The 229276-nt window shown below is 73.4% G+C and carries 214 protein-coding genes, 1 tRNA gene, 2 pseudogenes and 1 riboswitch (2 of these 218 running past the window's edge); of the genes and pseudogenes, 150 read left to right on the plus strand and 67 right to left on the minus strand.

Going from position 1 to position 229276, the window contains the following annotated elements; translation table 11 throughout:
* From carB to metK, 9 genes are all read left to right on the plus strand, one after another.
* Positions 1-543 carry the final stretch of a carbamoyl-phosphate synthase large subunit gene (carB, locus tag FXF65_RS28460; protein WP_246199174.1) on the plus strand. Its footprint begins 2859 nt before the window's first position, so only the last 543 of its 3402 coding nucleotides appear in the window; its start codon lies beyond the left edge, outside the window; it ends in the stop codon at positions 541-543.
* Between the two features lie 77 nt (positions 544-620).
* Positions 621-1508 (plus strand): iron-sulfur cluster-binding protein, encoded by an 888-nt coding sequence (locus FXF65_RS28465; RefSeq protein WP_148353125.1) that lies wholly within the window; start codon positions 621-623, stop codon positions 1506-1508.
* Entirely contained in the window at positions 1505-2485 is a 981-nt protein-coding gene (locus tag FXF65_RS28470; protein WP_148353126.1) for a dihydroorotate dehydrogenase, read from the plus strand. Before FXF65_RS28465 ends, FXF65_RS28470 begins: the two co-directional genes overlap by 4 nt.
* The gene (gene pyrF / locus FXF65_RS28475) at positions 2482-3171 is read left to right on the plus strand and encodes an orotidine-5'-phosphate decarboxylase (protein ID WP_148353127.1); all 690 of its coding nucleotides are present in this window, start codon (positions 2482-2484) and stop codon (positions 3169-3171) included. Before FXF65_RS28470 ends, pyrF begins: the two co-directional genes overlap by 4 nt.
* Before the next feature lie 751 nt (positions 3172-3922).
* The gene (gene mihF, locus FXF65_RS28480) at positions 3923-4249 is read left to right on the plus strand and encodes an integration host factor, actinobacterial type (RefSeq protein WP_067463056.1); all 327 of its coding nucleotides are present in this window, start codon (positions 3923-3925) and stop codon (positions 4247-4249) included.
* 94 nt (positions 4250-4343) lie between these two features.
* Positions 4344-4931: a guanylate kinase gene (gmk, locus tag FXF65_RS28490; RefSeq protein WP_148353128.1), complete on the plus strand. Its 588-nt coding sequence runs from the start codon at positions 4344-4346 to the stop codon at positions 4929-4931.
* A 38-nt stretch (positions 4932-4969) separates the two neighbouring features.
* Positions 4970-5224, plus strand: coding sequence for a DNA-directed RNA polymerase subunit omega (gene rpoZ, locus FXF65_RS28495; RefSeq protein WP_067885052.1), 255 nt, complete (start codon positions 4970-4972; stop codon positions 5222-5224).
* A 71-nt stretch (positions 5225-5295) separates the two neighbouring features.
* The gene (gene coaBC, locus FXF65_RS28500; protein WP_148353129.1) at positions 5296-6516 is read left to right on the plus strand and encodes a bifunctional phosphopantothenoylcysteine decarboxylase/phosphopantothenate--cysteine ligase CoaBC; all 1221 of its coding nucleotides are present in this window, start codon (positions 5296-5298) and stop codon (positions 6514-6516) included.
* A gap of 220 nt (positions 6517-6736) precedes the next feature.
* Positions 6737-7930: a methionine adenosyltransferase gene (gene metK, locus FXF65_RS28505; RefSeq protein WP_148353130.1), complete on the plus strand. Its 1194-nt coding sequence runs from the start codon at positions 6737-6739 to the stop codon at positions 7928-7930.
* Positions 7931-8021: 91 nt separating this feature from the next.
* Here metK and FXF65_RS28510 read toward each other — a convergent pair whose 3' ends face one another.
* Positions 8022-9710: an MFS transporter gene (locus FXF65_RS28510; protein ID WP_246199175.1), complete on the minus strand. Its 1689-nt coding sequence runs from the start codon at positions 9708-9710 to the stop codon at positions 8022-8024.
* A 134-nt stretch (positions 9711-9844) separates the two neighbouring features.
* Between FXF65_RS28510 and FXF65_RS28515 the strand changes: the two genes are divergently transcribed.
* The 14 genes from FXF65_RS28515 to FXF65_RS28580 all read left to right on the plus strand — a co-directional run bounded on the left by FXF65_RS28515 (position 9845) and on the right by FXF65_RS28580 (position 23847).
* The gene (locus FXF65_RS28515) at positions 9845-11926 is read left to right on the plus strand and encodes a primosomal protein N' (RefSeq protein WP_148353131.1); all 2082 of its coding nucleotides are present in this window, start codon (positions 9845-9847) and stop codon (positions 11924-11926) included.
* Positions 11927-11942: 16 nt separating this feature from the next.
* The gene (locus FXF65_RS28520) at positions 11943-13751 is read left to right on the plus strand and encodes a hypothetical protein (protein ID WP_148353132.1); all 1809 of its coding nucleotides are present in this window, start codon (positions 11943-11945) and stop codon (positions 13749-13751) included.
* A 138-nt stretch (positions 13752-13889) separates the two neighbouring features.
* On the plus strand, positions 13890-14435 hold the full coding sequence (def, locus tag FXF65_RS28525) for a peptide deformylase (protein WP_148353133.1): 546 nt from the start codon (positions 13890-13892) through the stop codon (positions 14433-14435).
* Positions 14436-15362: a methionyl-tRNA formyltransferase gene (fmt, locus tag FXF65_RS28530; protein ID WP_148353134.1), complete on the plus strand. Its 927-nt coding sequence runs from the start codon at positions 14436-14438 to the stop codon at positions 15360-15362.
* Complete coding sequence (locus tag FXF65_RS28535) at positions 15362-16768, plus strand: RsmB/NOP family class I SAM-dependent RNA methyltransferase (protein WP_148353135.1); 1407 nt, start codon at positions 15362-15364, stop codon at positions 16766-16768. The genes fmt and FXF65_RS28535 overlap by 1 nt, the downstream gene beginning before the upstream one ends.
* Positions 16769-16782: 14 nt before the next feature.
* On the plus strand, positions 16783-17730 hold the full coding sequence (locus tag FXF65_RS28540; RefSeq protein WP_148353136.1) for a phosphatase PAP2 family protein: 948 nt from the start codon (positions 16783-16785) through the stop codon (positions 17728-17730).
* Between the two features lie 12 nt (positions 17731-17742).
* A complete protein-coding gene (gene rpe / locus FXF65_RS28545; RefSeq protein ID WP_148353137.1) occupies positions 17743-18420 on the plus strand; it encodes a ribulose-phosphate 3-epimerase in 678 nt (225 codons plus the stop codon).
* Entirely contained in the window at positions 18417-19064 is a 648-nt protein-coding gene (locus FXF65_RS28550) for an HAD-IA family hydrolase (protein ID WP_148353138.1), read from the plus strand. The genes rpe and FXF65_RS28550 overlap by 4 nt, the downstream gene beginning before the upstream one ends.
* 79 nt (positions 19065-19143) lie before the next feature.
* Positions 19144-19274, plus strand: a riboswitch (FMN riboswitch).
* A gap of 73 nt (positions 19275-19347) precedes the next feature.
* Complete coding sequence (locus tag FXF65_RS28555) at positions 19348-19956, plus strand: riboflavin synthase (RefSeq protein WP_148353139.1); 609 nt, start codon at positions 19348-19350, stop codon at positions 19954-19956.
* The gene (pnuC, locus tag FXF65_RS28560) at positions 19953-20594 is read left to right on the plus strand and encodes a nicotinamide riboside transporter PnuC (RefSeq protein WP_148353140.1); all 642 of its coding nucleotides are present in this window, start codon (positions 19953-19955) and stop codon (positions 20592-20594) included. Before FXF65_RS28555 ends, pnuC begins: the two co-directional genes overlap by 4 nt.
* Positions 20591-21865 carry a bifunctional 3,4-dihydroxy-2-butanone-4-phosphate synthase/GTP cyclohydrolase II gene (locus FXF65_RS28565; protein ID WP_148353141.1) on the plus strand — a complete coding sequence of 425 codons (1275 nt, stop codon included), beginning with the start codon at positions 20591-20593 and terminating at the stop codon, positions 21863-21865. The genes pnuC and FXF65_RS28565 overlap by 4 nt, the downstream gene beginning before the upstream one ends.
* The gene (gene ribH, locus FXF65_RS28570; protein WP_148353142.1) at positions 21862-22368 is read left to right on the plus strand and encodes a 6,7-dimethyl-8-ribityllumazine synthase; all 507 of its coding nucleotides are present in this window, start codon (positions 21862-21864) and stop codon (positions 22366-22368) included. The genes FXF65_RS28565 and ribH overlap by 4 nt, the downstream gene beginning before the upstream one ends.
* Before the next feature lie 127 nt (positions 22369-22495).
* Entirely contained in the window at positions 22496-23371 is an 876-nt protein-coding gene (gene hisG, locus FXF65_RS28575) for an ATP phosphoribosyltransferase (protein WP_148353143.1), read from the plus strand.
* An 11-nt stretch (positions 23372-23382) separates the two neighbouring features.
* Entirely contained in the window at positions 23383-23847 is a 465-nt protein-coding gene (locus FXF65_RS28580) for a PH domain-containing protein (RefSeq protein WP_246199176.1), read from the plus strand.
* Between the two features lie 12 nt (positions 23848-23859).
* On the opposite strand, the gene FXF65_RS28585 is transcribed toward FXF65_RS28580, so the two are convergent.
* From FXF65_RS28585 to FXF65_RS28595, 3 genes are read right to left on the minus strand one after another with little or no spacing between them, the layout of a single operon-like run.
* Positions 23860-24498, minus strand: a complete 639-nt coding sequence (locus FXF65_RS28585) for a hypothetical protein (RefSeq protein WP_148353144.1) — start codon at positions 24496-24498, stop codon at positions 23860-23862.
* Positions 24495-25895: a selenium-binding family protein gene (locus tag FXF65_RS28590; RefSeq protein WP_148353145.1), complete on the minus strand. Its 1401-nt coding sequence runs from the start codon at positions 25893-25895 to the stop codon at positions 24495-24497. Before FXF65_RS28590 ends, FXF65_RS28585 begins: the two co-directional genes overlap by 4 nt.
* A 22-nt stretch (positions 25896-25917) precedes the next feature.
* Complete coding sequence (locus tag FXF65_RS28595; RefSeq protein ID WP_148353146.1) at positions 25918-27240, minus strand: sulfite oxidase; 1323 nt, start codon at positions 27238-27240, stop codon at positions 25918-25920.
* Positions 27241-27383: 143 nt separating this feature from the next.
* On the opposite strand from FXF65_RS28595, the gene FXF65_RS28600 reads away from it, so the two are divergent.
* From FXF65_RS28600 to FXF65_RS28615, 4 genes are read left to right on the plus strand one after another with little or no spacing between them, the layout of a single operon-like run.
* Positions 27384-28286, plus strand: a complete 903-nt coding sequence (locus FXF65_RS28600; protein ID WP_148353147.1) for an AAA family ATPase — start codon at positions 27384-27386, stop codon at positions 28284-28286.
* 5 nt (positions 28287-28291) lie between these two features.
* Positions 28292-29422 carry a vWA domain-containing protein gene (locus tag FXF65_RS28605; protein ID WP_148353148.1) on the plus strand — a complete coding sequence of 377 codons (1131 nt, stop codon included), beginning with the start codon at positions 28292-28294 and terminating at the stop codon, positions 29420-29422.
* The gene (locus tag FXF65_RS28610; protein WP_148353149.1) at positions 29415-30539 is read left to right on the plus strand and encodes an XdhC family protein; all 1125 of its coding nucleotides are present in this window, start codon (positions 29415-29417) and stop codon (positions 30537-30539) included. The genes FXF65_RS28605 and FXF65_RS28610 overlap by 8 nt, the downstream gene beginning before the upstream one ends.
* A gap of 19 nt (positions 30540-30558) precedes the next feature.
* Entirely contained in the window at positions 30559-31179 is a 621-nt protein-coding gene (locus tag FXF65_RS28615; protein ID WP_148353150.1) for a nucleotidyltransferase family protein, read from the plus strand.
* Here the strand turns inward: FXF65_RS28615 and FXF65_RS28620 are convergent.
* Positions 31139-31627 carry a MarR family winged helix-turn-helix transcriptional regulator gene (locus FXF65_RS28620; RefSeq protein WP_148353151.1) on the minus strand — a complete coding sequence of 163 codons (489 nt, stop codon included), beginning with the start codon at positions 31625-31627 and terminating at the stop codon, positions 31139-31141. The two genes, FXF65_RS28615 and FXF65_RS28620, sit on opposite strands and share 41 nt — an antisense overlap.
* 89 nt (positions 31628-31716) lie before the next feature.
* Here FXF65_RS28620 and FXF65_RS28625 point away from each other — a divergent pair, with 89 nt between their 5' ends.
* Positions 31717-32571 carry a nitroreductase/quinone reductase family protein gene (locus FXF65_RS28625; protein WP_148353152.1) on the plus strand — a complete coding sequence of 285 codons (855 nt, stop codon included), beginning with the start codon at positions 31717-31719 and terminating at the stop codon, positions 32569-32571.
* Here FXF65_RS28625 and FXF65_RS28630 read toward each other — a convergent pair.
* The 5 genes from FXF65_RS28630 to FXF65_RS28650 are packed head-to-tail and all read right to left on the minus strand — an operon-like array spanning position 32568 to position 38561.
* Positions 32568-33785, minus strand: a complete 1218-nt coding sequence (locus FXF65_RS28630; protein WP_148353153.1) for a DUF6986 family protein — start codon at positions 33783-33785, stop codon at positions 32568-32570. The two genes, FXF65_RS28625 and FXF65_RS28630, sit on opposite strands and share 4 nt — an antisense overlap.
* Positions 33786-33813: 28 nt before the next feature.
* Positions 33814-34752, minus strand: coding sequence for an aldose 1-epimerase family protein (locus FXF65_RS28635; RefSeq protein ID WP_148353154.1), 939 nt, complete (start codon positions 34750-34752; stop codon positions 33814-33816).
* Between the two features lie 29 nt (positions 34753-34781).
* A complete protein-coding gene (locus tag FXF65_RS28640) occupies positions 34782-36194 on the minus strand; it encodes a YlbE family protein (RefSeq protein WP_148353155.1) in 1413 nt (470 codons plus the stop codon).
* Positions 36191-37639 (minus strand): AllF/FdrA family protein, encoded by a 1449-nt coding sequence (locus FXF65_RS28645; RefSeq protein ID WP_148353156.1) that lies wholly within the window; start codon positions 37637-37639, stop codon positions 36191-36193. Before FXF65_RS28645 ends, FXF65_RS28640 begins: the two co-directional genes overlap by 4 nt.
* Positions 37640-37688: 49 nt before the next feature.
* The gene (locus FXF65_RS28650) at positions 37689-38561 is read right to left on the minus strand and encodes an oxamate carbamoyltransferase subunit AllH family protein (protein WP_246199177.1); all 873 of its coding nucleotides are present in this window, start codon (positions 38559-38561) and stop codon (positions 37689-37691) included.
* A 320-nt stretch (positions 38562-38881) separates the two neighbouring features.
* Between FXF65_RS28650 and FXF65_RS28655 the strand changes: the two genes are divergently transcribed.
* From FXF65_RS28655 to cutA, 5 genes are all read left to right on the plus strand, one after another.
* The gene (locus FXF65_RS28655) at positions 38882-40648 is read left to right on the plus strand and encodes a PucR family transcriptional regulator (protein WP_148353158.1); all 1767 of its coding nucleotides are present in this window, start codon (positions 38882-38884) and stop codon (positions 40646-40648) included.
* A gap of 214 nt (positions 40649-40862) precedes the next feature.
* Positions 40863-42320 carry a uracil-xanthine permease family protein gene (locus FXF65_RS28660; RefSeq protein WP_148353159.1) on the plus strand — a complete coding sequence of 486 codons (1458 nt, stop codon included), beginning with the start codon at positions 40863-40865 and terminating at the stop codon, positions 42318-42320.
* A 12-nt stretch (positions 42321-42332) separates the two neighbouring features.
* A complete protein-coding gene (locus tag FXF65_RS28665) occupies positions 42333-43196 on the plus strand; it encodes an FAD binding domain-containing protein (RefSeq protein ID WP_148353160.1) in 864 nt (287 codons plus the stop codon).
* A complete protein-coding gene (locus FXF65_RS28670; protein WP_148353161.1) occupies positions 43196-43693 on the plus strand; it encodes a (2Fe-2S)-binding protein in 498 nt (165 codons plus the stop codon). The genes FXF65_RS28665 and FXF65_RS28670 overlap by 1 nt, the downstream gene beginning before the upstream one ends.
* A 3-nt stretch (positions 43694-43696) precedes the next feature.
* Positions 43697-46108: an aerobic carbon-monoxide dehydrogenase large subunit gene (gene cutA, locus FXF65_RS28675; protein WP_148353162.1), complete on the plus strand. Its 2412-nt coding sequence runs from the start codon at positions 43697-43699 to the stop codon at positions 46106-46108.
* Positions 46109-46276: 168 nt separating this feature from the next.
* On the opposite strand, the gene FXF65_RS28680 is transcribed toward cutA, so the two are convergent.
* A complete protein-coding gene (locus tag FXF65_RS28680; RefSeq protein ID WP_148353163.1) occupies positions 46277-47119 on the minus strand; it encodes a polysaccharide deacetylase family protein in 843 nt (280 codons plus the stop codon).
* Between the two features lie 236 nt (positions 47120-47355).
* On the opposite strand from FXF65_RS28680, the gene FXF65_RS28685 reads away from it, so the two are divergent.
* Positions 47356-48072, plus strand: a complete 717-nt coding sequence (locus FXF65_RS28685; protein ID WP_148353164.1) for an SRPBCC family protein — start codon at positions 47356-47358, stop codon at positions 48070-48072.
* Here FXF65_RS28685 and FXF65_RS28690 read toward each other — a convergent pair.
* A complete protein-coding gene (locus FXF65_RS28690) occupies positions 48038-48412 on the minus strand; it encodes an FKBP-type peptidyl-prolyl cis-trans isomerase (protein WP_148353165.1) in 375 nt (124 codons plus the stop codon). The two genes, FXF65_RS28685 and FXF65_RS28690, sit on opposite strands and share 35 nt — an antisense overlap.
* 134 nt (positions 48413-48546) lie before the next feature.
* Between FXF65_RS28690 and FXF65_RS28695 the strand changes: the two genes are divergently transcribed.
* On the plus strand, positions 48547-50580 hold the full coding sequence (locus tag FXF65_RS28695) for a hydantoinase/oxoprolinase family protein (RefSeq protein WP_148353166.1): 2034 nt from the start codon (positions 48547-48549) through the stop codon (positions 50578-50580).
* A complete protein-coding gene (locus tag FXF65_RS28700; RefSeq protein ID WP_148353167.1) occupies positions 50577-52442 on the plus strand; it encodes a hydantoinase B/oxoprolinase family protein in 1866 nt (621 codons plus the stop codon). Before FXF65_RS28695 ends, FXF65_RS28700 begins: the two co-directional genes overlap by 4 nt.
* On the opposite strand, the gene FXF65_RS28705 is transcribed toward FXF65_RS28700, so the two are convergent.
* Genes FXF65_RS28705 through FXF65_RS28720 form a run of 4 tightly spaced genes read right to left on the minus strand, consistent with a single transcriptional unit; the run spans position 52417 to position 55353 of the window.
* Entirely contained in the window at positions 52417-52980 is a 564-nt protein-coding gene (locus FXF65_RS28705; protein WP_148353168.1) for a dihydrofolate reductase family protein, read from the minus strand. The genes FXF65_RS28700 and FXF65_RS28705 overlap by 26 nt on opposite strands.
* Position 52981: 1 nt before the next feature.
* Positions 52982-53818: an alpha/beta fold hydrolase gene (locus FXF65_RS28710; RefSeq protein ID WP_148353169.1), complete on the minus strand. Its 837-nt coding sequence runs from the start codon at positions 53816-53818 to the stop codon at positions 52982-52984.
* A gap of 58 nt (positions 53819-53876) precedes the next feature.
* A complete protein-coding gene (locus tag FXF65_RS28715) occupies positions 53877-54599 on the minus strand; it encodes a helix-turn-helix domain-containing protein (RefSeq protein WP_148353170.1) in 723 nt (240 codons plus the stop codon).
* 58 nt (positions 54600-54657) lie between these two features.
* Complete coding sequence (locus tag FXF65_RS28720; RefSeq protein WP_246199178.1) at positions 54658-55353, minus strand: uridine kinase family protein; 696 nt, start codon at positions 55351-55353, stop codon at positions 54658-54660.
* Positions 55354-55397: 44 nt separating this feature from the next.
* Between FXF65_RS28720 and FXF65_RS28725 the strand changes: the two genes are divergently transcribed.
* Together FXF65_RS28725 and FXF65_RS28730 are read left to right on the plus strand one after the other, a co-directional pair.
* A complete protein-coding gene (locus FXF65_RS28725; protein WP_148353172.1) occupies positions 55398-56615 on the plus strand; it encodes a CaiB/BaiF CoA transferase family protein in 1218 nt (405 codons plus the stop codon).
* Positions 56612-58030 carry an acyl-CoA synthetase gene (locus tag FXF65_RS28730; RefSeq protein WP_148353173.1) on the plus strand — a complete coding sequence of 473 codons (1419 nt, stop codon included), beginning with the start codon at positions 56612-56614 and terminating at the stop codon, positions 58028-58030. Before FXF65_RS28725 ends, FXF65_RS28730 begins: the two co-directional genes overlap by 4 nt.
* Here the strand turns inward: FXF65_RS28730 and FXF65_RS28735 are convergent.
* Positions 58027-58602, minus strand: a complete 576-nt coding sequence (locus tag FXF65_RS28735) for a TetR/AcrR family transcriptional regulator (RefSeq protein ID WP_148353174.1) — start codon at positions 58600-58602, stop codon at positions 58027-58029. The two genes, FXF65_RS28730 and FXF65_RS28735, sit on opposite strands and share 4 nt — an antisense overlap.
* 90 nt (positions 58603-58692) lie before the next feature.
* Here FXF65_RS28735 and FXF65_RS28740 point away from each other — a divergent pair, with 90 nt between their 5' ends.
* The 6 genes from FXF65_RS28740 to FXF65_RS28765 all read left to right on the plus strand — a co-directional run bounded on the left by FXF65_RS28740 (position 58693) and on the right by FXF65_RS28765 (position 64461).
* Positions 58693-59346, plus strand: a complete 654-nt coding sequence (locus tag FXF65_RS28740; RefSeq protein WP_148353175.1) for an NAD(P)-dependent oxidoreductase — start codon at positions 58693-58695, stop codon at positions 59344-59346.
* Between the two features lie 108 nt (positions 59347-59454).
* Entirely contained in the window at positions 59455-60756 is a 1302-nt protein-coding gene (locus FXF65_RS28745; RefSeq protein ID WP_246199179.1) for a sensor histidine kinase, read from the plus strand.
* Positions 60753-61358 carry a response regulator transcription factor gene (locus tag FXF65_RS28750; RefSeq protein ID WP_148353176.1) on the plus strand — a complete coding sequence of 202 codons (606 nt, stop codon included), beginning with the start codon at positions 60753-60755 and terminating at the stop codon, positions 61356-61358. The genes FXF65_RS28745 and FXF65_RS28750 overlap by 4 nt, the downstream gene beginning before the upstream one ends.
* A 46-nt stretch (positions 61359-61404) precedes the next feature.
* Positions 61405-62544 (plus strand): pyridoxal phosphate-dependent aminotransferase, encoded by a 1140-nt coding sequence (locus FXF65_RS28755; RefSeq protein WP_246199213.1) that lies wholly within the window; start codon positions 61405-61407, stop codon positions 62542-62544.
* A 47-nt stretch (positions 62545-62591) separates the two neighbouring features.
* Entirely contained in the window at positions 62592-63698 is a 1107-nt protein-coding gene (bar, locus tag FXF65_RS28760) for a barbiturase (protein WP_148353178.1), read from the plus strand.
* 67 nt (positions 63699-63765) lie between these two features.
* The gene (locus tag FXF65_RS28765; protein WP_148353179.1) at positions 63766-64461 is read left to right on the plus strand and encodes an SseB family protein; all 696 of its coding nucleotides are present in this window, start codon (positions 63766-63768) and stop codon (positions 64459-64461) included.
* 75 nt (positions 64462-64536) lie between these two features.
* Here the strand turns inward: FXF65_RS28765 and FXF65_RS28770 are convergent, their stop codons facing one another.
* A complete protein-coding gene (locus FXF65_RS28770; protein WP_148353180.1) occupies positions 64537-65556 on the minus strand; it encodes a DUF2332 domain-containing protein in 1020 nt (339 codons plus the stop codon).
* 78 nt (positions 65557-65634) lie between these two features.
* Between FXF65_RS28770 and aroC the strand changes: the two genes are divergently transcribed.
* The 4 genes from aroC to aroQ all read left to right on the plus strand — a co-directional run bounded on the left by aroC (position 65635) and on the right by aroQ (position 68952).
* Positions 65635-66813 (plus strand): chorismate synthase, encoded by a 1179-nt coding sequence (aroC, locus tag FXF65_RS28775; protein WP_148353181.1) that lies wholly within the window; start codon positions 65635-65637, stop codon positions 66811-66813.
* Between the two features lie 33 nt (positions 66814-66846).
* The gene (locus FXF65_RS28780) at positions 66847-67356 is read left to right on the plus strand and encodes a shikimate kinase (protein WP_148353182.1); all 510 of its coding nucleotides are present in this window, start codon (positions 66847-66849) and stop codon (positions 67354-67356) included.
* Positions 67353-68426 carry a 3-dehydroquinate synthase gene (gene aroB / locus FXF65_RS28785; RefSeq protein ID WP_148353183.1) on the plus strand — a complete coding sequence of 358 codons (1074 nt, stop codon included), beginning with the start codon at positions 67353-67355 and terminating at the stop codon, positions 68424-68426. The genes FXF65_RS28780 and aroB overlap by 4 nt, the downstream gene beginning before the upstream one ends.
* 76 nt (positions 68427-68502) lie before the next feature.
* Positions 68503-68952 (plus strand): type II 3-dehydroquinate dehydratase, encoded by a 450-nt coding sequence (gene aroQ / locus FXF65_RS28790; protein WP_148353184.1) that lies wholly within the window; start codon positions 68503-68505, stop codon positions 68950-68952.
* A gap of 13 nt (positions 68953-68965) precedes the next feature.
* On the opposite strand, the gene FXF65_RS28795 is transcribed toward aroQ, so the two are convergent.
* Positions 68966-69541: a TetR/AcrR family transcriptional regulator gene (locus tag FXF65_RS28795; RefSeq protein ID WP_148353185.1), complete on the minus strand. Its 576-nt coding sequence runs from the start codon at positions 69539-69541 to the stop codon at positions 68966-68968.
* 156 nt (positions 69542-69697) lie between these two features.
* On the opposite strand from FXF65_RS28795, the gene FXF65_RS28800 reads away from it, so the two are divergent.
* From FXF65_RS28800 to FXF65_RS28835, 8 genes are all read left to right on the plus strand, one after another.
* Positions 69698-70363 (plus strand): enoyl-CoA hydratase-related protein, encoded by a 666-nt coding sequence (locus FXF65_RS28800; RefSeq protein ID WP_148353451.1) that lies wholly within the window; start codon positions 69698-69700, stop codon positions 70361-70363.
* An 86-nt stretch (positions 70364-70449) separates the two neighbouring features.
* The gene (locus tag FXF65_RS28805) at positions 70450-71496 is read left to right on the plus strand and encodes an LLM class F420-dependent oxidoreductase (protein ID WP_148353186.1); all 1047 of its coding nucleotides are present in this window, start codon (positions 70450-70452) and stop codon (positions 71494-71496) included.
* Positions 71497-71585: 89 nt separating this feature from the next.
* The gene (locus FXF65_RS28810; RefSeq protein WP_148353187.1) at positions 71586-72662 is read left to right on the plus strand and encodes a M24 family metallopeptidase; all 1077 of its coding nucleotides are present in this window, start codon (positions 71586-71588) and stop codon (positions 72660-72662) included.
* A gap of 32 nt (positions 72663-72694) precedes the next feature.
* Positions 72695-73252 (plus strand): elongation factor P, encoded by a 558-nt coding sequence (efp, locus tag FXF65_RS28815; RefSeq protein WP_148353188.1) that lies wholly within the window; start codon positions 72695-72697, stop codon positions 73250-73252.
* Entirely contained in the window at positions 73252-73668 is a 417-nt protein-coding gene (gene nusB, locus FXF65_RS28820; protein ID WP_148353189.1) for a transcription antitermination factor NusB, read from the plus strand. The genes efp and nusB overlap by 1 nt, the downstream gene beginning before the upstream one ends.
* A gap of 104 nt (positions 73669-73772) precedes the next feature.
* Entirely contained in the window at positions 73773-74603 is an 831-nt protein-coding gene (locus FXF65_RS28825; protein ID WP_148353190.1) for a methyltransferase domain-containing protein, read from the plus strand.
* Between the two features lie 4 nt (positions 74604-74607).
* Positions 74608-75873: a DNA polymerase IV gene (locus FXF65_RS28830; protein ID WP_148353191.1), complete on the plus strand. Its 1266-nt coding sequence runs from the start codon at positions 74608-74610 to the stop codon at positions 75871-75873.
* A gap of 147 nt (positions 75874-76020) precedes the next feature.
* Entirely contained in the window at positions 76021-76431 is a 411-nt protein-coding gene (locus FXF65_RS28835; RefSeq protein WP_148353192.1) for a DUF3040 domain-containing protein, read from the plus strand.
* A gap of 132 nt (positions 76432-76563) precedes the next feature.
* On the opposite strand, the gene FXF65_RS28840 is transcribed toward FXF65_RS28835, so the two are convergent.
* The 3 genes from FXF65_RS28840 to FXF65_RS28850 are packed head-to-tail and all read right to left on the minus strand — an operon-like array spanning position 76564 to position 81347.
* A complete protein-coding gene (locus FXF65_RS28840) occupies positions 76564-79023 on the minus strand; it encodes a transglutaminase TgpA family protein (protein WP_246199180.1) in 2460 nt (819 codons plus the stop codon).
* Entirely contained in the window at positions 79020-80297 is a 1278-nt protein-coding gene (locus tag FXF65_RS28845; RefSeq protein WP_148353193.1) for a DUF58 domain-containing protein, read from the minus strand. Before FXF65_RS28845 ends, FXF65_RS28840 begins: the two co-directional genes overlap by 4 nt.
* A 3-nt stretch (positions 80298-80300) precedes the next feature.
* A complete protein-coding gene (locus tag FXF65_RS28850; RefSeq protein ID WP_246199181.1) occupies positions 80301-81347 on the minus strand; it encodes an AAA family ATPase in 1047 nt (348 codons plus the stop codon).
* A gap of 463 nt (positions 81348-81810) precedes the next feature.
* Here FXF65_RS28850 and mraZ point away from each other — a divergent pair, with 463 nt between their 5' ends.
* The 3 genes from mraZ (at position 81811) to ftsL (ending at position 84279) form a co-directional block, all read left to right on the plus strand.
* Positions 81811-82242: a division/cell wall cluster transcriptional repressor MraZ gene (gene mraZ, locus FXF65_RS28855; RefSeq protein WP_148353194.1), complete on the plus strand. Its 432-nt coding sequence runs from the start codon at positions 81811-81813 to the stop codon at positions 82240-82242.
* 254 nt (positions 82243-82496) lie between these two features.
* Positions 82497-83492 (plus strand): 16S rRNA (cytosine(1402)-N(4))-methyltransferase RsmH, encoded by a 996-nt coding sequence (rsmH, locus tag FXF65_RS28860; protein ID WP_148353195.1) that lies wholly within the window; start codon positions 82497-82499, stop codon positions 83490-83492.
* A 73-nt stretch (positions 83493-83565) separates the two neighbouring features.
* Entirely contained in the window at positions 83566-84279 is a 714-nt protein-coding gene (ftsL, locus tag FXF65_RS46410; RefSeq protein ID WP_148353196.1) for a cell division protein FtsL, read from the plus strand.
* Positions 84280-84492: 213 nt separating this feature from the next.
* Here ftsL and FXF65_RS46415 read toward each other — a convergent pair.
* A pseudogene (locus tag FXF65_RS46415) lies at positions 84493-84723 on the minus strand (pentapeptide repeat-containing protein); the annotation flags it as partial.
* On the opposite strand from FXF65_RS46415, the gene FXF65_RS28875 reads away from it, so the two are divergent.
* From FXF65_RS28875 to FXF65_RS28950, 16 genes are all read left to right on the plus strand, one after another.
* Entirely contained in the window at positions 84722-86578 is a 1857-nt protein-coding gene (locus FXF65_RS28875) for a peptidoglycan D,D-transpeptidase FtsI family protein (protein WP_148353454.1), read from the plus strand. The pseudogene FXF65_RS46415 and the gene FXF65_RS28875 overlap by 2 nt on opposite strands.
* An 84-nt stretch (positions 86579-86662) precedes the next feature.
* Entirely contained in the window at positions 86663-88210 is a 1548-nt protein-coding gene (locus tag FXF65_RS28880; protein WP_148353197.1) for a UDP-N-acetylmuramoyl-L-alanyl-D-glutamate--2,6-diaminopimelate ligase, read from the plus strand.
* Positions 88207-89589 (plus strand): UDP-N-acetylmuramoyl-tripeptide--D-alanyl-D-alanine ligase, encoded by a 1383-nt coding sequence (locus tag FXF65_RS28885; RefSeq protein WP_148353198.1) that lies wholly within the window; start codon positions 88207-88209, stop codon positions 89587-89589. The genes FXF65_RS28880 and FXF65_RS28885 overlap by 4 nt, the downstream gene beginning before the upstream one ends.
* Entirely contained in the window at positions 89586-90647 is a 1062-nt protein-coding gene (gene mraY / locus FXF65_RS28890) for a phospho-N-acetylmuramoyl-pentapeptide-transferase (protein WP_148353199.1), read from the plus strand. The genes FXF65_RS28885 and mraY overlap by 4 nt, the downstream gene beginning before the upstream one ends.
* On the plus strand, positions 90629-92134 hold the full coding sequence (gene murD, locus FXF65_RS28895; RefSeq protein WP_148353200.1) for a UDP-N-acetylmuramoyl-L-alanine--D-glutamate ligase: 1506 nt from the start codon (positions 90629-90631) through the stop codon (positions 92132-92134). Before mraY ends, murD begins: the two co-directional genes overlap by 19 nt.
* A gap of 2 nt (positions 92135-92136) precedes the next feature.
* On the plus strand, positions 92137-93390 hold the full coding sequence (gene ftsW / locus FXF65_RS28900) for a putative lipid II flippase FtsW (RefSeq protein ID WP_148353201.1): 1254 nt from the start codon (positions 92137-92139) through the stop codon (positions 93388-93390).
* A 39-nt stretch (positions 93391-93429) separates the two neighbouring features.
* On the plus strand, positions 93430-94524 hold the full coding sequence (gene murG / locus FXF65_RS28905; protein ID WP_148353202.1) for an undecaprenyldiphospho-muramoylpentapeptide beta-N-acetylglucosaminyltransferase: 1095 nt from the start codon (positions 93430-93432) through the stop codon (positions 94522-94524).
* Entirely contained in the window at positions 94521-95930 is a 1410-nt protein-coding gene (gene murC / locus FXF65_RS28910; protein ID WP_148353203.1) for a UDP-N-acetylmuramate--L-alanine ligase, read from the plus strand. Before murG ends, murC begins: the two co-directional genes overlap by 4 nt.
* 67 nt (positions 95931-95997) lie before the next feature.
* A complete protein-coding gene (locus tag FXF65_RS28915) occupies positions 95998-96735 on the plus strand; it encodes a cell division protein FtsQ/DivIB (RefSeq protein WP_148353204.1) in 738 nt (245 codons plus the stop codon).
* A 497-nt stretch (positions 96736-97232) separates the two neighbouring features.
* Positions 97233-98705, plus strand: coding sequence for a cell division protein FtsZ (ftsZ, locus tag FXF65_RS28920; protein WP_148353205.1), 1473 nt, complete (start codon positions 97233-97235; stop codon positions 98703-98705).
* Entirely contained in the window at positions 98702-99424 is a 723-nt protein-coding gene (gene pgeF / locus FXF65_RS28925) for a peptidoglycan editing factor PgeF (RefSeq protein WP_148353206.1), read from the plus strand. The genes ftsZ and pgeF overlap by 4 nt, the downstream gene beginning before the upstream one ends.
* Entirely contained in the window at positions 99421-100146 is a 726-nt protein-coding gene (locus FXF65_RS28930; protein WP_148353207.1) for a YggS family pyridoxal phosphate-dependent enzyme, read from the plus strand. The genes pgeF and FXF65_RS28930 overlap by 4 nt, the downstream gene beginning before the upstream one ends.
* Positions 100147-100250: 104 nt before the next feature.
* On the plus strand, positions 100251-100787 hold the full coding sequence (locus FXF65_RS28935; RefSeq protein WP_148353208.1) for a cell division protein SepF: 537 nt from the start codon (positions 100251-100253) through the stop codon (positions 100785-100787).
* A gap of 21 nt (positions 100788-100808) precedes the next feature.
* The gene (locus FXF65_RS28940) at positions 100809-101093 is read left to right on the plus strand and encodes a YggT family protein (RefSeq protein ID WP_148353209.1); all 285 of its coding nucleotides are present in this window, start codon (positions 100809-100811) and stop codon (positions 101091-101093) included.
* Between the two features lie 49 nt (positions 101094-101142).
* The gene (locus FXF65_RS28945; protein WP_148353210.1) at positions 101143-102069 is read left to right on the plus strand and encodes a DivIVA domain-containing protein; all 927 of its coding nucleotides are present in this window, start codon (positions 101143-101145) and stop codon (positions 102067-102069) included.
* A gap of 129 nt (positions 102070-102198) precedes the next feature.
* Positions 102199-103464: a hypothetical protein gene (locus FXF65_RS28950; RefSeq protein WP_148353211.1), complete on the plus strand. Its 1266-nt coding sequence runs from the start codon at positions 102199-102201 to the stop codon at positions 103462-103464.
* Positions 103465-103718: 254 nt separating this feature from the next.
* Here the strand turns inward: FXF65_RS28950 and FXF65_RS28955 are convergent, their stop codons facing one another.
* Positions 103719-104510, minus strand: a complete 792-nt coding sequence (locus FXF65_RS28955) for a DUF1707 SHOCT-like domain-containing protein (protein ID WP_342787593.1) — start codon at positions 104508-104510, stop codon at positions 103719-103721.
* A gap of 93 nt (positions 104511-104603) precedes the next feature.
* Positions 104604-107777, minus strand: coding sequence for an isoleucine--tRNA ligase (gene ileS / locus FXF65_RS28960; protein ID WP_148353212.1), 3174 nt, complete (start codon positions 107775-107777; stop codon positions 104604-104606).
* Between the two features lie 732 nt (positions 107778-108509).
* On the opposite strand from ileS, the gene FXF65_RS45490 reads away from it, so the two are divergent.
* The 3 genes from FXF65_RS45490 to FXF65_RS28975 all read left to right on the plus strand — a co-directional run bounded on the left by FXF65_RS45490 (position 108510) and on the right by FXF65_RS28975 (position 110529).
* Positions 108510-108929: a TraR/DksA family transcriptional regulator gene (locus FXF65_RS45490; RefSeq protein ID WP_246199214.1), complete on the plus strand. Its 420-nt coding sequence runs from the start codon at positions 108510-108512 to the stop codon at positions 108927-108929.
* Between the two features lie 68 nt (positions 108930-108997).
* Positions 108998-109597, plus strand: a complete 600-nt coding sequence (gene lspA / locus FXF65_RS28970; RefSeq protein ID WP_246199183.1) for a signal peptidase II — start codon at positions 108998-109000, stop codon at positions 109595-109597.
* Complete coding sequence (locus tag FXF65_RS28975; protein WP_148353215.1) at positions 109597-110529, plus strand: RluA family pseudouridine synthase; 933 nt, start codon at positions 109597-109599, stop codon at positions 110527-110529. Before lspA ends, FXF65_RS28975 begins: the two co-directional genes overlap by 1 nt.
* 3 nt (positions 110530-110532) lie before the next feature.
* Here the strand turns inward: FXF65_RS28975 and FXF65_RS28980 are convergent, their stop codons facing one another.
* The 3 genes from FXF65_RS28980 to FXF65_RS28990 all read right to left on the minus strand — a co-directional run bounded on the left by FXF65_RS28980 (position 110533) and on the right by FXF65_RS28990 (position 111979).
* Positions 110533-110844 carry an AzlD domain-containing protein gene (locus tag FXF65_RS28980; protein WP_148353216.1) on the minus strand — a complete coding sequence of 104 codons (312 nt, stop codon included), beginning with the start codon at positions 110842-110844 and terminating at the stop codon, positions 110533-110535.
* Positions 110844-111548 (minus strand): AzlC family ABC transporter permease, encoded by a 705-nt coding sequence (locus FXF65_RS28985; RefSeq protein ID WP_148353217.1) that lies wholly within the window; start codon positions 111546-111548, stop codon positions 110844-110846. The genes FXF65_RS28980 and FXF65_RS28985 overlap by 1 nt, the downstream gene beginning before the upstream one ends.
* 71 nt (positions 111549-111619) lie before the next feature.
* Positions 111620-111979 carry a chorismate mutase gene (locus FXF65_RS28990; RefSeq protein WP_148353218.1) on the minus strand — a complete coding sequence of 120 codons (360 nt, stop codon included), beginning with the start codon at positions 111977-111979 and terminating at the stop codon, positions 111620-111622.
* Positions 111980-112257: 278 nt separating this feature from the next.
* Here FXF65_RS28990 and FXF65_RS28995 point away from each other — a divergent pair, with 278 nt between their 5' ends.
* Both FXF65_RS28995 and dnaE read left to right on the plus strand, forming a co-directional pair.
* Complete coding sequence (locus FXF65_RS28995; protein ID WP_148353219.1) at positions 112258-113133, plus strand: AraC family transcriptional regulator; 876 nt, start codon at positions 112258-112260, stop codon at positions 113131-113133.
* Positions 113134-113258: 125 nt separating this feature from the next.
* Positions 113259-116789 carry a DNA polymerase III subunit alpha gene (gene dnaE, locus FXF65_RS29000; RefSeq protein WP_148353220.1) on the plus strand — a complete coding sequence of 1177 codons (3531 nt, stop codon included), beginning with the start codon at positions 113259-113261 and terminating at the stop codon, positions 116787-116789.
* Between the two features lie 158 nt (positions 116790-116947).
* Here dnaE and FXF65_RS29005 read toward each other — a convergent pair whose 3' ends face one another.
* Complete coding sequence (locus FXF65_RS29005; protein WP_148353221.1) at positions 116948-117661, minus strand: DUF6882 domain-containing protein; 714 nt, start codon at positions 117659-117661, stop codon at positions 116948-116950.
* A gap of 99 nt (positions 117662-117760) precedes the next feature.
* On the opposite strand from FXF65_RS29005, the gene FXF65_RS29010 reads away from it, so the two are divergent.
* The gene (locus FXF65_RS29010) at positions 117761-118378 is read left to right on the plus strand and encodes a hypothetical protein (RefSeq protein ID WP_148353222.1); all 618 of its coding nucleotides are present in this window, start codon (positions 117761-117763) and stop codon (positions 118376-118378) included.
* Here FXF65_RS29010 and ybaK read toward each other — a convergent pair.
* Both ybaK and FXF65_RS29020 read right to left on the minus strand, forming a co-directional pair.
* Positions 118262-118759: a Cys-tRNA(Pro) deacylase gene (gene ybaK / locus FXF65_RS29015; protein WP_148353223.1), complete on the minus strand. Its 498-nt coding sequence runs from the start codon at positions 118757-118759 to the stop codon at positions 118262-118264. The two genes, FXF65_RS29010 and ybaK, sit on opposite strands and share 117 nt — an antisense overlap.
* A gap of 32 nt (positions 118760-118791) precedes the next feature.
* Positions 118792-119454, minus strand: coding sequence for an LON peptidase substrate-binding domain-containing protein (locus FXF65_RS29020; RefSeq protein WP_148353224.1), 663 nt, complete (start codon positions 119452-119454; stop codon positions 118792-118794).
* A 191-nt stretch (positions 119455-119645) separates the two neighbouring features.
* Here FXF65_RS29020 and FXF65_RS29025 point away from each other — a divergent pair, with 191 nt between their 5' ends.
* The 8 genes from FXF65_RS29025 to hisF all read left to right on the plus strand — a co-directional run bounded on the left by FXF65_RS29025 (position 119646) and on the right by hisF (position 125865).
* Positions 119646-120461, plus strand: coding sequence for a PhzF family phenazine biosynthesis protein (locus tag FXF65_RS29025; protein ID WP_148353225.1), 816 nt, complete (start codon positions 119646-119648; stop codon positions 120459-120461).
* Positions 120462-120528: 67 nt separating this feature from the next.
* The gene (hisD, locus tag FXF65_RS29030; protein WP_148353226.1) at positions 120529-121836 is read left to right on the plus strand and encodes a histidinol dehydrogenase; all 1308 of its coding nucleotides are present in this window, start codon (positions 120529-120531) and stop codon (positions 121834-121836) included.
* A complete protein-coding gene (locus FXF65_RS29035) occupies positions 121833-122933 on the plus strand; it encodes a histidinol-phosphate transaminase (protein ID WP_148353227.1) in 1101 nt (366 codons plus the stop codon). Before hisD ends, FXF65_RS29035 begins: the two co-directional genes overlap by 4 nt.
* A complete protein-coding gene (gene hisB, locus FXF65_RS29040; protein ID WP_148353228.1) occupies positions 122930-123523 on the plus strand; it encodes an imidazoleglycerol-phosphate dehydratase HisB in 594 nt (197 codons plus the stop codon). The genes FXF65_RS29035 and hisB overlap by 4 nt, the downstream gene beginning before the upstream one ends.
* Positions 123524-123525: 2 nt before the next feature.
* Positions 123526-123696: a hypothetical protein gene (locus tag FXF65_RS43985; protein ID WP_187412541.1), complete on the plus strand. Its 171-nt coding sequence runs from the start codon at positions 123526-123528 to the stop codon at positions 123694-123696.
* The gene (gene hisH, locus FXF65_RS29045) at positions 123693-124328 is read left to right on the plus strand and encodes an imidazole glycerol phosphate synthase subunit HisH (RefSeq protein WP_222868785.1); all 636 of its coding nucleotides are present in this window, start codon (positions 123693-123695) and stop codon (positions 124326-124328) included. The genes FXF65_RS43985 and hisH overlap by 4 nt, the downstream gene beginning before the upstream one ends.
* Before the next feature lie 39 nt (positions 124329-124367).
* Positions 124368-125087 (plus strand): bifunctional 1-(5-phosphoribosyl)-5-((5-phosphoribosylamino)methylideneamino)imidazole-4-carboxamide isomerase/phosphoribosylanthranilate isomerase PriA, encoded by a 720-nt coding sequence (priA, locus tag FXF65_RS29050; RefSeq protein ID WP_148353230.1) that lies wholly within the window; start codon positions 124368-124370, stop codon positions 125085-125087.
* A gap of 16 nt (positions 125088-125103) precedes the next feature.
* Positions 125104-125865 carry an imidazole glycerol phosphate synthase subunit HisF gene (gene hisF / locus FXF65_RS29055; RefSeq protein ID WP_148353231.1) on the plus strand — a complete coding sequence of 254 codons (762 nt, stop codon included), beginning with the start codon at positions 125104-125106 and terminating at the stop codon, positions 125863-125865.
* Here hisF and FXF65_RS29060 read toward each other — a convergent pair.
* Entirely contained in the window at positions 125862-127547 is a 1686-nt protein-coding gene (locus FXF65_RS29060; protein ID WP_148353232.1) for a CocE/NonD family hydrolase, read from the minus strand. The two genes, hisF and FXF65_RS29060, sit on opposite strands and share 4 nt — an antisense overlap.
* A gap of 116 nt (positions 127548-127663) precedes the next feature.
* On the opposite strand from FXF65_RS29060, the gene FXF65_RS29065 reads away from it, so the two are divergent.
* The 3 genes from FXF65_RS29065 to FXF65_RS29075 all read left to right on the plus strand — a co-directional run bounded on the left by FXF65_RS29065 (position 127664) and on the right by FXF65_RS29075 (position 129793).
* Entirely contained in the window at positions 127664-128266 is a 603-nt protein-coding gene (locus tag FXF65_RS29065) for a sigma-70 family RNA polymerase sigma factor (protein WP_246199184.1), read from the plus strand.
* A 73-nt stretch (positions 128267-128339) separates the two neighbouring features.
* Positions 128340-129530 (plus strand): hypothetical protein, encoded by a 1191-nt coding sequence (locus tag FXF65_RS29070; RefSeq protein ID WP_148353233.1) that lies wholly within the window; start codon positions 128340-128342, stop codon positions 129528-129530.
* Positions 129527-129793, plus strand: a complete 267-nt coding sequence (locus FXF65_RS29075; protein WP_148353234.1) for a hypothetical protein — start codon at positions 129527-129529, stop codon at positions 129791-129793. Before FXF65_RS29070 ends, FXF65_RS29075 begins: the two co-directional genes overlap by 4 nt.
* On the opposite strand, the gene FXF65_RS29080 is transcribed toward FXF65_RS29075, so the two are convergent.
* Both FXF65_RS29080 and FXF65_RS29085 read right to left on the minus strand, forming a co-directional pair.
* Positions 129783-130958 carry a winged helix DNA-binding domain-containing protein gene (locus FXF65_RS29080; protein ID WP_148353235.1) on the minus strand — a complete coding sequence of 392 codons (1176 nt, stop codon included), beginning with the start codon at positions 130956-130958 and terminating at the stop codon, positions 129783-129785. The genes FXF65_RS29075 and FXF65_RS29080 overlap by 11 nt on opposite strands.
* A 35-nt stretch (positions 130959-130993) precedes the next feature.
* Positions 130994-131332: a hypothetical protein gene (locus FXF65_RS29085; RefSeq protein WP_148353236.1), complete on the minus strand. Its 339-nt coding sequence runs from the start codon at positions 131330-131332 to the stop codon at positions 130994-130996.
* A gap of 126 nt (positions 131333-131458) precedes the next feature.
* Here FXF65_RS29085 and FXF65_RS29090 point away from each other — a divergent pair, with 126 nt between their 5' ends.
* Positions 131459-132178, plus strand: a complete 720-nt coding sequence (locus FXF65_RS29090; protein WP_148353237.1) for a phosphorylase family protein — start codon at positions 131459-131461, stop codon at positions 132176-132178.
* 12 nt (positions 132179-132190) lie between these two features.
* Here FXF65_RS29090 and FXF65_RS29095 read toward each other — a convergent pair whose 3' ends face one another.
* Positions 132191-132763: a TetR/AcrR family transcriptional regulator gene (locus FXF65_RS29095; RefSeq protein WP_148353238.1), complete on the minus strand. Its 573-nt coding sequence runs from the start codon at positions 132761-132763 to the stop codon at positions 132191-132193.
* Between FXF65_RS29095 and FXF65_RS29100 the strand changes: the two genes are divergently transcribed.
* Complete coding sequence (locus FXF65_RS29100; protein WP_148353239.1) at positions 132762-134060, plus strand: FAD-dependent oxidoreductase; 1299 nt, start codon at positions 132762-132764, stop codon at positions 134058-134060. The two genes, FXF65_RS29095 and FXF65_RS29100, sit on opposite strands and share 2 nt — an antisense overlap.
* Positions 134061-134094: 34 nt before the next feature.
* On the opposite strand, the gene FXF65_RS29105 is transcribed toward FXF65_RS29100, so the two are convergent.
* The 4 genes from FXF65_RS29105 to FXF65_RS29120 form a co-directional block, all read right to left on the minus strand.
* Positions 134095-134523 carry a hypothetical protein gene (locus tag FXF65_RS29105; RefSeq protein WP_148353240.1) on the minus strand — a complete coding sequence of 143 codons (429 nt, stop codon included), beginning with the start codon at positions 134521-134523 and terminating at the stop codon, positions 134095-134097.
* Positions 134524-134602: 79 nt separating this feature from the next.
* Positions 134603-135859: a hypothetical protein gene (locus tag FXF65_RS29110; RefSeq protein ID WP_246199185.1), complete on the minus strand. Its 1257-nt coding sequence runs from the start codon at positions 135857-135859 to the stop codon at positions 134603-134605.
* Positions 135860-136071: 212 nt separating this feature from the next.
* Entirely contained in the window at positions 136072-137853 is a 1782-nt protein-coding gene (locus FXF65_RS29115; protein WP_378232511.1) for an ABC transporter ATP-binding protein, read from the minus strand.
* Positions 137850-139694 (minus strand): ABC transporter ATP-binding protein, encoded by a 1845-nt coding sequence (locus tag FXF65_RS29120; protein WP_148353241.1) that lies wholly within the window; start codon positions 139692-139694, stop codon positions 137850-137852. Before FXF65_RS29120 ends, FXF65_RS29115 begins: the two co-directional genes overlap by 4 nt.
* Before the next feature lie 157 nt (positions 139695-139851).
* Here FXF65_RS29120 and FXF65_RS29125 point away from each other — a divergent pair, with 157 nt between their 5' ends.
* The 19 genes from FXF65_RS29125 (at position 139852) to FXF65_RS29215 (ending at position 160105) form a co-directional block, all read left to right on the plus strand.
* A complete protein-coding gene (locus FXF65_RS29125; RefSeq protein WP_148353242.1) occupies positions 139852-140505 on the plus strand; it encodes a TIGR03085 family metal-binding protein in 654 nt (217 codons plus the stop codon).
* 248 nt (positions 140506-140753) lie between these two features.
* Positions 140754-140960, plus strand: a complete 207-nt coding sequence (locus FXF65_RS29130) for a cold-shock protein (protein WP_026405868.1) — start codon at positions 140754-140756, stop codon at positions 140958-140960.
* 225 nt (positions 140961-141185) lie between these two features.
* A complete protein-coding gene (locus tag FXF65_RS29135; RefSeq protein WP_148353243.1) occupies positions 141186-141785 on the plus strand; it encodes a Trp biosynthesis-associated membrane protein in 600 nt (199 codons plus the stop codon).
* The gene (locus FXF65_RS29140) at positions 141782-142447 is read left to right on the plus strand and encodes a response regulator transcription factor (RefSeq protein ID WP_148353244.1); all 666 of its coding nucleotides are present in this window, start codon (positions 141782-141784) and stop codon (positions 142445-142447) included. Before FXF65_RS29135 ends, FXF65_RS29140 begins: the two co-directional genes overlap by 4 nt.
* A gap of 51 nt (positions 142448-142498) precedes the next feature.
* Positions 142499-142933 (plus strand): DUF2752 domain-containing protein, encoded by a 435-nt coding sequence (locus FXF65_RS29145; RefSeq protein ID WP_246199186.1) that lies wholly within the window; start codon positions 142499-142501, stop codon positions 142931-142933.
* A 102-nt stretch (positions 142934-143035) separates the two neighbouring features.
* Positions 143036-143842, plus strand: coding sequence for an indole-3-glycerol phosphate synthase TrpC (gene trpC / locus FXF65_RS29150; RefSeq protein WP_148353246.1), 807 nt, complete (start codon positions 143036-143038; stop codon positions 143840-143842).
* Positions 143843-143944: 102 nt separating this feature from the next.
* Complete coding sequence (gene trpB / locus FXF65_RS29155; RefSeq protein ID WP_148353247.1) at positions 143945-145168, plus strand: tryptophan synthase subunit beta; 1224 nt, start codon at positions 143945-143947, stop codon at positions 145166-145168.
* Positions 145165-145977: a tryptophan synthase subunit alpha gene (gene trpA, locus FXF65_RS29160; RefSeq protein ID WP_148353248.1), complete on the plus strand. Its 813-nt coding sequence runs from the start codon at positions 145165-145167 to the stop codon at positions 145975-145977. The genes trpB and trpA overlap by 4 nt, the downstream gene beginning before the upstream one ends.
* Positions 145978-146201: 224 nt before the next feature.
* Positions 146202-146693, plus strand: coding sequence for a vitamin K epoxide reductase family protein (locus FXF65_RS29165; RefSeq protein WP_148353249.1), 492 nt, complete (start codon positions 146202-146204; stop codon positions 146691-146693).
* Positions 146694-146750: 57 nt separating this feature from the next.
* Complete coding sequence (locus tag FXF65_RS29170) at positions 146751-147527, plus strand: DsbA family protein (protein ID WP_148353250.1); 777 nt, start codon at positions 146751-146753, stop codon at positions 147525-147527.
* A gap of 161 nt (positions 147528-147688) precedes the next feature.
* Positions 147689-148507, plus strand: coding sequence for a DsbA family protein (locus tag FXF65_RS29175; RefSeq protein ID WP_148353251.1), 819 nt, complete (start codon positions 147689-147691; stop codon positions 148505-148507).
* A gap of 43 nt (positions 148508-148550) precedes the next feature.
* Positions 148551-149726 (plus strand): prolipoprotein diacylglyceryl transferase, encoded by a 1176-nt coding sequence (gene lgt, locus FXF65_RS29180; protein ID WP_148353252.1) that lies wholly within the window; start codon positions 148551-148553, stop codon positions 149724-149726.
* A 25-nt stretch (positions 149727-149751) separates the two neighbouring features.
* Complete coding sequence (locus FXF65_RS29185; protein WP_148353253.1) at positions 149752-150465, plus strand: VIT1/CCC1 transporter family protein; 714 nt, start codon at positions 149752-149754, stop codon at positions 150463-150465.
* Positions 150466-150550: 85 nt separating this feature from the next.
* Entirely contained in the window at positions 150551-151345 is a 795-nt protein-coding gene (locus FXF65_RS43990; protein ID WP_187412542.1) for a hypothetical protein, read from the plus strand.
* 97 nt (positions 151346-151442) lie between these two features.
* Positions 151443-152531, plus strand: a complete 1089-nt coding sequence (locus FXF65_RS29195; RefSeq protein WP_148353254.1) for a hypothetical protein — start codon at positions 151443-151445, stop codon at positions 152529-152531.
* A gap of 299 nt (positions 152532-152830) precedes the next feature.
* A complete protein-coding gene (gene gltB / locus FXF65_RS29200) occupies positions 152831-157411 on the plus strand; it encodes a glutamate synthase large subunit (RefSeq protein WP_148353255.1) in 4581 nt (1526 codons plus the stop codon).
* Between the two features lie 18 nt (positions 157412-157429).
* Positions 157430-158890 carry a glutamate synthase subunit beta gene (locus FXF65_RS29205; protein ID WP_148353256.1) on the plus strand — a complete coding sequence of 487 codons (1461 nt, stop codon included), beginning with the start codon at positions 157430-157432 and terminating at the stop codon, positions 158888-158890.
* A gap of 254 nt (positions 158891-159144) precedes the next feature.
* Positions 159145-159564 carry a helix-turn-helix transcriptional regulator gene (locus tag FXF65_RS29210; protein ID WP_222868772.1) on the plus strand — a complete coding sequence of 140 codons (420 nt, stop codon included), beginning with the start codon at positions 159145-159147 and terminating at the stop codon, positions 159562-159564.
* A gap of 88 nt (positions 159565-159652) precedes the next feature.
* On the plus strand, positions 159653-160105 hold the full coding sequence (locus FXF65_RS29215) for a VOC family protein (RefSeq protein ID WP_148353257.1): 453 nt from the start codon (positions 159653-159655) through the stop codon (positions 160103-160105).
* A 7-nt stretch (positions 160106-160112) separates the two neighbouring features.
* On the opposite strand, the gene FXF65_RS29220 is transcribed toward FXF65_RS29215, so the two are convergent.
* Positions 160113-161540 carry a pyridoxal phosphate-dependent decarboxylase family protein gene (locus FXF65_RS29220; protein WP_148353258.1) on the minus strand — a complete coding sequence of 476 codons (1428 nt, stop codon included), beginning with the start codon at positions 161538-161540 and terminating at the stop codon, positions 160113-160115.
* Between the two features lie 345 nt (positions 161541-161885).
* On the opposite strand from FXF65_RS29220, the gene FXF65_RS29225 reads away from it, so the two are divergent.
* Positions 161886-162764, plus strand: coding sequence for a hypothetical protein (locus FXF65_RS29225; RefSeq protein ID WP_148353259.1), 879 nt, complete (start codon positions 161886-161888; stop codon positions 162762-162764).
* 13 nt (positions 162765-162777) lie between these two features.
* Here the strand turns inward: FXF65_RS29225 and FXF65_RS29230 are convergent, their stop codons facing one another.
* Positions 162778-163467 carry a helix-turn-helix domain-containing protein gene (locus FXF65_RS29230; RefSeq protein ID WP_246199187.1) on the minus strand — a complete coding sequence of 230 codons (690 nt, stop codon included), beginning with the start codon at positions 163465-163467 and terminating at the stop codon, positions 162778-162780.
* 67 nt (positions 163468-163534) lie between these two features.
* Between FXF65_RS29230 and FXF65_RS29235 the strand changes: the two genes are divergently transcribed.
* Positions 163535-164092 carry a type 1 glutamine amidotransferase domain-containing protein gene (locus FXF65_RS29235; protein ID WP_148353261.1) on the plus strand — a complete coding sequence of 186 codons (558 nt, stop codon included), beginning with the start codon at positions 163535-163537 and terminating at the stop codon, positions 164090-164092.
* Positions 164093-164263: 171 nt separating this feature from the next.
* Positions 164264-165694 carry a pyruvate kinase gene (pyk, locus tag FXF65_RS29240; protein WP_148353262.1) on the plus strand — a complete coding sequence of 477 codons (1431 nt, stop codon included), beginning with the start codon at positions 164264-164266 and terminating at the stop codon, positions 165692-165694.
* Positions 165695-165975: 281 nt separating this feature from the next.
* On the opposite strand, the gene FXF65_RS29245 is transcribed toward pyk, so the two are convergent.
* Positions 165976-166048: transfer RNA gene (locus FXF65_RS29245), tRNA-Leu, on the minus strand.
* A gap of 95 nt (positions 166049-166143) precedes the next feature.
* Between FXF65_RS29245 and FXF65_RS29250 the strand changes: the two genes are divergently transcribed.
* From FXF65_RS29250 to FXF65_RS29275, 6 genes are all read left to right on the plus strand, one after another.
* A complete protein-coding gene (locus FXF65_RS29250; protein ID WP_148353263.1) occupies positions 166144-166764 on the plus strand; it encodes an ANTAR domain-containing response regulator in 621 nt (206 codons plus the stop codon).
* Positions 166765-167078: 314 nt separating this feature from the next.
* Complete coding sequence (locus FXF65_RS29255; protein WP_148353264.1) at positions 167079-168245, plus strand: branched-chain amino acid ABC transporter substrate-binding protein; 1167 nt, start codon at positions 167079-167081, stop codon at positions 168243-168245.
* Between the two features lie 106 nt (positions 168246-168351).
* A complete protein-coding gene (locus FXF65_RS29260) occupies positions 168352-169317 on the plus strand; it encodes a branched-chain amino acid ABC transporter permease (protein WP_148353265.1) in 966 nt (321 codons plus the stop codon).
* Positions 169314-170483 carry a branched-chain amino acid ABC transporter permease gene (locus tag FXF65_RS29265; RefSeq protein ID WP_148353266.1) on the plus strand — a complete coding sequence of 390 codons (1170 nt, stop codon included), beginning with the start codon at positions 169314-169316 and terminating at the stop codon, positions 170481-170483. The genes FXF65_RS29260 and FXF65_RS29265 overlap by 4 nt, the downstream gene beginning before the upstream one ends.
* Positions 170480-171307 (plus strand): ABC transporter ATP-binding protein, encoded by an 828-nt coding sequence (locus FXF65_RS29270; protein ID WP_281288956.1) that lies wholly within the window; start codon positions 170480-170482, stop codon positions 171305-171307. The genes FXF65_RS29265 and FXF65_RS29270 overlap by 4 nt, the downstream gene beginning before the upstream one ends.
* Positions 171297-172055 (plus strand): ABC transporter ATP-binding protein, encoded by a 759-nt coding sequence (locus FXF65_RS29275; protein ID WP_148353267.1) that lies wholly within the window; start codon positions 171297-171299, stop codon positions 172053-172055. Before FXF65_RS29270 ends, FXF65_RS29275 begins: the two co-directional genes overlap by 11 nt.
* 80 nt (positions 172056-172135) lie before the next feature.
* Here FXF65_RS29275 and FXF65_RS29280 read toward each other — a convergent pair whose 3' ends face one another.
* Both FXF65_RS29280 and FXF65_RS29285 read right to left on the minus strand, forming a co-directional pair.
* Positions 172136-172735, minus strand: a complete 600-nt coding sequence (locus FXF65_RS29280; protein ID WP_148353268.1) for a DUF4352 domain-containing protein — start codon at positions 172733-172735, stop codon at positions 172136-172138.
* Between the two features lie 299 nt (positions 172736-173034).
* Entirely contained in the window at positions 173035-173388 is a 354-nt protein-coding gene (locus FXF65_RS29285; protein ID WP_148762313.1) for a PaaI family thioesterase, read from the minus strand.
* Positions 173389-173562: 174 nt separating this feature from the next.
* On the opposite strand from FXF65_RS29285, the gene polA reads away from it, so the two are divergent.
* The 6 genes from polA (at position 173563) to coaE (ending at position 182606) form a co-directional block, all read left to right on the plus strand.
* The gene (polA, locus tag FXF65_RS29290; RefSeq protein WP_148353269.1) at positions 173563-176253 is read left to right on the plus strand and encodes a DNA polymerase I; all 2691 of its coding nucleotides are present in this window, start codon (positions 173563-173565) and stop codon (positions 176251-176253) included.
* 420 nt (positions 176254-176673) lie between these two features.
* Positions 176674-177603 carry a polysaccharide deacetylase family protein gene (locus tag FXF65_RS29295; protein WP_246199188.1) on the plus strand — a complete coding sequence of 310 codons (930 nt, stop codon included), beginning with the start codon at positions 176674-176676 and terminating at the stop codon, positions 177601-177603.
* Positions 177604-177838: 235 nt separating this feature from the next.
* Positions 177839-179323, plus strand: coding sequence for a 30S ribosomal protein S1 (rpsA, locus tag FXF65_RS29300; RefSeq protein WP_148353271.1), 1485 nt, complete (start codon positions 177839-177841; stop codon positions 179321-179323).
* A 186-nt stretch (positions 179324-179509) separates the two neighbouring features.
* A complete protein-coding gene (locus tag FXF65_RS29305) occupies positions 179510-181468 on the plus strand; it encodes an endonuclease/exonuclease/phosphatase family protein (RefSeq protein ID WP_148353272.1) in 1959 nt (652 codons plus the stop codon).
* A 36-nt stretch (positions 181469-181504) separates the two neighbouring features.
* Positions 181505-181996, plus strand: a complete 492-nt coding sequence (locus FXF65_RS29310) for a GNAT family N-acetyltransferase (protein WP_148353273.1) — start codon at positions 181505-181507, stop codon at positions 181994-181996.
* A gap of 16 nt (positions 181997-182012) precedes the next feature.
* Positions 182013-182606 carry a dephospho-CoA kinase gene (coaE, locus tag FXF65_RS29315; RefSeq protein ID WP_148353274.1) on the plus strand — a complete coding sequence of 198 codons (594 nt, stop codon included), beginning with the start codon at positions 182013-182015 and terminating at the stop codon, positions 182604-182606.
* Between the two features lie 37 nt (positions 182607-182643).
* On the opposite strand, the gene FXF65_RS29320 is transcribed toward coaE, so the two are convergent.
* Positions 182644-188505 carry a WD40 domain-containing protein gene (locus FXF65_RS29320; RefSeq protein ID WP_148353275.1) on the minus strand — a complete coding sequence of 1954 codons (5862 nt, stop codon included), beginning with the start codon at positions 188503-188505 and terminating at the stop codon, positions 182644-182646.
* A gap of 58 nt (positions 188506-188563) precedes the next feature.
* On the opposite strand from FXF65_RS29320, the gene FXF65_RS29325 reads away from it, so the two are divergent.
* Positions 188564-189796 (plus strand): ArsB/NhaD family transporter, encoded by a 1233-nt coding sequence (locus FXF65_RS29325; protein ID WP_148353276.1) that lies wholly within the window; start codon positions 188564-188566, stop codon positions 189794-189796.
* A gap of 51 nt (positions 189797-189847) precedes the next feature.
* Here the strand turns inward: FXF65_RS29325 and FXF65_RS29330 are convergent.
* From FXF65_RS29330 to FXF65_RS29340, 3 genes and pseudogenes are all read right to left on the minus strand, one after another.
* Positions 189848-190672, minus strand: a pseudogene (locus FXF65_RS29330) (inositol monophosphatase family protein); the annotation flags it as partial.
* 73 nt (positions 190673-190745) lie between these two features.
* Entirely contained in the window at positions 190746-191441 is a 696-nt protein-coding gene (locus tag FXF65_RS29335; RefSeq protein WP_187412543.1) for a hypothetical protein, read from the minus strand.
* Between the two features lie 99 nt (positions 191442-191540).
* Positions 191541-192554 (minus strand): hypothetical protein, encoded by a 1014-nt coding sequence (locus FXF65_RS29340; protein ID WP_148353277.1) that lies wholly within the window; start codon positions 192552-192554, stop codon positions 191541-191543.
* Between the two features lie 247 nt (positions 192555-192801).
* Between FXF65_RS29340 and FXF65_RS29345 the strand changes: the two genes are divergently transcribed.
* Entirely contained in the window at positions 192802-193953 is a 1152-nt protein-coding gene (locus FXF65_RS29345; RefSeq protein WP_148353278.1) for a sensor histidine kinase, read from the plus strand.
* A 104-nt stretch (positions 193954-194057) separates the two neighbouring features.
* Positions 194058-196175, plus strand: a complete 2118-nt coding sequence (uvrB, locus tag FXF65_RS29350; RefSeq protein WP_148353279.1) for an excinuclease ABC subunit UvrB — start codon at positions 194058-194060, stop codon at positions 196173-196175.
* 15 nt (positions 196176-196190) lie between these two features.
* On the opposite strand, the gene FXF65_RS45495 is transcribed toward uvrB, so the two are convergent.
* Positions 196191-197024 (minus strand): GNAT family N-acetyltransferase, encoded by an 834-nt coding sequence (locus FXF65_RS45495; protein ID WP_148353280.1) that lies wholly within the window; start codon positions 197022-197024, stop codon positions 196191-196193.
* A 125-nt stretch (positions 197025-197149) separates the two neighbouring features.
* On the opposite strand from FXF65_RS45495, the gene FXF65_RS29360 reads away from it, so the two are divergent.
* Both FXF65_RS29360 and FXF65_RS29365 read left to right on the plus strand, forming a co-directional pair.
* Entirely contained in the window at positions 197150-197653 is a 504-nt protein-coding gene (locus FXF65_RS29360) for a GNAT family N-acetyltransferase (RefSeq protein ID WP_246199190.1), read from the plus strand.
* A gap of 73 nt (positions 197654-197726) precedes the next feature.
* Positions 197727-198761 carry an SGNH/GDSL hydrolase family protein gene (locus tag FXF65_RS29365; protein ID WP_148353281.1) on the plus strand — a complete coding sequence of 345 codons (1035 nt, stop codon included), beginning with the start codon at positions 197727-197729 and terminating at the stop codon, positions 198759-198761.
* Here the strand turns inward: FXF65_RS29365 and FXF65_RS29370 are convergent.
* On the minus strand, positions 198730-199443 hold the full coding sequence (locus FXF65_RS29370; protein ID WP_148353282.1) for a TetR/AcrR family transcriptional regulator: 714 nt from the start codon (positions 199441-199443) through the stop codon (positions 198730-198732). The genes FXF65_RS29365 and FXF65_RS29370 overlap by 32 nt on opposite strands.
* 130 nt (positions 199444-199573) lie before the next feature.
* On the opposite strand from FXF65_RS29370, the gene FXF65_RS29375 reads away from it, so the two are divergent.
* Positions 199574-200041: a cupin domain-containing protein gene (locus FXF65_RS29375; RefSeq protein ID WP_148353283.1), complete on the plus strand. Its 468-nt coding sequence runs from the start codon at positions 199574-199576 to the stop codon at positions 200039-200041.
* Positions 200042-200056: 15 nt separating this feature from the next.
* On the opposite strand, the gene FXF65_RS29380 is transcribed toward FXF65_RS29375, so the two are convergent.
* Complete coding sequence (locus FXF65_RS29380) at positions 200057-200629, minus strand: TetR/AcrR family transcriptional regulator (protein WP_148353284.1); 573 nt, start codon at positions 200627-200629, stop codon at positions 200057-200059.
* Positions 200630-200702: 73 nt separating this feature from the next.
* On the opposite strand from FXF65_RS29380, the gene FXF65_RS29385 reads away from it, so the two are divergent.
* Positions 200703-201278, plus strand: coding sequence for a dihydrofolate reductase family protein (locus FXF65_RS29385; protein WP_148353285.1), 576 nt, complete (start codon positions 200703-200705; stop codon positions 201276-201278).
* Between the two features lie 35 nt (positions 201279-201313).
* The gene (locus tag FXF65_RS29390) at positions 201314-202282 is read left to right on the plus strand and encodes a CapA family protein (RefSeq protein ID WP_148353286.1); all 969 of its coding nucleotides are present in this window, start codon (positions 201314-201316) and stop codon (positions 202280-202282) included.
* 1 nt (position 202283) lies between these two features.
* On the opposite strand, the gene FXF65_RS29395 is transcribed toward FXF65_RS29390, so the two are convergent.
* The 15 genes from FXF65_RS29395 to pip form a co-directional block, all read right to left on the minus strand.
* Entirely contained in the window at positions 202284-203183 is a 900-nt protein-coding gene (locus FXF65_RS29395; RefSeq protein WP_187412544.1) for an SDR family oxidoreductase, read from the minus strand.
* A 10-nt stretch (positions 203184-203193) separates the two neighbouring features.
* Positions 203194-203772, minus strand: coding sequence for a TetR/AcrR family transcriptional regulator (locus FXF65_RS29400; RefSeq protein ID WP_148353288.1), 579 nt, complete (start codon positions 203770-203772; stop codon positions 203194-203196).
* Positions 203773-203858: 86 nt separating this feature from the next.
* Complete coding sequence (locus FXF65_RS43995) at positions 203859-204056, minus strand: hypothetical protein (RefSeq protein ID WP_187412545.1); 198 nt, start codon at positions 204054-204056, stop codon at positions 203859-203861.
* A gap of 64 nt (positions 204057-204120) precedes the next feature.
* Complete coding sequence (locus FXF65_RS29410) at positions 204121-205257, minus strand: NAD(P)H-dependent flavin oxidoreductase (RefSeq protein ID WP_148353289.1); 1137 nt, start codon at positions 205255-205257, stop codon at positions 204121-204123.
* A 43-nt stretch (positions 205258-205300) separates the two neighbouring features.
* Positions 205301-205675 (minus strand): Zn-ribbon domain-containing OB-fold protein, encoded by a 375-nt coding sequence (locus FXF65_RS29415; RefSeq protein WP_148353290.1) that lies wholly within the window; start codon positions 205673-205675, stop codon positions 205301-205303.
* A gap of 2 nt (positions 205676-205677) precedes the next feature.
* The gene (locus FXF65_RS29420) at positions 205678-206841 is read right to left on the minus strand and encodes a thiolase family protein (protein WP_148353291.1); all 1164 of its coding nucleotides are present in this window, start codon (positions 206839-206841) and stop codon (positions 205678-205680) included.
* A gap of 154 nt (positions 206842-206995) precedes the next feature.
* On the minus strand, positions 206996-207778 hold the full coding sequence (gene ehuA, locus FXF65_RS29425; RefSeq protein WP_246199215.1) for an ectoine/hydroxyectoine ABC transporter ATP-binding protein EhuA: 783 nt from the start codon (positions 207776-207778) through the stop codon (positions 206996-206998).
* A gap of 139 nt (positions 207779-207917) precedes the next feature.
* Positions 207918-208571, minus strand: coding sequence for an ectoine/hydroxyectoine ABC transporter permease subunit EhuD (ehuD, locus tag FXF65_RS29430; protein ID WP_187412546.1), 654 nt, complete (start codon positions 208569-208571; stop codon positions 207918-207920).
* Positions 208571-209287, minus strand: coding sequence for an ectoine/hydroxyectoine ABC transporter permease subunit EhuC (gene ehuC, locus FXF65_RS29435; RefSeq protein ID WP_148353294.1), 717 nt, complete (start codon positions 209285-209287; stop codon positions 208571-208573). The genes ehuD and ehuC overlap by 1 nt, the downstream gene beginning before the upstream one ends.
* Before the next feature lie 3 nt (positions 209288-209290).
* Entirely contained in the window at positions 209291-210184 is an 894-nt protein-coding gene (gene ehuB, locus FXF65_RS29440) for an ectoine/hydroxyectoine ABC transporter substrate-binding protein EhuB (RefSeq protein WP_148353295.1), read from the minus strand.
* A 104-nt stretch (positions 210185-210288) separates the two neighbouring features.
* A complete protein-coding gene (gene thpD / locus FXF65_RS29445) occupies positions 210289-211254 on the minus strand; it encodes an ectoine hydroxylase (RefSeq protein WP_148353296.1) in 966 nt (321 codons plus the stop codon).
* Positions 211251-211646: an ectoine synthase gene (locus tag FXF65_RS29450; RefSeq protein WP_148353297.1), complete on the minus strand. Its 396-nt coding sequence runs from the start codon at positions 211644-211646 to the stop codon at positions 211251-211253. Before FXF65_RS29450 ends, thpD begins: the two co-directional genes overlap by 4 nt.
* A gap of 126 nt (positions 211647-211772) precedes the next feature.
* Positions 211773-213035 carry a diaminobutyrate--2-oxoglutarate transaminase gene (ectB, locus tag FXF65_RS29455; RefSeq protein WP_148353298.1) on the minus strand — a complete coding sequence of 421 codons (1263 nt, stop codon included), beginning with the start codon at positions 213033-213035 and terminating at the stop codon, positions 211773-211775.
* A gap of 50 nt (positions 213036-213085) precedes the next feature.
* Complete coding sequence (ectA, locus tag FXF65_RS29460; protein ID WP_148353299.1) at positions 213086-213646, minus strand: diaminobutyrate acetyltransferase; 561 nt, start codon at positions 213644-213646, stop codon at positions 213086-213088.
* Between the two features lie 625 nt (positions 213647-214271).
* Entirely contained in the window at positions 214272-215240 is a 969-nt protein-coding gene (gene pip, locus FXF65_RS29465; RefSeq protein WP_148353300.1) for a prolyl aminopeptidase, read from the minus strand.
* Between the two features lie 383 nt (positions 215241-215623).
* Here pip and FXF65_RS29470 point away from each other — a divergent pair, with 383 nt between their 5' ends.
* From FXF65_RS29470 to FXF65_RS29535, 14 genes are all read left to right on the plus strand, one after another.
* A complete protein-coding gene (locus FXF65_RS29470) occupies positions 215624-217351 on the plus strand; it encodes a coiled-coil domain-containing protein (protein WP_148353301.1) in 1728 nt (575 codons plus the stop codon).
* Between the two features lie 164 nt (positions 217352-217515).
* Positions 217516-219210, plus strand: coding sequence for a CTP synthase (locus FXF65_RS29475; RefSeq protein ID WP_148353302.1), 1695 nt, complete (start codon positions 217516-217518; stop codon positions 219208-219210).
* Complete coding sequence (locus tag FXF65_RS29480; protein WP_148353303.1) at positions 219207-219836, plus strand: NUDIX domain-containing protein; 630 nt, start codon at positions 219207-219209, stop codon at positions 219834-219836. Before FXF65_RS29475 ends, FXF65_RS29480 begins: the two co-directional genes overlap by 4 nt.
* Positions 219837-220071: 235 nt before the next feature.
* Positions 220072-220986 (plus strand): site-specific tyrosine recombinase XerD, encoded by a 915-nt coding sequence (locus tag FXF65_RS29485; protein ID WP_246199191.1) that lies wholly within the window; start codon positions 220072-220074, stop codon positions 220984-220986.
* 201 nt (positions 220987-221187) lie between these two features.
* Positions 221188-222054, plus strand: a complete 867-nt coding sequence (locus tag FXF65_RS29490) for a ParA family protein (RefSeq protein WP_148353463.1) — start codon at positions 221188-221190, stop codon at positions 222052-222054.
* Between the two features lie 7 nt (positions 222055-222061).
* Positions 222062-222715 carry a hypothetical protein gene (locus FXF65_RS29495; protein ID WP_148353305.1) on the plus strand — a complete coding sequence of 218 codons (654 nt, stop codon included), beginning with the start codon at positions 222062-222064 and terminating at the stop codon, positions 222713-222715.
* Positions 222716-222827: 112 nt separating this feature from the next.
* Positions 222828-223712, plus strand: coding sequence for a segregation and condensation protein A (locus FXF65_RS29500; protein WP_246199216.1), 885 nt, complete (start codon positions 222828-222830; stop codon positions 223710-223712).
* On the plus strand, positions 223705-224352 hold the full coding sequence (gene scpB, locus FXF65_RS29505) for an SMC-Scp complex subunit ScpB (protein ID WP_148353306.1): 648 nt from the start codon (positions 223705-223707) through the stop codon (positions 224350-224352). Before FXF65_RS29500 ends, scpB begins: the two co-directional genes overlap by 8 nt.
* Positions 224349-225080: a pseudouridine synthase gene (locus tag FXF65_RS29510; protein WP_148353307.1), complete on the plus strand. Its 732-nt coding sequence runs from the start codon at positions 224349-224351 to the stop codon at positions 225078-225080. The genes scpB and FXF65_RS29510 overlap by 4 nt, the downstream gene beginning before the upstream one ends.
* A 69-nt stretch (positions 225081-225149) precedes the next feature.
* Complete coding sequence (gene aroH, locus FXF65_RS29515) at positions 225150-225512, plus strand: chorismate mutase (protein WP_148353308.1); 363 nt, start codon at positions 225150-225152, stop codon at positions 225510-225512.
* Between the two features lie 25 nt (positions 225513-225537).
* Entirely contained in the window at positions 225538-226644 is a 1107-nt protein-coding gene (locus FXF65_RS29520; protein ID WP_281288958.1) for a prephenate dehydrogenase, read from the plus strand.
* Positions 226645-226730: 86 nt separating this feature from the next.
* Entirely contained in the window at positions 226731-227393 is a 663-nt protein-coding gene (gene cmk, locus FXF65_RS29525; RefSeq protein WP_246199218.1) for a (d)CMP kinase, read from the plus strand.
* 35 nt (positions 227394-227428) lie between these two features.
* On the plus strand, positions 227429-228826 hold the full coding sequence (gene der, locus FXF65_RS29530) for a ribosome biogenesis GTPase Der (protein WP_148353309.1): 1398 nt from the start codon (positions 227429-227431) through the stop codon (positions 228824-228826).
* Positions 228827-229000: 174 nt separating this feature from the next.
* Complete coding sequence (locus FXF65_RS29535; RefSeq protein WP_148353310.1) at positions 229001-229201, plus strand: hypothetical protein; 201 nt, start codon at positions 229001-229003, stop codon at positions 229199-229201.
* 32 nt (positions 229202-229233) lie between these two features.
* On the opposite strand, the gene FXF65_RS29540 is transcribed toward FXF65_RS29535, so the two are convergent.
* Positions 229234-229276 carry the 3' portion of a hypothetical protein gene (locus FXF65_RS29540; RefSeq protein ID WP_148353311.1) on the minus strand. The gene runs 578 nt beyond the window's last position, so 43 of the gene's 621 nt are visible here — the last part of the coding sequence; its start codon lies off the right edge, out of view; it ends in the stop codon at positions 229234-229236.

Genomic DNA, 229276 nt, shown 5'->3' on the forward strand with positions numbered 1-229276 from the left:
TACGGCGGCTCCCTGCCGACCAAGGGGCGGGTGTTCGTGTCGGTCGCCAACCGCGACAAACGGCACATGATCTTCCCCGTCAAGCGGCTCGCTGACCTGGGCTTTGAGATTCTTGCCACGGAAGGGACCGCGGAGGTCCTGCGCCGCAACGGCGTGCGTGCCAAGATCGTGCGCAAGCACAGCGAAGGTCCGGGCCCGGACGGCGAGCCCACGATCGTGCGGCGCGTCCTCGACGGCGAGGTCGACCTCATCGTCAACACTCCCTTCGGCAGCCCCGGCCAGTCCGGGCCGCGGCTCGACGGCTACGAGATCCGTACCGCGGCCGTGCTGCGGGGCGTACCGTGCGTGACGACCGTGCAGGGCCTCGCGGCCGCGGTGCAGGGCATCGAGGCCGTCGCGGGCGGGCAGGTCGGCGTGCGCTCCCTCCAGGAGCACGCCGAGCGGATGAGCGGCGCGCACGGCCGGACGGGCGCGCCCGCCCCGCACGCGGGCACCGACGGAACCGCCGACGGAGCCGCGGACGGTGGCCCGGCGGAGGGGTGAGACGAGCGGGCGGGCCGGGGGACGGATGCTGCGTCCCCCGGCCCGCCCGGCGCAACGCGACGAGGAGAGGGTGACGGGTGTCCGACACGCCGGTGCAGACGTCGGCGACGGTGCTGACGGTCCGCCAGGTGCAGGACTACCACGCGATGACGCTGGTGGCCCCGGCGATCGCCGAGCGGTTCAGACCCGGCCAGTTCGTGGCGCTCGCCGTCGGCGGGGAGCACACCTCCCGGCTGGTCCGGCGGTGCTTCGGGGTGCACGAGGTCAAGTCCGACTACGGCGGCACCGTCGAGCTCGTGTTCGCCGACACCGAGCCCGGCACGGCCTGGCTCGCCGGCCGCCGCTCCCGCGACCAGATCGACCTCGTCGGCCCGCTCGGCCGCCCCTTCCGGCTGCCCCGCGACCCGGTGAGCTGCCTGCTCGTCGGCGGCGGGCCCGGCGGCGCGGCCGTGTTCGCGCTCGCCGACACGCTGCTGCGGCGCGGCTGCCAGGTGCACTTCGTGCTCGGCGGGGCGTCGGCGAAGCAGGTGTTCGGCTCGCGGATGGCGCAGCGCATCGGCGACTCCGCGACCGTCGCCACCGAGGACGGCTCGATGGGGGAGCGGGGCACGGTCCGCGACGTCCTGCCCCGCGTCATCGAGGAGACCGGCACGGACGTCGTCTACGGCTGCGGGCCCACCGGGCTGCTCAGGTCCGTCACCCAGGTCGCCTCCGACTTCGGCCTCCCGTCGCAGGTGTCCGTCGAGGAGTTCCTGCAGCGGACGGGCGCCTGCGGCATCGGCGTCTGCATGACGTGCATGCTTCCCCTCCACGGCGACGACGGCGTCACCCGCATGGTGCGGGCCTGCGCGGACGGGCCCGTCCTGCGCGGCGACCGCGTCCGCTGGGGCGACCTCGGGACCATCCCGTTCGACGCGCTCGGCGCTCCGCGGGTCCTGAACCTGTCCGAAGGGGGCGCGCAGTGAGCGACCGGGTCAGGACCACGCTCGGCGGCCTGGAGCTGTCCAACGCCGTCATGACGGCCTCCGGGTGCGGCGGGACGGGACGCGAACTCGCCCAGTTCTTCGATCTCACCCGTCTCGGGGCGTTCGTCACGACGTCCGTGATGCCCCAGGCGCGCGCGGGACGACCCACTCCGCGCGTGACCGAAACCCCCAGTGGACTTCTGACCGCAATGGGGTTGCCGGGCCCCGGTATCGAAACTTTTCTCGAACACGACCTGCCCTGGCTCATCGAGCAGGACGTCCGGACGATCGTCTCCGTCGCCGGCAACAGCGTCCAGGAGTACGGCGACCTGGCGCGCCGCCTGCGGAACGTGCCGGGGGTCGCGGCGATCGAGGTCAACATCGCCTGCCCCAACGCCGAGGACCGCGGCCGCATGTTCGCCTGGCACCCGTCCGCCGCCGCGTCGGTGGTGCGGGCCGTCCGCGACCACGCCCGGCCCGGCGTCCCGGTCTTCGCCAAGCTCGCCCCGGACGTCACCGACATCGTCACCATCGCGCTGGCCTGCGTCGACGCGGGCGCGGACGGCCTCACCCTGATCAACACCATGGAGGCCATGGCGATCGACACCGACACGCTGCGGCCGGCCCTCACCGGGGTGTCGGGCGGGCTGTCCGGGCCCGCCGTGCGGCCGCTCGCCGTCCGCTGCGTCTACCAGGTGCACGCCGCGCTGCCGAGGACGCCCATCATCGGCGTCGGCGGCATCGCCACCGGCCTGGACGCGCTGGAGTTCGTCCTCGCCGGGGCGTCCGCGGTCGCCGTCGGCACGGCCCTGTTCCACGACCCGGGGGCCGTCCCGCGGGTCCAGCGCGAGCTGGACGAGGCCCTCGCCGCCCGCCGCATCGACCGCCTCGCCGACGCCGTGGGCCTCGCGCACAAGCCCGCCGGGTACGTCCCGCCCCAGGTGCGCCCCCAGGAGCCCGAGAAGGAGAGAACGTGACCGCAGCTCCCATCGCCGTCGCGCTGGACGCCCCCGACCTGGAGACCGCCGCCCGCTGGGCCACCCTGGTCACGCCGCACGTCAGCACCGTCAAGGTCGGCCTGGAGCTGTACCTGCGGTACGGGCCGGACGTCGTCGCGAGCGTCCGGGGCGCGAGCCGCGTCCAGGTCTTCCTCGACCTGAAGCTGCACGACATCCCCGCGACCGTGCGCGGCGCGGCGCGCGCCGTCGCCCGGCTGAAGCCCGACTACCTGACCGTGCACGCCGCCGGGGGCCCCGCCATGATCCGCGAGGCGGTGGAGGCCGTCCCGGCCACCAAGATCGCCGCGGTGACCGTGCTGACCTCGCTGGGCGACGCCGACCTCGCCGCGCTCGGCCTCGCGGGGCCCGCGCCGGACGCCGTCCGGCGGCTCGCCGCCCTGGCCGTCGGGGCGGGCGCGCAGGCGCTGGTCTGCTCGCCGAAGGAGGCCGCGGCCGTCCGCGCGGAGGTCGGCCCTGACATCGCGCTCATCACCCCGGGCGTGCGCCCGGCGGGGGCCGCGACGCAGGACCAGGCCCGTGTCGCCACCCCCGAGGCCGCCCTGGCCGCGGGCGCGGACCTGCTCGTCATCGGCCGTCCGATCACCGGCGCGCCGGACCCGGGAGCGGCCGCCGCCGCCATCGCCGCCAGGCTCCGGAAGGTGTAGCCCGTCGCCGAACCCGGCGGCCCGATAAACGCAGTGGACACCCTTTTCACGGGGGCGTTCCGAGACACGTCGCAGCGCCCATTGTGGTTTTAGTCGCATGCGAATACCGAGATCGCGCGGAGATCTGACTCATCCGCATTGACTTACGCACCGAACGGTGAACTCGTTCACGCGGTGGGGCGATTCGCGCCGGGGACGCCTGCCGGCGGGACGCCGTTCGTTCCGCGTTCGTGTGATGCCCTGCGCGCGGGCGGGGGAGCTGCTGCGGCGGCGGTGGCCTCCGGGTGGGAGTCGATCTTGGCGGGTGGCGTGTTGTCGAGGATGACAGTTGAGGGTGCGTCGCGACGTGCGGAACGGCACGGCGTGACGAGCGTCACTCGGTCGGGATCATTTGTGGGAGACCTCACAGGCCCGGCCCGGGGCGGCGCCCCGGCCCGGTCCGGCGAACCGGCGGGATCGCGGCGGAACGGCCCCCGCCGGGCGCGAAGCGTAACGGGCGAAGGGTAGCTAGTGCCGCATATGGGGTTAGATAGGGGGGATTTTCACGATCATGCGAAAGTCCCAGCAAGGCGGGGGGATGGGCCGCCGCGACGGCCGAGATGTGTACACTCGGTATTGAGGACACTCCAGGGAGTGATTTTCATGAATTTGTGGCGGGCTAAACGGCACTTCACGTTGCCTTATGGGTGGTGAACTCGCTAGTTTCCCAACCCGTCCGACTCCGTCGAGTGGAAACCTGAGGTGACCCGGCGTGGCTCTTCCGCCCCTAACCCCCGAACAGCGCGCCGCAGCCTTGGAGAAGGCTGCCAAGGCTCGCAAGGAGCGGGCCGAGGTTAAGAACAAGCTCAAGCACGGGGGAACCTCGCTCGCCGAGGTTCTCAAAGAGGGACAGGCCGACGACGTCATCGGAAAGATGAAGGTGTCGGCCCTCCTTGAATCGCTGCCCGGTGTGGGCAAGGTCCGTGCGAAGCAGATCATGGAGCGTCTGGGCATCGCCGAGTCCCGCCGTGTGCGGGGCCTCGGCGCCAACCAGCGCGCATCCCTGGAGCGTGAGTTCGGCGGAAGTGCGAACCGCTGACGCGCGACTCACGGGCGGGCGCGGCGGCCAGGCCGCCGCGGCCGGCTCGGGTCGACCCGAGTCCGGCTCCATCCCGCCCGACTCCGGTGCGCCCATGGCCGCGCCGGAAGGCTCCAGCGCCCAAGGCCCGCTCGCACGACGGCTGACGGTCCTGTCCGGACCGTCGGGCGTCGGCAAGAGCACGGTCGTCGCCGAGATCCGGCGTTCACACCCCCGGGTGTGGCTGTCGGTCTCGGTGACAACCCGGGCCCCCCGCCCGGGTGAGACCGAGGGTGTGCAGTACCACTTCGTCGACGACGCCGGTTTCGACCGGCTCGTCGCCGGAGGCGAACTCCTCGAATGGGCCGAGTTCGCGGGGAACCGCTACGGGACCCCGCGTCGGCCCGTCGAGGAGCGGCTCGGCCGCGGTGAACCCGTGCTCCTGGAGATCGACCTCCAGGGCGCCCGGCAGATCCGCGGCACGATGCCCGAGGCGCGGCTCGTCTTCCTCGCCCCGCCGAGCTGGGACGAGCTCGTCCGCCGCCTCACCGGGCGCGGCACCGAGCCCCCCGACGTCATCGAGCGGCGGCTGGACGCGGCCCGCGTCGAGCTCGCCGCCGAGAAGGAGTTCGACGTCACGCTGGTCAACACGTCCGTACGGGACGTGTGCGGCGAGCTGCTAACCTTGATGGCTGTCCAATAGTCGAGATCTCTCGGCGAGACCTATCGGAAGGCCACCGAGTGGCAACCAGCAGTGAGGGCATCACCAACCCGTCGGTCGACGAGCTCCTTGAGGTCGTCGACACCAAGTACGGTCTCGTGAGCATCGCGGCCAAGCGCGCCCGGCAGATCAACGCCTACTACGCCCAGCTGGGCGAGGGCCTGCTCGAGTACGTCGGCCCGCTCGTCGAGACCCAGGTCCAGGAGAAGCCGCTGTCGATCGCGCTCCGCGAGACGCGCGAGGGCCTCCTGAACGCCGAGCCCATCGAGGGCTGAGCACGGCCTCGACGTTCCCCCCGGGCGACCCCGGCGCGTCCGCGCGCGGCGCCCGATGGAACAGTGTCGGCATGACCTCCCGTAAGCCGCGCGTCGTCCTCGGCGTGAGCGCCGGCATAGCCGCGTACAAGGTGTGCGAGCTGCTCCGGCGGCTCACCGAGTCGGGGCACGACGTCACCGTCGTCCCCACCGAGGACGCGCTCCGCTTCGTCGGCGAGCCCACCTGGGCTGCCCTGTCCGGCAACCCGGTCTCGGCGCGGGTGTGGGACGGCGTCGCCGGCGTCCCGCACGTCCGGCTGGGGCAGAGCGCCGACCTCGTGTTCGTCGCCCCGGCGACCGCCGACCTGCTCGCCCGCGCGGCGCACGGGCTGGCGGACGACCTGCTCACCAACACCCTGCTCACCGCGCGGTGCCCGGTCGTGTTCGCGCCCGCGATGCACACCGAGATGTGGGAGCACCCGGCGACCCGCGAGAACGTCGCGACGCTGCGGGCCCGCGGCGCGGTCGTGGTCGAGCCCGCGTCCGGCCGCCTCACCGGCAAGGACACCGGCCCCGGCCGGCTGCCCGACCCGGCGGAGCTGTTCGAGGTCGCCCGGCGCGTCCTCGCCCGCGGCGCCGCGCCCCGCGACCTCGCCGGACGGCACGTCGTCGTCTCGGCGGGCGGCACCCGGGAGGCGATCGACCCCGTCCGGTTCATCGGGAACCGGTCGTCCGGCCTCCAGGGGTACGCCCTGGCCCGGACAGCGGTGGCCCGCGGCGCCCGCGTCACGCTCGTCGCCGCCAACGTCGCCCTGCCGGACCCGGCCGGGGCGGACATCGCGGCCGTCACCTCGGCGGAGGAGATGCGCGCGGCGGTGCTGGAGGCCGCGGCGGGCGCCGACGCGGTCGTGATGGCGGCGGCCGTCGCCGACTTCCGTCCCGCCGGGTACCGGGGCTCGAAGATCAAGAAGACGGACGGCGCGGAGCCGGAGCCGATCCGGCTCGTCAAGAATCCCGACATCCTCGCCGAGCTGGGCCGCGAGCGGCGGCCCGGGCAGGTGGTCGTCGGGTTCGCGGCCGAGACCGACGACGTCCTCGCGAACGGCCGCGCCAAGCTCGCCCGCAAGGGCAGCGACCTGCTCGTCGTCAACCAGGTCGGCGAGGACCTGACCTTCGGGCGGCCCGACAACGCCGCGGTGATCCTCGGCGCGGACGGCTCCCGGACGGAGGTCCCGCGGGGCGCGAAGGAGGCGCTCGCCGACGCCGTCTGGGACCTCGTCGCCGAACGCCTGCCCGCCCCGCCGCGCGACTGATCGCCTGGCGGGCGGGCGCCGGGAGGGCCGCCGCGGGGTCGCCGCGGGGTCGCCGTCCGGGGGAAGAGGCCGGTCATGCCAGCGTCCGGGGATGATCCCGCTAGACTTGCGGCCCTAGCATGCGTGGGGAAGACCGGCGCGGGGGCGTCTCCGGGCCGAAACTCGAACAAGTATCCGTCCTGCGACGTCAGTCAGCAGCCGCTGCAAGGAGTGCGCGTACGTGTCACGCCGCCTGTTCACCTCCGAGTCCGTCACCGAAGGACACCCGGACAAGATCGCGGACCAGATCAGCGACGCGATCCTCGACTCGATGCTCAAGGACGACCCGAAGAGCCGGGTCGCCGTCGAGACGATGATCACGACCGGTCAGGTGCATGTGGCCGGTGAGGTCACCACCGAGACCTATGTGGACATCCCGGGCGTGATCCGGGAGAAGATCCTCGAGATCGGCTACGACTCGTCCAAGAAGGGCTTCGACGGGCACTCCTGCGGCGTGTCGGTGTCCATCGGCGCGCAGTCGCCCGACATCGCGCAGGGCGTCGACGACGCCTACGAGACCCGCGAGGGCGAGGGCGTCGACGACCTCGACCGGCAGGGCGCGGGCGACCAGGGCCTGATGTTCGGCTACGCGACCGACGAGACGCCCGAGCTGATGCCGCTGCCGATCACGCTGGCGCACCGGCTCGCCCAGCGGCTGTCCGCGGTCCGCAAGAGCGGCGACGTCCCCTACCTGCGGCCGGACGGCAAGACCCAGGTCACGATCGAGTACGACGGCGACCGCGGCGTCCGCCTCGACACCGTCGTCGTGTCCAGCCAGCACGCCCCGGACATCGACCTCCGCGAGCTGCTGACCCCGGACGTCAAGGAGCACGTCGTCGACCCGGTGCTCGCCGAGTTCGACCTCGACTCCGAGGGCTACCGGCTGCTCGTCAACCCGACCGGCCGGTTCGAGATCGGCGGGCCGATGGGCGACGCCGGGCTCACCGGACGCAAGATCATCGTCGACACCTACGGCGGGATGGCGCGGCACGGCGGCGGCGCGTTCTCCGGCAAGGACCCGTCCAAGGTCGACCGGTCCGCCGCGTACGCGATGCGGTGGGTCGCGAAGAACATCGTCGCCGCGCAGCTCGCCCGGCGCGCCGAGGTCCAGGTCGCCTACGCGATCGGCAAGGCCCACCCGGTCGGCGTGTTCGTGGAGACGTTCGGCACCGAGAACGTCGCCCCGGAGAAGATCGAGAAGGCCGTCGCGGACGTGTTCGACCTGCGTCCGGCCGCGATCGTCCGCGACCTCGACCTGCTCCGCCCGATCTACCAGCAGACCGCCGCGTACGGGCACTTCGGCCGCGCCGAGCCCGACTTCTCGTGGGAGTCGACGGACCGCGCCAAGGCCCTCGCCGCCGCCGCGGGTCTGTGACGGCCTGACCGCTCAGCCGAAGGGCCCCGGGGACCATGTCCCCGGGGCCCTTCGCGTGCGTGCGGGTCCCGGCCGTGTGCGCGGGGGGCCGTCAGGGCTCGCAGTGGTTGCCGCGGTGGAGGGCGTAGCGGGCCGCGACCGTGTAGCGGCCGGGCCGGTCGGCCTTCAGCCGGACGAAGTCGCCCGCGCGCTCCAGGCACGCCTTGCCGCCCGTGACCCTGAGCCACGGCGACCAGGAGACCCGCATGAGGACGGACCCGCTGGACGGCATGTCCACGACGAGCTTGCCCGCGTTCAGCTTGGCGACGGACGCCGGGGCGTCCACCAGCGGGGTCGCGCGCAGGACGCGGAACAGCCGCCAGTGCTCGTCCCTCCAGATCTCCGTCAGGTACGGCTGGCCCTTCTCCACGAGGGCGGCCTCGTCCCGGGCGGACCAGTCGACCTCCTGCTCGGGCAGCACGACGTACTGCACGGCCCACTTGTCCAGCCACCGGCGGTAGGACTCGGCCGTCAGCGCGCCCTCCTCGTAGAACAGCTCGTGGCGCTCCGCGTCGACCTGGCGGTTCCAGCCCCGGGCGAGGATGAAGTCGCGCCCCAGGCCGGACGCCTCCCAGTGGGAGCGCAGCGGGACGACCTCGATGCGCGAGTCGGCGGCGCCGAGCGCGACCAGCTCGGTGGACAGGCCGCTGCCGTGCCTGGCCGCGGCGGCCGCGGGCTCGGTGTGGATCAGGTCGTCGACCGGCTTCACGACCTGCCAGGACGCGGTGACGATGAACGCCAGCGACAGCACGCCGATGCGGATCAGACCCTGCGCGCGCGCGACGGCGGACAGCAGGAACATCCCGCCGAACAGCAGCGAGAGGCGTTCGACGTTGCTGCCGACCGGCGACGGGATCAGCCAGGTCAGCGCGATGCCCGCCAGGTAGATCCCGGCGCCGACGCGGACGAGCCGCCATTCCTTCGGCGCGCAGAGCAGCATGGCCACCACGCTGGCGATGCACGGCAGGACGATCGCGGTGAGCGAGATCGGCTGGACGCCGCTGAACGGGAACAGCAGGCTGGTCGTCCCCACGACGATCGGCGGCCCGGCGGCGATGCAGATCCCGGCGCGGCGGCGGCCGGTGAGGAACAGCGCGGCGGCGAGCACCATCAGGAACAGGCCCGCGACCGGGCTGGCGAGCGTGGCGAGCAGGCCGAGGCCGACCATTCCGGCCGCGCGCAGGGCGGGCGTGCCGCGCGGGGTGAACGCCATGATCGTCGCCATCAGCGCGAACGTCAGGCCGAGGCCGAACGTGACCCGTCCGGACGCGGAGTTGCAGGAGAGCGCGAACGCCGCCCACAGGGACGCGGGCAGCGCGACGGGCGCCCGGAACCGCTTGAGCAGGGCCCCGGTCAGCGCGGCGGAGAGCGTGCCGCAGACGACGGCGACCGTGCGTATCCCGAACACGGCCATGAGGTACGGCGACATCACGCTGTAGGACGCGGGGTGCATCCCCCCGTACCAGGCGAAGCTGTAGGCCGAGGTGGGGTGCTCCCAGGCGAAGTCCGTCCAGGCGGCCTGCGCGGCGAGGTCGCCGCCCTCGGTCGCGAGGTAGAGCGCCCACACCAGGTGCAGGACTCCCGCGGCCACCGTGGCCGCCACGACGGGGTGGCGCGGGTTCGCCCACTTCCGCCAGTTCTTCCAGGAGAACGGTGGGGAGGAGCGGGGCCGCCCCCGCCTGGCCTGGGCGTCCGTCCGCTCCTGAGTGCGCGCGGTGTCTGGAGTATGAGCTGTGGTCATCGCCTGCACGGGCTCGTGGGAAGGAGCGGGCGCGAAGGAGATCGGGCAATGGGCCAACGGGACGCGCGCCCTGTTGATCGGACCAACCCTAGCGCGCGCGGTCGACTGTCGGGTTGATCTGGTAGGACGGGGGCGTGACCAAGGACGGCGGCGGAACGGACCTGATCCCGGGGCTGGACGAGCTGCCGAGCGCGCCCTCCGCGAAGCCGCGCGCCGGGGGAAAGGGCAGGTCGCCGAAGAAGGGGGCGCGGCGTCCCGCCGAGGAGTCGCCGGTCGCGCGGATCGCGGTCGACATGTCCCTCCCGCACCTGGACCGTCCGTTCGACTACCTGGTGCCCGCCGAGTTGGACGCCAAGGTCGTCCCGGGGTGCCGGGTGCGGGTCCGGTTCGCGGGGCAGCTCGTGGACGGGTTCGTCCTGGAGCGGGCGGCCGAGAGCGACCACGACGGCAAGCTGCTGTTCCTGGAGCGGGTGACGTCGTCCGAGCGCGTCCTGACGCCGGAGGTGGCGGCGCTGGTCCGGGAGGTGGCCGACCGGTACGCGGGGACGTTCGCCGACGTGCTCCGGCTGGCCGTCCCGCCGAGGCACGCGCGGGTGGAGGCGGAACCCGCCGCCGAGCCCCGCGAGGAGGACGGCGAGCCCCCTGAAGACGACATCGGCGTGTGGCGCGAATATCCGGCCGGAGCGTCGTTCCTCGGCGCCCTGGGCGAGGGCAGGGCGCCGCGCGCCGTCTGGACGGCCCTGCCCGGCCCGGACTGGACGGCCGCCGTGGCGCGGGCCGTCGCGACGACCCTGCGCGGGGGGCGCGGCGCGCTGGTCGTCGTCGCGGACGGACGCGACGCGGCGCGCGTGGACGCCGCCCTGCGGGCCGAGCTGGGGGAGGGCCGCCACGTGGCGCTCACGGCCGAGCTGGGGCCCGCGGAGCGGTACCGGAGGTGGCTCGCCGTCCTGCGCGGCACGGCGCGGGCGGTGGTCGGGACGCGCGCCGCCATGTTCGCGCCCGTCGCCGACCTCGGGCTCGTCGTGCTGTGGGACGACGGCGACGACGTCCACGCCGAGCCGCACGCCCCGTATCCGCACCCGCGCGACGTCCTCGCCCTGCGTGCGCACCGGGCGGACGCGGGGGCGCTCATCGGCGGCTTCACCCGGACCACGGACGCCACCCTGCTCGTCGAGTCCGGGTGGGCGCGCGCGCTGAGCGCGGACAGGGCGCGTGTCCGCACGGCCATGCCCCGCGTCCGGTACGTGGGAGAGGACGCCCAGCTCGCCAGGGACGCCGCCGCCCGCACGGCGCGGCTGCCCAACGTCGCGTTCGAGGCGGCCAGGGGGGCGCTGGAGCAGGGGCCCGTCCTCGTCCAGGTGCCCAGGCGCGGGTACGTCCCGGGCGTCGCGTGCGGACGCTGCCGTACGCACGCGCAGTGCGTGGCATGCCAGGGGCCGCTGGCGTTGACGTCGGCCCACGCGGCCCCGCACTGCCGCTGGTGCGGGCGGATCGCGGGCGACTGGCACTGCGCCGAGTGCGGGTTCTTCCAGTTGCGGGCCGTGGTGGTCGGCGCCAAGCGGACGGCCGAGGAACTGGGCAGGGCGTTCCCCGGCGTGCCGGTGCGGACGTCCGGGCGGGAGTCGATCCTTGAGCGGGTGGGTCCGGAACGGGCTCTCGTGGTGTCGACGCCGGGCGCGGAGCCGCCCGCCGAGGGCGGGTACAGCGCGGCGCTGCTCCTCGACGGGTGGGTCCTGCTCGGGCGTCCGGATCTGCGCGCGGGGGAGGAGACGCTGCGGCGGTGGATGAACGCGGCGTCGCTCGTCCGTCCGCAGGGGCCGGTCGTCGTGGCGGCCGAGGGGTCGCTGCCCACCGTGCAGGCCCTCGTCCGGTGGGATCCGGTGACCTACGCGGAGCGGGAGTTGGACGAGCGCAGGCAGGTGGGCTTCCCGCCCGCCGCGCGGATGGCGTCATTGACCGCGACGCCCGCCGCCATTCGCGAGCTCTTGGCCGTCGCGAGGCTGCCCGACGGCGCGGAGGTGCTGGGGCCGGTGCCCGTTCCGCCAGCGCCGCAAGCCGGAGCCGACGCGCCTGAGAAGGAGCGCGCGTTGATCCGCGTTCCGCGCGCGACGGGGCCCGTTCTCGCGCGCGCTCTGAAGGAAGCGCAGGGCGTTCGCAGCGCGCGGAAGGCGGCGGAGACGGTACGGGTCCAGATCGACCCCCTGGAGTTGATCTGACCAATAGGGTTCTCGCGTGGCCGACAACTGGGTGGAGACCATCGCGGGCGACCTGCGGCGATGGGCGGACGAGCGCGACGAGGCGCTGGACGAGCAGGGGACCCGCATCCTGCTGGAACTCGTGCGGGACGAGATGGGCCTGCCGGGCCCGGAGGCGCTGACCCCGGAGCAGCTGCGCGAGCTCCTGCTCGGCGTGTTCCCCGAGTCGGTGGTGGCCGGCCGCGAGGACGTCCCCACGGTCCTGGAGGCGCTCCGCCGGATCGTCGCCTACCTCGACGACACCGGGGCCGTCACCGCGGAGGACGCCGCCGCTCTGAAGGCGGAGCTCGACCGTACCGCCCCCGAGTTCGCCGACCTCGTCGCGGAGGTCGACTCAGAGGAGCGCCAGGCGGCCGCGGAGGTCATCGGCGGGCTGATGCAGGCGGACGGCGTCTCCCTGGACGACCAGGACGCGGTCGACGCATGGGTTCGCGAGTTCGAGGCCCTGCCGGAGGAGGAGCGCTACGCCCGCACGGAGGGGTACCTCCGGCAGGCGGAGGAACTGGTCGTCCCGCCCGTCCGTCTCGCGCCCGTGGCGGACCTGGCCGACGCCGTGCGCCACTCGCGGCTGACCGAGAACATCCTCGCCCTGGCCGAATGGACGGGCGAGCGCGCCCTCACCGAGCACGACACGCTCACGGAGGCCGACGCCGAGGCCGCCGCCGTCGCCGTGGGGCTGCGGACCCCGCGCCGCCACGGCGGCCTGGAGGACGCGGGCGAGCTGGAAAGGCTCTGGTGGGCCGCCGTCGAGGCGAAGGTCGTCGCCGCGGAGCAGGGCAGGGCCGCCCCCGGGCCGTCCTTGGACGGTCTCCGCTCCGGTGACGACTCGACCCTCCTCGCCGCCTGGCTGCCCCTGTTCGAGGCACTGGTCGTCCCAGGGCACGACTACGCGGACGGCCTTGATGCGGTGGAACTCGTCCAGAACGAGATGACCGGCGTGCTCATCCATCTGTACGAGCAGGAGGAGCCGACCGAGCCCGAAACGCTCGTGGACGCTCTGCTCGAACACGTCGACGAGGCGTACGACCTGGGCGACTCGGAGGCCATGACCGCCCTGGTGACGGACGCCTTCCACCTCGAACTGGCCACGCTCGGGGAGTGGGGCGTGGTCGAGGAGGCCGGAGAGGGACGGGCCCTGACGCCGCTCGGCGTCTGGGCGGTGCGCGAACTCCTGCTGGCGGACGGGTTCAACGCCCCCGTCATCGGCGAGCTGGCCAAGGCCCGCGCGTCCGACCTCATCGCCGGGCTCACCTGGTACCGCCCCGACGCCGCCGACGAGGAGATCGACGGCTGGCTGGCGCGCCACGACCCGAAGGACGCCGCCGCCGACCTCCTGGACGTCATGCGGACCGGCGGCCCGGGCGCGCGCAACCTCGCCGCCGCCGTCCTGCACCGCATCGGCCCGGAGGCGGCCCCGGTCGTCCGGGCCGCGCGGGAGCATCCGCTCGTCTCGCCCTATGCCGCGCTCTGGCTGAACGCCACCGGCGACCCGTCCGGACGGGAGCTCGCCCGCGAGGAGTACCTCTGGGTGTTCGTGGACACCGTCGCCGGGATGCTGGAGACCGCCGAACCGGACGAGGCGGTGGAGGCGGCCCTGGCCGACGCGCCGCCCGGGGCGGAGATGGAGGAGATGGTCGACGAGCTGTGGCGCACCGACCATCCCGGCGTGCCCGATGTGCTTGAGGCTCTAGGGGCGCACCATCCGGACAAGGCGACCGCCAAGGCCGCGCGCACCGCCGCCTACAAGGCGCGGTCCGCGCATCAGGCGGCGCGCCGCGGAGTGTGATGCATCCCGGTTCGCGGAGTGTCAAGCTTTCTCGGACGTCTCCGTAAACTGGAGGGATCGTCCCGTCCCCTGGAGACCGTCCGGGAACCCCTCAGGCAACGAATCCCTCAGGAAACCTCGTACGAAACGGAGTCCCCGTTGGCCGTCAAGCCCATCCGCCTCTTCGGCGACCCCGTGCTGCGCACGCCCGCGGAGCCGGTGAAGGACTTCGACAAGGAGCTGCGCCAGCTCGTCAAGGACCTCACCGACACGATGATCGACGCTCCCGGGGTCGGCCTCGCCGCACCGCAGCTCGGCGTGGGCCTGCGGGTGTTCACCTACTACGTCGACGACCGGCTCGGGCACGTGGTCAACCCCACCCTGGACCTGTCGGACGAGCAGGAGACCGACGACGAGGGCTGCCTGTCCCTGCCGGGCCTGGCGTTCCCCACCGCGCGGGCGGTCCGCGCCGTGGCGAAGGGCTTCAACATGCACGGGGAGCCGATCACGCTGGAGGGCACGCACCTGCTGGCCCGCTGCGTCCAGCACGAGACCGACCACCTCGACGGCGTCATCTTCATCGACCGGATGGACCCGGAGCAGCGCAAGGCCGCCATGAAGGCGATCAGGCAGTCCGAGTGGTTCGGCGACACGACGCCGGTCGTCAAGGAGTCGCCGCACCGCACCTTCGGGAAGGCGATCTAGATGCGCCTGGTCTTCGCGGGCACGCCCGAGACCGCCCTCCCGGCCCTCAGAGCGCTTCTGGAGTCCTCGCACGAGGTGGCGGCGGTGGTGACCCGCCCGGACGGGCGCGCGGGCCGTGGGCGCCATCTCAGCGCCAGCCCGGTCGCGTCCCTGGCCGCCGAGGCGGGCGTCGAGGCGCTCAAGCCCGCCAAGGCGCGCGACCCGGAGTTCCTCGACCGGCTCCGCGAGATCGCGCCCGACTGCTGCCCGGTCGTCGCCTACGGGGCGCTGCTGCCCCGCGAGGCGCTCGGCATCCCCCGGCACGGCTGGGTGAACCTCCACTTCTCGCTGCTGCCCGCCTGGCGCGGCGCCGCCCCCGTGCAGCGCGCGATCCTGCACGGCGACGACGTCACCGGCGCGGCCACCTTCCAGATCGAGGAGGGGCTCGACACGGGCCCGGTCTACGGCGTCCTCACCGAGCCGATCAAACCGACCGACACCACGGGCGACCTGCTGGGCCGCCTGGCCGAGGCCGGGGCGAGCCTGCTGCTCGACACGATGAACGGGATCGAGGCGGGCGTCCTGGAACCGCGTCCCCAGCCGACGGAGGGCGTGTCCCACGCGGCGAAGCTGGCTCCGGAGGACGGGCACGTCGACTGGCGCAGCCCCGCCCTGCACATCGACCGCCTCGTCCGGGCCTGCACGCCCGCGCCGGGCGCGTGGACCAACTTCCGCGAGACCCGCGTCAAGCTCGGACCGGTCCGCCCGGTGCCGGACGCCGAGACCCTGTCGCCGGGGGCACTGCTCCCGGGCAAGAACGAGGTGCTGGTAGGGACGGCCACGCACCCCGTCGCGCTCGGCGAGGTCCAGCCGCAGGGCAAGCGGAGCATGGCCGCCGCCGACTGGATCCGCGGCGTCAACCTCATCGGCAAGGACGCGCTGCACTGATGCCGCCCAGCCGGAACCGCCGACAGACCCAGAACCGCAGGCCGGGCGGCCCCCGCAGGACGGGACGCCCGCAGGACCTCGTCCGCCGCACCGCGTTCGACGTGATCCGCGCCGTCGAGACCCGCGACGCCTACGCCAACCTCCTGCTGCCCGCGCGGCTGCGCGACCGGAACCTGACCGGACGCGACGCCGCCCTCGCCACCGAGCTCACCTACGGCACGCTGCGCGGCCGCGGCACCTACGACGCGGTGCTCGCCCTGTGCAGCGACCGTGAGCTGCGCCGCATCGACGCCCCGCTCCTGGACGTCCTCCGCCTCGGCGCGCACCAGCTGCTCGGCACCCGCATCCCGCCGCACGCGGCGGTGGGGACGGCGGTCGAGCTGGCCCGCTCCGTCTCCGGCCCGGGCCAGGCCAAGTTCGCCAACGCGGTGCTCCGCAAGGTCGCCACCCGCGACATGGACTCCTGGCTGGAGATCGTCGCGCCCGCGGACGCCGACCCGACGTCCCGCCTCTCCATCCGGCACAGCCACCCGAAGTGGATCGTCTCCGCCCTGCGGGACGCGGTCGGCGAAGGCGAGATCGACGAGCTGCTGGCCGCCGACAACGCCCGCCCGCGCGTCACCCTGGTCGCGCGTCCCGGGCGGGCCACCGTCGAAGAGCTGCGCGACGCGGGCGCGGAGCCCGCCCAGTACTCGCCCTACGCCGCCCTCCTGCGCGAGGGCGACCCGGCCGGGATCGCCGCCGTCCGCGATGGACGCGCCGCCGTCCAGGACGAGGCCAGCCAGATGGTCGCCCTGGCCCTCGCCGAGGCGCCCGTGGACGGGACCGACGCCCGCTGGGCCGACCTCTGCGCCGGACCGGGCGGAAAGGCCGGGCTGCTCTCGGCCCTCGCCACGCAACGCGGCGCGCGGCTGCTGGCGGCCGACGTCCAGCCGCACCGCGCGGGGCTCGTCCGGCGCGCCGTCGACGACCGCGCCGGAGTGGTCGCGGCCGACGGGACCGCGCCCGCCTGGCGGCCCGCGTCGTTCGACCGGGTCATGATCGACGCGCCCTGCACCGGGCTCGGCGCGCTCCGCCGCCGCCCGGAGGCGCGCTGGCGGCGCGGCCCGGAGGCGATCGCCGAACTGGGCGCCCTGCAGCGCGGGCTGCTCGCCGCCGCCCTGAAGGCCGTGCGTCCCGGCGGCGTCGTCGCCTACGTCACCTGCTCGCCCCACCTGGCCGAGACCCGCGTCGTGGTGGACGACGTCCTACGCGACCGCGACGACGTCGAACGGCTGGACGCACCGGCCGTGCTGACGTCCATCGCCCCGGACCTCACCGGCCTGGGCGACGGCCCGTACGCGCAGTTCTGGCCGCACCGCCACGGCACTGACGCGATGTTCCTGGCGCTGCTACGTCGAGCCTGACTCCCGGGGGATCCGTGCTGACCGACTTCATGCATGTCATGTCGTTCCTGGGCAGCGCGGCGTTCTACCTCCCGGTGCTGGTGGTCCTCTTCTGGTGCGTGGCCCCGCGTCTCGCGGCGCGGGTCACGGTCATCCTGCTGTTCGGCGCGTTCCTCAACGGGCTGCTCAAGCTCGTCTTCCACGACCCACGCCCCTACTGGACGGACCCCTCGGTCAAGGGCAGGGAGTCCCTGTCGTCGTTCGGGATGCCGTCCGGCCACTCCCAGAACGCACCCGTGTTCTGGGGTTTCTTCGCCGTCCAGACTCGGCGCTGGTACGTCTGGACGGGTGCGGCGGCTCTCGTGGTCCTGATCGGGATGTCGCGGGTCTACCTCGGGGTCCACTCGGTCGGTCAGGTCCTTGGCGGATGGGCAATCGGTCTCGCCATCCTGGTGGCCGCCTTGGGGTTGGAGCCGATCGTCGTCCCCTGGTGGACGCGGCGTCATCTCGCCGTGCAGATCGTGCTCGCCCTGGCGATCTCGCTGGTGCTGCTGGCAGCGGCCTGGGGCGCGCTGCGGCCGCTCCAAGGCTGGCACTGGCCGGACGCCTGGGTCCATGCCATCCGGGCGGCGGGAGGCCACATCGAACCCCTCGACCTGGTCGGATCGGCCAAGGCCACGGGCGGCCTCTTCGGCGTCCTGGCGGGACTGTCCCTGCTCTCCGCCCGAGGATGGTTCGACCCGGGCGGAGTCCTTTGGCGACGGTTTGCGCGCGTCCCAGTGGGCATCGCCGGGGCCGCCATCGTGAGCCTGTTCGGCGGAACCCACCTCGTCCAGGCGTTCGTCGTCCAGGCGGTGCTCGGGCTCTGGGTCACTGCGGGGGCGCCGGAGGCGTTCGTCCGGCTGGGACTGGCCTCCAGGCCCGCCCCCGCGCTCACACGGCCGGGCGACGGGCGGGAGGAACGCGCCGATAGGCCCCAATAGACTCGGGGCATCATGGCACCTCAGATCGCACCCAGCATCCTGTCCGCCGACTTCGCCCACCTGGCCGAGGACGTCGAGCGCATCGCCGACTCCGCCGACTGGGTCCACGTCGACGTCATGGACAACCACTTCGTCCCGAACCTCACCCTGGGGCTGCCCGTCGTCCAGGCGCTGCTGAAGCACAGCCCGCTGCCGCTCGACTGCCATCTGATGATCGAGGACCCGGACCGCTGGGCCCCCGAGTACGCCGAGGCCGGGGCGAAGAGCGTCACCATCCACGCCGAGGCGGCGAAGGCCCCGATCCGCACCCTGCGCGCCATCCGCGCCGCGGGCGCGCGCGCCGGCCTCGGCGTCAACCCGGCCACCCCCGTGGACGGCTTCGCCGACCTCCTCGGCGAGATCGACATGCTGCTCCTCATGACCGTCGAGCCTGGGTTCGGCGGGCAGAAGTTCTTGGACGTCGTCCTCCCGAAGGTCCGCCGCGCCCGCGAGCTGATCAAGGGCCGCGACCTCCCCGTCTGGCTGCAGGTGGACGGCGGCGTCAGCGCCGAGACGATCGAGCGGTGCGCCGAGGCGGGCGCGGACGTGTTCGTCGCGGGCAGCGCCGTCTACGGCGCGGACGACCCGGCCGAGGCCGTCCGCCGCCTGCGCGGCCAGGCCGAGGACGCGACCGCGAAGGCGGGCTGGTGATCCTCTCCTGCGCCGCCGTCCTGTTCGACGTGGACGGCACCCTCGTCGACTCCACGCCCCTCATCGAACGCGCGGCCCGGGAATGGGGCGCCGAGTACGGCATCGACCCGGACGAGTTCCTCTCCGACGCCCACGGACGCCGCACCGGCGACCGCGTGGCCGACTTCCTCCCGGCGGACCAGGTCGCCGACGCCACCGCCCGCCTGGAGGAACTGGAGGCGAAGGGCAGCGAAGGCATCACCGCCCTGCCCGGAGCCGTCGACCTCCTGGCGAACATGAACGGGTTGCCGCACGCGTTCGTCACGTCCATGGACAGGGCCCAACTGAAAGTGCGTGCGGGTGTGGCCGGGGTGCCCCTGCCGCAGGTGGTGGTGACCGCCGAGGACGTCCCGGCCGGGAAGCCGGACCCGTCCGGATACCTCCAGGCCGCACGACACCTGGGCGTCGACCCGTCCTCTTGCCTTGTCATCGAGGACGCCCCGGCGGGCATAGCCGCGGGCCGCGCCGCCGGGGCCACGGTCGTCGCGGTCCTCACCAGCCACCCCCGCGAGGTCCTGACCGCGGCCCACCACATGGTGGACGACCTGACCCGCGTGACCGCCACCCCGTCCGGCCTGCGCGTCGTCCCGGCGGAACCGGCATAGCGGACGCCCGGCCACGATTGGTGGCGATGGTCACACCGGGCGGGAATGCATCGCATGGCACACTGGTTGGCAAGCATGAAAGCGTGCTCCGGGGTCGGTGAAATTCCGAACCGGCGGTGACAGTCCGCGACCCGGCCGATTCCATCGGCCGGTTGACCCGGTGGAATTCCGGGACCGACGGTGAAAGTCCGGATGGGAGGCAGCGCGCGGCACGTCCCTTGCCAGGGGCGTGGTGTCGGTGCATTTGTGCGTTCCCCGGAGCCTTGGATAGGAGGCCCGGGAGATGTTCACCGGCATCGTCGAGGAACTCGGCGAGATCGTGGCGATCGAGACCGCCGGCGACTCGGTCAGGCTCGCGGTCCGCGGCCCGCTCGTCGTCCAGGACGCCGTGCACGGCGCGTCGATCGCCGTCAACGGCGTCTGTCTCACCGTCGTCGAAGTCAAGGGCGAGATCTTCGCCGCCGACGTCATCAAGGAGACCCTCGACAAGTCGAGCCTCGGCGCGCTGGAACCCGGGGCGAAGGTCAACCTGGAACGTCCCGTGCGGCTCTCCGACCGGCTCGGCGGGCACCTCGTCCAGGGCCATGTCGACGGCGTCGGCCGGATCGTGTCCCGGGAGCCGGGGGAGCGGTGGGACGTCGTCACCGTGTCGATGCCCCCGGAGCTGAGCCGCTACCTGGTCGACAAGGGCTCGATCACCGTGGACGGCATCAGCCTCACCGTGGTGGAGGCCGGGGCGGACCGGTTCAGCGTCGCGCTCATTCCGACGACGCTCGCGCTCACCACGCTCGGCATCAAGCAGCCGGGCGACCCCGTGAACCTCGAAGTGGACGTCGTCGCCAAGTACGTCGAACGCATGCTGGGCGATCGAACGCCTGGTGATCGGTCGTGAACTGGCTCGGCGCCGGGTTCGAGGTCTTCGGCGAGCACGTCCTCTGGACGGACCTCGTCGGGAACATCCTCTCGCTCGCCGTCGTCTGGCTCGCGATGCGCAAGACGCTGTGGACGTGGCCCGTCCAGTTCGCGGGCGCCCTCCTCCTGCTCGCCGCGTCGCTGCACGCGCACGTCCCGGGGAACGCTCTCAAACAAGTGCTGTTCTGCGGCCTCGCCGTCTACGGGTGGGCCATGTGGGCTCGCGGACGGCGGCAGGCCCAGGGGCTCGTCGTCCGGCAGGCGACGCCCAAGGAACGCGCCGTCCTCGTCGCCGCGCTGGCGGTGGGCACTGCCGTGGTCGCCGAGCTGTTCGTCCACCAGGAATGGCTCAAGGTCGCGTGGTCGCCGTGGGCGAACGCCTACATCTTCGTCGGCAGCGCGGTCGCGACGTTCGCGCAGAGTCGCGCGCTGGTCGACTTCTGGGTGGTCTGGGTCCTCGTCGACCTGGTCGGGGTGCCGCTGGCGCTCAAGTCCGGGCTGTACGTCTCCGGCGCGGTCTACGGGATCTTCTTCGTGATGGTGATGGTCGGGTTCAGGAACTGGCTCCGGGAGTCCCGGGGCTCGCACGGCCCAAGGCAGAAGGCGGTGACCGCATGAACGGCGGCGACGACACGGCGATCCTCGACACGGGGGTCCTCGACACGGGGGTCCTCGACACGGGGATCTTCGACTCCATCGAGTCGGCGGTCGCCGACATCGCGGCGGGCAGGCCCGTCGTGGTCGTGGACGACGAGGACCGCGAGAACGAGGGCGACATCATCTTCGCCGCCGCGAAGGCGACCCCCGAACTGCTGACGTTCACGATCCGCTACACGAGCGGCGTCATCTGCGTCCCGATGGAGGGCGCCGACCTCGACCGGCTGCAGATCCCGCTGATGACGGCGCAGAACGGCGAGCGCATGCGCACCGCGTACACGGTCAGCGTGGACGCCCGGCTCGACGTCACCACCGGAATCTCCGCCGCCGACCGGGCCCGCACGATCCGCACCCTGTGCGACTCCGCGTCCGAGCCGCGCGACCTCGTCCGGCCGGGGCACATCTTCCCGCTGCGCTACCGCGAGGGCGGCGTCCTGCGCCGCAGGGGCCACACCGAGGCGGCCGTCGACCTCGCCAGGCTGGCGGGGCTCGCCCCGGCGGGCGTCCTCGCCGAGGTGGTCAACGAGGACGGCACCATGGCGCGCCTCCCCGAACTCCAGGTCTTCGCCAAGGAGCACCGGCTCAAGCTCATCTCCATCGAGCAGCTCGCCGAGTACCGCAGGCGCCATGAGCCGATGGTCACCCGCGTCGTCGAGACGCGCCTGCCCAACCGGTACGGGATGTGGCGCGCGGTCGGCTTCTCCAGCGCGGTCGACGGCGGCGAGCACGTCGCGCTCGTCCTCGGGGACGTCGGCGACGGCGAGGACGTCCTGGTCCGCGCCCATTCGGAGTGCCTCACCGGGGACGTGCTCCACTCCGAGCGCTGCGACTGCGGCACCCAGCTCGACGCCGCCATGGAACGCATCGCCGAAGAGGGACGCGGGGTCGTCCTGTACCTGCGCGGGCACGAGGGGCGCGGCATCGGCCTGCTCGCCAAGCTCCAGGCGTACGCCCTCCAGGACAACGGGTCCGACACCGTCGACGCCAACCTGGAGCTGGGGCTCCCCGCCGACGCGCGCGAGTACTCCAACGCCGCGCATATGCTGCGTGAGCTCGGCGTACGCTCCATCCGGGTGCTCACCAACAACCCCGAGAAGCTCCGGGGCCTGGACGGGTTCGGCCTGGAGGTCCGCGGACGCGAGGCCATGCCCGTCGTCGTCACCGAGCACAACCGGCGCTACCTGACGGTCAAGCGCGACCGTCTCGGACACCAGATCGAAGGACTCTCATGAGCGGCGCGGGACGCCCCGAGGACATCACCGTCGACGCTTCCGGCGTCACGCTCGGGATCGTCTGCACCCGCTGGCACGGGAAGATCACCGACCAGCTGCTGGAGCGGTCCCTGGCGGCGGCGAAGGCGTGCGGCGTCGACCAGCCGGTCGTCGCCCGCGTCGCGGGCGCCCTGGAGTTGCCCGTGGTGGCGCAGCAGCTCGCCCGCGATCTCGACGCGGTGGTCTGCCTCGGCGCCGTGATCCGGGGGGCGACCGCGCACTTCGACTACGTCTGCGACTCCGTGACCGCGGGCGTGACGCGCATCGCGCTGGACGAGTCGACTCCGGTGGGCAACGGGGTCCTCACGTGTGACACCATTGAGCAGGCGATCGAACGCAGCGGGCTGCCGGGCAGCTCCGAGGACAAGGGATGGGAGGCGACTGTGGCCGCACTCGACACGGCACTGACCCTGCGAGGTCTGCGGCATCACGGTCACGCCGGACACGGCTTGGAGCATATGTAGGGGTCCAGGGGCTCCGCCCCTGAATGACTCGCGCATATGTAGGGGTCCAGGGGCTCTGCTCCTGACTGACTCTCGCTCCGGTTCTCCGGATGGAATCCCGTACCAATCCTCATCGAAAGGCGTTTCCGTGCTGTCACTCGTCCTGCCCAAGGGGTCGCTGGAGAAGGCGACCATGCAGTTGTTCGACGCGGCCGATCTCACCGTCCAGCGGGCGTCGGACCGCGACTACCGCGCGTCCATCGACGACCCGCGGATCGACCGCGTCCGGGTGCTGCGCCCGCAGGAGATCCCGACCTACCTCGAACAGGGCCTGTTCGACCTCGGCATCACCGGCCGCGACTGGATCACCGAGACCGACTCGGACGTGGTGAGCCTCGGCGAGCTCAAGTACTCCAAGGCGACGTCCAACCCGGTCCGCGTGATCATGGCGGTGCCGGACGGCGCGCCCTGGCAGCGGGTGTCCGACCTGCCGGAGGGCGTGCGGATCTCCACCGAGTTCCCGGCGATGACGAAGCGGTTCCTCGACAAGCACGGCGTGAAGGCGAAGGTCGTCCCGTCCTACGGCGCGACCGAGGCGAAGGTGCCCGACATCGTGGACGTGATCGTCGACCTCACCGAGACGGGCTCCTCGCTGCGCAAGAACGGCCTGCGCATCCTCGACACGCTCCTGACGAGCTACACCGAGCTGGTCGCCAACCGCGAGGCGTACGAGGACACCGAGAAGCGCGCCGCGATGGAGGACATCGCCCTCCTGCTGCAGGGCGTCATCCGCGCGCGGGGCAACGTCCTGCTGAAGCTGAACGTCGCGCAGGCCGACCTGAAGAACGTGCTGGACATCATGCCGTCGATGTCGTCGCCGACGGTGACGTCACTGGCGGGCGGGGAGTCGAACGCGGTGGAGTCGGTGGTCGCCAAGCGCGGCGTCAACACGCTGATCCCGGCGCTGAAGGCGGCGGGCGCGCACGACATCCTCGAAATCCCCATCGCCAAGATCGTCGACTGAGCCGGGGCGCGTTGACCGAACAGAGATCGTCGAGCGAGCCGCCGGCGCTGCCGACCGTCTGGCGGCCCCGCACCACGCGGCTCGTCGCCTACCTCACGGCGGGCGTGATCATGCTGGGCCTGATCGCGCTCGCCGTGCTGGTGGCGCCGCAGTTCAAGCTGTTCGACCGCGTCCTGATCGTCGGGTTCGGGGTGTTCATCGGGTGGGTGCTGCACATGCTCGCCCGGTGCCGCGTGACGGCCGACGAGTCGGGCCTGACGGTGGTGAACGCGTTCCGCACCCGCCGCCTCGAATGGCCCGAGGTGCTCGGCGTCTCCATGACCGTCGGCGACCCGTGGCCGACGCTCGACCTGGCGGACGGCACGTCCCTCGGCGCGATGGGCATCAACGGCGCCGAGAAGACGCTGGCCGCCCGCCAGCTCACCGAGCTGCGCGCTCTGCTGCACGCCCGCGGCGAGGCGCCCGACCCGGCCTGACCGGTCGGATGCTCAAAGGGCGGTCAGCAGCGTGACGGTCCCGGCGGTGATCAGGGCGGCGGCCCACAGCCGGTCGAGGTTGAACCAGGCCCGGCGCAGGATCGCCAGCCCGACGACCTCGTAGACGACGACGGCGATGACGCCCGCGACGGTGAACATCGCCAGCGTGTGCACGGCGGTCACGAACACTCCGGTGGACAGCGCGCTGCCGGACGACGCCGCCAGCCCGTGGTCGTGGCCCGCCGGGGCCGTCCCCGTCGAGGTGAGCACGGGAAGCAGCATCAGCCCGGCGCCGTGCACCGACGACATCAGGAACGACCATCCGGCGAGCTGCCACAGCGAGATCCGCATGCCGACCCAGCGGAAGTGGCGCTTGGACAGCAACTGCCACAGGCCGAACGCGACGAGCACCGCGCCGCCGCCGATCGCGACGCCCTGCGTCGCGACGACCGAGCTGGTCAGCGTGATGAGGACGGCGACGGCGCCGACGGACGCGGCGTGGCCCGCGGCGATCGCGGGAAGCGACTGCAGGACGAGCGAGCGGCTCCGCTCCTGGAAGCCGCGGGCCACCGCGAACAGCCAGCCCATGGCGGGGTTCAGCCCGTGGAACGCGCCGAGCGCCACGAGGGCGGCGAGCGAGCCGTCGGTCACGGGTAGCAGTACGAGTCCGAGGACGCGTCCCCGCCCTGCAACCGCGTCTGGTGCGGGCGCAGGCCCCGGAAGTCGTCCCCGTGGGGGAAGAACCGCTCGTCGAACGCGAACCCGTCCGCCGTGGAGTCGAGCTTCGCCATCCACGCGCCGACGCCGTCCGGGTAGAACTGGTCGTCCCAGGCGCCGTACAGCGAGTTGGTGACGTAGACGCGCTTGCCGTCGCGGCTGACCTCGACCATCTGTGGCCCGCCGGCGAGACGCTGATCGGGTGCGGCGGGGTGCGGCGTGCGGTTCACGATGCCGCCGATCCGCACCGAACCCGCCTCCACCGGGTTGAACGGGTCGCTGACGTCGTAGCGCTTCAGCTCGCCCGTGCCCCAGCAGGAGACGTACAGCCACTGGTCGTCCACGGACAGGTCGATGTCGGTGACGAGGGGAGGCACCGCCCCGAACGGCTGGATCACCGGCGGCAGGTCGGCGGCGTCGGCGGGCTCGGCCGGGATGGTGATGACCTTCTTCGCCGCCCAGGCGTCGCCGTCGCGGTGCCACACCCACACCGAGGCCGACAGGTCCTCGACGCTGACGACCACGCCCACGAACCCGTACTGCTTGGTCGGGTCGTGCGCCGGACGGAGTTCCAGCACCATCTGGTGCTCGTCGCCGAGGTCCACGGTCTGGACGTGCTTGCGCTTGCGCAGGTCGAAGAAGTTCAGCGAGTGCCCGTACTTGCGGCCGAGCAGCAGCTCGCCGACGACGCCGTCCTCGACCATCGACGGCGTGCCCCACTCCGACGACACGAGCACGTCGTGCGCGATGTGCCACCAGGCGTCGTAGGCGTAGTACTGCGGGCCGCGGTCGACCTCCCAGCGTCCGAGCACCTCGAACGAGGAGTGGTCGAGCAGGGCGATGCCGCCCGGCCCCTCCTCGCCGTTCGCGCCGCCGAGCGCCGTCAGGTACAGGCCCTCCGGCCCGCAGTGGACGGTGTGCGGGCGCGAGTACCCGGCGCGCTTGGCCAGCTCGTCCGGCTCCAGGATCTTGACGATCTTGGGCGCGGTCGGGTCGTCCTTCGTGTCGATCACGTAGACCCTGGACGACCGCAGCCCCGGGACGATCAGGTACCGCCGCTCCACGTGCGGGTGCGGCGAGCCGGGGCACAGCGCGCTGCTGCACGCGTTCCAGCCGAAGTGGTGCAGCTCGTCACCGAGATAGGGCAGGTCGGTCCAGCCGACCACGGAGCCGTAGGAGCCGGAGCCCGGATCGACGTCCAGCACGGCGATCGCGTCCGGTTTCTCGGCCGCCCGGTCGAAGGCGGCGACGTACGCCAGCTTCTCGGCGGGGGCGGACGCGGCGTCGCGCGGCGAGGCGTAGAAGGTCGGGTCCGGCTTCCACAGTGCCATTGGGGTCCTTTCAGACGAGTTTTCAGACGAGCGTGACCGGGTGCCGTACGACGGCGCCGAACAGATAGCCGAGCGTGTTGAAGGGGACGGTCGCGGGCTGCGCCGCGCCGGTCTCGTCGGTGGCCCGCGCGAGCAGCTCGTACCGGCCGGGGCGCCGCGGATGCCACGGGAACTCCCAGCGGACCCAGCCGCGCGGGTTCGGGTGCCGGTCGAGGGCCCGCGCGGGGCGCCACGTCCGGCCGCCGTCGTCGCTGACCTCGACGCGCCGCACCCGCCCGTTGCCCGACCAGGACCGGCCGTGCAGGACGTGACGGCGCGCCGCCGGGAGCGTCCCGTCCCAGGGCAGCTCGAACGCGGACTTGACGTTCATGCGGGTCAGCGGCGCCGTCCCGCCCTCCGGGTAGGTCGGGCCGAACAGGCGGTAGTAGCGCGTGTTCCACGGCGAGTAGAGCGGTTCGTCGGACACCTGGATGTCGCCGAGCCATTTGATGGACGCGATGCCCACCCACGACGGCACCACCAGGCGGACGGGGTGGCCGTGGTCGGGCGGCAGCGGGGCGCCGTTCATCTCGTAGGCGAGCAGCACGTCCTTCATCGCCTTCGCGACGGGAAGGGGTCGCCGCACGCGGCCGAGGTTCTCGCCCTTGTCCACGTAGTCAGCGTCCAACCCGCGGGGCATGATGTCCACGGCCGCGCGGGTAATACCTGCGCGCCGCAGCACCGCCGACAGCCGGACCCCGCGCCACCGCGCGACGCCCACCGCGCCGAGTCTCCACGGCGTCCCGGAGACCTGCTGCCCCTGCTGGGACGAGTAGAAGCCGCGCCCGTTGCCCGTACATTCGATGAACGACGTGATGGTCTCGGAGCGGAAACCGAGGAGGTCGTCGTAGGACAACTCGATCGGACGGTCCTCGCCCGGCGACCCCGCGAGGCCGGTGCCCCACAGTTTCAGCCGCCACGTCCGCGCGTCGATCAGCGGCGTGGACACGTGGTTGCGGACGAAGAAGCGGTCGACGGGGGTGAGGTCGCCGATCCCGCGCATGGCCTCCCAGCGGGTCTCGGCGTTCGTCCCGTGCTCGATGAACAGCTCCGGCGGCAGCGGCTTGACGATCCCGGTCGCGGCCGCCGTCGTGAACGGGGTGGCGCGCGGAGCCGTGAACGAGGCCGCGACCGGGGCGGCCGCCGCCGGGGCGGGGCGCAGCGCGGCGGGCAGCGCCCCGCCGAGCCCCGCGGTCAACCCGGCGCCCGCCGACAGGCGCAGCAGCCCGCGCCGGGACGGGTCGCGCAACCGCTCGTAGGTCGCCTCGTCGGTCAGGTCGGGATCGTTCCCGTCACCGGTTCGCATGGCTCCAATGCTCTGCGTCGCGACCGGTAAAGTCAACTTTCCCTACTGTTTTGCCATGCTTTTGCCGGAGGGGGGAGCCGGCCGCGAAAACGCAAGGCCCGGCGGCGTTTCCGTGGCATCCCGGGCTGAGTAGCCTGAGAGCCGTGGGGGAGACGGCGCCACCGGCCGCGGACCCGGCCGGATCGCCCGCGGCGCTCGCGGGACTGCTCGACAGGCACGCCTACCTGTGCGACGACGGGCTCGCCACGGCGTGCTTCCTCGCCCTGCGCATGGGGCGTCCGCTGTTCCTGGAGGGCGAGGCCGGGGTCGGCAAGACCGAGCTGGCCAAAACGCTCGCGCGCGGGCTCGGCGCGCCGCTGATCCGGCTCCAGTGCTACGAGGGGCTCGACGCCTCCCAGGCCCTCTACGACTGGGACTTCCCCCGCCAGCTCCTGCACCTGCGCGCCGCCGAGGCCGCGGGCGTCGCCGACGTGGCGCGGCTGGAGGGCGAGCTGTACGACCGGCGGTTCCTGCTGGCCCGCCCGCTGCTCCAGGCGCTGGAGACGTCGCCGAGCGTCCTGCTCGTCGACGAGCTGGACCGTGCCGACGACGAGTTCGAGGCGTTCCTGCTCGAAGTGCTGAGCGACTTCACGATCACCGTCCCGGAGCTCGGCACGATCCGGGCGGAGCGCCCGCCGGTCGTCGTGGTCACGTCCAACCGGACCCGCGAGGTCCACGACGCGCTGAAGCGGCGCTGCCTGTACCACTGGCTGGAGCACCCGTCGTTCGACCGCGAGGTCGCGATCATCAGGCGGCGGCTGCCGGGCGCGGCGGAGCGGCTCGCCGGGCAGGTCGCCCGCGCCGCGCAGCGGATGCGCGAGGCCGACCTGCTGAAGCCGCCCGGCGTCGCCGAGACCCTCGACTGGACGGAGGCGCTCGTCGCGCTCGGCGTCCGCGAGCTCGACCCGGCGTCCGCCGCCGTGACGCTCGGCGCCGTGCTCAAGTACCGCGAGGACCAGCAGCGCGTGCTCGGCGGCGGCCTCGGCGCGCTGCTCGACGGCGGGTGAGCCCGATGCGGCGGGACGTCACCGAGACGATGGTCGGGTTCGCCCGGACGGTCCGCGCCGCGGGCGGCGCCGCCGACCCCGAGCGGGTGCAGGCGATGCTGGCCGCGCTCGACCACCTCGACGTCCTCGACCCGAACGACGTGTACTGGGCCGGGCGGCTCACGCTGTGCGCCGACCCCGCCGACCTCGCCCGCTACGACCGCTGCTTCGCCGCGTACTTCTCCGGCGCGACCGTCCGTCCGGGCCGCCGCCCGCCGCCCGTGGTCGTCCGGCGGACGGCGCTTCCCGACCCCGGCGCGGAGGACGGCGGGGACGGCGACGGCGAGGTCAAGGCGGCTACGGCCAGCACCATCGAGGTGCTCCGCGACCGCGACGTCGCGCGGCTGACGGCGGCCGAGCGCGCCGAGGTCGCGCGGCTGATCGCGGTGCTGGACGCGGGCGCCGAGCGCCGCAGGTCCCGCCGGTTCGCGCCCGCGCCCACCGGACGGCTCGACCCGGCGCGGACCGTCCGGGAGACGCTGCGGCGCGGCGGCGAGACGTCCCTGCTGCGCCGCCGCGCGCACCGCACGCGCCCGCGCCGCGTCGTGCTGATCGTCGACGTCAGCGGCTCGATGAGCCCCTACGCCGACGCGCTGCTCCGGTTCGCGCACGCCGCCGCCCGCTCCGGCGGGCGCGGCGTGGAGGTGTTCAGCGTCGGCACACGGCTGACCCGGCTGACCCGCGAGCTGCGCCACCGCGACCCGGACGCGGCGATGGCGGCGGCGTCGGCGGCCGTCCCGGACTGGAGCGGCGGCACCCGGCTCGGCGCGGAGCTGAAGGAGTTCCTCGACCGGTTCGGGCAGCGCGGCCTCGCCCGCGGCGCGGTCGTCGTGATCGCCTCGGACGGCTGGGAGCGCGGCGACGCGGCCCTGCTCGGCGAGCAGACGGCCCGGCTGCGGCGGCTCGCGCACCGGGTGGTGTGGGCGAACCCGCACAAGGCGCGGCCCGGTTACGAGCCGCTCACGGCGGGCATGGCGGCGGCGCTGCCGCACGTGGACGACTTCACGTCCGGGCACAGCCTCGCCGCGCTGGAGGAGCTGGCCCGCCTCGTCGCCGGCGGCCGCGGCGCCCGGAAGGGGAGGAGCGCACATGCGTGACGTGCTGGACGACATCGCCGCCTGGTACGCGGCGGGGGAGACGTTCGGGCTCGCGACCGTCGTGAACACCTTCCGCAGCGCGCCGCGCCCGCCGGGCGCGGCGATGGCGGTGTCGGCGGGCGGCGAGGTCGCGGGCAGCGTGTCCGGCGGCTGTGTGGAGGGCGCCGTCTACGACCTGGCGCAGGAGGTGCTGGCGAGCGGGCGGCCGGTCGTCCAGCGGTACGGGGTGAGCGACGACGACGCGTTCGCCGTCGGCCTGACCTGCGGCGGCATCCTGGACGTGCTGGTGGAGCCGGTCGGCCCCGCGACGTTCCCGGAGTTCGCCGAGGTCGCCGCCGCGATCGCGGCGCACGAGCCGGTCGCCGTCGCGACCGTCGTCGCCGGGCCGGGCACGGTCGGCGCCCGCCGGGTGGTGTGGGCCGGCCGCGCGTCCGGGTCGCTCGCGCCCGGCGAGCCGCACGCCGCCCGCCTCGACGCCGCCGTCGACGACGACGCGCGCGGCATGCTCGCCCAGGGCCTCACCGGCCAGCGGCACTACGGCCGGGAGGGGGAGCGGCGGCTGGACGAGCTGACCGTCTTCGTCCACTCGTTCGCCCCGCCGCCCCGGCTGCTCGTGTTCGGCGCGATCGACTTCGCCGCCGCCGTCGCCCGGATCGGCAAGTTCCTCGGCTACCACGTGACGGTGTGCGACGCCCGCCCGGTGTTCGCGACGCCGAAGCGGTTCCCGGACGCCGACGAGGTCGTGGTCAAGTGGCCGCACAAGTTCCTGGAGGAGACAGGCGGCGGCGTCGACGGGCGGACGGCGATCTGCGTCCTGACCCACGACCCGAAGTTCGACGTCCCGCTGCTGGAGGTGGCGCTCCGCACGGGCGCCGGGTACGTCGGCGCGATGGGGTCGCGGCGCACCCACGACGACCGGCTCGCCCGGCTCCGCGAGGCGGGGGTGTCCGAGGCGGAGCTGTCCCGGCTGCGCTCGCCGATCGGGCTGGACCTCGGCGCCCGGACGCCGGAGGAGACCGCCGTGTCGATCGCGGCGGAGCTCGTCCAGCTCCGCTGGGGCGGCTCGGGACGCCCGCTCACCGACACCAGCGGCCGCATCCACGCCGACACGCAATGAGCGGACTACCCTCGCGGGGATGACGGTGCGCGTGGATTCCCCGGCGGGCCTGCTTCTCGCGGCGGGCGAGGGCAGCCGGCTCGGACGTCCCAAGGCCACGCTCGAACTGGACGGCGAGCGGCTCGTCGACCGCGGCGTCCGGATGCTGCGGGACGCGGGCTGCTCCCCGGTCCTCGTGGTGACCGGGGCGGAGCCGATCGAGGTGATCGGCGCGGTCGTCGTCCCGAACGCGGACTGGCGGGACGGCATGGGCTCCTCGCTGCGCGCCGGGCTCGCCGCGCTGCCGCCCGGCTGCCCCGCCGTCGCGATCGCGCTGGTCGACCAGCCCCTCGTCACCGCCGAGGCGGTGCGGCTGCTGCTCGCGGCGCGCGAGGCGGGCGCGTCGATAGCGGTGGCGTCCTACGGGGGAGCGCCGCGCAACCCCGTCGTGCTGGCGGCCGAGCACTTCGGGCCGGTGGCGGAGGCGGCGGTCGGGGACGTCGGGGCGCGCGGTTTCCTGCGCGCGCACCCGGAGCTGGTCACGGCCGTCCCCTGCGACGACGTCGCCGCGCCCGACGACATCGACACGCCCGAGGACCTCGCCGCCTTCAACGCCGCCCTCAACGCCGCCCCTGACCGCCGCCCGAACGGGCGGCGGTGACGGCGCGCTCGTAGGCGAGCAGCGTGTCGACGAACATCCGCCGCTGCGCCGGGGTCAGCGGCTCCAGGGCGGTGCGCCAGGCCCCGGCGCCCTGGCCGAGCCACCCGTTGATCGCGGGCAGGTGCTCGGCGGCGACGCTGACGATCGTGCGGCGCCGGTCGGCCGGGTCCTCGCGGCGCTCCAGGATGCCCTGGCGGCTGAGGTCGCCGACCATCAGGGACACCGTCGCGGGCGCCACCTCCAGCCGTCCGGCCAGCGCGTTCACCGTCAGCGGGCCGTCGAACAGCAGGTAGGCGAGCAGCGACAGGTGGCGCGGCGCGAGGTCGAAGGACGACAGCTCCGCGGGCACCCTGATCCGCTTGGCGGCCGACACCAGCCGCGGCATCAGCAGCAGCATCGTGCGGATGCCGTCGTCGACGTCCGGTCCGGCGCTCTCCTCGGTTGACATGCGCTCCGCGTCCAAAATAGCTTTGTTTCATTAAAGGCTTTGCTCGCAAAGCAAAGTGATCCGGTCGCGTCCAGGATAGGAGACCGCGCATGACCGAGCCCGGCGAGTCGGACCTGCTCGTCCTCGTCAGCACCGGCCGCAGGAGCGGACGGCGGCACTCCACGGAGCTCGCGTACCTGGCGGACGGGGACCGCCTGCTCGTCTTCGCGTCCAACGCGGGGAGCCCGCGCGACCCCGACTGGTACCGCAACGTGCGCGCCGACCCGCGCGTGGCCGTGAAGGTGGTCGTGAAGGCGGGCGGCGAGGCGGGCGGCGAGGCGGGCGGCGAGACCTTCGACGGCGTCGCGTTCCCGGTCGAGGGGGACGAGCGGGACGAGCTGTTCGCCCGCCAGGCCGCCCGTCACCCCGCGTATGCCGAGTACCAGCGGATGACCGACCGCGTCATCCCGGTCGTGGAGATCCATCGCGGGTTCCTCGACGGGCGCGCGTGGGCGCTCGGCGACGAACTGGTGAAGATCCACGACGGCCTGCGCGCGGACCTCGCCGCGCTCCGCGCCGACGTCCGGGGCTTCCGGCGTGGCGCGGCTCCCGGCCTCGCGGACCAGTTGAGGGAGCACTGCGTCTCGGTGTGCGACGTCCTCGGGCAGCATCACGACAACGAGGAGGGACGCGCCTTCCCCCGGCTGGAGCGCGAGTTCCCCGGCCTCGCCCCGGTGCTCGGCAGGCTGCGCCGTGAGCACGTCGCCGTCACCGAGAACCGGCGCAGGCTGGAGAAACTCCTCGACGACCCGGCCTCGCGCGACCTCGGCCACGTCGGGGCGGAACTGGACCGGATGACCGCCGAGCTGGACGCGCATTTCGCGTACGAGGAGGAGCAGCTCCGCGCCCTGCTCAACGCCGTCGGCCCGCGCTGGCGGCCCGTCTCAGGGCCGGGGCGCCGCTAGGACGGGGGCAGGACGCTCTCGTCCAGCGCGCCGCAGTCGACCGCGCGGCGGAGCCGGGACGTCAGCGCCCGGATGGTGGCGGGCTCGTCCAGGACGCCGCCCGCGTTGCCCGCCGCCTGCTCGTGCCACGCCCGGACCCGTCCGATCACGTCGTCCACCCCGGACAGGTGGAACGCGTACACGGCGGCGTACCGGCTCGGCAGGTGCGCCGGATGCAGGTCCCAGCCCTGGTAGAAGCCGTGCCGCAGCGAGTGCCTGACGTGCGCGGCGTGCGTCGCCCACGTCGCGTTGACCTCGTCGGGGCCGTCGTTGCGCGGGATGACGTTGGTGGAGCCGTCCGACAGCCGGACGCCGGTGCCCGCGAACGACACCTGCATGACGTGCCGGGCGAAGTCGCAGGCCGGGTGGTCGAGCCGCTGCTCGTGCGGCGGCAGCCCGAGCGCGGCCGTGTAGTCGAACACGCCGAAGTGGGCGGCGGTCAGCCGGCCCGCCGCGGACTCGGCGATGGCGCGCAGGGCGACGCGGCCGTCCCCGTCGAACAGCGCCTCGGGCGTCTCGACCTGGATCTCGAACCGCAGGATCCCGGACGGCAGCCCGAGCGCGGTCTCCAGCCGGTCCAGGTACTCGGTGAACAGCGCGACGTGCTCGGCCGCGACCACCTTCGGGAACGTGATCGTGAACCCGCCGGGCAGCCGTCCGAGCCGGTCGCGCAGCGCGGTGAGGAAGCCGTCGAGCGTCCGCATCGCGCGGTCGTGGCCGCCGTCCGCGAACGACTTGACCCGCACGCCCCAGTAGTGGGGGAGGCCCTTCACCTGGTACGCGGCGGCGACGGCCTCGACGACCTGCGCGACGTGGCCGTCCTCCTCGGCGTCGGGGCGGACGCCGTAGCCGTCCTCGAAGTCGATCCGCACGTCCTCGACCGGCTCGGACGCGAGCTTCGCCGCGACCCGCTCGCGGACCGGCCCGGCGATCTCCGGGTCCAGCCCGAACGCCGCGCCGAACGAACCCGCGCCCGGCGTGTGCGTGTTCAGCAGCCGCAGCGCCTCCGCGCCGAAGTCGGCGGGCGTCGACCGGGAGAACCGGTCGGCCGGGACGTACACCGTGTGCACCGGCTGCCGTCCCTCGGCGCCGCCGGGGAAGCGCTCGCCGTGCTCGTCGCGGACGGCGGCGATGCGCGCTGACAGGTCGTCGAACGAGGAGACGCTGAAGTTCACCCCGATATGATCCCCCACCCCGTGCCTGCTAGGGAACCTGTTCCGTGCGCCTCGGCCCGTCCTGGGCGGCCTGGATTCCCCAGGCGCCGGTGAACTCGTCGCCCGGCCGCAGGCTCCGCACGCCCTCGCCGGTCGCGAACGCGTTCGGCGGGCACGTCATCGGCTCGACGCCGAGGCCGTGCCGCGGGTCGGGGGCGTCGTCGCCGGTGTAGACCTCGATCCAGGGATGCGCCTCGTCGGCCCAGAGCTGAGCCGTCCGCCCGCCGCCGGACAGGATCACCCACGCGCGGCCCTCGCCGTCGCGGTTCAGCTCGGCGTACGCGTTGTCGATCCGGCGGCCGTCGAGCAGGGGACCGGTGCGCAGGTCGTAGAAGGTGCCGGTGACGTCCTCGGACGGCCCGGACGGGATCTTCCGGTCGTCCACCGGGAGGTAGCGGTCGGCGCGGAGCGTCACCGCGCAGTCGTCGATCGGCTCGCCGACCGTGAGGTACGGGTGCGCGCCGTGCCCGTACGGCGCGGTCACCGGGCCGGTGTTGCGGGCGGTGACCCGGACGGTCAGGCCGTCCGCCGCGTCCAGGGCGTACTCCGCCTCCAGGTCCAGCCGGAACGGGTACCCGGCGGCCCCGAGCAGCCGATACGCGAGCCGCACCCGCCCCGGCTCGTCCTCCGCCGCCCGCCACGGCGCCCAGCGGACGAGCCCGTGCAGCGCGCAGCCCCGCTCCGGCTCGGACAGGTCGAGCTGGTGCGCCTCGCCCCCGAACTTGTACCTGCCCCGGTCCACCCGGTTCGGCCACGGGATCAGGAGCTGCCCGTACGCGGCCGGGGCGGGCTCGTCCGCGCCGTGCGGCAGGACCACCGGCCGCCCCTCGTACGTCAGCTCGCGCAGCGCCGCGCCCGCCTCGGTCACGACGGCCTGGTACGGCCCCGCGCTCAGCGCGTACTGCTCCCCGGTGATCGCTCCGCTCATGGAGAGGGCGCTACCCAGCGAAAACGCGCTTACGCGGTCTCCGCCAGCGCGTGCAGAGCGTCGGTGAAGACGTTCGCCGGAGGTTCGACCAGACCGGCGCCGACCTGGCCCGTGCCCGGCTCGCGTCCCGCGATGCCGGTGTCGATGACGGGCAGGATCCCGGTGCGGACGACGCGCGTCACGTCCACGCCCACCGGGGTGCCGCGGAACGACAGCAGCGGAATCTGCAGCACCGGGTGCTCGGCGAGGGTGATCTCGTACATCCGCTGGGTTGCGGCGAGCGCGTCCGGCACCTCCCCGCCGACGAACCGGACGATCGCGGGTGCCGCGGCCAGCGCGAACCCGCCCATCCCGGCCGTCTCGGTGATCGCCGAGTCGCCGATGTCGGGGTTCGCGTCGTCCGGGCCGTAGCCGCCGAGGTAGAGGCCGTCCGGGACGCCCGCCGGTCCGGTGAACCAGCGGTCGCCCGTCCCGGACACCTGGACGCCGAAGTCGGTCCCGTTCCGCGCCATCGCCACGACCAGGCTGGAGCCGGGCACGTTCCGGGCCGCGTCCGCGCACGCCTTCGCCGCCGCCATGCCCGCGTTCAGGAAGAAGTGGTCGTTGCCCGCCGCGAACCTCAGCGCCTCGGCCGCGCGGCCGCGCGGGACGTCCTCGGCGGCGAGCAGCGCGGGCGCCAGCTCGCGCAGCAGCAGCGACGTCGCCGCGCGGTTCCGGTTGTGCAGCTCGTCGCCCATCTGGAGGGCCTGCGCCGCGACGGACATCAGGTCGAGCGGGCCGCGCCGCCGGACCGCCGCCCGCAGCGCCGGGCCGAGCACCTCGCCCATCCAGACCAGCCGCTCGATCACCTCCGGGCCGAACGCCCCGTACCGCAGGACCTTGCCGAGCCCCTCGTTCAGCGAGCAGTACGCGGTGCCGCCGTGCTCGGCGTCCTCGACCACCAGCATCCACATGGACGGGCTGACCACCCCCGCCATCGGCCCCACCGCCGCGTGCCGGTGGCACGGCTCCAGCACGGCCGCGCCGCGCCCGAGCTCGCGCTCAGCGCCGCGCGGCGTCTCGGCGATCCCTTCGAGCAGCATCGCGCCGATCAGCGCGCCGCGCATCGGCCCGGACGCCCGCTCCCACTCCAGCGGCGGGCCCGCGTGCAGGAACGTGCCGGTGTCCAGGCCGAGGACGTCCCGCGCCGGGCGGACGTCCACGAGATGCGGGCGGGCCGTCACCATCCGCCGCACCGCGCGGGCGTTGGCGTCCGCGTGCCGGGGGTCGCCGAGCACCGCGGCGAGCGCGGCCTCCGTCCCGGCGGGCGGCGGCCGCCAGTCGACCCGCTCCACCGGGACGGCCTGGTCCGCGAGCGCGTCCGCGAGCACCTCCACCCCGGCGGTCACCACCGCCGGGTCGCGGGTGAGCAGGCCGCCCAGCCTGTGCCGCTGGTCGGTCATCCGGCCCTCCCCTCCACCGGCGCGCCGTCGAGCAGGGCGAGGGCGTGCCGGGTCGCCCGGGCGTTGGACGCGAACACGTCCGCGCCCGCCTCGCACAGCGCCGCGGCCTGCCGGTCGCGGCCCTGCGGGTCGGCGGGCGTCCCGCACAGCGACACGACGACGGCCAGGTCGCGGCGGTCCGCGACCGCCGCCGCGACCGCCGGGGCGAGCGCGGCGGCCGGGTCGGGCTCGGCGCCGTGGCCGAGCACCACGTCCAGCAGCAGGACGCCGACCTCGGCGTCGGCCGCCTCCTCCCGCACCGCCGCGAGCCGCAGCGACGGGTCGATCATCGGGTGGGCGCGGCCGCGGGTGAACGCGTCGTCGCCGAAGTCGGTGAACCGGTGGCCGCGGGACGCGAGGTCCCAGCCGAGGGCGTCCCGGGCGATCGCCTCCGCCTCGTCGCGGAGCGTCCCGCCCGCGAACAGGCCGCGCAGCGCCCGCCCTCGTACGGGCTTCGGATGCCGGGACCCGAGCCAGCTCGGCCACTCGGGGACCTTCCGGCCCAGCGCTTTCAGCACCTTCTCCGCCGTGCGGGTCAGGTCGTCCTCGCCGGGGACGGGCAGCGCGAACGACACCGGCGTGTCGAGCCGCCGCGCCGCCTCCCGGATCAGGTCCGCGACCTGCGGCGCGGGCGGCTTGGACACGAGGACGATCAGCTCGGTGCCGGGGTCGGCGTCGAGCGCCGCGAGCGCCGCGAGCGCGGACCGCCCGCTCACCTCCGGCGACAGGTCCCGGCCGCCGACGCCGAGCACGTGGCTCACGCCGACGCCGGCCGCGTCGAGCAGGCACATGAGCTGCTGCGCGCCCGTCCCGGACGCGGCGACGACCCCGACCGGGCCGGGGCGCACCGCGTTCGCGAAGCCGAGGCCCGCGCCGCCGACCACCGCCGTCCCGCAGTCGGGGCCCATCACGATCAGGCCGCGCCGCGCCGCCGCCTCCTTGAGCGCGATCTCCTGCGCGAGCGGCACGTTGTCACTGAAGATCATCACGTTGAGGCCCGCGTCGAGCGCGTCCATGGCCTCGGGGAACACGTGCGGTCCCGGCACCGACAGCAGCGCGACGGTCGCGTCCGCGCGGGCGGCGGCGGAGCCGGTCGTCCGGGGCGGGGCCGCCGCTCCCGGCGCGGCGGGGGCCGCGGACGTCGCGCGCAGCAGGCCGTCCAGCGCCTCGCGCGCCTCCGCCGCGTCGCCGTCCTTCGCGCGGACGGCCACCACCAGGTCGTCGGGGCCCGCCTCCTCCGGGACGTCGAAACCCATCCGCCCGAACATCTCCCGGTTGAGCCCGGTGCCCATCGCGACCATCGCGGCGGCCACATCCGGCCGCTCGGACAGCGCCCGGCTCACCCGCATCAGCGTCACCGAGTCGTGGTAGCTCCCTCGCCGAACCTCGACCCAGTCGTCCCTCATGCCGCCCTCCGGTGGGGGGCGACCCCCCACACCCCCCGGTCCGCTCCGCTCATGCAGTCACCCTCGGGGCATGGGGCAACACCACGAGGGCCAAAGCGGCGCGGCAGCCTGCGAGGACGCCGTGCGCCAGATCCGTGCCGGACGTGTGCCCGACCGCGAGCAGCCGCCGCACCGCCGCCCCCGGCGGCTCGTGCCCGGCGACGCAGCGCAGCACCGCCGCGACCTCCGCGCCCGCACCGCCCGCCGCCGCGCAGTGCAGCAGCGTCGCGGCGAGCGCGGTCGTGCGGGTGCCAGCGTCCGCGGTGACGGCGGCGCCCAGCCAGTCGGCCAGCCACACGCCCGTCCGGCAATGTCTGACGGCGCCGCCGACCAGGCGCAGCGACACGAGCAGGCCGCAGAGGATGTCGTCGCCGCTCGGCGTGAGGCCGGGGCCGAGGCCGACGATCCGCTCCGCCGCCTCCACCGCGCCCGCGAGGTCGCCCGCGGCGCAGCACGCGGCGAGGACGTCCGGGTCGGGATGCCCGGAGAGGCCGCCGCCGGTCATGCCCGCGGCGGCGAACGCGGCCTCCAGCGTCCGGACGCCGTGCCCGAGCGCGGCGGGCCGCATGGTCCCGAGCACCGGCGCCGGGTCCCACCAGCGGCGGACCCGGACGTGCAGCGGACCGGCCTCCACCCGCCCGTCGCCCACCCACGCGTCGGCGCCCTCCCGGACCGACCGGAACGGCTGCTCGCGGCGCGTCGCGGCGACGACCACCGAGTTCGGCAGCCGGTGCGCGTCCGACGCGACGACGGCGAGCACGCGCGGCTCGGGGCCGCCCCGCATCTCCACGTACAGCGCGGACGGGAACACGGCGATGACCCGCGCGGCGCGGCGCGGCGGGTCGAGCAGCGGGCGCAGCGCGAGGCTCGCGGCCCCCGCCACGGGCGGCCGCGCACCGCCTGACCTTGCCGGACTCTGGTGCGGGGACGTCCCCCCGCGTGCCCCGGAACGGACCGGAAGCGGGATCGGGTCGCGGACGACGGCAGTCACGGATCCTCCCGAGACCGGTGTCGGCTGCCGCCCGGCGCACGGGCGGCCCGGCCTCTGCGGAGACCGTAGAACGGGCCCCGCGACGGACGTATGGGGAAAGCTGCCAAGGATGGTTGTCATCGTTCGTCTTTGTTGTCAGTGTTGATCAGGAACCGGTAGCGATCACGCCAAAACGGGCGATGTACGCACCAAAAGGCGAGGTGACCCCTGGCATGAGTTACACAACCGCGGACCCGGGCCCACCGGCCCTCAGGCTCGCAAGCACCGGAACACTGACCTACGGCCTCTCGGTCGGGGAGGTCCTCGGCGTCAGCACCCTCAACGGCGCCCGCCTCATCGCCGGCCGGGCCGGGCTGGAGCGCGTCGTCCAGCGGCTCAACGTGATGGAGGTCCCCGACATCCTGTCGTGGGTGAAGCCGAACGAACTGCTCCTGACGACCGGCTACCCCCTCCGCAACACCCCCCAGTCGCTCGACAACCTGGTCGCGGACCTGGACGAGCGCGGGCTCGCGGCCCTCGCCATCAAGCTCGGCCGCTACCTCGACTCCCTCCCCGCCGAGATGATCGCGCAGGCCGACCGCCGCGGCTTCCCCCTGATCCTGCTCCCGAACGACGTCGGCTTCGACGACATCCTGAACCAGGTCCTGACCGACATCCTGAACCGGCAGGCGTCCGTGCTCGCCCGCACCGAGGAGGTGCACCGCGCGCTGGTGCAGATCGTCCTGTGCGGCGGCGGGCTCCAGGAGGTCGTGGACGAGGTCGCGACCCTCCTCGACGTGGCCGTCGTCGTCCTGGACGGCGAGCAGCGCGTCCTCGCGGGCGCGGGCCCGGACGAGCACGTCCAGGCGATGCGCGCGTTCGACGCCGGGCGGCACGCCGCGTGCGGCCGCGGCGGCTGCGGCATCATCGGCGCGCACGGCACCGGCGACCACCTGGTCGTGCCCGTGATGGCGGGCGGCTTCGACCACGGCCGGATCATCGCGTTCAGCCCCGGCGGCGCGCTGCGCGGCTCCGACCTCGGCATCCTGGAGCGGGCGGCGACCGTCGCGGCGCTCGTGGTGACGAAGCAGCAGGCCGTCGCCGCCGTCGAGAGCAAGTACCGCGCCGACTTCCTGCGCGACATCCTCGCCGGACGGGCGGGCGACGACGACCGGGTCGTCGCGCACTGCGACGGGTTCGGCTGGGACCTCGACCGTCCCGTCATGGTGATCGTCGCCGAGCTGGACGGCCGCCCGCGCGGCGGCGGTCCGGCCGCCGAGCCGGACGCGAAGGGCCGCGCGAAGCCGCCCGACGCCGACGCGGCGGCGCGCGGCGGGCGCGGCGCCGAGGAGCGCTCGGCGCAGGAGCGGCTCGCCGCCGCCTGGACGACCGCCGTCCGCCGGCACGACCGGGGCGCGGCCGTCGCGAGCTTCGCGCACGAGGTCGTCGCGGTGGTCGGCGCGGAGGGCGACGATCCCGCCGAGCTGACCGCCGGGCCGGTGCAGGCGATGCTGAAGGAGGCGTCGTCGATCTTCGCCGAGCACCTGCCGGTGCGGCGGACGTTCTCCACCGGCGTCAGCCGGACGGTGACGTCCCCGGCCGCGCTGCCCGAGGCGTACGAGCAGGCCGTGAAGGCCGTCCGGGTCGGCCGGCAGCTCAACGGCACGGGCGCGCGGGCGCACTTCGACCAGCTCGGCGTGTACCGGCTGCTGAGCCTCGTGTCCGACCCGGAGGAGCTGCACGCCTTCGTCCGGGAGACGCTCGGCGACCTCGCCGCCGACGACGAGCCGGAGCTGGTCGACCTGCGCCGCACCCTCCAGGTGCTGCTGGAGACCAACCTCAACGTCGCCGAGACGGCCCGCAGGCTCCACTTCCACTACAACACGCTCCGCTACCGCATCGGGAAGCTGGAACGGATGCTCGGCGCGTTCACCGAGGACGCGCATCTCCGGCTCAACCTCACCCTCGCCCTTCACGTGCTGCGCATGCGCGGTATCTGAGGGTGGTACCGAGGGTAGTGTCATCGTCGCGACGCTCCCAGGGGGCGCGCCGGTCGCGCCTCCCGCGTCTCACACGGGCCGGTCCTCCCAATCCGGGAGGCGGGCTTTGGCAACAGTCGCCGATGCCCGTCCACCTGGGTAGATCTACCTTGCCCGCAGGCCCGCGCCGGGTTGGGCGGGCCGGGTGGGCAGGGCGGCTGGGCGGGAGGGCCCGATGATGATCGGCTGGAAGCTGCACGGCGACGGGCGCACCCCGCCGCCGGGCGAGGTGGTCGGACCGGACGAGCGGCTGTCGTGGCCGCGCACCGCGGGCATCGGCGCGCAGCACGTGGTGGCGATGTTCGGCGCGACCTTCGTGTTCCCGGTGGTGATGGGCCTCGACCCGAACCTCGCGATCATGATGTCCGGGGTCGCGACGCTGCTGTTCCTGCTGATCGTCGGCGGCCGGGTGCCGAGCTACCTCGGGACGAGCGCGTCGTTCGTCGGCGCGGTCGCGGCGATCCGCGCGGCGGGCGGCGACAGCGCCACCGTGACCGGCGCGATCCTCGTCGCGGGCGTCGTGCTCGCGCTCGTCGGCGTGCTGATCCACTTCGCGGGCGGGGACGTCGTCCACCGGGTGTTCCCGCCGGTCGTGACCGGCGCGGTCGTGATGCTGATCGGCTTCAACCTGGCGCCGGTCGTCGCGAACGTGTACTGGCCGCAGGACCAGTGGGTCGCGCTCGCGACGCTCGGGTTCGCCGTGTTCTGCGCGGTGCTGCTGCGCGGCTTCTGGGCCCGGATCGCGGTGCTCCTCGCCCTCGTCTTCGGGTACTTGCTCTCGTGGCTCCTCGACAGCACCGCGGGCAAGATCACTTCCGTGCTGCCGGGGCAGAACCTGCTGGACGCGTCCGGCAAGGCATGCCCGGCCGAGGGCCCGTACTGCGTCGCGACGGCGTTCCCGCACGACCGCATCAACGTCGACGGCGTGCAGGCCGCCGACTGGTTCGGGTTCCCGAGCCTGCACGCGCCCGACTTCAAGACCTCGGCCATCCTGCTGGCGCTGCCCCCGGTGATCGCGCTGATCGCGGAGAACACCGGGCACGTGAAGGCGGTCGCCGCGATGACCGGCGCGGACCTCGACCCCGTCCTCGGCCGCGCCGTCGCCGCGGACGGCGTCGGCACCGTGCTCGCCACCGCCGTCGGCGGCTCGCCCACCACCACCTACGCCGAGAACATCGGCGTCATGGCCGCCACCCGGATCTACTCGACGGCCGCCTACCTGGTCGCCGCCGCCGTCGCGATCCTGTTCGGGCTGTGCCCGAAGTTCGGCGCGCTCGTCGCGGCGACGCCGGGCGGGGTGCTCGGCGGGATCACCGTCGTCCTGTACGGGATGATCGGGCTGCTCGGCGCGAAGATCTGGATCGAGAACCGGGTCGACTTCGCCGACCCGGTCAACCTCGTCCCGGTCGCGGCCGGGATCATCCTCGCGATCGGGGACGTCACCCTGAAGATCACCGACGACTTCCCGCTGCAGGGCATCGCGCTCGGCACCATCGCCGTCCTCCTCGGGTACCACGTGCTGAACGCGGTCCGCGGCCCGGACGGCTCGGGCGGCGGCGTCATCGCGCCCGGCGAGCGGGAGATCGGTGGACCGGTCCGCCCCCCGAGCGCGCCCGAGACCGGCGCGGGCTGACGGGAGGACGCGATGAAGCCGCCGCCGTTCGGCTACCACGCCCCGCGCACCGTGGACGAGGCGCTCGACGCGCTCGCCGCGGCGCCGTCCGGGAAGGTGCTCGCGGGCGGGCAGAGCCTCGTCCCGCTGCTGAACATGCGGCTCGCCGCGCCGTCCGACCTGGTCGACATCAACCGGATCGCCGAGCTCGACGCGCTGCGCGCCGGGGACGGCGGCGTTCGCGTCGGCGCGCTCGCCCGGCACGCGCGGGTCGAGCGGTCGGCGGAGGCGGCGGCCGTGCAGCCGCTGCTCGGGCAGGCGCTCCGGCACGTCGCGCACCCGGTGATCCGCAACCGGGGCACGGTCGTCGGGAGCCTCGCGCACGCCGACCCGGCCGCCGAGCTGCCCGCCGTGCTGGCCGTCCTCGGCGGGACGGTCGAGGCCGCGTCCAGCCGGGGGCGGCGCACGATCCCGGCGGCGGAGCTGTTCGCCGGGCCGCTGGAGTCCTCGCTCGAACCCGGCGAGCTGGCGGTCTCCGCGTTCTTCCCCGCGCTGCCGCCCCGCACCGGCACCGCGTTCACCGAGACGGCGCGGCGGCACGGCGACTACGCCCTCGCGGGCGTCGCCGCCGTCGTCACCCTCGACGAGGACCTGCGCGTCCGCGCCGCCCGCGCCGGATACCTGGGCGTGTCCGCGACGCCGCTCGTCCTCGACCTGAGCGGCGCCGCCGGGCCGCGCGGCGACTGGGCGGCCGCCGCCGCGCACGTCCGCGAGCGCGTCGACCCCGAGTCCGACATCCACGCGGGTGCCGCCTACCGGCGGCACCTGACCGGCGTGCTCACCGAGCGCGCCTGCGCGGCGGCGGCCGCCGAGGCGCTGCGGAAGGCGGGGGAGTGATGGAGGAGCGGTTCGAGGTGGAGCTGACCGTCAACGGGACGCCCCGCACGGCGAGCGTCCCGGCGCGGCGGCTCCTGTCGGACTTCCTCCGGCACGACCTCGGGCTGACCGGCACGCACGTCGGCTGCGAGCACGGCGTGTGCGGGTGCTGCACCGTCCTGCTGGACGGCGACCCGGTGCGCTCGTGCCTGATGTTCGCCGTCACCGCCGCCGGGCACGAGGTCACCACCGTCGAGGGCCTCGCCGCGCCGGACGGCACGCCGTCCCCGGTGCAGCGCGCGTTCCGCGAGTGCCACGGCCTCCAGTGCGGGTTCTGCACGCCCGGGTTCCTCTGCACGGTCACGGCGTTGCTGCGGGAGAACCCGCGGCCGTCCCGCGACCAGGTGCTCGAAGGGATCTCCGGAAACCTGTGCCGCTGCACCGGGTACCAGAACATCGTGAAATCGGTGCACCGCGCCGCCGACCTGCTCAGCGAGCCGGCCGAACCAGGGGAGTGACCGATGGGGACGCGCGTGTTCGGCGAGCCGGTCCGGCGCCGCGAGGACGGCCGGTTCCTCACCGGCCGGGGCCGCTTCCTCGACGACCTCGGGCGCGGCGCGCTCGCCGCCGCGTTCGTCCGGTCGCCGCACGCGCACGCCCGGATCACCGACATCGACGTGTCCGGCGCGCTGGACGTCGAGGGGCTCGTCGCGATCTACACGTGGGAGGACCTTCCCGGCCGGGTCGGCGACCCGCTGCCGCTGCTCATCCCGCACCCGGCGCTGACGCACGGCCGGACCGGCTACCCGCTGGCGCGGGACGTCGTCCGGCACGTCGGCGAGCCCGTCGCGATGGTCGTCGCCCATGACCGGTACCTGGCCGAGGACGCCGCCGAGCGCGTCCACGTCGAGTACGAGCCGCTGCCGCCCGTCGTCGGGATCGAGGCGGCGGCGCGGGCCGAGCACCTCGTCCACGACGACGTGCCGGGCAACGTCGGGGCGGTGCTCGTCCAGGAGACCGGGGACGCGGCCGCCGCGATCGACGCCGCGCCGCACGCGCTGGAGTTCCGGCTGTCGATCGAGCGGAGCGCGTCCACCCCGCTGGAGGGGCGCGGCGTCTACGCGCGGTGGGACGCCGACGACGGCTCGCTGCGCGTGTACTCCTCCACCCAGACGTCGACCAGCGTGCGGGCGGCGATCGCGGCGCGGCTCGGGCTGCCGAACGGCAAGGTCGAGGTGGTCGCGCCGGACGTCGGCGGCGGTTTCGGCGTGAAGATCGTCCATCCGTGGCCGGAGGAGGTGCTCGTCCCGTGGGCGGCGCGGCTGCTGGACCGCGAGCTCAAGTGGACCGAGGACCGCCGCGAGCACTTCGTGTCCGCCGCGCACGAGCGCGGGCAGGTCCAGGACGTGCGGGTCGGGTTCGACGACGCGGGCCGCGTCCTCGGCCTCGACGTGCGGATCCGGCACGACCACGGCGCCTACACCCCGTACGGGATCATCATCCCGATCGTCACGTCCACCCAGCTCCTCGGCCCGTACAAGATCGGCGCGTACCGGGCGGAGGTGACGAGCCTCTACACGAACACGCTGATCGTCACGCCGTACCGGGGCGCGGGGCGTCCCCAGGGCGTCTACTGCATGGAGCGGACGATGGACCGCATCGCCCGCCACCTCGGCCGCGACCGCGCCGACGTCCGCGCCGCGAACCTCATCCAGCCCGACGAGTTCCCCTACGACCAGGGCCTCCTCTTCCAGGACGGGCGCCCGCTGATCTACGACTCGGGCGACTACCCGGAGCTGCTCCGCAAGGCGCGCGAGCTGATCGGCTGGGACGGCTTCGCCGCCGAGCGCGCCGCCGCGTCCCGGGGGCGGCGGCTCGGCATCGGCCTCGGCCTGTACGTGGAGGGCACCGGCGTCGGCCCGTACGAGGGCGGGCACGTCGAGATCGACACGGCCGGGCGGGTGCACGTCTCGACCGGGCTGACCTCGCAGGGCCAGGGCCACGAGACGGCGTTCGCGCAGATCGCCGCCGCCGAATTGGGCGTCCCGCTGGAGGACGTCCACGTCACGACGGGCGACACGCGCCGGTTCGGGTACGCGGTCGGGACGTTCGCGTCCCGCGCCGCCGTGATGAGCGGCAACGCGATCGCGCTGGCCTGCCGGAAGGTGCGCGAGAAGGCGCTGCGGATCGCGGCGGACGCGCTGGAGGCCGACCCGCGCGACCTCGACGTCACCGACGGGGTGGTGCACGTGCGGGGCGACATGTCGGCGTCGGTCCCGCTGCGGACGGTGGCGGTGCTGTCGAACCCGCTGCGGTACGCGTTCGACGAGGAGGCCGCGGCGGCGACGCAGTTCGCGGTGGGGCGCCCGGCGACCGAGCCACCGGTCGCGTCCGGGGAGGAACCCGGCCTGGAGGGACGCGGGTACTACTCGCCCGTCCGGTCGACGTTCGCGTCCGGCGCGCACGCCGCGATCGTGGAGGTCGACCCGGACACGGCGGAGATCGCCATCCTGCGGTACGCGGTCGTCCACGACTGCGGGCGGCTCATCAACCCGATGGTCGTGGAGGGGCAGATCCACGGCGGCGTCGCGCAGGGCGTCGGCGGCGCGCTGTACGAGCGGATGGCCTACGACGAGTCCGGCCAGCTCCTGAACGCCTCGTTCATGGACTTCCTCATGCCGTACGCGACGGAGGTCCCGCGGATCGAGACGGGCCACCTGGAGACGCCGTCGCCGCTGAACCCGCTCGGGATCAAGGGGGCGGGGGAGGCGGGCGTCATCCCGGTGTCGGCGGTGATCGCGTCGGCGGTGGAGGACGCGGAGGGCGTCCGCGTGGACGCGATGCCGATCTCCCCGGACGACCTCCACACGCTGCGGCTGCGGGCGGCGGACGACCCGTCGCTCCGCGTCCGCGAGGGCGCCCGGACCGGATGACCTCACGGCCGGTAGGGGGAGAGGGCCGGGTGGGAGAGGCTGGCGGGGTCGGCTCGGGTTTGCGGGGGACCTCAACCCCGCCAGCGTGTTGACCCTAGTCAAGGCCGCGGAAGGGGTCCGCGCTAACCGGGATTCCTCCGGGAAGGTCGGTTTTCGGTCGCGCGTCCGCTAGCCGTGCGCGGGCGTCTCCGGGGCGTTGCCGCCGAGCGACTTCGGCAGGTAGTTCTGCACGGCCGCCGGGCGGAACCCGGCCTGCCTGATCCAGCCGAGGATCATCTCCAGCTCCTGCGCGAGGCCCTTGCGGTAGTGCATGAGGATGATGTCGCCGGGCTTGAACCCCTTGCCGCCGTCGCCGCGCGCGAAGCCGTTGAAACCGACGCCCGGACCGGACGTCCCGTTGTAGAACTCCGCCGACCAGATCAGGATCGACTTGATGCCGCACTCCTTGGCGACCTGCCGGGTCGTCGGGTTGAACGCGCCGAACGGCGGCCGGAACACCTCGGGACGCCGCCCGTACTGCTTCGCGATCTCGTCGGACGCGTCGCAGATCTGCTTCTTCTGCGCCTCCGGGCTGAGCGTCGGCATGTTCGGGTGGCTGACGGTGTGGTTCTCCATGGGCGACCCGGCGTTGCGCATCGCCCAGAAATACTGGCCCTGCCCCTTGATGTACGTCGAGGTCAGGAAGGTCATGATGGGGACCTTCTGCGTGCGTATCAGGTTCACGAACCGCGAGTCGTACTCGTAGCCGTCGTCGATGGTGAGGAAGACGACGCGCTCCTGCGTCTCGATGTGGTCGATGACAGGGGGCAGGCCGTCGGTGGACGGCTTCGGCATCGTCCACGTGCCGGGCTTCGGCGTGTCCCACTGCTGGTCGCCGAGGACGGACGCGAGCCGCGTCCGCGTCGACGGCCCCGAGCCGCCCGCCTGCGCGGTGACGATGGGCCAGCCGCCCGCGACCACGCCGACGAGCGCGGCGGCGACGATGGTGATCAGGGGCGCTTTCCCGGGCATCGGCCGCGTGCTCCGTTCGGTCGAGGGGTTCGATCGGGGTCGGTCGGTCGTTCAAGTCTTCAGGTGTTCCGCATCGGTTGACGCGCCGTTCGCCGGGAGGGTTCGCGGGACGGCGCGACTCGCCCGACATATCTGACCATTTCCCACGCGAAAGCGAGCGCATCCGCCCAATCCTCGGCGTGTACTCGGCAGATGTTGCCGTTCGGCCCCGCCGTGCCGTTCCCTACAGTCGGGACATGCAGCTCACCGGCAGTGCCACCGTCGCCGCGCCGCTCGCCCGCGTCTGGGACGCGCTCCAGGACCCGGCCGTCCTGGCGCGGACGATCCCCGGCTGCCGGTCCCTGGAGGAGACCAGCCCCGGCGCCTACCGCATGACCGTCTCGGCGGGCGTCGCGTCGATCCGCGGCACCTACGCGGGCCGCGTCGAACTCGCCGACCCCGACCCGCCGCGCTCGTTCGTCCTGCGTGCGCGGGGGCAGGGCGCGCCGGGCACGGTGGACGCGACGGTCCGCGTCCGGCTCTCCGGCGACGGCGACGCCGCGACCCGGATCGACTACGACGCGGACGCGGTCGTCGGCGGGATGGTCGGCGGCGTCGGCCAGCGGATGCTCGGCACCGTCGCGAAGCGGACGGCGGGCGAGTTCTTCGCCGCCGTCGAACGCGACATCGCCGCGCCGCCAGACATCGCCGCCCCGCCCGAACCCGTCCCCGCCGCTCCCGCGCAGGCGGCGCCCGGCCCGGTGTACGCAGGACGCGCCGCGGCCACGCCGGAGCGGGTCGCTCCGGCGTGGCCGATGGCGGTCGCGTTCGGGACGGGCGGCGCCGTCGCGCTCGCCGGTGTGGCGCTCGGCTACCTGCTCGGCCGCCGCGCGGTCAGTTCACCGCGAGTCAGCCCACCGCGACTCAGTTCAGCGAGACTCAGTTCACCGCGACGAGGTCCACGACGAAGATGAGCGTCTCGCCGGGCTTGATCGCCGGGCTCGGGCTGCGGTCGCCGTAGGCGAGGTGCGGCGGGATGACGAGCTTGCGCCGCCCGCCGACCTTCATGCCGACGATGCCCATGTCCCAGCCCTTGATGACGCGGCCGCCGCCGAGCGGGAAGTCGAACGTCGAGCCGCGGTTCCAGGACGCGTCGAACTCCTCGCCGGTCGACCAGGACACGCCGACGTAGTGCATCGAGACGTTCGCGCCCTTGGTCGCCTCGGGCCCGTCGCCCTGGGTGATGTCGGTGATGTCGAGGTTCGAGGGGGGCTGTCCCTCGGGGAAGTCGATCTCGGGGCGTTCCAGCGCCATTGACGGGCTCCAGCGTTCGGGTCGGATTGGGAAGTGCTCAGCCTAGCCGCAGCGGGCGCGCACGAAAGTACGCCGGGCGCGTTGGCAGGTTGCGACGGTTCCGCAGGTGGGCGGCGTCCGGTAGACCCGTGTCCATGAGGCTGCGGATCGGGATCGACACGGGCGGGACGTTCACCGACGTCGTGGCGCTGGACGCGGACGGCGCGCTCGTCACCACGAAGACCCCGTCGACGCCCGCCGACCCGGCCGCCGGGTTCGCGGCCGGTGTGACGAAGATCCTTGCCCTGCTCGGCGCCGGGCCCGACGACGTCGCGGCCCTCTGCCACGGCACGACCGTCGCCACGAACCGGCTGCTCGAGGACCGCGTCGACGACCTCGGGTTCGTCACGACGGAGGGGTTCGGGCCGATCCTGGAGATCGCGCGGCAGAGCGTCCCGGACGGGTACGGCAACAGCTACTTCTGGGTGAAGCCGCCGCGGATCGTCCCGGCGCACCGGGTGCGGACGGTCGGCGGGCGGCTCGACCACACCGGCGCGGAGCTGCGTCCGTTCGACGAGGAGTCGGCGGTCGCGGCGGCCCGCTTCTTCCGCGACGCGGGGATCCGCGCGATCGGGGTGTGCTTCCTGCACTCCTACGCCGACCCGTCGCACGAGCTGGCGATGCGGGAGGTCCTCACCCGCGAGCACCCGGACGCCGTCGTGTCGCTGTCGTGCGAGGTGCTGCGCGAGTACCGCGAGTACGAGCGGTCGGTGACGACGCTGGTGGACGCCGCCGTGAAACCCGCGATGAACGGCTACCTCGCGCGGATCGCCGAGCGCGCGGCGGCCCGGCTGCTCGTGATGAAGAGCAACGGCGGCGTGCTGTCGGCGGAGGAGGTCGCACGGCAGCCGATCACGACGGTGCTGTCCGGCCCGGCGGCGGGCGCGCTCGGCGCCGCGTTCGTGGTCTCGCACAGCGGCCGCGGTTCCGTCGTGACGCTGGACGGCGGCGGGACGTCCACCGACGTCGCGGTCGTCCTGGACGGCGAGCCGACCCTCACCACCGAGGGGTCGATCGGCCGCCATCCCGTCAAGATCCCGATGATCGACATCGTGACGGTCGGCGCGGGCGGCGGGTCGGTCGCGTGGCGGTCGCCGGACGGCGCGCTGAAGGTCGGGCCGCGCAGCGCGGGCGCCGACCCCGGCCCGCTCTGCTACGGGCGCGGCGGGACGGAGGCGACGGTGACGGACGCGCACGCCGTCCTCGGCCGCATCCCGCCGCACCTGCTCGGCGGCGAGGTCCCGCTCGACGTGGCCGCCGCCCGCGCCGGGCTCGCCGCCCTCGCCGACGACCTCGGCCTGCCCATCGAGCGCGCCGCCGCCGGGATCCTGGAGATCTCCGCGTGGAACCAGGCCAACGCGATCCGACAGATCACGGTGAAGCGGGGCCTGGACGTCCGCGACTACCCGCTCGTCGCGTTCGGCGGGTCGGGGCCGCTGCTCGCGTGCCGGCTGCTCGACGTGCTCGGGCTGCCGGTCGCGGTCGTCCCGGAGAACCCCGGGAACCTGTCGGCGTTCGGGCTGCTCACCGTGGACGTGAAGAACGACTACGTGCGGACGAGTGTCGTCCGCGACGCCGAACTCGACCCCGCCCTGCCCGCCGCGATCTACGCGGAGCTCGAAGCGGAGGCGGCCGACGCGCTCGCCCGCGAGGGCTTCCCGCCGGACCGGCGGCGCTTCGCCCGCTCCGCCGACCTGCGCTACTACGGGCAGGCGTTCGAGGTGCGGGTCGCGGCCCCGGCGGGCCCGCCGGACGGGGCGTTCCGCGCCGAGGTCGTCCGCCGGTTCCACGACGCGCACGAGGCCCTCTACGGCTACTGCCACCGCGACGATCCGCGCCATCCGGTCGAGTGGGTCAACCTGCGCGTCTCCGGGATCGGCCCGATCGACCGGCCGCGCCTCGCCGAACGTCCGCCGGGGGACGGCGACCCGTCCCGGGCGCTGACCGGAGCGCGCCGCGTCTACTTCGACGACTGGACGGACACGCCCGTCTACCGCCGCGAGAAGCTCGCCCCCGGCGACGCCGTGACCGGCCCGGCCGTCATCGAGGAGTTCGGGTCGACGCTGCCGCTCCACCCCGGCTTCACGGCGGAACTCGACGGCCACGGCAACCTGGTGGTGAAGCGATGATCGACCCGATCCTGCTGGAGATCGTCGAGGGGACGCTGGCGTCCGTGGAGCGGGAGGTCGAGACGGCCATCGCGCGGACGGCCCGGTCCCCGATGATCCGGGACGCGCACGACTTCCGCGCGGGCATCCACGACCGGCGGCTCCGCAAGCTGACCGGACGGTCCTACTCCGCGCTCGTCCAGCCGGTCGTCCGCGACTTCCCGCTGGAGGAGATGCGTCCCGGCGACGTGTTCTTCCACAACGACGTGTACCTGTCGGAGGGCGGCATCGGGCACCTGCCCGACCTGTGCGTCACCGTTCCCGTTTTCCACGGCGGGGAGGTCGTCGCGTTCGTGCAGGCGTTCGGGCATCACGACGACATCGGCGGCGCCGTCCCGGGGTCGATGCCGAGCCACGCCCGCAGCGCGTTCGAGGAGGGCCTGATGGTCCCGCCGATCAAGCTGTGGGACGAGGGCGTCCCGAACCGGGCGGCGCTGACGATCATGACGCGCAACTCGCGGATGCCCGACTCCCTCGCCGGGGACCTGGACGCCGAGTGCTCCGCCTGCCTGATGGGCGCCCGCCGCCTCGGCGACCTGTTCGCCCGCTACGGCCGCGCCGACGTCGAGGCGTGCTTCGACGCGATCATCGACCGGACCACCGCGACGTTCCGCCGCGAGCTGCTCGCCAAGATCCCGGACGGCGTGTTCGTCTGGGAGGACTACGCCGAGCACGACGGCGTCGACCCGCCCCGCCTCCACGCGCAGCGGATCACGCTGACCGTCGACAAGGCGGCCGACGTCCCGCTCGTCATCGATTTCACCGGCACGTCCCCGCAGGCCAAGGGGCCGATCAACCACGCGGGCGACTACGCGGACGGGGTGTTCCTGAAGAAGTGGCTGGCGCCCGTCCTGCGGAACCTCGCCGACACGCCGGAGCGGGCCGCCGAACTGGACGTCAACGAGGGCGTCGTGCCGCTGATCGAGATGCGGTTCCCGGAGAAGGGCACGCTGCTCACGCCGGTGTTCCCGGCGCCGACGAACGCGCGGACGTTCGTGATCCTGCGGCTGCTCGGCGTCCTCGCGGGCGTCCTCGCCAAGGCCACCGGCGGGCGGATGCCCGCCGACCAGGAGACGATCCGCTACACCGGCGTCTACGGCGACGACGACCGCGGCCCCTACCTGATGCGCGAGGTGCTCGGCGGCGGGTCGGGCGGCCGCTACTACGCGGACGGCGAGGACACGATCCACGTCGTCCCCGACTCCCGCAACATCCCCGCCGAGTTCGCCGAGGCGCGCTGGCCGTTCCTCGTGGAGCGCCTCGGCCTCGCCGTCGACTCGGGCGGGCCGGGGGAGTTCCGGGGCGGGCTCGGCTACGACAAGCACATCCGGATGCTGCGCGACGCGCACTACATGTCGATCGCGGACCGGTCGATCCTGTCGTGCTGGGGCGTCAACGGCGGCCGGGCCGGGCGCCCGTTCCGCGTCGACATCGACGGCGAGGAGATGGACGGCCTGGTCGACGACCAGCCCGTCCGCGCCGGTCAGGTGATCCGCATCCGGACGACCGGGGGAGGCGGCTGGGGCGACCCCCTGGACCGCGACCCGGCGCGGGTGGCGGACGACGTCCGCGACGGGAAGGTGTCGGCCGCGGGCGCCCGCGACGACTACGGCGCCGTCCTGTCGTCCGACGGCCGCGTGGACGGCGACGCGACGGCGGCCCTGCGCGCCCGGCTGCGCGCCGAGCGCGGCCCCGCCCCCTTCTTCGACCGGGGCCCCGGCTACCCGAGGCTGTCCGGCGGGGCCGCGTCGGCCGACGTCGACGTCACCGCGCCCGACGTGACCGCGCCCGTGGATGTCACCGCGCCCGTCGATGGACGGTGACGAGGGCGTCCTTCCCGTACCGCGTCGACTCGGTGAGCGTCCATGTGCTCTTGTCGGGCGTCTCCGTCCAGAGCTTGAGGCCGTGGCCGAGGATCACGGGGAACCACATGAGGTGGATCTCGTCGACGAGGTCGAGCGCGAGCAGCCCCTTGACGAGCCGGATGCTGCCCGCCACCGAGATCTCGCCGTCCACGTCCCGCTTGAGGCGGGCGACCTCCTCGGCCAGGCCGCCGGAGAGCACCGACGTGTTGTTCCACTCGGGGTTCTTGAGCGTGCCGGAGACGACGTACTTCGGCATCCCGTTGTACTTGTCGGCGAGCTCGCCCTCGTACTGCGGCCACGCGGCCGCGAACCCCTCGTAGGTGACGCGGCCCAGCAGCAGCGCGGCCGACCCGAGCGCCTCGTCGGTCTTGAACTGCTCGCCCTCCGGCCCCCGGTCGAAGTCGAAGCTCCAGTTCGGGTACTTGAAGTCCTCGCCGCCCGGGGACTGGACGACGCCGTCCAGGGAGATGAACTCGGTGACGACGATGCGTCCCATGTCAGGCCCCCTTCGCGAAGGCGGCCAGCACGGGCGCGAGGGCGGGCGCCGTGGTGCTGTGGTTCTCGCCCGGGATCGCCTTCAGCGTCGCGGTCGGGAGGTGGTCGGCCACCGCCTTCGCTCCGGCGGCGAGGGCGGGCCACGTGTCCTCGCCGTGGAGCACGAGGACGGGCACGCCGACCCTGTCCCACCGGTCGGCGCGCAGCGGCCTGCCGGACATGGCGTCCCCGACGTTGCGCCCGTCGTAGGCGATCGTCGGGGCGACCGCCTCCAGCGCGGGCCAGAAGTCGGAGCCGCGCATCCCCTGGACGGCCTCCTCGGGCATCATCGCGGCGGCCGTCATGAACAGCGCCACCGCGTCGCCGGGACGTCCCTCGGCCACGGCCGCGTCGAGCCGCTCGACGTAGTCGGACGGGAGCGGCGGGCGGCCGCCGTCCACGACGGCGGGCGGCTCGAACAGCGCGAGCCGCGCGACCGGGACCCCGGCCTGCGCCGCGTTGAGGGCGAGGAGCCCGCCGGACGACCAGCCGAACACCGTCGCCGGACGTCCGCCGCCCGGCCCCTCGATGATCGCGGCGAGGTCCTCGAACTCGCGCTCGACGGCGTAGGGCGCGGTGTCGCCGCTCCCGCCGCGCCCGCGCCGGTCGTAGTTGATCACACGGAAGCCGCCCGCCAGCAGCTCGGCGGTCTGCGCGTTCTCCGGGGTCGTGGCGCGGTGCGCGGTCGCGCCGTCGACGATGACGACCGGGTCGCCGTCGCCCCACGCCGTGTAGGCGATGGTCGTGCCGTCGGCGGAGGTGACGGTGCCTTCGGTTGAGGTGGCAGTGCCCTCGGACATCGGGTCGTCCCTTTCTGGTGAGGTGTCGCCGCGCGTGTTCGGCGCGGCGGGCCCCACATTAGAAACGCTCCTCGTCCTGGAGCTTGTACAGAAGCGACATCGGCTCGTCGGCGTCCGCGCCGCGCTGGAGGCAGGTCGCCGTCCGTCCGATGAAGCGCTTCAACGACCTCGCCATGTGCGGCTGGTCGTAGTAGCCGAGCCGGTGCACGACGTCCAGGGCGGGGACGCCCTCCTCCAGCAGCACGGCGGCGTGCCGCGCGCGGTCGATCTGCCGGATCGCGCCCTGGGTCAGGCCCGTCGCGGTGACGACGCGCCGCTGCACCGACCGGGACCCGACCTTGGCGATGCCACCCCACACGACCTCGTCCACGAGCGGGTCGCGGGTCAGCGCGCCCGCGCGCACGAGCCGTCCGACGAGGTCCTCCGCCGTGTCGAAGCCGGGGACCTCCCACTCCTCGCCGAGCAGGACGAAGCGGCGCGCGTCGGCGTACGGGCTCTCCGCCATGCCGTCGACCAGCCGCGCGAGGGGCAGGTGCGGCATCGACGCGCCGTGCGCGAACGTGATCCCGAGGGACTCGGACTCGCCGCCGAGCCCGGCGGTCGACGCGGTCGTCTCCGGCCCCCGGACGGCGGCGTGCGCGGCGCCGTCGACCGTCCAGAAGACGAGTTCCCAGTTCGACGTCGCGACCGACGTCAGGCTGCCCGCCCCGGTGGCGCGGCCGCGCCAGACCCGCGCGACGTACGGCGAGTCGGACGTGCGGTGTTCGCTCTCGATCGGCATGCTGCGCCTCCCTCCGGTGCCCGGCCCCTCCGATGCTAGCCAGCAGGTCGGACGCTTCTCAGCGGCCGGAGCCGGGGCCGTCCCGGACGGGCGTCGTCCGGAAACGGTCCCGGCCCAGGCGCGCGCCGTCCACGTGGAGGTCGGCGCGGGCGCGGGTGCCGTCCGCGGCGAAGAACGCGGTCTCGCGGGCGGACCAGCGGTCCCAGGCGTCCGCGTACTCCGCGCCGTCGCGGTCGGCGGCGCGGGCCCGGCGCAGGTCGAGCGGCGCGTCGATCCAGATCCGGAACGCGGCGGGCGACCCCGCCCACGCGGCGCCGACGCCCTCCACGAGCAGGACGGGCGCGGCCGGGACCTCCTCCGCCGGGCCGTAGGCGCCGCGGCGCCAGTCGTAGCGGCGCAGCGCGCCGGGCCGTCCCGCCCCCACCGGGTCCAGGACGGCACGCCGCAGCGGCTCCCACCAGGTCAGCGGATCGGCGTCCCACGGGACGCGGAAGTCGTCCGACCGCACCACCGGCGCGCCGACAGTGCCCTCCGAGGGGGGACGACCCCCCGCGCCCCCCGGAGCGCCTCCGGCGCCGACCAGGACTTCGGCGAGCCGGTCGGCGAAGGTGGACTTGCCCGCGCCGCTCGGGCCGTCCACGGCGACCAGGCGGGACGGGCCGCAGGACGGCGGCAGCGCGAGCAGCCGCGCGGCGAGCGCGGCGTAACTCGTCACGGGGCTCGTCGCGGGGCGGTTCGGCGCGTCGTCCGGCACGGACGGCATACTTCCAGGTGCCGGACCCCCGAAGGAGGACGCCCTTGCCCGGACCGCTCGACGGCGTCGTGGTCGTCGACCTCAGCCGCGTCGTCGCCGGACCGCAGGCCACCATGGCGCTCGCCGACCTCGGCGCCCGGGTGATCAAGGTCGAGCAGCCGGACGGCGGCGACGAGACGCGCGGCTGGGGCCCGCCGTTCGCGGGTGACGCGCAGGTCAGCACGTACTACCTGTCGATCAACCGGAACAAGGAGTCGATCGTCCTCGACCTGAAGTCGGACGGCGGGCGCGACGTGCTCGCCCGGCTCGTCCGGCACGCGGACGTGCTGGTGGAGAACTTCCGGCCGGGCGTCCTCGACCGGCTCGGCTTCCCGGTGGAGCGGCTGCACGGGCTGAACCCGCGGCTCGTCGTGCTGTCCATCACCGGGTTCGGGCACGACGGGCCGGACGGCGGGCGCCCCGGCTACGACGCGATCATGCAGGGCGAGGCGGGCGTCATGAGCGTGACCGGGCCGCCCGGCACGCCGAGCAAGGCCGGGCTGTCGATCGCCGACGTGCTCGCGGCGGGCAACGGCGTCGCCGGGGTCCTCGCCGCGCTCTACGAGCGGACCCGGACCGGGCGCGGCGCGGTCGTCCGCACGTCGCTGCTGGCGTCGGTCGTCGGCGCCCACATGTTCCAGGGGACGCGCTGGACGGTCGCGGGCGAGGTCCCCGAGTCGGTGGGCAACGACCACCCGTCCCTCGCCCCGTACGGGACGTTCCGCTGCGCCGACGGCCGGCTCCAGATCGGCGTCGCCAACCAGGGGCTGTGGCGCAGGTTCGCGCCGCTCGTCGGCCTCGACCCCGACGACCCGCGCTACGCGACCATTCCGGACCGGACGGCCCGGCGCGCCGAGCTGACCGCCGACATCGAGCGCGCCCTCGCGGAGGGCGCCCGCGACGCCTGGCTCGGACGGTTCGCCGAGGCGGGCGTCCCGGCCGGGGCGATCCGGACGATCGACGAGGTGTACGAGTCGCCGCAGACGCGCTCGCAGGGCCTCGTCGTCGAGGTCGACCATCCGCAGCTCGGCCGGATCGAGCTGCCGGGCCCGCCGCTGCGGTTCGACGGCGCGCCGCCGCGCGGTCACACCGCGCCGCCGCTGCTCGGCGAGCACACCGGCGCCGTCCTGGCCTGGCTGGACGAACAAGACACGCGCGAACAAGACCTGCACGAACAGGACACGTACGAACAGGACACGCACGAACGGGAGAGGGGCGAATGATGGACCTGCTCGGCACCCCGGGGGACGCGGGCGGCGGGCCGGTGCGCGTCGCCGGACGCGAGCTGCCGCGCGACGAGCTGTTCGACCGGGCGTCGGCGGTCGCCGCCGAGATCCGGGGCGCGGACGCCGTCGCCGTGCACGCCACGGCGTCACTGGAGACGGTCGTCGCGGTCGTCGGCGGGATGCTGGCGGGCGTGCCCGTCGTCCCGGTCCCGCCGGACTCCGGGCCCGCCGAGCGCGCCCACATCCTCGGCGACTCCGGCGCGAGCCTGCTCCTCGCCGCCTCCGGCGCCGAGCGGGCGGAGGGCGAACCGCCGCTGGTCCCGGTCGACGCGCTGCCGCGCGGCGGCGGCGCCCCGGCGGCCGGCGTCCCCGCCGACGCGACCGCGCTGATCCTCTACACCAGCGGGACGACCGGCGCCCCGAAGGGCGTGCTGATCTCGCGGAGCGCGATCGCCGCCGGGCTGGACGGGCTCGCCGACGCCTGGGCGTGGACGCCGGACGACGTGCTCGTCCACGGGCTGCCGCTGTTCCACGTGCACGGGCTCGTCCTCGGCGTGCTCGGGGCGCTGCGCGTCGGGTCGCGGCTCGTCCACACGGGGCGGCCGAGGCCCGAGCTGTACGCGGCGGCGGCCGAGGGCGACGGCGGCAGCCTGTTCTTCGGCGTCCCCACGGTCTGGTCGCGGACGGCGGCCGACCCGTCCGCCGCGCGGGCCCTGCGCGGCGCCCGGCTGCTCGTGTCGGGCAGCGCGCCGCTCCCGGTCCCGGTCTTCGAGCGGCTCGCGGAGCTGACCGGTCACCGCCCGGTCGAGCGCTACGGGATGACCGAGACGCTCATCACGGTCAGCGCGCGCGCCGACGGCGACCGGCGTCCCGGATACGTCGGCACGCCGCTGCCCGGCGTCCGGACGCGGCTCGCCGCCGAGGACGGCTCCCCGGCCCCGCTCGACGGCGAGACGCCCGGTGAGCTGCACGTCCGCGCTCCGCTGCTGTTCAAGGGGTACCTGAACCGTCCCGACGCGACCGCGAAGTCGTTCACCGCGGACGGCTGGTTCCGCACCGGCGACATCGCCGCCGTGGGCCCGGACGGCTGGCACCGCATCGTCGGCCGCGCGTCCACCGACCTGATCAAGAGCGGCGGCTACCGCATCGGCGCGGGCGAGATCGAGAACGCGCTGCTCGCGCATCCCGGCGTGCGGGAGGCGGCCGTCGTCGGCACCCCGCACGACGACCTCGGCGAGCAGGTCACCGCGTACGTGGTGGCGGACGGGGTCGCGGCGCGCGAGCTGACCGACTTCGTCGCCGGGCGGCTGTCGGTCCACAAGCGCCCGCGCGTGGTGCACCTGGTCGAGGCGCTGCCGCGCAACGCGATGGGCAAGGTCGTGAAGACCCGCCTCACCGAGATCACGCCCTAGGGGAGCAGCTCCGCCAGCACCGGGCGGACCAGGTCGCGGGCGTCCGACTCCGGCGGGGACGGGCCGTCCGCGCCCACGGAGTAGTAGCGCAGGAACCCCTGCTGGAAGCACGCGCCCATGAGCAGCGCCGCCACCGCCCGCGTGTCAGCGGCGGCGGCGATCCGGCCGAGGCCGCGCTCGGCGTCCAGGTACCGGGTCAGCGCGGCGACCGGCTCGTGCGGACCCGCGTCGTACTTGCGCAGCGCCTCCCTGGACGCCGCCATCAGCCGTGGCTGCGCCGCCATCGACGCCATCATCGGGAAGCTCTGCTGGTAGAAGTACACGCCGCCCAGCACCACGGCCACGAGGTTCGCCTCCACGGTGCCCTCGCCCGGCACGCCCTTGGACACGAAGGCGGGCATCCGCTCCCGCAGGACGAGCAGCATCAGCTCCTCCTTGTCGCGGAAGTGCTTGTAGAGCAGGGCCTCGGAGTAGCCCGCGGCCTTCGCGATCTCCTTCGTGGTGGCGCGGGCGACGCCGTGCCGCCGCATGATGTCGGCCGCCGCGTCCAGGATCCGCTCCCGCGCGCTCAATGAACCGCCCCCTTGACAGGTGAGTGAACGCTTACCACTCTAGGGGTTAGTAAGTATTCACTCACTCTCTTCGGGAAGGGAAGACCTCCGATGAAGCTCACGATCTTCGGCGCGAGCGGGCGGACCGGCCTGCACGCCGTCCGGCGGGCGCTGGCCGCCGGGCACGAAACGACCGCCGTCGTCCGCGACCCGGCCGCGCTGCCCGCCGACCTGCGGGACGGCGCGAGCCGCGGCCTCGCCGTCGTCCAGGCCGACGCCATGGACCCGGCCGCGATCGAGGGCGCGGTCAAGGGCCGCGACGCCGTCATCACCGCGATCGGCTCCCGCGAGGGACGCCGCCCGACCACCGTCTGCGCGGACAGCACCCGCGCCGTCCTCGCCGCCATGCGCGCCACCGGCGCGGAGCGGTTCCTGCTGACCAGCGCCGCCGGGCTGGACGCCGGGCCGGGCGACGACCCGCTGACCCGGTTCGTCGCGAAGCCGCTCGTCCTGCAGCGGATCCTGAGGCACGCGTTCGACGACATGCGCGCCGCCGAGGAGGCCGTCCGCGCCTCCGGGCTGGCCTGGACGATCGTCCGCCCGCCGAGGCTCACCGACGGGCCCGGGAAGGGCCGGTACCGCAGCGCCGTCGACCGCAACGTCTTCGGCGGCCTGTCCATCGCGCGGGCCGACCTCGCCGTCGCGCTGATCGACCTCGCCGCCGACCCGGACGCCGCCGGGCACGTCGTCAGCGTCGCGGGCTGAGCCGTCCGACCCGGGCCGCATGACACCTGTCACGCCGATCCGCTGACACCCGCCCCTACCGGACGTCCGCGCCGCTCGCGAGGATGGGGGCATGAGAGGTGCCAGGACATGACGGTCGCGACCACGGCCGACCTCGAAGAACGCGCCACCCGGCGGCTGGAGCGCTACCGGCGGGTGACGTACCGGTCGTTCCTGCTCGCCGCGCTCGGGTTCGTCGCGCCGAGCCTGGCCGGGCTGGAGTTCGCCTACAAGGACGGGAACCTCGCCGCGCCCCTCGTCCCGGTCGGGGCGGTGGGGCTCGGACTGCTCTGCTGGTGCTACGCGCGGCTCGTCCGGGCGGGCCTCGGCGGCGGCGCGACCCGGCGCGACCTCGTCCTCAGCGGCGCCGTCGCGGCCGCGATGAGCCTGCTTCTCCTCGCCCATCCGCTGTTCAGCGTCGGCCCGGTGTTCTGGCTGTCGGCGGTGGTGCTGTCCCCGATGAGCCGGCGGCGGATCGCCGTCCTGTGCGTCGCCACCGGGACGGTCTGCGGCGTGGTCGCCGCCGTCGCCTCCGGCCGCCTCTACCCGGGCGGGCACCTCCCCTGGTACGGGATCCTGCCGTTCACGACCGCGCTGTACACCGGGGTCTGCGGGCTCGTCGCGTTCGTCAACCGGTACCAGCGCCGCATGTGGGACCTGCACCAGGAGACCCACGACGCGCGGGACGCCCTCGCCCGCCTCGCCGTCACCGAGGAGCGGCTCCGGTTCTCCCGCGACCTGCACGACCTCCTCGGCCACAGCCTGTCGCTGATCGCGGTGAAGAGCGAGCTGGCGATGCGGCTCGCGGCCGCCGACCCGGAGCGGGCGGGCGCGGAGATGGCCGACGTGCGGCACGCCGCCCGGGAGGCGCTCCGCGAGGTGCGGGCCGCCGTCCACGGGTACCGCGCCGTCGAGCTGGACGTCGAGCTGGCGGGCGTCCGCGCCGTGCTGGACGCCGCCGGGATCCGCTGCACGGTCGAGGGCCTCGCCGGACGCGCCGCGTCCGACCGCGCGGACGGCCCCGCCGCCGGGCTGCCGCCCGAGGTGCGGACGGTGCTGGCCTGGGTGGTCCGGGAGGGCGCCACCAACGTGATCAAGCACAGCGAGGCGCGGCGGTGCGTCGTCACGCTCAGCTCCTGCGGCGGGTCCGTCGCGCTGGAGATGCGCAACGACGGCGTCCGCGCCGGGGACGGCCCGCCGGGCTCGGGCCTCACCGGGCTGGCGGAGCGGCTCGCCGTCCTCGACGGCGAGGTCACCGCGGGCCCGGACGGCCGCGACGGGTTCCTGCTGCGCGCCGTCGTCCCGCTCCCCGGCCCGGCCGACGACGCCCCCGGTGAAGACGACGCCCCCGGTGGACAGGCGCCCGAGGCCGCCGCCGGGAGGACCGCGTGATCCGCGTCCTGCTGGCCGACGACGAGCACCTCATCCGGGGCGCCGTCGCCGCGCTGCTCGGCCTGGAACCCGACCTGGAGGTCGTCGCCGAGGTCGGACGCGGGGACGAGGTCGCCGCCGCCGTCGCCGCGCACGACCCGGACGTCGCCGTCCTCGACATCGAGATGCCCGGCGCGGACGGGCTCGCCGTCGCCGAGGACCTCGCCGCGTCCGGCGCGCGCTGCGCGGTCTGCATCCTGACCAGCTTCGGCCGTCCCGGCTACCTGCGCCGCGCGATGGCCGCCGGGGTCCGCGGCTTCGTCGCGAAGGACGCCCCGACGCAGGAGCTGGCCGCCGCGATCCGCAAGGTCCACGGCGGCGGCCGCTACCTGGACGCCGACCTCGCCGCGGGCGCGATGGCCGCGGGCGACAACCCGCTCTCCGAACGCGAGCGCGAGGTCCTGCGGCTGACCGGCACGGGCGCCGAGACGGCCCGCATCGCCGCGCTGCTGCACCTGTCGGAGGGGACCGTCCGCAACTACCTGTCCACCGCCATGGCCAAGCTCGGCGCCCCGACCCGCGTCGCCGCCGCCCGCGCCGCCCACGACATGGGCTGGATCTGACCCCGCCGCTACTCTGGTCGGCGTGGGTGAGCCTCTCGTAGCGCGCATGCAGGGATTCGGCGAGACGATCTTCGCGGAGATGTCCGCGCTGGCGGTTTCGACGGAGTCGATCAACCTGGGCCAGGGCTTCCCGGACACCGACGGCCCGCAGGCCATGCTGGACGTGGCGGTCGAGGCGATCCGGACCGGCCTGAACCAGTACCCGCCGGGTCCCGGCCTGCCGGAGCTGAGGGAGGCGGTGGCCGCGCAGCGGCTCGACCGGTACGGGCTGTCGTACGACCCGGCCGGCGAGGTGTTCGCGACCGTCGGGGCGACCGAGGGGATCGCCTCGGCGGTGCTGGCGCTCGCCGGGCCCGGCGACGAGGTCGTCGTGTTCGAGCCCTACTACGACTCCTACGCCGCCGTGATCGCGCTCGCCGGGGCGCGGCGCCGGGCGGTCACGCTCCGCCCGGTGGACGGGCGCTTCACCTTCGACCCCGACGAGCTGCGCGCCGCCGTCGGGCCGAGCACCAGGGCGATCCTGGTGAACTCGCCGCACAACCCGTCCGGCACCGTGTTCACCCGCGCGGAGCTGGAGGTCATCGCGGACGTCTGCCGCGAGCACGACCTCGTCGCGATCACCGACGAGGTGTACGAGTACCTGACGTTCGACGACGCCGAGCACGTCCCGCTCGCGACGCTCGACGGGATGCGCGAGCGGACGGTGTCGGTGTCGTCGGCGGGCAAGACGTTCTCCGCCACCGGCTGGAAGACGGGATGGGTGACCGCGCCCGCGCCGTACGTGCGGGCCGTCCAGACGGTGAAGCAGTTCCTCACCTTCACGGCCAGCGCCCCTTACCAGCGGGCCGCCGCGTACGCGCTCGGCAACGAGACCCCGTGGGTCGAGGAGCTGCGCAAGGGGCTGCAGGGCAAGCGCGACCGGCTGATCGCCGGGCTGGAGGCGGCCGGGTTCGTCACCTATCGGCCGCAGGGGACGTACTTCGTCCAGGCCGACATCCGGCCGCTGGGCTTCACCGACGGCATGGAGCTGGCCCGCGCGCTTCCGGCGAAGGCGGGCGTCGTCGCCGTCCCCACACAGGTGTTCTACGACGACGCGGAGGCGGGGGCGCACTTCGTCCGCTTCGCGTTCTGCAAGCGGGACGAGGTGATCGACGAGGCCGTCGAGCGCCTCGCCCGGCTGCGCTGACCCGCGAGCCGGGACAGGGATGACGAACTGCGGTTGAGGAGCGTGCCGTGCCGGATCCGATCGAAGTCCGCAAGATCCCCATCGAGAGCGTGACCGACGCGTCCGGCTTGGCGCGGCTGATCGACGACGGCGTCCTGGACGCCGACCGGGTCCTCGCCGTGGTCGGCAAGACCGAGGGCAACGGCGGCGTGAACGACTACACGCGGCTGCTGGCCGACCGCGCCTTCCGCGAGGTGCTGCTCGACCGGGGCACCCGGACGCCGGACGAGGTGGCGCGCGTCCCGCTGGTGTGGTCGGGCGGCACGGACGGCGTCCTCAGCCCGCACGCCACCGTGTTCGCCACCGTCGACCCGGCGTCCGCGCCGCGCTCGGACGAGCCGCGCCTGTCGGTCGGCGTCGCGATGAGCGACGTCATCCGGCCCGAGGACATCGGACGTCCCGCGATGGTGGAGACGGTCGCGGCGGGCGTCCGGGAGGCGATGAAGGCCGCGGGCATCGACGACCCGGCGGACGTCCACTACGTGCAGACCAAGACGCCGCTGCTCACCCTCGACACCATCAACGACGCCAAGTCGCGCGGGCACGGCGTCGTCACCGAGGACACCCTCAAGTCCATGGACATCTCCAACTCCACGACCGCGCTCGGCATCGCCGTCGCGCTCGGGGAGATCGAGCCGCCGTCCGCGGAGCGGATCCACAAGGACCTGTCGCTGTACTCGTCGGTGGCGTCCTGCTCGTCCGGCGTGGAACTCGACCGGGCGCAGATCGTCGTCGTCGGGAACGTGCGCGGCGTCGGCGGCCGGTACCGCGCCGGGCACGGTGTGATGAAGGACGCGCTCGACGCCGACGGGATCTGGGACGCGGTCAGGTCGGCGGGCGTCGACCTCCCGGAGCGCCCGCACCCGTCCGACCTCGGCGACCGGCTCGTCAACGTGTTCATCAAGTGCGAGGCCGACCCGAGCGGCTCGGTCCGGGGCCGCCGCAACATCATGCTGGACGACTCCGACGTGCACTGGCACCGGCAGATCAAGGCGTGCGTCGGCGGCGTCGCGGCGTCCGTGACCGGCGATCCGGCCGTGTTCGTGTCGGTCGCGGCCGTGCACCAGGGGCCGTCCGGCGGCGGCACCGTCGCGGCGATCGCGGACCTCGGCTGATCTTCCGGCACGGACAGTATCCGAATAGTCGCCCACCGTGCTCGCCGGAGGATATAGCCTTCCTGGCGTGTCCGGACTGACGATTCCCGAACCACAGTTCCCCGGTGACGACGGAAGCGCCGACCCCCGGCTGTGCGAGGCGCTCGCCGGGTACGCCGCCGGGCGCGTCGGCGCGCACACGGTCTTGCGGCGGCTGCGGAACGCGCGGCTGCTCGTGCCCGTCGTCGCCGTCCTCACCGAGTCCGAGGAGGCGCCGGGCGGGCTGCGCCGCGAGAAGTCGAGCGACATGGCGGTGCCCACCCTGATGGGCGACGACGGCCGGCGCGGCGTCCTCGGGTTCACCTGCACCGAGACGATGCGGGCGTGGCGCGCGGACGCCAGGCCGGTCGCCGTCCGCGCCGGGGACGCCTGCCGCGCCGCCCTGGACGAGGGCGCCGACGCCCTGGTCGTGGACGTCGCGGGGCCCGTCCCGTTCGCCGTGGACGGGCTGCGGCTGCACCTGCTCGCCGAGGGCCGTCCCGTCCCGCCCCCGCACGAGGACCCGGACGTCCTCGCCGCCGTCGACGCCGCGTTCGGCTCCGACCAGGCGGTCAGCGGCGTCCGCGTCACCGAGGGCACCTCGACCGAGCTGGCCGTCCGGTTCGCGGTGGTCGAGGGGCACGACGAGCGCCGCACCGTGCAGCGGGTGTCCGACCGGCTCGCCGAGCTGCTGCGCGGCCGCATCGTCGGCGGCGTCGAACTGAGCGTCGTCCGCCGCGGCTGAAATCCGCTCGCCCCTCGGGTTCCTCGCCGCCGTGCGCGACATGGCCGCGCCGGTCCTCGACTGGCGGGAGGTCGGCTAGCGCCAGGTCGTCGGGAGGCCGTGCGAGGGGCCCTCGGCGAGGATCGCCGGTCCGCCGTCCGGCCACAGCCGCAGGGTCAGGACGTGCGCCGCGTCGAGGCGGGACGCGTCCGGCCCCTCGAACGACAGGTGCGCGAACGGGGCGTCGGCGGTCGCCGCCGCCCCGGCCTGCTCCAGGCGGGCGAGCACGCGGGCGGACTCGTCCGGCGACAGGTACGCCTGCATCGTCGAGTGCCAGACGACCGTCGCCACGCCTTCGCGGGGCGCGACGCCGTCCAGGAACTCGGCGGCGCCCGCCCGCACGACCGTCGCCGGGACCCGCTCCGCCACCGCGAACGCCGCGCGCAGCCGCGCGACCCGCGCCGCCTGGTCGGGCCAGACGTACGACAGAAGCCGCCGCCGCGCCTCCGGCGACGCCGGGTCCAGGGGGTTGAGGTCGCAGCCGCGCCGCTCCACGATCACGAGCCGAGCGTCGACCCGAGGAAGCCCCCGCCAGGCATCCTCCAGGACGACCCCCGCCTCCGGCCCGTAGGCGCCGCCCTCGTGCAAGATCCGGAAGTGGTCGGCGCGGAGGTTGAGGCCCGCGCTCGCGCCGAGTTCCAGGAGCCTGACCGGGAGGCCGGTGGCGGCGGCGACCGCGAGGAGGCCGCCGATCAGCGGGGCGGCCCGTCCGACCTCGTTGGTCTGCGGCGGGTCGGCGAGCCCGGCGCGGACCTCCGGGGCGTGCTCGACCAGCGCGTCGCGGAACGCGGGCCAGGCGGCGAGCGGGTCCTTCGCGCCGCCCGCCGTCGGGTAGTGCGCGGCCAGGCCGGGCGCCCGTCCCTCCAGGACGAGGCGGTGCACGGCCCCGAGCATCCCGAGGACGAACCCGGGGCCCGTCCGGTCGCCGAGTACGTCCGCGACCGCCGTGCCCGGGTCGTCCGCCGCCCGCGCGAGCAGCTCCGCGTACATCGGCGAACCCAGCTCCGCGCACGCCCCCGCCTGCGCGAGCAGCCCCCTTCGCAGCGCCCCCGTCATCGCGACACCCCCCGGCCAGCCTCTCAGATGGTGGACGCCCGTCACGGGCGCGCGGCGGGACTCAATAGGATCGGGGGCATGCTGCGCTGGTTGACCGCTGGTGAGTCCCACGGCCCGGCCCTCACCGCGATCGTGGAGGGGCTGCCGGCCGGCGTGCGCGTGACCTCGGCGGACATCGCCGAGGAGCTGCGCCGCCGGCGGCTCGGGCACGGGCGGGGCGCCCGGATGAAGTTCGAGCAGGACGAGGTGACGATCGTCGGCGGCGTCCGGCACGGGACGACGCTCGGCGGCCCGGTCGCGATCGAGGTCGGGAACACCGAGTGGCCGAAGTGGGAGACGGTCATGTCGGCCGACCCCGTCGACGCCGCCGTCCTGGAGGCGCAGGCGCGCAACGCGCCGCTGTCGCAGCCGCGTCCCGGCCACGCCGACCTGGTCGGCATGCAGAAGTACGGGTTCGACGACGCGCGGCCGGTGCTGGAGCGGGCGAGCGCGCGCGAGACCGCCGCGCGGGTCGCGCTCGGGACGGTCGCCAAGGCGTTCCTCAAGCAGGCGCTCGGCGTGGACGTCCTCAGCCACGTGGTCGCGCTCGGCGAGGTCGAGGCGCCCGCGGACGCCCTGCCCGAGCCCGGCGACCTCGCGCTGGTCGACGAGAGCCCGGTGCGCTGCTTCGACGCGGAGACGTCCGAGCGGATGGTCGCGCACGTCGACGAGATGAAGCGGGCTGGCGACACGCTCGGCGGCGTCGTGGAGGTGCTCGCCTACGGGCTGCCGCCCGGCCTCGGCAGCCACGTCCACTGGGACCGGCGGCTCGACGCCCGGCTCGCCGGGGCGCTGATGGGCGTCCAGGCGATCAAGGGCGTGGAGCTCGGCGACGGGTTCACCACCGCGCGGCGGCCCGGGTCCCGCGCGCACGACGAGATCGACGCCACCCCGGACGGCATCCGCCGCCGCACGAACCGCGCGGGGGGCGTCGAGGGCGGCATGACGACCGGCGAGCCGCTGCGCGTGCGCGCCGCGATGAAGCCGATCTCGACGGTGCCGCGGCGGCTCGACACCATCGACGTGAGGACGGGCGAGCCCGCGAAGGCGATCAACCAGCGCAGCGACGTCACCGCCGTGCCCGCGGCCGGGGTGGTCGCGGAGGCGATGGTCGCGCTGGTCCTCGCCGACGCGGCGCTGGAGAAGTTCGGCGGCGACTCCGCCGAGGAGACCGCCCGCAACCTGCGGGGATACCTGTCCTCGCTGACCATCAAGTGAGCTGACGACCAACTGGACGGGACGCGCTGACCCATGCGACCGAAGGCAGTGATCATCGGGCCGCCCGGCTCGGGCAAGACCACGATCGGCGGCGCGCTCGCGGACCGGCTCGGCGTCCCGCTGCGCGACACCGACGCCGACGTCGAGCGGGCCGCGGGCAAGCCGATCGGCGAGATCTTCATCGACGACGGCGAGGAGCGGTTCCGCGAGCTCGAGGCGGCGGCCGTCGCGGTGGCGCTCGCCGAGCACCCGGGCGTCGTCGCGCTGGGCGGCGGCGCGGTGCTGGCGGCGCAGACGCAGGAGCTGCTCGCCGGGCAGAGCGTCGTCTACCTGCGGGTCGGGCTGGCCGAGGCGATCAAGCGGGTGGGCCTGGCGTCGGCGCGGCCGCTGCTCGTGCTGAACCCGCGCAGCCAGATGCGCAAGCTGCTGGAGGAGCGCCTCCCGATCTACCAGCGGCTCGGCACGATCGAGGTCGACACCGACGGGCGCGAGCCCGCCGAGATCGTCGAGGAGATCGCGAAGGCCCTGGAGGGCACGGCGTGACACGGTCGCGGGTCCACGTGGGCGGCCCCGAGCCGTACGACGTCGTGATCGGGACGGGCGTCCTCGGCGAGCTGCCCGGCATGGTCGGCGACCGGGTGCGCGCCGTGGCGGTCGTCCACGCCGAGGGGCTTCCGCAGATCGCGCGTCCCGTCTGCCGGGTGCTCGAACAGGCCGGGTACGCGGTGCACGCGCTGCCCGTCCCGGACGGCGAGGCCGCGAAGGAGGTCGGCGTCCTCGCCGGGCTGTGGTCGTCGTTCGCCCGGCTCGGCATGACCAGGACGGACGTCGTCGTCGGCGTCGGCGGCGGCGCCACCACCGACCTCGCCGGGTTCGCGGCGGCGTCGTGGCTGCGCGGGGTACGGGCGGTGCTCGTCCCGACGACGCTGCTCGGCATGGTCGACGCGGCGGTCGGCGGCAAGACCGGGATCAACGTGCCGGAGGGCAAGAACCTCGTCGGCGCGTTCCACCCGCCGACGGGCGTCCTGTGCGACCTGACGACGCTGATGACGATGCCGCGCGAGGACTACGTCAGCGGCCTCGCGGAGATCATCAAGGCCGGGTTCATCGCGGACCCGGCCATCCTCGACCTGGTCGAGGACGACCCGAAGGGCGCCGCCAACCCGGACGGCCCGCACACCCGCGAGCTGGTCGAACGCGCCGTCAAGGTCAAGGCCGACGTGGTGTCGGCCGACCTGAGGGAGAGCGGGCTCCGGGAGATCCTGAACTACGGGCACACCCTCGCGCACGCCATCGAGAAGGCCGAGGACTACCGGTTCCGGCACGGCCACGCCGTCGCCATCGGCATGGTGTACGCCGCCGAACTGGCCCGGCTCGCCGGACGGCTGCCCGCCGATGTCGTCCGGCGGCACCGCGACGTCCTCGCCTCCGTCGGCCTGCCCGTCTCCTACGCCGCCGACTGGGCGGGCCTGCGCGCCACGATGACCGTCGACAAGAAGTCGCGCGGGACGACGCTGCGGTTCGTCGTCCTGGACGGCGTCGCCAAGCCCGGCCGCCTGGAGGGCCCTGACGAGGAACTCCTCGCGGCGGCATATCGAGAGGTCTCTCGATGACCGGAGCGGAGCGAGGATCATCGGGAGACCGATCCACGGGGGTCTGGGGGGCGTCCCCCAGAGAGGAGGTGTCCCGGTGACGCGCGTGTTCGTGTTGAACGGGCCCAACCTGCGGCGCCTCGGGATCCGCGAGCCGGACAAGTACGGGACGACGACCTTCGACGAGCTGGCCGCGCTGTGCCGGGACGCGGGCCGCCGCCTCGACCTGAACGTCGAGGTCAGGCAGACCGACGACGAGGCCGAGATGCTGCGCTGGGTGCACGAGGCGGCGGACGGGCGCATCCCCGTGGTGCTGAACCCGGCCGCCTTCACCCACTACTCGTACGCGCTGCGGGACGCCCTCGCCCAGCTCACCGCGCCGCTGGTGGAGGTGCACATCACCAACCCGGCGACGCGCGAGGAGTTCCGGCACACGTCCGTCGTCGCGGGCGTCGCGACCGGGACGATCGCCGGGTTCGGGACGATGTCCTACGTCCTCGCGTTGCAGGCCGTCGCGGAGCTGACCGCCGAGAACGCCGCGTCCTAGGTTCCTCGGCGATCTAGGTCTCCACCGCGGCGCGCCGCGCCATGTCCTTGAGCTCGGCGACGACGTCGTCCAGCGGGGCGACGTCGCGGTGGGCGCGGCACAGGATCGTCGCGCCCTCGACGGCGGCGACGATCAGCCGGGCGAGGCGGGCGGCGCGGTCGTCCGGGACGCCCGCGTTGCCGAGCCCGGTGGCGAGGGTGTCCTCCCAGCGTCCGAACGCGGCCGCCGCCGCGGCGGCGAGCTGCGGCGCGTCGTCGTGGCACTCGACGGTGACGGCGACGACGGGGCAGCCCGCGCGGAACCCGCTCTTGAACAGCACCTGCCGCCACCAGCCGACGAACGCGTCCACGGCGGACGCGGCGTCGCCGCCCTCGGTGGCCGCGAGGATGCCCGCGTTGAGGAAGTCGCCCGCGTACCGGACGGCCTCCTCCGCGAGCTGCGCCTTGCCGTCCGGGAAGTGGTGGTAGATCGACCCGCGCGGCGCGCCGCTGTGCGCGATGACGTCGCGGAACCCGGTGCCGCTGTAGCCGCGCTCGCGGAACAGGTAGGCGGCGCTGCGGACCATGCGTTCCCGGCTGTCCCTGCCCATGCCCCCGATTATGACATTCATCATATGGTCTGCGCGTTGTCCATGACGGACGTCATAGCGATCGCCGGTTATGACGGACGTCATGCCGAAGCCCCGGTCGCCCCGGCCTGCTACCCGCGAGTAGGGTCGGGGCGGGCACGGACGAAGGAGAGCCTCGTGATCGACCTCCAGCGCGACGGAGACGTGTACGTCCTGCGGTTCGACGCGGGCGAGAACCGCTTCGGGCCGGACTTCCTCGCCGCCGTCGAGGACGCGCTCGACACCGTCGCGAAGAACGACGGCCCCGGCGCGCTCGTCACCGCCGGGACCGGCAAGTTCTACTCCAACGGCCTCGACCTGGACTGGCTCGGCGCCCACCGGGACGAGTTCGAGCCCTACCTCGGCCGCGTCCACGCCCTGTACGCGCGGCTCCTGACGCTGCCGATGCCCACGGTCGCCGCGGTCAACGGGCACGCCTTCGCGGGCGGCGCGATGCTCGCCCTCGCCCACGACTTCACCGTCATGCGGACCGACCGCGGCTACTTCTGCCTGCCCGAGGTCGACCTCGGGATGAGCTTCACGCCGGGGATGAGCGCGCTGATCAGGGCCCGGCTGTCCGCCGCGACGGCTCACGAGGCGATGATCACCGGTCGCCGGTACACGGCGGACGAGGCGCGCGCGGCGGGGATCGTCCAGCGGACCGCCGCCGAGGCCGACGTGCTCCCGGCCGCCGTCGAACTGGCCGCGTCCCTCGCCGCCAAGAACGGCACGGTGGTCGGCGAGATCCGCACCGGCATGTACGGCCCGGCCCTCGCCGCCCTGAACGGCCCCCCGCTCGGCTGACCGGCTCGGCTGACCCTGCCGGTGAGCGGCGCGGCCCGGGTAGGTTACCGTCGCCTGGAATCGGATTCGGTTAGGGAGGGACGCCCATGCGCATCGGGATGGCGCTCAGCTACTCCGGCGGTTTCAAGGAGACCGTCGAGGAGCTGGCCGACTACGAGAAGGCCGGGCTCGACATCGTCTACGTCGCGGAGGCGTACAGCTTCGACGCGGTGAGCCAGCTCGGCTACATCGCCGCCAAGACCGAGCGTGTGGAGATCGCGTCCGGGATCCTGAACATCTACTCGCGGACGCCGACCGCGATGGCGCAGACCGCCGCCGGGCTCGACTACGTCTCGGGCGGGCGGTTCACGCTCGGCATCGGCGCGTCCGGGCCGCAGGTCATCGAGGGCTTCCACGGCGTCCCGTACACCGCGCCGCTCGGCCGCACCCGCGAGATCATCGAGATCTGCCGCAAGGTGTGGCGGCGGGAGCGGCTCGAACACGACGGGAAGCACTACAAGCTGCCGCTGCCCGCCGGGGAGGGCACTGGCCTCGGCAAGGCGCTGAAGATCATCAACCATCCGGTCCGCCCGGACATCCCGATCATGGTCGCCGCGATCGGCCCGAAGAACGTCGAGCTGACCGCCGAGATCGCCGACGCCTGGGAGCCGATCTTCTACCTGCCGGAGAAGGCCGCCGACGTGTGGGGCGCGTCCCTCGCCGCGGGCCGCGCGAAGCGCGACCCGGCGCTCGGCGAGCTGGACGTCGTCGGCCAGAGCACGCTCGCGATCGGCGACGACGTGCAGGGCTTCCTGGAGTTCGGACGCCCCATGGCCGCGCTCTACATCGGCGGCATGGGCGCCAAGGGCAAGAACTTCTACAACGACCTCGCCCGCCGGTACGGCTTCGAGAAGGAGGCCGAGGAGATCCAGGAGCTCTACCTCGACGGCAAGAAGGACGAGGCCGCCGCCAAGGTCCCGTACGAGCTGCTGGAGAAGATGTCGCTGATCGGCCCGGAGGGGCACGTCCGGGAGCGGCTCGCCGCGATGCGCGAGTCCGGCGTGACGACGCTCAACGTGACCCCGGTCGCGGGCGACCACAAGAGCCGCCTCGCCCTGATCGAGAAGGTCAAGGAGATGGCCGCCGAAGCCTGACCGGCCGGGCGCGCCCGACGGCGGCGGGGACCACGACGGCGCCGCGCCCGCCCGTCCCGCCGCCCGGACGATGATCTAAAGTCCTGGGCATGGGGGAGACGCACCTCGCGCGGCGCCGCCGGCTCGCCGCGCTCGCCGCCGGGCAGGGCGCCGGCGCGCTGCTCGTGACCAGGCTCGTCAACGTCCGCTACCTGACCGGGCTCGCCAGTTCCCGGGCGGCGCTGCTCGTCGGGGCCGACGGCGAGGCCGTCCTCGCCACCGACGCGCGCTACGCCGGGACGGCCGAGCGCGTCTGCCCCGACGTGCCGCTCGTCGTCGACCGGCATGTCGCGGAGGTGCTGACGGCGCGGGCCGCCGAGCGGGGCCTCGGCCCGCTCGGCTTCGAGGCCCACGACCTCACCGTCGAGCGGCACACCGCGCTGACCGGGCACGCCGACGTCCCGCTCGTCCCGCTCGGGCACCTCGTCGAGGAGCTCCGCCGGGTCAAGGACGAGGAGGAGATCGGGCTGCTGCGGGAGGCGTGCGCCGTCACCGACCGCGCGTTCGACGCCGTCCTGCCGGAGATCCGCGCCGGGGTCACCGAGCGGGCCGTCGCGATCGCGCTGGAGCGCGCGATGGTGGACTTCGGCGCCGAGGGGCCCGCGTTCGAGTCGATCGTCGCGTCCGGGCCGAACGGCGCCGTCCCGCACCACCGCCCCGGCGGGCGCGAGCTGGAGACCGGCGACCTCGTCACCATGGACTTCGGCGCCCGGTACGGCGGCTACCACGCCGACATGACCCGCACCGTCGCGATCGGCGAGCCCGCCGAATGGCAGCGCGAGGTGTACGACCTCGTCCTGCGGGCGCAGCTCGCCGGGATCGCCGCGGCCGTCCCCGGCGCGGAGACCAAGGCCGTCGACGCGGCCGCCCGCGACGTCGTCGCGGACGCCGGGCGCGGCGAGGAGTTCACCCACGGGCTCGGGCACGGCGTCGGCCTGGAGATCCACGAGGCTCCGCTCCTCGGGTACGACGGGACCGGTAAGCTGATGGACCGGGTTCCGATCACCGCGGAGCCGGGGGTCTACCTCCCGGGCCGGGGCGGGGTCCGCATCGAGGACACGATCGTTGTCCGCGCGGACGGCCCGGAGCTCCTCACCACTACCACCAAGGATCTGCTCGTCCTCTAGGCGCGCGGGTCCGCGACCGGGAGAACAGCGCAGTGGCGACGACGAACGACCTGAAGAACGGCATGACGCTGAACCTGGACGGCCAGCTGTGGACCGTCCTGGAGTTCCAGCACGTCAAGCCCGGCAAGGGCGGCGCGTTCGTCCGCACCAAGCTCAAGAACATCCTGTCCGGCAAGGTCGTCGACAAGACCTTCAACGCCGGCACCAAGGTCGACGTGGCCAGCGTGGACAAGCGGGAGATGCAGTACCTCTACCGCGAGGGCGAGGACTTCGTCTTCATGGACACCGAGACCTACGACCAGCCGCACATCCCCGCGACCGTCGTCGGCGACGCGGCGAACTACCTGCTGCCCGAGCAGAACGCCACGATCGCGTTCAACGACGAGAACCCGCTCTACATCGAGCTTCCCGCGGCCGTCGTCCTGGAGATCACGCAGACCGAGCCGGGGCTGCAGGGCGACCGCTCCACCGGCGGCAGCAAGCCCGCGACGCTGGAGACCGGCGCGCAGGTGCAGGTCCCGCTGTTCATCACCACCGGCGAGAAGGTCAAGGTCGACACTCGCTCCGGTGAGTACCTCGGCCGCGGCTGATGGCCGCGCGGACCAAGGCACGCAAACTCGCGCTCGACATCCTGTTCGCCGCCGAGCTGCGGGAGGAGGAGCCGTCCGCGGTGCTCGCCGCGCGGGGCCGTCCGAACCAGGACGAGCTCGCCGAGTACCCGCACGCGGTCCGGCTGATCGAGGGCGTCCAGGAGCACCGCGACCGCATCGACGAGCTGATCGCCGAGTACGCGACCGGCTGGACGCTGGAGCGGATGCCCACCGTCGACCGCAACGTCCTGCGGATGGGCGCCTACGAGCTGCTCTGGGTGGACGACGTCCCGGACGCCGTCGCGATCAGCGAGGCGGTCGGCCTCGCGACCGAGCTGTCCACCGACGAGTCGCCCCGGTTCGTCAACGGCCTGCTGTCGCGCCTCCAGCGGCTCAAGCCGTCCCTCACGCTGTGACGGCGGCGGTCCGGTAGCGGCGCGGTCCGGTGATCGCGCGGTCCGGTAACGGCGCGGTCGCCCGCGACCCGGCCGGGCGGCGCGGGCGGCTAGGCTGGGCCGGGATGAGCGACGTCAGGGGAGTGGCCGTGAGCGGCCGGCAGCAGAAACGTGCGCGCGGCGGCAGCCGGGTGCGGAGCGCCGTGCTGTGGGACGCCCTGCGCGGCGTCCTCGACCGGATCGCCCCCGAGCACGGGCCCGGCGAGGTCGTCGACGTCGGCGGCGGCACCGGCGGGTTCGCCGTCCCGCTCGCCGAGCTCGGGCACCGGGTCACCGTCGTCGACGCCAACCCCGACGCGCTCGCCGCGCTGGAGCGCCGCGCCGCCGAGTCCGGGGTGCGGGTCCGCGCGGTGCAGGGCGACGCCGTCGACCTGCCCGACCTGCTCGGCCCGGACGCCGCCGACCTCGTGCTGTGCCACAGCGTCCTCGAGTACGTCGACGACCCGGGCGCCGCGATGGCCGCGCTGACCTCGACCGTCCGGCCGGGCGGATCGGTCAGCGTGCTGGTCGCCGGGCAGGTCGCCGCCGTGCTGCACCGCGCCCTCGCCGGGCACTTCGACGACGCCCGCCGGGTGCTGACCGACCCGGCCGGGCGCTGGGGCGACGGCGACCGGATGCCCCGCCGCTTCACCAGGGAGACGCTGTCCGAGCTGGTGCGCGGCGCGGGCCTGCGGGTCGCCGAGCTGCACGGCGTGCGCATCTTCGCCGACCTGGTGCCGAGCGGCATGCTCGACGGCGACGCCGGTTCGGCCGAGGCGCTGATCGCGCTGGAGTCGGCCGCGGCGGTCCACCCCGTCCTGCGCGACCTCGCCACCCAGCTCCACCTCGTGGCGGACCGGGTCGCTCCATCGGGGGATCTGGGGGGTCGTCCTTCCAGGGGCGGCGCGGCAGAATGACGCCGTGAGCCGCAAGCAGCAGCTTCACCGGCCGGGGCCGCAGCCTGGCCCGCCCGCCGACGACACCGGCTGCCACATCCTGCACGTCGACATGGACGCCTTCTTCGTCAGCGTCGAGCTGCTGGAGCGTCCTGAGCTGCGCGGGCGTCCCGTCGTCGTCGGCGGGGCCGGGCCGCGCGGGGTGGTGTCGGCGGCGTCCTACGAGGCGCGGACGTTCGGCGTCCACTCGGCGATGCCGATGTCGCGGGCGCGGCGGCTCTGCCCGCGGGCGGTCGTGCTGCCGGTGAGCCACGGCAAGTACTCGCGCGTCTCGGCGGCCGTGTTCGAGATCTTCCGGTCCGTCACTCCGCTGGTCGAGGGCCTGTCGCTGGACGAGGCGTTCCTCGACGTCGCGGGCGCCGGGCGGCGGCTCGGCCGGCCCGCCGAGATCGCCCGGCTGATCCGCGAGCAAGTCCGCGACCAGCAGGGCATCACCTGCTCGGTCGGCGTCGCGAGCACCAAGTTCGTCGCGAAGCTGGCGTCCACGCGGTGCAAGCCCGACGGGCTGCTCGTCGTCCCGGCGGACGGCGTCGTCGGGTTCCTGCACCCGCTGCCCGTCGCGGCGCTGTGGGGCGTGGGGGAGCGGACGGAGCAGACGCTCACCCGGCTCGGCCTGCGGACGGTGGGCCAGCTCGCCGAAGTCCCGCTCGCGACCCTCCAGCGGGAGCTGGGCAACGCGCTCGGCGCGCACCTGCACGAGCTGGCGTGGGGACGCGACCCGCGCGAGGTCGTCCCGCACACCCCCGACAAGAGCATCGGCGCCGAGGAGACGTTCGACACCGACGTCGACGACCCGGAGGTCATCCGCCGGGAGCTGCTGCGGCTGTCGGAGAAGGTCGGCGCGCGGCTGCGCGCCAGCGGGAACGCGGGCCGCACGGTCAGCGTCAAACTGCGGATGGCCGGCTTCAAGACGATCACCCGCGCGCGGACGCTCGCCGAGCCCACCGATCTCGCCCGTGTGATCTATGTCACAGCCCGCGAGCTCTATGAGGGGGCGGGCCTGGAACGGGTACGACTGAGGTTGGTCGGGGTACGGGTCGAGAACCTCCGCCCCGCCGGCGAGGCCCCCCGTCAGCTCACCTTTGACGAGCCCGAACACGGCTGGCGTGAGGCCGAGCGAGCCATGGACCAGGTCGCGCACCGGTTCGGCAGCGGCGCGGTCCGCCCCGCCGCGCTGGTCCGGCGTGCGGAACCCGGTGACGGACGTGACGGCAGGGACGGGACGCGATGAAAGATGGCTGTGGGGTGACCGGCGCGGGGCCCTCGACGGGCCGTTCGCTTTCGTACGCTCGACAGTGCTCGTATTCTGGGCATATCACCGTTGACGTTCGCGTCCTGCATCGGAGACCCCGTCGCGGGGCTGTCGTTGGGAGGTGCCGTGCCGCTCTCTGAGCACGAGCAGCGCATGCTCGAACAGATCGAATCGGCGTTGTACGCCGAGGATCCCAAGTTCGCTCACGCGGTCCGCTCGACGAACCCGCAGGTCCACTACAAGCGGCGGATCGTCAAGGCGGCCTTCGGCTTCGTGGTCGGCGTCGGCGCCCTGATGGCCGGCCTCGTGATCAACCAGGGGTCCGTCACCATCGCGGTCAGCGTGACCGGCTTCCTGCTCATGGTCGTCTGCTGCGTCTGGGCGCTGACGAGCTGGAAGCGGATGACCGGAATCGGCACCGAGCCCGCCGCGCGAGGCGGCGGGGGAGGCGGCGGCGGGCGGTCGTCCAGGCCCGCCAAGGCCGGATTCATGGAGCGCATGGAAGAGCGCTGGCGCCGCCGCACCGAAGGCGACTGACCGGAGCCGACTGACCGGAGCCGACAAACCGAATAGGACAGAGACCGAGGCCGTCGAGGTCACGGCATTCTCCCGTCCCGGCCGTACGCGGATCGCTCCGCGTGGCCGGGACGAACTCTTTCCCGGGGCGCGCTACCGGCGGCGGATGCGGGCGGGCAGGTCGTTGAGGCGGGCGGTGACGTCCAGCGCGCGGTTGCCCGCCGTCCGCAGCGCCGTCCCGGTCTGCGTCATCGTGGACGGCGGCAGCAGCCGGGCCCGCCAGCGGGCGCGGCGGCCGACCGAGGCGGCGAACGCCTCGCGGACCGTCCGGACGTCCGCGCGCAGCCGCTCCGGCGGCTCGGCGGGACGCGACAGCGAGTACCGGGCCAGCTCCTCGGCGCGGGCGATGCGGGTCAGGGCCTGCGCGCCCGCCGCGTCCAGCTCCAGCAGCTCGCCGAGCCGCCGCGCGGTGGCGCGCGGCGAGTCGCTCGCCCGCCATTCGAGCCCGTGGTCGAGCGCGTCGGCGCGCATCTCCCGCCACGCCGCGTGCGCCGCCCCCGCCGCCGGGTCGTCCCACGCCGCCTGGGACGCCGGCGCCCTCGGCCTCGGCTTCGGCGGCGACGTCAGCGCGGCCCAGCGGCGGCGGCGCGTGAACATCCGCAGCCCCATCGGGACCGCCAGCAGCAACAGGATCAGCACCGCCCCCGCGACCCACGGCGCGGCGGTGAACCCGCCCTTCTTCCCGTCCTGCCCGGTGGCGGCCTCCTCGCCGCCCTCGTCGTTGCGGTGCCGCGCGGACGGCGACGGCGAAGGGGACTCGGCGTCGGTCGGGGACGAGGTGTCCGGCGTCTCGGCGGTGCCGCCGTCCGACCCGCCGCCGGCGCTGACCGCCGGGAGGCTGTAGCCGGGCGCGACCGCGGTGCCCTGCCCGGCCGCGCCCGCCGGGGTCGGCTCGAACCGCACCCATCCGGAGCCCTCGAAGTACAGCTCGGGCCAGGCGTGCGCGTCCCGCGACCGGACGACCCACTCGCCCGGCCGGACCTCGCTGCCCGGCGTGTAGCCCATCGCGACCCGGGACGGGATGCCGAGGATCCGCGCCATCAGCGCCATCGACGCGGCGAACTGCTCGCAGTAGCCGCGCCTGCTGTGCAGCAGGAAGTCGGCGAGGTCGCCGCCGCGCTGCGGCGCGGGCGCCTTCAGGTCGTAGCTGAACCCGCCGGTCTGGGTGAACCAGCGCTGCAGCCGCACCGCCTGCGTCAGCGCCGACGACGACCCGGAGGTGATCTGCTGCGCGAGCTGCCTGACCTGCGGCGGGACGTTCCGCGGCACCGCGGTGTAGTGCGCGACGACCTCGGCCGGGTAGGTGCCCGCGGCGGCGAGCTGCGCGGCCGTCGGCCGCGCCCGCAGGCTGCGCACGATGTAGTCGCGGCCGCCCGCGGAGTCGCGCAGCGAGTACAGCATCAGCGACGGGCCGTGCACCCGCCAGTCGCCTTTGACCGACACCCGGGACGGCGCGTACGGCACCGGCAGGAACGTCATGTCCTTCACCTCGGACCGCACGTGCACCCTGGTCGTCACCTCGCGCACGGACGCGACCGACAGTCCCGGCGGGGCGGGCAGATCCCTGCCGTCGAGCCGGTCCTTGGCGCTGCTCTGCAGCGGGCTGTAGGTCCACCGGTCGCCGTCGAACTTGTCGAGGGCGTAGAGGCGCAGGTAGTCCGGGCCGTCCGGGTCGTCGGTCTTGTAAGTGAGGACGACCGAGTCGTCCAGCCGGGTCAGCTCCCGTTTCAGGCTGACCAGCGGGTCGGGCGTGGTGACGGTCTGCGTGCCGCCGCCCGCGCCGCCGCCCATGCCGAGCATCCCGCGCGGCTGCAGCCCCGGCACGGCCGCGGGGACGAGCACCGCCACGGCGACCGCGCCGAGCGCGATCCGGCGGCCGGTCGCGGCGAGCGCCGCCGCGTCCGGCCGGACCGCCGGCTCCGCCGGCGGCGCCGCGCCCGCGAGCGGCACCTCCCGCTGGCGGTGGTAGGAGGTGACCATGCGCCCCCAGCCGCCGACCTGCTCGCGGGCGTCCGCCATCAGCAGGGCGAGGAAGCCGAACGCGCCCGCGCCGAACGCCAGCCAGTTGACGCCGTCCTCGCGGACCGCGGCGGGCACGCTGTACATGGCGAGCAGCGGCAGCCCGGCGGGCGCGGCGCGGCGCAGCCGCACCGCGAGCAGGTCGACCAGCACGGCGACCAGCCCGACCCCGGCCGCGACCAGCAGCTCGATGCCGGGCAGCAGCGGGACGGGCGCCGCGTACCGGTTCGCCGCGAGCCAGCCGTTCTCGCCGAGGTCGACGAGGTGGCGCACCGACGCGGGCGAGGGCAGCACGAACCACGACTCGCTCGCCGCGTACGCGAGGTTCAGGTAGAGCAGCAGCCCGACCAGCCCGAACAGCAGGTTGACCAGGGCGGGCAGGCGCAGCCGCCGGGCCAGCAGCCCGGCGCCGCCGACCGCGAGCACCGCGCCGAACCCGGCCCAGAACCAGCCGCTCCGCTCGAACAGCGGGTAGAGGCCGAGGGAGCCGGCGAGCGTCGCGACGCCCGCCATCACCGTGATCCGGAATCTCATGCGCCGCCCTTGACGAAGTCCTCGCCGGTCCGTCCGGCCCGTCCCCACGCCCCGGCCAGCTCCGCCGCCGTCCGGACCGTCACCACCCGCCAGCCGCCCGCGCGCAGCAGCCCCGCCGCCGACTCCGCGGCCGGCTCGTCGCCGGTCGCCGCGTTCCGCGCGTGCTGCCCCTCCACGAGGACGGCGACGGACGTCCCGGCGCCGCGCCGCGTCGCCGCGACCGCGCGCGCCTCGTCCCGGGACAGGACGCCGAACACCGCGACGACCAGCCCGTCGCCCTCGCGCGCCCCGCCCGCGCCGGCGCGCAGCGCGGTGACGCCCGCCGACAGCGACCGCGACGACGACCGCCGGGCCACCGCGAGGGCGTCCAGCAGCAGGCCCTCGAACGCGCCCTCCGACGGCGTGGCCGGGAGCGTCTCGCCCATGTCGGTGACGTAGCGCAGGTTCATCCCCGTCCGGACGAGGTGCACCCCGACCGACGCGGTCGCCGACACCGCCTGCTCGAACGACCCGCCCGGCCCGTCGCCCCAGTGCGCGCTCCGGCGGGTGTCGAGGAACAGCGTCCCGCTGCTCTGGAAGTGCTGCTCCTCCCGGCGGACCATCAGCTCGCCGTGCCGCGCCGTCGACCGCCAGTGGACGCGGCGCAGGTCGTCGCCGTACCGGTACTCGCGCGGGGTCACGTCGTCCTCGCCCGCGGCGGACACGGCACGGGCGATGCTGTCGCCGCCGCCCGTCCACGCGCCGGACAGCCGCCCGGTCGGGAGCGCGACGATCGCCGGCGTCACCGTCAGCGTGTCGGACAGGCTGAACGACCGGACCAGCTCCACCATCCCGAACGGGTCGGCGAGCCGGACGGTCAGCGGCCCGACGCGGTAGCGTCCGCGCACGTCGGAGCGGATGCGGTAGCCGAGCTCACGCCGGCCGTGCGGCTCGATCCGGTCGAGGACGAACCGGGCCCGCCCGCCGAGCGCGTAGGGCACCCGGTCCTCCACCATGAGCAGCCCGCTCGGCAGCCGGGACACGTTCTCCAGCCGCAGGTCGACGCGGGACTCCCGGCCGACCGGCAGCCGCGGCGGGTCGAGCCGCCGGGCGCACGCCAGCCGGTACCGCGTCCGCGACACCGCGAGCGTGCACAGCAGCGGCAGCGCCAGCACCAGCACGCCCGCGCGCAGCAGGTCGCGCTCGCCGAGGACGAACGCGCACACGATCGCGGTCGCGCCCGCCGCGACGAAGGACCGGCCGCGGGTGGTGAGCCCGCCCAGCGCTCGTCTCAACGCTCACTTCCCGGGGGACGGAACCGGCAGGCGCTTCACCAGGTCGGCCACGACCTGCTCGGGACGGCGCCGGTCGACCTGCGCCTCCGCGGTCGGCAGCAGCCGGTGCGCGAGGACGGGGACGGCGAGGTCCTGCACGTCGTCGGGGACGACGTAGTCGCGGTCGTCGAGCGCCGCGTACGCCCGCGCGGCCCGCACCAGGTGCAGCGTCGCCCGCGGCGACGCGCCGAGCCGCAGCTCCGGATGCCCGCGGGTGGCGCCGACCAGGTCGATCGCGTACTGCCGCACGGCCTGCGAGACGTGCTGCCTGCGCACCACCTCGATCAGGTCGCGGACGTCGGACGCGTGCGCCACCGGGCTGAGCCGGTCGAGCGGGGACGCCTGCCCGTGCGTGTCGAGCATCTCCATCTCGGCGGCCGGGTCGGGGTAGCCCATCGAGATGCGGGCGGTGAACCGGTCGCGCTGCGCCTCCGGCAGCGGGTAGGTGCCCTCCATCTCGACCGGGTTCTGGGTGGAGATCACCATGAACGGCGGCTCCAGCTCGTAGGTGGTGCCGTCCACCGTGACCTGGCGCTCCTCCATGCACTCCAGCAGCGCCGACTGCGTCTTCGGGGACGCGCGGTTGATCTCGTCCCCGACCACGATGTTGGCGAACACCGGGCCCGGCTTGAACTCGAACTCGCGCATCTCCTGGTTGTAGGCGCTGACCCCGGTGATGTCGCTGGGCAGCAGGTCGGGCGTGAACTGCACGCGCCGCACCGAGCAGTCGACCGAGCGCGCGAGCGCCTTGGCGAGCATCGTCTTGCCGACGCCGGGGACGTCCTCGATCAGCAGGTGCCCCTCGGCCAGCAGCACCGTCAGCGCGAGCCGCACGACCGCGGGCTTGCCCTCGATCACCGACTCGACCGCGTCCCGGATCTTGTTCGCGACCTGGACGAGGCCGTCCAGGCCGGGCCCCGACGCCGCGGGCGGCGGACCGCCCCGCCTGGCAGTGCGGGAGGACGGGGGGTCGGTCTCCATGAACGACTCGCCGTGCGTGCCTACTGCCACCAAACCCTCCTCAACCGTCCCGGCCGGGACGTCTGCTCGAAGGCCCCCGAATCGAAGGCCGGTCGCCCCACGGCCGGTGCGGCGCTCCGTGCGCTCGTCCAACCGACAGTACGTCGTCGGCGGCCCCGTCGCGATGTTCATGGTGAACGCGAGCCCATTGTGCTCCACGGGATCGGCGGCCGAACCTCGTGAACCCTCCACTTCACTCCACGTTCGCCCGGCGCGGGTCCGTTCCGGTTCTCCGCGCGAACGGCGGATGAACCATTTCTGGCCGTTTTCCCGGATCGCGCCGCGCGGACGGCGCGCGCCGCGCCCCCACCCGGCACCACCCCTCTGAGCTGGGGATTCATCGGCAGAATCGGCCTCTGGAACGTGTTTTTCTTGTTGACGGTGGGGAAGAGTGGAGTAGAGTGGGGCGCCGTGGGGCGCGGTAGCGACCCATGCGGCGCGGGAGGTGGGGCCGGTGTTCCTCGGCACCCATTCACCGCGTCTCGACGACAAGGGACGACTGTTCCTGCCGGCGAAGTACCGCGAGGAGCTGTCGGGGGGATTGGTGATCACGAAGGGCCAGGAACGCTGCCTGTACGTCTTCCCCATGGCGGAGTTCCAGCGGATTACCGAGGCTCTGCGTGCCGCGCCGGTCACCGAGAAGGCCGTGCGGAGCTACAGCCGGGTCTTCTTCGCCAGTGCGTCCGACGAGGTGCCCGACAAACAGGGCCGCGTCACGATCCCGCCGCCGCTGCGCAAGTACGCGGGGCTCACCCGCGACTGCACCGTCATCGGAGCCAACACGCGCTTGGAGATCTGGGACGCCCAGGCCTGGGAGACCTACCTGGAGCAGGAGGAGGAGACGTTCTCCGACGTCTCGGAGGAGGTGTTGCCAGGGATCCTCTGAGACACGACTCGTCGGTCCGATGACCGGCAATGGCCCACGTTCGGCCAGGTCTCCAGCCGCTCTCCTAGCCATCTGGCGCAGCTTCCCCGGCGCCAGGCGGCGACCCCCGCGCAACGTCGCGGTGAAACTTCCTCCAGGGCAGCGGATGGGGACCTGGCCGGGCGAGGCCGCCGCCGGGGGGTTCGGAATCGGTCGTCCGGCCGGCGATGCCACGCAGTCCGCGAGCTAGGTGGCAACAGCACTGGGGGTGAAGCATGGACGTGGGAGACCACGCGCCCGAGAACCGGGGGCCCGCGAGCGGCCACGTGCCGGTCATGCTCGGCCGCGTCCTCGCGATCCTCACTCCCGCGGCGCTCGCCGTCACCGGCCGCGACCCCGTATACCTCGACGCCACCCTCGGCATGGGCGGGCACGCCGAGGCCATGCTGCGGGAGGTCCCGCGGCTCCGGCTCATCGGCCTCGACCGCGACACCACGGCGCTGGAGCGATCCGCCCGCCGGCTCGCCCCGTTCGGCGACCGCGTCACGCTCGAGCACGCCGTCTACGACGAGATCCCGGCGGTGCTCCGCCGGCTCGGCGTCCCCTCGGTGGACGCCGTCCTGTTCGACCTCGGCGTCTCCTCCCCGCAGCTCGACGAGGGCGAGCGGGGCTTCGCCTACTCCTACGACGCGCCCCTCGACATGCGGATGGACCGCACCCAGCGGCTCACCGCGGCGGAGGTCGTCAACGGGTACCCGCCCGCCGAGCTCGCCCGCATCCTGCGCGAGTACGGCGAGGAGCGATTCGCCCAGCGCATCGCGGCGGCGATCGTCCGCGAGCGCGAGCGCGCGCCGCTGGAGTCCACCCGGCGGCTCGCCGACCTGGTGCGCACGTCCATCCCGGCCGCGACCCGCCGCACCGGCGGCAACCCGGCCAAGCGCACGTTCCAGGCGCTGCGCATCGAGGTGAACGGCGAGCTGGAGATCTGGGGCCGGGCGCTGCCCGCCGCGCTGGACGCGCTCCCGGTCGGCGGCCGGGTCGCCGTCCTCAGCTACCACTCCCTGGAGGACCGGCTCACCAAGCGGGTCCTCGCCGCCCAGGCGGCCGACACCACCCCGCCGGACCTGCCCGTCCCGCTGCCCGAACACGAACCGAGGTTCCGGCTTCTAACACGCGGGGCGGAACTGCCGTCCGACGAGGAGACCACGACCAACCCACGGGCCGGATCAGTGCGGCTCCGCGCTGCCGAGCGCGTCAGGGAGGCCCGATGACCGCAGCGAAGCGAGGATCTTCGGGGCCCCGTCCCGGGGGCCTGGGGGTCGCCCCCCGGAAAGGCACGGCGACATGACGACGATCAGTACGCGGCCTGCGAAGGGCAAGGCGAAGCGGGTCCGGCGGACGGCCGCCGAGTCCGCGGCCGCGCGGACCCGGGCCGCCACCGGCGCCCCCGCGACCAAACCCGCGACGGCCAAACCCGCGACGACCAAGCCCGCCACGAAGGAGCCCGCGAAGCCCGCCACGAAGACGACGGCCAAGCCCGCCGCCAAGACCGCTCCGCAGACCACGACCAAGCCCGCCGCCAAGTCCGGCGCGAAGCGGGCCTCGGCCAAGGAAGCGGCGCGGCCGGCGGTGGCGCGGCGGGCCGCGCCGCGCGCGCCGTTCGTGCTGCTCATCGTCGGGCTGCTCGGCGGTGCCCTGGTCAGCCTGCTGCTGCTGAACACCGTCCTGGCGAAGGACGCGTTCACGCTGTCGCGGCTCCAGCAGAGCAACAAGCAGCTCGAACAGCAGCGGCAGGCGTACGAGGCGGACATCGCCCGCGGCGGCTCGCCGGAGGGGCTGTCGAACAAGGCGAAGGCGCTCGGCATGAGGCAGCCCGGCGAGATGGCCTTCTTCAACCCCGACACCGGGCGGGCGGGCGGCGGCACGATCCAGCCCGTCCCGCGCGAGGCCGCCGCGGCGGCAAGCGCGGCGGGCGTCGTCGGCGTGCCCGGAACCGTGGTGCCGGGCGACGGCGTGCCGCCGTCCGTGCTCGCCGGGGCCGGACCCGGAGCGCCGTGAGCGGGCGCGGCGAGGAGCGGGGGGCACGGTGACGAAACGGCCGGGACGCGGGACCCCCGGGCCTCCGCCCGGCCGCGGACGCGGCTCGGACGGCGCGGGACGGCCGGGCACGAAGGGCAGCGCCGCACGCCGTCCCGCGCGCAGCGGCATGATCCCCGTCCCCCGCAAGAACGCGCCGCGCAAGGACACGCCCCCTAAGGAAAGGCCCCGCAAGGACACGCCCCGCAAGGAGACACCGCGCAAAGAAGCCGCGCGCAAAGAGACGCCGCGGAAGGAAACAGCGCGCAAGGAAACAGCGCGCAAGGAAGCGGCGAAGAAAGAGGCGCCGCGGAAAGAGGTCGCGCGCAAGGACGCTGCGCAAAAGCAGAAGGCGACGGCGCGTAAGGGCACGCAGACCGGTCGGGATAAGAAGGCGCCGCAGCGGAAGGCGGCCGCCTCCGGCATGGGCGGGACGGTGCGCACCGCCCCCGCACGGCCGAAGAGCGGCGGCGGCGGTCCGCGCGGCCCGCGTCCCGGAGCGGGACGGCGGCCCCCCGGCCGCCCTCCTAAGCCGCGCGTCCCCTTTCACCGCCGCGACCCGCTCAAGCGGCTGAACGTCGGCCTGCTCGTCATCGCGTTCGTGCTGTCCCTGTTCGCGGGGCGGCTCGTCCAGCTGCAGACGATCGAGTCCGGCAAGTACACCGCGCAGGCGATGCTGACGCGGCTCCAGCGGATCGAGCTGCCCGCCGTCCGCGGCGACATCACCGACGCGCAGGGCCATCCCCTCGCCATGACGGTGGAGGCGCGGGCGATCACCGCCGACCCGACCCTCATCAAGCCGGAACGGCGGCAGCAGGTCGTCAACGCGCTGGCGCCGACGCTCGGGCTGAACGCGGCGACCGTGCTGAAGCAGATCAGCAAGACGAACACCCGGTTCGTGTACGTGGCGCACGGCGTCCGGCCCGACCAGGCCCGGCTGATCGTCTCGTGGGACCTGCCCGGTATCGGGACGCGCCTGGAATACCGCCGCGAATACCCCAACGATTCACTGGCCGCGGGCGTCATAGGGTTCGTGAACGACACGGGGAACGGCGCCGCCGGGCTGGAGAGCTCGCTGAACGGCGTGCTCGCCGGGCGCGGTGGCTGGCAGCGGGTCGAGATCAGCCCGGAGGGGCAGCACATCCCCATGGGCGAGGACCAGAAGGTCCCGTCCAAGCCCGGCCACGGCGTGCGGCTCACCCTGCAGCGCGACCTCCAGTTCATGGCGCAGCAGGCGATCGAGAGGCAGGTGCGGGCGACGCGGTCGCAGAGCGGCAGCGTCATCGTCATGGACTCGCGCACCGGACGGCTCCTCGCCATGGCGTCCGCCCCCGGCTTCGACCCGAACAGCTACGGCCGGTCCGACCGGCGGCTGTGGGGCAGCCCGCTGGTGCAGGAGGCGTACGAGCCGGGCAGCACCGGCAAGGTCGTCACGGCCGCCGCCGTCATGGAGCACGGCGGCGTCACGCCGCACACGCCGTACACCGTCCCCGACCGGATCAACAAGTACGACCGCGTGTTCAACGACTCGCACCGCCACGCGCCGGAGCGGCTGACGTTCGCGGGGGTGCTCGCCAAGTCCAGCAACGTCGGCACCATCCTCGCCAGCGAGAGCATCTCCGCGCAGCGGCTGTACCAGACGATGCGCGACTTCGGGTTCGGGCAGAAGACCGGCCTGCCGCTGCCCGGCGAGACGCCCGGCCTGCTGAGCGCGCCCGCGAAGTGGTCGGGCGTCGACCGCTACCCGATCGCCTTCGGGCAGTCGATGTCGGTGAACGCGGTGCAGATGGCGAGCGTGTACGCGACGATCGCGAACGGCGGCGTCCGCGTCGCGCCCACCCTCGTCGAGGGCACCGTGGGCGACGACGACCGGTTCACCCCGGCGCCCGCGCCGCGCCGCACCCAGGTGATCAGCGCGCGGACGGCCAAGCAGATCAGCGACATGCTGGAGGGCGTCCCGACCGCCGAGGGCACCGCGCCGAAGGCGCAGATCGAGGGCTACCGCGTCGCGGGCAAGACCGGCACCGCCCAGATCGTCAACCCGCGCTGCGGCTGCTACAAGGGCGGCGGCTACACCGCGTCGTTCGCCGGGTTCGCCCCGGCGGACGATCCGCGCCTCGTCGTGCAGGTCGTCCTGCAGAACCCGAAACGGGGCAGCCACTATGGTGGCGATGCGGCGGCCCCCGTCTTCAAGGACGTGATGAGCTTCGCGCTTCAGTCCCAGCGGATCCCGCCGACGGGGAGCAGGCCGCCTACCGTCCAGATCTACGCCCGAGACTGACCGCAGCGAGTACTCTCCTCGCCTGTGAGCCCACCACGACCCGTGCATAAACCGTCCCGTTCCGCTCGTACCGAAAGTGACGTCATGCGTCCCACCACCAATCCGGCCCGTCCGCTGACCGGGCTCGCGGCGCTCCTCGGGATCGAGCCGGACGGCTGGGACGACGTGTCGGCGACGGGCATCACCCACGACTCGCGGGCGGTGCGCCCCGGCGACGTGTACGCGGCGCTGCCCGGCGCCCGCGCGCACGGCGCCCAGTTCGCGGCGCAGGCGGCGGAGGCGGGCGCGGTCGCGGTCCTCACCGACCCGGACGGCTACGACCGGGCCGCGGCGACCGGGCTGGCGGTGCTGGTCGTGGCGGACGTCCGGGCCAGGCTCGGCGACGCCGCCTCCTGGGTGTACGGGGAGCCGGGACGCGACATCACGCTGATCGGCGTCACCGGGACGAGCGGCAAGACCACCACCGTCTTCCTCCTGGAGGCGGGCCTGCGGGCCGCCGGGATCGAGACGGGCCTGATCGGCGGCGTGGAGATCCGCGTCGGCGGCGACCGGGTGCCGAGCGCGCTGACCACGCCGGAGGCGACCGACCTGCACGCGCTGCTCGCGATGATGCGGGAGCGGGGCGTCGGCGCGGCCGCGATGGAGGTGTCCAGCCACGCGCTGGCGCAGGGCCGGGTCGGCGGCGCCGCCTACGAGGTCGCGGTGTTCACGAACCTCTCGCAGGACCACCTCGACTACCACCCGACCATGCAGCACTACTTCCACGCGAAGGCGAAGCTGTTCACGCCGGAGTACTCGCGCGTCGGCGTCGTGAACCTCGACGACCACCACGGCCGCGAACTGCTGGAGATCGCGACCGTGCCGACGACGACGTTCTCCGCGTCCGGCGACCCGGCGGCCGACTGGCGCGCCGAGGACGTCCGGGTCGGCGCGGACGGCAGCGTGTTCCGCGTCGTCGGCCCCGGCGGCATCGAGGCCGACGGGGCGGTCGGGCTCGCCGGGCCGTTCAACGTCGCGAACGCGCTCGCCGCGATCGTGGCGCTGGTGGAGGCGGGCATCCCGCTGCAGGCCGCCGTCCGCGGGGTGGCGTCCCTGCCGGGCGTGCCGGGCCGGCTGGAGCGGGTGGACGAGGGCCAGGAGTTCGTCACCCTCGTCGACTACTCGCACAAGCCGGGCGCCGTCGAGGCCGTGCTGACCGCGCTGCGCCCCGTCACCGAGGGCGAGCTGACCGTCGTCCTCGGCTGCGGCGGCGACCGCGACCGGGGCAAGCGCCCGCTGATGGGGGAGGCCGCCGCGCTGCTCGCCGACCGGGCCTTCTTCACGAGCGACAACCCGAGGTCGGAGGACCCGCTCGCCATCCTCGCCGCTATGGTCGAGGGCGGGCTCAAGGTGCCGCGGTCCGAACGCGCGCACATCGTGGTCGAGCCGGACCGCGCCGCCGCGATCGAGCTGGCCGTGGCCCGGGCGCGCCGGGGCGACGTCCTCGTCGTCGCGGGCAAGGGGCACGAGCAGGGCCAGAACGTCGCGGGCGTGGTGCACCCGTTCGACGACCGGGAGGTCGTCCGGGACGCGCTCCGCCGCCGTTCGAGCCGCCATCCGAGAGGGACAAGAGGGGACGGGACGCAGGCGTGATCCCACTTCCGCTGTCGGCGATCGCGGAGATCACGGGGGGCGGGCGGCACGGGCCCCCGGACGCCGTCGTGCGCGGTCCCGTGGTGATCGACTCCCGCGCGGCCGGGCCGGGGGCGCTGTTCGTCGCGCTGAAGGGCGAGCGCGCGGACGGGCACGACTTCGCGCCCGCCGCGTTCGCCGCCGGGGCGGCGGCCGTGCTGGCGCAGCGCCCGGTGGACGGACCGTGCGTGGTCGTCGACGACGTCCAGGAGGCGCTCGGGCGGCTCGCCCGCGGCGTCCTCGACCGGCTCCCGGACGTGACCGTCGTCGCGGTCACCGGATCGGCGGGCAAGACGTCCACGAAGGACCTCATCGGGCTGCTCGCGGAGCGGGCCGGGCCGACGATCTTCCCGCCCGGGTCGTTCAACAACGAGATCGGGCTGCCGCTGACCGTGCTGCGCGCCGACGCGCAGACGCGGCGCCTCGTCCTGGAGATGGGCGCGCGTGGGATCGGTCACATCGCCTACCTGACCGGGATCGCGCGGCCGGACGTCGCGGTGGTGCTGAACGTCGGCACCGCGCACGTCGGGGAGTTCGGCGGCCGGGAGAACATCGCCCGCGCCAAGGGCGAGATCGTCGAGGCGCTGCCGCCGGACGGCACCGCCGTGCTCAACGCCGACGACCCGCTGGTGGCCGCGATGGCGTCCCGCACGGCCGGGGCCGTCGTCACGTTCGGCCGGTCGGCGGACGCGACCGTCCGCGCCCGGGACGAGAGCCTCGACGACCAGGGCCGGGCCCGGTTCACGCTGGTCACGCCGGAGGGGTCCGCGCCGGTGGCGCTGCGGCTGCACGGCGCGCACGCCGTCCCGAACGCGCTCGCCGCGGCGGCCGCCGCGCGCGCGACCGGGATGGCCACGGCCGAGATCGCCGCGGGCCTGGCGGAGGCCGTGCCGATGAGCCGGTGGCGGATGGAGGTCACCGAGCGGGCCGACGGGGTGACCGTGGTGAACGACGCCTACAACGCGAACCCCGACTCGACGCGCGCCGCGCTGGACGTCCTCGCGCACATGGCCCGGGGCCGCCGCGCGTTCGCCGTCCTGGGCGAGATGGCCGAACTGGGAGACTCGTCCCCGGCCGAGCATGCCAAGATCGGTGCGCACGCCGCGCGGTGCGGGCTCGCCGGGCTCGTCGTCGTCGGCGCGAACGCGGCGCCGATCGCTGACGGCGCGGCGCAGGTGGGGTCATGGACGGGAGAGTGCGTGCAGGTGGATGACGTCGGCGCGGCGGTGACCGCGATCGGCGGGCGGCTCGCGCCGCCGGACGTCGTGCTGGTCAAGGGCTCCCGGGTGGCCGGTCTCGAACGGGTCGCCGAAGCGATACTCGCGGAGGGCCTCCAATGACCAACATCATCATCGCGGCAGGGGTCGCGCTGATCTTCGTGATGGTCGGGACGCCGGTGTGGATCCGGATCGTCCAGCGGCTCGGCTACGGGCAGATGATCCGCGACGAGGGCCCGGAGGCGCACCTCAACAAGCGCGGCACCCCCACGATGGGCGGGACGGTCTTCATCGTCGGCTCGCTCGTCGGGTACGCCGCCGCGCACCTGTTCACCGGGACCGAGCCGACGATCTCCGGCGTCCTGGTGCTGTTCCTGATGACGGGCCTCGGCCTCGTCGGGTTCGTGGACGACTACATCAAGGTGTTCAAGCAGCGCAGCCTCGGCCTGCGCAGCGGCGCCAAGATGATCGGCATCATCCTCGTCGGGGTGGTGTTCGCGGTCGGCTCGCTGAACTTCCCGAACGGCTACGACATCACCCCCGCCGACCCCCACCTGTCCTTCCTGCGCGACTTCGGCCCCTCGATCGGCCCGTACCTGTTCGTGGTGTGGGCGCTGCTGCTCATCGCGGCCATGTCCAACGGCGTGAACCTCACCGACGGGCTGGACGGCCTCGCCGCGGGCCCCGCCGGGATGGTGCTCGCCGCCTACGTCATCATCGGGAACTGGCAGCTCCGCAACAGCTGCACCGACTTCGCCCTCGCGCCGAACTGCTACAGCGTCCGCGACCCCCTCGACCTCGCGGTCGTCGCCGCGGCCGTGCTCGGCGGCGTGTTCGGCTTCCTGTGGTGGAACGCGCCGCCCGCGAAGATCTTCATGGGCGACACCGGCTCGCTGGCCCTCGGCGGCGTCCTGGTCGGCCTCGCGATCCTCACCCGGACGCAGTTCCTGCTCGCCATCCTGTGCGGGCTGATCGTGATGATCACGCTGTCGGTGATCATCCAGGTCGGCGGGTTCAAGATGACGAAGAAACGGGTGTTCAAGATGGCCCCGCTGCAGCACCACTTCGAGCTGTCCGGCTGGGCCGAGACGACGATCGTGGTGCGCTTCTGGCTGATGTCCGCGCTGTTCGTCGCGATCGGCATCGGCCTGTTCTACCTGGAATGGATGCCGAAGAAGTGACCGACCGCCCATCCGCCGGCGGCGCGTCCGCCGGGAGCGCCTTCGCGGGCCGCGCCGTCTGCGTCGCCGGGCTCGGCGTGTCCGGCCGCGCCGCCGCCCGCGTGCTCGCCGCGCACGGCGCCCGCGTCACCGCCGTGGACGCCCGCGACGACGCGGCGCAGCGCGCCCGCACCGCCGAGTTGGAGGCCCTCGGGGTCGAGGTGCGGCTCGGCGACGGCGACTCCCTGCCCGCGGGCACCGAGCTGGTCGTGACGTCGCCGGGCTGGCGCCCGGACACCCCGCTGCTCGCCGCGGCCGCGGCCGCCGGGATCGAGATCATCGGCGAGGTCGAGCTGGCGTGGCGGCTCCGTCCCGAGAACGCCGCGCCCTGGCTCGCGATCACCGGGACGGACGGCAAGACCACCGTCGTCCGGATGCTCGCGTCCATGCTCACCGCCGCCGGGTACAAGGCCCTCGCGGTCGGCAACGTCGGGACGCCGATCGTGGAGGCCGTCTCCGAGCCGTACGACGTCCTCGCCGTGGAGCTGTCGAGCTACCAGCTGCACTGGTCCAGCTCGATCCGCCCGTTCGCCGCCGCCGTGCTGAACGTCGCGCCCGACCACCTCGACTGGCACGGCTCGATGGAGGCGTACGTCGCCGCCAAGTCCACGATCTTCGCGCCGGGCTGCGTCGCCGTGTTCAACGCCGACGACGACACCTCCACGGCGCTGGCCGACCGCGCCGAGGGCGTGGAGCGGCGGGTCGGCTTCACCCTGCGGGTGCCGCGTCCCGGCGAGTTCGGCGTCGTCGAGGAGCTGCTGGTCGACCGGGCCTTCACCGGCGACCCGGGGACCCAGGCCGTGGAGGTGGCCGCGCTCGGCGACGTCCGCCCGTTCGCACCGCACAACGTCGCGAACGCGCTCGCCGCCGCCGCGCTCGCCCGCGCGTTCGGGGCGCCGGCCGACGCGGTCCGGGACGGGCTGCGCGCGTTCGTCCCCGACCCGCACCGCATCCAGCACGTCGCGGACGTCGCGGGCGTCGCCTACGTCAACGACTCCAAGGCGACGCAGCCGCACGCGGCCGCCGCGTCCCTCGCCGCCTACCGCAACGTCGTGTGGATCGCGGGCGGCCTGCTCAAGGGCCTGGACGTCGACGACCTCGTCCGCTCGTGCGCCGGGCGGCTGCGCGGCGCCGTGCTGATGGGCCGCGACCGGCACCGGCTCGCCGAGGCTCTCGCGCGACACGCCCCGGATGTCCCGGTCGTGGACGTCCCCGACACCGACACTGGGGCGATGGACCGCGTCGTGACCGAAGCCTCCGGGCTCGCCCGCCCCGGGGACACCGTGCTGCTCGCGCCCGTCGGGGCGTCCTTCGACATGTTCACCGACTACCCGGCGCGCGGCGACGCGTTCATCGCGGCCGTCGGGCGGCTCGCCGACGCGCGCCGCGCGGCCGGCGGCCCGGTGCGGCCGGGGCCGGCCGGCGGCGCGGCGCGGGACGCCGACTAGCCGTGGCCGCCGCGACCGGGGAGGGGAGCGGCGGACGTCCGGGGCCGCGGGAGCAGGTGGTCGCCGCCGTCGGGCTGCTCGACCGTCCCCTCACGTCCTACTACCTGGTGCTGGGCTGCTCGGTGATGCTGCTCGCGCTGGGGCTGACGATGGTGCTGTCGGCGTCCAGCGTCAAGCAGCTCCAGGAGACCGGGTCGGCGTACACGCTGTTCCAGAAGCAGGCCGTGTGGATGGCGATCGGCCTGCCCGCGATGTGGGTCGCGTCCCGGCTGCCGGTGAAGACGTTCCGCGCGCTGGCCTACCCCCTGCTGCTGCTGTCGGTCGTCGCGCTCGGGCTGGTCCTGATCCCCGGGCTCGGCCGCAGCGCGGGCGGCGCGACCCGCTGGGTCGACCTCGGGCCGGTGCAGATCCAGCCGTCGGAGCTGGCGAAGCTCGCGCTCGTGCTGTGGGGCGCCGACCTGCTCGCCCGCAAGGAGCGGCTCGGCCAGCTCACCGAGTGGCGGCCGCTGCTCGTCCCGCTGATGCCGGGGGCGGGCGCGCTGGTCCTGCTCGTGATGCTGGGCAGCGACCTCGGGACGACCCTCGTCCTGCTCACCATCTTCCTCGGCCTGCTGTGGGTCGTCGGCGCGCCCGGACGCCTGTTCGTCGGCATCGCCGGGCTGGTGTGCCTGCTCGTGTCGATCCTCATCGTCGTCGAGCCGTACCGGATGCAGCGCCTCACCGGGTTCCTCGACCCGTCCGGGAACCAGCTCACGACCAACTACCAGGGCACGCAGGGGCTGTACGCGGTCGCGTCCGGCGGGCTGTTCGGGACGGGCCTCGGCGAGGGCCGCGCCAAGTGGGACTTCCTCCCGCACGCCGAGACCGACTTCATCTTCGCCATCGTCGGGGAGGAGTTCGGCCTGGTCGGGACGCTCGTCGTCCTCGGCCTGTTCGGCCTGCTCGCCTACGCGGGCCTGCGGATCGCCCGGCGGGTGAAGGACCCGTTCACCCGGCTCGCCGCCGCCGGGGCCACCGCCTGGCTGGTCGTGCAGGCCGTCGTGAACATCGGCGCCGTCATCGGCGTGCTGCCCATCACGGGGATCCCGCTGCCGCTCGTGTCCTACGGCGGCTCGGCGCTCATCCCGAGCCTGTTCGCGCTCGGGATGCTGCTCGCCTTCGCCAAGCGCGAGCCCGGCGCGCGGCAGGCACTCTCCGCACGGGGCCCCGGACCGGTCGTGAGGGCTCTAAGCTGGCTGGGTCTGGCACGGCGCTGAATCCCCCCTTCTGAACACGCTGAGGAGTTGTCAACGAGCATGAGGGTTGTCCTGGCCGGCGGCGGCACCGCCGGACACATCGAGCCCGCCCTGGCCCTCGCGGACGCGCTGCGGCGCAACGACCCGAACACCGGGATCGTCTGCCTCGGCACGGAACGGGGGCTGGAGACCCGGCTCGTCCCGCAGCGGGGCTACGAGCTCGCGCTGATCCCACCGGTGCCGCTGCCCCGCACGCTGACCCCGCAACTGCTGTCGGTCCCCGGCCGGCTGCGCGGGGCGATCAACGCGGCGGCGGCCATCCTCGACCAGGCGCGGGCGGACGTGCTGGTCGGGTTCGGCGGCTACGTCGCGACCCCCGGGTACCTCGCCGCGCGCAAGCGCAAGGTGCCGATCATCGTCCACGAGGCGAACCCGAAGCCGGGCCTCGCCAACAAGCTCGGCGCCCGGTTCACCGAGCACGTCGCCGTCTCGCACGCCGACTCCCCGCTGCCGAACGCGACCTTCGTCGGCATCCCGCTGCGCCGCGACATCGCCACGCTCGACCGGCTCGCGACGGGCGACAAGGCGCGGTCCTACTTCGGCCTGCTGCCCGACCTGCCCACCCTGCTGATCTTCGGCGGCTCGCAGGGCGCCCGGTCGCTGAACCAGGCCGCGGTGGCCGCCGCGCCGTACTTCCGGCAGGCGGGCATCCAGGTGCTGCACATCGTCGGGCCGAAGAACACCGAGGAGCCCGAGCCCGCGTCCGGCGGCCCGCAGTACGTCACGATCCCCTACTGCGACCGGATGGACCTCGCCTACGCCGCCGCCGACATGGCCATGTGCCGCGCGGGCGCGATGACCTGCGCGGAGCTGGCCGCGGTCGCGCTGCCCGCGGTGTACGTGCCGCTGCCGATCGGGAACGGCGAGCAGCGGCTGAACGCCGAGCCGATCGTCGCGGGGGGCGGCGGGATGCTCGTCGACAACGCCGACCTGTCGCCCGACTGGATCGCCCGGCACCTGCTGCCCGTGCTCGCCGACCCGGGCCGGGTCGCGGCCATGTCCGAGGCCGCCGGGCGGATGGGCCGCCGGGACGCCGACGTCGCGCTCGCCCGGATGGTGTACGACGTCGTCCACGCGGCGGGCGCCGCCCGATGAGCCTGATCGATCCCCGCGACGCGGTGCCCGCCGGCGAACTCGGCCGGGTCCACTTCATCGCGATCGGGGGCGCGGGGATGTCCGGGATCGCCCGGATCATGCTGCGCCGCGGCATCGCCGTGTCCGGCAGCGACGCCCGTGACTCGGAGCTGCTCGCCCAGCTCGCCGAGCTCGGCGCGAAGGTCTTCGTCGGGCACGACGCCGCGCACGTCGGCGACGCCGACACGGTCGTCGTGTCCACCGCGATCCGCGACTCGAACCCGGAGCTCGTCGCCGCGCGGGAGCGGGGACTTCGCGTTTTGCACCGTTCCGAGGCGCTGGCCGCGCTGATGGCCGGGCGGCGCGCGGTGACGGTGGCGGGCACCCACGGCAAGACGACGACGACGTCGATGCTCACCGTCGCGCTCCAGCACGCGGGCGCCGACCCGTCCTACTGCATCGGCGGCCAGCTCGTCACCACCGGCCTCGGCGCCGACGAGGGCTCCGACGACGTGTTCGTCGCCGAGGCCGACGAGAGCGACGGCTCGTTCCTGCGGTACTCCCCGCAGATCGCGGTCGTCACCAACGTGGAGGCCGACCACCTCGACAACTACGGCGCGTTCGAGCAGGTCAAGGAGAACTTCGCCGCGTTCGTGGGGCGCGTCGTCCCGGGCGGCGCGCTGGTCGCCGGCGCCGACGACCCCGTCGCCCGCGAGCTCGCCGCCGCCGCCCGCGAGCGCGGCCTGACCGTGCTGACCTACGGCGAGGCGGCCGACGCCGACCTGCGGATCACCGGGTTCACCCCGCGCGGCCTCGGCTCGCGCTTCGAGATCGAGGGCCTCGGCGAGGTGCGCCTGGAGGTCCCCGGACGGCACTACGCCCACAACGCCACCGCCGCCGTCGCGGTCGCGCGGCTGCTCGGCCACGGCTTCGACGCGGTCCGCGCGGGCCTCGCGTCCTTCACCGGGTCGATGCGGCGGCTGGAGCGCAAGGGCGAGGCGGGCGGCGTCGAGGTCTTCGACAGCTACGCCCACCACCCGACCGAGCTGACCGCCGACCTGGAGGCCACCCGCGACTACCTGCGCGGGAAGGACGGCGGCGGCCGCCTCGTCGCGGTCTTCCAGCCCCACCTGTACAGCCGCACCCGCTTCTTCGCCGCCGAGTTCGGCGCGGCGCTCGGGCTCGCGGACGCCGCCGTCGTCCTCGACGTGTACGGCGCCCGCGAGGACCCGGAGCCCGGCGTCACCGGCGCGCTCGTCGCCGACGCCGTCCCGGGCGGCACCCGCGCGGTGTACGCGCCGGTCCGCGACGAGGTCCCGGCCGTCGCCGCGTCCATCGCCCGGCCCGGCGACGTCGTCATCACGCTCGGCGCGGGGGACGTGACGCAGCTCGGCCCACTCATCCTCGACCGGCTCGCGAACGCCTGACCTGGCGAGACACGCCGGGCCCCGCGCGGTCGGCGGCGTCCGGCGGCGCGGCTGCCAAGCTGAGGCCATGACCGATACCGGGACGAGCCGACCGGGCGCCGCCGCCCCGGCGGCCGGGCGCCCCCGCCCGAACCGGTGGAAGGCGATCTTCGTCACGCTGCTGGTGCTCGGCGCGCTCGGCCTCGTGACGTGGGTGCTGCTCGGCTCGCGGCTGCTGGTGGTCCGGCACGTCGAGGTGACGGGGGAGCATCTCGCGTCCCGCGACCGGATCGTCGGCGCGGCCGGGATCGACCTCGGCACGCCGATGGCGCGGCTCAAGACCGGCGCGGTCGCCGAGCGGGTCGAGGGGCTGCGCGAGGTCGAGTCGGCGGACGTGCGGCGGCAGTGGCCGGGGACGGTCCGCATCGTCGTCCGCGAGCGGGTGCCCGTCGCCGTGTACGAGCGCGGCGGCCGCTACTACCGGATCGACCGGCACGGCGTCGTCGTGGCCGACGACGAGTCGCGGGTGTCCGGGCTTCCGGTGCTGGCCGTCGCGTCGCCCGGGCCGTCCGACCGGGCGACGCTCGCGGCCCTCAGCGTGCTGTCCGACCTGCCGGAACGCGTGCGGGAGCGGCTCGGCGAGGTCGCCGCGACCGGCCCGGACGCGGTCACGCTGACGATGGCGGGCGGCCAGACGGTGGTGTGGGGCGGCGCGGAACGGGCAGAAGAGAAGATCCGGCTGCTGGACGCCCTGTGGCGCACCGCGGCGGGACGTGCCGTCCGCTCGGTGGACGTCAGCTCACCCGAGATTCTCAAGACCCGGTGACGGGGGGCGCGGTGGGCGGCCGTCCGGACGCGGCGCGTCATCGCCGGAGGCGGCCCGCGGATCGCCTCGGGTCCCGTCCCGTGTGTCGGGGCGATTCCGGGCGTCCGATGGGGCACGCTGGAACGACCGGCCCCGATCGGGCGGGCCGGCGCGGCAGAGGCGCGGACGAGGGGAGGCGACGGCGGCGTGAGCGGTGCGGGAACGCCCGGGCGGGCTTCGGCAACCAGGGCAAACCCGTGTCCAGTGCGACACGCCGGTGGAGTTCGGGGGAGGTTAGTTGACCCTGGCGGTAAGGCCGCCCTACTGTCCGTATCAGTCCTCAGGTTGACATAACTGTAAGCCTCAAGTTGAGGGTGAGGGTTCGGGGAGGGACCGGTCGTCGCGACCGGGTCACGCTCCGGGCGCGGCCCAGAAGTGCACACAGGTCAGGAAACACCGCGGCGGCACGGTCGGCAGACCGGGCAGGGCGGTCGGAGAGAGCGGAAAGGCCCCTCGTCGTGGCAGCACCGCAGAATTACCTCGCGGTCATCAAGGTCGTCGGCATCGGCGGCGGCGGCGTCAACGCCGTCAACCGGATGATCGAAGAGGGACTCAAGGGCGTCGAGTTCATCGCGATCAACACGGACGCCCAGGCGCTGCTGATGAGTGACGCCGACGTGAAACTGGACGTGGGCCGCGAGCTCACCCGCGGCCTCGGCGCGGGGGCGAACCCCGACGTCGGCCGCAAGGCCGCCGAAGACCACCGCGAGGAGATCGAAGAGGTGCTCAAGGGCGCCGACATGGTCTTCGTCACCGCGGGGGAGGGCGGCGGCACCGGCACCGGCGGCGCGCCCGTGGTCGCCAACATCGCGCGCTCGCTCGGCGCCCTCACGATCGGCGTGGTCACCCGCCCGTTCAGCTTCGAGGGCAAGCGCCGCGCCATGCAGGCCGAGGCCGGCATAGAGACGCTGCGCGACGAGGTCGACACCCTCATCGTCATTCCGAACGACCGGCTGCTGTCGATCTCCGACCGGCAGGTCAGCGTGCTGGACGCCTTCAAGGCCGCCGACCAGGTGCTCCTGTCCGGTGTCCAGGGCATCACCGACCTGATCACCACGCCGGGCCTGATCAACCTCGACTTCGCCGACGTCAAGTCCGTCATGTCCGGCGCCGGCTCGGCCCTCATGGGCATCGGCTCCGCGCGCGGCGACGACCGCTCGGTCGCCGCCGCCGAGATGGCGATCTCCAGCCCGCTGCTGGAGGCGAGCATCGACGGCGCGCACGGCGTGCTGCTGTCCATCTCCGGCGGCTCCGACCTCGGCCTGTTCGAGATCAACGAGGCCGCGCAGCTCGTCTCGAACGCGGCCGCGCCGGACGCCAACATCATCTTCGGCGCGGTCATCGACGACGCGCTCGGCGACGAGGTCCGGGTCACCGTGATCGCGGCCGGGTTCGACGAGGGGCGTCCGGCCAAGCCGACCCCCGAACCGGAGGCGAAGCGGCTGCCACCGCCGCCGCGCCCGGCGCCGTCGTCGGCCGGGGCCGGCGCGCCGTCCAACCCGATCCCGAGCCGGGTCGGACGGTCCGACTCCGGCGCGCACCAGACCGTCCCGCAGCAGCCGCACCAGTCGGTCGCGCAGGCCGCCGCCGCGCCGCAGCCCACCGCGCCCGCCCCGCCGCCGCGTCCGGAGAACCCGCCGCCGCCCGCGCCGGGCCCCGCGCACGGCCCCGCGCACGGCAAGGGCGACCGGCGCGACGAATCCGCACGTCCGGAGGGCGCGGGGCCGCAGCCCGGCCCGTCCGGCGACCCCGCCGGTCCCGGCGGCGACTCCGGCTCGCGCGCCCCCGCGCCGCGCGCCGCGTCCGAGCAGTCCCCGTCCCGCGTGCACGCGGGCGAGAACGACGGCGGGCCCGCCGCCTCCGGGCAGCGCCGCCGTCCCGTGGTGTTCGACGAGGACGACGACCTCGACGTCCCCGACTTCCTGAAGTGATCACCGCCGTCGCCCTGGGCGACGGCGCCGGCGCCGCCTTCACCGGCCGCGCCGGCGGCGTGAGCACCGCCCCCTACGACTCGCTCAACCTGGGCGGCGCGGTCGGCGACGACCCCGCCGCGGTCCGGGAGAACCGGCGCCGCGCCGCCGCCCTGCTCGGCGCCGACCCCCTGCGCACCGTCTTCATGCGGCAGGTGCACGGCACCGACGTCGCGTTCGCCGCGTCCCCCGACCTCCCCGGCCCCGTCGACGCCGTCGTCACGACCGTGCCGGGGCTCGTCCTCGCCGTCCTCGTCGCCGACTGCGCGCCCGTCCTGCTCGCCGACCCCGCCGCCGGGGTCGTCGGCGCCGCGCACTCCGGCCGCCCCGGAACGGCGGCCGGGGTCGTCCCCGCCCTGCTCAAGGCCATGGTCGAGCACGGCGCCGACCCCGCGCGGACGACCGCCGCGATCGGCCCCGCCGCGTGCGGCGCCTGCTACGAGGTGCCCGCCGGGATGCGGGACGAGGTCGCCGCCGCCGTCCCCGCCGCGTACTCGACCACGTCCAAGGGCACGCCCGGCCTCGACATCCGCGCGGGCGTCGCCGAGCAGCTCGCCGCCGGGGGCGTGTCCGAGGTGCGCGTCGACCCGCGCTGCACCATCGAGGACCCGGACCTCTTCTCCTACCGCCGCGAGGGCCGCACCGGCCGCTTCGCCGGATTCGTCTGGCTCAACGGATGACCGCTCCGCTCACCCCGGACGAGCGCCGGGCCGAGCTGGCGGACGGCCTCGCCGCCCTCCGCGCCCGGATCGGCGCCGCCTGCGCCGCCGCCGGACGGGACGCCGCCGAGCTCACGCTGATCGCGGTGACCAAGACGTTCCCGGCGTCCGACGTGCGGCTGCTCGCCGGGCTCGGCGTGACGGAGGTCGGCGAGAACCGCGACCAGGAGGCCCGCCCGAAGGCCGCCGAATGCGCCGACCTCCCGCTCACCTGGCATTTCGTCGGACGGCTCCAGACCAACAAGGCGCGCGCCGTCGCCGGGTACGCCGACGTGATCCACTCGGTGGACCGATCCAGGCTCGTCCGCGCCCTGTCCGACGCCGCCGCCCGCGACGGGCGAACGCTCCGTTGTCTCGTGCAGGTCTCGCTCGACCCCGCCGAGGCGGCGGAGGGCCGCGGCGGCGCCGCGCCGGACGCCGCGCCCGGCCTCGCCGACGAGATCGCCGCCGCGGACGCGCTGGAACTCGGCGGCGTGATGGCCGTCGCGCCGCTCGGCGCCGACCCGCGGCCCGCCTTCGCCCGGCTCGCCGAGGTCGCGGCGGACATCCGGCGGAACCATCCGGACGCCCGGATCGTCTCTGCGGGTATGAGCGGCGATCTGGAACAGGCGATCGCATGCGGCGCGACACACCTGCGGGTCGGTACGGCGTTGCTCGGCGGCCGACGGGCAATCGTCAGGTAATGTCCCCCGAGTGGTGCCTGCCCTGACGCGGGCCGCCACGACGGACAGTCCACCGGCGGCGCCGGACGCGCCCGCAGCCGCCACCACAGGACCTGGAGGGGCGTATGGCCAGCGCGATGCGCAAGATGGCGGTGTACCTCGGCCTTGTGGAGGACGACCGGTACGACGAGAAGTACGGCGACTACGACGAGTACGAGGTCTACGACGAAGAGCCCGACACCGGTCAGGGCCGTCGTCGCGAGGACGAATCCGGCGGTCAGCTTACCCGAGCCGACGAGACCGCGGACCGCGATCGCGACCATCACTCCACGTCCACCATCGAGCGACGCTCCGTCTCGCTGTACGAGTCCGGTACCACCGACCTTGCGCGCATCACTACGCTGCATCCAAGGACCTACAACGAGGCGAGGACCATCGGCGAGCACTTCCGGGAGGGCACGCCCGTGATCATGAACCTGACCGAGATGGTCGACAGCGACGCCAAGCGTCTGGTCGACTTCGCGGCGGGTCTCGTGTTCGGGCTCCATGGGAGCATCGAGCGTGTTACGAACAAGGTGTTCCTGCTGTCGCCCGCGAACGTGGAGGTGACCGCGGAGGACAAGGCCCGGATGGCGGAACGAGGGTTCTTCAACCAGAGCTGAGAGCCACATGCGAGAGTACCCGTGAACATCGTTGGAACCGTGCTGCAGGCGATCCTGTACTTCTTCCTCCTGTTCCTCATCGGGAGGTTGATCCTGGAGGTCCTGCAGTCGTTCGCCCGGCAGTGGAAGCCGAGCGGCGTGGTGCTGGTGATCGCGGAAGCGACATATACCGTCACCGATCCGCCGCTTAAATTCCTCAGGCGCTTCATCCCGCCCATACGACTGGGTAACGTGGCGCTGGACCTCAGCTTCACCGTGCTCATCCTTGTGGTCTGGGTCTTGATCATCTTCGTGCAGAGGCTCTGATCGGATACCGTCCTTCCGGACAGACTCCAAGCGCGCCAAGGAGACGAACATGCCGCTGACACCCGCCGACGTGCGGAACAAGCAGTTCAGTACCACCCGACTGAGGCCGGGTTACGACGAGGAGGAGGTGGACGCCTTCCTCGACGAGGTCGAGGCGGAGCTGGACCGCCTCATCCAGGAGAACGAGGAGCTGCGGGCCAAGCTCGCCGAGTGCCTGCGCGGCAAGGTTCCCGCCATGGCCGCCCCGATCGTCGAGCCGAAGCCGGACGTCCAGAAGATCCCCGAGCCGCCGCGCCCCGAGCCGCAGCCGCAGCCCGAGCCGGAGCCCGTGCTCGGCGGCCTCGGCATGGCCTCCGCGCCCACCGGCGAGGACAACATGGACACTGCGGCCCGCGTCCTCGCGCTCGCGCAGCAGACCGCCGACCAGGCGATCGCCGACGCCCGCCGGGAGGCCGACGAGACGCTCGGCCGCGCCCGCCGCGAGGCCGAGGAGATCCTCGGCAAGGCCCGCCGGCAGGCCGACCAGATCGTCAGCGAGGCCCGGTCCCGCGCCGAGGCGCTCGACCGCGACGCGCAGGAGCGGCACCGCCAGGTCATGGGCTCGCTCGTGCAGCAGCGCGAGGAGCTCGAGCGCGAGGTCGACAACCTGCGCGCGTTCGAGCGCGAGTACCGCAGCCGTCTGAAGGTCTACCTGGAGGGTCAGCTCCGCGACCTGGAGGCGGGCAGCACCGAGACGGGCGCGTTCGCCGCCGTCCCCGGCGCGGCCCCCGCCCCGGCGCAGCAGACCGCCCCGCAGACCGGCCCGCAGGCCCTTCCGCACGGCGAGAACCGTCCCGCCACGGCGGGCGCCGCGGCCCCGTCGGCGCCCGGCGCGTTCCCGCCGCCGGCCGAGCACGCCGCCCAGCAGGTGCAGCACTCGGCCACCGGCGCCTTCCACAGCGGCGGCGGTGACAACCCGCCGCACGAGAGGCGCTGACGCCCCGCGTCCGGACGGTAGTGTGTCCCGATCGCCGCGGACGGCGTGCTCGCCGTCCGCGCGGCGCGGGAAGGCGGCCGGGGCCGGTCGGCTGGGGAGCCGGCGGCCTGAACGAGTGGGAGAGACCCTGTGATCATCCTGAGTGGCGTCCTAGTGGTCGTGGCGATCGCCCTGCTGGTGGCGGGGATCGTCGCGGGCAACGGAGACAGCGCACAGGTGTTCGGGCTCGACGCGCTCGTGGTGATCTACATATCGATCGCCGTGAGCATCGTGTCCGCGCTGTGCCTGACCATCGGGGTGTTCCTGCGGCGCAAGGAGCTCTTCGGGACGGGCGCGGTCACGCAGCCCTCCCGCAAGGCGCGCAAGGCCGACAAGCCCAAGCGGGCCAAGGGCGGGAAGGCCGTGCCTCCCGCCGGGCCGCCCGCCGCGGCGGCGAACGCGCGGGGCGTCCCCGACGCCAGGGGCCCGGCGGCCGACGCGGACGACGCGGTGGAGGTCCCCGCCCCGCCGGCCGACGTCCCCGACGACGCGCTGGTGTTCGTCGTGCGCGGGCGCAAGCGCTACCACCTCGACACCTGCCGCCAGCTCGCCGGACGCGAGACCGAGGAGCTCACCTACGCCGAGGCCAAGGAGGAGGGGTTCAGCCCCTGTACCGCCTGCCTGCCCGACACCGCATTGGCGGCGCGCGCCGCGGCGTCGGCACCCGCGTCCCCGGACGCGAGCAGGGCGGCGGGGGACGGGACCCCTTCTCCGAAGCCCGGCACGGCACGCTCCGACAGCGGCCTCGTGGGCCTGGCGAAGAAGCCGCCCGCCCCGCCCTCCCCTCCCGCTCCGCATGCCGCGCCGACCGCGTTCGACACGACGGCCGAGATCCCGCGCGCGGAGCCGGAGCCCCCGCGCGCTCCGGTGAACCCGACCCTGACCGACCTGCCGGTCGCGAGCCTGGCCCCCGTCGAGGAGGCTCCGAGGCCCGCCGAGCGGCCCGAGCCCGCCGCGCCCGAGCCGGAGGACGACTCCGCCGCGGAAGCGCCCGCCGAGGCCGAACCGGCGCCGCTGGACGAGCCCGCCGCCGAGACCTCCGCGCCCGCCGAGACGGCGCCCGAGACGGCCGCCGAAGCGCCGTCCGAGCCCGCCGCCCCGCAGCCGCGCGACTCCGGCGACGCGGACGTCCCGCACGAGGACGCCGACCCCGCCCCGGCCGAGTCCGAGGGCGACGACCTTCAGGTCCGCATCCTGAGCGGCACCAAGCGCTACCACCGCACCGACTGCGCCCTCATCGAGGACATCGGCGACGAGGCCGACGACCTGGAGTCGCTGTCCCGCGCGGAGGCCAAGTCCCGCGGCTGCACCCCCTGCCTGGTCTGCCAACCCGACCGCGAACGCGCCCGCGACTGACCCGGCCGTGTTTGCCCAGGGGGGCGACCCCCTGGAACCCCCGTTGCTCGCGAGGGGCCGTTTCCCGTTCCGCGTTCGCGGCCCGGGAAACGGCCCCTCGCTCGGCGGGTCGGGCGACCTCCGGCCTTGGCGGCCTACGGTCACCCGCCCCGTGGCCCCGGCTTAGGTTCCTGCGGGTGGCGGCTTGGGTTCCTGCGGGTGGCCCCTCGCTCGTGACGGGGGTTCCAGGGGGGCGCTCCCCTGGGCAAACCACCTCAGCCCCTGCGCTCGCGGCGTAGTTCGCGTAGGCGGTCTCGACGCTCGTCGCGGCGCTCGCGGGTGTCGTCGCGTAGTTCGCGTCGGCGTTCGCGTATTTCCTGGTGGTGTTCGCGGTGTAGTTGGTGGATCTCGCGGTGGCGGTCGCGGCGGTGCTTCTTGTCGTCGATCGCGCGGCGGGTGACGCTGACGCCGCCGAACAGGACCGTCCCGGTCACGCGGATGACGGGGGCGTCCGGGTCGGTGGTGTCGTCCTCCGGGAGGTCGTTGCCGCCGAAGATCGCCGTGTTGGATCCGACGACGCGGACGCCGGGCGGCACCACCAGGTTGACGCCGCCGAACACGCAGGTGATGTTGACGGTCACCTCGTGCCGGCTGAGGACGGCCTGCCGGAAGTCGAGGTCGGCGCCGCCGAACACGCACGAGATGTTGGTGGTGGGCTCGACTAGCCAGCGGCCCTTGCGCTCGACCCCGCTGAAGATCGCCACGAGGTTGGGCGACTGCGGCGCGGGCGGCGCGAGGGTCTCCTCCTCCTTGCGCAGGTCCACGCGGGGACGCGCCTCGTGCTCCGGCGGAAGGTCGCTGAGGACGGGTTCCAGTTCGGCGTACGTCTTCGCGTTGTAGACCGCGTCGATGCGCTCGGCGTGCTCCTCGGGGGTGATGCGTCCCTCGGCGAGGGCTTCGCGCAGGCGGTCGGCGACCCGGTCCCGGTCGGCGTCCGACGCGCGCATGCCGGCGGCCGCCGGCCGCGCGGGGACTCCGGACTCGGAAGGCTGCTCGGGAAGGTTCACCCCTCAATGATGGCAAACGCGATGTGTCGCGACAATCTCCCCCGCCGAACCGGTCGCGCGGACCGGCGACGGCGGGGGAGGCGCGGCGTGGCGTCAGGCCTTCCTGAGGTAGTAGGTGAGGCCCAGTTCCTCGTCGCGGTTGGCGGTGAGGCCGTCCGGGCGCCCCTCGGTGACCCCGGCGGCGAGCACCTCGGCGGCGAGTTCGCCGCCGTGGGCGCGCAGCGCCTCGGCGAGGTCGGTGCCGGTGGCCTCCCACCACAGCTCGATGCGGTCGGTGACGTCCAGCCCGGCGGACTTGCGGCCGTCCTGGACGAGCCGCACCGCCTCCCGCACCAGCCCGGCCCGGCGCAGCTCCGGCGTGACGGTGAGGTCGAGCGCGACGGTCTCGCCCGCGGCGCTCTCCACCGCCCAGCCGCTGCGCGGCCGCTCGGTGACGATCACGTCGTCCGCGGACAGGGCGACCGCGCCGACGCCGTCGGCCTCGACCTCGGCCGCGACCGCGCGGATCGCCCGCACGAGCTCCGCCGGGTCGGCCGCGGAGATCGCCTTGGCGACCTTCGGGGTGTCCTTGGCGTAGCGCTTGCCGAGCTCCCGGAAGTTGGGCTTGACCTCGTACTCGACCAGGTCGCCGCCGATCGAGGACAGCTCCTCGAACCCGAGGACGTTCAGCTCCTCGGAGATCTGCGCGCGCAGCTGCTCGGGCAGCGCGGGCCAGCCGGCGGCGCCGACGAGGGCGCGGCCGAGGGGCTGGCGCGTCCGGACGCCGCTCGCGGCGCGGGCGGAGCGGCCGAGCTCGACCAGCCGCCGGACGAGCGCCATCTGCGCCGTCAGCGCGTCGTCGAGGAGGCTCTCGTCCACGGCCGGCCAGTCGGTCAGGTGCACCGACTCGGGGGCGTCCTCGGGACGGATGACGTCCCACACGTGGTCGGTGACGAACGGCACGATCGGCGCCATCAGCCGGGTCAGCGTCTCCAGGCACGTGTAGAGGGTCGCGAAGGCGGACGCGCCGTCCGGGCTCTCCGGCCCCTCCCAGAACCGCCGCCGCGACCGCCGCACGTACCAGTTGGACAGGTCGTCGACGAACTGGCTGAGGAACCGCCCGGCGCGGGCCGTGTCGAAGGTCTCCAGCGCGGCGTCGACCTCCCGGACGGTCCGGTGCAGCTCGGCGAGGGCCCACCGGTCGAGCAGCGGCCGGTCGGCGGGGGCGGGCGCCTCGGCGAGCCGGTCCGGCGTCCACGCGCGGCCCTGCGCCTCCGCCGCGTTGGCGTAGAGGACGAAGAACGACGCGGTGTGCCAGTAGGTGAGGAGCACCTTCCGGACGATCTCCTCCAGCGCGTTGTGCCCGACCCGGCGGGACGCCCAGGGCAGCCCGTTCGCGGCCATGAACCAGCGCACCGCGTCGGCGCCGTGCTCGTCCATCAGCGGGATGGGCCGCAGGACGTTCCCGAGGTGCTTGCTCATCTTGCGGCCGTCCTCGGCGAGGATCAGCCCGAGGCAGACGACGTTCTCGTAGGACGACCGGTCGAACACGAGCGTCCCGACCGCCATCAGGGAGTAGAACCAGCCGCGCGTCTGGTCCTGGGCCTCGCAGATGTACTGGGCGGGGTAGGAGTCTTCGAACATCTCGTTGTTGCGGTGGGGGGCGCCCCACTGCGCGAACGGCATCGACCCGGAGTCGTACCAGGCGTCGATGACGTCGGGCACGCGCCGCGCCTCGGCACCGCACTGAGGGCAGGGGAACGCGACGTCGTCCACGTAGGGGCGGTGGGGGTCGAGCGAGGACATGTCGCTCCCCGCCAGTTCCCCAAGCTCTTTCAGGGACCCGACGCAGGTGACGTGTTCCTCGTCCTCACCGCAGACCCAGAGGGGGAGGGGCGTGCCCCAGTAGCGGCTCCGGGACAGCGACCAGTCGACGTTGTTGCGCAGCCACTCCCCGTACCGGCCGTGCTTTACCGTCTCCGGAAACCAGTTCGTCTTCTCGTTCTCCTCCAGCAGCCGCTCTTTGATCTGCGTGGTGCGGATGTACCAGGCGGGGAGCGCGTAGTAGAGCAGCGGGGTGTGGCACCGCCAGCAGTGCGGGTAGGCATGCTCGAAGTGCCCGCCGCGGAACAGCAGCCCGCGCGCGCGCAGGTCGTCGGTGAGGGGCTCGTCGGCGTCCTTGAAGAACTTGTTCCCGACCAGGGGGACCTCTCGCAGGAAGCGTCCGTCCGGGCCGATCGGGTTGACGATGGGCATGCCGTAGTTCTTGCAGACGGTCATGTCGTCCGCGCCGAACGCCGGCGCCTGGTGGACGAGGCCCGTCCCGTCTTCCACGGTGACGTAGTCGCCGAGGACGACGTAGTGCGCGTCCGGGATGTCGACCAGGTCGAAGGGACGCTGGTAGGTCGTCCGCTCAAGCTCGGCGCCCTGGTAGGAGGCGAGGCGTTCGGCGTCCTCGCCGAGCACCTGCTCCAGGAGGGGTTCGGCGACGACGAGCACCTCGTCCGACCCCTTCGGACGGGCGGCCACATACGTCACGTCGGGGTGGACGGCCACCGCGGTGTTGGAGACCAGCGTCCATGGCGTCGTCGTCCAGATGAGCAGTGCCGCGCCCAGCTCGGCCAGCGGGCCGGACGTCACGGGCATGCGCACGTACACCGACGGGCTGGTGACGTCCTCGTACCCGCCCGGCTGGCCCAGTTCGTGGTCGGACAGGCCCGTTCCGCAGCGCGGGCAGTAGGGGGTGATGCGGAAGTCGCGGAACAGCAGGCCCTTGTCGAACACCTGCTTCAGAGACCACCACACCGCCTCGACGTAGTCGGAGTCCATCGTCCGGTACGCCTGGTCGGTGTTGACCCAGTAGCCCATGCGCTCGGTCATTTCCTCGAACGCGTCCACGTGGCGCAGGACGGATTCACGGCAGCGGGCGTTGAACTCCGCTACGCCGTACTCCTCGATGTCCTTCTTGCCGGTGAGCCCGAGCTCCTTCTCCACGGCGACCTCGACGGGCAGGCCGTGGCAGTCCCAGCCCCCCTTGCGCGGGACGTGGAACCCCTTCATCGTCTTGAAGCGCGGGAAGACGTCCTTGAACACGCGGGCCTCGACGTGGTGGACGCCCGGCATGCCGTTCGCGGTCGGCGGCCCCTCGTAGAACACCCACCGGGGGCCGGACGCGGTGCGCTCCAGCGACCGCTCGAAGATCTTGCTGTCCTGCCAGCGGCGCAGCATGTCCCGCTCCAGGGCGGGCAGATCGACCTGCGCGGGCAGGGGCCGAAAGGCTCGGCTCACGATGGCGGACCTCCGGATCGACGCGAACACGTTGACCGGAGGGACGAGGCGCGTGCCCGGATCCGTCCGGGCGCCCCGCGGTACCACCCTCCTTGGCCGCCCGCACGGCACGGCCCGCTTCGTTCCAGTCCCGACTGCCGGTTCTACTGCGCCCGCGGCGGGGCGGTTCCTCCGGCGGCTCCGGGGTGATCAGGCCGCCGGGCTCGCCCCCGGGCTCGCACCGTCCCCGGGTCGCTCATGGCTGCTGTGCGGCGGCAGGTGTCCCCATCACGGCCTGCCGATACGACTGCTCGTCCAGACTCTAACGCACGCGGGACGCGCTCTCTTCCCGATTTCTCCCCGGCCGAGGGCCGGGGCGGGCCCGGTGCCGTTCCTTTGCGATCTCCTGCGACGGCGCTGGGTTTCCAGGCGATCGGCGACCGGGCATAAGCGGTCGGTAACGCGGCCCAGGTCGTTTGCCGCGTCCGAGGAAGGGGACCTATGCTGCCCGCACTGCCCGTCGAGGCGACCAGCGCGAGGGAGGCCGACATGGCCGGCGCGAGGAGGGGCGCACAGCCCGCCGAGAAGGCACCAGCCGGGACCGCCCGGGGGACGCGGCCACAGGCGGCCAAGCCGCCCGCCGCGAAGGGACCGGCCGCGAAGGGACCGGCCACGAGAGCCCGCAAGCCGGGCGCGAAGCGCGCCCCGGCCAAGCCCGGCCCGCCCGCGGAGCCCGTGGACGAGGGAAACACGGTGAAGCCGGACGCCGAGCCGCGCGCCAAGGCGGCCGAACTTCCGGTCCGCGAGGGCGAGCATCAGTGGACGTCCGCCGAGCTGGCCGAGGTCCGGAGTGCGCTGCGCGAGCAGATCGAGGGCCTGCGCGCCGAGATCGCCGCGTCCGCGAACCAGATCGCCGAGGGCGACACGAGCGACGGCGCCGGCGACGACCAGGCCGACGCGGGCGCCAAGACCTACGAGCGCGAGCATGAGCTGGCACTGTCATACAATTCCCAGGACCTGCTCGCCCAGATCGAGCGGGCCGTCCAGCGGATGGACGCCGGCACGTACGGAACCTGCGAGTCCTGCGCCAAGCCGATCGGCAAGGCGCGCCTCCAGGTCTTCCCGCGTGCGACCCTGTGTGTGACATGCAAACAACGCGAGGAACGCCGCTGAGCGACTCAACGAACCCAGAGGGCGGGGCCGAGGAATCCACGGGATCTCCTCGGCCGCGCCGCGTCGGCGTGCTGGTCGCCGTGGCCCTGGCCGCGCTCGCCGCCGACATCGCGTCCAAGACGATCGTGGTGGCGACGCTGCAGAACGAGGAGCCGGTCCGGCTGCTCGGCGGGCTGCTCACGCTCCGCGAGACCCGCAACAGCGGCGCCGCGTTCTCGATCGGCACCGGCTACACGATCGTCTTCACCCTGATCGCGTTCGGCGTGGTCGTGGCGATCCTGCGGACCGCGCGGAACCTGCGCAGCCTGCCCTGGGCGGTCTGCCTCGGCCTGCTGCTCGGCGGCGCGATCGGCAACCTGATCGACCGGCTGCTGCGCGCCCCGGCGCCGCTGAAGGGGCACGTCGTCGACTGGATCCAGGTCCCGGACTTCCCGGTGTTCAACCTGGCCGACTCGGCGATCGTCTGCGGCGGCGCGCTCGCCGTCCTGCTGGCGGCCCGCGGCCTCCAGGTCGACGGGACGCGCGTCACCGGCGGCGACGACCCCCCGGAGCACGACTCACCGGAGCACGGCCCCTCGAAGCACGACCCCCCGAAGCCCGACTCCGAGCGGCGTGACGAGGGCGAGCCCGAGCGCGGCGGCGCGCCGGCGTCGGAGGAGAAGTCCTGATGGGCGACGTGCGCGGCCTCCCCGTCCCGGACGGCCTGGAGGGCGAGCGGATCGACGCCGCCCTCGCGCGGTTGTTCGGCCTGTCGCGCGGCGGCGCCGCCGACATCATCGCGGCGGGCGACGTCCTGCTGGACGGCGCCGCCGTGATCACGAAGTCCGAGCGGCTGCACGCGGGCGCCTGGCTCGAGGTGACGCTGCCGCCGCCGCCCGCGCCCCCCGCGCCGGTCGCCGAGCCCGTCCCCGGCATGGGCATCCTCTACGAGGACGACGACATCGTCGTCGTGAACAAGCCGATCGGCGTCGCGGCCCACCCCACCACCGGCTGGACGGGCCCGACCGTCCTCGGCGGGCTGCTCGGCGCCGGGCACACGATCGCGACGAGCGGGGCGTCCGAGCGGCAGGGCATCGTGCACCGGCTGGACGCCAACACCACGGGCGCGATGGTCGTCGCCAAGAGCGAGGTCGCCTACTCGCGGTTGAAGCGCGCGTTCAAGGAGCGGCGCATCGACAAGCGCTACCAGGCGCTCGTCCAGGGGCATCCCGACCCGTTCCGCGGGACGGTCGACGCCCCCATCGACCGGCACCCGTCCGGTGACGGGCGGTTCGCGGTCGTGGCGGGCGGCAAGCCGTCCGTCACGCACTACGACACGGTCGAGGCGTTCCGCGCGGCCACCCTGCTCGACATCGACCTGGAGACGGGGCGCACGCACCAGATCCGGGTGCACATGTCCGCGATCCGGCATCCGTGCGTGGGCGACCTGGCGTACGGGGCCGATCCGACGCTGGCGGCGCGTCTCGGGCTGCGGCGGCAGTGGCTGCACGCCGTCCGGCTGGGGTTCGAGCACCCGTCCACGGGCGAGTGGGTGGAGTTCCAGAGCCCGTACCCGGACGACCTGGCCCGCGCGCTGGAGATCGTCCAGGACGAGTCCTGAGCGTCAGAGGCCGAGCAGGCGCAGCCCCGCCGCGACCCCGGCGGCGATGACCAGGACGAGCAGGAACGGCGCCCGCAGCAGGAGCGCGACCACGGCCGCGCCGAGGCCCGCCATGCGCGCCCCGTCGAACTCCAGCGTCCGGCCGTCCGCGAGCGCCTGGACGGCGATCAGCGCGGTCAGCAGCGCCACCGGGACCAGCTCGGTGAACCGGCGCATCCTCGCGTCGTCCAGGACGCGCTGCGGCGTGACGAGCCCGGCCAGCTTCAACGCGTAGCACCCGAGCCCGGTGGCGACGACGGCGATCCAAACGCTCATCATTTCTCCGTCCCACGAAGTAGGGCGGGGAGCGCGGCGAACGCGGCGAGCATGACGGGGACGCCGGGCGGCAGCAGCGGTGTCGCGGCGATCGCGATGACCGCGGCGGCGGCCGCGACCCGTACCTCGGTGCGCCCGGCCGTGAGCCGGGGCCACAGCAGGGCGAGGAACACGGCGGGGCCGAGGACGTCCAGGCCGATCGCGTCGGGGTCGCCGAGCCGGGCGGCGCCCGCCGCGCCCGCCAGCGTCGTCACGTTCCAGGTCAGGTACAGGCTGATCGCGGTGGTGTAGAAGCCCGCGCGGGCGGCGGCCCGGCCGCGCTGCGCGGTCGCGACGGCGGTGGTCTCGTCGATCACGACCTGCGCGGTCAGCAGCCGCCGCCAGCCGCGCACGTCGAGCATCCGCGCGAGCCGCAGCCCGTACAGCGCGTTGCGCCCGCCGAGCAGCATCGCGCCGAGCGACCCGGCGACCAGCCCGCCGCCCCCGCCGATCACCCCGGCCAGCGCGAACTGCGACGCCCCGGTGAACGCGAGCAGGCTCAGCACGCACGCCTGCGCGACGCCGAGCCCGGCCGTGACCGCCGCCGCGCCGAACGCCACGCCGGACACGCCCACGGCGAGGCCCACGCCCAGCCCGTCCCGGACGGCGGCGGACCGCGTGCTCTCCGCGGGCGCCGCCGCCTTCTCGGCTTCGGTGACCTCCATGCCCGCGACGCTAGCCGGACGGCCGCCGGGCGTTCTTGAACGTTCTTGCGCGGGACGGCGTCCCGCGCCCGTCACGGGGACTCGGCCGCGTCCAGCCCGGCCTCGATCACCGCCGTCATGATCCGGGCGAGCCGCTCCGGGCCGAGGGACGGGGCGTGCTCCGCCATCGCCGCGACGATCTCCCGCTCCCGGTTCGGGTCGCGCCCCGCGAACCCGCCGACCGGCTTCAGCCGCTGGACGACCGCCGCGACGGCGGCCCGGCGCTCCAGCAGGACGGCGAGCGCCGCGTCCAGCCCGTCGATCGCGGCGCGGGCCTCGCCGAGCGTCGTGATCCGCGCGGCCGCCGGCAGCGGGACGCGCAGCTCGTCCGCCCGCCCGCAGGCGGGGCAGGGCGCGCCGGGCCCGGCGGGGTCGATGACCTGGTCGTGCATGTCTGGTCCCCTCTCGTGCTGCGGCCGCGCGCGCAAGGGGTCCGTGCCGGGGCCGCTCCGATCAACAGGAAAGGCAGAGCCCGTGGGGGACTCTGCCTTGTGGCCGGCTCCGGGGTCGTCGCTCAGGTCGCGGTGCGGACCGGCTCGCCCGGAGCCGGCCGCGTAAACCTGAAGTAGCGGCGTTCCATGCTCCGATCGTATGCCGGGACGCAGGGCGCCCGTCAAACCCCGGACGGCGCCGTCTCGCCCACCGAGACGTCCCGGCTAGCATGACCGGTATGGGCGCGGTGTCCGGCGCGGGGGAGGCCGCGCACTTCTTCCGGCATCCGGCGATCCCGGACGTCGACCTGCTGCGGGCCCGCTACGTCACGCACCGGTTCGCCCGGCACACCCACGACGGCTACGTGTTCGGCGTGATCGACGCGGGCGTGGAGGAGTTCGAGCACCCGGGCGGGGTCGTGCGGGCCGGGCCCGGCTCGGTCGTCGTCGTGAACCCCGGCGTCATCCACGACGGGCGCGCGGGCGCGCCGGAGGGCTGGGCGTACCGGGTGATCTACCCGCCGGTGGACGTCGTCGCCGCGGTGGCCGCCGAGCTCGGCGCGCGGCCGGGCACGCCCGCGTTCCCCGACGCCGTCCTGGACGACCCGACCGCCGCCGCCCTGCTGCGCGCCGTGCACCGGGCGGGCGAGAAGGGCGACGCGCTCGCCGCGTCCACCTTCCTGCGGACGACCCTGGCGCGGCTGCTGACCGGGCACTCCCGCGACGTCCGCCGCGACGACCCGCGACGTCCGCCGAGCATGCCGCGCGCCGTCCGGGAGGCCCGCGAGATCCTGCACGCCAACCTGGTCGGCCCGCCGTCGCTGGACGAGTTGGCCGAGGCGGTCGGCGCCCGCCCGTTCCCGCTGCTGAGGGCGTTCCGCGAGACGGTGGGGCTGCCGCCGCACGCCTACCTGAACCAGGTGCGCGTCCGGGCGGCGCGCGACCTGCTGGACGAGGGCCTGCGCCCCGCCGAGGTCGCGTCCCGCACCGGTTTCGCCGACCAGGCGCACCTGTCTCGGCACTTCAAGCGCACGCTCGGTGTCCCGCCGGGGGCCTACCGTAGTGCCCGCCGGAATGGGCGCGTCGTGGCACGTGGGGCGGAAGAAGAGAGTTAGGCTCTCAGCACCGCGTCAGTCCGGCCGGCCGCCGGGTTGACGATCTTCCCCCGGTCCGATACGCGACACGTGCCGCGAGGTACGTGCGCGGTCGCATGCGACGAGCAGCAGGAGGCGCAGCAGGCATGGCCGACTCTTTCGTTCATCTGCACGTTCATACGGAGTACTCCATGCTCGACGGAGCCGCCCGGCTGAAGCAGATGTTCGAGGAGGTCGGGCGGCAGGAGATGCCGGCGATCGCCATGACCGACCACGGCAACATGCACGGCGCCTACGACTTCCACAGGCAGGCGACGGCGGCCGGGGTGACCCCGATCATCGGGATCGAGGCGTACATGGCGCCCGAGTCCCGGTACCACAAGAAGAAGGTCCAGTGGGGCGAGCCGAGCCAGAAGCGCGACGACGTCTCCGGCGGCGGCCTGATCAACCACATGACGCTGTGGGCGCGCAACGCCAAGGGGCTGCACAACCTGTTCAAGCTGTCCAGCCGCGGCTACACCGAGGGCTTCGTCTTCAAGTACGCGCGCATGGACGAGGAGCTCCTCGCCGAGCACGCCGACGGGATCATGGGGACGACCGGGTGCCCGTCCGGGAAGGTGCAGACGCGGCTGCGGCTCGGCCAGTTCGACGAGGCGCTCAAGGCGGCCGCGAACTTCCAGGACATCCTCGGCAAGGACAACTACTTCCTTGAGCTGATGGACCACGGCCTCGACATCGAGCGCCGGGTCCGCGACGGCCTGATCGAGATCAGCAAGCGGCTGAACATCCCGCCGGTCGTCACGAACGACTCGCACTACACGCACGAGTCGGAGGCGACCGCGCACGACGCGCTCCTGTGCGTCCAGGTCGGCAAGCAGCTCGCGGACCCCGACCGGTTCAGGTTCGACGGGTCCGGCTACTACCTGAAGACGGCCGACGAGATGCGCGGCATCGACTCGTCCGACATCTGGGCCGAGGGCTGCCGGAACACGCTGCTGGTCGCGGACCGCGTCGAGCCCCAGGGCATGTTCGAGTACCAGGACCTCAGCCCCCGCTTCCCCGTCCCCGAGGGCGAGACGGAGGAGACCTGGTTCCGCAAGGAGGTCTGGAACGGCCTGGGGCGCCGCTTCCCGGACGGCCTGCCCGAGGGCTACAAGGAGCAGGCCGAGTACGAGATGGGCGTCATCCTCGGCAAGGGGTACCCGTCGTACTTCCTCGTCGTCGCCGACTTCATCATGTGGGCCAAGGAGAACGGCATCCTCGTCGGCCCCGGCCGAGGCAGCGCCGCCGGGTCGCTGGTCGCGTACGCGATGGGCATCACCGACCTCGACCCCATCCCGCACGGGCTGATCTTCGAGCGGTTCCTGAACCCCGAGCGCGCGTCCATGCCCGACATCGACATCGACTTCCCTGAAGACCGGCGGGCCGAGGTCATCCGGTACACGACGGAGAAGTGGGGCGCCGACAAGGTCTCGTTCATCGCCACGTTCGGCACCATCAAGGCGAAGGCCGCCATCAAGGACGCGGGCCGCGTCCTCGGCTTCCCCTACGCGCTCGGCGACCGGATCTCCAAGGCGTTCCCGCCCGCCGTCATGGGCAAGGACATCCCGCTCTCCGGCATCTTCGACGACAAGCACCCGCGCCACGGCGAGGCGGGCGAGCTGCGCAAGCTGTACGAGGAAGAGCCCGACGTCAAGCAGATCATGGATCTGGCGCAGGGCCTGGAGGGGCTGATCCGGCAGACCGGCGTGCACGCCGCCGGGGTGATCATGTCCGGGGAGACGATCACCGACCACGTCCCGATCATGCGCCGGGACGCCGACGGCGCGATCATCACGCAGTTCGACTACCCGACCTGCGAGACGCTCGGCCTGCTCAAGATGGACTTCCTCGGGCTGCGCAACCTGACGATCATCGACGACGCGCTCACCGGCATCAAGAAGAACAAGGGCGTGGACGTCGACCTGCTCGCCCTCCCGCTGACCGACCAGCCGACGTACGAGCTCCTCGCCCGCGGCGACACCCTCGGCGTGTTCCAGTTCGACGGCGGCCCGATGCGCTCGCTGCTCCGGCTGATGAAGCCCGACAACTTCGAGGACATCTCCGCCGTCGGCGCCCTGTACCGGCCGGGCCCGATGGGCGCGAACTCCCACACCAACTACGCGCTCCGCAAGAACGGCCAGCAGGAGATCACCCCGATCCACAAGGAGCTGGAGGAGCCGCTCAGGGAGATCCTCGACACCACCTACGGCCTGATCGTCTATCAGGAGCAGGTGATGGCGATCGCGCAGAAGGTGGCGGGCTACACGCTCGGCAAAGCAGACCTTCTGCGCCGCGTCATGGGCAAGAAGAAGAAGGCGGAGCTGGACGCCCAGTTCGTCGGCTTCGAGCAGGGGATGATCGACAACGGCTTCTCCAAGGAGGCCGTCAAGACGCTGTGGGACATCCTCGTCCCGTTCTCCGACTACGCGTTCAACAAGGCCCACTCCGCCGCGTACGGCCTGGTCTCCTACTGGACGGCCTACCTCAAGGCGAACTTCCCGGCCGAGTACATGGCGGGGCTGCTGACGTCCGTCGGCGACGACAAGGACAAGAGCGCCCTCTACCTGTCCGAATGCCGCCGGATGGGGCTGAAGGTGCTGCCGCCGGACGTCAACACGTCCGAGGCCGACTTCACCCCGCTGGGCGACACCGAGATCCGGTTCGGGCTGTCGGCCGTCCGCAACGTCGGCACCAACGTCGTGGACGGCATCGTCGCCGCCCGCACGGAGAAGGGCGCCTACACCGACTTCAACGACTTCCTGAACAAGGTCCCGCCGATCGTCTGCAACAAGCGGGTCGTGGAGTCGCTGATCAAGGCGGGCGCGTTCGACGAGCTCGGCCACCAGCGCAAGGCCCTGCTGATGGTGCACGAGCAGGCGATCGACTCGGTCATCGACATCAAGCGCAAGGAGGCCGTCGGCCAGGACTCCCTCTTCGGCGCCCTGGAGGACGAGAGCGGCGAGGACGCGTTCGCCGTCGCGATCCCCGAGGGCGAGGAGTGGGACAAGACCACCCTCCTCGCGTTCGAGCGGGAGATGCTCGGCCTGTACGTGTCCGACCACCCGCTGCTCGGCGTCGAGCACATCCTGGAGCGCGAGGCCGACTGCACGATCGCCGTCCTGAACGGGGGCGAGCGGCCGGACGGGCAGATCGTCATCGTCGCGGGCCTGCTGTCCGGGCTGCAGCGCAAGGTCACCAAGCAGGGCAACTCGTGGGCGATGTTCCAGCTCGAGGACCTCGGCGGGTCCATCGAGGTGCTGTGCTTCCCGTCCGCCTACCAGCTCTGCTCGACGCTGCTCGCCGAGGACGCGATCCTCGTCGTCAAGGGCAGGCTCGACCGCCGCGAGGACGTCGCCAAGATCATCGCGATGGAGGTCGTCCAGCCCGACCTGACGATCACCGACGCGACCGGCCCGCTGTCGGTCACGATGCCGCTCGGCCGCTGCACACCGCCGACGGTGTCGCGGCTGAAGGAGGTCCTGGTCACCCACCCGGGCTCGGCGGAGGTGCACCTGCACGTCCAGAACGGCCCCCGCACCACGGTCATCCGCCTGGACGACCGCCTCCGCGTAGCCCCGTCCCCCGCCCTGATGGGCGACCTGAAGCAACTTCTCGGCCCATCCTGCCTTGGTTAGCCCAGGGGGGCGACCCCCTGGAACCCCCGTTGCTCGCGAGGGGCCGTTTCCCGAACGCGTTCGCTCTCGGGAAACGGCCCCTCGCTCGGCGGGTCGGGCGGCCTCCGGCCTTGGCGGCCTCCGGCCGCCCGACCCGTAGCCCCGGCTGAGGCCGTCGTTCAGGGTGACGGAGCGGGGACCGTTTGGAGTTCGAGTTCCGATGTCCAGTCGACGAAGCGGCCGAGGCCGTCGAAGCGGGCGCGGGCGGTGCCGCCGCCGGGGAGATGGGCCTCGGTGAGCAGGTCGGTCTGGCGGTAGGGGACGCGGTGCCGGGACAGCAGCCCGGCGAGCGTCAGCCGCGGCTCGTGCGGGAACAGGCTGGCGGCGTTGGCGAGGAGCCGGGGGAGGGGGACCGGGTCCCACTGGGCGGGCGGGGCCTGCGGGTCGTCGACGTGCAGGTAGGCGGAGCCGCCGTCGTAGCCGGCGCCGATGTAGCCGGCGCCGCCGAGGACGCCGCCCGCGGCCATCGCGATCAGCTCGCCGCCGTGCCCGGCGGGACCCTCGTACCAGGACAGGTCGACCTCGGGCGTGGTGAACTCGGCGACGCCGAGGCGCTCGCCGATCGTCCGGATGACGAGGGTCGGCGCGACCGCGGGATGGGCGTCGCCGAACTGGGGGTTGGCCCAGCCCCACAGCCAGGTGCGCTCGCGGGCGGCGTAGCTGCCGAGCAGGGACACGCGGACGGTGACGCCGCCGCTGGAGTAGGTGCGCGCGGTGAGGTCGGCGCTCCAGTCCTCGCGCGGCAGGAACTCGGCGAGCGTCTCCTGCTGCTGCAGGACGACGGCCGCCAGCGCGGCGCCGAGGCGTTCGAACGCGGGACTGAATCCGGACATGTCGGGCACACATTATCCCAGTGGTCGGGGCCATCGTGGGCGGTAATCGGACAGGCTAGGCTTTCGCTGTCAGAGGACCTTCATCGAGGAGCGTACGAGGTGCGGGGACCCGCCGGGCGGCTCTTGACGTCGAGGATCCTTCGGACGTGGGCGGTCACCGCCGCCATCGTCACGCTGCTCGGTCCGCCGCTGGGGCTGCTGTGGGCGAAGACCGTCCCCAAGGTGACATACGTAATAGTTCAAGGTGAGCCATTGCTGGCCGATCCGGAAGGTCAGGGTCCGATCGGGATCGACGCCCGGTTCGCGCTGATCGCCATGATCGCCGGGCTGGTCTGCGGCTGCGCCGCCTACCTGGCGGGCGGCCGCGGCAACGACCTCGCGCTGCTGCTCGGGCTGGCCGTCGGCGGCGTCGCCGCGGCCGTCCTCGTCTGGCGGACCGGCCACCTCATCGGGCTGGACGGCTTCCACGCCGCGGTCCGCCGCGCCCACGACGGCGACACCGTGACGGGCGTCGCCGACCTGCGCGCCAAGGGCGTCCTCGTGTTCTGGGCGGTGGTCGCGGTCGCCGCGTACGGGCTGCTCGAACTTCTCGTCCGGCGGCTACCCGCGGGCGATGGCCGCGACGGCGGCGCCGGTGAGCCGGACGAGGTCGGCGGGGACGAGCTCGATCTGCAGTCCGCGGCGCCCGGCCGAGACGTAGACGGTCGCGAGCCCTGACGCCGACTCGTCCACCACGGTCGGCAGCCGCCTGCGCTGGCCGAGCGGGCTGATCCCGCCGACGACGTAGCCGGTGGCGCGCTCGGCGTCCTTCGGGTCCGCCATCCGCGCCTTCTTGCCCCCCGCGGCGGCGGCGAGCGCCTTCAGGTCGAGGGTGGCCGACACCGGGACGACGCCGACCGTGAGCCGCCCGTCCACCTCGGCGAGCAGCGTCTTGAAGATCCGGTCGGGGGAGATCCCGAGGGCCTCGGCGGCGGCCGCCCCGTACGACTCGGCGTCCGGGTCCGCCTCGTAGGGGTGCAGGGTGAACTCGATCTTCGCCTTGGCTGCCGCGACGGTCGCCGGGGTGCCCATGCCGCCCTTGGCCTTCGGGGTGCTCATGGCGCAAGTCTGCCGTGGCCCGCCGGGGCCGGTCAGTTCGGGTGGAACGAACCGTCCAGGAACTGGCCGGCGGGGAGCATCGGCAGCACGTCCAGGATGCGGTTCTCCCTGGCCAGCAGGTCGCGTTCGGCCTCAAGGCGGAGCGCGGCGTCCTCGCACTCCAGCAGCCGCTGCTTCTCGTGGCCGTCCAGGACGAGCGCCGCCGCGATCGCGTACGACAGGGCCACCGGGTCGCTCGGGGGGTCGCCGTCCTCGAACGGGCCGGCCCCCGCCGCGCGCAGCCGGTGCCGGTACAGCCGGTACAGCCGCCGGACGCGCACCGCCGCGGGCTCCGGGTCGGTCCCCGCGTCCTCGGGCAGGAGCTCGACCTCGCCCTGCAGGTAGGGGCGGGACCGGTCGAGCTCCTTCAGCCGGAACCGGCGGGCGCCGACGGTGACGACGTCGTACCGGCCGTCCGGGTGGCGGCGGGCGTCGCGCAGCTCGGCGACGCAGCCGACCTCCGCGAGCCGGTGCGCGGCGGACTCGCCGACCTCGTGGCCGAGCTCGATGCCGACGACGCCGAAACCGCGCGGCTCGGGCCGGTCGAGCAGGTCGGCGACCAGCTTGAGGTAGCGGTCCTCGAACAGATGCAGGGGGAGCACCAGCCCTGGGAACAGCACGGTGCCCAGCGGGAACAGGGGGAGCCGCTCGGTCACACTCTCTCTCCACGTTCCGGGGGCGCCACCGGGGGAACGCCGTTCGGCGCCAGCCTACGTCGAAGGCGATGATCTTGGTAAGAGAGAGATTTTCAGATTGTGAAGCGAAAGTCATCGCTCCGCCGGGTGCCGGGCCGCTCGCCCCCGATCGGCCGTGCCGCCCGCGCGGGGCGGAGGGTACCGTCGCCGCCATGAGGATGCTCGTCGTGGACGCCTTCGCCGACCGTCCGTTCAGCGGGAACCCGGCGGGGGTGTGCCTTCTCCGGGACGCCGCCGAGCCCGCATGGATGCAGCGTGTCGCGGCCGAGATGCGGCATTCGGAGACCGCGTTCGCGCGTCCGCTCCCGGACGACCCCGAGGCCGACTACGAGCTGCGCTGGTTCACCCCGCTCGTGGAGGTCGCGCTGTGCGGGCACGCCACGATGGGCGCCGCCCACGCGCTGTACGAGACGGGGACGGCCGAGCCCGGACGCCCGGTCCGGTTCCGGACGCTCAAGAGCGGCGTCCTCACCGTCGAGCGGGACGCGGACGGCGCGCTGTCGATGGACTTCCCGTCCTGCCCGGCCGAACCGGTCGACGTCCCGGACGGGCTCGCCGAGGCGCTCGGCGTCCCGGTGGCCGCGGCGGGCCGGAACGTCCAGAACGACGTGCTCGCCGAGGTCGCGGACGAGACCGCCGTCCGCGAGCTGGCGCCCGACGTCGCGGCGCTCACCCGCGTCGACGCCCGGGGCGTGATCGTCACCGCGGCGGCGGACGCCGGGCGCGGGTACGACTTCGTGTCCCGGTTCTTCGCCCCGCGCGTCCTGCCGGAGGGCGGGGAGGACCCGGTGACCGGCTCCGCGCACTGCGCGCTCGCCCCGCACTGGGCGGCGCGCCTCGGCCGCGGCGCGCTGACAGGGTACCAGGCGTCGGCGCGCGGCGGCAGGGTCGGCGTGGCGCTGCGCGGTGACCGCGTCGTCCTGTCCGGGACGGCCGCGACCGTCCTCGACGGGGAGCTGAAAGCCTGATCGACCCGTGCGTCTCGGCACGTGAGACGGTGCGCGAGGGACGGAGGGCACTCCGTAGACTGGACGGGTGATTTCCCGAATCGACCTGCGCGGCTCGCTGCCCGGCGACCTGCGCTCCGTGCTGCCCCGCGCCGAGCTCGACGTCGAGGCCGCCCTGGAGAAGGTGCGGCCCATCTGCGACGACGTGCGCCATCGCGGGTCGGCGGCGGTCCGGGAGCACACGGAGGCGTTCGACGGGGTGGCGCTGGAGCGCACCCGCGTCCCGGCGGCGGAGATCGAGCGGGCGCTCGCCGAGCTCGACCCGGCCGTCCGCGACGCGCTGGAGGAGAGCGTCCGCCGGGCGCGCGTCGTGCACCGGGCGCAGCGCCGCGGCGACGTCGCCACGCAGGTCGTGCCGGGCGGCACCGTCACCGAGCGCTGGATCCCGGTCGAGCGGGTCGGGCTGTACGTGCCGGGCGGGCAGGCCGTGTACCCGTCCAGCGTGGTCATGAACGTCGTCCCCGCGCAGGAGGCGGGCGTCGCCTCGCTCGCCGTCACCTCGCCCGCGCAGAAGGAGTTCGGCGGCCTGCCGCACCCGTCGATCCTGGCGGCGTGCGCGCTGCTCGGCGTCGACGAGGTCCACGCGGCGGGCGGCGCGCAGGCGATCGCGATGTTCGCCTACGGCACCGAGGAGTGCCGCCGCGCCGACCTCGTCACCGGGCCCGGCAACGTGTACGTCGCCGCCGCGAAGCGGCTGCTCAAGGGCGTGATCGGCATCGACGCCGAGGCGGGCCCGACGGAGATCGCGATCCTCGCCGACGCGACCGCGAACCCGGTCGACGTCGCCGCCGACCTGATCAGCCAGGCCGAGCACGACGTGCTCGCCGCCGCCGTCCTCGTGACCGACTCGGTCCGGCTCGCGGACGAGGTCGAGGCCGAGCTGGCGGCCCAGGTCGCCCGGACGAAGCACGGCGGGCGGATCACCGAGGCGCTGGCCGGGCGGCAGTCCGGCATCGTCCTCGTCGACTCGGTCGACGACGGCCTGCGCGTCGTGGACGCCTACGCCGCCGAGCACCTGGAGATCCACACCGCGGACGCCGCGGCCGTGGCCGCCCGCGTCCGCAGCGCCGGGGCGATCTTCGTCGGACGGCACGCGCCGGTCTCGCTCGGCGACTACCTCGCCGGGTCCAACCACGTCCTGCCGACCGGCGGGTGCGCCTGCCACTCGTCCGGGCTGTCGGTGCAGTCGTTCCTGCGCGGCGTGCACGTCGTGGAGTACGACCGCGACGCGCTCGCCGACGCGACCGCCCGGGTCGTCGCCCTCGCCGAGGCCGAGGACCTGCCCGCCCACGGCGCGGCGCTGAAGGCCCGCTTCGACTGGGAGGTGCCGTCGTGACCTCGCTCGGCGACCTCCCGCTGCGCGACGACCTGCGCGGCCGGGAGCCCTACGGCGCGCCGCAGCTCGACGTCCCGTACGCGCTGAACACCAACGAGAACCCGTACCCGCCGTCCGACCGGCTGGTGAAGGCGCTCGGCGAGGCCGTCATGGACGTCGCCGGAACCCTGAACCGCTACCCGGACCGCGACGCCGTCGCCCTTCGCGCCGACCTCGCCGCGTTCCTGAACGCCGACACGCCGGGCGTGGGGCTCGACGGCCGCCGGGTGTGGGCGGCGAACGGCTCCAACGAGATCATCCAGCAGATCCTCCAGGCGTTCGGCGGGACGGGCCGCACCGCGCTCGGCTTCGAGCCGTCCTACTCCATGCACCCGATCATCACCGGGGTGTCCGGGACCCGCTGGGTGAACGCCGTCCGCGACGACGACTTCGGCATCGACCCGGCCCGCGCGGTCGCGGCGATCGAGGAGCACCGTCCCGACATCGTGTTCCTGACCTCGCCGAACAACCCGACCGGCACCGCGCTGCCGCTGGCGGCGATCGAGGCCGTCCTCGACGCGGCGCCCGGCATGGTCGTCGTCGACGAGGCGTACGCCGAGTTCCGGCGGGAGGGCACGCCGTCCGCGCTGACGCTGCTCGACGGCCGTCCCCGGCTGATCGTCACCCGGACGATGTCCAAGGCGTTCGCGATGGCCGGGACGCGGCTCGGCTACCTCGCCGCCGACCCCGCCGTGGTCGACGCGCTGCTGCTCGTCCGGCTGCCGTACCACCTGTCGGCGGTCACGCAGGCGGTGGCGCGCACGGCGCTCGCGCACGGCGCGGAGCTGCTCGGCGGCGTCGAGGCGCTGCGCCGCGACCGCGACGCGATCGTCGCGTGGCTGCGCGCCGAGGGGTTCCGGGTGGCCGACTCCGACGCCAACTTCGTCCTGTTCGGGACGTTCCCCGACCGCCGCGCCGTGTGGGAGGCGCTGCTGGCGCGCGGCGTCCTGATCCGGGAGGTGGGGCCGCCCGAGTGGCTGCGGGTCAGCGTCGGCACCCCCGGCGAGATGGCCGCCTTCCGCACCGCACTGACACAAGCACTGAAGGAGGGTCTGTGACGCGCAAGGGCAGAGTCGAGCGCGGGACCAAGGAGACCACGGTCCTCGTCGAGATCGACCTGGACGGCACCGGGCAGGTCGACGTCGCGACCGGCGTGGGGTTCTTCGACCACATGCTGGCCCAGCTCGGCAAGCACGGGTCGTTCGACCTGACCGTCAAGACCACGGGCGACCTGCACATCGACAGCCACCACACCATCGAGGACACCGCGATCGCGCTCGGCCAGGCGTTCCGCGAGGCGCTCGGCGACAAGTCCGGCATCCGGCGGTTCGCCGACGCGTCGATCCCGCTGGACGAGGCGCTCGCCCAGGTCACCGTCGACGTGTCCGGCCGCCCGTACCTGGTGCACGTCGAGCCGGACGGCATGGCCCCCATGATCGGCCCCGAGTACGACACCACGATGACCCGGCACGTGTTCGAGTCGTTCGTGTCGAACGCGCGGGTCGCGCTGCACGTCCACGTCCCGTACGGGCGGAACGCGCACCACATCGTGGAGGCGCAGTTCAAGGCGCTCGCGCGGGCGCTGCGCGACGCGGTGGCGTTCGACCCGAAGGTGCACGGCGTGCCGTCCACGAAGGGGGCGCTGTAGCGGTGGAGATCGCCGGCGCGGAGCTCGGCTTCAGCAACGTCGCGCTGTTCGCGGTCGCGTTGTTCCTGCTCGCGGGCGTCTACAGCTTCATCAAGCAGGGCATCAAGTTCGGCGCGCTGATCCTGCTGATCTTCGCCGGGCTCGCGGTCCTCGGAGGCGTGCTGTGGCTGTGAGGAAGGTCGTCATCCTCGACTACGGGTCGGGGAACCTGCGGTCCGCCGAGCGGGCCGTGGCCCGCGCGGGCGCGGAGGTGACCGTCACCGCCGACCGGGACGCCGCGCTCGACGCGGACGGCCTGGTCGTCCCCGGCGTCGGCGCGTTCGCCGCCTGCATGGCGGGGCTGCGCGCGGTGCGCGGCGAGCAGATCATCGGACGGCGGCTCGCCGGGGGGCGTCCCGTCCTCGGCATCTGCGTCGGCATGCAGATCCTGTTCGCCAAGGGCATCGAGCACGGCGTCACCACCGAGGGCTGCGCCGAGTGGCCGGGCACGGTCGACCGGCTGGACGCGCCGGTCGTCCCGCACATGGGCTGGAACACCGTGGACGCGCCCGACGGGTCCGTCCTGTTCGACGGCCTGGCGGACGCGCGGTTCTACTTCGTCCACTCCTACGCCGCGCGGAGCTGGGACCTCGAAGCCGACCCGACCGGTACCATCCCGGCCCCGCTCGTCACCTGGTCCGAGCACGGCGACCGCTTCGTCGCCGCGGTCGAGAACGGCCCCCTCTGCGCCACCCAGTTCCATCCGGAGAAGTCCGGCGACGCCGGCGCGGCCCTCCTCCGCAACTGGCTCGGCACGCTCGGCTGACCTGTCCGCTTCCGTCATCTGCCTCGATAGGGTTTCCGCATGTCCCTGACGCTCCTTCCCGCCGTCGACGTCGCCTCGGGCCGGGCCGTCCGCCTGGTCCAGGGGGAGGCCGGCACCGAGACCTCCTACGGCGCGCCGCTGGACGCGGCGCTCGCCTGGCAGCGGGCGGGCGCGGAGTGGATCCATCTGGTCGACCTCGACGCCGCGTTCGGCCGCGGCTCCAACCGCGAGCTGCTCGCCGAGGTGACGGGGCGGCTGGACGTCAAGGTCGAGCTGTCCGGCGGCATCCGCGACGACGCGTCGCTGGAGGCGGCCCTCGGCACCGGCTGCGCCCGGGTCAACATCGGCACCGCCGCGCTGGAGGACCCGGCCTGGTGCCGCAAGATCATCGCCTCGCACGGCGACCGGATCGCGGTGGGCCTGGACGTGCGCGGCACCACCCTCGCCGCCCGCGGCTGGACGCGCGAGGGCGGCGACCTGTGGGACGTCCTCGCCCGCCTGGAGGACGACGGCTGCCCCCGCTACGTCGTCACCGACGTCACCAAGGACGGCACCCTCCGCGGCCCCAACACCGGCCTGCTCCGCGAGGTCTGCTCCCGCACCGACAAGCCGGTGATCGCGTCGGGCGGCGTCTCGTCCCTGGACGACCTGCGCGCCCTCGCCGGGCTCGCCGGGGACGGCGTCGAGGGCGCGATCGTCGGCAAGGCCCTCTACGCGCGGGCGTTCACGCTGGAGGAAGCCCTGGAGGCCGTGAAATGAGTGGGGAGGCCGTGAAGTGACCGTCGCGGTTCGGGTGATCCCCTGCCTGGACGTCGACGCGGGCCGGGTGGTCAAGGGCGTCAACTTCCAGAACCTGCGGGACGCCGGCGACCCCGTCGAGCTGGCCGCCCGCTACGACGCCGAGGGCGCGGACGAGCTGACGTTCCTCGACATCACCGCGTCCAGCGCCGACCGGTCCACGACGTACGACGTCGTCCGGCGGACGGCCGAGCAGGTGTTCATCCCGCTGACGGTCGGCGGCGGCGTCCGCACCGTGGACGACATCGACCGGCTGCTCCGCGCGGGCGCCGACAAGGTTTCGGTGAACACGGCGGCGATCGCGCGTCCGGAGTTCCTGCGGGAGGCCGCGCACCGGTTCGGGTCGCAGTGCGTCGTCCTGTCGGTCGACGCGCGCCGGGCGGACGGCACGTCCTCGGGTTTCGAGGTCACCACGCACGGCGGACGCCGGGGGACAGGCATCGACGCGGTCGAGTGGGCCCGCCGGGGCCAGGACCTCGGCGTCGGGGAGATCCTGCTCAACTCCATGGACGCGGACGGCACCAAGGCGGGCTTCGACCTGGACATGCTCGCGAAGGTCCGCGGCGCGGTGACGGTCCCGGTGATCGCCAGCGGCGGCGCCGGGGCGGTGGAGCACTTCGCGCCCGCGGTCAAGGCGGGCGCGGACGCGGTCCTCGCCGCCAGCGTCTTCCACTTCGGCGAGCTGAAGATCTCCGACGTCAAGGCGGCCCTGCGCGAGGCGGGCGAGCCGGTCCGCTAAAGGGCGTCCTCGTCGGCGGGAACGGCGGCGTCGGGCCCGCGCTCGGCGATCGGCAGGATGATCGCGGACGGCCGGTCGGGGTCGTGGAACACCTCCTGGCGGGCCGTGACCATGCGGGTCGCGGTGGCGAGCGGCTCGCCGGTGCCCGGGTTCGGGGCGACCTTCGGGTGGGCGCCGCTCGTCACGTGGACGCGGACGCGGTGCCCGCGCGGGAACCGGTGCCCGGCCGGCCACAGGTCGACGGCGATCCGGCGGACGCCGTCCGTCCCGACGGGCTTCTCCGCGGCGGCGGGGAGGCGCAGCCCGCCCTCGCAGACGTTGCGGGACGCCCCGTCCGGCGCGACGTCGCAGAGCCGGACGACGAAGTCGGTGTGCTCCCGGTCCGAGCGGACGAACAGGTCGGCGCCGACCGGGCCGATCACGTCCAGGTCTTCGGGGAGGGCGGCGGAGGTGAACACGAGGACGTCCGGGCGCCGTTCCACGGGCCGGTTGTCGACCGGCCGGGAGCTGCCGAGGAGGGTGGGCCCGCCGAGCGCGGGCGTCGGGCGCGCCGGGTCGAAGCGGTAGGCGGTCGGCGGCCCGTCCCGGGGGCCGTCCTCGCCGAGGCCGCCGCCCGCGTGCAGGTGCCAGCGCGCCTGCCGCATGCCGGGCGGGGGCCAGTCGCGGTAGTGCCGCCATTCCCGCGCGCCCGTCACGTAGACGCGGACGGGATCGCGCCGCAGCCCGGACGGGTCGCCGAGCAGGTGCGCCCGGAACCAGGCGAGCGACTCGCGGATCGTGACGAGGCCGTGCCGCGGGTCGGTGTGCCACCAGGGCCCGATCGTCAGGTACGGGACGTGCCCGGCCGCCCGCAGCGCGAGGTAGTCCCGGAGCTGCCACGGCAGGAACACGTCGTACCAGCCGCCGAGCATGGTGACGGGTGCGCCCACCTCGCCGACGGTGCCGCTGAAGTCGCGCCCGTCCCAGTAGCCGTTCTCCTCGGCGTGGCTGGCGAGGAGGTCCTGGTAGAAGCGCATCTGCTCGCCGCCGGCGAGGACGTCCAGCTCGGAGAGCGGGCGGCCGGACCGGGCGGCGCGCAGGGCCCGGCGGTGCGACACCAGCGGCCCGGTCAGCATCCCGAACCGCCGCCGCTGCCGGTGCGTCAGGCCCGTCCAGGTCAGCGTGGACTCCAGCGCGAACGACCCGCCGACGTAGGCGGCGTCCCGGAACGTGGACGCGGTGATCTGCAGCGACATCGCCTTAAGCTCCGGACCGGCCTCCGCCGCGATCGCCCACGCCGCGTAGCCGAGGTAGCTCGGGCCGAAGGCGGCGAACGCCCCGTGGAACCACGGCTGCCGCTTCAGCCACGCCACGGTGGCGAGGCCGTCCTCGCCCTCGCCGCCGAGCGGGTCGAACTCGCCGCCGGAGCCGGACGTCCCGCGCGTGCTCTGCGCCACGAGCTGGAACCCGAACGGGACGAAGGGCAGCCCGTTCGCGAGGGCGGCGGGGCCGCGCCGCCCGTAGGGCGTCCGGACGAGGATCGTCGGCGGCCGCCGCACCCCGAGCGGGATGTACCGGTCGGCGCGCAGGACCACGCCGTCCGGCATGGCCACCGGCAGGTCGCGCTCGACGGTGTAGGGGAGCAGCCCGCGGGGACGGAGGAGCCCGACCGGCGGGGCGGGCAGTCGATCCCAGGGCGCCATGCTGTCTCCGTCCGCGATTGGCTACTACTTGGTAATTAACCGCCCGCGCGGGCCGCAACCGCGAGAAACCCGCGCGCGCCGAGTAAACCTTCCCGGCCGACGTTCGTCTCTGGCGTGTGACGCACCACGTGACAGCAGAGGCCGTCGCCATGCCCCTCGCGCACGGAGACCACGGACGCGGAGACCACGGGCACGGAGACCACGGACGCGAAGACGACGCGCACGCAGACGACGACGGGTACGAGGAACTGTTCGCCGACCACTTCTGGGGGCTGGTGAGACTCGCCGCGCTGCTCGGCGCCGATGACGCCGAGGACGTCGTCCAGGACGCCTTCGTCCGGCTGCACCGCAAGCGCCGCACGCTCCGGGACCAGGGGGCCGCTCTCGCCTACCTGCGGTCCAGCGTGTGCAACGCGTCCCGCAGCCGGCTGCGGCACCTGCGGATGGCGCGGCGCAGGCACGCGCAGCTCGCCCCGCCGGGGACGGCCGGGTCCGCCGAGCACGACGTCGTGCACGGCGAGGACGTCCGGGCGCTGCTCGCGGCGGTCGCGGCGCTGCCCGCCCGGCAGCGCGAGGTGCTCGTGCTGCGGTACTGGCTCGACCTGACCGAGCGGGAGACCGCCGAGACGCTGGGCATCGCCGTCGGCACCGTCAAGGCGCACGGCGCCCGCGCCATCGCCGCGCTCGGCAGGCGACTCAAGGACGAGGAGGACGCATGACCGCGGCTGAGCGAGGATCACGGCCCCGCCCCTACGGGGGGCCGGGGGCCGTCCCCCGGAAGGGAAGGGACGCATGAACGGCATCGAGGACAGGCTCCGGGACGCGTTCGGGGCGCGGGCGGAGGCCGTCCGCCCACGCGCCGGGGCGCACGCCGAGAACGCCCGCAGGCTGCGCCGCGCGCGGGCCAGGCGCAGGGTCGCCGTCCCGGCGGCGGCGCTCGCGACCGCGGGGGTGGCCGTCGCGGCGACGCTGCCCGCCGCGCTGCACGACGACGGACCGGACGCCCTCGGCGCGGCCGGGACGCCCGGCGCCCTCGTGGACGGGTCCACGATCGTCACGATCCCCGGCACGGTCGCGGGCGGGGCCGCGTTCCGCCCGGACGCCGTCGGGACGGACGGCTCGGTCATCGGCCGCACCCCCGACCGGCGCGTCTGGTCGGCCGGGCCGCGCGCCCCGAAGCCGAAGGACCTCACCGCGAAGGCCGAGGGCGGGCTCAGCACCGGGCCCGGGTTCACGACCTGGATCAATCCCGGGTCCTGGCTGCTCACCTGCCGGACGTCCGGCGGGCTGCTGCGCCGGATCGGGCCGCAGGGCACCACGCCGGAGCAGCCCGTCCTCGCGAGCGGCGGCATGGTCGTCGCCAGCGACCCGATGGAGCAGCCGTGGGAGGCGAGGACCAAGGGCTGCGGCGACACCGGCGAATCGACCGCGAACCACCTCGGGTCGACGCTCGGCGTGGCCAAGGCGTTCGCCTACCCGACGATGTTCGTCGTGGAGCCCTGGCAGAAGCGCGTGCTCCGCGAGATCGACGTCAGGAAGGACCGGGTCGTCAGGGATCATCCGCTGCCCACCGGCGTGCGCCCGGTCACGCTGCCCGAGCAGGAGGTCAAGAGCGTCACGGAGGGCGACCACACCACGTTCTTGGGGGGCGGGACGCCCGCCCCGCCGGAGCAGGTATGGCAGGCCGCCGCCAACGGCCGCTACTTCGCCTGGGCCGTCGACGGCCGCCTCCGGATCGTCGAGCGGGACGGCTGGAAGAGCCGGGCCGAGATCGCCCGGACCCCGCGCGACGGCGCGAAGGACGAGGCGGCCGCGCAGCTCACCGCGGGGGACCGCGTGATCGCGTACGCGGCCGGGCGGAGCTCGACCGTCTACGACACCAGGACCGGGCGGGTCCACACCTGGGCCGGGCAGGTGCTCGCCGCGGGCGGCTGGCTGCTCTGGCGGGACGGCGCCGACTACCGCCTCGGGAGGATCCGGTGACCGCGCCGGTGAGGGAGGCCGCCGCCGTGAGCGGGCCGTACGACACCGAGGCGGACGCCTACGCCGACGTCCGCGACATCTACGCCGGGCACGCCAAGCACGGCGTGATGCGGGCCCGGACGCTGGAGCTGCTCCTGCGCGTCTGCGCCGAGCACGGCGTCGAGCTCGGCCGCTACGACCTGGACGTGCTGCGCGGGCTCGCCGCCGGGCCGCCGGAGCGGGCGCAGGTCGTCGCGTCCCTGATCGCCCGCGTCAGGACGTGAGCTCGCGCTCCAGCGGGGTGCGGAACCTCGGGACCGCGCGGACGCCGCCGTAGAAGGCGGCCGTCCGCGCGGCCTCCGCGTCGATCGCGGCCCCGGCGTCGGCGCCGACGTCGTCCAGCAGCCGGACGGCGATCTCGCCGTCCGCGCGCTGCGCCCAGCCGCCGACGATCCGGCCGTCCCACCAGACGGACGGGCCGATGTTGCCGTTGCGGTCGAACAGCCGCGGGCCGTGCCCGCCGAGGAACCAGCCGCGCTCCCGCCAGCCCATCGGCGTCGGGTCGAGGGCGGGCAGCAGCGCCGCCCACGGCTCGGGCGGCGGCGTCGGCTCCAGGTCGTCGGACAGGACGATCCCGGTGCCGCCGCCGATGTCGACCTCGGTGACGTCGAGGAGTGCGAGGGCCTTCTTGACGTCACCGGCGTTCCAGCCCGTCCACCACTTGAGGTCGGCGGCGGGGGCCGGGCCGAACGCGCGCAGCCACCGGCGGACGAGTTCGGCGCGGGCCTCGGCGGGCGGGACGTCCGCGACGCCGCCGGGCAGCCACGCCTCGACGGGCGACCACCGGTACTGGCTGCTGGCCCACGTCCCGTTCGGGCGGCCCCGGACGATGCGGCCCTCGCAGCCGAGCGTGACGAGGACCCACGTGGTGACGCTCGTCGGCCGCGAGTAGGACTTGCCGGGCGCCGGGTCGACCTGCGTCCGCAGGATGGGCGCGTCGGCGCTGAGCTGCGCGCCCGTCGCCTCGCCGCGCTCCAGCAGGGCCTTGTGCGCGGCCCGCTCCGCCTCGGCGAAGAACGCCGGAACGTCCGCGACGTCGCTGCCGCGCTCGATCATCCGCCCGTACGTCGCGCGCTGCTTGACCGCCAGCGCGTTCGCCGTGGACGCCTGGAGCACCGGGACGAGCTCGGTCGGCGCGACGAACATCGTCCGGCGCATCGCGAGCATCCGCAGCAGCGTCCGGTCGTCGTAGAGGGCGCGCTCCACCGCCGCCGGGCCGACGCCCGCCGTGCGCGCCGCGACCGCCAGGAACACGGTGGCCGGGTCGGTGGCGTGCAGCACGACCACCGCCCGCGCGGCGTCGAGGACGTCGCCGGCCCGGGTCGCGGGGGACAGCCGGTGGCGGACGCCGAGCCTGGCCCGGCGCTCCGCGTCGCTCATCGAACGCATGAGCGAATCCTAGCCCGCCCCGGCGGGTGCCCCGGTCAGCCGTTCGCCGAGATCCGCACGACGACCTGGTCCTTCGTGACGGACTGGACGGACACGTCGAACCCCTCCGCCTGCTCCCCGTCGCCGCCGGCCGGTACCGTCACCGTCTGGCCGCCGACCTTCAGCGTGACCATCTGGCCCTGGACCTTCACCAACTCGGCCTTCACACCGAGGATGGACGCGCTCGCGTCGACGCCGCGGTCGAAGGTCACGGTGCACGAGTTCACGTTGCAGTCGGTCTTGCTGTTCTCCCCGCCGCACGCCGCGAGGGCGCCGAGGGGCAGCAGCAGGAAGGGGACCACGGCCAGCTTCCGCCGAAGGGGAAAGGAGGTCATGCCGCGGAGTCTAGGCGCGCGCACCGCCGGACCGCGCCCTCCGCGAGGCGGATTCCCGGCGGCCGGATGTAGTCCCGCGCGGTGACGGAACTGGATCTTCGGCGTCCGGCGTGTTTCGCTGGACGGATGACCGCCGACGAGGCCGCGGAGTACGGAGCCGCGGAGTACCGGGCCGACCAGTACCGGGCCGACCAGTACGGGGCCGACCAGTACGGGGCCGACGAGACCTGCCGGGCCGTGGGCCCGGTGGTGTGCGCGGCGCTCGGCCTGGAGGCCCGCGCGGTGCGCCGCGGCCTCGCCGGCATGCCCGTCGTGGTCGTCGGCTACCGCGCCCGCCGCGCCGACCGGCTGCCCGGCGACCGCGCCGCCCTCGTCGTCGTCGGCTTCGGCGGCGCGCTCGACGAGCGGCTGCGGCCCGGGGACGTCCTCGTCGCCGACGAGATCCGCGCCGCCGACCCGGGCGCCCGCCCGGTGCCGTGCGGCGCGCCGCGGCTGCTCGCCGAAGAGCTGATCAGGGACGGGCTGAGCGTGCAGGTCGGGCCGCTGGTGACCACCGACCGCGTCGTCCGGGGCAGGGAGCGGGCGATCTGGGCGGCGCAGGGCGCGCGGGTCGCGGACATGGAGTCCGCCGTCGTCGCCGCCCGCGCCGGGGGACGTCCGGTCGCCGCCGTCCGGGTCGTCGTCGACGGGCCGGGGCGGCCGCTGCTGCGTCCGGGCACGATCGGGCGGGGGCTGGCGGCGCGGCGCGTCCTCGCGCGGATCGGCCCGGCCCTCGAACGCTGGGGCGCGCTCCTCGTGCGCGGCGAGGCCGACCCGGCCGAGGACGCCGGGGCCCGCACCCCCTGACCGTCCCCCTCCTCAGCCGGGCAGCGGTCCGGTCAGGTACCGCTGGACGGTCGGCGCCAGGTTCGCGACGAGCGCGTCCACGTCCATGTCCACGACCGGCGGCAGCCGCAGGATGTAGCGGCACAGCGCGATGCCGAGCAGCTGCGAGGAGATCAGCCCGGCGCGGGCGGGGAGCTCGGCCGGGTCCGGCACGCGCGGGGCGAGCACGGCGGCGACCTGGCCGCCGAAGATCGTCCGGAGCCGGGCGGCGGCGGCCTCGTTCGTGATCGCCGACCGGAACACGACGGGCAGCACCTCGTCGGCGAGGCCGCCCTCCCAGCGCTCCACGAAGTGCCGGACGAGGGTGCGGCCGAGGTCGCCGGCCGGGACGCGGGCGAGGTCGGGCAGCCGCAGGTCGACGTCGGCCGCCGCCGCGAAGAGGCCGTCCTTGCTGCCGTAGTAGCGCATCACCATCGACGGGTCGATGCCTGCGTCGGCGGCGATCGCGCGGATCGTCGCCCGGTCGTACCCGTCCGCGGCGAACCGGCGGCGGGCCGCGTCCAGGATCGTCGCCCGGGTCTGGTCGGAGCGCTGCGTGAATGCCATGCCCACAATCGTAGGCCAACACGTGTTGGCAACGGGTGGCGGTCGGCGTACAGTCAATGCCAACAGACGTTGGCAAACAGTTGTTGATTCGGAGGACGCCATGTCCGCACAGCCCCCCGCACCCCTCCCCGCCGGCCTTCCGACCAGCACGGACGTCCTTGTCGTCGGCGCCGGTCCGGTCGGCCTCGCGCTCGCCGCGGCGCTCACTTCACGCGGCGTGGACGTCGTGCTCGTCGACCGGCAGGCCGAGGGCGCGAACACCTCGCGCGCCGCCGTCGTCCACGCCCGCACCCTGGAGGTCCTGGAGGCCGTCGGCGTCACCGACGAGCTGGTCGGACGCGGCGTGGTCGTGCCGCGGTTCACCGTCCGGGACGGCGACCGGGCCCTGCTCGCCATCGACTTCGACGGCCTGCCGACCAGGTACCCGTACACGCTGATGGTGCCGCAGGACGTCACCGAGGAGGTGCTCGCCGCCCGGCTGCGCGCGACGGGCGGCGAGGTCCGCCGGGGCCACGAGGTGGTCTCCCTCGTCCAGGACGGGGACGGCGTCACCGCGGCGACCGCGACCGGCGAGACGGTGCGCGCCCGGTACGCGGTCGGCGCGGACGGCATGCACAGCACCGTCCGAGAGCTGGCCGGGATCGGCTTCGCCGGGGCCGGGTACGCGCAGTCGTTCGTCCTCGCCGACGTCCGGCTCGACTGGGGCCTGCGGCCCGACGAGGTCCAGCTGTTCTTCTCCCCGGCGGGCCTCGTCGTCGTCGCGCCGCTGCCCGGCGGGCGGCACCGGATCGTCGCGACGATGGACGACGCCCCCGAGCGTCCGGCGCTCGCCGACGTCCAGGCGCTGCTGGACGAGCGCGGCCCCCGCCGTTCGCCCGGCCGGGTGACCGAGGTCGTGTGGAGCTCCCGCTTCCGCGTCCACCACCGGCTCGCCGACCGCTACCGCGCGGGGCGCGTCCTGCTCGCCGGGGACGCCGCCCACGTCCACAGCCCCGCGGGCGGCCAGGGCATGAACACCGGCCTCCAGGACGCGATCGCCCTCGCGCCCCGGCTCGCCGCCGTGCTCGCCGGGGACGCGCCCGCGGCGAGCCTCGACGCGTACGAGGCCGAGCGGCGGCCCGTCGCGGAGGGCGTCGTCAGGATGACCGACCGGATGACCCGCGCCGCGACCTCCGGCGGCGCCCCCGCGCGGCGCGCCCGCAACCTGCTCCTGCGGGTGCTCGACCGCGTCCCGGCCGTGCGCCGGAGGATGGCGATGCGGCTGTCCGAGCTGACCGCCGGCGCGCCCCGCACCTGAGCCGGACCGCACCTGAGGGGACGCGCCGGACGGGTCAGCCGTGGTTCATGCCGCCCATGTCGTGCCCGGCGCCGTACACGATCTCGCCGCCGAGGTCCTTGCGGAGCGTGGTGAGGGTCTTGTCCTCGCTCACCGCGACCCAGCGCGGCCCGACGAGGTACGCCCCGCCCCACGGCTTGGCCTCGTCGAGCCAGGCGTTCATGCCCTGGTCGGTGGTGAAGCTGAGCAGGACGTACCGCCCCTGGGCGGTCTTGCAGTTGCCCTGCTCCAGGTCCTTCACCTTCCGCTTGCCGGTGAGCGCGCAGCCCGTCTGCTCGGCGAGCCGCTGGATCGACGCGGGCTTCGCGTCCTTCTCGCCGGACGCGCCGGACTTCGCGGAGCAGCCCGCGGCCAGCGGCAGCGCCAAAGCGGCCGCGCACAGCAGGACCGGCCTCAGCAGGCCGAGGTGGTGTCGGGGACCCATCGCTCTTCCTCCGGGGTGAGACGCGCGATTCGGGGGGTGAATACGCATCCCGGCCCGGCGGGGTTCACCGGCGGCGGGGTCAGGTCATCAGGCGGGCCGCGGCGGCGGCGCGGACGTCGGGCTCCTCGGCCCCGTCGTGGTGCAGCCGTTGCAGGCGCAGCCGCGTGTCGTCGGTCAGCGGCGCGGACTGCGCGGCCTCCACGCGGACGCCCTCCTCGCAGTCCCACAGCCCCTCGACGGTGTAGGACTCGGCGGTGTGCGGGGCCGTTCTCGTCAACGCGGTCAATATCCGGGGTCTCAAATAGGCATAGGTCGACTCGGTCCAAGCGGACTTCAACAGCGGCACGGCCTCGCCCGCGCGGAGCCTGCCGAGGCCCTCGATCGGACTCGCGGCGGCGCGCCACTCGCGCCTGCCGAGCGCGCCCCGGAACTCGTCCATCAGCAGCGGGACGTCCTGCCGGGTGCCGTGTCTGGCCAGGATGCGCAGCCCCATCTCCGCGCAGCCGCCGCGCTCGGCCGCCCACGCCCGCGCCCGCGGCAGCGTCTCCGGGCCGTACTCGCGCAGCGCCCGGCACACCGCGCCGCCGTACCGGCTCGGCCGCTGCGGCAGCAGCTCCTCCGCGAGGTCCAGCAGCGCCATCGTCCGCCGCCTGCCCAGCTCGAAGATCGCCGCGATCGCGCCCTCCCCGCGCCGCCGCGCCAGATCGAGCAGCTCGTCCTCGCTCTGCCGGTCCCGGCCCGGCGCCGCGACCATCGCCCGGCGCGCCGCCCGGCCCGCCTCCCGGTGCCGCGCCAGCGCCTCCGCGATCCGCGGCTGCCGCGCCGCCCACGTCTCGATCACCGGATTGCGATGGGACGGGATCAGCATCTCCAGATCGCCCTCGTCGCACCGCGCGGCGACGAGATCGTCCAACCCGACCGTCAGCGACGGATCCTCAAGGTCGATCAACTCCTCAACGGCGTCGAACCACTGCGCGCCCTCCTCGGCGTACCGGCGCAGCGGCACCGCCGCCTCCCGCCTGCTCAGCCGCACGAGGTCCGCCAGCACGCCCAACGCCAGATCGACCCGCCACTCGTCCGCGTCCGCGTGGTCCGCCGGATCGAACAGATGGGCCGCCACCGGCCCCGCCGGCAACTCCAGATCGACCATCAACCGGGCGTAGTACAACCTCCGCGACTCGCACTGCGGGTCCCACCGCGGATCGCGCCGCACGCAGTCGTACACGTACTCGCCCGCGCCCCGGCGGTCCGCCGCGCGCCGCGCGGCCCTCCCGAGCCCCCGCTGCATCTGACCGTGCAGCGTACCCGCCGATTCCAACACGACCTCGTTATTCACGAGGCCAGAATGCGCACGCGACCAGATAACGGGCAAGTGTTTTAGAGGCTGTGTTTGCCCAGGGGGGCGACCCCCTGGAACCCCCGTTGCTCGCGGCGGGCCGCTTCTCGTTCCGCGTTCGCGGCCCGGGAAGCGGCCCGCCGCTCGGCGGGTCGTGCGGCCTCCGGCGCTGGGGCGCCTCCGGCCGCACGACCCGTGGGGCCGGTCAGCGGTTAGAGGGTTCGTTGGGCTATCCAGGAGGCGTGGAGGTCGGCGTAGACGCCGGGTTGGGCCACCAGGTCCGCGTGGGGGCCTCGTTGGACTATGCGGCCCGCGTCGAAGACGATCACCTCGTCGGCCGACTCGGCGGTGGAGAGGCGGTGGGCGATGGAGATGGCGGTTCGGCCGCGGGTCGCGCCGTCCAGGGCGCGCTGGATGCGGACCTCCGTCGCCGGGTCCACGGCCGAGGTCGCCTCGTCCAGGACCAGGAGGTCCGGGTCGGCGACGTAGGCGCGGGCCAAGGCCACGAGCTGGCGCTCGCCAGCCGAGAGGGACTCGCCGCGCTGGCCGACCGGGGTGTCCAGGCCGCTGGGGAGGCCGTCCAGCCAGTCGGCGAGGCCCAGCTCCGTCAGGGCGAGGACGAGGTCGGCGTCGGACGCCTCCGGACGCCCGTACCGGACGTTGTCGCCCAGGGAGGCGTCGAACAGGAAGCCGTCCTGGGGGACCATGACGATCCGCTCCCGCAGGGACGAGAACCGGACCCGGTCGAGCGGCACCCCGTCCACCAGGACGCGGCCCGACACCGGGTCCATGAGGCGGGTGAGGAGCTTCGCGAACGTCGTCTTGCCCGAGCCCGTCTCCCCGACGACCGCGACCCGGCTGCGCGGCGCGATGTCGACCGTGACGTCGTGCAGGACGGGCGGCCCGCCCGGATACGCGAACCCCACCGACTCGAACCGGACCTCGATCGGACCGCGCGGCAGGGTCTCGCCGTCCGCGCCGGGGTCGGCGACGTCGGGGACGGTGTCCAGCACGCCGAGCACTCGCCGCCATCCGGCGATCGCGTTCTGCGCCTGGTTGAACACCTCCGTCGCGGTCTGCATCGGGCTGACGAACAGCGTCACGAGGAACAGGAACGCGATGAGCTCGCCCGCCGTCAGGTGGCCGCCGATGCCGAGCAGCGTCCCGGCGATGACGACCGCCGCCGTCGCGGCGGCGGCGACCAGCTCGCTGACCGGGAACGTCAGCGCGACCATGGCCTGGGCGCGGGACTGGGCGTCGCGGTGCGCGTCGACGGTCTCGTCCACCCGGCGGCCGGTCCGCTCCTCGGACGCGTACGCGCGGATCACCGGGGCGCCGACGACGGACTCGCTGACCGCCGCCAGCAGGTCGCCCATCCGCTCCCGCACCCCCATGTAGGCGGTGGACAGGATCCGCTGGAAGCGCCGCAGCGCCCACCCGAGCGGCACGAACGCCACCCACACCAGCAGCGCGAGCTGCCACGAGTAGACGAGCATCAGCACGCTCGCGACGATCAGCTGCCCGATCGACACGATGAACATCAGCCCGCCCGACTGCATGAACTGGCTGATCTGGTCGACGTCGCCCGTGACCCGCGACACCAGCGAGCCGCGCTTCTCGCTGCTCTGGCTGAGCATCGACAGGTCGTGGACGTGCCGGAACGCCTTCGTCCGCAGCGCGGCGAGGCCGCCCTCCGACGTCCGGTACAGCCGGACGTTCATCAGGTACGCGCACACGGCCGTCACCAGGACGGCCGCCGCGCAGAGGAGCACCGCCGTCCGGATGAAGGCGAGGTCGGGGCCGTCCGTCCCGCCGAGGCCCTTGTCGATCGTCTGCTGGACGGCGATCGGCACGACCACCCGTCCGGCCGTGGACACGAGCGCGAGCCCGAGCGTCCCGGCCAGCCCGGCGGTGAACTCCGGGCTCATCCGGATCCCGCGGCGCAGCGTGCTGAGGGCGCCGTCGGAGGTCCCCGTCTCGATCGTCATGCTCATGCCAGTGCCTCCTCGCCGCCCTCGACGGCCTGCCGGTCCGCGTCCGCCCGCTCGTAGGCGTTGACCAGGTTGCGGTAGCCCTCGGACCGCTCCAACAGCTCCGGGTGCGCCCCGCGCGCCTCGACCCGGCCGTGCTCCAGGTAGACGACCTCGTCCGCGAGGGCGATGGTGGCCTTGCGGTAGGCGACGACCACGACGGTCGCGTCCCCGGACCGCGCCTCCCGCAGGCCCTGGAGGATGCGGGCCTCCACCTGCGGGTCGACGCTGGACGTCGCGTCGTCCAGGACGAGCAGCCGCGGCCGCCGGACCAGCGCCCGCGCCAGCGCGAGCCGCTGCCGCTGCCCGCCGGACAGCGTCGCCCCGCGCTCGCCGACGCGGGTGTCGAGCCCGGCGTCGAGCGCCGCGACGAACCCCTCCGCCTGGGCGAGGCGCAGCGCCTCCCAGACCCGCTCGTCGGGGACGTCCAGCCCGAGCGTCACGTTGCCCCGGACGGTGTCGTCGAACAGGAACGTCTGCTGCGGGACGAGCGCCGCCGTCTCGGCGACCCCGCCGCGCCGCACGTCCCGCAGGTCGACGCCGTCGAGGAGCACCGCCCCGTCCGCCGGGTCGACGAGCCTGACGAGCAGCGAGGTGAGCGTCGACTTGCCGGAGCCGGTCGGGCCGACCACGGCGATCGTCCGGCCGGGGGACGCCGCGAACGTCACGTCGCGCAGGACGTCCCGCTCCGCGGCGGCGGGCGCTTCCGGCGCCGGTTCGTACCCGAACCGGACGTGCCTGACCTCCAGCGCGGACGCCTTCCCGCCGCCGTCCAGCCCGCCGTCGCCGTAGGGGAGGGAGCCGGTCGCGTCCAGGACGGCCCGGACCCGCTCCCAGCCGACGACGCTGCGCGGCACCTCGCCGAGCACCCAGCCGAGCGCCCTGATCGGCCAGGACAGCAGCGTGAACAGGTACGCGACGTTCACGAGGTCGCCCGGCGACATGGCGCCGGAGTCCAGCCGCACCGACCCGATCAGCAGGACGGCGAGGACGCCGAGGTTCGGCAGCGCCTCCAGCACCGGGTCGAACAGCCCGCGGATCCGGCCGACGGCGACGTTCGCGTCCCGCAGCGCCTCGGTACGCTCGGCGAACCGCGCCGTCTCGGCCTCCTCGCGGCCGAGGGTCTTGACGACCAGCCCGCCCTCGAAGCTCTCGTGCGCCACCTCGCTGACCTCCGCGCGCAACTGCTGCGCGCGGGTCGCGACCGGCGACAGCCGCCGCTGGTACAGGACGTTGATCAGCGCGATCGCGGGGAAGACGAGGAACCCGACCCCGGCCACGACCACGTCGGTGACCACGATCGAGACCGCCGCGATCAGCAGCATGAACACCACGCCGACCGCCATCGGCAGCGGCGCGATCGGCGCCCACACCGCCTCGACGTCGGCGTTTGCGTTGGACAGGAGCTGCCCGGTCGGGTGCCGGTGGTGCCAGGCGAGCGGCAGCCGCAGGTACTGGCGGGTCACGGCGCGGCGGTACTCGGCCTGGAGGCGGTACTGCATGACGCCCGCGTAGTAGCGGCGGCCCGCCACGCCGATCGCCTTCAGCAGCGCGACGCCGACGACGGCGAGCGCGGCGCCGGACAGCGCCCCGGCGGTCGTGTGCCCGGACTCGAACGCCGGGAGCACCACCGTCTCCGTCGCCCAGCCGAGCACCCGCGCGGTCGCCACGGTCATCGCCGCGTAGAGCGCGCTCGCGAGCACCGACAGGGCGAAGACCCGGGGTTCCGCCCGCACCGCGACCCTCAGCACGCCGAGCCCCTCCCGAAGGACGTGCGGGCTGACCCGTTTGGACGCAGGTGGCATGGCGACTCCTCGACACGGCGGCGTGGTGCCCGGGAATTGCCCCCTGCTAGCGGGGTATGGGGGGATTTGCGGGCTCGGATACTCCCTACCATGAGCGGCCCTCGCTTATTCCCGGCCGACCGGCCGGGGCCTACGATCAGGCGATGAGGATCAGGCGATGAGCACCTCCGACCGCGGCCCGGACCCGGTGCGCGCCGAGCGGCTGCTGCTCGCCGACGCGCTGCGCGACGCCGGGCCGGACGCCGGCACCAAGTGCGCCGGGTGGAGCGCCCGCGATCTGGCGGCGCATCTCGTCGTCCGGGAAGGGCGTCCGGACGCGGCGCCGGGAATACTGCTTCCGCCGTTGTCCTTCTATACCGAGCGCGTGCGGCGCCGCGCGGCCAAGACCGTCCCGTTCGACCGACTGGTAGAACGGTTTCGGGAGGGACCGCCGAAGTTCTCGCCGTACGCGCTTCCGGGCGTGGACAGAAACGCGAACGGCGTCGAGTTCTTTGTTCACCATGAGGACATCCGCCGCGCGAGTGCCGACTGGGAGCCGCGGGAGATCTCTCCGGAACTCGAGGAACTGCTCTGGCGGCGGATAAGAATTGCCCGCTTTGTCCTAAGAAAAGTTCATGTTCAGGTAACGCTCGTCCAACCGGACGGGCGGGCCGCCCGGGTGTCGGGACGTGGCCGCGGAGCCGTCCGCGTGCACGGCCCCGTCGGCGAACTCGTCCTCTGGGCGCTGGGCCGCCGCGACGTCGCGAACGTCCGGCTCACGGGGGCGACGGACGCTGTCAAGAGCCTGACCGAGACGGGTTGGAGTCTTTAACGGCCAGGTAACGGCACGGTTCGCGGAGGGAAGAATCGGAAGGCTTGCGGCTCCTCCGCTTTACGCGGAACCGGTGATACGGTGGGGCGGTCGGTTGCAGTCGTGGTTCTCGATCGTTCAAGACGCCCGCGGACTGATGGCAGCGGGCGTTTTGGCTTTTCCGGGACCGTACCGGGGGCGAGAGCGTTCCGCAGCGACCGCACGGGCCCGCGAGGTGTGGGCCCAGGTTTTGCCGCAAGGAGAAAGACATGCCCCAGCAGGGCACCGTGAAGTGGTTCAACGCCGAGAAGGGCTTCGGCTTCATCGCCGTGGACGGCGGCGGGCCGGACGTCTTCGTGCACTACTCGGCTATCCAGACCTCCGGATACCGCACCCTGGACGAGAACCAGCGCGTTCAGTTCGAGGTGACGCAGGGTAACCGGGGTCCCCAGGCAGACCAGGTCGTCCCCCTGTAACGCCAGTAGTCGTACGTCAGGGCCCGTCCCTCCGCCTCGGGGGAACGGGTCCTTTCGTGTTTCTTATCGCATTTCCCACTTCTTTCCGGTGTTTTTCCGGCGATAGATGAGTGCTCGCCGGAACGGGTGCGGTCGGACTCCGGGCGGGGGCGGTGCGGCGGCCCGGCGGGGAGCCTGCACAATGGACGGCATGTCCGTCCGACCGTCCGACCCGAACCCCGCCCCGTGACGCCGGGGCGTGAGCGGGGGATCGCGGCGCTGCTCTGCGCCGCCGGGGCCGGGCTCGCCCTCCTCGCCGCCGGACGCACCTGGGCCTCCGTCAAGGCCGAGCACGCCATCACGCCGTTCGCGCAGAACCTCGGCGGCGGCGATCTCGGCGGCGCGCCGGGCGCGCTCGGGTGGGCCGGGCTCGCCGGGCTCGCCGCCCTCTTCGCCACCAGCGGCCGCGTGCGCGCGGGCGTCGGCGTCCTCGTCGCCCTGTTCGGCGTGGGGATCGCCTACGCCTCCGCGACCGCCGTCCGCCGCTCGAACGTGCTGTCCGCCGCCGGGGACAAGAGCGCGCTGCTGAAACTCGGCGCCGACCCCTCCGTGGACGTGAACCTGTGGTGGACGGTCTCACTCGCCGGAGGCGTCCTCCTCGCCGCCGCCGGTCTCGTCACCGTGCTGCGCGGCGCGCGATGGCCCCGCATGTCCGCCCGCTACGAGCGCGCCGCCACCGCGCCGAAGGCGAGCGCAGCCCCCGCCGACCCCGCCGACCCGTCGTCCATGTGGAAGTCCCTCGACCGCGGCGAGGACCCGACCGCCCACCGGAACGGACGTCCGTGAGCGGCGACGGCGGCGGGCTCGTCCTCGTCGTCGAGCACGACCCAGCGGTCGCCGAGCTCCAGCGCCGCTACCTCGCCCGCGAGGGCTTCGACGTCGAGATCGAGGCCGACCCCGCGAAGGGACCCGCCGCCGCCGGGCGCAGCCGTCCCGCCGCCGTCGTCCTCGACCTGTCCATCTCCGCGCTGCCCGCCGACCTGTACCGGCGGGTCGCCGAGGCCGCCTGCCCCGCCCCCGTCATCGCCGTCACCGGGCCCCTCGACCCGCTCGTCGCCCGCGCGGTCGGGGACCGCCGGGTGGACCGGCCGTTCAGCCCCCGCGTCCTCGTCGGCGCCGTCGCGGACGCGCTCCGCCGCGGCGCCCCCGCCGAGGCCCCGGGACCCCTGCGGGCCGGAGCCGTCGCCCTCGACCCGGGAGAGCGCACCGCCGTCATCGGCGACCGCCGCGTCACCCTCACCGTCACCGAGTTCGACCTCCTCGAATTCCTCATGGGCAACCCCGGCCGCGTCTTCACCCGCGAGCAGCTCCTCGACGCCGCCTGGGGGCCCGGCGCGGGCGCGGGCAGCCGCACCGTCGACGTCCATGTGGCCCAGCTCCGCGCGAAACTCGGCCAGGGCAACCCCATCAGGACGGTCCGCGGAGTGGGCTACGTCCTGGACGGATAGTCCCGCACGTCTGGGAGGCGGCCCCGTGGAGGGCGTTCTATGGTTGGGCGTGTGACCGAGGCATCCGTCGACTCGCAGAGGCGTGGGTTCGCCTGGCGGAGTCTGGTGGGGCCGGGGGCCGTGCTCGGCGGTGTCGTCGCGGGATCGCTGATCGTGGCGTTCCGGGACCCGAACGAGGCCGGGCACTACCCGACGTGCCCGTTCCTGCTGATGACCGGCTACTACTGCCCGGGGTGCGGGATGATGCGGCTCGTTCACGCTCTTACGCACGGCGACGTCGGGACGGCGTTCGGCTTCAACCCGCTGCTGTTCCTCCTGCTGCCGGTGTTCGGTTACCTGTACGTGCGGTGGACGGTCCTCGCCGCGCGGGGGCTGCCGATGCGTTCCGCTCTGTTCAGGCCGGTGGTGGCGTACGCGTTCCTCGGCCTTCTCATCGTCTACTGGGTCGTCCGCAACCTGCCGTTCGGGCAGGCCCTGGCCCCCTAGAGCGCGCGAGGCGCCCGCGACGGGCCGCCCGGTTGCGGGCGCCGTCCGAGGGGGCGGCTACGATCGGTGCACGGAACGACCTGAAATAGGGGGCCTGCGACCTTGAGCGTTTTGGACGAGATCGTGGAGGGCGTCCGGGCCGATCTCGCCGAAAGGCAGCGGGACGTCCCGCTCGGCGCCCTGAAGGAGAAGGCCGCGGCGGCCGAGGCCCCGCGGGACGCGCTCGCCGCGCTGCGCGGCCCCGGCGTCACCGTGATCGCCGAGGTCAAGCGGAGCAGCCCGTCCAAGGGCGCGCTCGCCGCCATCGCCGACCCCGCCGCGCTCGCCCGCGACTACGAGTCCGGCGGCGCGAAGGTGATCAGCGTGCTGACCGAGCGGCGCCGGTTCGGCGGCAGCCTGGACGACCTCGCCGCCGTCCGCGCCAACGTCGGCGTCTGCGTCCTGCGCAAGGACTTCATCGTCACCTCCTACCAGCTGTGGGAGGCGCGCGCGCACGGCGCCGACATGGCCCTGCTGATCGTCGCCGCCCTGGAGCAGGACGCCCTCGTCTCGCTGGTGGAGCGAGCCGAGTCGATCGGGCTCGTCCCGCTCGTCGAGGTCCACACCGAGGACGAGGTGGCCCGCGCCGTCGACGCCGGCGCCAAGGTCATCGGCGTGAACGCCCGCGACCTGCGGACGCTGAAGGTCGACCGCGAGGTGTTCGCCCGGGTCGCGCCGCTCATCCCGAAGAACGTCGTGAAGATCGCCGAGTCCGGCGTGCGCGGCCCGCACGACCTGCTCGCCTACGCCTCCAACGGCGCCGACGCCGTGCTGGTCGGCGAGAGCCTCGTGATCGGCCGCGACCCGCGGTCCGCCGTCGCCGACCTCGTCGCCGCCGGAGCGCACCCGGCGCTGCGGCAGAGCGGCTAAGGTCTCAGACATGCAGGCCGAGCCGCTCCGGGAGCGATGGCGGGGCTGATCCGTACCCCGAGACCGATCAGCCGCTCTTCGCATGACAGGACGCGTTTACCCATGACCATCGACACCGCGCGCGGTGCGCTGCCCGACGCCACCGGCCACTTCGGATCGTTCGGCGGGCGCTTCGCCCCCGAGGCGCTGATGGCGGCGCTCGACGAACTGACCCGCGAGTTCGAGACCGCCAAGCACGACCCCGCGTTCACCGGGGAACTGAACGAACTCCTCGCGAACTACGCGGGGCGCCCCAGCCTGCTGACGGAGGCCGGGCGCTTCTCCGAGCACGCGGGCGCCCGCGTGCTGCTGAAGCGCGAGGACCTCAACCACACCGGCTCGCACAAGATCAACAACGTGCTCGGCCAGGCGCTGCTCACCCGCCGGATGGGCAAGACCCGGGTGATCGCCGAGACGGGCGCGGGCCAGCACGGCGTCGCCACCGCCACGGCCGCCGCCCTGCTCGGCCTCGACTGCGTCGTCTACATGGGCGAGGTCGACACCGAGCGGCAGGCGCTGAACGTCGCGCGGATGCGGATGCTCGGCGCCGAGGTCATTCCGGTGAAGAACGGCAGCCGCACCCTCAAGGACGCCTGCAACGAGGCGTTCCGCGACTGGGTCGCCACCGTCGACGACACCCACTACTGCATCGGGTCCACGATGGGCCCGCACCCGTTCCCGATGATGGTCCGCGACTTCCAGCGGATCATCGGGGTCGAGGCCAGGCGGCAGTGCCTGGAGCTCACCGGGTCCCTGCCGGACGCCGTCGTCGCCTGCGTCGGCGGCGGCTCCAACGCGATCGGCGCGTTCCACGCCTTCGTCCCCGACGAGTCCGTCAAGCTGTACGGGTTCGAGGCGGGCGGCGACGGCGTCGGCACCGGGCGGCACGCCGCGACGCTGGTCGGCGGCTCGCTCGGCGTCATCCACGGCATGCGCACCTACCTGCTCCAGGACGACGACGGCCAGACCCAGGAGACCCACTCGATCTCCGCGGGCCTCGACTACCCCGGCGTCGGCCCCGAGCACTCCTGGCTGCGCGACTCCGGCCGCGCCGAGTACCGCGCGATCACCGACGCCGAGGCGATGGACGCCTTCTCCCTGCTCTGCCGCACCGAGGGGATCATCCCGGCCATCGAGTCCGCGCACGCGCTCGCCGGCGCGCTCAAGGTCGGCCCCGAGCTCGGCCCGGACGCCACGCTCGTGGTGTGCCTGTCCGGACGCGGCGACAAGGACATGCACACGGCCGCCGGGTTCTTCGGCCTGATGCCCGAGGGAGACGGCGAATGACCGCTCAGACCGCCTACGACAAGGCCAAGGCGGAGGGGCGCGCCGCGCTCGTCGGCTACCTGCCCGCCGGGTTCCCGACCCGCGAGGGCTCGATCGACGCGCTGAAGACGATGGTCGACGCGGGCTGCGACGTCATCGAGATCGGCCTGCCCTACACCGACCCGATGATGGACGGCCCCGTCATCCAGGACGCCGTCCACCAGGCGCTGGTCGGCGGCGCCCGCGTCGCCGACGTGTTCGCGACGGTCGAGGCCGTCGCCGCCACCGGCGTCCCCACCCTCGTCATGACCTACTGGAACCCGGTCGACCACTACGGCGTCGACCGGTTCGCCCGCGACCTCGCCTCCGCCGGCGGCGCCGGGCTGATCACGCCCGACCTCACGCCGGAGGAGGGCGGCGCGTGGCTCGCGGCGTCCGACGAGCACGGCCTCGACCGGGTGTTCCTCGTCGCGCTCAGCTCCACCGACGAGCGGATCGAGAAGATCACCGGGGTGTCCCGCGGGTTCGTGTACGCGGCGTCCCTGATGGGCGTGACCGGCGACCGCTCCGCCGTCGACACCGGTGCGCCCCGGCTCGTGGAGCGCACCCGCGCGTTCATCGAGAAGGGCGGCGCGCCGCTGCCGGTCGGGCTCGGGCTCGGCGTCGGGACCGGCGCGCAGGCCGCCGAGGTCGCCGGGTTCGCCGACGGGGTGATCGTCGGGTCGGCGTTCGTCCGGCGGCTGCTGGAGGCGCCCGACCTCGCGTCCGGGCTGACCGGGCTCCGCGCGCTCACCGAGGAACTCGCGGCGGGAGTCCGCGGCGGTCGCTGACCGTCACGGGCGACGACCGCCGCGCAGGCGTCCGCCTACTGCGAGGACGTCGCCGCTGATTAAGTCCGCGGCCGTCCGGCGGCGGGTTCCGACCCGCCGCCGGACGTGCCGGGAGGCGCCCGGGAACTCCCGGACGGTGCCTCCGAGTTGATGCTTGTGGTATCGCCGGTCTCCCGTAAGGTGTGTTCGCCGGGTGTGGCGGTCCTGGAAGGATCATGATCACGATGACGCAAGAGATGACGGCGAAGGGCCGTGCCAAGACGGCCGCTCCGCCGCTGCCCCCCGCCTGGTTCCAGGCGGTGGCCTGGCTCCTGACGATCGCCGGGTTCGGGATATCGGTCTATCTGACGATCACGCACTACGACGACGGCGCGCTGGTGTGCTCGGCGTCCAAGACCGTCGACTGCCACGCGGTCACGACGAGCGAGTACTCCACCCTGCTCGGCATCCCCATGCCCCTGCTGGGGCTGGCGTTCTTCGTGGCGTTCGCCGCGCTGATCACGCCGTGGGCGCTGCGCTCGACGTGGCCGCCCATCCGCTGGGGACGGATCGCGAGCGTCTCGGTCGGCGTGCTGTTCGTCGTCTACCTCGTGACCGTGGAGTTCGCCATCCTGCACAAGATCTGCCTCTGGTGCAGCGGGGTCCACGTGGTCACCGTCCTGCTGTTCCTGCTCGTCTTGATCGACGAATTCCGGCGGATCGGTCAAGTCGACTAGTCTCGCCGTGACCGCGCCGCACGGTGGCGGTGCGGCCCCCACGCAATAGGAGAACCAATGAGCAAGGCCGCACGAGAGCGTTCCGCGAGGGAGCGCCTGGCCGCCGACCGGAAGAAGCAGGCGGCGCGTGCGAAGCAGCGGCGGCTGCTCGCCATCGTCATCGGATCGGTGGTGGCGGTGGCGGTGATCGTGGTCGGGGCCGTCCTGATCGTCGATCACCAGAGCAAGAACGGCAAGGCCGCGGTCCACCAGGGCGCGGTCGCCCCGCTCAGCCGGCAGGGCGACGGCTCCATCGTGATGGCGCAGAACGGCGTGTCCAAGCCCGAGCTGGAGATCTTCGAGGACTTCCAGTGCCCGATCTGCAAGCAGTTCGAGCAGAGCAGCGGCAAGACGATCATCGAACTGGCCCAGCAGGGCAAGGTCAAGGTCGTCTACCGGCCGTTCCACCTGTTCGGCCAGCAGAAGGACCCGGTCAAGATCAACTCGCTGCGCTCGGCCGAGGCGGCGCTCTGCGTGCCCGCCGACAAGTGGATCTCCTACCACGACGCGCTCTTCAAGTTCCAGCCGACCGAGGGCGAGAAGGGCTTCTCGCCCGACGACCTCGTCAAGTGGGGCAAGGACATCGGCATCTCCGACCCGACCTTCGAGAAGTGCGTGCGGGACGAGCAGAAGAAGTCCGTGGTCGACTCGATGACCAAGTACGCCCTCCAGGACCGCGGCGTCGACGGCACGCCCACCGTGTTCCTGGACGGCAAGAAGCTCGACCAGTCGCAGTTCATGAACCCGGGCGCGCTGCGGGCGACGATCGACGCCGCCAAGGCCGCCGGGAAGTGACCGCTCCGCCGAGCTGAGTCTTCGCGGGCGCCCGCCCGCCGCCGCGCCGCGCCGTCCCCGCCGGGGACGGCGCGGCGCGGCGTTTTTCCCCGGCCCCGGCGACCCGTCCCCGCTACGCTCGTGGACGCACGCAATCACGTACCGTGCCGATCGGGGGATCGATGAGCGAGCAGGGCAGGGGGCCGCGGACTCCCGCGGACGACCGGACGCGCACCGAGGCCAGGGAGCGGCGGCGGCGCCTGCTGGTGGTCGTCCTCGGCGGGGTCGCCGCGGCGGCGGTCGCGGTCGCGGTGGTCGTCGTGGCCGTCGGCCGCCACGACGGGGACGGAACGCTGGAGAGCAGCTACGACGGCCCGCTGGCGCCGACGGCGCGGGAGCAGTACGGCGCCGTCGCGATGGCGCGGCCCGGCGTCGCGACGCCCGTCCTCGACCTGTACGAGGACTTCCAGTGCCCCGCCTGCCGGGCGCTGGAGCGGCGGATCGGCGGGACGCTCAAGCAGCTCGCCGCCGAGGGCCGGGCCAGGGTCGTCTACCGGCCGTTCCAGCTCTTCCAGCAGGAGCCGCTGATGTCGAACTCGCGGCGGGCGGCGAACGCCGCCGCCTGCTTCCCGGCCGGCGCGTGGGTGCGCTACCACGACAAGCTCTACGGCGAGCAGCCGCCGGAGGGCGACGTCGGCTTCCGCAACCAGGACCTCATCGCCTGGGGGAGGCGGCTCGGCGCCACCGGCCCCGAGTTCGCCGACTGCGTCGACCGCTCCCGGCAGATCGACCAGGTCGAGAAGGCGAGCTCCCAGGCCGGGCGGGCGGGCGTCGACGCCACCCCGTTCCTCGCGCTGAACGGCAGGAGGGTCGACGACGACGTCCTCGGCTCGCCGGACGAGCTGCGCAAGGCCGTCGCGGCGGTCGGCGGGGGGCGCCGCGCCCCCGGCGGCGCCCGCGCCACGGGAGTGGCGACAGGCCGCCACCAGGCGCGCCCGTAGAGATCGCGGCGCACCGCGCCGGGTAGGGGTACCCTCATCGGTCATGCACCCGCTGGCATACATCCCGAGTCCCTCGCAGGGCGTCTGGCACCTCGGGCCCATCCCGATCCGCGCCTACGCCGTCATGATCATCCTTGGCATCGTCGTCGCGGTCTGGCTGGGCGAACGGCGCTGGGCCGCGCGGGGCGGCACGCCGGGCGTGGTCATCGACGTCGCCGTGTGGGCGGTGCCGTTCGGCCTCGTCGGCGGGCGCCTCTACCACGTCCTCACCGACTACCAGCGCTACTTCGGGTCCGACGGCGACCCAGTCAGGGCGCTGGAGATCTGGCGGGGCGGCCTCGGCGTCTGGGGCGCGATCGGGCTCGGCGCGGTCGGCGCGATCATCGGCTGCCGGCGGCGCGGGATCTCCACGCTGGCGCTCGCCGACGCGGTCGCGCCGGGGATCGTCCTCGCGCAGGGCATCGGCCGCTGGGGCAACTACTGGAACCAGGAGCTGTACGGCCGCCCGCTGGACGCCTTCTGGGCCATCAAGATCGATGAGAACCACCGCCCGGTGCTGGACGGCGGGCCCGCGCTCGACCCGAAGTACGCCGACGTCGCGACCTACCACCCGACGTTCCTGTACGAGTTCCTGTGGTGCCTCGGCGTCGCGGTCCTGGTGATCTGGGCCGAGCGCCGCTACAAGCTGACGCACGGCCGCGCGTTCGCGCTGTACGTCGCCGCCTACACGGTCGGACGCGGCTGGATCGAGGCGCTGCGCATCGACGAGGCCCACCACGTCCTCGGCCTGCGGCTCAACGACTGGACGTCGCTCATCCTGCTGCTCGGCGCGATCGGCTACATCTACTGGGCGCGCAACAGGGACGAGCCGCTGAACGTCGTCGTCGCGATGGCGGAGGGCGCCTCCGACGGCCCGTCCGGTGATGCTCCCGCCGACGCCGAGCCGGACACCTCCGAGGACGCGGTAGACCTCGCGAAGGAGCCCGAGTCCAAGGACGAGAGCGGGGACGAGGACGGGGACGGGGACGAGGGCGGGGACGACCGGCCCGCTGAGGACGCCGCTGCCGAGACCGAGGACCCCGGCGACGAGACCGCCGCCGCGTCCGACGAAGATGGGGACGAGCCGAACGCCGCCGACGCCGAGACCGCGGCGGCCGACCCCGAGGCCGAGGCGGCCGAGGAGCCCAAGAAGGCCGAGCCCGTCACGGACGGGAAGTAGGTCCGAGAGCACCGGTGCGGAGGAGATGACCAGCGGGAGGACGGGCGCGCCGCCGGAGCGCCATCACCAGCACCGCGACGTCACCGGCGGCTGGCTGCGTCCGGCCGTGTTCGGCGCGATGGACGGCCTGGTCTCCAACTTCGCGCTGATCGCCGGCATCGCGGGCGGACAGGCGTCGGCGAAGGTCGTCCTGCTGGCGGGGCTCGCGGGCCTCGCCGCCGGGGCGTTCTCGATGGCGGCGGGGGAGTACATCTCGGTCGCGTCGCAGTCGGAGCTGGCGGAGGCGGAGATCGAGGTCGAGCGGCGGGAGCTCGCCCGGCATCCGGCGGCCGAGGAGCGGGAGCTGGCCGGGGTGTTCGAGGCGCGCGGCGTCGACCCGGAGACGGCGGCGGAGGTCGCGCGGCAGCTCTCCCGCGACCCGGACGAGGCCCTCCAGGTCCACACCCGGGAGGAGCTCGGCGTGACGCCGGGCGACCTGCCGTCCCCGCTGCTCGCGGCGGGCTCGTCGTTCCTGTCGTTCGCGGTCGGGGCGCTGCTGCCGGTGCTGCCGTACCTGCTCGGCGCGTCCAGCCTGTGGCCCGCGGCGGGGATCGCCGGGCTCGGCCTGTTCACGGCGGGCGCGCTGGTGTCGAAGGTGACGACCCGCGCCTGGTGGTTCGGCGGGACGCGGCAGCTCCTGTTCGGCGCGGCCGCCGCCGCGATCACCTACGGCGTGGGCGCCCTCATCGGAACCGGCTGACCCCGCCGCCGGCCGGGGCCGGTGGAAACTGGATGAAACGCCCTTTTGGCCACGCGGCGGCACCCGGGCCGCTAAGCTCCGGGACGTGATCGAGGCTCGTGACACAGGCTCCCCCGAAGCCGGGCCCGAGGGCCGCGGAAAGGACTTCTGGCCGGACGAGAAGCCAGGCCGCCGCCGCCCCGCCCCGAAGCTCCTGTTCGGCGCGGCCGCCGCGCTGGTCGTGCTGATCGCCGCCGTGGCGGCGGTCGTCGTGCTGACCGGCGGCGGCGACGACGAGGCCGCCCCGCGGAAGGTGACCCCGGTCGCCTACACGCCGGACTACAACGGCGAGGGGTTCAAGGCGATCGCGAACCGGACCGCGGACGCCCGCGCGATCACCGAGGGCGAGGCGTTCGCCGCGAAGGACCTGAAGTCCGGCTCGTACGTCTTCACGCTCGCCGCGAAGGACCTCGCGTCCGACTGCAAGACCGCGACCTGGGGCGCCCGGTTGCAGGGCGACCTCGCGAAGCTCGGCTGCACGCAGGTCGTCCGGGCCGCGTACGTGAGCGCCGACAAGAAGTACACCGGCCAGTTCATCGTGATCAACATGGCGGGCCAGGAGGGCGTCGAGCAGGTCCTGCGCGACCTCGACCCGCAGACCGACGCGGGCTGGGTACTGCCGCTGAAGATGCCGGGCGTCCCCGCGTTCGGGGCCGGGTTCAGCGCCGCCTACGCCAAGACCTACGGCCACTACGCGGTGATCACGGCGGTGGAGCGGACCGGCGGGAAGCGCCCCGACTCGCTGAACGAGATGATCGACGTGAGCCTGGTCATCGAGAACGCGGCCGACTTCCTGTACGGGCGGATGGACCTCGCCTCCACCGGAAGGCCGGGCCAGTGACGGACGCGACAGTGACGGATGCGACAGTGGCGCGCGGGACAGTCATGAGGGGGCGCGCGGGCGTGTCACCTCTCGCCGGGCAGTAGTCTCCCCGGTCGTGGACCCCGACGAACCCCGCCGCGGCGGCGGCCCCCGGCGGACGCCGCCGTCGAGCCGCGCGGGCCGCGGCCGCCCCGCCGCCCGCCGGACGAGCGCGGGCGGTCCGCGCCGGACCGGCGCGTCCCGCCGCCCGGCGCCGCGTCCCGGCCGTCCCGTCCCGCCGCCGCGCCCGCCCTACGAGGACGAACCGCAGTACAACGAGCCGCAGTACGGCGAGCAGCATTACGAGGGGCCGCCGCACGACGACGCCGTGGCCCCGCCTCCCGGCCCCGGCCGGAAGCCGAAGGGGCGCAAGCGGCGCGGCGCGAAACCGGCCGCCGCACGGCGACCGCCCGGGAAGAGTGGGAAGGGCGGGTTCGGCCCGAAGCTGTACTTCGGCGCGGCGGCGGCGCTGGCCGTGCTCGTGCTGCTCGGCCTGGCCGCCGTCACGGTCCTGGACGGCGGCGCCGCCCACCCCCGCGACACCTCCGCCGCGAAGATCGGGAAGCCCGCCGGGAACGGCCTGTCGCCCGACTCCTACTCCAGCTCCCCGTCGTCCGCCGCGTACGCGGGCATCGTGTCGCGGAGCGCCGATCCGAAGCCGCTGACGATCGAGGAGGCGTTCCCGGCCTCGGCCGCGGCGCTGTCGGTCCCGGACGGCGACGTCAAGGTGAAGCTGCGCGCCAAGCGCCTGGACGCCGACTGCGCCGCCGCCGCGTGGGGCGCGACCGTGGTGGAGACGCTCGGCAAGGGCGGCTGCACGCAGGCGGCGCGCGGGATCTACGCGGGCCCGAAGGGCGGCTACGGCCTCGCCGTCGCGGTGTTCAACCTGGCCGGGTCGGCGGACGCGGACCGGTTCGTCGCGACGCTGGAGCACACGATCGGCGCGGGGTTCGTCCGGCCGCTGGAGGCGCCCGCGCCGCTGGACGGGTTCGGGCGCGGCTTCGGCATGGCCCGCGGGCTCGCCATGGGCCACTTCGCCGTGGTCACGTGGGCGCAGCGGCTGGACGGCACGGGCGACGAGAAGGACGCGGCGCTGCTGTCCCTCCTCATCGAGGGCGGCAAGGCCCCGGCGGTGCTCGGCCGTGCGGCGCGCACCACTCAGTAGCGACTTCCCGACGAGGGTCAAGGTTTCCGGCAAGTAACGTAAAGAGGGCCATAAACCTCGGCTCCCGGTGATGATTTTCACCGAGGTCAGGGCACTTCCTTCCAAGATCGGACGGCTACGCTGGTCTAAACCATTGTGAGATGACCCGGGTCGATCTGCGCGGAGAAGTTTCGCGATCCGGTCAGGTCGGGCATGTTCCCGACAGTGATGTAATGTCATCTCACCGCAGCAGGGCCAACGTCGTCCCGAGCCTGCACTGACACAGAAGCAGTGACGACACGACGACGACGGGAGGGTTGATGGCTGCTGCTGCCCTCACACCTGCTGCCCGCACTCCGGACGCGGTAGGCCGCGCGCGCCCCCAGGGCCTGTACGACCCCGCCAACGAGCACGACGCCTGCGGTGTCGGCATGGTCGCCGACATGCGCGGACGCAAGAGCCACGACATCGTGCAGAAGGCCCTGACGGTCCTGAAGAACCTCGACCACCGCGGGGCGGTCGGCGCCGAGCCCGACGACGGCGACGGCGTCGGCATCCTCGTCCAGATCCCGGACGCCTTCTTCCGCGAGGTCTGCGACTTCCCGCTCCCCGAGCCCGGCGCGTACGCCGCGGGCATCGCGTTCCTTCCGTCCGACGGCGACGAGCGCGCCGCCGTGACCGCGCACGTCGAGGCGCTCTGCGCGGACGAGGGCCTCACCGTCCTCGGCTGGCGCGAGCTGCCGCACGACCCGGGCTTCACCGGCCCCGCCGCGCGCCGCGTCATGCCGCACTTCGCGCAGCTGTTCGTCGCCCCGGCGGCGGGCGGCCCGCACGACGGCAGGACGGGCCTGGAGCTGGACCGTGCCGTGTTCTGCATGCGCGAACGCGCCGAGCAGGACGTCGCGGTCTACTTCCCGAGCCTGTCCAGCCGGACGATCGTCTACAAGGGGATGCTGACGACCCCGCAACTGGAGCCGTTCTTCCCCGACCTGTCCGACCGCCGGTTCAGCAGCGCGATCGCGCTCGTCCACTCGCGGTTCTCGACCAACACGTTCCCGGCCTGGGAGCTGGCCCACCCGTACCGGTTCATCGCGCACAACGGCGAGATCAACACGGTGAAGGGCAACCGGAACTGGATGCGGGCCCGCGAGGCGCTGCTGAAGTCCGACCTGATCCCGGGCGAGCTGTCCCGGATCTACCCGGTGATCGACATCGAGGCCAGCGACACCGCCTCGTTCGACGAGTGCCTGGAGCTGCTGCACCTCGGCGGCCGCTCGCTGCCGCACGCCGTGCTGATGATGATCCCGGAGGCGTGGGAGAACCACGCCGAGATGGACGCCGAGCGCCGCGCGTTCTACGAGTTCCACTCCACGCTCATGGAGGCGTGGGACGGCCCCGCCAGCGTCAGCTTCACCGACGGGACCGTCGTCGGCGCCGTCCTCGACCGGAACGGGCTGCGCCCCGGCCGGTACTGGGTGACCGCCGACGGCCTGGTGGTGCTCGCCAGCGAGGCGGGCGTGCTCGACATCCCGGCCGCGGACGTCGTCCGGAAGGGGCGGCTGCAGCCCGGCAAGATCTTCCTGGTGGACACGGCCGCCGGGCGGATCGTCGAGGACGACGAGGTCAAGGCCGAGCTGGCCGCCGAGCACCCGTACGGCGAGTGGCTGCACGAGGGCCTCGTCCGGTTCGAGGAGCTGCCGCACCGCGAGCGGGAGATCCCGACCCACGAGACGCTGGTCCGGCGGCAGCAGACGTTCGGGTACACGCTCGAAGAGCAGCGGATCATCCTGTCGCCGATGGCGAAGAGCGGCGCGGAGCCGATCGGGTCGATGGGCACCGACACCCCGATCGCCGTCCTGTCGGAGCGGCCGCGGCTGCTGTTCGACTACTTCAAGCAACTGTTCGCGCAGGTCACGAACCCGCCGCTGGACGCGATCCGCGAGGAGCTCGTCACCTCGCTGCAGTCCACGCTCGGGCCCGAGGGCAACCTCCTGGAGCCGGGCCCCGACTCGTGCCGGCGGCTCGTCCTGCCGACCCCGATCCTGGACAACGACGAACTCTCCAAGATCATCCACATCGACGACGAGGGGTCGCTGCCGCACCTGCACGCGCACGTCGTCCACGGCCTGTACGAGGTCGCGGGCGGGGGAGCGGCGCTGGAGGCGCGGCTCGCGGAGATCAACGCCGAGGTGAGCCGGGCCATCGACGGCGGCGCGCGGATCATCGTGCTGTCCGACCGGGGCGCGGACGCCGCGCGGGCCGCGGTCCCGGCGCTGCTGCTGACCGGGTCCGTCCACCACCACCTGATCCGGGAGAAGACCCGGACGCGGGTCGGGCTCGTGATCGAGACCGGCGAGGCCCGCGAGTGCCACCACATGGCGCTGCTCATCGGGTACGGCGCGTCCGCGATCAACCCCTACCTCGCGATCGAGACCGTCGAGGACCTCGTCCGCGGCGGCGTGATCGAGGGCGTGGACGCCGCCGCGGCCGTACGGAACCTCGTCAAGGCGTACGGCAAGGGCGTCCTGAAGGTCATGTCGAAGATGGGCGTGTCGACGGTCGCGTCCTACACCGGCGCGCAGATCTTCGAGGCGATCGGGCTCGGCGCGGACGTCGTGGACCGCTGCTTCACCGGCACCACGTCCCGGCTCGGCGGCGTCGGCTTCGACGTGCTGGCCCGCGAGGTCGCCCGCCGGCACGCGCACGCCTACCCGCCCGGCGGCAACGACCTCGCCCACCGGACCCTCCAGGTCGGCGGCGAGTACCAGTGGCGCCGCGAGGGCGAGCCGCACCTGTTCGACCCGGAGACGGTGTTCAAGCTCCAGCACGCCACCCGCACCCGCCGCTACGAGATCTTCAAGGAGTACACGGCGCGGGTCGACTCGCAGGCCGAGCGGCTGATGACCCTGCGCGGCCTGTTCCGGCTCCGCGACGGCGAGCGGCGGCCCGTCCCGATCGACGAGGTCGAGCCGGTGTCGGAGATCGTCAAGCGGTTCTCCACCGGCGCGATGTCCTACGGCTCCATCTCCGCCGAGGCGCACGAGACCCTCGCGATCGCGATGAACCGGCTCGGCGCCAAGTCCAACACCGGCGAGGGCGGCGAGGACCCGATCCGCTTCGCCCCGGACCCGAACGGCGACCTGCGGCGCAGCGCGATCAAGCAGGTGGCGTCCGGACGGTTCGGCGTGACGTCGGAGTACCTCACCAACTCCGACGACATCCAGATCAAGATGGCGCAGGGCGCGAAGCCCGGCGAAGGCGGCCAGCTGCCCGGCCACAAGGTGTACCCGTGGATCGCCAAGACCCGGCACTCCACGCCCGGCGTCGGCCTCATCTCGCCGCCGCCGCACCACGACATCTACTCCATCGAGGACCTCGCGCAGCTCATCCACGACCTGAAGAACGCCAACCCGGCGGCGCGGGTGCACGTCAAGCTCGTCGCCGAGGTCGGCGTCGGGACGGTCGCGGCCGGCGTGTCCAAGGCGCACGCCGACGTCGTGCTGATCTCCGGCCACGACGGCGGGACCGGCGCGTCCCCGCTGACCTCGCTGAAGCACGCGGGCGCGCCGTGGGAGCTCGGCCTCGCCGAGACGCAGCAGACGCTGCTGCTCAACGGGCTGCGCGACCGGATCGTCGTGCAGACCGACGGGCAGATGAAGACCGGCCGGGACGTCGTCGTCGCCGCGCTGCTCGGCGCGGAGGAGTACGGCTTCGCGACCGCGCCGCTCGTCGTGTCGGGCTGCGTGATGATGCGGGTCTGCCACCTCGACACCTGCCCCGTCGGCGTCGCCACCCAGAACCCGGTCCTGCGGGAGCGGTTCGCCGGGAAGCCCGAGTTCGTCGTGAACTTCTTCGAGTTCATCGCCGAGGAGGTCCGCGAGCACCTCGCGGCCCTCGGGTTCCGGTCGCTGGACGAGGCGATCGGCCACGTCGAGATGATCGACGCGCGGCGGGCCGTCGAGCACTGGAAGGCCGCCGGGCTCGACCTCACGCCGGTCCTGCACCGGCCGGACGTCCCGGACGGCGCGGCGCTGCGCCGGACCACCGTCCAGGACCACGGGCTGGAGAAGGCCCTCGACAACACGCTGATCCAGCTCTCCGAGGGAGCGGTCTCCTTCGGGGACGCGGTCACGCTGGAGCTGCCGATCCGCAACGTCAACCGGACGGTCGGCACCATGCTCGGCCACGAGGTCACCAAGCGGCACGGCGGGAACGGCCTGCCGGACGACACCATCGACGTGACCTTCACCGGCTCGGCGGGGAACTCGTTCGGCGCGTTCGTCCCGCGCGGCGTCACGCTGCGGCTGGTCGGCGACGCCAACGACTACGTCGGCAAGGGCCTGTCCGGCGGGCGGCTGACGCTGCGTCCGCCGGCCGACGCCGGGTTCGCCGCCGAGGAGCAGATCATCGGCGGCAACGTGATCCTCTACGGGGCCACGTCCGGCGAGCTGTTCGCGCGCGGCGTCGTGGGCGAGCGGTTCTGCGTCCGCAACTCCGGTGCGACCGCCGTGGTGGAGGGCGTCGGCGACCACGCCTGCGAGTACATGACCGGCGGCCGCGCGGTCGTCCTCGGCCGGACCGGGCGCAACCTCGCGGCCGGGATGTCCGGCGGCATCGCCTACGTCCTCGACCTGGTGCCCGAGCGGGTCAACGGCGAGATGGTGACCCTGGAGCCGCTCGACGACGCCGACCTGGAGTTCGTCCGGACGCTCGTCGGCCGGCACCACGCCGAGACCGGCTCGGCGGTCGCCCGCCGCCTGCTGGACGACTGGGACGCCGCCGCGGCCCGCTTCACCAAGATCATGCCGCGGGACTACCGGCGCGTCCTCGACGCCATGGCGCGGGCCGAGGCCGAGGGACGCGACGTCGACGAGGCCGTCATGGCCGCCGCGCAGAGCTGAGAGGGGGACTTCCCGAACATGGCCGACCCGAAGGGTTTCCTCACCGTCCGGCGGGAGCTCCCGAAGCGCCGCCCGGTCGACGTCCGCATCCGGAGCTGGTCCGAGGTCTACGAGGACTTCGGCAACGACCGGCTGGAGAAGCAGGCGAGCCGCTGCATGGACTGCGGCATCCCGTTCTGCCACCAGGGCTGCCCGCTCGGCAACCTCATCCCCGAGTGGAACGACCTCGTCTACCGGCACGACTGGCGGGAGGCGATCGAGCGGCTGCACGCCACGAACAACTTCCCGGAGTTCACCGGGAGGCTGTGCCCCGCCCCGTGCGAGAGCGCCTGCGTCCTCGGCATCAACCAGGACCCGGTGACCATCAAGCGGGTCGAGGTCGAGATCATCGACCGGGCGTTCGCCGAGGGCTGGGTCGTACCGCGCCCGCCCGCCGTGAAGACCGGGAAGAAGGTCGCGGTCGTCGGCTCCGGGCCCGCGGGCCTTGCCGCCGCGCAGCAGCTCACCCGCGCCGGGCACGACGTCACCGTCTACGAGCGCGCCGACCGGATCGGCGGCCTGCTCCGCTACGGCATCCCCGAGTTCAAGATGGAGAAGCGGCACCTCGACCGGCGCCTCGACCAGATGCGCGCCGAAGGCACCGTCTTCAAGACCTCGGTGGACGTGGGCGTGGACGTCACCGCCGACGAGCTGCGCGCCGAGCACGACGCCGTCGTCCTCGCGGGCGGCGCGACCGCGTGGCGCGACCTGCCCGTCCCCGGACGCGACCTCAAGGGCGTCTACCAGGCGATGGAGTACCTGCCGCCGTCCAACCGGGCGCAGGAGGGCGACTTCGAGGAGTCGCCGATCTCGGCAAAGGGCAAGCACGTCGTCGTCATCGGCGGCGGCGACACCGGCGCCGACTGCATCGGCACGGCGATCCGGCAGGGCGCCGCGTCCGTCACGCAGCTGGAGATCATGCCGCGGCCGCCGGAGGCGCGTCCGGACGCCCAGCCGTGGCCGACCTACCCGATGCTGTTCAAGGTCGAGAGCGCCCACGAGGAGCTCGCCGACCTCGGCGGCGACCGCGTCTACGCCGTGTCCACCACCGAGTTCGCCGGGGACGCGGACGGCAACGTCCGGGCCCTGCGGCTCGTGGAGGTCGGCGGCCCCGAGACCCGGTTCCAGCCGGTCGAGGGCACCGAGCGGGAGATCCCCGCCGAGCTCGTCACCCTCGCGATGGGCTTCCTCGGCCCGCAGCGCGAGGGCCTCCTCGACCAGCTCGGCGTGGACCTCGACCAGCGCGGCAACGTGTCCCGCGACGGCGACTACAAGACGTCCGTGGACGGCGTCTTCGCCGCGGGCGACATGGGCCGCGGCCAGTCGCTGATCGTCTGGGCCATCGCCGAGGGCCGCGCCGCCGCCCACGGCGTGGACGCCTACCTCAACGGCCGCACGGACCTGCCGTACCCCATTCCGCCCACGGCCCGGCCTCTTTAGCCCAGGGGGGCGACCCCCTGGAACCCCCGTTGCTCGCGAGGGGCCGTGTTTGCCCAGGGGGGCGACCCCCTGGAACCCCCGTCACTCGCGAGGGTCCGTTTCCCGAGTCCGCGTTCGCGGCTCGGGAAACGGCCCCTCGCTCGGCGGTTCGTGCGGCCTCCGGCGCTGGGGCGCCTCCGGCCGCACGAACCGTGGCCCCGGGTCAGGTTCGATGCCAGGGTCCTTTCGTCGGTGCCATGTGTCAGCATCGGGGGATGGGAAGCGGGGTGTCGGTGCAGGACACCGAGGTGCTGCGGCGGATGCGGGTGGCGCGGGACGCCATGGACCGCGACTGGGGCGAGCCGCTGGACGTGGCCGCCGTCGCCGCCCGCGCGGGCTACTCGCCGTACCATTTCGTCCGGCTGTTCGGGGAGGTGTACGGGGAGACGCCCGGACGGTACCTCGCGCGGCGGCGCATCGAGCGCGCCCAGGACCTGCTGCGCACCGCGAACCTCACCGTCACCGAGATCTGCATGCTGGTCGGCTTCACGAGCCTCGGCACGTTCTGCACGCGGTTCAAGCGGCAGGTGGGCATGACGCCGACCGAGTTCCGCAGGCGCGCCCGGTCCGGTGGCGCGTCGGCCATTCCGGGCTGCTTCGTGCTGCTCTGGGCCGGTGGCTTCAGCGGGGAGTGACCGCTTCGCAATTATCGAGAAGCCCGCAGGTCCGGGGGCCTCCTAGCGTGGAAGCGGTTCGCAGACGCATCGACTGGGAGGCGCTGAAATGATCACGAGACTGGGGCTCGCCACCGTGTGGGTCCTCGACCAGGACTCGGCCATCGAGTTCTTCACCGGGAAGCTCGGCCTGGAGCTGCGCGACGACATGACGCTCGGCGAGGGCGGCATGCGCTGGGTCACCGTCGGCGCGAAGGACCAGCCGGAGCTGAGCCTCGCGCTCATGGTCCCCGGCCCGCCGACCATGGACCCCGAGTCCGCCGAGCGGATGCGGGCGCTCATCGCGAAGGGCGTCCTCGGCGCCGGGGCGTTCAACACCGACGACTGCCAGGCCGACTACGAGCGGCTCTCCGCCGCGGGCGTCGAGTTCGTCCAGAAGCCGGAGAAGCGGCCCTACGGCGTCGAGGCCGTGTTCCGCGACGACTCGGGCTGCTGGTACAGCCTCACGCAGCCGTTCGAGGAACTGGACGAGAGCCTCGGCTGGGACCACTGCTCGGCCTGACGGCTGCTCAGCCGCGGACGCCGGGGGCCAGTTCGTGCAGGACGTCCACGAGGAGTTCCACGTCGGCCTTCGTCGTCCGCCAGTTCACCAGGGCGGGGCGGAACACCGTCATGCCCCGGTAGGTGCTGGTGCCCGCGAACACGCGGCCGTCCGCGATCAGCGCCTCGCCGAGGCGCGCGTTCAGGTCGTCGAGACGGCTCTCCGAAACGCCCTCCGGGCGGTAACGGAAGCACACGATGCAGAGCTGGACCGGCGCGAGCAGCTCCAGGTCCGGGGACGCCTCGACCAGCTCGCCCAGGTGCCGCGCGACGTCGAGGTGCCGCTCGACCATCTCGCGGTAGCCGTCCCGCCCGTAGGCGCGGAGCGTCGCCCAGATCGGCAGCGCCCGCGCCCGCCGGGACGACTCCGGGCCGAGCATGTTGTAGTTGATCCGCTCGTCGTCCTCGTCCGGCAGGTACGCCGCGCCCCACGCGCCGAACGAGCGGCTCAGCAGCGACCGGTCGCGGACGAACGAGAACCCGCTCTCGTAGGGGACGTTCAGCCACTTGTGCCCGTCCGCCGTCACCGAATCGGCACGTTCCACACCGCGTGCCAGGTGCTCGGTGCGCGGCGACAGCGCGGCGAACATCCCGAACGCGCCGTCCACGTGCAGCCAGGCGCCGTGCCGTTCGGCGAGGTCGGCGAGGTCGTCGATCGGGTCGGAGTCGCCGGTGTTCACCTCGCCCAGGTTCGCCACGATCACCGCGTGGCCGTCCACGCGGGACAGGGCCGCGTCCATCGCGTCGAGGTCGACGCGGCCCGCGTCGTCGCGCGCGAACGTGCGGAGCGTGTCGCGTCCGCAGCCGAGGATCTGCAGCGCCTTCCGGGTGCTGACGTGCACCAGCCCGCTGCTGAACACCGGCATCTGCGGCAGGCCCGCGAGGCCGCGGGACGTGACGTCCACGCCGTAGCCGTCCGCCCACCAGTACCGGGCGCAGGCGAGGCCCGCCACGTGCGCGAGCGTCGCGCTCGGCGTGAGCACGCCGCCGAACTCGGCGGGCAGCCCGAACAGCTCCTTCAGCCAGCGCAGCGCGACGGTCTCCGCGCGGGCCGCGAACGGCGACAGCACCCACAGGCCCGCGCCCTGGTCGAGCAGCGACGTCGTCCAGTCGCCCGCCATCGCCGCCGGCGTCGACCCGCCCACCACGAAGTGGAAGCAGCGCGGCCCGGACGAGTGCGTCGCCGCGGCCGTCCCGACGCGCAGCAGCCGCTCCACCGCGGCGACGGACCCGTCGCCCTCGGCGGGAAGGGGGCCGTCCAACTCGTCGAGCAGCGCGTCCCGCGACGGGTCGTGGACCGGACGCTCGGCCAGCCCGCCGAGATACGGCGCCGCCGCCCCCGCCACCAGCGCGAGCGGGTCGCCCGCGACGTCACGTTCGTCCAGTGGATCACTCATGCCGGACAGCAGACCACAAACGTGGTCCGTCCGGAAAACGGCCGTCCGGCAGGGGGCGGACGAACCGATCGTCGTCACGCTTCGCATACCGTCTGCCACTTGTGCACTTCCGGCCCGTCGGCTACCGTCCCGCCAAGGTCCGCGACGCGGCCGCGGTACGGCCCGAGCCCGTCCGAGCGGTGGCGGACCACCCGCTCCCGCACCCCGCACGCGGGACATCGAGGGCCCGGCCACTCACCGCTGGGGTGGTCGGGCCCACCGCGTCATCCGTTTCCTGCGTGTCCGTTTCCTTCGTGTCCGTTTCTTGCAAGACCGGCCGGAAGCGGCCGCCCTAGCGTGGACGGCATGAGAGTCCTGCACGGCACCGGCCTCGACCGCGCCGCCGAGTTCATGCGCCTCAACGGCCGCCTCATCGACCGCCGCCGGTTCGCCCTCCACTTCCGCGGCGGACGCCCCGGACCGGTCGTCGCGGCCCTGCGCGGCTACGAGAACCCGGACGGCGGCTACGGCCACGCCCTCGAACCCGACCTGCGCGGCGAGGCGAGCCAGCCCGTCCCCGCGCAGCACGCCCTCGACGTCCTCCACCAGGCGGGGGCCGACGCCGACCCCGCGGTGGACCGGATCGGCGACTACCTGGCGTCGATCACCGGCGCGGACGGGGGAGCGCCGTTCGTGCTGCCGTCCGTCCGGGACGCGCCGCACGGGCCCTGGTGGCGGGCGGCGGACGAGCCGTCCGGCGCGATCAACCCGACCGGCAGCCTCGCCGGGAGGCTCTACCGGGCGGGCTCCTCGCACCCCTGGACCGGCCCCGCCACCGACTTCTGCTGGCGCCACCTGGAGGACGCCGACATCGAGCCGGGGCCCTACGACGCCCTGTCCATCCTGACCTTCCTCGACCACGTCCCCGACCGCGAGCGGGCCGAGGCCGCCTTCGCCCGCGTCCGCGACGCGCTCGCCGCGCCCGTCTCACTCGACCCGCACGCGGCCGGTGCCCGGCATCTCCCGCTCGACTTCGCGCCGTTCCCCGGCGGGTTCGGGCGGCGGCTGTTCGCGGACGACGTCATCGACGCCCACCTGGACGCGCTGATCGACGCGCAGGACGACGACGGCGGCTGGGACATCGGCTTCCTCGTCTGGACGCCGATCACCCGTCCCGAATGGCGCGGCTTCGTCACCGTCGAGAGCCTCCGGACACTCCGCGCCTACGGAAGGCTCAAGCCCTGACCGGCGCCCTCGCCTAGGCGGCGAGCAGCTTCCGGACGGGCTCGCCCGCCAGGTCCCGCACCTCGTGCGCGAAGTGCGCCTGGTCGGCGTAGCCCGCCGCGAACGCCGCGCCCGCGAGCGGCTCGCCCGCCCGCGCCAGCGCCAGCGCCCGCTGGAAGCGCAGCACCCGCTGCAGCGTCTTCGGCCCGTACCCGAACGCCGCCAGCGACCGCCGCCGGAGCTGCCGCTCGCTGAGGCCGAGGTCGTCGGCCACGTCCCGGACCGACCCTCCGGCGAGCCCGGCCAGCACCGCCGGGACGATCGGGTCCGCCGGACGGATCCGCGCGCGGACGGCCGCGACGAGCGTGCCGAGCGGGTCGTCCGCCGCCGCGACCGCGTCGGCGAGCCGGTCGGCCTCGTCGCCCCACAGGTCGCGCAGCGGGAGCCGAGCGTCGCGGATCGCGTCGGCCGGGACGCCGAGCACGGGCGGGGCCGTCCCCGGCCCGAACCGCACCGCCGCGACCGTGTGGCCCGGCGGCATGACCGCCGGGATGGGCCCCGTGTCAGGGCCCGCCACGAGAATCCCGGACGGGGACCACATGACGTCCACGCAGCCGTCCGGAACGACGCGCTGCGTGAACGGCTCCGCGTCCGCCGGGAGGGCCGCCGTCCAGGCGCAGGCCAGCCCCGGCGCCGGGAGCTCGCGGTATCCGGTGGGATTCACGCCTCCTGCATACCACCCCTCCTCGCGGGCAAGGCCATTGGTAAGCCTTAACCACAAGGAGGGCAATATGCCGAACAACGATCTCCAAGGCCGCACCATCGCCTTCCTCTGCGCCCCGGAGGGCACCGAGCAGGTCGAGCTGACCGAGCCCTGGCAGGCGGTCGAGCGGGCCGGGGGCACGCCGCGGCTCGTGTCCACCCAGTCCGGGCGGCTCCAGGCGTTCGACCACCTCGACAAGGCCGACACCTTCCCCGTCGACACCACCGTGGACGTCTCGGACCACACCGAGTTCGACGGCCTCCTCCTCCCCGGCGGCGTCGCCAACCCCGACTTCCTGCGCACGCAGCCGAACGCCGTCGCGTTCGCCAGGTCGTTCTTCGACGCGGGCAAGCCGGTCGCGGTCATCTGCCACGGCCCGTGGACGCTGATCGAGGCGGACGCCGTCCGCGGCCGCACCCTCACGTCCTGGCCGAGTCTCCAGACCGATCTGCGCAACGCGGGTGCGACGTGGGTGGACGAGGAGGTACACATCTGCGACCAGGGGCCGAACATCCTCGTCAGCAGCCGCAAGCCGGACGACCTCAAGGCGTTCTCGCAGGCCGCCGTCGACGCCTTCAAGCCCTGACCGGACGGCCCGGCGGCCCAGGTGACGGGGCTCGGGCGGTGCTCGGCGGGGTTCAACGGTGCGGCGGCCAGATGTGGTCTAGACCTCTGAGCTAGACCAATCGGTGAACCGGGGACGACCATATCCTGCACGAATATCGGTACCGACGAGTAACTAAGTACCGTTGTTGCCGTGACGCGTCGAGCCAAGATTGTCAGCACCATCGGTCCCGCCTGCTCCAGCGCGGAGCAGATCACCGCTCTCGTCGAGGCGGGCATCGACGTCGCCCGGCTCAACATGAGCCACGGCGACTACGCCGTCCACGAGGAGGTCTACCACCGGGTCCGGGCCGCCGCCGAGGCGACCGGGCGCGGCGTCGGCGTCCTCGCCGACCTCCAGGGCCCCAAGATCCGCATCGGCCGCTTCCCGGACGGCCCCGTACGGCTCACGCTCGGCGACGAGTTCACCGTCACGACCGAGGACGTCCCCGGCACCCGCCGCGAGGTGTCGACCACCTACCAGGGGCTGCCCGGCGACGTCGGGCCCGGCGACTCGATCCTCATCGACGACGGCCGCGTCGCCCTCAAGGTCACGTCCGTCGAGGGCCCCCGCGTGCACACCACGGTGACCGTCGGCGGCATGGTGTCCGACAACAAGGGGCTGAACCTCCCCGGCGTGCCGGTCAGCGTCCCGGCCCTCACCGAGAAGGACGAGCGCGACCTGCGCTGGGCCCTGCGGCTCGGCGTCGACCTCGTCGCGCTGTCGTTCGTCCGCACCCCGGCCGACGCCGACATCTGCTACCAGATCATGGAGGAGGAGGGCGTCCGCGTCCCCCTCATCGGCAAGATCGAGAAGCCGCAGGCGGTGGAGCGGCTGCCCGAGATCGTCGCCGCCTTCGACGGGATCATGGTCGCCCGCGGCGACCTCGGCGTCGAGCTGCCGCTCGAACAGGTCCCGATCGTGCAGAAGCGCGCGATCGAGCTGTGCCGCGAGAAGGCCCGGCCGGTGATCGTCGCCACCCAGATGCTGGAGTCGATGATCTCCTCGCCGCGGCCCACCCGCGCCGAGACCTCCGACGTCGCGAACGCCGTGTTCGAGGGCGCCGACGCCGTGATGCTCTCCGGCGAGACGAGCGTCGGGCAGTACCCGATCGAGTCCGTCCTGACGATGAGCCGGATCGTGCAGACCGCCGAGCAGGCCGCGCTGCAGGCCACCCACACGCTGCAGCGGATGCCGGAGACGGTCGGCGGCGCCATCGCCCGCGCCGCCGCCGAGGTCGGCGCGATCGTCGGCGCGGAGGCCCTCGCGGCGTTCACGATGTCCGGCGAGACGGCGCGGCGGCTGTCGCGCTACCGGTCGCCGATCCCGCTGCTGGCGTTCACGTCGGTGCCCGCCGTCCGGGGGCGGCTCGCGCACGTGTGGGGGGTGGAGACGTTCGTCGTCCCGCACGCCGACCACACCGACGCCATGTTCGGGCAGGTCGAGCAGGCGCTCCTCGAACTCGGCCGGTGCCAGAAGGGCGACAAGGTCGTCGTGGTGGCGGGCTCGCCGCCCGGCACCCACGGCTCGACCAACGCGCTGCGCGTCCACGCCCTCGGCGACGCGATCGGCATCCAGCACTGACGAGATCCAGCACTGACGGGATCCGGCACTGGCGGCCGGACACCGACCATCGGCGGCGCTGACGCCGCCCGCCCCGGGCCTTCCCCGCTCCGCCTTGCGAAAATTGCGCACCGCGCAGGGATCACCGGCCGGTCTCAATTCCCTTTCGCTCCGGAAAAGCGAGCGACGCCGACACGCCTGAGCTAACTCACGAAGGGGGTGCGGCGCCCGGGCGTCCACGACCATGGAGGCGTCCACGGGACGGATGAGCCGGGCCGCGAAGCGGCGGACGCGGAGAAAAGTGCCCCGAGTGGGATTCGAACCCACACTTGATGGTGTTTGAGACCATTTCCTCTGCCGTTGGGATATCGGGGCTCAGGTCCGGATAAACCGGACATCTGTGTTGCGTCGGCCTTGCGGTGCCGTGGCAGGGGCGGCTCCGGACCAGGGTAGCGGGTTTCGATAGGCTCATGCGCGTGGAGAGCGCTCGGCGAGTTGTCATCGCGGAAGACGAGGCCCTGATCCGGCTCGACCTGAAGGAGATGCTCCAGGAGGACGGCTACGACGTCGTCGGTGAGGCGGGGGACGGCGAGACGGCCGTGCGGCTCGCCGCCGAGCGCCGTCCCGACCTCGTGATCCTCGACGTCAAGATGCCCGTCCTGGACGGGATCTCCGCGGCCGAGCGGATCTCCGCCGACCGGATCGCCCCGGTGGTGATCCTCACGGCGTTCTCGCAGCGCGAGCTCGTCCAGCGGGCGACGGACGCGGGCGCGATGGCCTACCTCGTCAAGCCGTTCTCCAAGGCCGACCTCGCGCCCGCCATCGAGATGGCGGTCAGCCGGTACACCGAGCTGCGCGCGCTGGAGGCCGAGGTCGCGGGCCTCCAGGAGCGGCTGGAGACGCGCAAGGTCGTCGACCGCGCGAAGGGGCTGCTGCAGGAGGCGCACGGCTGGTCCGAGCCGGAGGCGTTCCGGTGGATCCAGAAGACCTCCATGGACCGCAGGCTCACGATGCGGGCCGTCGCGGAGGCGGTCGTCGCGGGCGCGACCGGGGGCTCCTCCCCGGGCCGGGACGAGCCCGCCGCGGGCTGACCGCGGGTTGACCCCATATCGCTGTCATCCGGCCCGTTGTCAAGGCCCATTCCCGACATCCCAGACTGGCCCGGAATGCTTACTCTGGGTAATCATGCCTGGCAACGCCGGGAATGGGATGAGCACAGGGGAGTAACGAACGAGTAACCCTTCTATCCGGGGGGCCTGCTCTGAGGCGGGTCAACGGTGTACGACATAGCTGATCCCCGAGTGACCGATTTCTCCATCCGAGGGCGTCGGCGTCGGGGCATGACTCGTACCCGATCCTCTCCCGGATCCGGATGGAAAGGTTGGGCACCTTGCGGCGCAACAAGATGAGGATCACCGGCGCGCTGGCGGTGAGCGCGGTTCTCGCGCTGAGCGCCGTGGCTTGTGGCGGAGACGACAAGGACTCCGGCGGCGGCGGTGGCAACGAGGTCACCATCGGGTTCATGGGCGACCTGACCGGTGAGAACTCGGGCCTCGTGATCCCGCCCTGGCAGGGCGCGCAGCTGGCCGTCGAGCAGTACAACGCGACGAACCCCAAGGTCAAGATCAAGCTCAAGAAGTACGACAGCCAGGGCAAGCCGGAGCAGGCGACGACGCTGGCGCAGGGCGCGGTCAAGAACGACAAGATCGTGGGCCTGATCGGCCCGGCCTTCTCGGGTGAGTCGCAGAGCGTCGCGCCGATCCTCGAAGAGGCGAAGATCCCGAGCGTCACGCCGTCCGCGACGAACGTGACGCTGGCGGAGAAGGGCTGGAAGTACTGGCACCGCGTGGTCGCCGACGACGCCGTGCAGAGCGCCGGCGCCGCGAACTTCCTGACCAAGGCGGCCGCGGCGAAGAAGATCTTCACCGTGTCCGACAACCAGGACTACGGCAAGGGCCTCGCCGACGCCATCGCGAAGGCGGCCGGCGGCGCGGGCGCGCAGACCCAGTCCGACGCGGTCGACGACAAGGCGACGGACTACTCCTCCACCGTCAACAAGATCAACCAGTTCAAGCCGGACGCGGTCTACTTCGGCGGCTACTACGCGGTCGCGGGACGCCTCTTCAAGCAGCTCCGCGAGGGCGGCTACAAGGGCAAGATGATGTCCGGCGACGGCTCGCTCGCCACCGGCCTGATCGAGGGCGCGGGCGAGAAGAACGCGCAGGGCGCGCTGCTGAGCTGCGGCTGCCTCATCGACGCCGAGGGCAAGACGAACGAGAAGGCCAAGAAGTTCGCCACCGACTACAAGGCGAAGTTCGGCTCCGACGTCGCGATCTACTCGACCGAGGGCTTCGACGCGGCCAGCACGTTCATCGAGGCGCTCAAGGCCGGCAAGTCCGAGCCCGAGGACATCAACGCCTTCCTGAAGACCGTGGACTTCCAGGGCGTCGGGAAGCAGATCAAGTTCGACGCCAACGGCGAGCTCGCCGCGCAGGACATCTTCATCTACGAGGTGAAGGGCAACCTCCTGCCGCTGCTCGGCAACAGCAACGAGGCCAAGCCGACCGCGTAGGCGTCACGGACGCCCACGACGAACCGTCCCCGTTCCGGGGGCCCCTGATGGCGCGGGAGCGGGAGCGCTACAGCGCTCCCGCTCCTTTTCACAAAGGCGACCGAAGGTGCTCGACGACTTCATCAATCAATTCTGGCCGTCGACCATCGACGGGCTTGCGCTGGGCGCGATCTACGCCCTGCTTGCCCTGGGCTACACGATGGTCTACGGCGTCCTCCGCCTGATCAACTTCGCACATGCCGACGTCTTCATGGTCGGGACTTTCGCGGCGCTCTGGTCCGTCCGGACCCTCGGCGTCTCCGACGTGGGCGGCTTCGCCCTGATCGGCGTGGTGGTGCTCATGGCGGTCGTCGCCGGCGCCGTCGCGGGCGGCGGCGCGATGCTCCTGGAGGTGACGGCCTACCGGCCGCTCCGCAAACGGGGGGCGTCGCGACTCGCGGCGCTGATCTCCGCCATCGGCGCGTCGATCTTCATCCAGCAGCTCATGGGCGCGGTCGTGGTCCACCGGGTGTTCGGCACCTCGAAGGAGGGCGGGAAGCTCGACGTCAACGAGCATTTCAAGAAGCTCTCCGACGTGGTGGACGTCGGCCCGATCCTCATCCGCAACGACCAGCTCCTCGTCTTCGTCGGCGCGGTGCTGATGATGGTCGCGCTGGACCAGTTCGTGAACCGGACGAAACTCGGCCGCGGCATCCGCTCCACCGCCCAGGACCCGGAGACCGCGGTCCTCATGGGCGTCAACATCGACCGCGTCGTGTCCACGACGTTCCTCGTCGGCGGCATCATGGCGGGCGTCGCCGCGGCGCTGTACTTCCTGCGCTTCGAGAGCACCAACTACTTCGTCGGGTTCCTGCTCGGCATCAAGGCGTTCACGGCCGCGGTGCTCGGCGGCATCGGCAACATCCGCGGCGCCCTGGTCGGCGGCTTCACGCTCGGGCTGCTGGAGATGTACGGGTCGAGCCTGTTCGGGTCGCAGTGGCGCGACGTCGTCGCCTTCTCCTTGCTGATCCTCGTCCTGATGTTCCGTCCCACCGGCATCCTCGGTGAGTCCCTCCAGCAGGCGCGCGCATGAACCTCACGAAGAACGGAAACGGAAACGACGGTCCGGGCGGCCTCCGGGCGGCCCGCGACAGACTGTCCCTCGACCCGCTCCGCAACGCGTGGTCGACCGCTCCCGGCCCGGTCCGCTGGGCCGTGTACCTCCTGCTCGTCATCGGCGGGCTGCTCCTGCCGAACCAGGCGATCGGCGAGTTCATGGCGCCGAGCGGCAGCGACTGGCCGTCCATGCTCAGCAACCAGATCGCGATCTACGTGCTCCTCGCCCTCGGCCTGAACGTGGTGGTCGGCATGGCCGGCCTCCTCGACCTCGGGTACGTGGCGTTCTACGCGGTCGGCGGCTACACGATGGCGATCTTCGCCACGAAGTACGGCTGGTCGTTCTGGGAGTCGCTCTTCCTCGCGATCGCGTTCGCGGGCCTGTCCGGGCTGATCCTCGGCGCGCCGACGCTGCGGCTGCGCGGCGACTACCTGGCGATCGTCACGCTCGGCTTCGGTGAGATCGTCAAGCGGACGGCGAACAACAGCTCCTACGTGAACGGTCCGCGCGGCGTGCAGGGCATCCCGCACCCGCCGACCCTGTCGGAGTTCGAGATCTTCGGCGTCCAGCCGCTCAAGTACGGGCTGCTGGACTCGCGGCCGTACTACTACCTGCTCCTGCTGTTCATCATCATCGCGATCATCTTCGTGAAGCGGCTCGAGCGGTCCAGGGTGGGCCGCGCGTGGGCCTCGATCCGCGAGGACGAGGACGCGGCCGAGCTGATGGGCGTCCCGACGTTCAAGTTCAAGCTGGCCGCGTTCGCGATCGGCGCGGCGATCGGCGGCAGCGGCGGCGTCGTGTTCGCCTCGCAGCAGACGTCGATCAACCCGCAGAACTTCGAGTTCCTCGTGTCGGCGCTGATCCTCGCCGGCGTCGTGCTCGGCGGCTCCGGCAACATCCCCGGCGTCATGCTCGGCGCCGCGGTGCTCGCCTGGCTCCCCGAGCGGTTCCGCGGCCTGTCCGACTACCGGATGCTGATCTTCGGCGCCGCGCTGGTGCTCATGATGATCTTCCGTCCGGAGGGCCTGTGGCCGTCCCGGCAGCGCAAGGCCGAGCTGGCCGAGGGCACCGGCGGCATGGGCAGCATGGGAGCCGAGGTGGCCGGGCCCGGTCAGACCGTCACGGCGGAGGAGGGCAAGTGAGCCTGGACAAGGGCGCCGCGGCGGGCGCCGGGACCGGCGCCGGGAAGGCCGCCGCGCCCGTGCTGGAGCTGCGGGACGTCGTCATGCGGTTCGGCGGCGTCGTCGCGCTCAACAAGGTGAACCTCACGATCGGCCAGGGCGACATCTTCGCGCTGATCGGCCCGAACGGGGCCGGGAAGACGACGGTGTTCAACGTCACCACCGGCGTGTACAAGCCGACCGAGGGCGAGGTCGTCTTCGGCGGCAAGCGCATCGACGGCAAGAAGCGGTACGCCGTCACGAAGCTCGGGGTGGCGCGGACGTTCCAGAACGTCCGGCTGTTCCACAACATGACGGCGGTCGAGAACGTCCTCGTCGGAACGGACGCCCACCACCGGACGGGCTTCGTCGGCGCGGCGCTCGGCCTGCCCTGGCACCGCAAGGAGGAGCGCCAGGGCCGGGAGAAGGCCCGCGAGCTGCTGGAGCTCGTGGGCATCCCGCACCGCGGCGAGGAGGCGGCGAAGAACCTCCCGTACGGCGACCAGCGGCGGCTGGAGATCGCGCGGGCGCTCGCCACCGATCCGCGGCTGCTGCTGCTGGACGAGCCCGCCGCCGGCATGAACCCGGCGGAGAAGGTCGCCCTGCAGGAGCTCATCCGCAAGATCCGCGACACGGGCGTGACGGTCCTGCTGATCGAGCACGACATGAGCCTCGTGATGGGGATCAGCGACCGGGTCGCGGTCCTGGACTTCGGCCAGAAGATCGCGGACGGGCTGCCCGCCGAGGTGCAGAACGACCCGCGCGTCATCGAGGCGTACCTGGGGGCTCCCGCCGATGCTTCTTGAGATCAAGGACATCCACGTCCACTACGGAAAGATCGCGGCGATCAAGGGCATCTCCGCGTCGGTCGACCAGGGTGAGATCGTCACGCTGATCGGCGCGAACGGCGCGGGGAAGACGACGACGCTGAAGACGATCTCCGGGCTGCGCTCGCTGTCGCGCGGGTCGATCCACTTCGACGGTCGCGACATCAGCGGCATGCAGGGGCACAAGCGCGTGCGCGTCGGCATCGGGCAGGCGCCCGAGGGACGCGGCGTCTTCCCCGGCATGACCGTCGAGGAGAACCTCCTCATGGGCGCCTACGCCCGCAAGGACGACCCGTCCAAGGAACTGGCCGAGGCGTACGAGCTGTTCCCGCGGCTCGCCGAGCGCCGCAGGCAGGCCGGCGGCACCATGTCCGGGGGCGAGCAGCAGATGCTCGCCATCGGCCGGGCGCTGATGGCCAAGCCCAAGGTGCTCCTGCTGGACGAGCCGTCCATGGGGCTCGCGCCCATGCTCGTCCAGCAGATCTTCACGATCATCCAGGAGATCAACCGGCGCGGCACGACGGTGCTGCTGGTGGAGCAGAACGCCCAGCAGGCGCTCCAGATCGCGCACCGCGCGTACGTGCTGGAGACCGGCCGGGTGGTGAAGTCGGCGCCCGCCGCCGAGCTGCTCGACGACCCGCAGGTCCGCGCCGCGTACCTGGGCGGCGACCTGGGCGACGCCGCGGGCGCGCCCGCCGAGGACGCGCCGCCGGAGGACGCCGGATAGCCGTTCGCCGCGCGCGCCCGCCGGATCCACGTGGATCCGGCGGGCGCGCGCTTTCCCGCGTCTTCTCGCGTCTCCGCGCCCTAGGGCAGCTCGATCTCGGCGGGCGCGGGCTGGCTGACCGCGCCGACCGGCGGCGAGCCGTAGAGCCGGACGGCCTTCGCCTTCGCGCCGCGCGGGACGTCGAACCACAGGTCGAACTCGACGCGCATGGACGCCCCGACCGACAGCCGCTCCGGCTGCCGTTTGATCATCGTGGCGTTGACGTCGGGGGAGTGGACCTTGCCGTCGGCGGTGACGAGCCGCTGCTTCCAGGTGTCGAAGACCTGGATGTCGCGCCCGGTGTTGACCGCGAGGAGGCGGATGCGGGTGAAGGCGCCCTTGGCGTCCATCGCGGCGTGGGTGCCCATCACGTCCGTCATGCCCTGCCGGAAGCCGATGACGGTGAAGCTCGTGTCGGCGCTGCGTCCCGTCCTGCCCTCGGGGACGGCCTCGCCCTCGCGGGCCGTCTCGGCCGGGATCCTGTAGGCGGGCGGCGCCTTGGCGTGCCCGGACCCCGAGCAGCCCGCCAGGGCCGCGGCGAGGCCGAGCGCGAGTGCGAGTGCGAAGGCGAGTGCGAGCGCGGCGGGTGCGCGGCCGGCGCGTGGCCGTGTCCCGAGGACGTGCGTGCTACGGGAGGGCATGTCCGGAACGTACGGCGGAACGCGGCACGGGTGAACGCGGCGGGGCGTTTCGCAACGCAACCGCAACCACTGTCGGCCTTACACCGGTGTCGGCATGTCTGGCGTCCGGCGCGTCCGGGCCCGGACATGCGTTGACCCGGGATCACCTTTGGGGCCGTACGAACCTTCCCCGGGCGCGTACGTTGTCTACTCGGTGATCCCGGGCCGTTCCGTGCCACGCTACAGACCTCGGGCGGCGCATCGCAAAGAAAGTCCGGATCGTACCGTTTCAACCCGATCGGTCGTCCGGACCGGTCCGGTCAGCCGCCGGGGGCGTCGCGGAGCATGCAGGTCAGGCGGGCGGTGCAGATCCGCCGGTCCCGGTCGTCGGTGAGGACGATCTCGTAGGTGGCGAGCGTCCGGCCGCCGTGCGTGCGGGTCGCGACGCCCGTCACGTGCCCCTCGGTCGCCGACCGGTGGTGGGTGGCGTTGATCTCGACGCCGACCGCGATCCGCCCCGGGCCCGCGTGCAGCGCTGCGCCGAGGGACCCGAGCGACTCCGCGAGGACGCACGACGCGCCCCCGTGCAGCAGCCCGTACGGCTGGGTGTTGCCCTTCACCGGCATCCGTCCGACGACCCGCTCCGGGGACGCCTCCAGGACCTCGACCCCCATGGTCTTCGCCAGGTCGCCGTACTGGTCGGCCCCGGCGTTCGTCGCGGCGCCGTCCCGGGGGGCCGCGCCGTCCGTCTCAGTCACTTACACCCTGCCTTTCCTGGGGGGCGACCCCGGAGGCCGGGAGACACCGGCCTCAGCGAAACTGTCGTGGTCGCAGACTAGAGTCCTCGTGTGGCGACGACAGCGACGACCCCTGACAAGCGTGACCGGCTCCTTCTGCTCGACGGGCACTCCCTGGCCTACCGGGCGTTCTTCGCCTTGCCCGTGGAGAACTTCTCAACGTCCGACGGGCAGCCGACCAACGCCGTGTACGGCTTCACCTCGATGCTCATCAACGTCCTGCGCGACGAGCAGCCCACGCACATCGCGGTGGCGTTCGACCGCTCCGAGCCGACGTTCCGGCACGAGCAGTACGTCGAGTACAAGGCGGGCCGCCAGAAGGCGCCCGACGAGTTCCGCAGCCAGGTCAGCCTGATCTTCGAGGTGCTGGACGCGCTGCGCGTCCCGCGCCTCTCGGTCGCCGGGTTCGAGGCCGACGACATCATCGCCACGCTGTCCGTCCAGGCCGTCGCCGCGGGCATGCGGACGCTCATCGTCACCGGCGACCGCGACGCCTTCCAGCTCGTCAACGACGACGTCACGGTCCTGTACCCGGTCCGCGGCGTCTCCGAGCTCTCCCGGATGGACCCGGCCGCCGTCCAGGCCCGCTACGGCGTCCCGCCCGAGCGGTACCGCGAGCTCGCCGCGCTCGTCGGGGAGAGCAGCGACAACCTCCCCGGCGTCCCCGGCGTCGGCCCGAAGACCGCCGCGAAGTGGCTCGCCAAGTACGGCGACCTCGACGCGCTCGTCGCCCGCGTCGAGGAGATCAAGGGCAAGGCGGGCGACAGCCTGCGCGAGCACCTCGCCGGCGTGCTGCGCAACCAGCAGCTCAACAAGCTCGACACCGGGGTCGGCCTCGAACTGACGCCGCCGCAGCTCGCCATGGGCCAGTGGGACCGCGACGAGATCCACACCCTGTTCGACTCGCTGCAGTTCCGCGTCCTGCGCGAGCGGCTGTACGCGACGCTGTCGACCGCCGAGCCGGAGGCCGACGAGGGCTTCGACGTCCAGGTCGACGCGCTGGAGCCCGGCGCGCTCGGCGCCTGGCTGGAGGCCGGCTCCGGCGACCGGCTCGGCGTCGCCGTCACCGGCACGTGGGGGCGCGGCACCGGCGAGATCACCGCGCTGGCGCTCGCGTCCAAGGACGGTCCGGCCGTCCACCTCGACCCCGCCGAGCTGATCGAGGACGACGAGCGCGCGCTCGCCGCCTACCTCGCCGACCCGAAGCGCCCGAAGGCGATCCACGAGGCGAAGGGGCCGATGCTGGCGCTCGCCGCCCGCGGCCTCACCCTCGCGGGCGTCACCAGCGACACCGCGCTCGCCGCCTACCTCGCCCTGCCCGGCCAGCGGACGTTCGACCTCGCCGACCTCGCCCTCCGCTACCTGCACCGCGAGCTGCGCACCGAGAGCGAGGACAACGGGCAGCTCACCCTCGACGGCTCCGGCGAGGAGGAGGCCGCCGAGGCGCTCGCCGTGCGCGCCCGCGCCGTCACCGAGCTGGCCGACGTCCTCGACCGCGACCTCGACAAGCGCGGCGCGACCCGGCTGCTGCACGAGGTGGAGCTGCCGCTCGTCGGCGTCCTCGCGGGCATGGAGCGAGCCGGGATCGCCGTCGACAACGACCACCTCGCGGGCATGTCGGCCTCGTTCGGCGGCGAGGTCAAGGAGCAGGAGCAGGCGGCCCACGCGGCGGTCGGCCACGAGTTCAACCTCGGGTCGCCGAAGCAGGTGCAGCAGGTCCTGTTCGACGAGCTGAACCTGCCGAAGACCAAGCGGACCAAGACCGGCTACACCACCGACTCCGAGGCCCTCACCAACCTGCTGGAGAAGGAGCCGCACCCCGTCCTGGAGCGCATCCTCCGGTGGCGCGAGGTCGCCAAGCTCAAGAGCATCGTCGACTCGCTCATCCCGATGGCCGACGACGCCGGGCGCATCCACACCACGTTCAACCAGATGATCGCCGCGACGGGGCGGCTGTCGTCCACCGACCCGAACCTGCAGAACATCCCCATCCGGACGGCGGAAGGACGCCAGATCCGCGAGGGCTTCGTCGTGGGCGAGGGCTACGAGTCGCTCCTCACCGCCGACTACTCGCAGATCGAGCTGCGCATCATGGCGCACCTCTCCGAGGACGCCGCGCTCCTGGAGGCGTTCGGCTCCGGCGCCGACTTCCACACCATCACCGCGTCCCGGGTGTTCGGGCTGCCGCCCGACCAGATCGACTCCGAGCTGCGCGCCCGGATCAAGGCGATGAACTACGGCCTCGCCTACGGCCTGTCGGAGTACGGCCTGTCGCAGCAGCTCCGCATCCCACCCGCCGAGGCCCGCGAGCTGATGACCGAGTACTTCGAGCAGTTCGGCGGCGTCCGCGACTACCTGCGCGACATCGTCGGCAAGGCCCGCCACGACGGCTACACCGAGACCATCCTCGGCCGCCGCCGCTACCTGCCCGACCTGAACTCAGACAACCGGCAGCGCCGCGAGATGGCCGAGCGGATGGCCCTCAACGCGCCGATCCAGGGCTCGGCCGCCGACATCATCAAGGTCGCCAGTCTGAACGTCGACCGCGCGCTGAACGCGGCGGGCCTCACGTCCCGGATGCTCCTCCAGGTCCACGACGAACTGGTCTTCGAGGTGGCCCCCGGCGAACTGGACGACCTCAAGACCTTGGTGAGCAAGGAGATGGCGAGCGCCTACGAACTCCAAGCCCCCCTGAGCGTCTCCATGGGCACCGGCCGCACCTGGCAAGAAGCAGCCCACTAGCCCAGGACAACCGCCGAAAGACGGGCCGTTTCCCGAGCCGCGAACGCGGACCGGGAAACGGCCCGTCGTGCGCCACGGGGGTTCCAGAGGGTGCCCGCCTGGGTGTATTCACCTCCCTGGATAAACAACCATCTTGGGGGTAGGCGAGCGGGTGTCCGTGGATGTCCGGAGGGTCGTACGCTGTCCACCGGGTCCTGTCAGGTCGCTCGGCGGGGGGGTAGCGTGCCTCTGCTTCACAAGATCGCTGGAGTCGTGGTTGTCTGGGCGGTGATCCTGGGGCTCACTCTCCCCGGGCATCGGCGGGACAAGGAGCAGAGCGCTCAGCGGGCCGGTGCGGCCGTGAAAGCGCCTGCCGCTGCCCACGCGGCCAAGGCGACGGGGAAAGCCGTACCGGGTGCCTCAGGGGCGTCTGGGAGTCCTTTGCCGTCTGCGACGCCGACCGCGCCGATTCCGGCGGCGGCGCCGGGAGCGGTGGCGGTCAAGGCGAACGAGCTGGGGCAGGTCCCGGTGCTGATGTACCACCGGATCGTCCCGAAGCCGGAGATGTCGCTCGACCGGTCGACGAAGGAGCTGTACGACGAGCTGACGCGGCTCGCCAAGGGCGGCTACGTGCCGGTCACGGCGGCGGAGTTCGTCAACGGGGTGTTCAACGTCCCGGCGGGCAGGCACCCGGTGGTGCTGACCTTCGACGACAGCACGCCCGGCCATTTCGCGCTCGACGCGGCGGGCAACCCGAAGCCGGACACGGCGGTCGCGATCATCCTGCGGGTCGCGCAGGAGAACCCCGGGTTCCGTCCGACGGCGACGTTCTACCTGAACAAGGAGCTGTTCGGGATGGACGACACACAGGCCCCGGCCGGGCTGAACTGGCTGCGCCGGCACGGGTTCGAGCTGGGCAACCACACGGTGTCCCACCCGAGCCTCGCCGGGATGCCCGAGAAGCGGGTGCAGGACGAGATCGGCGGCATGGAGGACCGGATCGTCCGGCTGACGGGCGCCCACACGACGACGTTCGCCTACCCGTTCGGGGCCGTCCCGAGGAAGAAGGCGTGGGCCGAGAAGGAGAACGGCCGGTACGCCTTCCAGGGGATCTTCCTCGCCGGGTGGCGGCCGTCCATCTCGCCGTTCGACGAGGACTTCGACCGGTGGAACATCGACCGGGTCCGCTCCGAGGGCAAGATCAAGGAGAACGACTGCACCCGGTACTGCTCGACCGCGTGGTTGGAATATCTGGACAAGAACCCGGATGAGCGGTACACATCTGACGGCGATCCGAACACCGTGACGTTTCCGAGGACCGCCGAGGACCGGCTGGCCAAGGGATTCCGCGGTCGGGCGCGCGCCTACTGAGCCGACGCGCGCCGAACCGGATTGACCACGCGCGGCTGGTCCCATATCCTGATCGCTGCGCTGTGGGCCTGCGCGCCTCGGACGGAGCAGGCTCGCGCTCGGTCAGGTCGGCGACCTCGGTTCGGTTCACTGACGCGGCAGCGACCGCGTCCCATTCCGGTCTTCGGCAGGGCGGTACCGGCCCTCCGCGCATAACCCATACGACTTCCATGTCCGTACCGGAGCCAGCCGACACATGACGAGCAGCACCGAGGCCACCTCGACCACCCCGCAGGTAGCGGTCAACGACATCGGGTCCGAGGAAGCCTTCCTCGCCGCGATCGACGAGACCATCAAGTACTTCAACGACGGCGACATTGTCGAAGGCACTGTCGTCAAGGTCGATCGTGACGAGGTCCTCCTCGACATCGGCTACAAGACCGAGGGCGTCATTCCCTCGCGTGAGCTGTCCATCAAGCACGATGTCGACCCCAACGAGGTCGTCTCCGTGGGAGACCACGTCGAGGCGCTCGTCCTCCAGAAGGAGGACAAGGAGGGGCGACTGATCCTGTCCAAGAAGCGCGCTCAGTACGAGCGCGCCTGGGGCACGATCGAGAAGATCAAGGACGAGGACGGCATCGTCACGGGCACGGTCATCGAGGTCGTCAAGGGCGGCCTCATCCTCGACATCGGGCTGCGCGGCTTCCTGCCGGCGTCCCTGGTCGAGATGCGCCGCGTCCGCGACCTGCAGCCCTACGTGGGCCGCGAGCTCGAAGCCAAGATCATCGAGCTGGACAAGAACCGCAACAACGTGGTCCTGTCCCGCCGCGCCTGGCTGGAGCAGACGCAGAGCGAGGTCCGCCAGACCTTCCTCAACACCCTGCAGAAGGGCCAGGTCCGCAAGGGCGTCGTGTCCTCGATCGTCAACTTCGGCGCCTTCGTCGACCTCGGCGGCGTGGACGGGCTCGTGCACGTCTCCGAACTGTCCTGGAAGCACATCGACCACCCGTCCGAGGTGGTCGAGGTCGGCCAGGAGGTCACGGTCGAGGTCCTGGACGTCGACATGGAGCGCGAGCGGGTCTCGCTGTCGCTCAAGGCGACGCAGGAAGACCCGTGGCAGCAGTTCGCCCGCACCCACCAGATCGGGCAGGTCGTGCCCGGGCGCGTCACCAAGCTGGTGCCGTTCGGCGCGTTCGTCCGCGTCGAGGAGGGCATCGAGGGCCTGGTGCACATCTCCGAGCTGGCCGAGCGCCACGTGGAGATCCCCGAGCAGGTCGTCCAGGTCGGCGACGAGATCTTCGTGAAGATCATCGACATCGACCTCGACCGGCGCCGGATCAGCCTGTCGCTCAAGCAGGCCAACGAGGGCGCCGCCGGGATCGAGGAAGAGGACTTCGACCCGACCCTGTACGGCATGCCCGCCGAGTACGACGAGCAGGGGAACTACAAGTACCCCGAGGGCTTCGACGCCGAGACCGGCGAATGGCTGGACGGCTTCGACGAGCAGCGCGAGACCTGGGAGCGGCAGTACGCCGAGGCCCGGTCCCGCTTCGACGCCCACCGGCGGCAGATCGAGGAGGCCCGCAAGGCCGAGGCCGAGGCGGGCGCCGAGCCCGCGTCCGGCGGCGGCGGCGGGGGCGAGACCTCCTACTCCGGCGGCGGGGAGAGCGAGTCCGGTGGCGCCCTCGCCACCGACGAGGCGCTCGCCGCGCTGCGGGAGAAGCTCTCCGGCGGCCAGTGACGGAACCGTCGACCACCGCCGCGCAGCTCCATCGCGCGGCGGTGGTCGCGTTCCACCGGTGATCCAGCGGCCACGGCCGGAGGACGATCCGACCGGATCGCGCTCCGGCCGTGCTCGGCTGCGCCGGGTCCGATAGCTTTGCCGTCGTCCCCGAAGGTCCGCCCGTCCCCCGGAGCTCTCGTTCAATTGGCCAGCACAGACGCCGACGTCGGCACGAGGACCGGCGGCCCCGCCGCGGCCGGGCCGTCCATCGTCCCGCAGGGGCCGGCGCGGCTCGCGCTGATCGCGGTCACCGTCGCGGTCCTCGCGCAGACCCTGCGGTTCTCCCTACCCCAGTTCGACCACTTCGCCGACGACGCCGGGGTCGGCGCCGCCGGCGCCGCCATCCTCGCCGTGTACCTGGTGGGGTTCGCCGCGCCGCTGATCCGCCGCGCCGCGGGCCCGCGCGGGCTGCTCGCCACCGGGATCGGCGGGCTGCTCGCCGTCCGGCTGCTGGCGCAGGCGATCGACCCGCGCACCTGGCTGGCCTTCGTGGGCACCGCGGTCGGCATGATCGCGATCGCGGCGCTGTACGAGGGCGCCCGCGGCCTGTCCGGCGTCGGGTTCGCCACGGCCACCGTCGCCGGGCTGTCGATCGACACCGCGGTGCGGATGTGCTTCGCCACCTGGGACCCGGTCTGGCGCGACGGCCTCGGCCCGTGGCTCGCCTGCCTGGCGTTCGTCGGCCTCGGCGCCGCCGCGCTGTACCGCGAGCTCGCGTCCGGGCCGGTCACAGCGCCCGGGATCTCCTGGCGGGACGCGCTCGGCGCCGCCGCCTTCGGACCGTTCCTCGCCCTCCAGGTGCTGGTGCTCTCCAGCCCGGCGTTCGTGGCGTCGTCCGGCTGGCAGTCGCTGACCGGGGCGCACGTCGCGATCGTCATCGGGCAGGGGCTCGCGCTGGCGTTCCTCGCGTCCGGGCTCGCCGTCCGGGCCGTCCCGGGCGGGGTGTGCGTGCTCGGCGGGACGGTCCTCGGGGTCGGCGCGGGCGCCGCCGCCGGGACCTACGCGATCTCCGGCATCGAGATCGTCCCGATCGTGATCGTCGGGCAGGTGCTGGCCGCGTGGCTGCTCGCGGTGGCGTGCCGCGCGCCGCTGCGCCGCGCCGGGACCGGCGGGCCCGTCCGGCGGGTCGACGCGGGCGCCGCGCTCGGCGGCCTGCTGATCGTCGTGGTGCTCGTCCCGTACCAGGTCAGCGCCGTGTCGCCGCTGCCGTTCCCGAACAACCTGCTGCCCGGCCTCGCCGGGATCCTGCTCGGCGGGCTCGCCGCGATCACGGCCGCCCGCGGCGGTCCGCTGCCCGCCCGCGCGCCGGTGCGCGCCGCCGGGGCGGGGGCCGCCGCGCTCCTGCTGCTGTCCGGGACGGTCGTGTTCACCCTGGCCGCGCCGGACGGCAAGGCGCAGGCCGCGCCCGTCCCCGGCCAGGTGCGGGTGCTCAGCTACAACATCCACGACGCGGTCGACCAGTCCGGGCGGCTCGACCCCGAGGGCATCGCGCGGGTCATCGAGGGGCAGCGGGCGCAGGTCGTCCTGCTGCAGGAGGCCGGGCGCGGGTCGCTGCTGTCCGGCACCACCGACGTCGGCGTGTGGCTGTCGCGGCGCCTCGGCATGAAGCTCATCTGGGGCCCGGCCGCCGACGGCCAGTTCGGCAACGCGATCCTGACGTCGCTGCCGGTGCGCAGCTCCGGGACGGGCCGGATGCCGCGCGGCGACTGGTCGCAGATCCGCGGCTACGTGTGGGCGCGGCTCGCGGTCGGCGCGACCACCATGGACGTGTGGTCCACGCACCTTGAGGGCGGCGACGACCGGGCGGACGAGCGCCGCCGCGAGGTCGCGGCGCTGCTGCGCGCCTGGGGCGGCGCGCCGCGCACGCTGATCGGCGGCGACTTCAACGCCGGTCCCGGCAGCCGGGAGATCGCCGCGCTGACCGACGGCACCGACCTGCGCAGCGTCGCGATCGGCGACGACTCGTCCCCGACCACGTCGGAGGGTGCCCGGGTCGACTGGATCTTCGGCTCGGACGGCGTCCTCGTCACCGACTACGACGTGCCGCGCTCGGACGCGTCCAACCACTATCCGGTGGCCGTGACGGTCAGGATCGGCCGCTGACCGGACCCGCCCCGATTCCGCCGCTAGGGTCGAGCCATGAGTGAACCGACGGTCGCGATAGAGCGCGCCGGGCCGGACGACGCCGGTGAGCTGCTGACCGTCCAGCGCGCCGCCTACGTCTCGGAGGCGCAGCTGTACGGCGACCCGTTCATCCCCCCGCTGGTCGAGTCGATCGAGCAGCTCCAGAAGGTGCTCGCGGGGGACGCGGTGGTGCTGAAGGCGGTCCGGGGCACGCGGATGGTCGGGGCCGTCCGCGCGCAGTTCAGCGACCACACGTGCCTGGTGGGGCGGCTGGTCGTCGTCCCGGACATGCAGCGCCGGGGGATCGGCAGGCGGCTTCTCGTCGCGCTGGAGGACGAGGTCGCGGGCCGCGCCGACGCCTGCGTGCTGTTCACGGGCCACCTGAGCGACTCGAACCTGGGCCTGTACCGCAAGCTCGGCTACGCCGAGACGCACCGGGAGCGGGTCGCGGCGCATCTGACGCTCGTCCACATGCGCAAACCCCTCGTCCCGGCGGAGACGGCCTGACGGCTAGGGTGAGCCCGTGCTGAAAGTGGGACTGACCGGCGGGATCGGCTCGGGCAAGAGCGAGGTGTCGGCCCTCCTGCGCGCACGCGGAGCCGTGGTCATCGACGCCGACCGGATCGCCCGCGAGGTGGTGGAGCCGGGCACGCCGGGCCTCGCCGCCGTCGTCGCGGAGTTCGGCGAGGACGTGCTGCTGCCGTCCGGCGGCCTCGACCGGGAGAGGCTCGGCCGGATCGTGTTCGCCGACCCGGAGCGGCTCGCGGCGCTGAACGCGATCGTCCATCCGCTGGTGGGGGAGCGGACGGAGGAGCTGATGGCCGCCGCTCCCGCCGGCGCCGTCGTGGTCTACGACGTGCCGCTCCTCGCGGAGAACGGGCTGGCGTCCATGTACGACGAGGTCGTGGTCGTGGACGCGCCCGAGGAGGTGCGGCTCGACCGGCTGGTGGCGCGGCGCGGCATGACCGAGGAAGACGCCCGCGCCCGGATGGCGAACCAGGCGTCCCCAGAGGAGCGACGCGCCGTAGCGACCCGCCTCATCGACAACTCCGGCACCCTGGACGACCTGAAGAAGCAGGTCGACGCCCTCTGGGAGTCCCTGACCCGCTCCACCTGACCCGCTCCACCTGACCGGTTCCGGATGCGGCGGCCCCCTAGAAGGGGGCGTCCATGGGCAACTGGTGGACTTCGCGTAGGTAGACGTCGAGTTCCCCCGGCTCGAAGCGGCACATGGCGACGGCGTACCAGAACTCGGCGGTCGCGTTGCCCTCCCACTTGTAGCGCCCGTCGGGGGCGAACGCCGCCCAGCCCTCGGCGAGGCCCAGCAGGGTCGCGCGGCGGACGGGGGCGGCGCGGTCGGTGACGTCCCAGAGGATGATGGCGCCGTCGTCCCCGGCGGTGGCGAGGAGGGCGCCGTCCGGGCTGAACGCGGCCGACCAGACGCGGCGCGTGTGCCCGCCGGTGAGGGTGTGCAGGAGACGTCCGCTGGACGGGTCCCAGAGCCGGACGACTGTGTCGTCCCCGGCGCTGGCGAGCAGTTCCCCTGACGGGTGGAACGCGGTGCTCCAGAGGCGGCCGGTATGGCCGGTGAGGGTGTGGAGTGCCTCTCCAGTCGTCGGGTTCCAGAGCCGGACGGTGCCGTCGTTGCTCGCACTGGCGAGAGTCTCCCCGGACGGCGAGAACACCACCCGGTACACGCGGTCGCTGTGGCCGCTTAGGACCGACACCAGTTCCCCTGTGCGCGGGTGCCACAGCCGGACGAGGCCGTCGTCGCACCCGGTGGCGACCAAGGCCCCGGACGGTGCGAAGTCGATGGAGCGGACCCGGCCCTTGTGGTCGGCCAGGTTGACGATCTCGCGTCCGGTCGTCCAGTACCAGAGCCGGACGGAGTCGTCGTCGTTAGCCGTGGCGAGGACGTCTCCGGCGGGCGCGAACGCCTGCGCCCACACGTGGTCGGTCTCCGCGTTGAGTTCGCGTTGGAACTCGCCCGTCCCGGCCTGCCAGAGGTGGACGCCGCCGTCGTTGGTGGCGGTGGCGAGCTGGGAGTGGCGGGTGTTGAACGCGGCGGACGTCAGGTTGTCGGCCACGCCGCGCAGTTCGCGGACCATCCGGCCGGTCCGCGGGTCCCACAGCCGGACGAGGCCGTCGTTGCCGCTGCTGGCGAGGGTGCCGCCGTCCGGGCTGAACGTGACGCCGGTGACGCGGCGGCCGTGCCCGCGCAGGACGACGCGGCACTGCCCGGTCTCGGCGTCCCAGAGCCGCGCCGTCCCGTCGTTGCTGCTGGTGGCGAGCTGGGCGCCGTCCGGGCGGAACGCGAACGGCCACACCGCGCCGCGGTGCCCGGACAGTTCGAGGCGCTGCCGCCCGTTCGCCGGGTCCCACAGGCGGACGGACCCGGCGCTGTCGGCGGTGGCGAGCCTGCTCCCGTCCGGGCTGAACGCGGCCTGGTAGATGCCGCCGCCGTGGCCCGACAGGGTGCGGCGGTGGAGGCCGTCCTCCCAGATGCGGACGGAACCGTCGGTGTCGCCTGTCACGAGGACGTTGCCGTCCTTGTGGTAGGCGATCGCGTAGATGCGCCCGGTGTGCCCGAGGAGCTCCTGCCTGATCTCGCCTGTGCGGATGTCCCAGAGACGGATGACGCCCGCCTGGTCCCCCGCGGCGAGGAGGGAGCCGTCCGGGTGGAACACCGCGCGGAACACCGAGCCGCGGTGTCCGGTGAGTTCGCGTATGAGGGAGCCGGTGGCGAGGTCCCAGACGCGGAGGGTGCCGCCCGCGTCGCCCGTCACCATGAGCGAACCCGCCGGGTCGAACACCGCCGTGAACACGGGCGCGGTGTGCCCGGAGAGTTCGTGCAGTAGCTCGCCGGACACGATGTCCCAGACGCGGATGGTGCCGTCGGCCGCGCCCGCCGCGACGAAGTTCGCGCCGGACGGGGAACGTCCGCCCACGACTACTGGCCAGACCCCTTCCGGGTGGACGGTGAACGTGTGCGAGGTGTGGCCCGTGGCCAAGTCCCACAGCCGGACCGTCCCGTCCGCCGAGCCGCTCGCGAGGATGTTGCCGGGGGAGTCGAACGCGACCGCGTAGGCGCGGTCGGTGTGGCCTTGGAGGGTGCGCAGGGGAGTGCCCGTGATGGCGTCGCACATGAGGACGCCGCCGTCCTCGCTCCCCACGGCGAGGACCGATCCGCCCGGACTGTAGGCGAGCGGCTGGGGCAGGCGGCTCGTCTGGAAGTGGAACCCGTAGGGGACGCCGACCGCGGCGGGGGCGACCTGGATGTCGATGGGGCGGCCCGGCACGATCGCCGCCTCGCGCAGTTCGGGCGCGTCGGCGACGCGCGCGGGCAGGGCGGCGTCGACGAGGGCGGCGCGGGTCCAGTGGCTGCCGTCGACGGTGACGTCGCGCAGGTCGGCGCGGGCGAGCCGGGCCCGCGACAGGTCCGCGCCGCGGAGGTCGGCGCCGGTCAGCTTGGCCTCGTCCAGGCGGGCTCCGGCGAGGGACGCGTCGCGCAGCACGGCCCGCGACAGGTTCGCGCCGACGAGCTGCGCGTCGGTGAGGTCGGCGCCCGTCAGGTCCACTTCCTGGAGGTCGCGGTAGGAGAGGTCCTCGCCCTGGAGCCGTGCGCCGCGCAGATCGGTGCGCGCGGGGGTGCGCAGCCGTGTCGTGATGCGGATCGCGTTGGCGCGCTCGGTGTCGTCCGCGTCGGGGTCGGCGAGGACCCGTGCCGCCCAGTCCTGGCAGGTGCGGGTGTCGGCGAGGTCGCAGAGGAAGTCGACGGTGAGCTGGGTGAGCGCGCGCCTGCCCAGGGCGGACGGGGCCGCGCCGGTGGCGAACTCGTCCGCGATGTGGCGCGCGACGAGCCACTCCATCACCGATGTGTGGATGAACCCGAAGAGGCCCTCGTCGGTGCGGACGAGCAGGCTTCCGGCGCCGACCGCGTGGGTCACCTGGTGCGGCGACATGCGCCCTCCGGTGAGGCCGGTGAGGGTGTCGGCGACGTCCGCCAGCTCGGCGAGGCGCAGGAACTGCTCGTTGCCCTCCCACAGCCGCAGCGCGAGCGTGCCCACGGCGCGCCACATGTCGTCCGCCCGCAGCCCGGACGGCCCGCCCGCCCCGGCGACCCGGTCGGCCTCGTACGCCAGCCAGGACCACAGGATCTCGTGGTAGAGGTCGGCGGGGCTGACCGCGCGGCGGGCCTGCGCGACCGCGCGGAGCCTGTCCTCGGGCAGGTCCGCGATGAACGACAGCATCCGCGGGTTGGACGTCAGGGCCAGCAGCTCCTCGATCCCCGTCAGGAGGCTGAGGCGCGCGTCGGCCGTGTCCTCGTCGCCGTACCGGTTCACCAGGTACGAGCGGACCTGGAGGGGCGAGAACTCTTCCAGACTGAGGACGCGCCGGTGCGGGAGGACGCCGACCTTCTCGCCGAGGGCGGTCAGCACCTGCGCCTGCGACTTGAAGTGCTGCGTCCGGCTCGCCACCACGATCTTCGCCTTGTCCTGGGCGGCCTGGAGCAGAGTGTCGAGATGGTCGGCGGCCTGGTCGTAGGTGACGCGCGTGACCAGCTCGTCGAAGCCGTCGAACAGGAGGACGATGCGCCCCTGCCGCAGCATGTAGTGGAACGCCTTGAGGTCGATCAGCTCCTCGCCGTGGTTGGCCAGGTGTGCGGCGACGAGGCCGTCCACCGAGTGCGCCTTGTCCAGGGCACGCAGCTCGATGAGGATCGGGATGACGTGCGGCAGCTCCTCGGGGATGCGGCGGGCCAGCTCGCGCAGGGCGAACGTCTTGCCGCGTCCGAAGTCGCCCAGCAGCAGCAGGAACCGCCCGTGGTCGGCGGCGAGCAGCCGCAGCATCTCGCCGACGACGTCCTCGTGGACGTCCGTGGCCGAACGGCTCTCCTCACCGGACGGGGTCTCCGCACGGAAACGGTCGAGTTCCCGGTATCGCTGCGGGACGTACAGGGACGTCGGATAAAGGCCCCCGGCGGAGAGACGCCCCGTCTGGGACGTGACGTACTCCGACAGGTCGACCAGCCCCTGGAACTCGGTGAGGCTGCGTACTCGGATGCCGCGCCGTAGCGCGTCGTCGCGGACGGACCGCGCTGGGGCCGGACCCAGGTACACGAGTTCGGACCCGTGGTCGGTGCCGTCGGCGTGGACGTGGCGGACGAACGCGTCCACGTCCTCTTCGGTCACCTGTCCCACGTGGGCACCGATGCGGTACTGGCGGACGAAACCGTCCTCCATGTGGGTGAGGAGCAAGTGCGGTGGGTCGGACCGGCCGTCCTCGCCCGGCGCGGGGACGATCCGCCGGATGGTCGCGCGCTCGAACCGCGTCTCGCACGCCTCGGTCAGCCGGTCGAGCAGTTGCCCGGTCGGGTCGGGGACGGGGTCGACGGATGCGTTCGCCCGCGGGCCCAGCTCCGGCGAGGGCGCAGCGGGCGGCGTCTCGGCGCGAAGCGCGGGGAACGTTCCCTGGGCCTTCGACCATTCGCGTTCGAGGCGCTCTGGGCCGCGTCGTTCCGCGTCCTCTGGGATCCATCGCTCCAGGCCGTCCCGCCGCAGTACGACGGTCTGGTGGCGGCCGGGACCGAGCGTCGGAATCGATGGGACGCCATTGCCGAGCAGCGGAATCGTGCCGTAGTCCGACTCCGTTCCCTGGAAGAACAGGTTGACGTGACCGCCGAGCAGCGTCTCCACGGTCTCGGGGTCGCGCAGGGCTCTGGGCTCACCGGAAACGGGGGCGTGTTCGACCGCCGCCAGGCGCAGCCATCCCTCCTCCTCGAAATGACGCAGCCGTTCGTTGAACCAGGCGGCCTGCGCGCTGCCGACCCGTCCGTACCGGTCGGACTCGCGGTGGGTCTGCGGAAGGGTCGAGTTCAGCCCGGCGACGACGACGCGCAGGTCTGGGATGGGGAAGAGCGTCCACGGCTGGGCGCTGTCGAAGATGAGGGCGTCGATGCCCTGGTAGAACTCCTTGAACAATCCGGCGTAGTGACGCCATTTCGGCCAGTACGGGGGCTGCGGTTCGATGTCGTCTGCCTCGCAACTGGAGAAGTACGCCTGGCATGCCGCGCGCGTGACGTCGTGCGTGCCGGGGACGACGACCACTCGTTGCGCCTCCAGGCCGAGCAGGGCACGCAGGCTCGTGAGGAACGACAGCGCCTCGGCGAACTCCTTGCGGCTGCCCGAATGGGTGAGGTTCCCGGACACGACCAGCAGATCGGGACGCGGCACCCCGGAATCGGCGAGCCGCGTGACGTCGCTCCAGATGCGGTCCTGCAGTTCGACGGCCGTCGTGGGCTCGCCCGGCTCGGCGAGCGTCCGGCCGAACCGGGGCCCGGACACGTGCAGGACGCTGAGCCGCCCGCGCGGCGCGTCGGCGCCGTTCGCGGCCGGGTAGGCGGGCGCGGCCACCGGCGCCCGGCGGACGGGCCGCTCCCCGGTCGGCTCCGGCCGTCCCGACGAGCCCTCTCCGGGCCCCTCAGCGTCCTCCAGGCGGCCGGGCAGCGGGTCGCGGGACCCTGGGAGGGGGCGGCCCGCTCCGGGGAAGCCAGGGCCGTTCTGTGGGCGCGCGTGCCCGGCGAGCGCCTCGCCGATGCGCCGCATCAGCAGGCCGCGCGCCTCGTCCGGGTCGTCAATCCCCACCAGGTCGACGTAGGTGATCGTGGAGAGCAGGCCGTCGATCGGGCAGTCCTCGATGCGGACCGTGACGAGCTTGCGGGACGGGTCGTCCGGGTCGGCCCGCAGCGCCGCCATCCACTCCAGCCGCCCGTACCGCGAGCGCAGGTAGTTGCGGGACAGCACCGCGACCACCGCCTTGGCCTCCGACAAGCCGCGGTCCATGAAGTCGATGAAGTTGGTGCCGGGGACGAAGTCCCACGCCTGCATCATCGTGCGGTGCCCCGCGGCCTCCAGCTGCCAGGCGATCCACGACGCCCACCGCTCGTCCGCGGGCGAATAGCTGATGAAGAAGTCGGTCGGACGCTCCTGCCTGGTCTGGCCGCCGGGGGGTGTCATGCCGCCAGTATCGCGCGGCGCGGCCGGGAGGGCTGCCCGCCGTGCCGCCTATGGGATCATGTCGCGCGTGCCATTCCGGACCGAGACGCTGCGCCGAGCGGCACGCTCCCTGGGCGTCCTCGACTGGATCCGCGTCGGCGTGCTCGTCCTCGGCCTCGTGTTCGTCGCGACCGGCCTGCTGCCCGCCGACACGGCGCGGGCCAGCGTGGGACGGATCGCGCCCCTGCTGCTCTTCCTGTTCAGCGTCATCGTCCTCGCCGAGCTGACCAAGGAGGCGGGCGTCTTCGACGCGATCGCGCAGCGGATGGCGCGGGCCGGACGGGGGAACTACGTCGCGCTGTTCCTGCTCTGCGTCGCGTTCGCGTCGGTCACCACCGTCTTCCTCAACCTGGACACGACTGCGGTACTGCTCACTCCGGTCATGCTCGCGTTGGCTGCGCGCGCGCGGATCGCGACCCTTCCGCTGGCCATGACGACCGTCTGGCTCGCCAACACGGCCAGCCTCCTGCTGCCGGTGTCGAATCTGACCAACCTGCTGGCCGCCGACCGGGTAGCGCTGGAGACTCGCGAGTTCGCGGCCCGTATGTGGGTGCCGCAACTGGCCGTCCTCGCCGTCACCATGGTCCTGTTGTGGGTGTTCTACTGGCGGCGGCGGATGCGCGGCGCGGACGCCTACGACCCGCCGGAGCCCGCGCCCATCCGGGACCGGGTCCTGTTCTCCGCGACCGGGCTCGCCTGCCTGCTCTTCATCGGGGCGATCCTCGCGGGCGTGCACACCGGGATCCAGCTCGGCATCGCCGCGACCATCCCGGCCGTCGTGGCGGTGGGCGTGTTCGCTGTCCGCGACAGGGCCGCCCTAAAGCCGGCACTGATTCCGTGGCAGCTCATGGTGTTCGTCACGGGACTGTTCCTGGTCGTCCCCACGCTGGAGCGGTTCGGGTTGGACGACGCCATGCACGCGCTGGTAGGCGGGGACGACGGCGTCGCGGGGGCGTACAGGGCCGCGTTCTCTGGGGCGGGGCTGTCGAACGTGCTCAACAACCTTCCCGCCTACGTCGCGGGGGAGTCGGCCGTACCGGCGTCGAACAAGGAGCAGCTTCTGTCACTGCTCGTCGGGACGAATGTGGGCCCGGTCATCACGCCGTGGGGGTCCCTCGCCACGCTGCTGTGGTTCGAATGGTGCCGCCGGTGGGACGTCCGCGTCCCCATCCGCAAGTTCGTGCTCACGGGGACGGTACTGGCCGTCGCGGGCTGCGCGGCCACCGTCCCGGCGCTCCTGCTGACCGGCTGACCCGGTGGGGCGCGGGTCGGCGGCCGCGAACTCCGCCGTGGTCTCCAGGAGGCGGTCGAGCAGTTCCGGGCGCGCGGCCACGAAGCCCAGCTCGGACGGCGTCCGGTCGATGCCGAGCTCGTAGGGGCGCCCGTCCAGGCGGCGCAGTTCCGCGCCCGCCTCGGCGGCCAGCAGCGCGCCCGCGGGCAGGTCGACGATTTCGGGGAGGTAGCCGACGATCCCGTCGATGTCGCCTCGGGCGAGCATCGTCCATGCCACGAGCGGCGCCCAGAGCTGGAGCATCCGCGCGCACCGGCTCTCCAGCGCGGTGCGTAGGCCGCATGCCACCCGGTCGGTCGCGGTGACCTGGTGCCCTTGGGTCCACGCCAGGACGGGGTTGTTCTCCCGTCCCGGTCGTGGACGTTCGGCCAGGGTCACCGGGGTTCCCTCCGGGCCCAGGGCGCCCTCGCCGCGAACGGCGGACCACGTCCGTCCTGACACGGGGTCGTGGACGACGCCCAAGACGGGCTCTGCGCGCGCGCACAGCGCCAGGCCCACCGCGTAGACGGGCATGCCGATCGCCACGTTGTTGGTGCCGTCCAGCGGGTCGACGAGCCAGACCATCTCCTCGCCGGGTGCGCCGTCCAGGATCCCCGACTCCTCGGCGATGATGCGGTGACCCGGATACGCCGCGCGGATGCGCCCCAGGATCAGTTCCTCCGCGGCCGTGTCCAGCTCTGTCACGACGTCGCCGCCGGTGCCCTTGGGGCGTATCTCCAGCGGCCCGCCCATACCGGCGCTGAGCAGCGCGCCAGCCGCCTCGGCGGCGTCCACCGCGACCCTGCGGGCGGCGGCGAGATCGACGGTGGGAGCCGGTGACGGGGGTATGGGTCTCATCAGGCTCTGCCTTTCTGGGGGACGACCCCCAGACCCCCGAGGGGGAGGCCCGAAGATCCTCGCTTCGCTGCGGTCATCGGGCCTCTTCGGTCGTCGCGGCGTGGGCGGGAGCCGCGTCGGCGATGCGGCGGGCGGAGCGCCGCAGGGCCGCCGCCATGGCGGCGTCGTCGGAACGTGAACGTCGCACGTGGTGCGAGGGCGTGTCCAGGGGGCCGAGGGACAGGTCGCCGCCGCCGGGCGTCTGCCGCCCCAGCGCGACGGTCGCCGCGTCCGGGCCCTCCTCGATGAGCGTGGTGTGGAAGACGCCCGCGGGAAGCGTGTAGGAATCGCCGGTCCGATGGGTGCTGGACGGGCCGGGGGAGTACTGGACGGCGCGTCCGGTGGCCCTTAACTCGTCCACCTCGCCTTGGCTGACCACCTCGAAGACCTGCTGGACGTCCCCGCCCGCTGGGCCGGGACCCTCCTGGACGTCCATCCGCACGTTCCGGACCGTCCCGTACAGGACGAAACTGAGCAGATCCCAGCTGTGGCAGTGCACGGCGGACGTGGTGAACGGGGCGGGGCCGACCTCGGGCGTCCAGATGTGAAGGCACACCCCGAAGTCGCCGCTTCGCTCCACGGGAAGGCACACGAAACCCAGGGGGTGGCGCATTGCCGGGACGGGGGAGCGCCCCGCGGCGACGTCGTCCAGGACGCCTCCCGCCCAGGCGGGCAGCGTCCGCGGCGCCGTTCCGGCTCTGATCTCCTGGCGGATCTCCTCGTACCTCACTCGGTCACCAGTTCGCGGGAGCGGTTTCGGCAATGGTCTCGGCAGCGGGCTCGGTGGTGGTCTCGGTAGTGGTCTCGGCGGCGGGTTCGGTCTCGTCGCTCACTCGTAGGGGTCTTTGGGGCGCAGCGCCTTACGGATGATCTCGATGACGTCGCGGTCGGTGTAGCCGTGCGCGAGGTCGATCCCGATCACCTCGAACAGCTTGCGGACCTCCTCGACCGTGGGCTCGTCGTCCAGCGGGGCAAGCCGCGCCTGCTCCATGGGGACGCGGCGGGCCTGGTCCAGGCTGGTCTGCAGTTCCGCGCTGACCCAGCTGTAATAGAACTTGTTGTTGTCGATGACCAGCGCCTCACCGCGCGGGTCGTCCCGCGTGACCACGACCCGCGACGACGCCAGGTCGTACCGCAGCGTCGTCATCGTGCGGGACAGGCCGATGTCGATGTCGAGCATGGCGAACCGCTGCTTGTGCCAGCATGCCGCGAGGATCGTGGCGTACGCCTCCTTGCGGGTGCGCTCCAGCGTCCAGGGCTCGCCGGTGGCGTCCGGGCCGTCCGACACGGAGCGGCGGTGACGTGCGTACGCCTCGCAGACCTCCACGTTGGTGGGGTCGAGGATCTCCAGGCGGAACAGGAGCGTGCGCCGCTCCCTGCGCGCCGTCCCGACGCACTCGGGCAGTGTGCGCGCGCGGATGTAGGTTCCGGTGCCGCCCTTGAAGAACCACCGGTCGGTGTCGCGGCGGGCCTCTTCGAGCACGTGCGCCACCTGCGCGCCGCCGATGACCCGGACCACAGTGGTCTCGTCCAGCGCGCGCTTGGTCTCGGACAGCACGTTCTCGAAGCTCTCGATGTGGGTGAGCTTGCCGCTCAGGTCGTCCAGCGTGGACGAGGACGCGCGGAGCGTGTCCCGCACCTCGGCCTCGACGGGGATGCGGCGCCCCCGGTCGCGCAGCACGGACGTCGCGAGCAGGCCGATCACCGCGAGGATCGCGCTGTTGGTGATATCGGTCTCGTTCGGCAGCTTCACCCCGAGGCCGATCACCGCCACGGTGACGGCCAGCACCAGCGCGATCACGGCGTCGGCGTTCTTCGCGAGCCAGTTGGCGAAACGGGTCATGGTCGGCGGCTACCCCGTCCTGTGTCGGCGTCGCCGAGGGCGTTCCGGGGGCGCGCGGGGTGTCGTCCCCCCTTGGAGCACACGATCGGCGCCGTCATCGTAACCACAGGGCCTGGACGGCGGGGAAGCCCCATGGGCAGGGCGATTCGGGTGCCCTCGGAGGCTGCCGCCCATCACCCGCCGGCCCCCGCGGCCTTCCCGACTTGGACGACCGTGGGTGTCGGCGGCCCGCTATAGGCTCGTCCGCATGCGCGTGCGGGGCTGGTGGGCGACGGCATGGCCGACGCGCCGTTCGCGTGCGCTCGACGTGGTCATCGCCGTGTCGCTGGCCGCGGGCGACGGCACGTTCATGTGGTTCGCCGAGCAGAAGTTCTGGCTTCCGCCGCCCGTCGTGGCCGCGTGCAGCGCCTTTCTCGGCCTCGCCGTGGTAACGCGGCGCGTCCACCCGGTCGCCCTCGCCCTGTTCACGCTCGTCTTCGGGACGGTCACCGGCGCGGGCGTCTTCGCCGTGCTGGTCATCATGTACTCGCTCGCCGCCTACACCGCGTCCCGCCCGACGGTGGTGACCATCGCGGTGGCCGGTTACGTCGCCTCGCTCGCGTTCCCCGGGCCCACGGCCGAGAACGGCTCGTTCCTCGCGCAGGCCATGTTCGGCATCGTGTTCGTGACCGTGCCCGTCCTGCTCGGCCTCTACATGAGGGCGCGCAAGCAGCTCGTCATCTCGCTCCAAGAGCGCGCCGCGCGTTTGGAACGTGAACAGCACCTCCTCGCAGAGCGCGCGCGGGGAGAGGAGCGCACCCGCATCGCGCGGGAGATGCACGACGTGGTCGCCAACAGGATCAGCGTCATGGTCGTGCACGCGGGGGCGCTCAAGGCCATCGCCGTTCGCGACCCCGTCCGGGCGGCGGAGACCGCGACCGTCATAGGCGACATGGGGCGGCAGGCGCTGGAGGAGCTCCGCCACGTCATCGGGGTCCTGCGCCAGGGCGAGGAGGCCCTGCCCCAGGAGGCGGTGACGCTGGCGCACGTCCGCGAGCTGGTCGGGCAGTCGGGCGCGGCCGGACTGAAGGTCGAACTGGCGATCCGCGGCGAGGAGCAGCCCATGCCCGCCGCCGTCGGACGGACGGTCTACCGCCTCGTCCAGGAGGCGCTCACCAACGTGCACAAGCACGCCGGGGCCGCCGACACCCGCGTCGGCCTCGCCCTGCTGCCCGAGGCCGTCGAGGTCGAGGTGGCGAACGAGCCGCCCACCGCCCCGCCCGAGCACCGGCTGCCGAGCGGCGGGAACGGCCTGGTCGGGCTGCGCGAGCGGGTCACGGCCCTCGGCGGCAGCTTCGAGGCGGGGCCCCGCGCGGGCGGCTACGCCGTGCGGGCCCGGATCCCGCTGCCCGCGTCCTGACGGCGGGCCGGAAACCGGGTTCCGACCAGCGGGGACGCGGAATGTCGGTGGCCTTGCGTACTGTTGTGACGGCAGGGAGAAAGCCGTACCCAGGGGAGGCGACGATGCGGCCGGTCACTGATCTTCGGCGCCGCGTGGCGCCGTTCGAGGTCGTCACCGAGATGACGCCGTCGGGCGACCAGCCGCAGGCGATAGCCGAGCTCGCCGTCCGCGTCGAGGGCGGCGAGAAGGACTCGGTGCTCCTCGGCGCCACCGGCACCGGCAAGACCGCCACGATCGCGTGGCTGGTCGAGAAGGTCCAGCGGCCCCTGCTGGTCATGCAGCCGAACAAGACCCTCGCCGCGCAGTTCGCCAACGAGCTGCGCGAGATGCTGCCGAACAACGCCGTCGAGTACTTCGTCTCGTACTACGACTACTACCAGCCCGAGGCGTACATCCCGCAGACCGACACCTACATCGAGAAGGACTCCTCGATCAACGACGAGGTCGACCGGCTGCGGCACTCGGCGACCAACTCGCTGCTCACCCGCCGCGACACCGTGGTCGTCGCGTCGGTGTCGTGCATCTACGGCCTCGGCACCCCGCAGGAGTACGTCGACCGCATGGTGCGGCTGCGCGTCGGCCAGGAGATCGAGCGCGACGCCCTGCTCCGGCAGCTCGTCGGCATGCAGTACACGCGCAACGACCTCGCCTTCACCCGCGGGACGTTCCGCGTCCGCGGCGACACGATCGAGATCATCCCGCAGTACGAGGAGCTCGCCGTCCGCATCGAGATGTTCGGCGACGAGATCGAGAAGCTCGCCACCCTGCACCCGCTCACCGGCGAGCTCATCACCGAGGACGAGGAGCTCTACGTCTTCCCCGCGTCCCACTACGTCGCCGGGCCGGAGCGCATGGAGCGGGCCATCGGCGCCATCGAGACCGAGCTGGCGGACGTCCTCGCCGTGATGGAGCGGCAGGGCAAGATGCTCGAGGCGCAGCGCCTGCGGATGCGCACCAGCTACGACATCGAGATGATGCGGCAGGTCGGCACCTGCTCCGGCATCGAGAACTACTCCCGCCACATCGACGGCCGCGGCCCCGGCACCGCCCCGAACACCCTCCTCGACTACTTCCCCGAGGACTTCCTCCTCGTCGTCGACGAGTCGCACCAGACCGTCCCGCAGATCGGCGCGATGTACGAGGGCGACGCGTCCCGCAAGCGGATGCTGGTCGAGCACGGCTTCCGGCTGCCCTCCGCGATGGACAACCGCCCCCTCAAGTGGGAGGAGTTCCTCGACCGCATCGGCCAGACCGTGTACCTGTCCGCGACGCCCGGCACGTACGAGATGAACCGCGTCAAGGGCGACGTCGTCGAGCAGGTCATCCGGCCCACCGGCCTGGTCGACCCGGAGGTCGTGGTCAAGCCGACCAAGGGCCAGATCGACGACCTCATCCACGAGATCCGCGAGCGCACCGAGCGGGACGAGCGCGTCCTCGTCACCACCCTCACCAAGAAGATGGCCGAGGACCTCACCGACTACCTCCTCGAACTCGGCATCCAGGTCCGCTACCTGCACAGCGAGGTCGACACGCTGCGCCGCGTCGAGCTGCTCCGCGAGCTGCGGGCCGGCGAGTACGACGTGCTGGTCGGCATCAACCTGCTCCGCGAGGGCCTCGACCTGCCCGAGGTGTCGCTCGTCGCGATCCTGGACGCCGACAAGGAGGGCTTCCTGCGCTCCGAGACGTCGCTCATCCAGACGATCGGCCGCGCGGCCCGCAACGTGTCCGGCCAGGTGCACATGTACGCCGACACGGTCACTCCGTCGATGGAGCGCGCGATCGACGAGACGAACCGGCGCCGCGCCAAGCAGGTCGCCTACAACGAGGAGCACGGCATCAAGCCGACGGCCCTGCGCAAGCGCATCGCCGACATCCTCGACTCGCTCGCCCGCGAGGACGCCGACACCGAGACGCTGATCGGCGGCGCGGGCCGCCAGCAGAGCCGCGGCAAGGCGCCCGTTCCCGGGCTCGCGTCCCGTACCAGGGAGGTCGGACGGCACGCCGCCGACCTGGTCGGGGAGCGCCCGCGCGAGGAGCTCGAGGGCCTCATCGAGCAGATGACCGCCCAGATGCACCAGGCCGCCGCCGACCTCCAGTTCGAGCTGGCCGCCCGCCTCCGCGACGAGACGAAGGAACTGAAACGCGAACTCCGCGAAATGAAGGAGGCGGGCGTCAAGTGATCGCCCCGCGCGGGGTCAGTTGAAGGTGAGGACCACCCGGTCCTCCACCGGGCGGAAGCCGAGCCGCTGATAGATGGCGTTGCTGGTCGGGTTCGCGAGGTCGGTGAAGAGCACGACGTGCACGGCGCCCGCGTCCTGTGCCTCGCGAGTGATCGCGGCGGTGACGGCGGCGCCGTAGCCGCGGCGGCGGTGCTCCGACGGCGTGTACACGTGCGCGACCCGCGTCATCCCGGCGACGGTCGGCGACCGCCCGGCCATCGCGACGGGACGTCCGTCCTCCTCCCACAGGGTGACGCAGCCCTTGGCGACGCGCCCCTCGACCACGGCCGGGTCGATCGTGGCGTGGCCGCCGTCCCAGCTGAACGCGCCGAACCACGTCAGTACGAGGTCCCAGTCGCCCGCGCCGGCGATACGCGGGGCGCCCGCAGGCGGCGGATCCGGGACGGTCAGCTCGTCCAGCCGGTAGAGCCGCTGCCGCATCGCCACCTCGCTCGCGGCTCCGGCCCTGCTCGTCCATGCCTCGGCGAACGGCCCGGCGACGGCCTGTGGGCAGTTGGTCTCGGAGACGGCGGCGGCACGTTCGGCGAGGGCGTTCGCCAGCTCCCGCGCCGCTCGCTCCGGCATCGCGCTCAGCATCGCCGGGTACGAGCCGGTGCGCAGGAAGGTGGCGGCGACCATCCCGGCGTGCGTCCACCAGCCGAACAGCACGTCACCACGGAGGCCGGGTCCCTGTCCGAGCAGGGTGTCGAGCACGGTGAGCGGCACGGTATGCGCCACGGGATCGCTGCGGAGGAACTCGTCGGTGTGGGTGCGGAACGCGTCCAGGTCGTCAGTCAGCGTCCAAGCCATACCTCAGCATGAACCGGGCCGCACCGCCCTGCACTCGGATTTCCGGCCGGTGAGCTGATCCATGGCTTCTCCGACCGTCGGTTTATCGGGAGGACGACTTTCGGTGGGCGGCCTACGATCATGGGGTGGACGTTGAGGTGCGGGATGCGCGGCCGAACGAGCTGCCGCTCCTGGCGGCGATCGAGAACTCCGGGGACGCGATGTTCGCCGAGATCGGCATCGTGTTCCCGCCGGGTCCGACCGTGGCCGAGCTGGTGATCGACAAGGGCGGGGAGATCCTGGTGGCGGGCGACCCGCCGGTCGGGTTCGCGGTGCTCGGCGAGGTGGACGGCGCCGTCCACCTGGAGCAGATCTCGGTGCGCGGCGACCTGACGGGGCGCGGGATCGGCGTCCGGCTGCTGGACGCGGTCAAGGCCCGCGCCGCCGGACGCGGATCGCCCGGCGTGAGCCTGCTGACGTTCCAGGACGTCCCGTGGAACGCCCCCTGGTACGCCGCGCACGGGTTCGAGGAGCTGCTCGAGGAGCGCTGGGGGCCGGGCATCCGCGCGTACTGGGAGGCGGAGATCGAGGAGGGCCTCCACGTGCTCGGACCCAGGCTCGTCATGTGGGCTCCGACCCCCGCCCGTTAGTGATCTACAACGTAAAGGCGGGAACCCGGATGCCGCCCGGAACGTCTCGCCCATGGACGGTACGAGGAGGATAATGATCAACCCGGGGGCATGGGCGCGGGACCGCTTCGGCGAGCGGGGGCTCGCGCTCCTCCTGCTGGCGGGCCTGCTCGCGCTGGCGGTCGTGCCGCTGGTGGCGCTGCCCGCCACGCGGTGCAAGGTCTTCGGCGCGGGCTGTCCCGGGCCCGAGCCCGAGGTGATCGCCGATCCGGTCGCCGCGAAGCAGGCGCCGACGCCGCTGGAGGCGGCCACGAACGGCGCGTACGTGGCGCTCGGCGACTCCTACTCCGCGGGCGTCGGCGCGGAGGCGACCGTGGCCGACCGCAACCCGCTCAACCGGTGCCACCGGACGTCCAAGGCGTACTACCACGAGGTCTCCCAGGCGTTCCGGTTCGCGCGGGGCAGCGCGTTCTGGGCCTGCTCGGGCGCGACGATCCAGGACTTCCGCGGCGGGCGCGGCGGCGAGCCGTCCCAGCTCGGCCGCCTCGGCGCCGACACGAGCCTGGTCACGCTGAGCATCGGCGGCAACGACGTCGGGTTCGCCAAGGTCCTCGCCGGGTGCGTGGTCAGGCTGCCGTGGAGCAAGAGTTGCACCGGGCAGGGCGAGGACGTCGCCGGCCGCCTGGCCGCGCTCCGGCAGACACTGCCCGGCCTGCTGGACGACATCCGCGCCAGGGCGCCCCGCGCGAGGGTGATCGTGATGGGTTACCCGAAGGCGTTCTCCGAGGTCAACGGGGTGGGCGGGGACAACATCAGCGTGTCCGACCAGCGCTGGTTGAACGCGCGGGCCTACGACCTCGGACGGCTCGTCCAGCAGTCGGCGGCGGAGGCGGACGCGCGGATCGCCGCCCGCCACGGCCAGGGCAGCGTCGAGTACGTCGACGCCTACAGCGCGTTCGCCGGGCACGAGGTGGGCAGCGGCGCCCCGTACATGAACGGCCTGCTGCTGAACCTGTCGGCCCTCGAAGCCGAGCCGCGCAGCTACCACCCGACCGCCGCGGGGCAGCACGCGCTCGCCGAACTGTTCATCGAGCAGGTCAAGAAGGGGCCCGGCCGTCCTCTGACCTAGGGGCCGCGCGCGTGGCGTGCGCGGCGAAGGACGCCTCGACGTCGTCCTGGGTGATCTCGGGGCGCGGGATGCCGAGCGGGCCGTCGGCGGCGAGCGCGGTCACGAAGATCGCGATCTGCCGCTCGGCCGCCAGCGGCCGGTTCGGGCCGTGCGCCAGGGCCTGGGTGACGAGGGCGGAGAAGACGATGACGTCGGTGGCGTTGACGTCCGTGCGGACGGTGCCGTCCGTCCGGCCGCGCGCGAGGAAGGCGTCCAGCAGCCGGTAGATCGTCCGGCGGGCGCGGACGGCCTCGGGGCTCGTCAGCGGCGGCGCCCCGCGCAGCGGCAGGACGAGTTGGTCGCCGACGGCGAGGCAGCGCGCGAGGTAGTCGGCGATGGCGTCGCGTCCCGTCCGGTCCTGGGCGTCGATCTCCTCCAGGATGCCGACGAGCAGGTCGTAGGCGCGGTGTTCGAGATCGTGCAGGAGGGCTTGGCGGTCCGGGTACCTGCGGTAGAGGGTGCCGACGCCGACGCCCGCCTCGGCGGCGATGGCGGCGAGCGGGACGTTGCGGCCGTCCCGGAGCATCGCGGTGACGGCGGCGGCGAGGAGCCGTTCGCGGTTGGCCCCCGCGTCCCGCCGGGGACGGCGCGTCCGGCGAGGAGCGGCCTCCTCGTGCGCTGGTGGTTCGTTCGTCCTGGCCACGCATGCCTTCCTCGGGGCGAGTTTCCGGATCAACCGTAATCGCGCCGCACACCCCTGAGCGTTCCCCGGGGAATCAACCGCGCGCTGGCCACGTTAAGCGGACGAAATATTCCGCTAAGGAGAAGTCGTCATGAGCATTCCGTACCTGGCCCAGGCAGGGGAGCAGCAGAAGCTCGAATGGCTGGACGGCGGCACGTTCGCCGTCCTGCTGGACGCGGCCGCGACGGACGGGCAGGTGACCGTCGGACGCTTCGACGTCTCCAAGGGGGAGGCGCCGCCGTTCCACATGCACACCCGCGAGGACGAGATCTTCCTCCTGATCGAGGGCAGCGCGCTGCTGTGGGTGGGAGACGAGGAGATGGAACTGTCCGAGGGCGGCATCGGGTACCTGCCGCGGAACATTCCGCACGGCTACCGGATCACGTCCGACCACGCCGACCTGCTGATGATCGCCACGCCGGGCGGGATCGAGGGCATGTTCCGGCAGGCCGGGCGCGACCGGTCGGCGCCGCGTCCGGACGGGTTCGAGATCGCGCCGGAGGTGCTCGCCGCCGCGGCCGACGCCTACGGCCAGGTCGTCGTCGGCCCGGCGCGCTGACCCGCGCGGCCGGGATCAGCGCGGGAGGGCGCGTTCCACGGCGAGCGCCACCAGGTCGTGGACGTCCTCGTCGGAGAACACGCCCGGCAGGGTGAGGTGTTCGACGATGAGCCAGTTCAGCGCCAGGTAGAGCAGGCGCACCGAGGTGGCGTCGCCGGGGAGGCCGGAGGCGAGGTGCTGGGCGACGTTGGTGTCGACGTCCGCGCGGACGCGTTCGGTCAGGACGGCGCGCAGGTCGGGACGCCGGGTCGCCTCCAGCCGCAGTTCGAGCAGCGCGAGGTAGCCGGTGCGGAACTCGGAGATCCGGCCGACCGTCTCGCGCAGCACCTCGACGACCTTGGCGAGGTCGCGCGGCCCGGTGGACATCCCGGCGAGGGTGCGGGCGTCCGGCTGGAGCCGCTCGTAGATCCGGCCGCCCGCCTGGGTGAGCAGGTCGTCCCGGTTGGCGAAGTAGTTGGACGCGGTGCCGACCGGCACGCCCGCCTCGGCGTCGACCGCGCGGAACGTCAGCCCGCGCGCGCCCTCCCTGGCGAGCACCTCGATGGCGGCGTCGACGAGGGCGGTCCGCCGCTCGGTGTTACGGCGCATGTTGACACCACTCCATCCGTAGTACTAAGTTCAAACCACTTCAGTCAGAGTACTACGAACGGAGTGTTAATACATGCGAAAGCTCGTCTACTACATCGGTGTCAGTATCGATGGCTACATCGCCGGTCCCGGCGGCGAGATCGACCTCTACCCGCTGGGGCAGGACATGGCGGCGTGGATCAACGAGCGGTACCCGGAGACCATCCCCACCCACGTCCGCGGGCAGGTCGGCTTGGAGGACGCCCCGAACAGGCGGTTCGACACGCTGGTGATGGGGCTCGGCACCTACCGACCCGCGCTCGACATCGGTGTGACCAGCCCTTACGCGCACATCCGGCAGTACGTCGCGTCCACGTCCCTGGACGAGATCGCCGACCCGTCCGTGGAGTTGGTCAGGGACGGGCTCTCCGTCGTCCGCGAACTGAAGGCCGAGGACGGCGACAAGGACGTCTGGCTCTGCGGCGGCGGCGGGCTCGCGGCGGCCGTCCTCTCCGAGATCGACGAGCTGATCGTCAAGAGCTATCCGGTGGTGGCGGGGGACGGGGTCCCCGCGTTCGCGGGCGGGTTCCGGCCGACGCTGTTCGAGCCGACCGCACGGGAGTCGTTCGGCAACGGCGCCCAGGTGACCTGGTTCACGCGCGCTTCGTAGGCTGGAGGACGGCACACCCGCCGATGGGGGACCCGATGACCGTCACCATGGCGCTCGCCGGGGACACCATGCTCGGCCGCGGCGTGGCGGATCGGATCGCCGCGTCCGGCCCGCACGGGCTGTTCTCCGGCGGCGTGCGCGAGGCGTTCGCGGACGCCGACCTCGCGCTCGTGAACCTGGAATGCTGCGTGTCCGACCGCGGACGGCGCTGGGACGCGCCCGGCAAGCCGTTCCATTTCCGCGCGCCCCCGGTCGCCGCCGACGCCCTCGCGGACCTCGGCGTCGACTGCGTGAACCTCGCCAACAACCACGCCCTCGACTACGGGACGGACGCCCTCACCGACACGCTCGACCATCTCCGGCGAGCCGGTGTCTCGGCGGTCGGCGCTGGTCAGAGCGTCGCGGAGGCGCGGGAGTGCGCCGTCCTCGAAGCCGGGGGAGTGAAGATCGCGGTGCTGGGCGTCACCGACCACCCGTCCGACTTCGCGGCCGGTGAGGGGCGGCCGGGCGTCGCGTACGCCGACCTGATGAAGGGCGTGCCGGGGCATCTGCTGGAGCAGATCCGGCGGCTGCGGGCGGAGAACGACGCCGTGATCGTGCTCCCGCACTGGGGGCCGAACATGACGGGGGAGCCGCTGCGCTACGTCCGGCGGGCCGCCGAGGAGTTCGTGGACGCGGGCGCGACGCTCGTCGCGGGCAGCTCCGCGCACGTCTTCCACGGCGTGGACGTGCCCGTGCTGTTCGACATGGGCGACTTCATCGACGACTACGCCGTGGACGAGACGCTCCGCAACGACCTCGGCTTGCTGTTCGTCGTCACACTGGATGAAGCGCGGCCGTCCCGGATCGAGGCGGTGCCGCTGCGCCTCGACCTCGCGAGCACGCGCCTCGCCGACGACGCCGACCGCCGCTGGATCGGGGAGCGCTTCACCCGCGCCTGCGCCGCGCTCGGCACGGACGTCGAGACCCGCGACGACCGGCTGGTCATCGACGTCGCCGCCTGACTCAGAGCGGGTCGCCGAGGGGGCCGTGCTCGTCGACCAGGGCGTCCGCCCAGTGGGCGGCGAAGTCGGGCTGGGTGCCGTCCACGTCGGTGAACCCGTACTCCTTGTAGAGGCTCCAGGTGGCGAGGGCCCGTCCGGTTTTACGTATGACGTCCGGGTCGGCGGCGAGGTGCGCGACGGCGCGTCCGAGGTAGGCGGGGGTCTCGGAGTACGCGAAGTGCGGGTCCTGGGCGATCGCGTCGCGCCAGGTGGCCTCGGTGACCCCGAAGTGGTCCAGGACGGCCTCCGAGCGCAGGAACCCGGGCGTGATCGCCACGGCCGCGACCCCGTGCGGCCGCAGCTCCGCCGCCTGCGCGAAGGCCAGCCTGATCACCGTCGACTTCGCCAGGTCGTAGAAGAACGAGCCTCGGTAGCGGGCCGTGTTGCCGTCGGTCACCTCCACGACCAGGCCGCGCCCGCGGGCGACCAGCAGCGGCAGCACGAACCTGCTGGTGATCACGTGGGTCTCCACCGCCTGGCGCAACAGCCGCAGGCCGCTGTCGAGGTCCTGCTCCCACAGCGGGTGCTCCCAGTCGGTCAGCGGATCGCCGCCCCACACCGAGTCGACCAGGACGTCGAGCCGCCCGTCCTGCTCGGCGGCGATCCGGTCCGCGAGCGCGCGGACCTCGTCCGGCCTGCTGTGATCGACCTGAACGGCGATCCCCGCGCCGCCCGCCTCGGTGACCATGCTCGCGGTCTCCTCGATGGTCTCCGGACGATCGAGCCCGGAGCCCCCGGAGCCGCTGCTGCGGCCCGTCACGTAGACGGTCGCCCCGGCGGCGCCGAGCTGGACGGCGATGCCCCGCCCGCCGCCCCGGGTGCCCCCGGCGACGAGGGCGACGTGTCCGGTCAGGTCCGGCATGGTTCCTCCTTCACGGGACATGCGGTGACAGGGCGGCGTCCAACTCGCGGCCGAGGCGTTCGGCGAGCGTGCCCTCCCGATCGAGGGCCCACGTCAGCCCGGCCCCCGCGAGAACGGCCTGAACGGTTTCGGCGAGCGCCTTCGCGCCCGTCCCCGGACGGAGTTCGCCCGCCTCAGCCGCCTCGCTGAGGAGCGACTCGATCAGCCGCCCGTTCGCCCGGTGGACGGCCAACGCGCGCTCATGGAACTCGGGATCTGTGAGGTCCAGGCACAGGAAGGCCAGGTGGTTCGCGTACCGCTCCGGCGTCGCCATCTCCGACATCGACTCGACCGCGAACGCTCGCAGCGCCGCCAGCGCCGAGCTCTCCCGGTCGTGCCGCGACGTCTCCGTCTCCCGGACGGACTGATCCGCCAGCGCGAGCAGCAATCCCCGCTTGGACCCGAACCGCTGGACGAGCGTCCCCGGCACGACCCCCGCCTCCTCCGCCACCGCGGCGAGCGTGAGCCTCGCGGGGCCGACCCGTCCGATCACCTCGACCGCCGCCCGCAGGATCGCCGCGTCGTCGACCAGTCGCGGCCGTCCTGCCATCGCGTCCCTCCATTAATAAATGTACAGTCATTTATTAAATCACACGTCGAGGAAGGCCGCGAGTCGTCACCGCGGCGCGGCCGGTGTCACACCCATCTGCTGGCGGTCCTCAGCGGCGGCCCCGACGGTCCCGCCGACATGCCCGCGATCGATGCCGCCGCGTACCCGGCGCTGGCCGCCTCGCGCCGCTCCAGGCCGACTTCGGCTCCGCGGCGGAGTTCGATCGACTGCTCGCCGCCGTGCTGAGCGGGATCCGGGATCGGGCCGCGGGGCAGGAGCCCCACTAGGGCGCGTCCTGCCGCGCGCACCGGGCCGGTCTCGGCGTGGAGAGCGCGACGGGACGGACGGTCAGCCCGTCTTGGTGATGGCGTTGAGGCGTTCGACGGCGGCGGCGAAGTCGTCCACCATGTCGTAGACGACCTGGCGGGCGGGTCGGACGGTGTTCATGAGGCCGACGCACTGCCCGACGAAGTAGTTCGCGAGCTCCCGCGCGCCCGGGTTGCCGGACTCGGCGGCCTTCGTGATCTGCCGCATCGCGCCCTCGGCGACGATCATCTGGAGCGGCATGCCGAGCGGTCCGGGTCCGGCGGGGCCGTCCCACTCGTCCGTCCAGGCGGAGCGGAGCTGGCGGGCGGGCTTGCCGGTGCGGGACCGCGACCTGACCGTGTCCCGGGACGTCGCGGCCAGCATCTTCGCCTTCACCGCAGGGGACGTCTCGGCCTCCTCGGTGGTGAGCCACACCGACCCGCACCACACGCCGGACGCGCCGAGCGCCAGCGCGGCGGCCATCTGCCGCCCGGTGGCGATCCCGCCCGCCGCAAGCACGGGGAGCGGGGCGACCGTGTCGACGACCTCGGGGACGAGCACCATCGTGGAGATCTCGCCGGTGTGCCCGCCCGCCTCGCCGCCCTGCGCGACGATCAGGTCCACGCCCGCGTCGACCTGGCGGCGGGCGTGCTCCGGCGTTCCGACCAGCGCGGCGACGGGGACGCCGCGCTCGCGCGCCATCTCGGCCATCAGCGGGGGAGGGGTGCCGAGCGCGCCCGCGATGAGGCCGACCTGGTGGGCGAGCGACACCTCGATCAGCTCGGTCGCGCCCGCCGCGGTGACCCGCGCGCCGCCGCGCGCCTCGGCCCGCCGGGCCCGCTCGAAGTCGGGGAGCGGGACGTCGTACCTGGCGAACAGTTCGGCGAGGAACGTCCAGTGCTCGTCGGGGATCGCGGCGAGCATCGCGTCCAGCCCGCCGCGGCCCTCCGCCGACTCGTCGATCTTCCCGGGGACGAGGACGTCCACGCCGTAGGGGCGTCCGCCGACGTGGTCGTCGATCCAGCGCAGTTCCTCGTCGAGCCGTTCGGGGGAGTGGGCGACGGCCCCGAGGACGCCGAACCCGCCCGCGTTGGTCACGGCGGCGACGACGTCCCGGCAGTGGCTGAAGGCGAACAGCGGGAACTCGATGCCGAACCGGCGGCAGACCTCGGTGTCCATGCGCCGACGCTAACGGCCCGAACGGCATTCGGTCCAGGGGTGGTCACACCGTGCGGAAGAGGACGTAGGACTCGCCCTCGTCCGGGTGGCCGAACGCCGCGCGCAGCGGGAGGCCCTCGCGCAGGTCGGCGCGGTCGACGCCGTCCAGGCGGGCGTGCAGCCACGGCCCCTCCGCCAGCTCGACCAGCGCCAGCACGACGGGCGGGTCCCTGGGGAGGATCGTCCAGGTCACGAGGGTGGCGTCGCCGCTCGCCTCGGCCCAGGCGAGGTCCTCCTCGCCGCAGCCGGGGCAGGCGGGCGCGTCCGGCGCGAACCAGCGGTCGCACGCCGCGCACCGCCGGACGACGAGCCGCCCGGCGGCGGCGCCGTCGAAGAACGGGTCGGTGCGGCCGTCGCGCCGCAGGATGCCGATCTCCACGGCTAGGCCCCCTTCGGGTGCGGGCTGACGATCAGGGTCGAGTGGTGGTCGAGGATCCCGCCGTTCCCGCTGACCAGGATCACGTCGTTGGCCGGCGCCTGCCGCTCGCCGCCGTCCCCGCGCGCCTGGATCACCGCCTCCGACAGCGGCGTCATGCCCCACATGTAGTAGGCGGAGAGCTGGCCTCCGCCGGTGTTGGTGGGCAGCGTCCCGCCGGGGCCGAGCGCGCCGGACGCGGCGAACGCGCCGCCCTCGCCCTTGGCGCAGAACCCGTAGTCCTCCAGCGACACGAGGACGGTGTAGGTGTAGCAGTCGTACAGCTCGCAGACGTCCACGTCGGAGACGGTGATCCCGGCCATCTTCATCGCCGCCGCGCCGGACGCCGCCGCGCCCGTCGCCAGGCCGAACTCGCTGCCGCGCTCCCTGCGGTGCCCCGGATGGCCCTGCCCCCACCCCCACAGGTGGACGGGCGGGCGCACCAGGCCACGGGCCCGGTCCGCGCTCGTCACGACCACCGCGATCGCGCCGTTGGAGACGAGGCAGCAGTCCAGCAGGTGCAGCGGCTCGGACACCCAGCGGGAGTTCTGGTGGTCCTCGACCGTGATCGGGTCCCGCATCTGCGCGCGCGGGTTCCCGGCCGCCCACGCGCGGGTCGACACGGCGATCGCGCCGAGCTGCTCGCTGGTGGTGCCGTACCGCGACATGTGCCGCTGCGCCGCCAGTGCGTAGAACGAGTTGACGCTGCGCAGCCCGAGCGCCGCCGTCATCCCCCCGAACCCGTACCACTCGCGGGCGTCGCGGTTGTAGGCCGACCCGGCGGACCGCTCGGGGCTCAGCGGCGCGTCCGCGAACACGCACGCCACCGCCGTCGCCGACCCGCTCAGCACCGCCGTCGCCGCGTAGGACACCATCGCCCCGGCGGTCGCGCCGAACGCGTTGACCTGTGCCAGCAGCCGAAGGTCGCGCAGTCCCAGCGTCTCGGCCAGCTCGATGCCGGGGGAGCCGCCGGTGCCGTGGCTGACGAGCAGGCCGTCCAGGTCGCCGGGGGACAGGCCCGCGTCGGCGGCGGCGAGCCGCACCGCGTCCGCGGCGAGCCGCCGCGGGCTCCGCCCGTACACCCGGCCGAGCTCGGTCATCCCGAGCCCGGCGATCGCAGCGCCGTCCATCGCCTCGCTCTCCTCACGCCCGCCCCTCACCGTACCGAACGAGGTTCGGTACGTTCCAGGGGGCCCGGGGACGAGGCCGCCCGCGTCCCCGGGGCGACGGGAACGCGGGCGACGGGCGAGGACGCGACGGGACGCGCCGGGGACGCGCGGCGGCTCAGGTCGCGAGGACCGCCTGCAGGAAGTCCCGGGTGCGCTGCTCGGACGGCTCGCCGAAGATCTGCTCCGGGGGACCCTCCTCGACGATCTGCCCCTGGTCGAACATGAGGACCCGGTCCGAGATGTCCTTGGCGAAGGTCATCTCGTGGGTGACGCACAGCAGCGTGATGTCGCTCTGCCGGGCGATGTCGCGCAGCAGGTCCTGGACGCCGACGACGAGCTCCGGGTCGAGCGCGGAGGTGACCTCGTCCAGCAGGAGCACCCGCGGCTGCATGGCGAGCGCCCGCGCGATCGCCACCCGCTGCTGCTGGCCGCCCGACAGCTGGGTCGGGTGCGCGTTCTCCTTGTCGGCGAGGCCGACCATGTCCAGCAGGCCGCGGGCGCGCTCGACGGCCTCGTCCCTGGACAGGCCCAGGACGCGCACCGGCCCCTCGGTCAGGTTGCGCAGCACGTTCATGTTCGGGAACAGGTTGAACTGCTGGAACACCATGCCGACCTGCTTGCGCATCTCGTGCAGGTGCTTCTGCCCGGCCGGGACCCGCTTGCCGCCGCGCTCCATGTGCCAGAGCGTCTCGTCGCCGATCCAGATCAGGCCGTCGTCGAGCTTCTCCAGCGTCATCAGCAGCCGTAGGATCGTGGTCTTGCCGGACCCGCTCGGCCCGATGAGCGTCACGCGCTCGCCCGGCGCCACGGAGAAGTCGAGCTCGCGGAGCACCACGTTGTGGCCGAACCGCTTGACCACCTTCTCGAAGCGGATGCCCGGCGCCTCGCCGCGCGGCAGCGCGGCCTCCGGCGCGCCCCCCTTCTCCGTGGAGACGCCCGCGGCGTCCGCGGGGGCCTTGGGTGCGTCTTCGGCGGCGGGATCAGTGTTTTCCGAGGGGGGGCGACCCCCCACGCCCCCCGGACTGCCTGCGGCGGGATCAATTGGTGGCATAACGCCTCTCCAGGCGGCGGACGAGTATCGAGGATATGACGCTGACCACGACGAACAACAGCCCGACCATGGTGATCGGCTCCAGGAACTGCAGGGACTTCGCCCCCACCTGGTAGGCGGAGAACAGCAGCTCCGCGACGTTGATCGCCAGCAGCATCGGCGAGTCCTTGAACATCGCGATCAGGTAGTTGCCGAGCGTCGGGATCACCCGGCGGATCGCCTGCGGCAGGACCACGTCCAGCCACACCCGCGACCGCGGCAGGTTCAGCGCGGTGCACGCCTCCCACTGCCCCTTCGGGACGTCGGCGATCCCCGCCCGGTACACCTCGGCGGTATAGGTCGAGTAGTGGACGCCGAGCGTGATGATCCCGGCCGTCAGCGACCCGATCGTGATGCCCCACGCGGGCAGGACGAAGAAGACGAAGTACAGCTGCGGGATCAGCGGCGTCGACCGGATGAACTCGGTGATCCAGCGGATCGCCTGGTTGAACACCCGGCTCGGGGAGCGGCGCAGCAGCGTCCACACCAGCCCGAGCACCAGGGCGATCACGTAGCCGGCCAGGGTCGCGATGACGGTGTAGCGCAGGCCGTCCAGCAGGTCGGGGAGGATGTCCCCGGAGTACTGCCAGTCCCAGTCCATCAGCCGCTCACCCCCGTGCCGGGCGCGCCCGCGGCGATCGTGCCGAGCGACGGCTCACTCGGCAGCCGGCGGCCGAGCATGCGGTCCACCCGCCGCTCGGCGTACCGGACGGCGAGCTGCAGCACCTGCGCGATGACGAAGTAGAGGACGAGCACCACCGTGAACGCCGCGACGGTCTGGCCCGTGCTGCCCTGGATGTTCTTCGAGACGCGGGTCAGGTCGACCAGGCCGACCAGGGACACGATGGCCGTGCCCTTCATCAGTTCGATGATCAGGTTCCCGAACGGGGGGAGCATCAGCGCGAAGCCCTGCGGCAGCAGGACCCGGCGCATCCGCTGGTACGGCGTGAAGTTCAGCGCGACGGTCGCCTCGTACTGCGCTCTCGGGACCGCCTTGATCGACCCGCGGACGACCTCCGCGCCGTAGGCGCCGATGTTCAGGCCGAGCGCGAGGACCGCCGCGAACATGGTGGAGAACCGGAGCCCGATCAGGGGCAGCGCGTAGAAGAACCAGAACAGCAGCACGAGCGTCGCGTTGCCGCGGAAGAACTCCACGTACACCCGGTTCAGGCCGCGCACCCAGGCGCGGCGCGAGGTGCCCGCCAGGCCGAAGACCAGGGCGAGGACCAGGGCCAGCGCGCCCCCGAGCAGGGTGAGCCTGAACGTGAGCCACGCGCCGTCCAGCCACTGGTTGTAGCCGTCGAGGACGTCACCCACGGGTCAGCCCTGGCAGAACTTGGCGGCCGTGTCGCCGGCGGTGGGCATCTCCGCCTGGGTGAAGCCGAACGGCTGCAGGATGGGCAGCAGTTTGTTCTGCTGCTTGAGCTTGTCGAGTTCGCCGTTCCAGGCGTTCAGCAGGTCCGCGTCGGCCTTGCGGAAGGCGAACGCGCCCGCGCCGAACTGCTCCTTGCCGTCGATGACCGGGACGAAAGGCTCGGTGACCTCGAATCCCTGCCCCTCGTGCTTGGACAGCAGGTCGGCGAGCGAGATGCGGGTCAGCCAGATGCAGTCGATGCGCCCGGCCTTGAGCCCCTCGAATGCGCTCGGCTGGTCGGCGAACGTCTTGATGTTGCTCTTCTTGACCCCGGACTTCTCGGCGTATCCGGCCTCGACGGCGCCGGTCATGACGCCGACCCGCGCGCCGGTCTTCGCCGGGTCCCCGGCGGCCTTCAGGCCCTTCGGGTTTCCCTGCTTCACCATGAAGGCGCTCTTGGCAACGTATTCGGGATTGGCGAACGCCGCCGACGCGCAGCGTTCCGGCGTGATGAACATCCCGGCGGCGATCGTGTCGAAGCGGCGGGCGTTGAGCCCGGCGATCAGGCCGCCGAAGTCGACCTGGACGCCCTTCACGTCGTCGATTCCGAGCTGTTTGAAGACGGCCCTGGCCAGCTCGGGCGCCTCGCCGGTGAGCTTCCCGGACTTGTCGGTGTAGCCGTAGGGCGCCTCGTTGGCGAAGCCGACCGTGATCGACCCCGCGTCCTTGGCCTTCTGCAGCGTGCCCCCGCCCTTCTTCTCCTCCTCCGGGTCCGTCGTGGAGCAGCCCGCCGCGGCCAGCGGCACCGCGGCGGACAGCAGCACGGCGGTGCGGAGGAAGTCGCGTCTCGAAGAGGTCATCATCGAACTCCTGGATGGTGTGACCGCGCGCCTGTGAAAGACCACTGCGGGTCCTTCACAGGCGCGGGGTCGAGGTGTCGGGTTTATCGAATCGTTGTGTTCATTCAGCCGCCCGCGACGCCATTCGAGGAGGGCCGGGCCCTCTCGTCTCCCGTAGCGGCTCCGGCGCCGACGGGGGTGAAGTCGCGGGCGCCGATGAACTCCGGACGCGGCGCGGGCGCCGAGAACGGCTCGACGCATGTGTTCTCGACGCTGTTGAACACGATGAACACGTTCGAGCGGGGGAACGGGGTGATGTTCCCATTCGAGCCGTGCATGCAGTTGCAGTCGAACATGGTGGCAGAGCCGGCCGCCCCTGTGAACAGCTCGATACCGTGTTTCTCAGCCAGAATCGACAGGCTGTTCGGGTCCGGCGTGCCGATCTCCTGGCCGCGCAGGGACTCCTTGTAGTGGTCGTCCGGGGTCTCTCCGACGCAGGCGACGAAGGTCTTGTGCGAGCCAGGCATGATCATTAGCCCGCCATTGTGCACGAAATTCTCGGTGAGCGCGATGGATATGCTCACCGCGCGCATCCGAGGCATGCCGTCCTCCGCGTGCCAGGTCTCGAAATCCGAGTGCCAGTAGAAGTCCTTGCCAGTGAACCCTGGCTTGTAGTTGACCCGGCTCTGGTGGACGTAAACCTCCGAACCCAGGATTTGCCGGGCACGTCCGACGACTCGGGGATCGCGGACGAGTCCGGCGAACAGCTCACTGATCTTGTGGATCTCGAAGATCGACCGGACCTCGTCCGAGCCGCGCTCGGTGACCGTCCGCTCGTCCGCGAGCACCCGCGGGTCGGCGGACAGCCTGCGCAGCTCGGCGCGGTAGTCCTCGACCTCCTCCGGGGCGAGCAACTGGTCGACGCCGAGGAATCCGTTGGCCTCGAACGAGTCGAGGGTCGCGGCGTCGACCGGGCCGTCCCCCGGCCCGCCGTACACCACCGGGTCCTGCCGGTACAGGAGCGCCGCCTCGGAAGCCTTCCGGGTGGGATAGGCGTCGTCGATCGTCGGATGCGACTCGATGATGCTCATGCGTCCTCCTCGGTCAGCAGGGGGTAAACGCCGTTCTCGTCATGGACCTCCCGGCCGGTGCAGGGCGGGTTGAACACGCAGACGGTCCGGACGTCCGTGTGAGCGCGCAGGGTGTGGTGCTCGTGGCCGTCCAGCAGGTACATGACGCCCGGCTCGATCTTGTGCTTCTCGCCGGTCTCGTCGTTGGTCAGTTCTCCGTTGCCCTCGATGCAGTAGACGGCCTCGACGTGGTTCGCGTACCACATCCTGGTCTCGGTCCCCGCGTACAGGATCGTCTCGTGCAGTGAGAAGCCGACGCCCTCCTTGGCGAGCACGAACCGGCGGCTGCACCAGGTCGGCGCCTGCACGTCGCGCTCGGTGCCGATGATCTCGTCAAGGGAACGAACGATCATGAATCTCCTCTTTCCGGATATGCCCGAGGCCGGGCCCGCGGGGGCCCGAGGCCGGGCCCGCGCGGGGCCCGGGAGCGGCTCGGACGGTGGTCGGGGTCGCTCGGACCGGTGCCGGTCGGGGCCGGGTCAGACCGCGACGGTCTGCCGGACGGCCTCCAGCGAGTCCGCGATGATCTCCAGGCCGTGCGCCAGCTCGGACTCGGTCGTGGTGAGCGGCGGCAGCAGCTTGACGACCTCGCCCTCGGGACCGGACGTCTCCATCAGCAGCCCGCGCGAGAACGCCTCGGCGCACACCTTCGGCGCCAGCTCGGCGTCGTTCATCACGAGGCCCCACGCGAGGCCCCGGCCGCGGACGCCGTCGACGGCGCCCGCGTGCGCGAGCGCGATCTCGTCGAGCGCGGTCTCGACCTGCTGGCCCTTGGCGATCGTCTGCTTCTCCATGCCCTCGCCCGCCCAGTAGTCCTCCAGGGCGGCGACGGCGGTGACGAACGCGGGGTTGAAGCCGCGGAAGGTGCCGTTGTGCTCGCCCGGGTCCCACACGTCCAGGTGGCGCTTCATCAGCGTGATCGCGAACGGCAGCCCGTAGCCGCTGAGCGACTTGGACAGGCAGACGATGTCCGGGACGATCCCGGCCTCCTCGAAGCTGAAGAACGGCCCGGTGCGGCCGCAGCCCATCTGCACGTCGTCGACGATCAGCAGGATCTCGTGCCGGCGGCACAGGTCCTGGAGGCCGCGCAGCCACTCCGCGGTGGCGACGTTGATGCCGCCCTCGCCCTGCACGGTCTCGACGATCACGGCGGCGGGCTTGTCCAGGCCGCTGCCGCTGTCGTCCAGCATCGTCTCGAAGAGCAGGAAGTCGGGCGTGCGGCCGTCGAGGTAGTTGTCGTAGGGCATCGCGACGCCGTGCCCGAGCGGGACGCCCGCGCCGGTGCGCTTCATCGAGTTGCCGGTCACCGCGAGCGCGCCGAGCGTCATCCCGTGAAAGGCGTTGGTGAAGCTGACGACCGTCTCGCGGCCGGTGTACTTGCGGGCGAGTTTCAGCGCCGCCTCGACCGAGTGATTGCCCGCGGGTCCTGGGAACTGGACCTTGTAGTCGAACCCGCGGGGGCGCAGCACGTACTCGTTGAATCGTTCCAGGAAGTCGCGTTTCGCGGTCGTGTACATGTCGAGGCCGTGCACGACCGAGTCGCCGGCGAGATAGTCCAGCAGCCGGCGTTTCAGCTGCGGGTTGTTGTGCCCGTAGTTCAGCGTCCCGGCGCCGGCGAAGAAGTCCAGATACGTTTTCCCGTGCTCGTCGGTCATGTGGCTGCCGTGCGCCGTCGCGAACACCGTGGGCCAGCCGCGGCAGTAGCCGCGGACTTCCGATTCCATGTGGTCGAAAACGTCCATGTGCTGCCTCCAGGCAGTAGAGGTGGGAGCTTGGTGGGGGAGTGGACCTGTCAGTTCGCGCCGTCGGTTCGCGTGGCGATCGGGCCGATCCTGAAGAGCACCTCGGGCTCGTGTCCCCCATCGGGGAAGTGCTCCGCGCCGAACAGCGGGGCGCGGACGACCTCGCATCCGCGGTCCCGGGCGAACGACTCGAACATCGCGGTGGAGGCGGTGTTGTCCGGCGTGACCGTCGCCTCCATGAACCGGTGCCCGCGGGGGACGAGCCGGTCGGCGAGGCGGTCGAGCATGCGGCGGGCGAGGCCGCGGCCGCGGTGGTCGCGGTCGACCGCGACCTGCCAGACGAAGAACGTGTCGGGCCGCCCCGGGCGGACGTAGCCGGTGATGAATCCGCAGGGGACGCCGCCGTCGCGCGCCACGACGGAAGTGTCCGCGAAATCGCGGCACCAAAGGGCGTAGCTGTAAGGCGAGTTGACGTCCAGGACGGAAGAGTCCCGGGCGAGCCGCCAAAGCTCCGGGCCGTCGGCGAGGCTCGGCTCCTGGAGTCGCACGTCCGCGTTCGTCTCGTTCGAATCGTGGCGTCGGGTCGGTCTTTCCAGGGGTTGCGCTGCCATGTCCAGGCAACTTAGCGAATCGCGCGACATGATCGCTGCGGAATGTTATGGGCGGGATGTTTAGCCTGGTACGCGCTGGGTAGGGTTAAATGCTTCGCCGAATTCGGTGCAATTCTGCGATTTCCCAAGCGGCCCGCCGTACGCCTTTCCCCATGCTACGCAGGAGGTACTGCCGCATGCTCGGAGTACGCCGTCAGGACGTTTCCTGAACGCAACCTTAATGTCGTGTCAGCGCATGGGGACGGGATTTGTGTATCGGTTGTGTGAGGTAAGTCACTAAGAATTCGTGTCAACTGCGCGGGTGCGGCGGGCGTCACGTCGCGTCGCGGGAGGTCGTCCGTTCGCGGGCGTGCTGGGGCGGGTGTGGGGCAAGGCGTCGACGTGGGTTCTGGGGGGTGGATCCACTGTCGGTCAAGGGGCAGGATCGGTAACAAAAGAGCAAGGTCCGCCTTACCGAAAGGTAAGAACCACCCCGTTTCGGCTGACAACCCGGCCGGCCGGGGCGCGGCGCCGAGCCGCACCCCGACCCGATTCCGGTGCAACCGTTGCCCGCATTACGACGCAGCCGATTCAAGGCCGCCCAGGCGCCGTCCCGACGCCGCGCTCAGCGCGGTCGGATTACGGGTCAGGGCTTTCCGGCGAACCGGTCGGTCGCCTCGATCAGCCGGTGCAGGATGCCCGGCTCGCTGTAGGCGTGGCCCGCGTCGTCGACGATGTGGAAGTCGGCCTCCGGCCACGCGCGGTGCAGGTCCCAGGCCGTCGCCACCGGGGTGCACACGTCGTAGCGCCCCTGGACGATCACCGCCGGGATGTGCCGGATGCGGTCCACGTCCCGGATCAGCTGCTCGTCCTCCAGGAACCCCGCGTTGACGAAGTAGTGGTTCTCGATGCGGGCGAACGCCACCGCGTAGTCGGGCTCGCCGAAGTCGTCGGCGAGCTCCTGGTCGGGCCGCAGCGTGATCGTCGACCCCTCCCACGTCGCCCACGCCTTGGCCGCGGCGACCCGCACGTCCCGGTCGGGCGACTCCAGCCGCTCGTGGAACGCGGAGATGAGGTCCTCACGCTCGTCCTCCGGGATCGGCTCGATGTACTTCTCCCAGAGGTCAGGGAACAGTAGCGACGCGCCCTCCTGGTAGAACCAGTACAGCTCGAACGGGCGCAGCGTGAAGATGCCCCGCAGCACCAGCTCGGTCACCCGCTCCGGATGGGTCTGCGCGTAGGCCAGCGACAGCGCGCTGCCCCAGCTCCCGCCGAACACCAGCCACCGCTCGATGCCGAGGTGCTCGCGCAGCCGCTCGAGGTCGCCGACCAGGTTCCAGGTGGTGTTCGCCTCAAGCGACACTTCCGGATCCTTCGCGTGCGGCAGGCTCCGCCCGCAGTTGCGCTGGTCGAACAGGACGATCCGGTACGCCTCGGGGTCGAACTGCCGCCGGTGGGCCGGGGCGCACCCGGCGCCCGGGCCGCCGTGCAGCATCACCGCGGGCTTCCCGTCGGGGTTCCCGCAGACCTCCCAGTAGATCCGGTCGCCGTCGCCGACGTCGAGCAGCCCGGAGTCGTACGGCTCGATCGGCGGATACAGGGTGCGAAGCTCCATGGGGCGCGATTGTCGCACCCGTCCGGGGCGCGCGCGGGATGTGACCCGCGGCACCGTCCCGACCGCCGTCGGTGTCCTGAACAGGCGGTCTGCGTGCGGCGATACCGCGCCGGGGAAGAGAAGGCAAACCCCAAACTGGGCAAACGCTCCGCTGGTCGGGGCTAGAGTGCCTTCGTGAGCGAAGCGACGAGGCCCCGGGCCGGTGGCGGAGCGAACGGGACGAGCACACCGACCCCCGCGGAGGCGGCCGGGCGCCGCCGGGCGAGGAGACACGTGAGCGAGATGACGAGCCGTCGGGCGATGCGTCGGGCGAGGGACGGGGCGACCGCGACGAGCGGAGCCGTGCCGCCCGCGTGGCGCCGGGCCGTGAGGCGGGCAGAGCAGTGAGCGAGCTGAACGGATCGGGCGCCCGCGGCGTCCCCGACGGCGCGGCGCCCTGGCCCGCCATGGGGCGCGACCCGGGCCGCGCGCCCGAGTCCCCGGTGCCCGCGGCGCAGCTGCCGATCCAGATGGCCAAGCCGGGACAGCACGGCCAGCCGGGCCAACCCGGCCAGCCGGCCCAGTCCACCCGGCCGGAGCTGGAGCAGGGCGAGGCCCAGCCGTGGGACATCGTCGAGCGCCTCCGCCAGATGGCCGACCTCATCGGCGACGCCCTCGCCGCCGGCGAGCGCAAGGTCAACGAGGCTCAGAGCGAGGTCGCGACGCAGGTCGCGGCCGTCCAGCAGGAGAAGGAGTCGGCGCAGCGCGACGCCGCCGCCGCCTGGGGCGAGGTGCAGCGCGCCCGCGGCCAGGCCGAGCAGGCCGAGCGCCGGGTCGTCGAGGCCGAGCGCCGCGTCGGCGAGGCGCAGAACGAGGCCGCCTCGCAGGTCGCGGCCGTCCAGCAGGAGAAGGAGTCGGCGCAGCGCGACGCCGCCGCCGCGTGGGCCGAGGTGCAGCGCGCCCGCGGCCAGGCCGAGCAGGCCGAGCGCCGCGCGGTCGAGGCCGAGCGGCAGTTCGCCGACGCCGACCGCCGCGCCGCCGAGGTCCAGAAGGAGGCGGTCGCCCAGATCGCCGCCCTGCAGACCGAGAAGGAGAACGCGCAGCGCGACGCCGCCGCCGCGTGGAACCAGGCCCAGCAGGGCCGCGTCCAGGCCGACCAGGCGCGGGCCCAGGCCGATCAGGCGCGCGCGCAGGTCGAGCAGATCCAGGCCCAGGTCGAGGCGGCGGAGCGGCGCGTCGCCGAGGCGGAGGCGACGGTCCGGCAGGCGATCCAGCAGCGGGACGCGATGAGCGAGGCTCGCGACGACGCCCTGCGCGCCGTCGAGGACGCCGTGGGCGGCCGCCGGTCCGCCGAGGCCGAGCGCGACCGCGTCGCCGAGCAGGCCGCGGAGCTGTCCCGGGGGCTGGAGGCCGCGCACGCCGAGCTGTCCGCGCTGCGCGCCAAGGTCACCGACGCCGAGATGACGGCGCAGAACCTCCAGCACGCCGTGGTCGCGGCGGGCAAGGAGGCCGACGAGTCCCGCCGCCGCGCCGAGGTCTCCGAGCGCCGCGCGCAGGAGAACGAGCGCCGCGCCCAGGACGCCGACCGCCGCGCGCAGGACGCCGACCGGCGCGCCCAGGACGCGGAGCGCCGCGCCCAGGACGCCGCCAAGCGGACCGAGACCGCCGAAGCGGAGCGCGACCAGTCCCTCGGCACCGCCTCGCAGGCGCTGGAGGCGGCGAAGAAGGCCGAGCGCGAGCGCGACGGCAACGCCAAGGCGCGGGAGGCCGCCGAGCGGTCGCGGGAGGCCGCCGTCCAGGCCCAGGCGCGCGCCGAGTCGGAGCTGACCCTGGCCCGCGGCCGCGCAGACCAGGCGGGCCGCGAACGCGACAAGACCGTCGCCGCGATGCGGCAGATGGCCGCCGAGCGCGACGCCGTCGCCGAGAAGCTCGCCGAGCGCGACCAGTGGGTCGACCAGCTGGCGCAGGCCGTCACCGAGCAGCGCGCGCAGATAGCCGAGCTGTCCCAGGAGCGCGACGCCGCCCGCAACGCGGCCGACCAGGCCCGGTCGCTGATCGACGAGCTGACGCGCCAACTCCGCACGATCATGCCCGCGGGGTCCAACGCGCTGCCCTCCTCCTTCGGGCCCTGATCCGGGGCCCCGAGGGGCCCTTCACCGCCGGGCGGCGCGCGTCTCCGGCGGTAGGGGCCCTGGTGGGGGACGCTCGGTAAACGAACCGGTGGTCACGGCTGTTATCCTGGTGGCCCGTGGACAGTGAGACTCGTCCGCCTCGCAACGACCACGGGAGTGCCTTCTTGCCTTCGGCAGCCACTGGTAGACCACGTCCTACCAAGCATCTGTTCGTCACCGGCGGTGTCGCGTCCAGCCTCGGCAAGGGGCTGACGGCGTCGAGCCTGGGACGGCTTCTCACCCTCCGCGGCCTCCGGGTCACCATGCAGAAGCTCGACCCCTACCTGAACGTCGACCCCGGGACGATGAACCCGTTCCAGCACGGCGAGGTGTTCGTCACCGACGACGGCGCCGAGACCGACCTGGACATCGGCCACTACGAGCGGTTCCTCGACACCGAGCTGCACGGGTCGGCGAACGTCACGACCGGCCAGGTCTACTCCAACGTGATCGCCAAGGAGCGGCGCGGGGAGTACCTCGGCGACACCGTGCAGGTCATCCCGCACATCACCAACGAGATCAAGGACCGCATCCGCGGCATGGCGGACGACACCGAGGTCGACGTCGTCATCACCGAGGTCGGCGGGACGGTCGGCGACATCGAGTCGCTGCCGTTCCTGGAGTCGGTCCGCCAGATCCGGCACGAGATCGGCCGCGACAACTGCTTCTTCCTGCACGTGTCGCTGCTGCCGTACATCGTCCCGTCCGGGGAGCTGAAGACCAAGCCGACGCAGCACTCGGTCGCGGCGCTGCGCTCCATCGGCATCCAGCCCGACGCGATCGTGTGCCGGTCGGACCGGCCGATCACCGACGGGCTCAAGCACAAGATCAGCCTGATGTGCGACGTGGACCGCGAGGCCGTCGTCTCGGCGGTCGACGCCGCGAGCATCTACGACATCCCGAAGGTGCTGCACTCCGAGGGCCTGGACGCCTACGTCGTGCGCCGCCTCGGCCTGCCGTTCCGCGACGTCGACTGGGGCGCCTGGGACGAGCTGCTCCGGCGCGTCCACAAGCCGGCGCGCGAGGTCACGATCGCGCTGGTCGGCAAGTACATCGACCTGCCCGACGCCTACCTGTCGGTGACGGAGGCGCTGCGGCACGGCGGGTTCGGCAACGACGCCAAGGTCCACATCCGCTGGGTGAAGTCCGACGACTGCGAGTCGCCGGAGGGCGCCAAGCGGGAACTGGACGGCGTCGACGGCGTGCTGATCCCCGGCGGGTTCGGCGTCCGCGGCATCGAGGGGAAGGTCGGCGCGGTCCGGCACGCCCGGCAGAACCGGCTGCCGCTGCTCGGCATCTGCCTCGGCCTCCAGTGCATGGTCATCGAGGCGGCGCGGACGCTCGGCGGGCTGGACGGCGCCGACAGCGCCGAGTTCGACGCGACCGCCGCCGACCCCGTGATCGCGACGATGGCCGACCAGGTCGACGTCGTCGCCGGCGAGCGGGACATGGGCGGCACGATGCGCCTCGGCCTCTACCCCGCCGACCTGGCCGACGGCTCGGTCGTCCGGGGGCTGTACGGGGAGGCGAAGGTGTCCGAGCGGCACCGGCACCGGTACGAGGTCAACAACGCCTACCGCGACCGGCTGGAGCAGGCGGGCCTGCGGTTCTCCGGCCTGTCCCCGGACGGACGGCTGGTCGAGTACGTCGAGCTGCCCGTCGACCAGCACCCGTTCTTCGTCGGGACGCAGGCGCACCCGGAGTTCCGGTCGCGGCCGACGCGCCCGCACCCGCTGTTCACCGGGCTCGTCTCCGCGGCCCTCGACTACGCCGCCGCCCGCGCCGGCGGCGCCGACGCCGGAAACGTGACCGCGTCATGACGCCGGACGACGTCCGCGACAGTCCGGAGCGGTGGCCGGTCGCGGAGCGCACCACCGTGTACGAGGGGCGGGTGTTCGACGTCCGCACCGACCGGGTCGAGATGCCGCGCGGCGACGGCACCGAGCTCGTCGCCCGCGACGTGATCCAGCACATCGGCTCGGTCGGCGTCCTCGCCCTCGACGACCGCGACCGCGTCCTGCTGCTGCGGCAGTACCGGCACCCGGTGTCGCGGCTGCTGTGGGAGCCGCCCGCCGGGCTGCGGGACGTGACCGGCGAGCCGCTCCACAAGCTCGCCGAGCGGGAGCTGCTGGAGGAGGCCGGGTACCGCGCCGATCGCTGGGACACCCTCGTCGACGTGTACCCCTCGCCGGGGATGGCGGACGAGCGCGTCCGGATCTTCCTCGCCCGCGGCCTCGCCGAGGTGCCCGCCGACGAGATCGACTTCGAGCGCGTCCACGAGGAGGCCGACATGCCGATCGTGTGGGTGCCGCTGGACGACGCGGTCCGCAAGGTCCTGGCGGGCGAGGTGCACAACATGATCGCCTGCGTGGGCGTCCTCGCCGTGCGGGCGGCCCGCGACTCCGGCTTCGCCGACCTGCGCCCGGTGGACGCCCCCGAGGACTGACCGCCCCGGCGCCCGGCCCGCGCGGACGCCCCGACGATCGGCCGCGCCGACGCGCCGGGGCGTCGCGGGTGATGTCCCCCTCCCCGGCGGGAGGGGGCATGATGGGCGGGTCCGCATCGGCCGGGGCCGCCGCCCGGCCGGAGGCCCGACCGCCGCCGGAAGAGGTGCCGCACTGTCCCCGACCCCCCGGACCGCCGCGCCGCCGGGCGCCGCCGCCGGCTCCGCGCTCGCCTCCGTGGTCCGCGCCTACCTGGGGCACCTCGCCGTCGAACGGGGCCTCGCCGCCAACACGCTCAGCTCCTACCACCGCGACCTGCGCCGCTACGTCGAGGTCCAGGACGGCCGGGGCCGCGCGGCGGTCGCCGACATCACCGAGGACGACGTCCGCGCGTTCCTCGTCGGCCTGCGGGAGGGCGACGACGACCATCCGCCGCTGTCGGCCGGGTCGGCGGCGCGGGCGCTGGTCGCCGTCCGCGGGCTGCACCGGTTCGCGCTCCGCGAGGGCCACGCGCCCGCCGACCCCGCGCACGACGTCAAGCCGCCGACGCCGCCGCGCCGCCTGCCGAAGGCGATCTCCCTGGACGAGGTCGAGCGCCTCCTCGCAGCCGCGGCGCCGTCCGGCGACGGTCCCGGCGCCGCCCGCGGCCTGCGCGACCGCGCGCTCCTCGAACTGCTGTACGGGTCGGGCGCGCGGATCTCCGAGGCCGTCGGCCTGGACGTCGACGACCTCGACCTGCGCGACGGGTTCGCCCGCGTCGCGGGGAAGGGCGGCAAGGCCAGGGTCGTGCCGATCGGCGACTACGCCCGCGAGGCCGTGGACGCCTACCTGGTGCGGGCCCGTCCCGAACTCGCCGCGGCCGGGCGCGGCGGCCCCGCCCTGTTCCTGAACGCGCGCGGCGGGCGGCTGTCGCGGCAGGGCGCGTGGATGGTGCTGCGCGCCGCCGCCGACCGCGCGCGGCTCTCCGAGGTGTCCCCGCACACACTGCGGCACTCGTTCGCGACGCACCTGCTCGACGGCGGCGCCGACGTCCGCGTCGTGCAGGAGCTCCTCGGGCACGCCTCGGTGACCACGACGCAGGTGTACACGCTGGTCACAGTGCAGTTGCTGCGCGAGGTGTACGCGACGTCCCATCCCCGCGCGCGGAGCTGACCGGCTCGCGGCCCCGGGGTTGACCGAACCTGACAGGACCCGCCCGCCTGGGCTGACAAATCGCTACGATCGGCGCGCGTCGGCTTGAGCCATGGAAGGGACGGCCCTAGAGTCCCCGTTCTGGATGGCATTTCCGGGCCGCCGGGGAGGGATCTGGTGACCAGCACTAACGGTGGAGGAGGGGTCCTTTCCTCCGCCACCATAGAGACCGACCCGAGCCGCGCCCTCGGGCCCACTCAGCGTCCCGTTCCGGATTTCCCGGAGCCGGAGGCGCTGGCCGAGCACGGGCCCGCACGGATCGTGGCCGTCTGCAACCAGAAGGGCGGCGTCGGCAAGACCACCACGACGATCAACCTGGGCGCCGCGCTCGCCGAGTGCGGCCGCCGCGTCCTGCTCGTCGACTTCGACCCGCAGGGCGCCCTGTCGGTGGGCCTCGGCAAGGGCGACCCGCGCCAGCTCGACCTGACGATCCACAACCTGCTGCTCGAACGCGACACCGAGTGGGAGGACATCGTCATCGAGACCGGTGTCGACGGGATGGACCTGCTGCCGAGCAACATCGACCTGTCCGGCGCCGAGGTCCAGCTCGTCCACGAGGTCGGACGCGAGTACATCCTGCAGAGCGCGCTGAAGTCGGCCGTCGCGCACTACGACTACATCCTGATCGACTGCCAGCCGTCGCTCGGCCTGCTCACGATCAACGCGCTGGCCGCCGCCGAGGGCGTGCTGATCCCGCTGGAGTGCGAGTACTTCGCGATGCGCGGCGTCGCGCTGCTGATGGAGACCATCGAGAAGGTGCAGGGCCGGATCAACCCGGACCTCGTCATCGACGGCGTCCTCGGCACCATGTACGACTCGCGCACGCTGCACACCCGCGAGGTCCTCGGACGCATCGTCGAGGCGTTCGGCGAGAAGGTGTTCCACACCGTCATCAACCGCACGGTGCGGTTCCCGGACGCGACCGTCGCCGGCGAGCCGATCACGTTCTTCGACCCCAACTCGATGGGCGCGAACGCCTACCGCAGCCTCGCGCGGGAGGTGCTCGTCAGGTGGGCCGAAGTGGAGTAAGGGCGCGGTGAGCCGTCCCCCCGGGACCCCGTACGGGCCTCCGCCGCCGCCCTTCCCGCCACCGACCGCCGCACTGCCTCCGCCGCGCGGCGGAGGCGCCGGGCCGCTCGTGTTCGTGCTGATCGCGGCGGTCGTCGCCGTGCTCGTCGCGATCGGCGGGCTGGCGGCCTGGCTGCTGCGGGACGACGGCCGCGGCGGCGCCTCCGCCGCGTCGTTAGGCCCCGTCGACCTGCGCGAGCCGCTGACGTTCCGGCTCATCGCGGCGGAGAGCCGCCCGCCCTGCCAAGGCGGCGCGCTGCCCGCGCCCGACGGGTCCGCCTGCTTCACCCTCGGCGCAGACGCGCTGACCGTCCACCGCCTGGACGAGGTCCGGGCCGTCCCGCCGGACCCGGCGACCGGCCGCCTGGCCTGGAGCCTCGGGATGACGCTGACGCCCCGCGACGCCTCCGGCTTCGCCGCGCTCACCGGCAAGGCCGCGCAGGCGAGCACCGCGCGACTGCCCTCCGGGCGGATGGCGATGCTCGTCGGCGGGTCGCTCGTGTCCGAGCCCGCGCAGGTGCTCCAGCCGATCACCGGCGGCGATGTGGAGATCAACGGGCCGTCGGAGCGGTTCACCCGCGCGTACGTGGAGGGCGTCGTCCACCGCATGACGGGCCGCTGACCCCCGGCCGGTGACCGGTGGTGATCGGGCCTGGCGCGAGCACGCCGCGCCGCGTGGGACGATGTGGCCGGTGAGCACAGCGCGGGAGCCGTCCTCCGCTACCGTGAGCGACGTGGACGAGACGCCGCCCGACCCGGAGCCGGGAACGGAGCGGGAAGCCGGGGACGAGCACGGCTTCCGCGTCCACCTGGACAACTTCGAGGGCCCGTTCGACCTGCTGCTCGGCCTGATCTCCAAGCACAAGCTCGACATCACCGAGGTGTCGCTGCACAAGGTCACCGACGACTTCATCGCGCACATCCACGCCCACGGCAAGGACTGGGACCTCGACCAGGCCAGCCACTTCCTGCTCGTCGCCGCGACCCTGCTCGACCTGAAGGCGGCGCGGCTGCTGCCGTCCGGCGAGGTCGACGACGAGGACGACCTCGCCCTCCTGGAGGCCCGCGACCTGCTGTTCGCGCGGTTGCTGCAGTACCGGGCCTACAAGGAGGTCGCGCGGGTGATCGCCGCGCGGATCGCGGACGCGAGCCGCCGGTTCCCGCGGATCGTGCCGATGGAGCCGCGGTTCGCCAACGTCCTGCCGGAGGTGCTGCTCGGCCTCGGCCCGGACCAGTTCGCCCGGCTCGCCGCGAAGGCGCTCACCCCGAAGGAGCCGCCGTCGGTCTCGGTCGAGCACATCTACCAGCCGAAGGCGAGCGTCAAGGAGCAGGCGGAGATCGTGGTGGAGCGGCTGCGGCGGCTGCGCACGACGACGTTCCGCGTCCTCGCGTCCGACGCGCAGGGCACCTACGAGGTCGTCGCGCGGTTCCTGGCGCTCCTTGAGCTGTACCGCGACCGGAACGTCACGTTCGAGCAGGACCAGCCCCTCGCCGAGCTGCACGTCACCTGGACCGGCGCCGACGACGGCGACGTCGAGGTCGGCGACGACTACGACGGCGCCCCGCAGAAGGCCGATGCCGCCCAGAAGCCCGAGAAGGACGAGGGAGACGATGACTGACGACCCCGCCCCCGAGGCCGCGGACGCCCCTGCGGCCCCGGACGCCGCGGCGGTGCCGCGCCCGGCGGAGGCCGCGGACGCCGCGGAGGCGCCGGAGCCGCCGGGCCTGCGCGCCTCGATCGAGGCGATCCTGCTTGTGGTGGACGAGCCGGTCACCGAGATGACGCTCGCGCAGCTGCTGGAGCGTCCCCGCGGCGAGGTCGCGGGTACGCTGCGCGAGCTGGCCGCGGAATACACCGAGCAGGGCCGCGGGTTCGACCTCAGGGAGGTCGCCGGCGGCTGGCGGTTCTACACCCGGGACGTGTGCGCCCCGGTCGTGGAGCGGTTCGTCACCGACGGGCAGCAGGCGCGGCTCACCCAGGCCGCGCTGGAGACGCTCGCCGTCGTCGCGTACCGGCAGCCGGTGAGCCGGGCCCGCGTGTCGGCGATCCGCGGCGTCAACAGCGACGGCGTGATCCGCACCCTGACGCTGCGCGGCCTCATCGAGACCGCCGGCCAGGACCCGGAGTCCCAGGCGCACCTGTACCGCACCACCGGGTACTTTCTGGAGCGGCTCGGCCTGCGCGACCTCGACGAGCTCCCCGAGCTCGCCCCCTACCTCCCAGACGACCTGCCAGACGAGATAGTTGAGGACACGTGAGCGACAACGAAGGCGTGCGGCTGCAGAAGGTCCTGGCCGACGCCGGGATCGGCAGCCGCCGGCACTGCGAGGAACTGATCGGCGAGGGCCGCGTCACCGTCGACGGCAAGCGGGTGTTCCGCTTCGGCGAGCGAGTCGACCCCGAGCGCGCGGTCATCCACGTCGACGGCAAGCGGGTCGAGACCCGCGCGGAGACCCGCTACTACGCGATCAACAAGCCGCGCGGCGTGGTGTCCACGATGTCGGACGAGCGGGGCCGCAAGTCCCTCGCCGACTACGTGGAGGTGCCCGAGCGGCTGTTCCACGTCGGACGGCTCGACACCGACACCGAGGGGCTGATCCTCCTCACCAACGACGGAGAGCTGTCGCACCGGCTGACGCACCCGTCCTTCGGGGTGGCGAAGACGTACCTGGCGGAGATCCACGGGCCGATCCCGCGCGATCTCGGCAAGCGGCTCCGGGCGGGCGTGACGCTCGACGACGGCCCCGCCAAGGCCGACAAGTTCCGCATTTTCGACCAGGTCGGCAAGCGCATCCTGGTGGAGATCACGCTGCACGAGGGGCGCAAGCACATCGTCCGGCGGCTGCTGAAGGAGGTCGGGTTCCCCGTCCAGCAGCTCGCCCGGACCGAGTTCGGCCCGATCAAGCTGGGCAACCTGAGCCCGGGCGGGATGCGGGCGCTGACCGCCCGCGAGATCGGCGAGCTGTACAAGGCCGTCGGCCTGTAGAACGGCCTAAAGACGGCGCAGAGGCACGGCACAGAGACACGGCACGGAGACATCGAGGAGGGGCTGGCTGTGGCGGTACGCGCGGTCCGCGGGGCGACGCAGGTGGACGCCGACGACCGGGACCAGATCCTGGAGGCGACGGCGGAGCTCGTCGCCGCGGTGATGGCCCGCAACGAGCTGCACACCGACGACGTCATCAGCGTGATCTTCACGGTGACGCCGGACCTGACCGCGGAGTTCCCGGCGCTCGCCGCCCGCAAGCTCGGCTTCCACGAGGTGCCGCTGCTGTGCGCGACGGAGATCGGCGTGCCGGGCGCGCTGCCGCGGGTGATCCGGCTGATGGCGCACATCGAGACCGACCGGCCGCGGTCGGACGTCCAGCACGTCTACCTGCGGGGAGCGACCGCGCTCCGGCTCGACATCGCCCAGTGACGATCGTGCAAGTAGGGTGACCGGCGTGGACGAGGACGCGGCGCCGCGGCGCATCATCGTGGTCGGCACGGGCCTGATCGGCACGTCGATCGCCCTGGCCATGCGCGAGCGCGGCGCCGAGGTGCTGCTGACCGACCGGGACGCGGCGGCGCTGCGCCTCGCGGTCGAACTCGGCGCGGGCGACGCGCTGCCCGGCGGCGCGCTCTCCGACGGCGTGCACGCCGAGCCCGCCGACCTCGCGGTCCTCGCGGTGCCGCCCGCGGCCGTCGCGGTGACGCTGCTGGACGCGCAGAAGCGCGGCCTCGCCACCGCCTACACCGACGTCGCCAGCGTGAAGGCGCTGCCGCTCCAGCAGGCCGCCGACCTCGGCTGCGACCTGACCGCGTTCGTCGCGGGGCATCCGCTCGCGGGCAGCGAGCGGTCCGGGCCGAGCGCGGCCCGCGCCGACCTGTTCCTCGGCCGCCCGTGGGCGCTGTGCGCGACGCCGGACGCGGCGCCGGAGACGGTCGCGGCCGTCCGGGGCCTCGCGCGGGCGTGCGGCGCGATGCCCGTCGAGGTGGACGCGGCCGAGCACGACCGGGCCGTCGCGCTCGTCTCGCACGCCCCGCACGTGGTGTCCGCCGCCGTCGCGGCGCGGCTGACCGGCGCGGACGACGTGGCGCTCGGCCTGTCCGGGCAGGGCGTCCGGGACGTCACCCGCATCGCGGCGAGCGACCCCCGGCTGTGGATCGGGATCCTGTCGGCGAACTCCGCGCCCGTCGCCGAGGTGCTGGAGGCCGTCGCCACCGACCTCGCGGTCGCCGCGTCGCTGCTGCGCGACGGCAGCGACGACGCCGCCCAGCACGTCGCCGACCTGCTGCTGCGCGGCAACGCCGGCCGGTCCAGGATCCCCGGCAAGCACGGCGGCGACCAGCCCGCGTACGCGACCGTCCAGGTCGTCATCCCGGACCGTCCCGGCGAGCTCGCGATGATCTTCCAGGCGGCGGGGATCGCGGGCGTCAACATCGAGGACGTGACGATCGAGCACTCGCCGGGCCGCCCGCTCGGCGTGCTGGAGCTCGCGGTCGTGCCGGAGGCCGCCGAGCGGCTGGCGGCGGAGCTGCGCGCCCGCGGCTGGTCCGTCCCCGGCTAGGGCGCTCCGCGTCCGGTTGCGGCGGTCCGCGGGGTGCCGGGGGACCGGTAGCCTGGGCTGACGCCCGCCCAACGAGAGAGGGACCGATCGTGCTCGTCATCGCCATGGACGGACCCTCCGGGTCGGGCAAGTCCAGCGCCTCCAAGGGCGTCGCACGCGCGCTCGGGCTCCGCTACCTGGACACGGGCGCCATGTACCGCGCCATGACGTGGTGGATGCTCGGCCACGGCGTCCCGGTCGAGGACGCGGCGGCCGTCGCGGCGCGGGCCGCGGATCCGGTGATCGTGTCGGGCACCGACCCCGACGCGCCGACGATCACGGTGGACGGGGCGGACGTGTCCGGTCCCATCCGCACCCGCGAGGTCACGAACGCGGTCAGCGCGGTCAGCTCCGTCCCGGCGGTCCGGGCCCGGCTGGTCGAGTTGCAGCGCGAGATCATCGGCGCCGGCGGGATCGTGGTGGAGGGCCGCGACATCGGCACGGTCGTCATTCCGGACGCCCAGGTCAAGGTGTACCTGACGGCGAGCGAGGAGGCGCGGGCCGTGCGCCGCGCGAAGGACCTCGCGGCCGACCCGGGCGCGTCGGTGACCGTGACGCGGGCCGAGCAGGCCCGCCGCGACCGGCTCGACTCGACCCGGACGGCGTCCCCGCTGACGCGGGCGGGCGGCGCGCACGAGATCGACTCGACGGAGCTGAGCCTCGCCGAGGTCATCGAGGCGGTCGTCCGCCTCGCCAAAGAGCATGAGTGAGCGGGCGGCCTGACGGTCCCCGCGAGGAAACGACAGTGAGCGATTACGAGATCGAGACGGTGCTCGAGACGGTGGACGCCGACCCCGGCGTCGCCGCCGACGAGGGGCCCGCGCCGGTGGTGGCGGTGGTCGGGCGTCCGAACGTCGGCAAGTCCACCCTGGTGAACCGGATCCTCGGGCGCCGCGAGGCGGTCGTCGAGGACGTCCCCGGCGTGACCCGCGACCGGGTCGCCTACGACGCGGCGTGGAGCGGCCGGCGGTTCACCGTGGTCGACACCGGCGGCTGGCTGCCGGACTCCTCCGGCCTGGCCGCGGCGATCGCCGAGCAGGCGCGGCTGGCGGTCGACCTCGCCGACGTGGTGATGTTCGTGGTCGACGCGACGGTCGGCGCGACGGACGTCGACGAGGCCGTGGTGGAGATCCTGCGCCGGTCCGGCAAGCCGGTGGTGCTGACCGCGAACAAGGTCGACAACGTGGCCACCGAGGCCGACGCGGCGGCGCTGTGGTCGCTCGGGATCGGCGAGCCGCACCCGGTCAGCGCCCTGCACGGGCGCGGCAGCGGCGACCTGCTCGACGCGGTGCTGGAGGCGCTGCCCGCCGAGGCCCCGCCGGAGACGTTCGGGGAGGTCGGCGGCCCCCGCCGGATCGCGCTGCTCGGACGTCCGAACGTCGGCAAGTCGAGCCTGCTGAACAAGGTGGCGGGGGAGAACCGCGCCGTCGTGGACGCGGTGGCCGGCACGACCCGCGACCCGGTCGACGAGCTGATCGAGCTCGGCGGGAAGACCTGGCGGTTCATCGACACGGCGGGCATCAGGCGGCGGCACCGGGAGAACCAGGGCGCCGACTTCTACGCGACGCTGCGCACCCAGTCGGCGCTGGAGCGCGCCGAGGTCGCGGTGGTGCTGGTCGACGCGTCCCAGCCGCTCGCCGAGCAGGACCTCCGGATCATCTCGATGGTGATCGACTCGGGCCGGTCCCTCGTCATCGCCTACAACAAGTGGGACCTGCTGGACGAGGAACGCCGCCACTACCTCGACCGCGAGATCGACCGGCAGCTGCACAGCGCGCGCTGGGCGCCGCGGGTGAACGTCTCGGCGAAGACCGGGCGGCACATGGAGAAGCTGGTGCCCGCGATCGAGACGGCGCTGGACGGGTGGGGCACCCGCGTCCCGACGTCCAAGCTCAACCAGTTCTTCGCCGACCTGGTCAGCTCGCACCCGCATCCGATCCGGGGCGGCAAGCAGCCGCGCGTGCTGTTCGCGACGCAGGCGGGCGTGCGCCCGCCGCGGTTCGTGCTGTTCACCACCGGGTTCCTGGAGGAGGGGTACCGGCGGTTCATCGAACGGCGGCTGCGCGAGGAGTTCGGCTTCCCCGGCACCCCGCTCGACGTGACGATGAAGATCCGCGAGAAGCGCGGCAAGGCGAAGAAGTAGCGGAGAAGCGGCGCCGCCGAGCGCGCGGAGCGGCCGGACCGACCGGCACACGGCCCGCCGGGGATCTTTCCCGGGCGGGCCGCGGCATGTCAGGATGCTTCCTACGGGACGCGAGTAAGTCTTCCATTACTCGTCGATCCGGGGACAGGTGCGCGTGCGGTCGAGGGGTGCGACGTGAAGCTCTTGCTGCTCATCTGCGGTGCCGCGGTCTGCGTGGTGCTCAGCTTCGTCTGGCGGCAGCCGTGGATCGGCGGCGTCGGCCTGCTCATCGCCTTCGTCGCGATGTTCACCGACCGCGACGACGTCCGGCTGGACGACGAGCGGCGCAGCCACGAGACGACCAAGTCCGTCCGCGACATGCGCCGCCACCGCTAGACCGCCGATACCGCTAGGTCTCGTAGCCTCGCTTAGGTCTCGTAGCCTCGCTCTCCGGCGACGTGGCGGTCGTCC

Source organism: Actinomadura syzygii (genome assembly GCF_008085905.1).
In the GTDB taxonomy this organism is placed as follows: domain Bacteria; phylum Actinomycetota; class Actinomycetes; order Streptosporangiales; family Streptosporangiaceae; genus Spirillospora; species Spirillospora syzygii.

Bases quoted from the DNA above. Each gene is read 5' to 3' on its own strand.
- FXF65_RS28535 (WP_148353135.1), top strand. From the start codon at position 15,362: ATGCCGCCCAGCCGGAACCGCCGACAGACCCAGAACCGCAGGCCGGGC.
- ectB (WP_148353298.1), bottom strand. From the start codon at position 213,035: ATGGACGTTTTCGACCACATGGAATCGGAAGTCCGCGGCTACTGCCGC.
- FXF65_RS29165 (WP_148353249.1), top strand. From the start codon at position 146,202: ATGACGCAAGAGATGACGGCGAAGGGCCGTGCCAAGACGGCCGCTCCG.
- FXF65_RS29420 (WP_148353291.1), bottom strand. From the start codon at position 206,841: ATGGACGGCGCTGCGATCGCCGGGCTCGGGATGACCGAGCTCGGCCGG.
- FXF65_RS29255 (WP_148353264.1), top strand. From the start codon at position 167,079: ATGAGGATCACCGGCGCGCTGGCGGTGAGCGCGGTTCTCGCGCTGAGC.
- FXF65_RS28695 (WP_148353166.1), top strand. From the start codon at position 48,547: ATGAGGCTGCGGATCGGGATCGACACGGGCGGGACGTTCACCGACGTC.
- FXF65_RS29275 (WP_148353267.1), top strand. From the start codon at position 171,297: ATGCTTCTTGAGATCAAGGACATCCACGTCCACTACGGAAAGATCGCG.
- FXF65_RS29410 (WP_148353289.1), bottom strand. From the start codon at position 205,257: ATGGACACCGAGGTCTGCCGCCGGTTCGGCATCGAGTTCCCGCTGTTC.
- FXF65_RS29395 (WP_187412544.1), bottom strand. From the start codon at position 203,183: ATGCCGGACCTGACCGGACACGTCGCCCTCGTCGCCGGGGGCACCCGG.
- FXF65_RS28615 (WP_148353150.1), top strand. From the start codon at position 30,559: ATGACGGTGCGCGTGGATTCCCCGGCGGGCCTGCTTCTCGCGGCGGGC.
- FXF65_RS28780 (WP_148353182.1), top strand. From the start codon at position 66,847: ATGCGACCGAAGGCAGTGATCATCGGGCCGCCCGGCTCGGGCAAGACC.
- FXF65_RS28810 (WP_148353187.1), top strand. From the start codon at position 71,586: ATGGGGGAGACGCACCTCGCGCGGCGCCGCCGGCTCGCCGCGCTCGCC.
- ribH (WP_148353142.1), top strand. From the start codon at position 21,862: ATGAGCGGCGCGGGACGCCCCGAGGACATCACCGTCGACGCTTCCGGC.
- FXF65_RS28620 (WP_148353151.1), bottom strand. From the start codon at position 31,627: ATGTCAACCGAGGAGAGCGCCGGACCGGACGTCGACGACGGCATCCGC.
- FXF65_RS29175 (WP_148353251.1), top strand. From the start codon at position 147,689: ATGAGCGAGCAGGGCAGGGGGCCGCGGACTCCCGCGGACGACCGGACG.
- FXF65_RS28565 (WP_148353141.1), top strand. From the start codon at position 20,591: ATGAACGGCGGCGACGACACGGCGATCCTCGACACGGGGGTCCTCGAC.
- FXF65_RS28605 (WP_148353148.1), top strand. From the start codon at position 28,292: ATGCGGCGGGACGTCACCGAGACGATGGTCGGGTTCGCCCGGACGGTC.
- FXF65_RS28715 (WP_148353170.1), bottom strand. From the start codon at position 54,599: ATGCCGATCGAGAGCGAACACCGCACGTCCGACTCGCCGTACGTCGCG.
- FXF65_RS28705 (WP_148353168.1), bottom strand. From the start codon at position 52,980: ATGGGACGCATCGTCGTCACCGAGTTCATCTCCCTGGACGGCGTCGTC.
- FXF65_RS28680 (WP_148353163.1), bottom strand. From the start codon at position 47,119: ATGCCCGGGAAAGCGCCCCTGATCACCATCGTCGCCGCCGCGCTCGTC.
- FXF65_RS29345 (WP_148353278.1), top strand. From the start codon at position 192,802: ATGCGCGTGCGGGGCTGGTGGGCGACGGCATGGCCGACGCGCCGTTCG.
- rsmH (WP_148353195.1), top strand. From the start codon at position 82,497: ATGGACGTGGGAGACCACGCGCCCGAGAACCGGGGGCCCGCGAGCGGC.
- trpA (WP_148353248.1), top strand. From the start codon at position 145,165: ATGACCGCTCAGACCGCCTACGACAAGGCCAAGGCGGAGGGGCGCGCC.
- murC (WP_148353203.1), top strand. From the start codon at position 94,521: ATGAGCCTGATCGATCCCCGCGACGCGGTGCCCGCCGGCGAACTCGGC.
- FXF65_RS29225 (WP_148353259.1), top strand. From the start codon at position 161,886: ATGAGAGTCCTGCACGGCACCGGCCTCGACCGCGCCGCCGAGTTCATG.
- cutA (WP_148353162.1), top strand. From the start codon at position 43,697: ATGGGGACGCGCGTGTTCGGCGAGCCGGTCCGGCGCCGCGAGGACGGC.
- fmt (WP_148353134.1), top strand. From the start codon at position 14,436: ATGCGCCTGGTCTTCGCGGGCACGCCCGAGACCGCCCTCCCGGCCCTC.
- FXF65_RS29320 (WP_148353275.1), bottom strand. From the start codon at position 188,505: ATGACACCCCCCGGCGGCCAGACCAGGCAGGAGCGTCCGACCGACTTC.
- scpB (WP_148353306.1), top strand. From the start codon at position 223,705: ATGACTGACGACCCCGCCCCCGAGGCCGCGGACGCCCCTGCGGCCCCG.
- FXF65_RS28935 (WP_148353208.1), top strand. From the start codon at position 100,251: ATGGCCAGCGCGATGCGCAAGATGGCGGTGTACCTCGGCCTTGTGGAG.
- FXF65_RS28595 (WP_148353146.1), bottom strand. From the start codon at position 27,240: ATGCGAACCGGTGACGGGAACGATCCCGACCTGACCGACGAGGCGACC.
- rpe (WP_148353137.1), top strand. From the start codon at position 17,743: ATGGCACCTCAGATCGCACCCAGCATCCTGTCCGCCGACTTCGCCCAC.
- FXF65_RS29220 (WP_148353258.1), bottom strand. From the start codon at position 161,540: ATGAGTGATCCACTGGACGAACGTGACGTCGCGGGCGACCCGCTCGCG.
- FXF65_RS28670 (WP_148353161.1), top strand. From the start codon at position 43,196: ATGGAGGAGCGGTTCGAGGTGGAGCTGACCGTCAACGGGACGCCCCGC.
- priA (WP_148353230.1), top strand. From the start codon at position 124,368: ATGTCCCTGACGCTCCTTCCCGCCGTCGACGTCGCCTCGGGCCGGGCC.
- FXF65_RS29250 (WP_148353263.1), top strand. From the start codon at position 166,144: ATGCGCGTGGAGAGCGCTCGGCGAGTTGTCATCGCGGAAGACGAGGCC.
- FXF65_RS28945 (WP_148353210.1), top strand. From the start codon at position 101,143: ATGCCGCTGACACCCGCCGACGTGCGGAACAAGCAGTTCAGTACCACC.
- FXF65_RS28685 (WP_148353164.1), top strand. From the start codon at position 47,356: ATGCAGCTCACCGGCAGTGCCACCGTCGCCGCGCCGCTCGCCCGCGTC.
- FXF65_RS29235 (WP_148353261.1), top strand. From the start codon at position 163,535: ATGCCGAACAACGATCTCCAAGGCCGCACCATCGCCTTCCTCTGCGCC.
- pip (WP_148353300.1), bottom strand. From the start codon at position 215,240: ATGGAGCTTCGCACCCTGTATCCGCCGATCGAGCCGTACGACTCCGGG.
- FXF65_RS28555 (WP_148353139.1), top strand. From the start codon at position 19,348: ATGTTCACCGGCATCGTCGAGGAACTCGGCGAGATCGTGGCGATCGAG.
- FXF65_RS29060 (WP_148353232.1), bottom strand. From the start codon at position 127,547: ATGGCGCCCTGGGATCGACTGCCCGCCCCGCCGGTCGGGCTCCTCCGT.
- gmk (WP_148353128.1), top strand. From the start codon at position 4,344: ATGGCCGCGCCGGAAGGCTCCAGCGCCCAAGGCCCGCTCGCACGACGG.
- FXF65_RS29185 (WP_148353253.1), top strand. From the start codon at position 149,752: ATGACCAGCGGGAGGACGGGCGCGCCGCCGGAGCGCCATCACCAGCAC.
- FXF65_RS29285 (WP_148762313.1), bottom strand. From the start codon at position 173,388: ATGGGGGTCGAGGTCCTGGAGGCGTCCCCGGAGCGGGTCGTCGGACGG.
- FXF65_RS28930 (WP_148353207.1), top strand. From the start codon at position 99,421: ATGACCGCTCCGCTCACCCCGGACGAGCGCCGGGCCGAGCTGGCGGAC.
- ehuD (WP_187412546.1), bottom strand. From the start codon at position 208,571: ATGGACTGGGACTGGCAGTACTCCGGGGACATCCTCCCCGACCTGCTG.
- trpB (WP_148353247.1), top strand. From the start codon at position 143,945: ATGACCATCGACACCGCGCGCGGTGCGCTGCCCGACGCCACCGGCCAC.
- FXF65_RS28875 (WP_148353454.1), top strand. From the start codon at position 84,722: ATGGGCGGGACGGTGCGCACCGCCCCCGCACGGCCGAAGAGCGGCGGC.
- FXF65_RS29100 (WP_148353239.1), top strand. From the start codon at position 132,762: ATGCCCACAATCGTAGGCCAACACGTGTTGGCAACGGGTGGCGGTCGG.
- FXF65_RS29120 (WP_148353241.1), bottom strand. From the start codon at position 139,694: ATGCCACCTGCGTCCAAACGGGTCAGCCCGCACGTCCTTCGGGAGGGG.
- FXF65_RS28990 (WP_148353218.1), bottom strand. From the start codon at position 111,979: ATGCACGACCAGGTCATCGACCCCGCCGGGCCCGGCGCGCCCTGCCCC.
- FXF65_RS29400 (WP_148353288.1), bottom strand. From the start codon at position 203,772: ATGGCAGGACGGCCGCGACTGGTCGACGACGCGGCGATCCTGCGGGCG.
- FXF65_RS28825 (WP_148353190.1), top strand. From the start codon at position 73,773: ATGAGCGACGTCAGGGGAGTGGCCGTGAGCGGCCGGCAGCAGAAACGT.
- FXF65_RS28610 (WP_148353149.1), top strand. From the start codon at position 29,415: ATGCGTGACGTGCTGGACGACATCGCCGCCTGGTACGCGGCGGGGGAG.
- FXF65_RS28770 (WP_148353180.1), bottom strand. From the start codon at position 65,556: ATGACGGGGGCGCTGCGAAGGGGGCTGCTCGCGCAGGCGGGGGCGTGC.
- FXF65_RS28745 (WP_246199179.1), top strand. From the start codon at position 59,455: ATGACGGTCGCGACCACGGCCGACCTCGAAGAACGCGCCACCCGGCGG.
- FXF65_RS29325 (WP_148353276.1), top strand. From the start codon at position 188,564: ATGTCGCGCGTGCCATTCCGGACCGAGACGCTGCGCCGAGCGGCACGC.
- FXF65_RS28660 (WP_148353159.1), top strand. From the start codon at position 40,863: ATGATGATCGGCTGGAAGCTGCACGGCGACGGGCGCACCCCGCCGCCG.
- FXF65_RS28645 (WP_148353156.1), bottom strand. From the start codon at position 37,639: ATGAGGGACGACTGGGTCGAGGTTCGGCGAGGGAGCTACCACGACTCG.
- murD (WP_148353200.1), top strand. From the start codon at position 90,629: ATGGATGCCGAAGAAGTGACCGACCGCCCATCCGCCGGCGGCGCGTCC.
- FXF65_RS28740 (WP_148353175.1), top strand. From the start codon at position 58,693: ATGAAGCTCACGATCTTCGGCGCGAGCGGGCGGACCGGCCTGCACGCC.
- FXF65_RS29215 (WP_148353257.1), top strand. From the start codon at position 159,653: ATGATCACGAGACTGGGGCTCGCCACCGTGTGGGTCCTCGACCAGGAC.
- FXF65_RS29125 (WP_148353242.1), top strand. From the start codon at position 139,852: ATGAGCACCTCCGACCGCGGCCCGGACCCGGTGCGCGCCGAGCGGCTG.
- FXF65_RS28730 (WP_148353173.1), top strand. From the start codon at position 56,612: ATGATGGACCTGCTCGGCACCCCGGGGGACGCGGGCGGCGGGCCGGTG.
- FXF65_RS29310 (WP_148353273.1), top strand. From the start codon at position 181,505: ATGAGTGAACCGACGGTCGCGATAGAGCGCGCCGGGCCGGACGACGCC.
- lgt (WP_148353252.1), top strand. From the start codon at position 148,551: ATGCACCCGCTGGCATACATCCCGAGTCCCTCGCAGGGCGTCTGGCAC.
- FXF65_RS28840 (WP_246199180.1), bottom strand. From the start codon at position 79,023: ATGAGATTCCGGATCACGGTGATGGCGGGCGTCGCGACGCTCGCCGGC.
- FXF65_RS45495 (WP_148353280.1), bottom strand. From the start codon at position 197,024: ATGGCTTGGACGCTGACTGACGACCTGGACGCGTTCCGCACCCACACC.
- ybaK (WP_148353223.1), bottom strand. From the start codon at position 118,759: ATGAGCACCCCGAAGGCCAAGGGCGGCATGGGCACCCCGGCGACCGTC.
- FXF65_RS29340 (WP_148353277.1), bottom strand. From the start codon at position 192,554: ATGACCCGTTTCGCCAACTGGCTCGCGAAGAACGCCGACGCCGTGATC.
- ectA (WP_148353299.1), bottom strand. From the start codon at position 213,646: ATGGCAGCGCAACCCCTGGAAAGACCGACCCGACGCCACGATTCGAAC.
- murG (WP_148353202.1), top strand. From the start codon at position 93,430: ATGAGGGTTGTCCTGGCCGGCGGCGGCACCGCCGGACACATCGAGCCC.
- FXF65_RS29205 (WP_148353256.1), top strand. From the start codon at position 157,430: ATGGCCGACCCGAAGGGTTTCCTCACCGTCCGGCGGGAGCTCCCGAAG.
- FXF65_RS28590 (WP_148353145.1), bottom strand. From the start codon at position 25,895: ATGGCACTGTGGAAGCCGGACCCGACCTTCTACGCCTCGCCGCGCGAC.
- FXF65_RS28975 (WP_148353215.1), top strand. From the start codon at position 109,597: ATGGGCGACGTGCGCGGCCTCCCCGTCCCGGACGGCCTGGAGGGCGAG.
- FXF65_RS29085 (WP_148353236.1), bottom strand. From the start codon at position 131,332: ATGACCTCCTTTCCCCTTCGGCGGAAGCTGGCCGTGGTCCCCTTCCTG.
- FXF65_RS28635 (WP_148353154.1), bottom strand. From the start codon at position 34,752: ATGAGCGGAGCGATCACCGGGGAGCAGTACGCGCTGAGCGCGGGGCCG.
- FXF65_RS29095 (WP_148353238.1), bottom strand. From the start codon at position 132,763: ATGGCATTCACGCAGCGCTCCGACCAGACCCGGGCGACGATCCTGGAC.
- FXF65_RS28665 (WP_148353160.1), top strand. From the start codon at position 42,333: ATGAAGCCGCCGCCGTTCGGCTACCACGCCCCGCGCACCGTGGACGAG.
- FXF65_RS29105 (WP_148353240.1), bottom strand. From the start codon at position 134,523: ATGGGTCCCCGACACCACCTCGGCCTGCTGAGGCCGGTCCTGCTGTGC.
- FXF65_RS29025 (WP_148353225.1), top strand. From the start codon at position 119,646: ATGAGGATGCTCGTCGTGGACGCCTTCGCCGACCGTCCGTTCAGCGGG.
- FXF65_RS29375 (WP_148353283.1), top strand. From the start codon at position 199,574: ATGAGCATTCCGTACCTGGCCCAGGCAGGGGAGCAGCAGAAGCTCGAA.
- gltB (WP_148353255.1), top strand. From the start codon at position 152,831: ATGGCTGCTGCTGCCCTCACACCTGCTGCCCGCACTCCGGACGCGGTA.
- thpD (WP_148353296.1), bottom strand. From the start codon at position 211,254: ATGAGCATCATCGAGTCGCATCCGACGATCGACGACGCCTATCCCACC.
- mraY (WP_148353199.1), top strand. From the start codon at position 89,586: ATGACCAACATCATCATCGCGGCAGGGGTCGCGCTGATCTTCGTGATG.
- FXF65_RS29090 (WP_148353237.1), top strand. From the start codon at position 131,459: ATGACCGCCGACGAGGCCGCGGAGTACGGAGCCGCGGAGTACCGGGCC.
- FXF65_RS28985 (WP_148353217.1), bottom strand. From the start codon at position 111,548: ATGGAGGTCACCGAAGCCGAGAAGGCGGCGGCGCCCGCGGAGAGCACG.
- FXF65_RS29080 (WP_148353235.1), bottom strand. From the start codon at position 130,958: ATGCGTTCGATGAGCGACGCGGAGCGCCGGGCCAGGCTCGGCGTCCGC.
- nusB (WP_148353189.1), top strand. From the start codon at position 73,252: ATGGCCGCGCGGACCAAGGCACGCAAACTCGCGCTCGACATCCTGTTC.
- FXF65_RS29005 (WP_148353221.1), bottom strand. From the start codon at position 117,661: ATGTCCGGATTCAGTCCCGCGTTCGAACGCCTCGGCGCCGCGCTGGCG.
- FXF65_RS29130 (WP_026405868.1), top strand. From the start codon at position 140,754: ATGCCCCAGCAGGGCACCGTGAAGTGGTTCAACGCCGAGAAGGGCTTC.
- FXF65_RS28710 (WP_148353169.1), bottom strand. From the start codon at position 53,818: ATGTCCGAGGGCACTGCCACCTCAACCGAAGGCACCGTCACCTCCGCC.
- FXF65_RS29265 (WP_148353266.1), top strand. From the start codon at position 169,314: ATGAACCTCACGAAGAACGGAAACGGAAACGACGGTCCGGGCGGCCTC.
- FXF65_RS29070 (WP_148353233.1), top strand. From the start codon at position 128,340: ATGAACGGCATCGAGGACAGGCTCCGGGACGCGTTCGGGGCGCGGGCG.
- ftsL (WP_148353196.1), top strand. From the start codon at position 83,566: ATGACGACGATCAGTACGCGGCCTGCGAAGGGCAAGGCGAAGCGGGTC.
- FXF65_RS29480 (WP_148353303.1), top strand. From the start codon at position 219,207: ATGACGCCGGACGACGTCCGCGACAGTCCGGAGCGGTGGCCGGTCGCG.
- FXF65_RS29450 (WP_148353297.1), bottom strand. From the start codon at position 211,646: ATGATCGTTCGTTCCCTTGACGAGATCATCGGCACCGAGCGCGACGTG.
- FXF65_RS29210 (WP_222868772.1), top strand. From the start codon at position 159,145: ATGGGAAGCGGGGTGTCGGTGCAGGACACCGAGGTGCTGCGGCGGATG.
- FXF65_RS29385 (WP_148353285.1), top strand. From the start codon at position 200,703: ATGCGAAAGCTCGTCTACTACATCGGTGTCAGTATCGATGGCTACATC.
- FXF65_RS28690 (WP_148353165.1), bottom strand. From the start codon at position 48,412: ATGGCGCTGGAACGCCCCGAGATCGACTTCCCCGAGGGACAGCCCCCC.
- uvrB (WP_148353279.1), top strand. From the start codon at position 194,058: ATGCGGCCGGTCACTGATCTTCGGCGCCGCGTGGCGCCGTTCGAGGTC.
- FXF65_RS28640 (WP_148353155.1), bottom strand. From the start codon at position 36,194: ATGACCGACCAGCGGCACAGGCTGGGCGGCCTGCTCACCCGCGACCCG.
- FXF65_RS28805 (WP_148353186.1), top strand. From the start codon at position 70,450: ATGCGCATCGGGATGGCGCTCAGCTACTCCGGCGGTTTCAAGGAGACC.
- FXF65_RS28795 (WP_148353185.1), bottom strand. From the start codon at position 69,541: ATGGGCAGGGACAGCCGGGAACGCATGGTCCGCAGCGCCGCCTACCTG.
- FXF65_RS28755 (WP_246199213.1), top strand. From the start codon at position 61,405: ATGCAGGGATTCGGCGAGACGATCTTCGCGGAGATGTCCGCGCTGGCG.
- aroC (WP_148353181.1), top strand. From the start codon at position 65,635: ATGCTGCGCTGGTTGACCGCTGGTGAGTCCCACGGCCCGGCCCTCACC.
- FXF65_RS28880 (WP_148353197.1), top strand. From the start codon at position 86,663: ATGCGTCCCACCACCAATCCGGCCCGTCCGCTGACCGGGCTCGCGGCG.
- rpsA (WP_148353271.1), top strand. From the start codon at position 177,839: ATGACGAGCAGCACCGAGGCCACCTCGACCACCCCGCAGGTAGCGGTC.
- FXF65_RS29365 (WP_148353281.1), top strand. From the start codon at position 197,727: ATGATCAACCCGGGGGCATGGGCGCGGGACCGCTTCGGCGAGCGGGGG.
- FXF65_RS28980 (WP_148353216.1), bottom strand. From the start codon at position 110,844: ATGAGCGTTTGGATCGCCGTCGTCGCCACCGGGCTCGGGTGCTACGCG.
- FXF65_RS28995 (WP_148353219.1), top strand. From the start codon at position 112,258: ATGGGCGCGGTGTCCGGCGCGGGGGAGGCCGCGCACTTCTTCCGGCAT.
- ehuB (WP_148353295.1), bottom strand. From the start codon at position 210,184: ATGACCTCTTCGAGACGCGACTTCCTCCGCACCGCCGTGCTGCTGTCC.
- FXF65_RS28510 (WP_246199175.1), bottom strand. From the start codon at position 9,710: ATGACCACAGCTCATACTCCAGACACCGCGCGCACTCAGGAGCGGACG.
- FXF65_RS28625 (WP_148353152.1), top strand. From the start codon at position 31,717: ATGACCGAGCCCGGCGAGTCGGACCTGCTCGTCCTCGTCAGCACCGGC.
- FXF65_RS28655 (WP_148353158.1), top strand. From the start codon at position 38,882: ATGAGTTACACAACCGCGGACCCGGGCCCACCGGCCCTCAGGCTCGCA.
- FXF65_RS29380 (WP_148353284.1), bottom strand. From the start codon at position 200,629: ATGCGCCGTAACACCGAGCGGCGGACCGCCCTCGTCGACGCCGCCATC.
- FXF65_RS29115 (WP_378232511.1), bottom strand. From the start codon at position 137,853: ATGAGCATGACGATCGAGACGGGGACCTCCGACGGCGCCCTCAGCACG.
- FXF65_RS29280 (WP_148353268.1), bottom strand. From the start codon at position 172,735: ATGCCCTCCCGTAGCACGCACGTCCTCGGGACACGGCCACGCGCCGGC.
- FXF65_RS28700 (WP_148353167.1), top strand. From the start codon at position 50,577: ATGATCGACCCGATCCTGCTGGAGATCGTCGAGGGGACGCTGGCGTCC.
- dnaE (WP_148353220.1), top strand. From the start codon at position 113,259: ATGGCCGACTCTTTCGTTCATCTGCACGTTCATACGGAGTACTCCATG.
- coaBC (WP_148353129.1), top strand. From the start codon at position 5,296: ATGACCTCCCGTAAGCCGCGCGTCGTCCTCGGCGTGAGCGCCGGCATA.
- FXF65_RS29170 (WP_148353250.1), top strand. From the start codon at position 146,751: ATGAGCAAGGCCGCACGAGAGCGTTCCGCGAGGGAGCGCCTGGCCGCC.
- FXF65_RS28915 (WP_148353204.1), top strand. From the start codon at position 95,998: ATGACCGATACCGGGACGAGCCGACCGGGCGCCGCCGCCCCGGCGGCC.
- FXF65_RS29390 (WP_148353286.1), top strand. From the start codon at position 201,314: ATGACCGTCACCATGGCGCTCGCCGGGGACACCATGCTCGGCCGCGGC.